This is a genomic window from Brevundimonas sp. 2YAF1 (genome assembly GCF_052114745.1).
In the GTDB taxonomy this organism is placed as follows: domain Bacteria; phylum Pseudomonadota; class Alphaproteobacteria; order Caulobacterales; family Caulobacteraceae; genus Brevundimonas.
On sequence record NZ_JBFRFI010000002.1, the window covers coordinates 1 to 221,228 of the forward strand.

217 protein-coding genes, 1 pseudogene and 1 riboswitch (1 of these 219 running past the window's edge) are annotated in these 221,228 nt (G+C 68.7%); of the genes and pseudogenes, 93 read left to right on the forward strand and 125 right to left on the reverse strand.

Features of this window, described 5'->3' with window-relative positions:
• From AB4Y68_RS02615 to AB4Y68_RS02630, 4 genes and pseudogenes are all read left to right on the forward strand, one after another.
• Positions 1 to 140: pseudogene (locus AB4Y68_RS02615) on the forward strand (IS30 family transposase); the annotation flags it as partial.
• Between the two features lie 729 nt (positions 141 to 869).
• Positions 870 to 1,862 (forward strand): ABC transporter substrate-binding protein, encoded by a 993-nt coding sequence (locus tag AB4Y68_RS02620; RefSeq protein ID WP_441453823.1) that lies wholly within the window; start codon positions 870 to 872, stop codon positions 1,860 to 1,862.
• A gap of 82 nt (positions 1,863 to 1,944) precedes the next feature.
• Positions 1,945 to 2,883, forward strand: a complete 939-nt coding sequence (locus AB4Y68_RS02625) for a hypothetical protein (RefSeq protein WP_441453824.1) — start codon at positions 1,945 to 1,947, stop codon at positions 2,881 to 2,883.
• The gene (locus AB4Y68_RS02630; protein ID WP_441453826.1) at positions 2,880 to 4,010 is read left to right on the forward strand and encodes a DUF2336 domain-containing protein; all 1,131 of its coding nucleotides are present in this window, start codon (positions 2,880 to 2,882) and stop codon (positions 4,008 to 4,010) included. The genes AB4Y68_RS02625 and AB4Y68_RS02630 overlap by 4 nt, the downstream gene beginning before the upstream one ends.
• 425 nt (positions 4,011 to 4,435) lie before the next feature.
• Here AB4Y68_RS02630 and AB4Y68_RS02635 read toward each other — a convergent pair whose 3' ends face one another.
• The 3 genes from AB4Y68_RS02635 to cysK form a co-directional block, all read right to left on the reverse strand.
• Entirely contained in the window at positions 4,436 to 4,873 is a 438-nt protein-coding gene (locus AB4Y68_RS02635; protein ID WP_441453828.1) for a MucR family transcriptional regulator, read from the reverse strand.
• A gap of 165 nt (positions 4,874 to 5,038) precedes the next feature.
• A complete protein-coding gene (locus AB4Y68_RS02640) occupies positions 5,039 to 6,253 on the reverse strand; it encodes a DUF2336 domain-containing protein (RefSeq protein WP_441453829.1) in 1,215 nt (404 codons plus the stop codon).
• A gap of 186 nt (positions 6,254 to 6,439) precedes the next feature.
• Positions 6,440 to 7,420 (reverse strand): cysteine synthase A, encoded by a 981-nt coding sequence (gene cysK, locus AB4Y68_RS02645; RefSeq protein ID WP_441453831.1) that lies wholly within the window; start codon positions 7,418 to 7,420, stop codon positions 6,440 to 6,442.
• A 178-nt stretch (positions 7,421 to 7,598) separates the two neighbouring features.
• Between cysK and AB4Y68_RS02650 the strand changes: the two genes are divergently transcribed.
• The 4 genes from AB4Y68_RS02650 (at position 7,599) to AB4Y68_RS02665 (ending at position 11,824) form a co-directional block, all read left to right on the forward strand.
• Positions 7,599 to 8,510: an EamA family transporter gene (locus tag AB4Y68_RS02650; protein WP_441453833.1), complete on the forward strand. Its 912-nt coding sequence runs from the start codon at positions 7,599 to 7,601 to the stop codon at positions 8,508 to 8,510.
• Between the two features lie 303 nt (positions 8,511 to 8,813).
• Complete coding sequence (gene fliI / locus AB4Y68_RS02655) at positions 8,814 to 10,151, forward strand: flagellar protein export ATPase FliI (protein ID WP_441453835.1); 1,338 nt, start codon at positions 8,814 to 8,816, stop codon at positions 10,149 to 10,151.
• Positions 10,152 to 10,170: 19 nt separating this feature from the next.
• Positions 10,171 to 10,584, forward strand: coding sequence for a flagellar export protein FliJ (locus tag AB4Y68_RS02660; RefSeq protein ID WP_441453837.1), 414 nt, complete (start codon positions 10,171 to 10,173; stop codon positions 10,582 to 10,584).
• 172 nt (positions 10,585 to 10,756) lie between these two features.
• Complete coding sequence (locus AB4Y68_RS02665) at positions 10,757 to 11,824, forward strand: endo-1,4-beta-xylanase (protein ID WP_441453839.1); 1,068 nt, start codon at positions 10,757 to 10,759, stop codon at positions 11,822 to 11,824.
• A gap of 237 nt (positions 11,825 to 12,061) precedes the next feature.
• Here the strand turns inward: AB4Y68_RS02665 and ctrA are convergent, their stop codons facing one another.
• Positions 12,062 to 12,763 (reverse strand): response regulator transcription factor CtrA, encoded by a 702-nt coding sequence (gene ctrA / locus AB4Y68_RS02670; protein WP_422676790.1) that lies wholly within the window; start codon positions 12,761 to 12,763, stop codon positions 12,062 to 12,064.
• A gap of 372 nt (positions 12,764 to 13,135) precedes the next feature.
• On the opposite strand from ctrA, the gene AB4Y68_RS02675 reads away from it, so the two are divergent.
• From AB4Y68_RS02675 to AB4Y68_RS02685, 3 genes are all read left to right on the forward strand, one after another.
• Positions 13,136 to 13,537 (forward strand): chromosomal replication initiator DnaA, encoded by a 402-nt coding sequence (locus AB4Y68_RS02675; protein ID WP_441453841.1) that lies wholly within the window; start codon positions 13,136 to 13,138, stop codon positions 13,535 to 13,537.
• Positions 13,534 to 14,268, forward strand: coding sequence for a DUF6456 domain-containing protein (locus AB4Y68_RS02680; RefSeq protein ID WP_441453843.1), 735 nt, complete (start codon positions 13,534 to 13,536; stop codon positions 14,266 to 14,268). The genes AB4Y68_RS02675 and AB4Y68_RS02680 overlap by 4 nt, the downstream gene beginning before the upstream one ends.
• Before the next feature lie 105 nt (positions 14,269 to 14,373).
• Entirely contained in the window at positions 14,374 to 16,371 is a 1,998-nt protein-coding gene (locus AB4Y68_RS02685) for a serine hydrolase domain-containing protein (protein WP_441453845.1), read from the forward strand.
• Positions 16,372 to 16,381: 10 nt separating this feature from the next.
• Here the strand turns inward: AB4Y68_RS02685 and AB4Y68_RS02690 are convergent, their stop codons facing one another.
• On the reverse strand, positions 16,382 to 16,840 hold the full coding sequence (locus tag AB4Y68_RS02690) for a SufE family protein (protein WP_441453847.1): 459 nt from the start codon (positions 16,838 to 16,840) through the stop codon (positions 16,382 to 16,384).
• Between the two features lie 167 nt (positions 16,841 to 17,007).
• On the opposite strand from AB4Y68_RS02690, the gene AB4Y68_RS02695 reads away from it, so the two are divergent.
• Positions 17,008 to 18,720, forward strand: a complete 1,713-nt coding sequence (locus tag AB4Y68_RS02695) for a sensor histidine kinase (RefSeq protein WP_441453849.1) — start codon at positions 17,008 to 17,010, stop codon at positions 18,718 to 18,720.
• Between the two features lie 81 nt (positions 18,721 to 18,801).
• Here AB4Y68_RS02695 and AB4Y68_RS02700 read toward each other — a convergent pair whose 3' ends face one another.
• A complete protein-coding gene (locus AB4Y68_RS02700) occupies positions 18,802 to 19,125 on the reverse strand; it encodes a hypothetical protein (RefSeq protein WP_441453851.1) in 324 nt (107 codons plus the stop codon).
• A 543-nt stretch (positions 19,126 to 19,668) separates the two neighbouring features.
• On the opposite strand from AB4Y68_RS02700, the gene AB4Y68_RS02705 reads away from it, so the two are divergent.
• Positions 19,669 to 19,989, forward strand: a complete 321-nt coding sequence (locus tag AB4Y68_RS02705) for a hypothetical protein (RefSeq protein ID WP_441453853.1) — start codon at positions 19,669 to 19,671, stop codon at positions 19,987 to 19,989.
• Between the two features lie 61 nt (positions 19,990 to 20,050).
• On the opposite strand, the gene betT is transcribed toward AB4Y68_RS02705, so the two are convergent.
• Positions 20,051 to 22,282: a choline BCCT transporter BetT gene (gene betT, locus AB4Y68_RS02710; RefSeq protein WP_441453855.1), complete on the reverse strand. Its 2,232-nt coding sequence runs from the start codon at positions 22,280 to 22,282 to the stop codon at positions 20,051 to 20,053.
• Between the two features lie 465 nt (positions 22,283 to 22,747).
• A complete protein-coding gene (locus AB4Y68_RS02715) occupies positions 22,748 to 22,930 on the reverse strand; it encodes a DUF5808 domain-containing protein (protein WP_441453857.1) in 183 nt (60 codons plus the stop codon).
• Between the two features lie 199 nt (positions 22,931 to 23,129).
• Between AB4Y68_RS02715 and AB4Y68_RS02720 the strand changes: the two genes are divergently transcribed.
• Positions 23,130 to 23,714 (forward strand): methyltransferase domain-containing protein, encoded by a 585-nt coding sequence (locus AB4Y68_RS02720; protein ID WP_441453859.1) that lies wholly within the window; start codon positions 23,130 to 23,132, stop codon positions 23,712 to 23,714.
• A gap of 17 nt (positions 23,715 to 23,731) precedes the next feature.
• On the opposite strand, the gene AB4Y68_RS02725 is transcribed toward AB4Y68_RS02720, so the two are convergent.
• Both AB4Y68_RS02725 and AB4Y68_RS02730 read right to left on the reverse strand, forming a co-directional pair.
• Positions 23,732 to 23,983, reverse strand: a complete 252-nt coding sequence (locus tag AB4Y68_RS02725; protein WP_441453861.1) for a hypothetical protein — start codon at positions 23,981 to 23,983, stop codon at positions 23,732 to 23,734.
• A gap of 58 nt (positions 23,984 to 24,041) precedes the next feature.
• On the reverse strand, positions 24,042 to 24,881 hold the full coding sequence (locus AB4Y68_RS02730; RefSeq protein ID WP_441454429.1) for a hypothetical protein: 840 nt from the start codon (positions 24,879 to 24,881) through the stop codon (positions 24,042 to 24,044).
• Between the two features lie 92 nt (positions 24,882 to 24,973).
• On the opposite strand from AB4Y68_RS02730, the gene AB4Y68_RS02735 reads away from it, so the two are divergent.
• The 3 genes from AB4Y68_RS02735 to AB4Y68_RS02745 all read left to right on the forward strand — a co-directional run bounded on the left by AB4Y68_RS02735 (position 24,974) and on the right by AB4Y68_RS02745 (position 27,690).
• On the forward strand, positions 24,974 to 25,306 hold the full coding sequence (locus tag AB4Y68_RS02735) for a DUF1491 family protein (RefSeq protein ID WP_441453863.1): 333 nt from the start codon (positions 24,974 to 24,976) through the stop codon (positions 25,304 to 25,306).
• 371 nt (positions 25,307 to 25,677) lie between these two features.
• Entirely contained in the window at positions 25,678 to 26,058 is a 381-nt protein-coding gene (locus AB4Y68_RS02740; protein WP_441453865.1) for a hypothetical protein, read from the forward strand.
• Between the two features lie 69 nt (positions 26,059 to 26,127).
• Entirely contained in the window at positions 26,128 to 27,690 is a 1,563-nt protein-coding gene (locus tag AB4Y68_RS02745; RefSeq protein WP_441453867.1) for a tetratricopeptide repeat protein, read from the forward strand.
• Positions 27,691 to 27,772: 82 nt separating this feature from the next.
• On the opposite strand, the gene AB4Y68_RS02750 is transcribed toward AB4Y68_RS02745, so the two are convergent.
• Complete coding sequence (locus tag AB4Y68_RS02750) at positions 27,773 to 27,910, reverse strand: hypothetical protein (protein WP_441453869.1); 138 nt, start codon at positions 27,908 to 27,910, stop codon at positions 27,773 to 27,775.
• A gap of 145 nt (positions 27,911 to 28,055) precedes the next feature.
• Here AB4Y68_RS02750 and AB4Y68_RS02755 point away from each other — a divergent pair, with 145 nt between their 5' ends.
• A complete protein-coding gene (locus tag AB4Y68_RS02755) occupies positions 28,056 to 29,702 on the forward strand; it encodes a peptide chain release factor 3 (RefSeq protein WP_441453871.1) in 1,647 nt (548 codons plus the stop codon).
• Between the two features lie 125 nt (positions 29,703 to 29,827).
• Here AB4Y68_RS02755 and yczE read toward each other — a convergent pair whose 3' ends face one another.
• Complete coding sequence (yczE, locus tag AB4Y68_RS02760; protein ID WP_441453873.1) at positions 29,828 to 30,436, reverse strand: membrane protein YczE; 609 nt, start codon at positions 30,434 to 30,436, stop codon at positions 29,828 to 29,830.
• A gap of 88 nt (positions 30,437 to 30,524) precedes the next feature.
• Positions 30,525 to 31,676: an MFS transporter gene (locus tag AB4Y68_RS02765; RefSeq protein WP_441453875.1), complete on the reverse strand. Its 1,152-nt coding sequence runs from the start codon at positions 31,674 to 31,676 to the stop codon at positions 30,525 to 30,527.
• A 53-nt stretch (positions 31,677 to 31,729) separates the two neighbouring features.
• Between AB4Y68_RS02765 and AB4Y68_RS02770 the strand changes: the two genes are divergently transcribed.
• The 6 genes from AB4Y68_RS02770 to AB4Y68_RS02795 all read left to right on the forward strand — a co-directional run bounded on the left by AB4Y68_RS02770 (position 31,730) and on the right by AB4Y68_RS02795 (position 35,915).
• On the forward strand, positions 31,730 to 32,632 hold the full coding sequence (locus tag AB4Y68_RS02770; protein ID WP_441453877.1) for a LysR family transcriptional regulator: 903 nt from the start codon (positions 31,730 to 31,732) through the stop codon (positions 32,630 to 32,632).
• A 96-nt stretch (positions 32,633 to 32,728) separates the two neighbouring features.
• The gene (locus AB4Y68_RS02775; protein ID WP_441453879.1) at positions 32,729 to 33,070 is read left to right on the forward strand and encodes a hypothetical protein; all 342 of its coding nucleotides are present in this window, start codon (positions 32,729 to 32,731) and stop codon (positions 33,068 to 33,070) included.
• 282 nt (positions 33,071 to 33,352) lie between these two features.
• Positions 33,353 to 34,603 (forward strand): hypothetical protein, encoded by a 1,251-nt coding sequence (locus tag AB4Y68_RS02780; protein WP_441453881.1) that lies wholly within the window; start codon positions 33,353 to 33,355, stop codon positions 34,601 to 34,603.
• Positions 34,604 to 34,695: 92 nt separating this feature from the next.
• Positions 34,696 to 35,055 (forward strand): Grx4 family monothiol glutaredoxin, encoded by a 360-nt coding sequence (gene grxD, locus AB4Y68_RS02785; protein WP_441453882.1) that lies wholly within the window; start codon positions 34,696 to 34,698, stop codon positions 35,053 to 35,055.
• Between the two features lie 6 nt (positions 35,056 to 35,061).
• Positions 35,062 to 35,487, forward strand: a complete 426-nt coding sequence (locus AB4Y68_RS02790) for an acyl-CoA thioesterase (RefSeq protein WP_441453884.1) — start codon at positions 35,062 to 35,064, stop codon at positions 35,485 to 35,487.
• 71 nt (positions 35,488 to 35,558) lie between these two features.
• A complete protein-coding gene (locus AB4Y68_RS02795; RefSeq protein WP_441453886.1) occupies positions 35,559 to 35,915 on the forward strand; it encodes an endonuclease domain-containing protein in 357 nt (118 codons plus the stop codon).
• 68 nt (positions 35,916 to 35,983) lie between these two features.
• Here AB4Y68_RS02795 and AB4Y68_RS02800 read toward each other — a convergent pair whose 3' ends face one another.
• Both AB4Y68_RS02800 and AB4Y68_RS02805 read right to left on the reverse strand, forming a co-directional pair.
• The gene (locus AB4Y68_RS02800; RefSeq protein ID WP_441453888.1) at positions 35,984 to 36,370 is read right to left on the reverse strand and encodes a hypothetical protein; all 387 of its coding nucleotides are present in this window, start codon (positions 36,368 to 36,370) and stop codon (positions 35,984 to 35,986) included.
• Positions 36,370 to 36,501, reverse strand: a complete 132-nt coding sequence (locus tag AB4Y68_RS02805) for a hypothetical protein (RefSeq protein WP_441453890.1) — start codon at positions 36,499 to 36,501, stop codon at positions 36,370 to 36,372. The genes AB4Y68_RS02800 and AB4Y68_RS02805 overlap by 1 nt, the downstream gene beginning before the upstream one ends.
• A gap of 148 nt (positions 36,502 to 36,649) precedes the next feature.
• Here AB4Y68_RS02805 and AB4Y68_RS02810 point away from each other — a divergent pair, with 148 nt between their 5' ends.
• Positions 36,650 to 37,765, forward strand: a complete 1,116-nt coding sequence (locus AB4Y68_RS02810; protein WP_441453892.1) for an NADH:flavin oxidoreductase/NADH oxidase — start codon at positions 36,650 to 36,652, stop codon at positions 37,763 to 37,765.
• Here AB4Y68_RS02810 and AB4Y68_RS02815 read toward each other — a convergent pair.
• From AB4Y68_RS02815 to AB4Y68_RS02840, 6 genes are all read right to left on the reverse strand, one after another.
• On the reverse strand, positions 37,735 to 39,429 hold the full coding sequence (locus AB4Y68_RS02815) for a putative bifunctional diguanylate cyclase/phosphodiesterase (protein WP_441453893.1): 1,695 nt from the start codon (positions 39,427 to 39,429) through the stop codon (positions 37,735 to 37,737). The genes AB4Y68_RS02810 and AB4Y68_RS02815 overlap by 31 nt on opposite strands.
• A complete protein-coding gene (locus tag AB4Y68_RS02820; RefSeq protein WP_441453895.1) occupies positions 39,366 to 40,118 on the reverse strand; it encodes an MHYT domain-containing protein in 753 nt (250 codons plus the stop codon). The genes AB4Y68_RS02815 and AB4Y68_RS02820 overlap by 64 nt, the downstream gene beginning before the upstream one ends.
• Positions 40,119 to 40,228: 110 nt before the next feature.
• Complete coding sequence (locus AB4Y68_RS02825) at positions 40,229 to 40,624, reverse strand: hypothetical protein (RefSeq protein ID WP_441453896.1); 396 nt, start codon at positions 40,622 to 40,624, stop codon at positions 40,229 to 40,231.
• A gap of 139 nt (positions 40,625 to 40,763) precedes the next feature.
• The gene (rpsD, locus tag AB4Y68_RS02830; protein ID WP_441453897.1) at positions 40,764 to 41,381 is read right to left on the reverse strand and encodes a 30S ribosomal protein S4; all 618 of its coding nucleotides are present in this window, start codon (positions 41,379 to 41,381) and stop codon (positions 40,764 to 40,766) included.
• A 161-nt stretch (positions 41,382 to 41,542) separates the two neighbouring features.
• A complete protein-coding gene (locus AB4Y68_RS02835; protein WP_441453899.1) occupies positions 41,543 to 42,469 on the reverse strand; it encodes an MBL fold metallo-hydrolase in 927 nt (308 codons plus the stop codon).
• Positions 42,470 to 42,620: 151 nt separating this feature from the next.
• Positions 42,621 to 43,232: a superoxide dismutase gene (locus tag AB4Y68_RS02840; protein ID WP_441453901.1), complete on the reverse strand. Its 612-nt coding sequence runs from the start codon at positions 43,230 to 43,232 to the stop codon at positions 42,621 to 42,623.
• Between the two features lie 164 nt (positions 43,233 to 43,396).
• On the opposite strand from AB4Y68_RS02840, the gene AB4Y68_RS02845 reads away from it, so the two are divergent.
• Entirely contained in the window at positions 43,397 to 43,585 is a 189-nt protein-coding gene (locus tag AB4Y68_RS02845) for a hypothetical protein (RefSeq protein WP_441453903.1), read from the forward strand.
• Between the two features lie 138 nt (positions 43,586 to 43,723).
• Here the strand turns inward: AB4Y68_RS02845 and cckA are convergent, their stop codons facing one another.
• From cckA to fliQ, 4 genes are all read right to left on the reverse strand, one after another.
• Positions 43,724 to 45,817 carry a cell cycle histidine kinase CckA gene (gene cckA / locus AB4Y68_RS02850; protein WP_441453905.1) on the reverse strand — a complete coding sequence of 698 codons (2,094 nt, stop codon included), beginning with the start codon at positions 45,815 to 45,817 and terminating at the stop codon, positions 43,724 to 43,726.
• 199 nt (positions 45,818 to 46,016) lie between these two features.
• Positions 46,017 to 47,093, reverse strand: coding sequence for a flagellar biosynthesis protein FlhB (flhB, locus tag AB4Y68_RS02855; protein WP_441453907.1), 1,077 nt, complete (start codon positions 47,091 to 47,093; stop codon positions 46,017 to 46,019).
• Positions 47,086 to 47,856: a flagellar biosynthetic protein FliR gene (fliR, locus tag AB4Y68_RS02860; RefSeq protein ID WP_441453909.1), complete on the reverse strand. Its 771-nt coding sequence runs from the start codon at positions 47,854 to 47,856 to the stop codon at positions 47,086 to 47,088. Before fliR ends, flhB begins: the two co-directional genes overlap by 8 nt.
• Positions 47,857 to 47,878: 22 nt before the next feature.
• A complete protein-coding gene (gene fliQ / locus AB4Y68_RS02865) occupies positions 47,879 to 48,145 on the reverse strand; it encodes a flagellar biosynthesis protein FliQ (protein ID WP_441453911.1) in 267 nt (88 codons plus the stop codon).
• Positions 48,146 to 48,414: 269 nt separating this feature from the next.
• Between fliQ and folE the strand changes: the two genes are divergently transcribed.
• Entirely contained in the window at positions 48,415 to 49,002 is a 588-nt protein-coding gene (folE, locus tag AB4Y68_RS02870; RefSeq protein ID WP_441453912.1) for a GTP cyclohydrolase I FolE, read from the forward strand.
• A 303-nt stretch (positions 49,003 to 49,305) separates the two neighbouring features.
• Entirely contained in the window at positions 49,306 to 50,409 is a 1,104-nt protein-coding gene (locus tag AB4Y68_RS02875; protein ID WP_441453914.1) for an acyltransferase family protein, read from the forward strand.
• A 63-nt stretch (positions 50,410 to 50,472) separates the two neighbouring features.
• Here the strand turns inward: AB4Y68_RS02875 and AB4Y68_RS02880 are convergent, their stop codons facing one another.
• The 4 genes from AB4Y68_RS02880 to flgB all read right to left on the reverse strand — a co-directional run bounded on the left by AB4Y68_RS02880 (position 50,473) and on the right by flgB (position 52,243).
• The gene (locus tag AB4Y68_RS02880) at positions 50,473 to 50,850 is read right to left on the reverse strand and encodes a VOC family protein (RefSeq protein ID WP_441453916.1); all 378 of its coding nucleotides are present in this window, start codon (positions 50,848 to 50,850) and stop codon (positions 50,473 to 50,475) included.
• A 218-nt stretch (positions 50,851 to 51,068) separates the two neighbouring features.
• Complete coding sequence (gene fliE / locus AB4Y68_RS02885) at positions 51,069 to 51,374, reverse strand: flagellar hook-basal body complex protein FliE (RefSeq protein ID WP_441453918.1); 306 nt, start codon at positions 51,372 to 51,374, stop codon at positions 51,069 to 51,071.
• 13 nt (positions 51,375 to 51,387) lie between these two features.
• Entirely contained in the window at positions 51,388 to 51,822 is a 435-nt protein-coding gene (gene flgC, locus AB4Y68_RS02890) for a flagellar basal body rod protein FlgC (RefSeq protein WP_441453920.1), read from the reverse strand.
• 16 nt (positions 51,823 to 51,838) lie between these two features.
• Positions 51,839 to 52,243 carry a flagellar basal body rod protein FlgB gene (gene flgB, locus AB4Y68_RS02895; protein WP_441453922.1) on the reverse strand — a complete coding sequence of 135 codons (405 nt, stop codon included), beginning with the start codon at positions 52,241 to 52,243 and terminating at the stop codon, positions 51,839 to 51,841.
• 153 nt (positions 52,244 to 52,396) lie between these two features.
• Between flgB and AB4Y68_RS02900 the strand changes: the two genes are divergently transcribed.
• The 3 genes from AB4Y68_RS02900 to AB4Y68_RS02910 all read left to right on the forward strand — a co-directional run bounded on the left by AB4Y68_RS02900 (position 52,397) and on the right by AB4Y68_RS02910 (position 54,041).
• Positions 52,397 to 52,684: a FliO/MopB family protein gene (locus AB4Y68_RS02900; protein WP_441453924.1), complete on the forward strand. Its 288-nt coding sequence runs from the start codon at positions 52,397 to 52,399 to the stop codon at positions 52,682 to 52,684.
• 164 nt (positions 52,685 to 52,848) lie between these two features.
• On the forward strand, positions 52,849 to 53,649 hold the full coding sequence (gene fliP / locus AB4Y68_RS02905) for a flagellar type III secretion system pore protein FliP (protein ID WP_441453926.1): 801 nt from the start codon (positions 52,849 to 52,851) through the stop codon (positions 53,647 to 53,649).
• Between the two features lie 113 nt (positions 53,650 to 53,762).
• Entirely contained in the window at positions 53,763 to 54,041 is a 279-nt protein-coding gene (locus AB4Y68_RS02910) for an HU family DNA-binding protein (protein ID WP_441453928.1), read from the forward strand.
• Between the two features lie 133 nt (positions 54,042 to 54,174).
• Here the strand turns inward: AB4Y68_RS02910 and AB4Y68_RS02915 are convergent, their stop codons facing one another.
• Positions 54,175 to 57,072 carry a hypothetical protein gene (locus AB4Y68_RS02915; RefSeq protein ID WP_441453929.1) on the reverse strand — a complete coding sequence of 966 codons (2,898 nt, stop codon included), beginning with the start codon at positions 57,070 to 57,072 and terminating at the stop codon, positions 54,175 to 54,177.
• A 171-nt stretch (positions 57,073 to 57,243) separates the two neighbouring features.
• Between AB4Y68_RS02915 and AB4Y68_RS02920 the strand changes: the two genes are divergently transcribed.
• Positions 57,244 to 57,696 (forward strand): DUF983 domain-containing protein, encoded by a 453-nt coding sequence (locus AB4Y68_RS02920; RefSeq protein ID WP_441453931.1) that lies wholly within the window; start codon positions 57,244 to 57,246, stop codon positions 57,694 to 57,696.
• A gap of 166 nt (positions 57,697 to 57,862) precedes the next feature.
• On the opposite strand, the gene AB4Y68_RS02925 is transcribed toward AB4Y68_RS02920, so the two are convergent.
• The 17 genes from AB4Y68_RS02925 to AB4Y68_RS03005 all read right to left on the reverse strand — a co-directional run bounded on the left by AB4Y68_RS02925 (position 57,863) and on the right by AB4Y68_RS03005 (position 76,682).
• On the reverse strand, positions 57,863 to 60,205 hold the full coding sequence (locus AB4Y68_RS02925) for a TonB-dependent receptor (RefSeq protein WP_441454430.1): 2,343 nt from the start codon (positions 60,203 to 60,205) through the stop codon (positions 57,863 to 57,865).
• 165 nt (positions 60,206 to 60,370) lie between these two features.
• On the reverse strand, positions 60,371 to 60,697 hold the full coding sequence (locus tag AB4Y68_RS02930) for a hypothetical protein (protein ID WP_441453933.1): 327 nt from the start codon (positions 60,695 to 60,697) through the stop codon (positions 60,371 to 60,373).
• Positions 60,642 to 61,118 (reverse strand): hypothetical protein, encoded by a 477-nt coding sequence (locus tag AB4Y68_RS02935; protein WP_441453935.1) that lies wholly within the window; start codon positions 61,116 to 61,118, stop codon positions 60,642 to 60,644. The genes AB4Y68_RS02930 and AB4Y68_RS02935 overlap by 56 nt, the downstream gene beginning before the upstream one ends.
• 113 nt (positions 61,119 to 61,231) lie before the next feature.
• Entirely contained in the window at positions 61,232 to 61,675 is a 444-nt protein-coding gene (locus tag AB4Y68_RS02940; RefSeq protein ID WP_441453937.1) for a response regulator transcription factor, read from the reverse strand.
• Between the two features lie 108 nt (positions 61,676 to 61,783).
• Entirely contained in the window at positions 61,784 to 62,260 is a 477-nt protein-coding gene (gene gspM / locus AB4Y68_RS02945; RefSeq protein WP_441453939.1) for a type II secretion system protein GspM, read from the reverse strand.
• Positions 62,260 to 63,360, reverse strand: coding sequence for a type II secretion system protein GspL (gene gspL / locus AB4Y68_RS02950; protein ID WP_441453941.1), 1,101 nt, complete (start codon positions 63,358 to 63,360; stop codon positions 62,260 to 62,262). Before gspL ends, gspM begins: the two co-directional genes overlap by 1 nt.
• Positions 63,357 to 64,337, reverse strand: a complete 981-nt coding sequence (gene gspK / locus AB4Y68_RS02955; protein ID WP_441453943.1) for a type II secretion system minor pseudopilin GspK — start codon at positions 64,335 to 64,337, stop codon at positions 63,357 to 63,359. Before gspK ends, gspL begins: the two co-directional genes overlap by 4 nt.
• Positions 64,334 to 64,924, reverse strand: a complete 591-nt coding sequence (gene gspJ / locus AB4Y68_RS02960) for a type II secretion system minor pseudopilin GspJ (protein WP_441453945.1) — start codon at positions 64,922 to 64,924, stop codon at positions 64,334 to 64,336. The genes gspK and gspJ overlap by 4 nt, the downstream gene beginning before the upstream one ends.
• Positions 64,921 to 65,280, reverse strand: a complete 360-nt coding sequence (gene gspI, locus AB4Y68_RS02965; protein WP_441453947.1) for a type II secretion system minor pseudopilin GspI — start codon at positions 65,278 to 65,280, stop codon at positions 64,921 to 64,923. The genes gspJ and gspI overlap by 4 nt, the downstream gene beginning before the upstream one ends.
• Entirely contained in the window at positions 65,273 to 65,731 is a 459-nt protein-coding gene (locus AB4Y68_RS02970; RefSeq protein ID WP_441453949.1) for a GspH/FimT family pseudopilin, read from the reverse strand. The genes gspI and AB4Y68_RS02970 overlap by 8 nt, the downstream gene beginning before the upstream one ends.
• A gap of 160 nt (positions 65,732 to 65,891) precedes the next feature.
• Positions 65,892 to 66,548, reverse strand: coding sequence for a type II secretion system major pseudopilin GspG (gspG, locus tag AB4Y68_RS02975; RefSeq protein WP_441453951.1), 657 nt, complete (start codon positions 66,546 to 66,548; stop codon positions 65,892 to 65,894).
• 11 nt (positions 66,549 to 66,559) lie between these two features.
• A complete protein-coding gene (gene gspF / locus AB4Y68_RS02980; RefSeq protein WP_441453953.1) occupies positions 66,560 to 67,786 on the reverse strand; it encodes a type II secretion system inner membrane protein GspF in 1,227 nt (408 codons plus the stop codon).
• Positions 67,786 to 69,300, reverse strand: a complete 1,515-nt coding sequence (gspE, locus tag AB4Y68_RS02985) for a type II secretion system ATPase GspE (protein WP_441453955.1) — start codon at positions 69,298 to 69,300, stop codon at positions 67,786 to 67,788. The genes gspF and gspE overlap by 1 nt, the downstream gene beginning before the upstream one ends.
• A 5-nt stretch (positions 69,301 to 69,305) precedes the next feature.
• The gene (gene gspD / locus AB4Y68_RS02990; RefSeq protein WP_441453957.1) at positions 69,306 to 71,420 is read right to left on the reverse strand and encodes a type II secretion system secretin GspD; all 2,115 of its coding nucleotides are present in this window, start codon (positions 71,418 to 71,420) and stop codon (positions 69,306 to 69,308) included.
• The gene (locus AB4Y68_RS02995) at positions 71,420 to 72,289 is read right to left on the reverse strand and encodes a type II secretion system protein N (RefSeq protein ID WP_441453959.1); all 870 of its coding nucleotides are present in this window, start codon (positions 72,287 to 72,289) and stop codon (positions 71,420 to 71,422) included. The genes gspD and AB4Y68_RS02995 overlap by 1 nt, the downstream gene beginning before the upstream one ends.
• Positions 72,290 to 72,413: 124 nt before the next feature.
• Positions 72,414 to 75,092 carry a TonB-dependent receptor domain-containing protein gene (locus AB4Y68_RS03000; RefSeq protein ID WP_441453961.1) on the reverse strand — a complete coding sequence of 893 codons (2,679 nt, stop codon included), beginning with the start codon at positions 75,090 to 75,092 and terminating at the stop codon, positions 72,414 to 72,416.
• Positions 75,093 to 75,191: 99 nt separating this feature from the next.
• On the reverse strand, positions 75,192 to 76,682 hold the full coding sequence (locus AB4Y68_RS03005; RefSeq protein WP_441453963.1) for a hypothetical protein: 1,491 nt from the start codon (positions 76,680 to 76,682) through the stop codon (positions 75,192 to 75,194).
• A gap of 301 nt (positions 76,683 to 76,983) precedes the next feature.
• Here AB4Y68_RS03005 and AB4Y68_RS03010 point away from each other — a divergent pair, with 301 nt between their 5' ends.
• Positions 76,984 to 77,757, forward strand: a complete 774-nt coding sequence (locus AB4Y68_RS03010) for a prepilin peptidase (RefSeq protein ID WP_441453965.1) — start codon at positions 76,984 to 76,986, stop codon at positions 77,755 to 77,757.
• A gap of 13 nt (positions 77,758 to 77,770) precedes the next feature.
• On the opposite strand, the gene AB4Y68_RS03015 is transcribed toward AB4Y68_RS03010, so the two are convergent.
• Positions 77,771 to 78,640, reverse strand: a complete 870-nt coding sequence (locus AB4Y68_RS03015; protein ID WP_441453967.1) for a hypothetical protein — start codon at positions 78,638 to 78,640, stop codon at positions 77,771 to 77,773.
• Between the two features lie 299 nt (positions 78,641 to 78,939).
• Between AB4Y68_RS03015 and AB4Y68_RS03020 the strand changes: the two genes are divergently transcribed.
• The gene (locus AB4Y68_RS03020; RefSeq protein ID WP_441453969.1) at positions 78,940 to 79,512 is read left to right on the forward strand and encodes an OmpA family protein; all 573 of its coding nucleotides are present in this window, start codon (positions 78,940 to 78,942) and stop codon (positions 79,510 to 79,512) included.
• Positions 79,513 to 79,554: 42 nt separating this feature from the next.
• Here the strand turns inward: AB4Y68_RS03020 and AB4Y68_RS03025 are convergent, their stop codons facing one another.
• Both AB4Y68_RS03025 and trhO read right to left on the reverse strand, forming a co-directional pair.
• Positions 79,555 to 81,174, reverse strand: a complete 1,620-nt coding sequence (locus AB4Y68_RS03025) for an acyl-CoA dehydrogenase family protein (protein WP_441453970.1) — start codon at positions 81,172 to 81,174, stop codon at positions 79,555 to 79,557.
• A 103-nt stretch (positions 81,175 to 81,277) separates the two neighbouring features.
• On the reverse strand, positions 81,278 to 82,231 hold the full coding sequence (trhO, locus tag AB4Y68_RS03030; protein WP_441453972.1) for an oxygen-dependent tRNA uridine(34) hydroxylase TrhO: 954 nt from the start codon (positions 82,229 to 82,231) through the stop codon (positions 81,278 to 81,280).
• A 219-nt stretch (positions 82,232 to 82,450) separates the two neighbouring features.
• Between trhO and AB4Y68_RS03035 the strand changes: the two genes are divergently transcribed.
• From AB4Y68_RS03035 to AB4Y68_RS03045, 3 genes are all read left to right on the forward strand, one after another.
• Positions 82,451 to 84,118 (forward strand): MFS transporter, encoded by a 1,668-nt coding sequence (locus AB4Y68_RS03035; protein ID WP_441453974.1) that lies wholly within the window; start codon positions 82,451 to 82,453, stop codon positions 84,116 to 84,118.
• 2 nt (positions 84,119 to 84,120) lie between these two features.
• Positions 84,121 to 85,743, forward strand: coding sequence for an alpha-amylase family glycosyl hydrolase (locus AB4Y68_RS03040; protein ID WP_441453976.1), 1,623 nt, complete (start codon positions 84,121 to 84,123; stop codon positions 85,741 to 85,743).
• A 226-nt stretch (positions 85,744 to 85,969) separates the two neighbouring features.
• Entirely contained in the window at positions 85,970 to 87,223 is a 1,254-nt protein-coding gene (locus tag AB4Y68_RS03045) for a D-amino acid dehydrogenase (RefSeq protein WP_441453978.1), read from the forward strand.
• Positions 87,224 to 87,369: 146 nt separating this feature from the next.
• Here AB4Y68_RS03045 and AB4Y68_RS03050 read toward each other — a convergent pair whose 3' ends face one another.
• Genes AB4Y68_RS03050 through AB4Y68_RS03110 form a run of 13 tightly spaced genes read right to left on the reverse strand, consistent with a single transcriptional unit; the run spans position 87,370 to position 97,708 of the window.
• Positions 87,370 to 87,828: a chemotaxis protein CheE gene (locus tag AB4Y68_RS03050; RefSeq protein ID WP_441453979.1), complete on the reverse strand. Its 459-nt coding sequence runs from the start codon at positions 87,826 to 87,828 to the stop codon at positions 87,370 to 87,372.
• Positions 87,825 to 88,415, reverse strand: coding sequence for a response regulator (locus tag AB4Y68_RS03055; RefSeq protein ID WP_441453980.1), 591 nt, complete (start codon positions 88,413 to 88,415; stop codon positions 87,825 to 87,827). Before AB4Y68_RS03055 ends, AB4Y68_RS03050 begins: the two co-directional genes overlap by 4 nt.
• Before the next feature lies 1 nt (position 88,416).
• Positions 88,417 to 88,794: a hypothetical protein gene (locus AB4Y68_RS03060; RefSeq protein ID WP_441453982.1), complete on the reverse strand. Its 378-nt coding sequence runs from the start codon at positions 88,792 to 88,794 to the stop codon at positions 88,417 to 88,419.
• Positions 88,794 to 89,336: a chemotaxis protein CheD gene (locus AB4Y68_RS03065; protein ID WP_441453984.1), complete on the reverse strand. Its 543-nt coding sequence runs from the start codon at positions 89,334 to 89,336 to the stop codon at positions 88,794 to 88,796. The genes AB4Y68_RS03060 and AB4Y68_RS03065 overlap by 1 nt, the downstream gene beginning before the upstream one ends.
• Positions 89,333 to 89,722 (reverse strand): response regulator, encoded by a 390-nt coding sequence (locus AB4Y68_RS03070; RefSeq protein ID WP_441453986.1) that lies wholly within the window; start codon positions 89,720 to 89,722, stop codon positions 89,333 to 89,335. The genes AB4Y68_RS03065 and AB4Y68_RS03070 overlap by 4 nt, the downstream gene beginning before the upstream one ends.
• 9 nt (positions 89,723 to 89,731) lie before the next feature.
• The gene (locus AB4Y68_RS03075; protein WP_441453988.1) at positions 89,732 to 90,772 is read right to left on the reverse strand and encodes a protein-glutamate methylesterase/protein-glutamine glutaminase; all 1,041 of its coding nucleotides are present in this window, start codon (positions 90,770 to 90,772) and stop codon (positions 89,732 to 89,734) included.
• Complete coding sequence (locus tag AB4Y68_RS03080) at positions 90,769 to 91,650, reverse strand: CheR family methyltransferase (protein WP_441453990.1); 882 nt, start codon at positions 91,648 to 91,650, stop codon at positions 90,769 to 90,771. Before AB4Y68_RS03080 ends, AB4Y68_RS03075 begins: the two co-directional genes overlap by 4 nt.
• Positions 91,647 to 92,120 (reverse strand): chemotaxis protein CheW, encoded by a 474-nt coding sequence (locus AB4Y68_RS03085; RefSeq protein ID WP_441453992.1) that lies wholly within the window; start codon positions 92,118 to 92,120, stop codon positions 91,647 to 91,649. The genes AB4Y68_RS03080 and AB4Y68_RS03085 overlap by 4 nt, the downstream gene beginning before the upstream one ends.
• Positions 92,121 to 92,122: 2 nt before the next feature.
• Entirely contained in the window at positions 92,123 to 94,357 is a 2,235-nt protein-coding gene (locus tag AB4Y68_RS03090) for a chemotaxis protein CheA (RefSeq protein WP_441453994.1), read from the reverse strand.
• Positions 94,358 to 94,368: 11 nt separating this feature from the next.
• Entirely contained in the window at positions 94,369 to 94,734 is a 366-nt protein-coding gene (locus tag AB4Y68_RS03095; RefSeq protein WP_441453996.1) for a response regulator, read from the reverse strand.
• Positions 94,731 to 95,012: an STAS domain-containing protein gene (locus tag AB4Y68_RS03100; RefSeq protein WP_441453998.1), complete on the reverse strand. Its 282-nt coding sequence runs from the start codon at positions 95,010 to 95,012 to the stop codon at positions 94,731 to 94,733. Before AB4Y68_RS03100 ends, AB4Y68_RS03095 begins: the two co-directional genes overlap by 4 nt.
• Complete coding sequence (locus tag AB4Y68_RS03105; RefSeq protein WP_441454000.1) at positions 95,012 to 96,961, reverse strand: methyl-accepting chemotaxis protein; 1,950 nt, start codon at positions 96,959 to 96,961, stop codon at positions 95,012 to 95,014. The genes AB4Y68_RS03100 and AB4Y68_RS03105 overlap by 1 nt, the downstream gene beginning before the upstream one ends.
• A 36-nt stretch (positions 96,962 to 96,997) precedes the next feature.
• On the reverse strand, positions 96,998 to 97,708 hold the full coding sequence (locus AB4Y68_RS03110; RefSeq protein ID WP_441454002.1) for a TorF family putative porin: 711 nt from the start codon (positions 97,706 to 97,708) through the stop codon (positions 96,998 to 97,000).
• A 374-nt stretch (positions 97,709 to 98,082) separates the two neighbouring features.
• Between AB4Y68_RS03110 and AB4Y68_RS03115 the strand changes: the two genes are divergently transcribed.
• The 3 genes from AB4Y68_RS03115 to AB4Y68_RS03125 all read left to right on the forward strand — a co-directional run bounded on the left by AB4Y68_RS03115 (position 98,083) and on the right by AB4Y68_RS03125 (position 101,684).
• Complete coding sequence (locus tag AB4Y68_RS03115; RefSeq protein WP_441454004.1) at positions 98,083 to 99,537, forward strand: two-component system sensor histidine kinase NtrB; 1,455 nt, start codon at positions 98,083 to 98,085, stop codon at positions 99,535 to 99,537.
• Positions 99,534 to 100,139, forward strand: a complete 606-nt coding sequence (locus AB4Y68_RS03120) for a response regulator transcription factor (protein WP_441454006.1) — start codon at positions 99,534 to 99,536, stop codon at positions 100,137 to 100,139. The genes AB4Y68_RS03115 and AB4Y68_RS03120 overlap by 4 nt, the downstream gene beginning before the upstream one ends.
• Positions 100,140 to 100,232: 93 nt before the next feature.
• Complete coding sequence (locus tag AB4Y68_RS03125) at positions 100,233 to 101,684, forward strand: NAD-dependent succinate-semialdehyde dehydrogenase (protein WP_441454008.1); 1,452 nt, start codon at positions 100,233 to 100,235, stop codon at positions 101,682 to 101,684.
• Between the two features lie 23 nt (positions 101,685 to 101,707).
• Here AB4Y68_RS03125 and AB4Y68_RS03130 read toward each other — a convergent pair whose 3' ends face one another.
• Positions 101,708 to 101,869 (reverse strand): hypothetical protein, encoded by a 162-nt coding sequence (locus AB4Y68_RS03130; RefSeq protein WP_441454010.1) that lies wholly within the window; start codon positions 101,867 to 101,869, stop codon positions 101,708 to 101,710.
• Positions 101,870 to 102,042: 173 nt separating this feature from the next.
• Between AB4Y68_RS03130 and AB4Y68_RS03135 the strand changes: the two genes are divergently transcribed.
• The 4 genes from AB4Y68_RS03135 (at position 102,043) to AB4Y68_RS03150 (ending at position 110,347) form a co-directional block, all read left to right on the forward strand.
• Positions 102,043 to 104,526, forward strand: a complete 2,484-nt coding sequence (locus AB4Y68_RS03135) for a heavy metal translocating P-type ATPase (protein ID WP_441454011.1) — start codon at positions 102,043 to 102,045, stop codon at positions 104,524 to 104,526.
• The gene (gene cueR, locus AB4Y68_RS03140) at positions 104,523 to 104,915 is read left to right on the forward strand and encodes a Cu(I)-responsive transcriptional regulator (RefSeq protein WP_441454013.1); all 393 of its coding nucleotides are present in this window, start codon (positions 104,523 to 104,525) and stop codon (positions 104,913 to 104,915) included. The genes AB4Y68_RS03135 and cueR overlap by 4 nt, the downstream gene beginning before the upstream one ends.
• 128 nt (positions 104,916 to 105,043) lie before the next feature.
• Positions 105,044 to 106,717, forward strand: coding sequence for an MFS transporter (locus AB4Y68_RS03145; RefSeq protein WP_441454015.1), 1,674 nt, complete (start codon positions 105,044 to 105,046; stop codon positions 106,715 to 106,717).
• A 255-nt stretch (positions 106,718 to 106,972) separates the two neighbouring features.
• The gene (locus AB4Y68_RS03150) at positions 106,973 to 110,347 is read left to right on the forward strand and encodes a hybrid sensor histidine kinase/response regulator (RefSeq protein WP_441454017.1); all 3,375 of its coding nucleotides are present in this window, start codon (positions 106,973 to 106,975) and stop codon (positions 110,345 to 110,347) included.
• 179 nt (positions 110,348 to 110,526) lie between these two features.
• On the opposite strand, the gene AB4Y68_RS03155 is transcribed toward AB4Y68_RS03150, so the two are convergent.
• Positions 110,527 to 111,141, reverse strand: a complete 615-nt coding sequence (locus AB4Y68_RS03155; RefSeq protein ID WP_441454019.1) for a response regulator — start codon at positions 111,139 to 111,141, stop codon at positions 110,527 to 110,529.
• 178 nt (positions 111,142 to 111,319) lie between these two features.
• On the opposite strand from AB4Y68_RS03155, the gene AB4Y68_RS03160 reads away from it, so the two are divergent.
• The 3 genes from AB4Y68_RS03160 to AB4Y68_RS03170 all read left to right on the forward strand — a co-directional run bounded on the left by AB4Y68_RS03160 (position 111,320) and on the right by AB4Y68_RS03170 (position 114,703).
• Complete coding sequence (locus AB4Y68_RS03160) at positions 111,320 to 111,478, forward strand: hypothetical protein (protein ID WP_441454021.1); 159 nt, start codon at positions 111,320 to 111,322, stop codon at positions 111,476 to 111,478.
• 27 nt (positions 111,479 to 111,505) lie between these two features.
• Positions 111,506 to 113,443, forward strand: a complete 1,938-nt coding sequence (gene acs / locus AB4Y68_RS03165; protein WP_441454023.1) for an acetate--CoA ligase — start codon at positions 111,506 to 111,508, stop codon at positions 113,441 to 113,443.
• A gap of 201 nt (positions 113,444 to 113,644) precedes the next feature.
• Positions 113,645 to 114,703, forward strand: a complete 1,059-nt coding sequence (locus AB4Y68_RS03170) for a CaiB/BaiF CoA transferase family protein (RefSeq protein WP_441454025.1) — start codon at positions 113,645 to 113,647, stop codon at positions 114,701 to 114,703.
• A gap of 121 nt (positions 114,704 to 114,824) precedes the next feature.
• Here AB4Y68_RS03170 and AB4Y68_RS03175 read toward each other — a convergent pair whose 3' ends face one another.
• Positions 114,825 to 116,381 carry a GNAT family N-acetyltransferase gene (locus AB4Y68_RS03175; RefSeq protein ID WP_441454027.1) on the reverse strand — a complete coding sequence of 519 codons (1,557 nt, stop codon included), beginning with the start codon at positions 116,379 to 116,381 and terminating at the stop codon, positions 114,825 to 114,827.
• A gap of 134 nt (positions 116,382 to 116,515) precedes the next feature.
• Between AB4Y68_RS03175 and AB4Y68_RS03180 the strand changes: the two genes are divergently transcribed.
• The 4 genes from AB4Y68_RS03180 to alaS all read left to right on the forward strand — a co-directional run bounded on the left by AB4Y68_RS03180 (position 116,516) and on the right by alaS (position 123,131).
• Positions 116,516 to 118,027 carry a CYTH and CHAD domain-containing protein gene (locus tag AB4Y68_RS03180; RefSeq protein WP_441454029.1) on the forward strand — a complete coding sequence of 504 codons (1,512 nt, stop codon included), beginning with the start codon at positions 116,516 to 116,518 and terminating at the stop codon, positions 118,025 to 118,027.
• Positions 118,028 to 118,172: 145 nt separating this feature from the next.
• Entirely contained in the window at positions 118,173 to 119,252 is a 1,080-nt protein-coding gene (gene recA, locus AB4Y68_RS03185; RefSeq protein WP_441454031.1) for a recombinase RecA, read from the forward strand.
• 477 nt (positions 119,253 to 119,729) lie between these two features.
• Complete coding sequence (gene rraA / locus AB4Y68_RS03190; protein WP_441454033.1) at positions 119,730 to 120,212, forward strand: ribonuclease E activity regulator RraA; 483 nt, start codon at positions 119,730 to 119,732, stop codon at positions 120,210 to 120,212.
• 261 nt (positions 120,213 to 120,473) lie between these two features.
• Positions 120,474 to 123,131, forward strand: a complete 2,658-nt coding sequence (alaS, locus tag AB4Y68_RS03195) for an alanine--tRNA ligase (RefSeq protein WP_441454034.1) — start codon at positions 120,474 to 120,476, stop codon at positions 123,129 to 123,131.
• Between the two features lie 186 nt (positions 123,132 to 123,317).
• Here alaS and AB4Y68_RS03200 read toward each other — a convergent pair whose 3' ends face one another.
• Positions 123,318 to 123,863: a DUF2939 domain-containing protein gene (locus AB4Y68_RS03200; protein ID WP_441454036.1), complete on the reverse strand. Its 546-nt coding sequence runs from the start codon at positions 123,861 to 123,863 to the stop codon at positions 123,318 to 123,320.
• Between the two features lie 477 nt (positions 123,864 to 124,340).
• Positions 124,341 to 125,561, reverse strand: coding sequence for an NADP-dependent isocitrate dehydrogenase (locus AB4Y68_RS03205; RefSeq protein WP_441454037.1), 1,221 nt, complete (start codon positions 125,559 to 125,561; stop codon positions 124,341 to 124,343).
• A gap of 185 nt (positions 125,562 to 125,746) precedes the next feature.
• Here AB4Y68_RS03205 and AB4Y68_RS03210 point away from each other — a divergent pair, with 185 nt between their 5' ends.
• On the forward strand, positions 125,747 to 126,847 hold the full coding sequence (locus AB4Y68_RS03210) for a DUF1176 domain-containing protein (protein ID WP_441454039.1): 1,101 nt from the start codon (positions 125,747 to 125,749) through the stop codon (positions 126,845 to 126,847).
• Positions 126,848 to 126,904: 57 nt separating this feature from the next.
• Here AB4Y68_RS03210 and AB4Y68_RS03215 read toward each other — a convergent pair whose 3' ends face one another.
• The 7 genes from AB4Y68_RS03215 to AB4Y68_RS03245 all read right to left on the reverse strand — a co-directional run bounded on the left by AB4Y68_RS03215 (position 126,905) and on the right by AB4Y68_RS03245 (position 133,959).
• On the reverse strand, positions 126,905 to 128,695 hold the full coding sequence (locus tag AB4Y68_RS03215; RefSeq protein ID WP_441454041.1) for a DUF885 domain-containing protein: 1,791 nt from the start codon (positions 128,693 to 128,695) through the stop codon (positions 126,905 to 126,907).
• 91 nt (positions 128,696 to 128,786) lie between these two features.
• Positions 128,787 to 130,625: a DUF885 domain-containing protein gene (locus tag AB4Y68_RS03220; protein ID WP_441454042.1), complete on the reverse strand. Its 1,839-nt coding sequence runs from the start codon at positions 130,623 to 130,625 to the stop codon at positions 128,787 to 128,789.
• Between the two features lie 111 nt (positions 130,626 to 130,736).
• Positions 130,737 to 130,982 (reverse strand): hypothetical protein, encoded by a 246-nt coding sequence (locus AB4Y68_RS03225; protein WP_441454043.1) that lies wholly within the window; start codon positions 130,980 to 130,982, stop codon positions 130,737 to 130,739.
• A gap of 6 nt (positions 130,983 to 130,988) precedes the next feature.
• Positions 130,989 to 131,822 (reverse strand): S-formylglutathione hydrolase, encoded by an 834-nt coding sequence (fghA, locus tag AB4Y68_RS03230; protein WP_441454431.1) that lies wholly within the window; start codon positions 131,820 to 131,822, stop codon positions 130,989 to 130,991.
• Positions 131,822 to 132,373 (reverse strand): hypothetical protein, encoded by a 552-nt coding sequence (locus AB4Y68_RS03235; protein WP_441454045.1) that lies wholly within the window; start codon positions 132,371 to 132,373, stop codon positions 131,822 to 131,824. Before AB4Y68_RS03235 ends, fghA begins: the two co-directional genes overlap by 1 nt.
• Before the next feature lie 11 nt (positions 132,374 to 132,384).
• Positions 132,385 to 132,771, reverse strand: a complete 387-nt coding sequence (locus tag AB4Y68_RS03240) for a VOC family protein (RefSeq protein ID WP_441454047.1) — start codon at positions 132,769 to 132,771, stop codon at positions 132,385 to 132,387.
• 81 nt (positions 132,772 to 132,852) lie between these two features.
• Positions 132,853 to 133,959: an S-(hydroxymethyl)glutathione dehydrogenase/class III alcohol dehydrogenase gene (locus tag AB4Y68_RS03245; RefSeq protein ID WP_441454048.1), complete on the reverse strand. Its 1,107-nt coding sequence runs from the start codon at positions 133,957 to 133,959 to the stop codon at positions 132,853 to 132,855.
• A 256-nt stretch (positions 133,960 to 134,215) separates the two neighbouring features.
• On the opposite strand from AB4Y68_RS03245, the gene AB4Y68_RS03250 reads away from it, so the two are divergent.
• Positions 134,216 to 134,926: an NAD-dependent deacylase gene (locus tag AB4Y68_RS03250; protein WP_441454050.1), complete on the forward strand. Its 711-nt coding sequence runs from the start codon at positions 134,216 to 134,218 to the stop codon at positions 134,924 to 134,926.
• 150 nt (positions 134,927 to 135,076) lie between these two features.
• Here the strand turns inward: AB4Y68_RS03250 and AB4Y68_RS03255 are convergent, their stop codons facing one another.
• From AB4Y68_RS03255 to AB4Y68_RS03270, 4 genes are all read right to left on the reverse strand, one after another.
• Positions 135,077 to 135,400, reverse strand: a complete 324-nt coding sequence (locus tag AB4Y68_RS03255; RefSeq protein ID WP_441454052.1) for a YnfA family protein — start codon at positions 135,398 to 135,400, stop codon at positions 135,077 to 135,079.
• 166 nt (positions 135,401 to 135,566) lie between these two features.
• Positions 135,567 to 135,872 carry a GIY-YIG nuclease family protein gene (locus AB4Y68_RS03260; RefSeq protein ID WP_441454053.1) on the reverse strand — a complete coding sequence of 102 codons (306 nt, stop codon included), beginning with the start codon at positions 135,870 to 135,872 and terminating at the stop codon, positions 135,567 to 135,569.
• A 157-nt stretch (positions 135,873 to 136,029) separates the two neighbouring features.
• Positions 136,030 to 136,815, reverse strand: a complete 786-nt coding sequence (locus tag AB4Y68_RS03265; protein ID WP_441454055.1) for an RNA methyltransferase — start codon at positions 136,813 to 136,815, stop codon at positions 136,030 to 136,032.
• Positions 136,816 to 137,100: 285 nt separating this feature from the next.
• Positions 137,101 to 138,108 carry a S1/P1 Nuclease gene (locus AB4Y68_RS03270; RefSeq protein WP_441454057.1) on the reverse strand — a complete coding sequence of 336 codons (1,008 nt, stop codon included), beginning with the start codon at positions 138,106 to 138,108 and terminating at the stop codon, positions 137,101 to 137,103.
• 408 nt (positions 138,109 to 138,516) lie between these two features.
• Here AB4Y68_RS03270 and AB4Y68_RS03275 point away from each other — a divergent pair, with 408 nt between their 5' ends.
• A complete protein-coding gene (locus AB4Y68_RS03275) occupies positions 138,517 to 139,071 on the forward strand; it encodes a 3D domain-containing protein (protein WP_441454059.1) in 555 nt (184 codons plus the stop codon).
• 194 nt (positions 139,072 to 139,265) lie between these two features.
• Here the strand turns inward: AB4Y68_RS03275 and AB4Y68_RS03280 are convergent, their stop codons facing one another.
• Positions 139,266 to 139,604: an Mpo1-like protein gene (locus tag AB4Y68_RS03280; RefSeq protein ID WP_441454061.1), complete on the reverse strand. Its 339-nt coding sequence runs from the start codon at positions 139,602 to 139,604 to the stop codon at positions 139,266 to 139,268.
• Between the two features lie 50 nt (positions 139,605 to 139,654).
• Positions 139,655 to 141,610, reverse strand: coding sequence for a DEAD/DEAH box helicase (locus AB4Y68_RS03285; RefSeq protein WP_441454063.1), 1,956 nt, complete (start codon positions 141,608 to 141,610; stop codon positions 139,655 to 139,657).
• Positions 141,611 to 141,843: 233 nt separating this feature from the next.
• Here AB4Y68_RS03285 and AB4Y68_RS03290 point away from each other — a divergent pair, with 233 nt between their 5' ends.
• The 5 genes from AB4Y68_RS03290 to AB4Y68_RS03310 all read left to right on the forward strand — a co-directional run bounded on the left by AB4Y68_RS03290 (position 141,844) and on the right by AB4Y68_RS03310 (position 144,419).
• Entirely contained in the window at positions 141,844 to 142,059 is a 216-nt protein-coding gene (locus AB4Y68_RS03290; protein WP_441454065.1) for a flagellar hook protein FlgE, read from the forward strand.
• 80 nt (positions 142,060 to 142,139) lie between these two features.
• Positions 142,140 to 142,889 carry a YbhB/YbcL family Raf kinase inhibitor-like protein gene (locus tag AB4Y68_RS03295; RefSeq protein ID WP_441454067.1) on the forward strand — a complete coding sequence of 250 codons (750 nt, stop codon included), beginning with the start codon at positions 142,140 to 142,142 and terminating at the stop codon, positions 142,887 to 142,889.
• Positions 142,890 to 142,994: 105 nt separating this feature from the next.
• On the forward strand, positions 142,995 to 143,435 hold the full coding sequence (locus tag AB4Y68_RS03300) for a VOC family protein (protein ID WP_441454069.1): 441 nt from the start codon (positions 142,995 to 142,997) through the stop codon (positions 143,433 to 143,435).
• 3 nt (positions 143,436 to 143,438) lie between these two features.
• The gene (locus AB4Y68_RS03305) at positions 143,439 to 143,930 is read left to right on the forward strand and encodes a VOC family protein (protein ID WP_441454070.1); all 492 of its coding nucleotides are present in this window, start codon (positions 143,439 to 143,441) and stop codon (positions 143,928 to 143,930) included.
• Positions 143,931 to 144,071: 141 nt separating this feature from the next.
• Positions 144,072 to 144,419, forward strand: a complete 348-nt coding sequence (locus tag AB4Y68_RS03310; RefSeq protein ID WP_441454072.1) for a DUF1428 domain-containing protein — start codon at positions 144,072 to 144,074, stop codon at positions 144,417 to 144,419.
• Between the two features lie 269 nt (positions 144,420 to 144,688).
• Here the strand turns inward: AB4Y68_RS03310 and rpoD are convergent, their stop codons facing one another.
• Together rpoD and dnaG are read right to left on the reverse strand one after the other, a co-directional pair.
• Positions 144,689 to 146,623, reverse strand: a complete 1,935-nt coding sequence (gene rpoD / locus AB4Y68_RS03315) for an RNA polymerase sigma factor RpoD (RefSeq protein WP_441454073.1) — start codon at positions 146,621 to 146,623, stop codon at positions 144,689 to 144,691.
• A 71-nt stretch (positions 146,624 to 146,694) separates the two neighbouring features.
• Positions 146,695 to 148,575: a DNA primase gene (dnaG, locus tag AB4Y68_RS03320; protein WP_441454074.1), complete on the reverse strand. Its 1,881-nt coding sequence runs from the start codon at positions 148,573 to 148,575 to the stop codon at positions 146,695 to 146,697.
• A 105-nt stretch (positions 148,576 to 148,680) separates the two neighbouring features.
• Here dnaG and AB4Y68_RS03325 point away from each other — a divergent pair, with 105 nt between their 5' ends.
• The 3 genes from AB4Y68_RS03325 to AB4Y68_RS03335 all read left to right on the forward strand — a co-directional run bounded on the left by AB4Y68_RS03325 (position 148,681) and on the right by AB4Y68_RS03335 (position 150,034).
• Entirely contained in the window at positions 148,681 to 149,322 is a 642-nt protein-coding gene (locus AB4Y68_RS03325; protein WP_441454076.1) for a hypothetical protein, read from the forward strand.
• Between the two features lie 59 nt (positions 149,323 to 149,381).
• Positions 149,382 to 149,615: a transcriptional regulator gene (locus AB4Y68_RS03330; RefSeq protein ID WP_441454078.1), complete on the forward strand. Its 234-nt coding sequence runs from the start codon at positions 149,382 to 149,384 to the stop codon at positions 149,613 to 149,615.
• Between the two features lie 152 nt (positions 149,616 to 149,767).
• Positions 149,768 to 150,034: a hypothetical protein gene (locus AB4Y68_RS03335; RefSeq protein WP_441454079.1), complete on the forward strand. Its 267-nt coding sequence runs from the start codon at positions 149,768 to 149,770 to the stop codon at positions 150,032 to 150,034.
• 13 nt (positions 150,035 to 150,047) lie between these two features.
• Here AB4Y68_RS03335 and AB4Y68_RS03340 read toward each other — a convergent pair whose 3' ends face one another.
• From AB4Y68_RS03340 to AB4Y68_RS03350, 3 genes are read right to left on the reverse strand one after another with little or no spacing between them, the layout of a single operon-like run.
• Positions 150,048 to 151,007: a hypothetical protein gene (locus AB4Y68_RS03340; RefSeq protein ID WP_441454081.1), complete on the reverse strand. Its 960-nt coding sequence runs from the start codon at positions 151,005 to 151,007 to the stop codon at positions 150,048 to 150,050.
• Positions 151,007 to 152,167 (reverse strand): glutamine-hydrolyzing carbamoyl-phosphate synthase small subunit, encoded by a 1,161-nt coding sequence (carA, locus tag AB4Y68_RS03345; protein ID WP_441454083.1) that lies wholly within the window; start codon positions 152,165 to 152,167, stop codon positions 151,007 to 151,009. The genes AB4Y68_RS03340 and carA overlap by 1 nt, the downstream gene beginning before the upstream one ends.
• A gap of 47 nt (positions 152,168 to 152,214) precedes the next feature.
• Positions 152,215 to 153,537: an amino acid permease gene (locus AB4Y68_RS03350; protein WP_441454085.1), complete on the reverse strand. Its 1,323-nt coding sequence runs from the start codon at positions 153,535 to 153,537 to the stop codon at positions 152,215 to 152,217.
• A gap of 234 nt (positions 153,538 to 153,771) precedes the next feature.
• On the opposite strand from AB4Y68_RS03350, the gene AB4Y68_RS03355 reads away from it, so the two are divergent.
• The 12 genes from AB4Y68_RS03355 to trxB all read left to right on the forward strand — a co-directional run bounded on the left by AB4Y68_RS03355 (position 153,772) and on the right by trxB (position 164,989).
• The gene (locus tag AB4Y68_RS03355) at positions 153,772 to 154,476 is read left to right on the forward strand and encodes an HAD family hydrolase (protein ID WP_441454087.1); all 705 of its coding nucleotides are present in this window, start codon (positions 153,772 to 153,774) and stop codon (positions 154,474 to 154,476) included.
• 146 nt (positions 154,477 to 154,622) lie between these two features.
• The gene (locus AB4Y68_RS03360) at positions 154,623 to 154,898 is read left to right on the forward strand and encodes a hypothetical protein (protein WP_292034250.1); all 276 of its coding nucleotides are present in this window, start codon (positions 154,623 to 154,625) and stop codon (positions 154,896 to 154,898) included.
• Between the two features lie 10 nt (positions 154,899 to 154,908).
• On the forward strand, positions 154,909 to 158,208 hold the full coding sequence (carB, locus tag AB4Y68_RS03365; RefSeq protein ID WP_441454089.1) for a carbamoyl-phosphate synthase large subunit: 3,300 nt from the start codon (positions 154,909 to 154,911) through the stop codon (positions 158,206 to 158,208).
• 240 nt (positions 158,209 to 158,448) lie between these two features.
• The gene (locus AB4Y68_RS03370; RefSeq protein ID WP_441454091.1) at positions 158,449 to 158,748 is read left to right on the forward strand and encodes a DUF1294 domain-containing protein; all 300 of its coding nucleotides are present in this window, start codon (positions 158,449 to 158,451) and stop codon (positions 158,746 to 158,748) included.
• 70 nt (positions 158,749 to 158,818) lie between these two features.
• Entirely contained in the window at positions 158,819 to 160,135 is a 1,317-nt protein-coding gene (locus AB4Y68_RS03375; protein ID WP_441454093.1) for an amidohydrolase, read from the forward strand.
• Positions 160,136 to 160,157: 22 nt separating this feature from the next.
• The gene (locus tag AB4Y68_RS03380; RefSeq protein WP_441454095.1) at positions 160,158 to 160,826 is read left to right on the forward strand and encodes a glutathione S-transferase; all 669 of its coding nucleotides are present in this window, start codon (positions 160,158 to 160,160) and stop codon (positions 160,824 to 160,826) included.
• A 68-nt stretch (positions 160,827 to 160,894) separates the two neighbouring features.
• A complete protein-coding gene (locus AB4Y68_RS03385; RefSeq protein ID WP_441454097.1) occupies positions 160,895 to 161,107 on the forward strand; it encodes a hypothetical protein in 213 nt (70 codons plus the stop codon).
• 162 nt (positions 161,108 to 161,269) lie between these two features.
• Positions 161,270 to 161,743, forward strand: coding sequence for a transcription elongation factor GreA (gene greA / locus AB4Y68_RS03390; protein ID WP_441454099.1), 474 nt, complete (start codon positions 161,270 to 161,272; stop codon positions 161,741 to 161,743).
• A gap of 4 nt (positions 161,744 to 161,747) precedes the next feature.
• On the forward strand, positions 161,748 to 162,167 hold the full coding sequence (locus tag AB4Y68_RS03395; RefSeq protein WP_441454101.1) for a VOC family protein: 420 nt from the start codon (positions 161,748 to 161,750) through the stop codon (positions 162,165 to 162,167).
• A complete protein-coding gene (locus AB4Y68_RS03400) occupies positions 162,164 to 163,153 on the forward strand; it encodes a mitochondrial fission ELM1 family protein (protein WP_441454103.1) in 990 nt (329 codons plus the stop codon). Before AB4Y68_RS03395 ends, AB4Y68_RS03400 begins: the two co-directional genes overlap by 4 nt.
• Positions 163,154 to 163,370: 217 nt before the next feature.
• A complete protein-coding gene (locus tag AB4Y68_RS03405; RefSeq protein WP_441454104.1) occupies positions 163,371 to 163,715 on the forward strand; it encodes a hypothetical protein in 345 nt (114 codons plus the stop codon).
• 266 nt (positions 163,716 to 163,981) lie between these two features.
• Positions 163,982 to 164,989, forward strand: coding sequence for a thioredoxin-disulfide reductase (gene trxB, locus AB4Y68_RS03410; RefSeq protein WP_441454105.1), 1,008 nt, complete (start codon positions 163,982 to 163,984; stop codon positions 164,987 to 164,989).
• A 102-nt stretch (positions 164,990 to 165,091) separates the two neighbouring features.
• Here trxB and AB4Y68_RS03415 read toward each other — a convergent pair whose 3' ends face one another.
• Positions 165,092 to 165,781: a hypothetical protein gene (locus AB4Y68_RS03415; RefSeq protein ID WP_441454106.1), complete on the reverse strand. Its 690-nt coding sequence runs from the start codon at positions 165,779 to 165,781 to the stop codon at positions 165,092 to 165,094.
• A 246-nt stretch (positions 165,782 to 166,027) separates the two neighbouring features.
• Here AB4Y68_RS03415 and AB4Y68_RS03420 point away from each other — a divergent pair, with 246 nt between their 5' ends.
• Positions 166,028 to 167,071, forward strand: a complete 1,044-nt coding sequence (locus AB4Y68_RS03420; RefSeq protein WP_441454107.1) for an AraC family transcriptional regulator — start codon at positions 166,028 to 166,030, stop codon at positions 167,069 to 167,071.
• A gap of 54 nt (positions 167,072 to 167,125) precedes the next feature.
• Here AB4Y68_RS03420 and AB4Y68_RS03425 read toward each other — a convergent pair whose 3' ends face one another.
• The 4 genes from AB4Y68_RS03425 to AB4Y68_RS03440 form a co-directional block, all read right to left on the reverse strand.
• On the reverse strand, positions 167,126 to 168,256 hold the full coding sequence (locus AB4Y68_RS03425; protein WP_441454108.1) for a cell wall hydrolase: 1,131 nt from the start codon (positions 168,254 to 168,256) through the stop codon (positions 167,126 to 167,128).
• Between the two features lie 148 nt (positions 168,257 to 168,404).
• Positions 168,405 to 168,884 (reverse strand): Dps family protein, encoded by a 480-nt coding sequence (locus AB4Y68_RS03430; RefSeq protein ID WP_441454109.1) that lies wholly within the window; start codon positions 168,882 to 168,884, stop codon positions 168,405 to 168,407.
• Positions 168,885 to 169,172: 288 nt separating this feature from the next.
• The gene (locus tag AB4Y68_RS03435; protein WP_441454110.1) at positions 169,173 to 169,535 is read right to left on the reverse strand and encodes a DUF6481 family protein; all 363 of its coding nucleotides are present in this window, start codon (positions 169,533 to 169,535) and stop codon (positions 169,173 to 169,175) included.
• 235 nt (positions 169,536 to 169,770) lie between these two features.
• Entirely contained in the window at positions 169,771 to 169,968 is a 198-nt protein-coding gene (locus AB4Y68_RS03440) for a hypothetical protein (RefSeq protein ID WP_441454111.1), read from the reverse strand.
• 428 nt (positions 169,969 to 170,396) lie between these two features.
• Between AB4Y68_RS03440 and AB4Y68_RS03445 the strand changes: the two genes are divergently transcribed.
• A complete protein-coding gene (locus AB4Y68_RS03445) occupies positions 170,397 to 171,410 on the forward strand; it encodes a cell wall hydrolase (RefSeq protein WP_441454112.1) in 1,014 nt (337 codons plus the stop codon).
• A gap of 16 nt (positions 171,411 to 171,426) precedes the next feature.
• On the opposite strand, the gene AB4Y68_RS03450 is transcribed toward AB4Y68_RS03445, so the two are convergent.
• Positions 171,427 to 171,636 carry a hypothetical protein gene (locus AB4Y68_RS03450; RefSeq protein ID WP_441454113.1) on the reverse strand — a complete coding sequence of 70 codons (210 nt, stop codon included), beginning with the start codon at positions 171,634 to 171,636 and terminating at the stop codon, positions 171,427 to 171,429.
• A 110-nt stretch (positions 171,637 to 171,746) separates the two neighbouring features.
• Here AB4Y68_RS03450 and AB4Y68_RS03455 point away from each other — a divergent pair, with 110 nt between their 5' ends.
• Positions 171,747 to 172,928, forward strand: coding sequence for an acyltransferase family protein (locus tag AB4Y68_RS03455; protein ID WP_441454114.1), 1,182 nt, complete (start codon positions 171,747 to 171,749; stop codon positions 172,926 to 172,928).
• Here the strand turns inward: AB4Y68_RS03455 and nadC are convergent.
• From nadC to AB4Y68_RS03480, 5 genes are all read right to left on the reverse strand, one after another.
• A complete protein-coding gene (gene nadC, locus AB4Y68_RS03460; protein WP_441454115.1) occupies positions 172,882 to 173,739 on the reverse strand; it encodes a carboxylating nicotinate-nucleotide diphosphorylase in 858 nt (285 codons plus the stop codon). The two genes, AB4Y68_RS03455 and nadC, sit on opposite strands and share 47 nt — an antisense overlap.
• Positions 173,740 to 173,804: 65 nt before the next feature.
• Entirely contained in the window at positions 173,805 to 175,352 is a 1,548-nt protein-coding gene (locus AB4Y68_RS03465) for an L-aspartate oxidase (RefSeq protein WP_441454116.1), read from the reverse strand.
• The gene (locus AB4Y68_RS03470; protein WP_441454117.1) at positions 175,349 to 176,194 is read right to left on the reverse strand and encodes a metalloprotease; all 846 of its coding nucleotides are present in this window, start codon (positions 176,192 to 176,194) and stop codon (positions 175,349 to 175,351) included. Before AB4Y68_RS03470 ends, AB4Y68_RS03465 begins: the two co-directional genes overlap by 4 nt.
• Before the next feature lie 57 nt (positions 176,195 to 176,251).
• Positions 176,252 to 177,331: a quinolinate synthase NadA gene (nadA, locus tag AB4Y68_RS03475; RefSeq protein WP_441454118.1), complete on the reverse strand. Its 1,080-nt coding sequence runs from the start codon at positions 177,329 to 177,331 to the stop codon at positions 176,252 to 176,254.
• A gap of 118 nt (positions 177,332 to 177,449) precedes the next feature.
• Complete coding sequence (locus tag AB4Y68_RS03480; protein ID WP_441454119.1) at positions 177,450 to 177,785, reverse strand: GIY-YIG nuclease family protein; 336 nt, start codon at positions 177,783 to 177,785, stop codon at positions 177,450 to 177,452.
• Positions 177,786 to 177,958: 173 nt separating this feature from the next.
• Here AB4Y68_RS03480 and ilvA point away from each other — a divergent pair, with 173 nt between their 5' ends.
• Positions 177,959 to 179,476: a threonine ammonia-lyase, biosynthetic gene (gene ilvA / locus AB4Y68_RS03485; protein WP_441454120.1), complete on the forward strand. Its 1,518-nt coding sequence runs from the start codon at positions 177,959 to 177,961 to the stop codon at positions 179,474 to 179,476.
• Here the strand turns inward: ilvA and AB4Y68_RS03490 are convergent, their stop codons facing one another.
• From AB4Y68_RS03490 to AB4Y68_RS03535, 10 genes are all read right to left on the reverse strand, one after another.
• Positions 179,477 to 180,007 (reverse strand): methylated-DNA--[protein]-cysteine S-methyltransferase, encoded by a 531-nt coding sequence (locus tag AB4Y68_RS03490; protein ID WP_441454121.1) that lies wholly within the window; start codon positions 180,005 to 180,007, stop codon positions 179,477 to 179,479.
• Complete coding sequence (locus tag AB4Y68_RS03495) at positions 179,988 to 181,106, reverse strand: bifunctional transcriptional activator/DNA repair enzyme AdaA (protein ID WP_441454122.1); 1,119 nt, start codon at positions 181,104 to 181,106, stop codon at positions 179,988 to 179,990. Before AB4Y68_RS03495 ends, AB4Y68_RS03490 begins: the two co-directional genes overlap by 20 nt.
• Positions 181,107 to 181,173: 67 nt before the next feature.
• Positions 181,174 to 182,325 (reverse strand): hypothetical protein, encoded by a 1,152-nt coding sequence (locus AB4Y68_RS03500; protein ID WP_441454123.1) that lies wholly within the window; start codon positions 182,323 to 182,325, stop codon positions 181,174 to 181,176.
• A gap of 23 nt (positions 182,326 to 182,348) precedes the next feature.
• Positions 182,349 to 182,648, reverse strand: a complete 300-nt coding sequence (locus AB4Y68_RS03505) for a PadR family transcriptional regulator (protein WP_441454432.1) — start codon at positions 182,646 to 182,648, stop codon at positions 182,349 to 182,351.
• 340 nt (positions 182,649 to 182,988) lie between these two features.
• Entirely contained in the window at positions 182,989 to 185,643 is a 2,655-nt protein-coding gene (locus AB4Y68_RS03510) for an ABC transporter permease (RefSeq protein ID WP_441454124.1), read from the reverse strand.
• Positions 185,640 to 186,293: an ABC transporter ATP-binding protein gene (locus AB4Y68_RS03515; protein ID WP_441454125.1), complete on the reverse strand. Its 654-nt coding sequence runs from the start codon at positions 186,291 to 186,293 to the stop codon at positions 185,640 to 185,642. The genes AB4Y68_RS03510 and AB4Y68_RS03515 overlap by 4 nt, the downstream gene beginning before the upstream one ends.
• Positions 186,286 to 186,960 (reverse strand): ABC transporter ATP-binding protein, encoded by a 675-nt coding sequence (locus AB4Y68_RS03520; RefSeq protein WP_441454126.1) that lies wholly within the window; start codon positions 186,958 to 186,960, stop codon positions 186,286 to 186,288. The genes AB4Y68_RS03515 and AB4Y68_RS03520 overlap by 8 nt, the downstream gene beginning before the upstream one ends.
• The gene (locus tag AB4Y68_RS03525) at positions 186,951 to 187,571 is read right to left on the reverse strand and encodes a hypothetical protein (RefSeq protein ID WP_441454127.1); all 621 of its coding nucleotides are present in this window, start codon (positions 187,569 to 187,571) and stop codon (positions 186,951 to 186,953) included. Before AB4Y68_RS03525 ends, AB4Y68_RS03520 begins: the two co-directional genes overlap by 10 nt.
• 430 nt (positions 187,572 to 188,001) lie before the next feature.
• Complete coding sequence (locus AB4Y68_RS03530) at positions 188,002 to 189,039, reverse strand: M23 family metallopeptidase (protein ID WP_441454128.1); 1,038 nt, start codon at positions 189,037 to 189,039, stop codon at positions 188,002 to 188,004.
• A 197-nt stretch (positions 189,040 to 189,236) separates the two neighbouring features.
• A complete protein-coding gene (locus AB4Y68_RS03535; RefSeq protein WP_441454129.1) occupies positions 189,237 to 190,187 on the reverse strand; it encodes a GlxA family transcriptional regulator in 951 nt (316 codons plus the stop codon).
• 369 nt (positions 190,188 to 190,556) lie between these two features.
• Here AB4Y68_RS03535 and AB4Y68_RS03540 point away from each other — a divergent pair, with 369 nt between their 5' ends.
• Together AB4Y68_RS03540 and AB4Y68_RS03545 are read left to right on the forward strand one after the other, a co-directional pair.
• Positions 190,557 to 190,973 (forward strand): hypothetical protein, encoded by a 417-nt coding sequence (locus AB4Y68_RS03540; RefSeq protein WP_441454130.1) that lies wholly within the window; start codon positions 190,557 to 190,559, stop codon positions 190,971 to 190,973.
• 242 nt (positions 190,974 to 191,215) lie between these two features.
• Positions 191,216 to 193,870 (forward strand): M14 family zinc carboxypeptidase, encoded by a 2,655-nt coding sequence (locus AB4Y68_RS03545; protein WP_441454131.1) that lies wholly within the window; start codon positions 191,216 to 191,218, stop codon positions 193,868 to 193,870.
• 213 nt (positions 193,871 to 194,083) lie between these two features.
• Here the strand turns inward: AB4Y68_RS03545 and ybgC are convergent, their stop codons facing one another.
• From ybgC to AB4Y68_RS03580, 7 genes are all read right to left on the reverse strand, one after another.
• On the reverse strand, positions 194,084 to 194,536 hold the full coding sequence (gene ybgC / locus AB4Y68_RS03550) for a tol-pal system-associated acyl-CoA thioesterase (RefSeq protein WP_441454132.1): 453 nt from the start codon (positions 194,534 to 194,536) through the stop codon (positions 194,084 to 194,086).
• Between the two features lie 3 nt (positions 194,537 to 194,539).
• On the reverse strand, positions 194,540 to 194,941 hold the full coding sequence (locus tag AB4Y68_RS03555) for a hypothetical protein (RefSeq protein ID WP_441454133.1): 402 nt from the start codon (positions 194,939 to 194,941) through the stop codon (positions 194,540 to 194,542).
• A gap of 243 nt (positions 194,942 to 195,184) precedes the next feature.
• Positions 195,185 to 196,219 carry a Holliday junction branch migration DNA helicase RuvB gene (gene ruvB / locus AB4Y68_RS03560; protein ID WP_441454134.1) on the reverse strand — a complete coding sequence of 345 codons (1,035 nt, stop codon included), beginning with the start codon at positions 196,217 to 196,219 and terminating at the stop codon, positions 195,185 to 195,187.
• 184 nt (positions 196,220 to 196,403) lie between these two features.
• A complete protein-coding gene (gene ruvA / locus AB4Y68_RS03565) occupies positions 196,404 to 197,021 on the reverse strand; it encodes a Holliday junction branch migration protein RuvA (RefSeq protein WP_441454135.1) in 618 nt (205 codons plus the stop codon).
• Entirely contained in the window at positions 197,018 to 197,536 is a 519-nt protein-coding gene (gene ruvC / locus AB4Y68_RS03570) for a crossover junction endodeoxyribonuclease RuvC (RefSeq protein ID WP_441454136.1), read from the reverse strand. Before ruvC ends, ruvA begins: the two co-directional genes overlap by 4 nt.
• 88 nt (positions 197,537 to 197,624) lie before the next feature.
• Positions 197,625 to 198,311: an MgtC/SapB family protein gene (locus AB4Y68_RS03575; protein WP_441454137.1), complete on the reverse strand. Its 687-nt coding sequence runs from the start codon at positions 198,309 to 198,311 to the stop codon at positions 197,625 to 197,627.
• A gap of 82 nt (positions 198,312 to 198,393) precedes the next feature.
• Positions 198,394 to 198,957, reverse strand: coding sequence for an energy transducer TonB (locus AB4Y68_RS03580; RefSeq protein WP_441454138.1), 564 nt, complete (start codon positions 198,955 to 198,957; stop codon positions 198,394 to 198,396).
• A gap of 140 nt (positions 198,958 to 199,097) precedes the next feature.
• On the opposite strand from AB4Y68_RS03580, the gene AB4Y68_RS03585 reads away from it, so the two are divergent.
• On the forward strand, positions 199,098 to 199,778 hold the full coding sequence (locus AB4Y68_RS03585; protein WP_441454139.1) for a hypothetical protein: 681 nt from the start codon (positions 199,098 to 199,100) through the stop codon (positions 199,776 to 199,778).
• 3 nt (positions 199,779 to 199,781) lie between these two features.
• On the opposite strand, the gene AB4Y68_RS03590 is transcribed toward AB4Y68_RS03585, so the two are convergent.
• Positions 199,782 to 200,555, reverse strand: a complete 774-nt coding sequence (locus tag AB4Y68_RS03590) for a YebC/PmpR family DNA-binding transcriptional regulator (RefSeq protein WP_441454140.1) — start codon at positions 200,553 to 200,555, stop codon at positions 199,782 to 199,784.
• Between the two features lie 126 nt (positions 200,556 to 200,681).
• Between AB4Y68_RS03590 and AB4Y68_RS03595 the strand changes: the two genes are divergently transcribed.
• Positions 200,682 to 200,888, forward strand: coding sequence for a hypothetical protein (locus tag AB4Y68_RS03595; protein ID WP_441454141.1), 207 nt, complete (start codon positions 200,682 to 200,684; stop codon positions 200,886 to 200,888).
• Between the two features lie 132 nt (positions 200,889 to 201,020).
• Here the strand turns inward: AB4Y68_RS03595 and AB4Y68_RS03600 are convergent, their stop codons facing one another.
• From AB4Y68_RS03600 to AB4Y68_RS03615, 4 genes are all read right to left on the reverse strand, one after another.
• A complete protein-coding gene (locus tag AB4Y68_RS03600; protein ID WP_441454142.1) occupies positions 201,021 to 201,428 on the reverse strand; it encodes a DUF805 domain-containing protein in 408 nt (135 codons plus the stop codon).
• A complete protein-coding gene (locus AB4Y68_RS03605) occupies positions 201,421 to 202,266 on the reverse strand; it encodes a ribokinase (RefSeq protein WP_441454143.1) in 846 nt (281 codons plus the stop codon). The genes AB4Y68_RS03600 and AB4Y68_RS03605 overlap by 8 nt, the downstream gene beginning before the upstream one ends.
• A complete protein-coding gene (locus tag AB4Y68_RS03610; RefSeq protein ID WP_441454144.1) occupies positions 202,263 to 203,198 on the reverse strand; it encodes a nucleoside hydrolase in 936 nt (311 codons plus the stop codon). The genes AB4Y68_RS03605 and AB4Y68_RS03610 overlap by 4 nt, the downstream gene beginning before the upstream one ends.
• A 196-nt stretch (positions 203,199 to 203,394) precedes the next feature.
• Positions 203,395 to 204,072, reverse strand: a complete 678-nt coding sequence (locus AB4Y68_RS03615; RefSeq protein WP_441454145.1) for an aspartate/glutamate racemase family protein — start codon at positions 204,070 to 204,072, stop codon at positions 203,395 to 203,397.
• Positions 204,073 to 204,260: 188 nt separating this feature from the next.
• Between AB4Y68_RS03615 and AB4Y68_RS03620 the strand changes: the two genes are divergently transcribed.
• Positions 204,261 to 204,827 carry a DUF11 domain-containing protein gene (locus AB4Y68_RS03620; protein WP_441454146.1) on the forward strand — a complete coding sequence of 189 codons (567 nt, stop codon included), beginning with the start codon at positions 204,261 to 204,263 and terminating at the stop codon, positions 204,825 to 204,827.
• Positions 204,828 to 204,887: 60 nt separating this feature from the next.
• On the opposite strand, the gene AB4Y68_RS03625 is transcribed toward AB4Y68_RS03620, so the two are convergent.
• Complete coding sequence (locus AB4Y68_RS03625; RefSeq protein WP_441454147.1) at positions 204,888 to 205,889, reverse strand: D-cysteine desulfhydrase; 1,002 nt, start codon at positions 205,887 to 205,889, stop codon at positions 204,888 to 204,890.
• Between the two features lie 219 nt (positions 205,890 to 206,108).
• A riboswitch (TPP riboswitch) is annotated at positions 206,109 to 206,218 on the forward strand.
• A gap of 68 nt (positions 206,219 to 206,286) precedes the next feature.
• On the opposite strand from AB4Y68_RS03625, the gene thiC reads away from it, so the two are divergent.
• From thiC to AB4Y68_RS03645, 4 genes are all read left to right on the forward strand, one after another.
• Positions 206,287 to 208,206 (forward strand): phosphomethylpyrimidine synthase ThiC, encoded by a 1,920-nt coding sequence (gene thiC / locus AB4Y68_RS03630; protein ID WP_441454148.1) that lies wholly within the window; start codon positions 206,287 to 206,289, stop codon positions 208,204 to 208,206.
• A 155-nt stretch (positions 208,207 to 208,361) separates the two neighbouring features.
• Positions 208,362 to 209,717 (forward strand): KAP family P-loop NTPase fold protein, encoded by a 1,356-nt coding sequence (locus tag AB4Y68_RS03635; RefSeq protein ID WP_441454149.1) that lies wholly within the window; start codon positions 208,362 to 208,364, stop codon positions 209,715 to 209,717.
• Between the two features lies 1 nt (position 209,718).
• Positions 209,719 to 210,057 (forward strand): hypothetical protein, encoded by a 339-nt coding sequence (locus tag AB4Y68_RS03640; RefSeq protein ID WP_441454150.1) that lies wholly within the window; start codon positions 209,719 to 209,721, stop codon positions 210,055 to 210,057.
• A 71-nt stretch (positions 210,058 to 210,128) separates the two neighbouring features.
• The gene (locus AB4Y68_RS03645; RefSeq protein WP_441454151.1) at positions 210,129 to 211,007 is read left to right on the forward strand and encodes a hypothetical protein; all 879 of its coding nucleotides are present in this window, start codon (positions 210,129 to 210,131) and stop codon (positions 211,005 to 211,007) included.
• A 155-nt stretch (positions 211,008 to 211,162) separates the two neighbouring features.
• On the opposite strand, the gene AB4Y68_RS03650 is transcribed toward AB4Y68_RS03645, so the two are convergent.
• Together AB4Y68_RS03650 and AB4Y68_RS03655 are read right to left on the reverse strand one after the other, a co-directional pair.
• On the reverse strand, positions 211,163 to 211,837 hold the full coding sequence (locus AB4Y68_RS03650; RefSeq protein WP_441454152.1) for a DsbA family oxidoreductase: 675 nt from the start codon (positions 211,835 to 211,837) through the stop codon (positions 211,163 to 211,165).
• A gap of 74 nt (positions 211,838 to 211,911) precedes the next feature.
• Positions 211,912 to 212,199, reverse strand: coding sequence for a hypothetical protein (locus AB4Y68_RS03655; protein ID WP_441454153.1), 288 nt, complete (start codon positions 212,197 to 212,199; stop codon positions 211,912 to 211,914).
• A 122-nt stretch (positions 212,200 to 212,321) separates the two neighbouring features.
• Here AB4Y68_RS03655 and AB4Y68_RS03660 point away from each other — a divergent pair, with 122 nt between their 5' ends.
• From AB4Y68_RS03660 to AB4Y68_RS03670, 3 genes are read left to right on the forward strand one after another with little or no spacing between them, the layout of a single operon-like run.
• Entirely contained in the window at positions 212,322 to 213,101 is a 780-nt protein-coding gene (locus tag AB4Y68_RS03660) for a ribonuclease T2 family protein (RefSeq protein WP_441454154.1), read from the forward strand.
• Positions 213,102 to 213,148: 47 nt separating this feature from the next.
• A complete protein-coding gene (locus AB4Y68_RS03665) occupies positions 213,149 to 213,526 on the forward strand; it encodes a hypothetical protein (RefSeq protein ID WP_441454155.1) in 378 nt (125 codons plus the stop codon).
• A 27-nt stretch (positions 213,527 to 213,553) separates the two neighbouring features.
• Positions 213,554 to 214,033 carry a hypothetical protein gene (locus AB4Y68_RS03670; RefSeq protein WP_441454156.1) on the forward strand — a complete coding sequence of 160 codons (480 nt, stop codon included), beginning with the start codon at positions 213,554 to 213,556 and terminating at the stop codon, positions 214,031 to 214,033.
• Here the strand turns inward: AB4Y68_RS03670 and AB4Y68_RS03675 are convergent.
• The 3 genes from AB4Y68_RS03675 to AB4Y68_RS03685 all read right to left on the reverse strand — a co-directional run bounded on the left by AB4Y68_RS03675 (position 214,030) and on the right by AB4Y68_RS03685 (position 216,799).
• A complete protein-coding gene (locus tag AB4Y68_RS03675) occupies positions 214,030 to 214,983 on the reverse strand; it encodes a hypothetical protein (protein WP_441454157.1) in 954 nt (317 codons plus the stop codon). The two genes, AB4Y68_RS03670 and AB4Y68_RS03675, sit on opposite strands and share 4 nt — an antisense overlap.
• A 98-nt stretch (positions 214,984 to 215,081) precedes the next feature.
• Entirely contained in the window at positions 215,082 to 215,864 is a 783-nt protein-coding gene (locus tag AB4Y68_RS03680; RefSeq protein ID WP_441454158.1) for an ABC transporter permease, read from the reverse strand.
• Entirely contained in the window at positions 215,864 to 216,799 is a 936-nt protein-coding gene (locus tag AB4Y68_RS03685; protein WP_441454159.1) for an ABC transporter ATP-binding protein, read from the reverse strand. Before AB4Y68_RS03685 ends, AB4Y68_RS03680 begins: the two co-directional genes overlap by 1 nt.
• Before the next feature lie 161 nt (positions 216,800 to 216,960).
• On the opposite strand from AB4Y68_RS03685, the gene AB4Y68_RS03690 reads away from it, so the two are divergent.
• The 3 genes from AB4Y68_RS03690 to motA form a co-directional block, all read left to right on the forward strand.
• Positions 216,961 to 218,292: a PQQ-dependent sugar dehydrogenase gene (locus tag AB4Y68_RS03690; RefSeq protein WP_441454160.1), complete on the forward strand. Its 1,332-nt coding sequence runs from the start codon at positions 216,961 to 216,963 to the stop codon at positions 218,290 to 218,292.
• A gap of 251 nt (positions 218,293 to 218,543) precedes the next feature.
• Positions 218,544 to 220,343: a long-chain-acyl-CoA synthetase gene (locus tag AB4Y68_RS03695; protein ID WP_441454161.1), complete on the forward strand. Its 1,800-nt coding sequence runs from the start codon at positions 218,544 to 218,546 to the stop codon at positions 220,341 to 220,343.
• Between the two features lie 97 nt (positions 220,344 to 220,440).
• A protein-coding gene (gene motA, locus AB4Y68_RS03700; protein ID WP_441454162.1) for a flagellar motor stator protein MotA crosses the window boundary here: on the forward strand, positions 220,441 to 221,228 show its 5' portion. It continues 82 nt past the right edge of the window; 788 of the gene's 870 nt are visible here — the first part of the coding sequence; the start codon lies at positions 220,441 to 220,443; the stop codon falls past the right edge of the window.

Consider the following 221,228-nt stretch of genomic DNA (forward strand, 5'->3'; position numbering starts at 1 on the left):
CCCACGGAACCGACCTGTCCCTCCACAGCCAGGCCCAGCTCAGCGCCATCGCACGCCAGCTCAACGAACGGCCAAGAAAGACCTTGCTCTATCGGACGCCAGCGGAGACCTTCGCTGCGTGTGTTGCAGCGATCAGTTGAGCCCACCGTCGAAAGCCGACATCCCCCCACAGTGATCCCTGTCGCGCCTTTATGGCGCAACGCCACGCCCCCTCACGCTTTCCTGTGGACGTCTCACCCCGCTGATCGGCCTCCACGAATTCCGGCCGTCCACAGCTATCCACAGGCTTGCCCACACCTGATCCACGGGTTGCCCACAGCCCTCTGGAATCGCCGGCTTGCCAGAAATCTCCGTTCGTCGGAACCTCATCAGGCCGAGGGACACGGCGGCGCGGAAAACCCCAAACCAGCAATGGCGACGGGGGTTTCAAGCGGGTCGGTCCGGCTCTCTGACCCAGGGTTCCAGGCCTTTTCGAAGGACCCGGAAACACCGACGCAGGGTCCAGGCTCCCGATCCTTAAGCGCCTCGGCGCGGGGGTTGTGGAGAACCGGGCCGGGATCGAAGACGACGCGTCCCGACGACGCGCCCGATGCGACCAGGAGCCGCCAGGAGACCAGCCGACCGCCGCCGGGTTCGCCCGAGGCGTGACGCAAGGCCCTGACCCAGCCGGCCAGGTCCAACCCGGACTTGGCGAGGGGACGCGATCAAGGGTTCGCCCATTCGGGTGCGCCAGGGGTCACGTCCCCTCGCTCAATTCCAGCGGACGTCATGACGCCGCCCGACCTTCCCAAGTCCGCCGCCGCCCCCTACACCAAGGCGTGATGACACGTGTCCATCCTTCCCGTAGCGGGCCTTCCCGCCGCAGCCTGATGCTGGGGGCCGCCGGCCTATCGGTGCTCGGCCTGTCGGCCTGCGGCCGCACCGAGGCGCCGGTCGATGAATCCGGCCGGGTGCGCCTGCGTCTGGCCGCCGGGGGACCGGTCACCGCCGCCCACGGCGGCTTCTATCAGGCCATCGCTGTCGGGGCCTATGAGCGGCGCGGCCTCAACGTCGAGATCCTGACCGGCCCGGCCGGGGCCGACGTCCCCGCCCTGCTGGCCGCCAGCGCGGTCGAACTGGCCTTCGGCGTCGACAGCTTCGCGCCGATGCGGCTGGTCGCCGACCGCGCCCCGGTCAAGGCCGTCGCCGCCTTCCTGCAAAAGGACCCCGTGGTCCTGATGGCTCGCCCGGATCAGTCGCTGGAGGCCCTGTCGGCCCTGCGCGAGCGGCCCATCCTGATGTCCCCGGCCGACCACGCGGGATTCTGGAACTGGCTGCGCACCCGCTTCGACCTGACCGCCGATCAGGCGCGGCCGGGAACGCCGGAGGACAATCTCAAGGCCTTCCTGGCCGATCCGAAAGCAGTCCTGATCGGACGGCTGACGGCGGGCGATCCGACGCTGATCGCGCGTCAGGCCGGGTTCGAGCCGCGCGTGCTGATCCCCGCCGACGACGGCTACCCCTCCTATTCCGGTCTGGTCCTGGCCCCCAACGCCTTCGCCCGCGACAACGCCCGGGCCCTGCGCGACTTCATCGCCGCCTCGGTCGAGGGCTGGCGCGACTATGTCCACGGCGACGGGACCAAGGGCGACGCCCTGATCCGCCGCGCCAATCCCGCCCTGAATCAGCGCCTGCTGGACGCCGTCCGCGCCAGCCTGCGCACCGAGGCCGTGGTCGACGGCGGCGACGCGGCCCTCTACGGCCTGGGGGCCATGACGGCCGAGCGCTGGCAGGCCTTCGCCGACCAGACCGAGGCCGCCTATCCCTCGCCGCCCGACTGGCGCGAGGCCTTCACCGCCCAATACCTGCCCGGCCGGGGCTGACGCCCCCCCCGCGTTAGCAGCGGATTAAGCCGTCCCGGCCTAGCTTGCGCGTTCATCCCCGTCCGCCAAGCAGGAGCCGTCCGTGCGACGCCCGCCGATCACCGCCGCCATTCTGACCGCCGGGGCCTGCGCCCTCGGCCTCGGCGCGCCCGCGGCGGCTCAGACCAGTCCCGCGCCGTCCAGCGCGAACGCGGCGGGCCTGCGTTACCTGACCTGGCCGGGTCGCTCCTACAGCCCGGTCGCCGTCGCCGAAGCCGCGCGCGCCGTCGAGGCCGCGCCGACCGCCGCCGTGCGCCGACCGCCGATCATCCCCCACGGCGGCCAACCCGCCCCCGAGGCCGCGCTCGCCCCCGCGCCCTCGCGTGAGGCGCGTCAGGGCCTGACGCCCGCCAGCGCCTGGATCGGCTCGCAGACGCCCGCCTATCAACCGCAGCCCGCCGCCCCGGTCGAGGCCGCCGCGCCCTGGAGTCCTGCACGCGCCGTCGCATCGTCGTCGGCGGCTCCGGCTCCGACCGCCTATTTCGCCGCAACCGCCGAGGCTGCGCCGCCGCCCATGCCCGTCGCGCCGCCCGTCGCCGCCCCCGCGCCGCACCCTGTCCGCGCGCCGGTTTCGACGCCGGCGCCCGAAGCCGCCGCCCTCGCCTCGCCCGCGTCCGACCCGATGGCCCCGCGCCGCGACGCGCCGATCTTCCGCCTTCAGCGCCCGGCGCCCGCGCCTGACGCCGCACCTCAGGCCGCGCCTCAGGTCCAGGCGCAGATCCAGCCCGCCTCGGCCGCGGACGCCCGCGCGCCTGCCGCCCAGGGCGGCGCCCGCTACTATTCGGTGCATCGCCAGAACGGCCGCCAACCCGACGCCACGCCCCTGCCCGCGCCGATCTATCTGGACGCCCTGCCGGTGGATCTGGCCAGCATGCCCGCATCGAGCGACCTGGCCGCCCCGCCCTCCGCCCCCAATCTGATCCGCAACGCGAACGGCCGCCTCCAGGCCCTGCCCGCCAACGAAGACCCGACCCTGCCATGAGCGACGGCGCCGCCCCTCCCCCGGTCCCCCTCTCGGAGTCTGACGCCGCCTCGCGCCTGCCCGACCTGATCGCCCTGGCGCAGGAGCCGTCCAGCGAGAAGCGCCGCGCCCTGCTGCGCGAACTGACCGACCACTTCTTCGGCGCCGCCGAACGCAGCGAGGCCGAGGCCGCTCTCTACGGCGCCGTGCTCAGCGACCTGACCGACGCCATGGAGCTGGCCGTCCGCGCCGAACTGGCCCAACGCTTCGCCGCCGTGCCCGACGCCCCGCATCAGTTGATCCGCCGTCTCGCCAACGACGAGGCCGAGGACGTCGCCCATCCCGTGCTGCGCGCCTCGCCGGTGCTGACCGAGGCCGATCTGATCCACGTCATCCGCTCGCGCGGCCAGGGCCATATGCGCGCCGTCAGCCAGCGCGCCGAAGTGTCCGAGGCCGTGTCCGACGCCATCATCGAGCGCGGCGACGACGAGACCCTGGGCGTGCTGCTAGGCAACGAGGGGGCCTGTCTGTCGCGCGCCGCCTCCGAGGCCGCCGTCGAGCGCGCCCGCGTCAATCCGGCCCTGCACGCCGCCACGGTCGAGCGCGCCAGCCTGCCGCCGGACCTGCTGAACGAGATGTATTTCGCCGTCGAGGCCCGCCTGCGCCAGCGCATCCTGGAACAGAACGCGCGTCTGGACCCCGCCCTGCTGGAAAGCGCCCTGGCCGCCGGCCGCGCCCGCGTCGCCACCGACGACGGCGCCCTGCCGCCCGACTACGCCGAGAGCCTGGCCTATGTCGAAGAACTGCGCATCGCCGGTCAGCTGACGCCCCCCGTGCTGGCCCGCTTCCTGCGCTCGGGCAGCCGGACGTCCTTTCTGATCGCCCTGTCGCAGCTGGCCGACATCGACTTCCACACCGCCCGCCAGATCATCGAGCGGCGCGAGCTGGACGCCCTGGCCGTGGTCTGCAAGGCCGCCGACCTGGATCGCGCCCTGTTCCTAACCTACGCCGTGGTGGTGCTGAACACCGACGGCGACGCCATGGGCAAGGCCCGCGCCTACGCCGGCATGTACAACGACCTGACCAACGAAGCCGCCCAGCGCACCCTGCGCTTCTGGCGCATGCGCAAGGCCATGCACGCGGCTTAGAGCCCCGTCTTTTCCTCCCCACTTTGTGGGGAGGGGGACCGCGAAGCGGTGGAGGGGGCGACACCGCCGTCAGCCGTTCGAGCCGCCCCCTCCGTCACGTCCGCTTCGCGTCCGCGCCACCTCCCCATCGCTACGCGACAGGGAGGAAAGCCAGAACGCCCGCGCTTTCCTCCCCATTTCATGGGGAGGGGGACCGCGTAGCGGTGGAGGGGCCGACGCCGCCGTCGGCCACGCAGAGCCAGGCATCGCCTCGCCGCCCCCACCCGGCCTCGCCCTGCGGGCTCAGCCACCCTCCCCATGAAGGGGAGGGAGAAGTCGCGCCAAACGCGCTCAAGCAGCCCGAGGGCGGTAGCGCCCCAAGAATGCAAAAACGCCCGCCTTCCTTGCGGAAGACGGGCGCTGCGTCCGACCTGGAAAGGCCGGTCTTACTTCTTGGCGCGGGCGGCGGGCGCGGCGCGGGCGGGTTTGCGGCCGCCCTGGCCCAGGCCCATCTGCTTGGCCAGGTCCGAGCGGGCCTTGGCGTAGTTCGGCGCGACCATGGGATAGTCCTTGGCCAGGCCCCACTTCGCCCGGTATTCCTCGGGGCTCATATTGTATTTGGTGCGCAGGTGGCGCTTCAGCGACTTGAACTTGCGGCCGTCTTCCAGGCAGATCAGGAAGTCAGGCGTAATCGACTTGCGCACCGGAACCGCCGGTTCCTTGGGCTCGGGCTCGACTTCCACCGGGCCCGAAGACACGCCGGACAGCGCCGCGTGAATCTGGGCGATCAGGCTGGGCACGGCGTCGGCCGAGACGGTGTTGTTGCTGACGTAAGCCGACACGATGTCCGCCGTCATTTCGAGCAGCTCGGGTTTTTCTTCCATGGGGGGATAGCCTGTTTCAGGAGCCAAACATGTTCGACTGATCTAACCCGACCCGTCGGTGGTTGGTTTCATACGGATGTTTGATGATGAAAGCAATGCAAGCATAGAACATCGCCTGTCAGGCGAACTGTTCTACTTATCTGAGCTGAATTCAGTCGCCCGCTTTCACCGACCAAAGTTCTCCGCCAGCGCCAGCATGGCCGCCCGCTCCGGCGCGGAGTATTCGTCGACCAGATCTTCCTCGCCTTCGCGGATGGCGCGAAGCAGCGCCGGCGTCAGCGCCGAGGACAGCGACCAGTTCCAGTAACGCAGCACGGTCTGAGCCCGGTCGACGGCCAGCATTTCATAGGTGATCTGCACCCGTTCCCAGTCGGGATGGACCTCGCCGTCGACCGTCAGCTCGGGCCGTCGCATAGCCCGCCATAGGGCCAGCAGATCCCGCCGCGACAGGCCTGTCGCCTTGCACAGGATGGCCAGGGCCTCGCCGCCCGCGTCGCCCATGATCTTGGCGGCGGTCAGCGGCTTGATCCCCGACAGATAACCGATCTCGCCGACCAGTTCGCGGCTCATCCCCTCGGCGGCGGCGGCGACCGCGGCCTCCAGTCCGCTGTAGGGGCTCTTGTCGATGGCCGCGCGGTTGCGCTGGCGGCGCTCGATGAACTGCAGCGCCTTGCGCGCCACCGGGTCGGCCCAGCCCTCGGCGGCGGCCATGGCGAAGACGTCCTCGACGCTTTCCTGCAGCACCTCGCGCGACACGGCGAAGCGCTGCAGCACGGTGCGGCGCTCCTCGGCCTCGCACCACCAGAACATGACATAGGCCCCGGACGGCCGCAGTTCGGGGCGGCGCAGCAGGGGCGCGCACAGACCCTTGCTCTGGCGGCTCAGCGCCACCACGCCCTCGACGGCCGCCTGGGACAGGCGCGCCGAAGTGTTTTTCAGCACCGCGTCGATGACGGCGTCCTCGCCGAAACTCAGCAGGGTCTCGGTCACGACTTCCGACAGGCCGCGACGGACGGCGATCAGCAGGCGGTGCTCGATGTCGGCGTCGCGGGCGCAGCCGATCAGGTCGACGTCCGACAGCGAGGCGCATTGTTCGATCAGGGGCGCCGCCACCGACGGCTCGTCGCGCAGCAGCAGCCGCGCCACGCTGTTGGGCAGTTCCGCCAGCGGGGCCAGCCTCAGCGCCACCCGCCGCCGCTCCTCGATCGGCGCCAGCCGCAGCATCTCGACCAGCAGGTCGCCCGTCACCGCCCGCTCGAAGGCGTTGATCCGGCTGGCGGGCAGGCAGACGACGTCAGCCAGCCGCCGCAACAGGGTCTGGCGGGCTTTCGACGGCCCGATCTGGGCGTCGTCGGCGGGAATGGCGGCCGGGTGAGACATGGCCGCACGACCCTAGCGCGAGGCGGTTAACCGCGGGTGAGGGGCGCCCACGCCTTTCCTCCCCATGCAATGGGGAGGGGGACCGCATAGCGGTGGAGGGGCTTGCGCCTGACGAAACGGCCCCTCCGTCTCGTCGGCTTCGCCGCCGATCCACCTCCCCACGAAGTGGGAAGAGAAGCCGGAAGCCTACAGCCCCTCGAACAGGGCCGTGGACAGGTAGCGTTCGGCGAAGCTGGGGATGATGACGACGATGGTCTTGCCCGCGTTCTCGTCCAGCGCCGCCTGGCGGAAACCGGCGACCAGGGCGGCGCCCGAGCTGATGCCGACGGGGATGCCCTCGGCGCGGGCGACGTGGCGGGCCATATCGAAGGCGTCCTCGTTCGAGACCTGTTCGACGCCGTCGATCACGGCGCGGTCGACGATGCTCGGGATGAAGCCCGCGCCGATGCCCTGAATCTTGTGCGGACCGGGCTGACCGCCGGACAGCACGGCCGAAGCCGTCGGTTCCACCGCGATCATCTGCACCGACGGCTTCTTCGCCTTCAGCGCATGGCCGACGCCGGTGATGGTGCCGCCGGTGCCGACGCCGGAAATGACCATGTCCACGGCGCCCGCCGTGTCGTTCCAGATCTCCTCGGCGGTGGAAACCTCATGGATGGCCGGGTTGGCGGGGTTCTCGAACTGCGAGGGGCTGACCGCGCCGGGCGTGCGGTCCAGCAGGTCCTGGGCCATGGCGATGGCGCCCTTCATGCCCTTTTCCGCTGGCGTCAGCACCAGTTCGGCGCCCATCAGGGCCAGCATCTTGCGGCGCTCGATCGACATGCTTTCGGGCATGACCAGGATCAGCTTGTAGCCCTTGGAGGCGGCCACGAAGGCCAGGGCGATGCCGGTGTTGCCGGATGTCGGCTCGATCAGGACGGCGCCCGGCTTGATCGTGCCCGCCTGCTCCAGCGCCTCGACCATGGCCACGCCGATGCGATCCTTGACCGAGCCGATGGGGTTGAAGAACTCCAGCTTGGCCAGCACCGTGGCCTTCGGCTGGTACTCCGCCGTCAGGTTAGGCAACCGCACCAGGGGCGTGTCGCCGATGGTGTCGATGATGCTGTCATAGACCCGGCCGCGCCCGGCTTTCTTGTGGCGACTGGCGTCGTAGGGGGCGTCGGACATGAGGCGGTCTCCGTTGGCGATGGCGTCCTAACAGATAAGCTTGACGACGTCCTCGCAAGAGGCGCCGGGCGATCAATTCTAAACGCCGGGCCGGGAAGTCTGATCCGCGCCGACGGATTTCCGCGTCGAGCCGAGGAAACGCCGTGAATCGCGACGCCGCTCGGGATAGACAGCCCCCATGCCCTCCCCGCCGCCCGCCCTGCCCGCCAGCCGCCTGACGGCCGCCCTGCCCTATCTCGCCCTGCTGGGCGGCATGGTGTCGCTGGCGGTCGGCACCTCCTTCGCCAAGGGGCTGTTTCCCATCGTCGGCGCCGAGGGGACCTCGACCCTGCGCGTCGGCCTGTCGGCCCTGGTGCTGTTGGCGCTCTGGCGGCCGTGGCGGTTTCGCCTGAGCCGCGCCGACGCCGGGCGGGTGCTGCTGTACGGCCTGGTGCTGGGGTTGATGAACCTCAGTTTCTACATGGCCTTGCGGACCATCCCGCTTGGCCTGGCCATCGCCATCGAGTTCGCCGGGCCGCTGACCCTGGCGCTGATCCATTCGCGGCGACCGGTGCATTTCCTCCTGGTGGGCCTGGCCGTCGGCGGCCTGGCCATGCTGCTGCCGATCTGGAGCGGGGTCGAGGGATTGGACCCGGTCGGGGTCGGTTTCGCCGCCGCCGCCGGCCTGTGCTGGGCCCTCTATATCGTCTTCGGCAAACGCCTGTCGCACATGCACGCGGGCCAGTCGGTGGCCCTGGGCATGAGCACGGCCGCCCTGGTCATCATCCCCTTCGGCGTGACGACCGCGGGGGTCGCGCTGCTCGCGCCCTCCGTCCTGCTGCTGGGCCTCGGCGTCGCCCTGGTGTCCAGCGCCCTGCCCTATTCGCTGGAGATGATCGCCCTGCGCCACATCCCCAAGCGCACCTTCGGCGTCCTGCTCAGCGGCGAACCGGCGGTGGGCGCCCTGGCCGGCCTGGTGCTGCTGCACGAACAGCTCAGCTCCCTGCAATGGCTGGCCATCGCCGCCATCATCGCCGCCTCGATCGGCGCCGTCCTGACCGCGCCCCGGGGCCAGGCCCAGCCCCTGGGCGAACCCGGCGCCCCGGCCTGAATCCTGGCGAGAGGGCGCGCTTTTCCTCCCCATTCCATGGGGAGGTGGCGCGGACGCGCAGCGTCCGTGACGGAGGGGCCTCTTCAAGGCAGAGCGCTGCCCCAGCCCCTCCACCGCAAAGCCTGTCCTTGGGCTTGCCGGAGGCAAGACCCGAGGGCGGTCCCCCTCCCCATTTCATGGGGAGGAAAGACGCCGATCCCGCGCCCCAGCTTCACCGCTCGTTAACCACGATGGCCCATGCGTTAACGGGTAGATTCTAGCGGCTGCGGTCAGGCCCCCGACCCAGCCCGAGGGGCCCTTTCTTTGCGTAATCTCGTCGCCGCCGTCGAAGCGATCGACCCGCTGGTCGTCACCGGCAAGGTGGCGGGCGTCAGCGGTCTGCTGATCGAATCGCGCGGCGGCCTGTCGCGTCTGGCCGTCGGCGCCCGGGCCGAGATTCAGCGGCGCGGCCAGCCCCCCCTGCCGGCCGAGGTCGTCGGCTTCCGCGACGCCAAGGCCCTGCTGATGCCCTTCGGCCCGGTCGAGGGCGTGGCCCCCGGGGCCGACATCAAGATCATCGACCAGGCCGCCAGCGTCCGCCCGACCACGGCCTGGCTGGGCCGCGTCATCGACGCCTTCGGCCAGCCCATCGACGGGCTGGGCCCCCTACCGCAGGGGCCGGTGCCCTACCCCTTGCGCGCCGCGCCGCCCCCGGCCCATTCGCGGGGACGGGTGGGCGAGCGGCTGGATCTGGGCGTGCGCTCGATGGACGTCTTCACCACCACCTGCCGGGGGCAGCGCCTCGGCATCTTCGCCGGCTCGGGCGTCGGCAAGTCGGTGCTGCTGTCCATGCTGGCCAAGCAGGCCACCTGCGACGTGGTCGTGGTCGGGCTGATCGGCGAGCGGGGCCGCGAGGTCCGCGAGTTCATCGAGGAGACCCTGGGCGAAGAAGGCCTGAAGCGCGCCATCGTCGTCGTCGCCACCTCGGACGAACCGGCGCTGAAACGGCGCCAGTCGGCCTATATGACCCTGGCCATCTCGGAATACCTGCGCGACCAGGGACTGGAAGTCCTGTGCCTGATGGACTCGGTCACCCGCTTCGCCATGGCCCAGCGCGAGATCGGTCTGGCGGCGGGTGAGCCGCCGACGACCAAGGGCTATACCCCGACTGTCTTCACCGAACTGCCCAAGCTGCTGGAGCGCGCCGGACCCGGCCCGATCCGCGCCGACGGCACCACGGCGGGACCGATCACCGCCCTATTCACCGTCCTGGTGGACGGCGGCGACCATGACGAGCCCATCGCCGACGCCGTGCGCGGCATCCTCGACGGCCACATCGTCATGGACCGCAAGATCGCCGAGCGCGGCCGCTTCCCCGCCATCGACGTGCTCAAGTCAGTCAGCCGCACCCTGCCCGGCTGTCAGACCCCGCCCGAGCGCGAACTGAACCGCCGCGCCCGTCAGTGCCTGTCGGCCTATGCCAACATGGAAGAGCTGATCAAGATCGGCGCCTATCGCACCGGGGCCGACCCCATCGTCGACCGCGCCATCGCCCTGAACCCCGCGCTCGAGGACTTCCTCGGCCAGGACAAGGACGACCACACCTCGTTGAGCGAAAGCTTTGACCGTCTGGAAACCATTCTGAACCAAGGAATGGTCTGACCGTGATCTGGAACACCTTATGACCGCCTGGGCTCAATCCTTGATCCGCATCTCCAACTACGAAGTCGAGACGCGGCAGAAGCGTCTGGCCGAGGTCGCCGCCCGCAAGGCCGAGGCCGAAATGCGCGTCGCCGTCCTCGACGCCGAGGTCGAGATCGAGCGCCAGAACGCCCGCCTGGACCCGACCTCCAGCCTGATGCTGCAGGCCTATCTCAACGGCTGGAAGCTGAAACGCGCCGACGCCGAGGGCGTGGTCGCCGCCGTCGCCGCCGAAGAGGAAGGCGCCCGCGACGCCCTGACCAGCGCCTTCGAGGAACTGAAGAAGTTCGAGCACGTGGCCGAGACCACCCGCCTGAACAAGCTGATCGCCGCCGCCAAGCGCGAAACCGCCGCCTTCGACGAAATGGGCCTGCGCCGACGTGCGGAGGGGTAGGCCCCGCACCTCTGCCTCCCCCTTCCCCCTCGAGGGGGGAAGGGTCGGGGATGGGGGTGGAGCCGCCGACGCTTCCGGGTTGAACGCGGGTGACGTCGCCCTAGCCCCACTCGGCCGACCGACTACCTTCACCCCCTCCCAACCCTCCCCCCTCGAGGGGAAGGGCTTTAACGTGTCGCGCCGCGCCTTCCTCGCCACCCCCATCGCCCTGGCCGCCTGCGGTCCTCCCGGCCAAGCGGCGCCGCCGGTCGCCGACGGCCCCGTCCCCGCGCTGAAATCCCTCGCCCCCTTCCCGGTCGGCGCGGCCTGCATGACCGGCCATCTGTCGGACCCGGTCTGGGTGCGGCTGGTCTCCGAGCACTTCTCCCAGCTCACGCCCGAGTGGGAGATGAAGATGGAGTCCATCCTCCAGTCCGACGGATCGCTGCGCTTCAACGCGCCGGACCGCATCGCCGCCTTCGCCCGCGACCGGGATCTGCGCCTCTTCGGCCACGCCCTGATCTGGTATGCGCAGGACCATGCCTGGTTCAGGGCCCTGACCGGCGACCGCGCCCGTTTCGCCGCCGAATACGACCGCTATATCGCCGCCGTCGCCGGGCGCTGGCGCAGCCAGGTGGTCGGCTGGGACGTGGTCAACGAGCCGGTGACCCATGACGGCGAGACGCTCCGCGACTGCGTCTGGAGCCAGGGTCTGGGCGGAACCGACGCCTACATCCTCCGCGCCTTCGAACAGGCGAAGCTGGCCGCGCCCGACGCCGTCCTCTTCCTCAACGACTACGACCTCGAGAACAATCCGGTGAAGGGCGCCACCTATTTGCGTCTAGTCGAGCGGCTGCTGAAGGCCGGCGCCCCGGTCACCGGCCTGGGCACGCAGAGCCACCTCGACATCGACATTCCCGCAGGGCAAGCCGCCGCCTTCATCCGCGAACTGGCCGGGTTCGGCCTGCCGATCCACGTCGCGGAACTGGACGCCTCGCTGCGCACCGGCAACCGCCTGTTCGACCTGAAGCCGCGTCGCGACAGGATCAGGCAACAGACCGCCCGCGTCGCCGAACTGGCCGAGGCCTTCATGGCCCTGCCCCGCGCCCAGCAGTTCGCCTTCACCGTCTGGGGCGTGCGCGACAGCGACAGCTGGCTGCGGCGGGGATCCGAAGACGACGGCAGGGACAGCCCGCTGCTGTTCGACGCGGCGGGCCGGGCCAATCCGATGTTCCACGCAGTGGCAGGGGCGTTCTCCTGATCCTTCTCCCTTGCGGGAGAAGGTGGCAGCCCTCGGACTTGATCCGGGGGCTGACGGATGAGGGGTCGCGCGACGCCTGCCGACGCCCCCTTCATCCAGCCGCCAGAAACCCCTCATCCGAGCGCCTCCGGCGCCCACCTTCTCCCTCAAGGGGAGAAGGACACACAGCAAAACGCCCGCCGGTTTCCCGGCGGGCGCTTCAAGCTCTAATCCTGAGTGGAGGCCCCAGGTCGTAAATCAGGCGGCGACGCTGACGGCGCCTTCCGACGGGTCGCGCAGGACATAGCCCCGGCCCCAGACGGTTTCGATGTAGTGTTTGCCGTTCGCCGCCGTCGCCAGCTTCTTGCGCAGCTTGCAGATGAAGACGTCGATGATCTTCAGCTCGGGCTCGTCCATGCCGCCATAGAGGTGGTTCAGGAACATTTCCTTGGTCAGGGTCGTGCCCTTGCGGAGCGAAAGCAGCTCCAGCATCTGATATTCCTTGCCGGTCAGGTGCACGCGGTGACCGTCGACCTCGACCGTCTTGGCGTCCAAGTTCACGGCGATCTCGCCGGTGTGGATGATGGCCTGGGCGTGACCCTTGGAACGACGGACCACGGCGTGGGTGCGCGCGATCAGCTCGTCCTTGTGGAAGGGCTTGGTCAGATAGTCGTCGGCGCCGCCGCCGAAGGTCTTGACCTTGGTCTCGATCTCATGCGTGCCCGACAGGATCATGACCGGCGTATTGATCTTGCCGACGCGCAGCTGACGCAGAACCTCGAGGCCGCTCATGTCGGGCAGGTTCAGGTCCAGCAGAATGAGATCGTAGTCATAGATCTTGCCCAGATCGATGCCTTCTTCACCCAGGTCGGTCGTATAGACGTTAAAGCCTTCCGACTTGAGCATCAGTTCGATGCTCTGGGCCGTGGCGTGATCGTCTTCAATCAGCAGGACGCGCATTCATGCCCCTCCAGGCAAAGCTTTGGCTCGGCCGCCAAGGGAGCGACAGCCGGGTAACCTTGTTCCAACGTTAACGGGTCAAAACCTTAAGAAGGGTTAACGGGTCCCGATATGAAACGCTTAGGCTGATTTGCGAATCGCCGTCGAGAGTCCCGAGTCAAGGATTCGTTAATTTATTAACCATGCGGCGCGACATGCCCCCTTGACGCGCGAGCCATCCCCTGCCGCGCATCCAATGCTCCACAGCCGATCCCGCGCCCGACAAGGCGAGACGACCGCTTCTGACGTTCGTTAGGACAACATTCCTAACTCACCCCTCGGCCCAGGGCACGATGGGGAAAGACAAACGAGCGTTCGGGAGCCACTGATGACATGATTCCTTTTCCAGCGGAGCCTTATCGAGCCGAGCCCTACCGCGTGCCGGTGACCGAGGGCGACCGCATCCGCGCCGACGCGGCCCTGCATCTGTCGGCCCTGGCCTTCGGCGTGCCGGTGGCCGAGATGCTGCGGCGCGAGCGGGTGCGCCCGCGCGCCTGCCGCACCCGCTGGTCGGCCATGTATCTGGCCCATGTCTCGTTCGGCTGGCCGCTGGAGCGAGTGGCCCACGCCTTCGGCCTGAACCGGGCCACCGCCTCGACCGCCTGCCGCTGGGCCGAGGACGAGCGCGACCGCGGCGACTACGACCGACTGATGGACGGGCTGGAGTCCTGTCTGCGCGCGGTGATGGAGTTGCCCGCCGTCGATCTGGCGCCGGCTTCGGGAGCCGTCCGATGAGCCGGGCCCCAGAACGTGTTGTGCAACGGGCCCGGTCGCTGCTCGACCGGCCCGGCGCCTGGCTGGACCAGTCGGGCGCCGCCTATCCCCTGCGGCTCGGCGGCGACCGGCGCGGCCGGGTGGTGCTGACCCTGGACGAGACGGCGTTCCGCGCCCTGGTCGAGCGGCCGGGCCTGCGTCAGCGCGACGGGGGCGGCTGGCTGCCCCGCCCCCGGCCCGCGACCAACACTTCGCTGTCGCCATCGCCGTCGCCGGGCCGGCCCGGCGTGATCGAGGGCGAGCGCGCCGTCATGGAGCCTGACGGCCGCGTTACGACCCGACGCGCCAATCTGGGCGAAAGCCCCGTCGCCTGGCTGGCCCGGCGCAAGGACGCCTCCGGCCGCCCCTGGCTGACCCCTGCCGAGGTCGCAGCCGGCGAACGGCTGCGCGCCGAGGCCGAAATCGCCCTCAGCGGCCCGTCCCTGACCATGCGCTGGGACTCCCTGCCCCGAACCGGCGGCGGCAGTTCAGCCCGCGGCGAGCCCACCGACCGCGCCCTGTCCGCCGCCGCCCGGGTTGAGGCGGCCCTGACCGCCTGCGGCCCGCGCCTGCGCGCCATGGTCGAGCGCGTCTGCATCCACGGCGCCTCGCTGCAACTGGCTGAGGAATCGCTGTTCTTGCGCCGCCGTCAGGGCAAGACGGCCCTGAAACAGGGACTGCAAGCTTTGGCGGAGCACTATGGAATCGGGTGAGCCGGACGCGCCCGCAACAAAAACGTGCGTTCGGAAAACTTGGTTATCAAAAGGTAAAGAACCCTGTTACCGCTAAGGTCACATTATCGCCTGGAGGGGTTTGACATGCGTGGATTGGTTCTGGCGCTGATGCTCGGCGTCTGCGTTCCTGCCTTGGCCATGGCGCAGACGCCGGCGGCCCCGACGCCGGCAGCTCTGATCGCCGACACGCCCCAGAAAACCAGTTCCGGCGCCGGCTTCACCGCCCCGCAGGCCTGGAGCGTGACGAGCGCGCCGGGCCAGATCATCCTCACCCCGCCCGAAGTGGATGGTCGCCTGGCCATCATCGACATTCCCCAGGCCTCTGACGCCGCCGACGCCGTCGCCAAGGCCTGGCAGGCCCTGCAACCCGGCTTCAACCGGCCGGTGCGCCTGACGACCCCGCGCCCGGCGCGTAACGGCTGGGATGAGCGGTCGCTGGTCGACTACGAAACCTCGCCGAACGAGCGCCTGGCGATCCAGGCGCTGGCCCTGCGCGCCGGTTCGGCCTGGACGGTCATGCTCATGGAGCTCAGCGAGGCCACCGCCGAGAAACGTGGCGCCGCCGCCAACCTCGCCATCCAGAGCCTTCGCCCCGCCGGCTATTCCCGCGAAACCTTCGCCGGTCGCCAGGCCCATCCGCTGGATGCGGCGCGGATCGAGCAGATGCGGGCCTTCGTCGAGACCTCGATGGCCGAACTCGGCATCCCCGGCGCCGCCTTCGCCCTCTATGACCAGGGCAAGATCGTCTATGAGGGCGGCGTCGGCGTCCGTGAGGTCGGCAAGCCAGAGCCGGTCGACGCCCACACCCTGTTCATGGTCGCCTCCAATACCAAGAGCATGGTCACCCTGCTGCTGGCGCAACTGGTCGACGAGGGCAAACTGCGCTGGGATCAGCCGGTCACCGAGATCTATCCGGCCTTCAAACTGGGCAGCGAAGCGACGACGCGCAGCGTTCTGGTCCGGCATCTGGTCTGCGCCTGCACCGGCCTGCCCCGCAAGGATATGGAATGGCTGTTCAACACGCCGCCCGGCACGTCGGCCTCCACCACCTTCACGCAACTGGCCGCCACCGAGCCGACCAGCGGCTTTGGCGAAGTGTTCCAGTACAACAACCTGATGGCCTCGGCCGCCGGCTATATCGGCGGCCATCTGGTCCACCCCGACCTCGAACTGGGCGCGGCCTTCGACGCGGCCATGCAGGACAAGATCTTCAATCCGCTGGGCATGAAGGACACGACCTTCGACAGCGCCCGCGCCGAGCGCACGAACCACGCCCGCCCCCACGGCGACGGCCTGTCAGACAAACCCCAGATCGCGACGATGGACCTCAACTACGCCGCCTGGTCCGATCGCCCGGCGGGCGGCGCCTGGTCGTCGGCCCACGACATGATCCTCTATGTCGAGAACGAACTGCGGCAGGGTGCCCTGGCCAATGGCGGGCGGATCGTCTCGGCCGAAAACCTGCTGGCGCGACGGGCGCCCAGCGTCCCGACCGGCGAGGACGCCTTCTACGGCATGGGGCTTCAGACCACCCAGACCTGGGGCGTGCCCGTCGTGCATCACGGCGGCAGCCTGGCCGGCTACAAGAGCGACATCATGCTGCTGCCCGAAGCGGGCGTCGGGGCGGTGATCCTGGCCAACGCCGACAACGGCCAGATGCTGCTGCGGCCCTTCATGCGCCGCCTGGTCGAGGTGCTGTACGACGGCAAGCCGGAAGCCGCCGCCGATGTCGCCGGGGCCGCCCTGCGCACCCGCACCGCCATGGCCGAGTTCCGCAGCCGACTGTCCACGCCGCCCGCCGCCGCCCCTACGGCGGCCTTGGCCGAGACCTACTTCAACCCCGATCTGGGCAGGCTGACGGTGCGTCGTGAAGGAGCGGACGTGATCTTCCAACTCGTCACCCTGAGCACCCGCGTGGCCAGCCGCGCCAACGACGACGGCACGGTCTCCTTCATCACCATCGACCCGACCAACGAAGGCCTGGAATTCGTGGTGGCCGACAAGGACGGCCAGCGCGCCCTCATCACGCGCGACAGCCAGCACGAATATGTCTTCAGCGAAACCGTCGGGGCGACGCAGTGACGGCCAGAACCTAGACCCCCGTTTGGGCCGCCGCCGCCTCGCGGATGCGGCCCACCATGCTGTTCAGGCCGTTGGCGCGCTGGCGGGTCAGGGCCGAAGGCAGGCCCAGGCGGTCTAGCGCGGCGCGGGCGTCGAAGGCGAGGATCTCGGCCGGAGTGCGGCCGGAATAGAGCTTCAGCAGCAGGGCGATATTGCCCTTGGACAGGGCGCTGTCGCTGTCGGCGTCGAAGAACAGCCGCCCGTCGGCGCGGCGCGTCGACAGCCAGACCTGGGCGGCGCAGCCCGGCACCTTGTTGGCCTCGACGCGCGCATGTTCTGGCAGGGGGGCCAGGCCCTTGCCCAGGTCGATGACGTATTCGATCCGCCCTTCCCAGTCGCCCAGCAGGTCGAATTCCTCGACCAGTTCGGCCAGGGTCTCGTCGATGGTTGGGGCGGGGCCCTGGGCGGAAAGGGCGTCGGTCGTGCTCATGAGGGGCGACATAGGCCCGACCGGCGTTAACGACAACCGCCGCCCTCATCCCCCGGCCTCGCCGCTGCGCCAGTTCGGGACAATCGCCCGCGAGGCGAGGGGCCTAGGGCGCGGCGCCGTCCGAGTCTAGACTGCCTCCCCCTGAATCAGTCGCGCAAAGCCCCGGATTGACGCCACCCGCCGCCCCGTCCCGCCCGACCGCCCCCCTCGCCGACGACGCGCAGGGCGGACCGGCGCTGGCCGCCTGGCACGCCGGCTGGGCCACGGCGGTCGGCCTAACCGCGTTGGGGGCCGCCTGGCTGGGCGCGGACGTCCCCGTTCAGGGCCTGGACGCCCCCGCCGCCCTGACCATGGCCACGCCCGGCCTTCTGGGACTGGTGCTGCTGGGCCGCGACGGGCAAGCGGTGCGCGCGGCCCTGCTGGCGGCCTGGTCGCTGGCGGCGATCGCGGCGGCGGGCCTCTCGGGCGGACTGACCGGATCGCTAGGCGGCTTCGTCTTCATGCCCCTGGCCGCCGCCATCGCCCTCGGACCGTCGCGACTGGCCCCGTTCGGCGCCCTGGCGACAGGGCTGGCGGTCCTGTCGGGCCTGACAGCGGCCGCAGTGACCGGCCCGCGCGAGGCCGCGCCCGTCATGGCCGCCGTCTCGGCCCTGCTGACGACCGCCGCCGCCGCCCTGGCCTTCCGCCTCAGCGCGGCCCGCCAGACCCGTCGCCTGGCCGCGTCGGTCGCCGCCGTGGCCCAGGTCGAGACGGTGCTGGCCGGCCAGCCGGGACTGACGCTGGTGCTGGACGCCGCTGGCGGGGCGCTGGCCGCCTATGGCGCGGCCCCGGCCGCCCTGCCGGTCGATCCCCTGTTCGATGACGGGCTGGTCGCCGCCGTCCATGCACCCGACCGCCCCGCCGTTCTGGCCGCCCTGGCCAAGGCCCGCGCGGGCGGCGAGGCGCAGGTGCGCTTCGCTCCGCGACTGGCGCTGGACCGCCGCATCCTGATGGTGCTGCGTCGGCTCGGCCCCGCGACAGGCGGCGATGAACCGCCGCGCCTGATCGCCCTGGCGCTGGACGCCACGTTGGCGCACGCTCGCGAAGCCGGGTTGGACGCCGCCCGCGCCGAGGCCGAGGCCCAGAACGCCGGCAAGTCCCGCTTCCTGGCCAATATGAGCCACGAACTGCGCACGCCGCTGAACGCCGTGCTCGGCTTCTCCGACATCATGCGCCAGCGCCTGTTCGGCCCCATCCCCGACCGCTACGCCGACTACGCCCAGTCGATCCACGAAGCGGGCGGCCACCTGCTGGACCTGATCAACGACGTGCTCGACGTCAGCCGCATCGAGGCGGCGCGGTACGAGCTGAGCATCGAACGGTTCGACGTGCGCGAGGTGGTCTCCGCCGCCGTCGCCCTGGTGCGGGTGCAGGCCGACGACAAGGGCGTCGATCTGGCCGCCGTCCTGCCGCCAGAGGCCCTGACCGTCGCCGCCGACCGCCGCGCCCTGAAGCAGATCACGCTGAACCTGCTGTCCAACGCCGTGAAATTCACCCCCGCCGGCGGGTCAGTGACCGTCAGCGCCGAGGCGCTTGGGACGCATCCGGGCGCCGACCTGGAGCTGACCGTGGCCGACACCGGCGTCGGCGTCGCGCCCGAGGACCTGGCCCGCCTGGGCCGCCCCTTCGAGCAGGCCGGCGGCGCCGAGCAGAGGGCGCAGGGCACCGGCCTCGGCCTGTCGCTGGTCCGGTCCCTGGCCGAGTTGCACCACGGCGCCATGAGCATCGACAGCACCCTGGGCGAAGGCGCCGCCGTCACCGTCCGCCTGCCCATTGTCGTCGCCGCCCGCGAGCCCGTCGAGGGCGAGGCCCAAGTCATCCCCCTGAACCGCAGCGCCTAAGCGGGGCGGCCGCCAGCGTGGCCCGGACCAGGCGCCGGACTCGGCGGACATCCGCTACGGGTGGTTAGCGGACCATGGAGCCTAGACAGGCTTTGGTCCCTGTCTCAACCAGCGCCTAGCTACCCTTGCGCCAGCACCGACGATTAGCGACACCACACCTACGGGGACCCATATCGCCATGAGCATGAGAGCAACCACAATGCTCTCCCCAAAAGCCGCTGCGCCCCCATCCACCGACAGGAACGCGAGTGCGACCCCCAGCGCCGCAATGATCAGTGCAGGAATGGCTGTGATTGCGGCATAGGTGAAGATGGCTGCTTTACCTCCCAGAACGAAGGCTACCGTCATCTCTATGCTGCCAAGGAAACAGAACCCAATCAGTAGCCAGAAATCTACATCGTTCATGAATTGCTGCCTTCCATGACGCTGGTTTATGACTGAATAGCGGATGCTTAGAGTGTCGCCTATGGGTCGTGAGCGGTCCTCGGCTTCGACGCTGAGAGCGGACATCGGCTTAGCGCCAGCAAGCGGACGCTTGGTCTTAGGAATTCGAGCGCCCTGTTTTTGTCTTAGCCGTGGGTTAGAGGGGATGGGTAGAAACGGGGGCATTATGAACTGGCTGAAGATCGCTCTTTTTATTTTTTGGATCTTTTGGCTGGTTACCGCAGCGTACCTGATGCCAACCCAATCCCTTTTAGGCACGATCCGTATTGTTGTAAGCTCTGCACTTATCATGGTGCTTGCGTACTGGTTTTACAGTCACGCATTTAACCTCTTTGCTAAGCTTTGGTATAAGTTGAAGTCTTCGGGGGCGGATGACTGCTAGGGGTCGAATTCGCTCCTGGGCTTCGGCGCCGAAGGCGGACATTCGGGTCCCGGCCTAAAAGCGGACGCCGCATTCGTCAGCTAAGGGTGGCAAGCGGACATCCTGGTGTGCATTCTGCTGATATGAGCAAACCGCTTCGCATCATGCACCGCGACAGTTCTGGCGAGATCAATCTCCCCGACCATGACGCCGGAGATGATCTAGACGGTGTCGAGAGGGCGTTGCTGGAGTTTGGAGCGGAGAAACTCCAAACTGTAGGAAATCCGCTAGAGGAAATGAGACTATATCGACTTGGGCCGATTGATATTGCGCTGACTTGGGACGGCTTCACGGCCGACTTGCAGGTCGTTGGTGAAGGTGACCTGCAAGCCCTTTTCGCCGCAATGTCCGCATCCCACCTTTTTGAGGTCTATCAAACTGCGGGGCAGCCCAAAGTCCGTTGAGGGTCGAAAGCGGTCCTTGCCCCTGAGCTCGAATACGGCCCCTCGACGCCCAGACCCCGTCCTATCCAGCGGGCGGCATAGGCGGCGTGAGCACAGAGGCGGTGTCGGTTTCCGCCGACAGGGTGAGGAAGGCCAGGTGGGCCTCGTATCGCTCCAGCACGTCGTCAATCACTTGCTGCCGGGTGAGCCCCATGAGGTCATAGCCGCCCGACCCCGTTTGGGTGAACACTTCGAGGCGGTAATAAACGTCGGTCTCTCGGGTCATCCGGCCGCCGAACATCGGGACTGGGGCTTCAACGACGGCGACCTGATACTGGAAGGCGCGGAACTGATCCAACGACACCCGCAGCACGGGTTCCTCGACGCCGCTGGCGCCCGCCAGGGAGGCCAGCTCGACTTCATAGCCCTGGTTGCGGAACTCCGCCGCGACATCGTCCAGGGCCGGTCGCACCGTGCGATCCAGGAATTGAGCAACCTGGCGCAGCGACGGGAAGGCGCGCATCCGCTCGAGCCGTTGCTTCCATGAGCGCTCGGGCAGGTGGCCGCCCGAGGGGGCGATGGTCCGTCGCCGCAGCACCTGCCCCTCCCGATCGGCGCGCTCCATCTGCAACACCTTGTAGAAGGAGGCCATCACCAGATAGGCGATGATCGTCACCGGCAGGGCGAAGATGAGCGTTGCATACTCCATCGTCGTCACGCCGCCCGCCAGCAGCATCGCCACGGCGAGCAGGGCGGTGAGTAGGGCCCAGAAGATGCGCAGCCATTTCGGCCCGTCGTGCGACGGATCAGGGATAGAGGCGGAAAAATTCGACGACACCATGGCGCCGGAGTTCGCGCTGGTCAGATAGAACAGCAGCCCCGAGAGGGTCGCCAGGCCAATCAGGAACATCGGCCAAGGGAACATGGCCAGGAGAGCATACCAGCCTTCCTCAGGGCTTTCGGCCGCCAGTCTGGCGAACGCCGCATTGCCGTGCAGCACCTCGTAGAGGGCCGAATTGCCGAACAGGGAGACGATGAAGAAGTCGCACAGCACGGGCGCCGTGATCGCTGCGATCACGAACTCGCGCAGCGTCCGCCCACGAGAAATCCGGGCGAGGAAGACCCCGACGAAGGGCCCCCACGCCAGCCAGAAAGCCCAGAAGAACAAGGTCCATCGGCCCATCCATTCGGCCCCGTCCGGCTCATAGGCCAAGGTCTGTAGCGTGCGCTCGGGAAGGGTGAAGAAGAACCGGCCGATATTCTCGACGAGGGCGTTCAGCAGGAAGGCCGTCTGTCCGGTGAAGAGGATGTAGAGCATCATCGCTGCGGCGCTCCACAGGTTCAGCTCGGAGATCCAGCGGATGCCTCGATCCACGCCTGACGTCGTAGCCGCGATGGTCAGGGCCACCGCGACCGCGACCAGGGCGATCTGCAGGGCCAGCCCGTGCTGCAGGCCGAAGATCAGCGAGAAGCCGACGCTCAGCAGGACCACGCCGATGCCCATGGAGGTGGCCACCCCGAACACGGTGCCGACCAGGGCGATGATGCTGACGCCGTCGCCCAGCGGGCCGCGCACCCGCTTGCCGAACAGCGGATAGAGGGCGGCGCGGATCGACAGCGGCATCCCCCACCGATAGGCGAAATACCCCATCGCCATGCCGAGCAGCGCATACATGGACCAGCCGGCGATGCCGTAGTGGAACATCGTCCAGATGACCGCGTCCTGCCTTGCAAAGGCGGTCCCGCCCTCGCCGGAAGGCGGGTGCAAATACTGCACCACCGGGCCGGTGACCGAATAGAACAGCATGTCAATGCCGACGCCGGCGGCGAACAGCATCGCCACCCAGGTCACGAGTTTGTATTGCGGCCGCGAATGGTCCGGACCCAGCCGCACCCCGCCCTCTTTGGAAAAGGCGACCCAGAGAACGAAGCCGATCACGATGGTGGTCGTCAGCACATAGTACCAGCCCAGGTTCGTGGCGATCCAATCCACGACCGTCTTCATCGTCAGGCGCGCGTGATCGGGCATGATGATCGCCCAGATCGAAAAGACGAGGATCACCAAGGAGGAGATCGTCACGACGCGCCAGTTCACATGGGCCTGGCGGTCCTCGACCAACTCGGCCGGCCCCTTGCTGAGATCGCTGCGCGAGACCGGCGCGTCGTCGTCGATGTGGGCCTCATGGCGCCGTCCTGTGCCGCCGAACCGACTGCGCTCCAGCGGCGGAGGCGGCTTCGCCGCCGTCGCGCCCGGCGCCTGATCGCTTGGTCCAGGCGCCGAGCCGGGATCATCGTCGGCTGCATCGTCTGACACGACTGGTCCCTCCTGCCTCGCGACGCGTCAGTCCGTCCGATCCGCAACGGGCCGGCGGATCAGACGGCAAGCCTTTTCCAATCGCAAGGTACTCCTTGCGGCCCGGGCGCTCGAAAGCCGGGCCAGGGCCGGCAGGTCAGAGAATACGCCCGACCCGTCGAAACCAGCGCAACGCTCGATGGTTCCGGCCGGCCAGCAGAGCTTCTAGAACGTCGCCCGCCGATCCGACCGACCATTTCGTCCAAATGCCTGCTTGGTGATGGGCCCGTGAGCAGACTCCGCCTAGCCGCCCTACTGCAGACATTGGGCTGGACGCCTGGAGCCGCGGGCGTCGGAAACGTCAGTTGGGGGGTGGATAGCGGGCCCATGGTTCTTGTCCGGCGGAAACGGCGTGCTAGGCGAAGCGGCGGCCAGGCCGCAAAGCGGACGTTGGCCCCTGCCCGCCGAAACCGGACCTGACGAAAGTCAGCCGAGAAGGATTGACCCTGCCATGCCGGCCGCGAGGACGACGGCCATCAGGACCAGTGCAAGTCGTGCTGATGGATGGGCGATATTAACGGTCCACCCCAGGGCGGGATTCATCTTCGGAACAACAAGGCGTGGATCATTGGGGTCGTTATAAAGTCCCCAATTATACTTATCTTGCATGGCATCAGGTTCCTTGATGACAGGAACCCTAACGCCGTTTTTCAACTTGGAAAAGAGCCGCAAATGCGGCTCGGTTGCCGATCTGAATGTCCGCAACGGGCTCGAAAGCGGACATTGCTGCGTCATCTTGAGTTAGCCGCCCGACGTCTCCGTCGATGACAGGACGACATCGTCTCTGCCGGGGAGAGCCGTTTTGGTCGTGGGTAGCTTTTTCACCAGACTGATCTTCGGCGAGGCGGGCCTGCGTCGGCGGCGTTCGCCGCGCGCCGCGCGCATCCGCGCCCTGCCGGACCGGCGCCTGATGGCCGAGGCCTATGTGCCGGCGCTGGCGGTCGAGGGCGGGCGCATCCTGTGGGTAGGCTGTCGCGAATACACCCTGGACGACTATCCCGCGCTGGAGGCGGGCGGCGGCGAGGTCTGGACCAGCGACATCGACCCGACGGTCGAACGCTGGGGGCGGACGGGCCGGCACCGCACCGGCGACGTCTGCGAGGCCGACCGCCTGTTCGCCGACCTGAGCTTCGACGCCGTCGTCTGCAACGGGGTCTTGGGCTACGGCGTCGACAGTCCCGAACAGCAGCAACGCGCCCTGGCCGCCCTGGCGGCGGTCCTGAAACCCGGCGGCCGGCTGCTTCTGGGCTGGAACACGGACAAGATCGACGACCCCGTGGCCGCCGGGCTGACCGCGTCAGACTTTGCGGCCTCGCCCCTGGGCGGCCAGCCGACGCGCGTGCGGTTCGACGCCGTGACCCATGTCTATGACAGTCTGAAGCGGGCGGCCTGATCCCCGGCCAGTCGGCCTCAGCCCTCGTCGCTGAACGGCGGCGGCAGACGCCCGGCCTTGAAGAGGATGGTCGGATGCTCGTCGTAGTCGCCCATCTCGGTGTCGGCCGAGACGGCGAAGGCGACGACGCCGAGACGCAGGGGCGCCAGGCGCTCGGCCTTGCGGCGCGCCTCTTCGGCGTCCTTGCATCCGACCTGCGGCTCGGCGCGAAGGCCGGAGCCCTTGCCCTGAACATAGGCCTGGATGATGTAGACGGTTTCGCTTGCCATCCGTCCCCAAGGGGCCTGTTCGCCGCCGGGGTCAACCGCCTTTGATCGGGGCGCGATCCTAGATGGCGCCCATCGCCAGGAAGGCGCGGCCGGCGGCGAAGTCGCCCGCCTCGAAACGGGCCTCGGCCACGCTGTCGTCGCGGAACAGGAACTCGATGACGAAGCTCTCGCGCGGGTCCAGCTGGGCGATGGCGTCGGCGGCCTCGGCCGAGAAGGTCCAGGTCTCGCCCTGACGCACGCCCTCGCCCAGCAGGGTCGGTTCGGCGGCCTGGGCGGCGGCGGCGAAGAAGACGCTACGCACCGATTCAGGCGGCAGACCGCCGCCGGTCAGCCAGACGCGCGGCGCCTGTTCGCGGTCGCGCATGACCAGCCGCGCGGCATAGGGCCGGGGGCGCCCGAGGAAGGAGACCACCGCGATCGGCGTCGTCGCCGTCGGCCCCGTTCCCGCCAGACCGAAGCGCACGGGCGAGCCGCCCGTCGCGCTGTCCTGCACCAGGCGCCAGCCGACCCCCTGGCTTTCATAGCGGTCGCCGCGCCAGGCGGATCGGTCGCCGGGAAAGCTCATCCGGGCCGCGCGCGACCAGCCGGCGAAGCCCGCCTGCACCCGCGCCCGCACCCTGTTCAGATCATGGTCGTCGCACCGGGTTCGCGCCGCCTTGGACTGGGCCCGGCCCGCCGCCGCCGTCAGATCCGCCGCCTGGGTTCCCGCCCGCAGAGCCGCGCCGCGCGCCTGCAGCGCCGCCGCGTCCAGGGCCGCGATCAGCTGCGGCTCGAACAGGTCGCATTTCTGATGCGCCGCAAGCATGAAGACGCGGTCGTAAAAGGCGTCGGTTACGGCCGCGCGCGCCGCGCCGACCGGCATGGCCAGCGTCGCCAGCAGGGCCGTCACGCCCAGCATTCTGCTGGCGGATCGGGGGGAAAAGCCTATCCTCATGCGCTCGACCTTAGGGCCGCAAGGTTCCGGTCCCGTGTCCAATCAGGGTTAGCGATTTGCTTCTTTCCACCGATGTCTGGGCCGGCGCCCTGATCCGCCGCGCCGAACTGGAAGGCGCCTACGCCACCGTGGTCAAGAAGGGCGACGCGCGCGGCGGGGCCGTGATCGTCAAGGCCTACAACACCGCTGACCGCACGGCGCGGCTCTATACCGAGGCCGTCGGCCAGGACGGCGAACCCCTGTGGATCCAGCCCGTCGTCAGCGACAGCGAAAGCGAGCTGGACGCCTTCATCGAGCGCCAGCGCCGCTACGACCCCGACCTGTGGGTGGTCGAGATCGAGGACCGCCAGGGGAGACACTTCCTGACGGAGAAGGTGCAGGAGGGGTAGCGAACGCACGTCTTCCCCCCCATTCCATGGGGAGGTGACGCGGCGCTGAAGGCGCCGTGACGGAGGGGGCGGCGGCGCCCTGCCCGAGTTCGCGCTTCAGACGGCCGCCGTCGCGTCGCCCCCTCCACCACTTGGGGCCCCCTCCCCACAAGTGGGGAGGAACAGAGAGGCGTCCCTCCATATCTAACGGGCCTCAAGTAGCGCGAAGCGCGGTAGGCTCAAAAGGAATGCCCTCAAGCAGCGCGAAGCGCGGTAGGCCCCGGAATAATGCCTAACCGCGCGTTCACCGCGTTCGTGAACGGGACCGCAAGCGAGACGGTCGTAAACCGGCTTCATCGGGCCAGAACGGCCTGCGAAGTGGTGGACGGCCCATGCTGTTTCTCTTGAACGACGTCGTGTTCGACCTGGACGAGTCCTGCCCGGCTCCGAGCCATGACGTGCGGCGCTTCGAGAAGCTGGACTTCGACTATGTGCTGGAAATGGGCTGCGACCTGTTCGCCGAGGACCCGATGCTGCACCGGAACGATCCGGCCCGCGCCCGGCGTCTGGCCTGGCTGATCGCGCACAAGACCGAAGGGGTGAACGCCGCCCTGTTCGCCGCCCCCGACGCGGGATGCGCCCCCGAACTGGTCGAGCCGCGCTTCTGCGCCCTGCCCGAGATGATCATGCGCCAGCTCCAGGCCCGCGCCGCCCACGGCCGTCTGAGCCCCGTCGCCGCCGACAAGGCCGTCTGGGGACGCATGGCGGCCTGACGCCGCCCCCCTTCCCTGACACAACATCGTTCGCTATCCCTGGGAGACTTCGCCACAGGGACCGTCGACGTGAACCGTTTCAATCACTTACTGCAAAGCTTGCGCCGAGGCGCGGCCGTCGCGGCCCTGTCCGCCCTGACCGCGACCGCGGCGGGGATCGCCCCGGCCCACGCTGGCTGGCTCAAGGCGGAAAGCGAACGGTTCATCGTCTATAGCGACGGCGGCGAGGCCAAGCTGCGCGCCTTCGTCCAGGAGCTGGAATCCTACGACCGCTTCATGCGCTCGCGCATGGGGCTCCAGGTCGATGAGGCCCCGCCGCGCAAACTGCCCATCTATCTGGTCGGCTCGCGAACCGGCCTGACCAAGGTCCGGCCCGACCTGCCCGAGAGCGTCGCCGGCTTCTACATGGCCACGGACGAGGACATCTTCGGCATCGCCATCCGGGACCAGGACGTGGACACGCTGAAGCACGAATATGCGCACCATTTCATGATGCAGAACTTCTCCTATCCCTATCCGGGATGGTTCGTGGAGGGGTTCGCCGAATACTACGCCACGGTCGAGGTCGAAAAATCCCGCATCCTGGTCGGCAAATACAATGAGAACCGCGTCTACTGGCTGCAGGCGGCGTCGTGGATGCCGATGTCGGAACTGCTGTCCAAGCGGCCGCTGCAGTCCAGCCGCAACCGCGAGACCTATTATCCGCTGGCCTGGCTGCTGACCCACTGGTTCCTGGGCAACGCCGACCGGCAGAAGACGCTGGACGTCTATCTGCGCGACGTGGGCGCGGGCGGCGATCCGGTCGAGGCGATGGAGCGGGCGACCGGGCTGCCCCCCCTCGAACTGCGCCGCACCCTGCGTCGCTACATGAGCGGGCGAATTCCCTATCAGGGCATGACCGTGACCTATCCGCCCGCGCCGATCACGGTGACGGCGCTGCCCCGCTCGGCCGACGACCTGCTGCTGCTCAACCAGCGGCTCAAGATCGGCGTGGCCGACGACAAGCGGGCCGCCACCGCCGAGGAGGTGCGCCGCGCCGCCGCCCGCTATCCGGACGATCCCCTGGCCCTGCTGGCCCTCGGCCACGCCGAGCTGCATTTCGGCGACCCCGCCGCCGCCGAGGCTCCGCTGCAACGCCTGCTGGGGCTGGAGCCGAACAACATCGAGGCGTTGCAATACCTGGCCCGCGCCCGATTGAAGGCCGCAGACGACGCCGACAGCCCGGAAGACGCCGACCGCCTGCACGCCGAAGCGCGCGGCTTCCTCGCCCGCGCCTATCGCGCCGACGACGCCGACTACGTCACCCTGCTTCTGATCGCCGAGAACCGGAACGGCGGCGAGGGCTATCCCAACGACAATGACGTGGCGGTGCTGGAACAGGCCTTCGCCCTCGCCCCGCAACTGGCCGAGGCGCGCTTCAACCTGGCCCAGGTGCTGATGATCAAGGACCGCAACGCCGAGGCCGCCACCCTGCTTGAGCCTCTGGTCAACGATCCGCACGATCGGTCCCCCGCCGCCCGCGCCCTGCTGTTGCGCGCCAGAGGAGTCAGCGAGGCCGAGGCCGAGGCCGAGGAGGCCGCGACCCTGAAGAAGGGCGAGGCGGAGGGCGAGGACCAGCCGACCGGAAACTGACCCCGACGGTTTTTCTTCCCGTCCACGCGACCGCGAGGACGCGGTCGGACGACCCGCACGGCCACCTGATCGAACGGTGAGGCTAGAAGAGACCGAACAGGAGGTGGACCGCCGTGGCCGCCAGAACGATGACGCCGAAACCCGCCGCCAGGCAGAGGGCCGGGTGAATGTCCCGCTCCATGCGGACGGGCGGGACCTTGGCCGGATGAACCGGAGCCATGTCGTTTCCTTTCCCTTGCGGCGACGGACTCATGGCCCGGCGTCTCGCGGAAACGAGGATGCCCCTAAAAGCCCCGCTTCGCGAAGGGTCTTTCACGGCATCGTGACAATCGACTTTCGGCGCGCCTCGCGCTAGTTGCGCGACCATGTCGAAACTCACGCTCGCCGAAGAGGCCGGTCGCCGCCGGACCTTCGCCATCATCGCTCACCCGGATGCGGGCAAGACGACGCTGACGGAACACATTCTGCTGGCTGGCGGGGCCATTCGCGCGGCGGGCGCCGTGCGGGCGCGCGGCGAGAACCGGCGCACCCAGTCCGACTGGATGAAGATCGAGAAGGAACGGGGCATTTCTGTCTCGGCCTCGGTCATGACGTTCGAGCACACCACGTCCGACGGCGTGGCCAAGATGTTCAACCTGCTGGACACGCCAGGCCACGAAGACTTCTCGGAAGACACTTATCGCACCCTGACCGCCGCCGACTGCGCCATCATGGTGCTGGACGCCGCCAAGGGCATCGAGCCGCAGACGCTGAAGCTGTTCGAGGTCTGCCGCCTGCGCGACATTCCGATCATCACCTTCATCAACAAGCTGGACCGCGAGGCTCAGGACCCGATGGCCCTGCTGGACGAAATCGCCAGCCGCCTGCAACTGGACCCCGCCCCGATCTGGTGGCCGGCCGAGAGCGGCAACCGCCTGCGCGGCATGGTCGAGGTCGCGACCGGCAAGTTCCAGCCCTACACCAAGAAGCCCGCCGGCGCCGCCGAGGACCCCGGCCACCCCGAAGCCCTGCCCCTGGCCGACGCGGCGCAATACTTCGAGCCCGGCGAACACGAGGCCCTGATGGAGGCCCAGGAACTGGTCGAGGCGGGCTATCCGACCTTCAACCGCCAGTCCTTCCTGGAAGGCCATATGACGCCCGTGCTGTGGGGCTCGGCCCTGCGCCACTTCGGCATCGACGAACTGCTGGCCGCCATCGGCGAATGGGCGCCCCCGCCCAAGGTCATGCCCGCCCGCAAGGAAGCCCCGCCCGAGACCCGCAACGCCCCCGCGCCCGTCGAGATCGCGGTCGAGCCGGGCGGCGCCGAAGTCACCGGCTTCGTCTTCAAGGTCCAGGCCAACATGGACCCCAACCACCGCGACCGTATCGCCATGTTCCGCATGGCCTCGGGCAGCTTCAAGCGCGGCATGAAGCTGAAGGTGCAGAACACCGGCAAGCAGTTGTCGGTGAACGCCCCTATCATGTTCTTCGCCAGCGACCGTGAACTGGCCGAGGACGCCTATGCCGGCGACGTCATCGGCATCCCCAACCATGGCGTCCTTCGTGTGGGGGACAGCCTGTCGGAAAGCGGCATGATCCGCTTCGCCGGCCTGCCCAACTTCGCCCCGGAAATCCTGCAGCGCGTCCGCGTCAAGGACCCGCTGAAGGCCAAGCACCTGAAGAAGGCGCTGGAAGGTCTGGCCGAGGAGGGCGTGACCCAGCTGTTCCGCCCCGAACTCGGCTCGGACTTCATCGTCGGCGCCGTCGGTCAGCTGCAGTTCGAAGTCATGGCCGACCGTCTGGGCGAGGAATACAACCTCGACGTCATCTTCGAACCCTCGCCCTACGCCGAGGCCCGCTGGATCGCCGGCGCCACGGCCGACCTCGACGACTTCGCCGGCAAGTACCGCCCGCAGATGGCCGTCGACATCGACCAGGCCCCGGTCTTCCTGGCCAAGTCCAGCTGGGAAACCGGCTATGTCGCCGAACGCTTCCCGAAGATCGCCTTCACCAAGACCAAGGAACGGGGCTAAAGCCCCGTCATCCCGAAAGCGGCGCAGCCGCTATCCGGGACCGCCGGAAACGCCGTCGCCCGCCCCTATTGCCGTCATCCTCGGGCTTGACCCGAGGATGACCGCGGTGGCAGGAGCCGAGCCCCTCAGACCGACCTCGCCGGGCTGACCTCTCGCTCCGGGGCGATCTCGAACCAGCGCATGAAGAACTGCATCAGCGGCCCGTTGGCCAGGGCGTAGAGCAGCGTGCCGACGCCGGCCACGCCGCCCAGCAACCAGCCGCCGCCCAGAACCGCGACCTCGATCGCCGTCCGCGCCCAGCCGACCTTCCAGCCCGTGATCCGCACCAGACCGGTGGTCAGGCCGTCGCGCGGACCGGGGCCTAGCCCCGCGCCAATATAGGCCGCCGTCGCCGCGCCGTTCAGCACGATCGCCGCCGCCAGGAAGGCGATCCTCAGCGCCAGCCCTTCGATGGGCGGCAGGGCCCACAGGGCGACGTCCGCCGCCGTGCCGATGACCAGCACGTTGCAGATCGTCCCGACGCCCGGCTTCTGGCGCAGCGGGATCCAGACCAGCAGCACCAGCAACCCGACCAGATTGACGACCAGCCCCAGGCTCAGCCCGGTCAGTTCCGACAGGCCCTGGTGCAGCACGCTCCACGGATTCAGGCCCAGATCGGCGCGGACCATCAAGCTCAGAGACGCACCGTAAAGCAGCAGGCCGATTTGCAGTTGGGTGAAGCGGCGTATGAACATGACGCCATACACGCCATATCGCCCTGGTTTCACAGGCCGTTTTAACGACGACGGGCGGATGTGGCCGCCCGCCCACATGCCGCCTTTTCTAATCCGCGCGCCTTTCCAGCCCGAAGGTCATGGCGAACATCAGGACGCAGACCGCGCTGGAGGCCGCCAACGCCAGCCCCGCCGAGTGGTCCAGCACGACGCCGTAGCTGAGGGGCGCCGCCGCCTGAAGAAAGCGCGCCGGGGTCAGGATCAGGGCCTGACGGGTGGCGTAGTTCTCCTTGCCGAACAGGTGCAGCGGCAGGACGCCCGAGGCCACGGACAGCAGGCCGTTGCCCGCCCCCTGTCCCAGGGCCACCGCCCCGGCCAGACCCTTGCCGCCGAACCAGGCGACCGCCGCGCCCAGCGGATGCAGCAGGGTGGCCAGCCGCAGGACGGAGACCGGCGAGCCCTTGCCCGGCGCAAGAAAGGACAGCAGCCGCACCACGACGGCCGAACCCGCCATCAGGCTGGCCGCCAGCGCCGCCTCGGCCGGGTCCAGCCCCAGCCGTCCCAGCAGGCGCGGCAGGTGGGCGCTCAGGGCGGTGGCGATCCACCAGGCCCCGGCGAACAGGACCGCCAGCCGGATCATCCGTCCGTCCCAACGCACGCCCCCCGCCTCGGCCGAGGGTCGCGGCCCGGCCCGCCCGTCCGGCAGCAGGGTCAGATACAGCGGCAGGCAGACCAGCAGATGCAGGGCCGCCCAGCCGAAACAGGCCCCGCGCCAGCCCACCGCCTCGATCATCGCCAGGGTCAGGGGCCAGCCCAGAGCCCCGCCGAAGGCCCCGATCAGGGACACCGCCGTGATCGGCTTCTTGGCGTCCTCGCCGTGAATGGCGACCAGGACGGCGAAGGCCGGCCCGTAGAAACCGACGCCCATGCCGACCCCCAGCATCAGGATCGACGCGACCATGCTGACCGGCCCCTGGGCCAGGCCCAGTCCGCCGAGGGCCAGGGCGAAGACGACCGAAGAGACAGCCAGCACCTCGCGGCCGCCGCGCCGGTCGACCCAGCGCCCGCCGAAGGGACTGAGCCCCGCCGAAATCAGAAAAGCCCCCGACAGGCCGGCGAACACCAGGGACGGCGCCGTCCCGGTCCCCGCCGCCAGCGGCTCGGCCAGCACGCCCAGAAGGTAATAGCTGGAGGCGAAGGCGACGATCAGGCCGAAGCCGAGGACGGGAACGAACAGGCGGTGAGCGGAGGACGACGACATGGCTGGGTGTCGCCGCATTGCCGCCGCGACGAAAGCGACCTATCGGGAGGGGCATGTTCGAAAACCTCACAGCTTCCGGCGCGGCGCCCTCGCTGAATGCGCTCCGCGCCTTCGAGGCCATGGCGCGGACCGGCAGCGCCACCCAGGCGGGGGCCGAGCTGAACGTGACCCACAGCGCCGTCAGCCGTCAGGTCAAGGCGCTGGAGGCGCAGCTGGCGGTGCGGTTGTTCGAGGGGCCGCGCCACGACCTGAGCCTGACCCCGGCCGGCCGCGACCTGCTGCCCGGCCTGACCGCCGCCTTCGACGGCGTCGCCGCCGCCGTGGCCCAGGCGCGGGGCGAGGGCCAGGACCTGCATGTCGCCGTCAACGCCAGCCTGGCGGTCAAATGGCTGATCCCGCGTCTGGCCGATTTCGCACGGCTCCATCCCGAGGTGCGGGTGCATCTGGTCGAACTGGCGCCCCACGCGATCAGCCGCCGGGGCGCCGACCTGGTGGTGCGCCTGCTGGACGCCGGTCGGATCGAAGCCCTGGGCGGCGAGAGAATCATTGCCAACGCCATCGGACCGGTCATCGCCCCCTCGCTGGCGGGCGAGGATGCGCGGGCAGCGGCCCTGAACGCCCCTCGGCTGGAAGCCCGCACCCATATGACCGGCTGGAAGGACTGGTCGGCGCTGGGCGGCCGGCGTTCGACGGCCGCGGCCGACCGACCCGTCGCCCACCTGCATTTCGCCCTGGACGCGGCCCTTTCGGGATGGGGCGCCGCCGTCCTGCCCTGGGCCCTGGCGGCTGAGGCGGTTCAGGACGGAAGGCTGCTGGCGCCCTTTGGCTTTGCGCCCGAGGGCGGCGCCGTCGCGGCCATCCCCGGCGCGGGCGAGGCGTCGCGCGCCCAACGGGCTTTCGTCCGCTGGCTGGTCGATCAGGGGCGCGCCATGCCGCCCGCCCCAGCGCCGAGTTGACTGCAACCTGAAGTTTTCCTGAACACGTCTTTCATCAGACACAAGGCCGTGGTTCTCTAGGGATCTTGCGGCGCTCGGGGCGCCGTGGAGTCCTTGATGCTCATCGCCGTCGTCACAACCGCGCTCGCGGTTCTGGGCCCGACCCAGACGACCCGGCTCGTCTCCTATGACGAGGCGGTGCGGTGCGCCGGGCTGGCCCAGGCGGCGTCGGAGTTGGAGGGCGGCGAGAGCCGTTACGGCCGCACCCTCTATGACGCGGCCCTCTACTGGTCCCTGGCGGCCATGCAGGCGGCGACCGCCGCCGGACGCGACCCGGTGGCGGCCGAAAACGACCAGACCCGCGCCCGACTCGATTCGGTGAAGCGACTGTCGGGGGGCGAGGCCGAGGCCCGCGCCGTTCTGCAACGCTGTCGCCAGATGACCCCGCGACTGGGTTAAGAGCGCCGTCTTTCCTCCCCATTCCATGGGGAGGTGGCGCGGCGCCGAAGGCGACGTGACGGAGGGGGCGGCGCTACGTTTTCAGGACAGGCGCTAATCACATAGCGTCGCGACGCCCCCTCCACCGCTCCGCGGTCCCCCTCCCCATGGAATGGGGAGGAAAGGTCAGCCCCGATTTTTTCACAATTACGCTCAAGTCGAACCCATCTGGCGGCGCTGCGTTTGCTTGTGCGTCTGCAGGATCGCCCTCGCGATCCCGAAGCGGGACGACGAAGGTCAGCGATGTTCGAATTCGGCAGGGATCTGCGACGGCTGTTCGAGAAGGCGCGCGACAGCGACGATCTCGGCTGGCTGGAGCTGATCGGGGTCGGTCTGGTCGAGGTCGAGGCGCGTCAGCAGACGGTCGACGCCGGCCGCGTCTCCTGCCCCCGCCCCTTCGACGCCGCTCTGCGCGCCTCGGCCCTGTGGCGCGAACACGCCCGCCGCTGCGGCGCCGCCCTGAGCCTGGACAAGGCCGAGGCCGCCGCCCGTGACGCGGCCCGCCACGCCCAGAACGACGATCAGGCCATCCGCGCCGCCCTGGAGCTGGTCCAGACCACCATGCTGGCCTTCGACCTGTGCGGCGGCCCGGACAGGATCGAGACGGCGCTGGCGCTGCTCAAGGCCCTGCCGGCGGCGCGACGCGGCGACACGGCCGGCGCGGTCGCGGCCCTGGAGGCCCGGCTGCACGCGCGGCGGGCGCTGATCGCGGGCGAGACCGCCGCCTTGCTGGACGCCTGCGCCCGGCTGGACGCCGCCCTGCACGGGCTGAGGGGGTCGCACCGCACGCTGGAAGACGATCTGCGGCTGGACCGCGCCGCCCTGTCACTGGAGGCCGGTCTGGCGGCGCGCGACCCGCGCCGGCTGGATCAGGCGGGCCGCGACCTGCGCGATCTGGTCGAGGGTGCCACGCCCGAACAGCGCCCTCTGAGCCGCGCCCGCGCCCTGGCCCTGTGCGCGGCGGGCATGGCCGCCCTGGCCGCCGTCGCCGACGATGCGACCGCCCGCGATCAGGCCCACGCCCTGTTCGACGCCGCCGCCGACCAGTTCACCCCCGACCACAGCCCGCTGGACTGGGCCGCCATCCAGGTGATGCGCGCCGAGCGCGAGACCCTGCCCCTGCTGGTGCTGGTCCAGGCCGAGGCCCTGACCGAGGGCGGCGGCCTGATCCTGGGCGCCCAGGCCCATGAGCGGCGCGTGGCGCAGGAGACGGAGCGGGCCGAGTCGATCGGCGACCTGTCGGCCCTGCTGGAGATCGAGTCCGGCCTGCGTCGCCGTCTGGGTCGCCCGTCCGTGGCCGCTACGCCGCTGGACTGGGCCGCCGACCAGATAGGCATGGCCGGCGTCGCCCTGGCCCGCGCCCGCTGGACCGGCCAGACGCCGCAGGGTCTGGGCCTGATGCTGACCGAGGCCGCCGAGACCGCCCACGAGCAGGGCGCGCCGGTCCTGGCCCAGCGCGCGCGGCGGCTGATCCCCCGCCCCCAGGCCGCCTGAGCCGACTTGCCGCAGCCGCTTGGCGCAAGGCCCGGCCTTGACCCAGCCCCATTGGGCGCCTAGCTGACGGACTTCTCTGAAAGGCCCTTATCGTGACCGATCAATCGACCGTCCAAGCTGCTGACCCCGTCCACGCCTTCATCGCCGCCACCGTGGCCGAGCATGACGTGGTGCTGTTCATGAAGGGCACGCCGGACTCCCCGCGCTGCGGCTTCTCCTCGCTGGCGGTGCAGATTCTCGACCACGTGGGCGCGGCCTTCGTCGGCGTCGACGTGCTGCAAGACGAAACCCTGCGCGACGGCATCAAGAACTTCACCGACTGGCCGACCATCCCCCAGCTCTATGTGAAGGGCGAGTTCGTCGGCGGTTCGGACATCGTGCGCGAGATGTTCCAGGCGGGCGAGCTTCAGGCCCTGATGGTCGAAAAGGGCGTCGCCCTCGGCGAAGCCTAAGCCCCGATGGCTCGGCCGCAGTTGATCCCGCGCGAGGACCGCGAGGTCTTCGTCGTCCCCCTGGACGTGCGGCCCGAGCACATCGACGAGAACAACCACGTCAACAACGTCGTCTATGTCGGCTGGCTGCAGGACGTCGGCACGGCCCACTGGAACGCGCGCTTCGACGAGGAAACGCGGGCCAAATGGTCCTGGATCGCCCTGCGGCACGAGATCGACTATCTGCGCGCCATTGTGCCCGGCGCGACCGGCGTCGTCGCCCGCACCTGGGTAGGCGATCCGCAGGGGCCGCGCTTCAACCGCTATGTCCGCATCGAGGACGGCGAAGGCCGCCTGTGCGCCCAAGGCGTATCGGAGTGGTGCTTGGTCGAAGCCAAGTCGCTGCGCCCCGCCCGCATCCCCGCGGAGATGCTGGGGCCGTTTTCGGCGTAACGGCTTGCTCTTTCCTCCCTGTTGCGCAGCAATGGGGAGGGGGACCACGAAGTGGTGGAGGGGGCGGCGCTATGGCTGACAGCATGAGTCACGAACGCGCGCGCAACATGCGACGCGCCCTCACGCCGCCGGAAGCGCAACTCTGGGCGCAGTTGAAGGGGCGCAAGCTGGAAGGGCTGAAGTTCCGTCGACAGCACCCTATCGGCCCCTACATCCTCGACTTCTATTGCGCCGAGCGAGAGCTAGCCGTCGAAGTCGACGGCATGATCCACGACGATGCCGATCAGGTCCGCCATGACGAACGGCGCACGGCTTGGCTCGCGGCACAGGGTGTGTCGATGCTGCGCGTCGCCTCATGCGACGTGCGCAACGATGTCGAGGGCGTCTTGAACGCGATCAGGAACGTGGCGCTCAAACGGAAAGCGTAGCGCCGCCCCCTCCACCGCTACGCGGTCCCCCTCCCCATTGCTGCGCAACAGGGAGGAAAGAGCAAGGCCTACAAACTGATCGGGTTCATCACGCGGACGGCGTCGCCCGACTGAAGACCCAGTTCGGCGTAGGTCCAGCTGACGACGACGCCTTCGCGCACCAGGGCGCGGCACAGGTCGGGCGCGCGGCGGATCAGGGTCAGTTCGGCCGGGTCGCCGTCCTTGATCTTGACCTCGAAGCTGGCGGCCTCGGTGCAACCGTTCGAGCCGACCACGACGTTCAGGTGCTGACCGTCGAAGTCGACCTTGCGGACGGCCTCAAGCGGTTCGGCCGGGGCGGCGACCACCTGATCGCTGACGCGAACCGTGACCTTTTCCCCGCCCTCGTTCGAATAGATGACGCAGCCGCCCAGCAGCGGCAGCAGGGCGACCGCGGCCGCGACGGCGCGCCGCATCAGCGACCGCTCTCGGCGGGGGCCGAGTGGATGACGCGGGTGGTCGGCTTTTCGCTGGCGATGATGATGCAGCCCGACAGCATGGGCGCGGCGACGGCGGCGACGGCGAGAGCGATGATAAGACGGCGCATGGATGTAATCCCCTTGTTTGCTGAGCCCAAACTGCCAGCGTCGCCGTTCGGGATCACGTGAATAATCGGAAAGGCGGGGTTGAACGAAATCGCCACAGTCATAGCTACTGTGACCGTCGCCTCCCCTGACCTTTACGAGACCTCCGCCATGAGCCTGTTGTTCGCCCCCCGCGCCGTCGGGCCGCTGATGCTGAAGAACCGCATCGTCGTCGCCCCCATGTGCCAGTATTCGGCCGTGGACGGCGTGCCCCAGCCCTGGCACGCCCAGCACATAGGCCGGATGGCCCTGTCGGGCGCCGGACTGGTGGTGATCGAGGCCACGGGGGTCGAGGCGGCGGGCCGCATCTCCTGGGCCGACACCGGCCTCTATACCGACGAACAGGAAGCCGCCTTCGCCAAGATCATCCGCGACCTCCGCACCTATTCGGACACGCCGATCGGCATCCAGTTGGCCCACGCGGGGCGCAAGGCTTCGACCAATCCGCCGTGGATCGAGCGCGGCGGCCCGGCCCCGGCCGACAAGGCGTGGGAGACGTTTTCCGCCTCGGCCCAGGCCTTCAAGCCCGACTGGCGCACGCCGACCGCGCTGGATCAGGCGGGCATGGACCGGGTGGTGGACGCCTTCGTGGACTCGGCGAAACGGGCGGATCGGGCCGGGTTCGATCTGGTCGAATTGCACGCCGCCCACGGCTATCTGCTGACCCAGTTCCTGTCGCCGCTGTCGAACGAACGGACCGACGACTACGGCGGGTCGCTGGAGAACCGGATGCGCTTCCCGTTGCGGGTGGCCCAGGCCCTGCGCGACGCCTGGCCCCGGACCAAGGCGCTAGGCGCGCGCTACAACGGCTCGGACTGGACCGAGGGCGGCATTACCGTCGAAGAGGCGCAGGTCTTCGGCCGGGCTTTGCACGCCATGGGCTACGACTATCTGCACCTGTCCAGCGGCGGCAACATCGCCACGGCGCGTATTCCCGGCGACCAGCTGAACTATCAGGTCGCCTTCGCCGAGGCGGTCAAGGCGGCGGCGCCCGAGGCCAATGTCATGGCCGTCGGCATGATCGTCACGGCGCAGCAGGCGGAGACCCTGCTGGCCGAGGGCAAGGCCGACCTGATCGCCCTGGCCCGCGCGGTGCTGGACGACCCCAATTGGGGCCACCATGCCGCCACAGCCCTGGGCGAGGCGGAGGGCCTGCCCGTCCAGTACGAACGGGCCGACGCCGCCCACTGGCCCGGCTATGCGACGGCGCGCGCCGCCTCGACCTGAGTCTCTTCTCGCGGCGTCGCCGGGACCACGGCGGCGCCGTTCGACAGGGCGTCGGCTTCCGGCTGGGGCCGCCCCAGCAGATAGCCCTGCACCTCGTTGCAGCCCTGGGCGCGCAGGAAGGCCAGTTGTTCGGGCGTCTCCACGCCCTCGGCCAGGACCGGGATCGACAGGCTTTCGCCGATGGTCAGGACGGCGCGGATGATGGCCCGCGACTGCGGCGCGGCGCCGTCCAGTTCGGTCATGAAGGAGCGGTCCAGCTTGATCTTGTCGAAGGGGAAGGCGCGCAGGGTCGACAGCGAGGAATAGCCGGTGCCGAAGTCGTCCATAGCGATGGTGACGCCCAGAGCCTTCAGCTGGCGCAGCACATGGGTGGTGCGCTCCATGTCGCTGATCATGGCCGTCTCGGTGATCTCCAGCTCCAGGCGCGAGGCGGCCAGCCCCGTCTCCAGCAGGACCTGATGCACCAGGCGCGGCAGGTCGACGTGACCCAGTTGCACCGGCGACAGGTTGACGGCGATGCGGTGCGGCTCGGCCCAGGCGGCGGCCTGTTTGCAGGCCTGACGCAGGACCCATTCGCCGATGGGCAGGATCAGGCCGGTCTCCTCGGCCACGGGGATGAAATCGGACGGCGGGATGTTGCGTCCCTCCTCGTCCTTCCAGCGCAGCAGGACTTCATAGCCCGTCGCCTTGCCGGTCTTGACCGAGGCCTGGACCTGATAGTGAAGCTCGAACTGTTCGTTATCCAGGGCCTCGCGCAGGGCCTGGGTGACGCGGCGACGCGCCCGCACGGCCTGATCCATGTCCGCCTCGTAGAAGCAGATGTCGACCGTCAGCGACCCCTTGGCGCGATACATGGCCAGGTCGGCGTTGTTGATCAGGGTCGACAGGTCGTCGGCGTCCTCAGGCCACAGGGAGATGCCGATGCTGGCCCCGCACGACAGGTCGGCGTGCTCGATGGTCACCGGCTGGATGATGGCGGCGCTGAGACGCTCGGCCACGGCCAGGGCTTCGGCGCGCGAGGCGACGGACGCCATGGCCACGAACTCGTCGCCGCCTTGTCGGGCCACGAACTCCCCGGCCTTCAGCGCCTCGCGCAGGTGGTCCGAGATACGGCACAGCAGTTGGTCGCCGACGGCGTGGCCGTAGAGGTCGTTGACCTCCTTGAAGCGGTTCAGGTCCAGGGCGAACAGGGCCAGAGTCTCGCCCGGTTTGATCGTGGCGGTCTGGCGGTTCAGCCGTTCCAGGAAGGAAGCGCGGTTGGGCAGGCCCGTCAGGCTGTCGTTGCGCGCCAGATGGGCGATGCGGCGCTCCTGGGCCAGACGGGCGCGCAGGTCGCGCACGGCGTAGATCATGACCGCGCCCTCGCTGGCGGGGTCGCGCTTGGCCGACAGTTCGACCGGCAGGATCTCGCCCGAGGCGGTCTTCAGCGACGACTGCACCATGTCGCCGTCGGCCAGGCGTCCCACGTCCTCGGCCCAGCGCGCCAGGCTCTGGCCGATCAGCGCCTCGCGCTCCACGCCCACCAGCGTCAGCAGGGCCGTGTTCGCGCCGATGATGACGCCGTCGCGCTCGACCGCCATGCCGTCCACGCCGCCTTCGATCAGATGCTGCAGACGGGCCTCGGCCTGATGGCGAGACTGGCTGTCCAGGGCATAGCTGGCCACCCCGGCGCCGAGGACCAGAGGCCGACCCCCGCCACGCTGATGGCGATGATGTGTCGGGCTTCATTGCCGGTCGGGGCGCCCTCTATCGGCGCGAAGGGGGTGATCGTCAGGGCCGCCATGGCCGTGAAATGCAGGACGACGATGCCGAGAACCATGCAGGCGATGGCCTGCCAGCGCTCCCACGTATCGGTCGCCCGCACGGCCAGATGGAAGGACAGCGCCCCGAACAGCAGAGACCCCGCCACGGCGGCGACCACATAGGCCCACGACCATTCGATCGCCGCGTCGACGGCGAAGGCGGCCATGCCGATGAAATGCATGCCCGCGACGGTCAGGCCGAACAGCAGGCCGCCCAGAACTGCGGCGGCGCGCGGGCGTTGCGCCACCGTCACCAGGGCCGCGCCGCATCCGACGATGGCCACCAGCAGCGACAGGCCGGTCAGGTCCGGCTCATAGGCGACCTGCACGCCGGGCTCATAGGCGAGCATGCTGACGAAATGGGTGCACCAGACGGTCGCCCCGCCCGCCAGGGCGCCCAGGAAGACCCAGGCGGCACGCGTTCCAGACTGCGTATGGCGGACCCGCTTCAGCAGGCTGACGGTGATCCAGCTGCCCAGAATGCAAATCAGGGCGGCCAGGGCGACCAGCGCCGGATTATGGGCGGAGGTCAGGCAATCTACGATACGCATGGAAACCGGCAGGGGGACGCTACAAAGGGGAGGACCGCCTCTCTACCGGCTTAACTATTAATCCGCAGTCGCCCGGAATGGCTAACGAAGCCTTGCCCCGAGAACGCCGGTCAGGAGGCCCCGCTCGGCTTGCCGTCCTGGCGCATCATATAGGGATTGTTGACCGAGACCTCGGCGCCCGGCGGCAGGCCCAGTTCCTCGAACGTCCACTGCAACTGCACCCCCTCGGCCTTGGGGTCGGTGCAGCGGTCCTCATCGACCCGACGCAGGGTGATGACCGCCGAGTCGCGCAGGCGGGTGATGAAGGGTTTGACGTCGGCCTTGCTGGTGCAGCCGTTCGAACTGACCCAGAAGACCGCCAGATCGCGCGTGAAGGCGGCCGCGTGGATCGGCTCCAACTGGCCGGGCATGCCGGCGGTGCGCACGACCGGTTCGCCGCTTGTGGCGCAGCCTGACGCCAGGACGGCGAGGGCGGCGACGGCGCAGAGGGCGATGGTTCGTCTCATGTCGGCCTTCCGGGGCGGATCGTATCCACCCGGTCAGAATGCCCCGCTTCCTCCCCCAAGGGAACAGGCGATCCTGAATAAGAAAGAAGCCCCGGCTCGCGCCGGGGCTTCCATCAACTCTATCGTCGAACGCCTGAAATCAGGACGAGTAGTATTCGACGACCAGGTTCGGTTCCATCTTGACCGGGTACGGCACGTCGGACAGTTCCGGCACGCGGACGTAACGGACCGAGAAGCCGCGATCGCCCAGTTCCAGGTAATCGGGGATGTCGCGTTCCGACGACTGCTGGGCTTCAAGCACCAGAGCCATGCTGCGCGACTTTTCCTTGATCTCGACGACTTGGCCCGGCTTGACGCGGTACGAACCGATGTCGACCTTCTTGCCGTCGACGGTCACGTGGCCGTGGCTGACGAACTGGCGAGCGGCCCAGACGGTCGGGACGAATTTGGCGCGGTAGACGATGGCGTCCAGACGCGATTCCAGCAGACCGATCAGGTTTTCCGAGGTGTTGCCCTTGCGGCGGCCGGCTTCATCATAGATGGCCGAGAATTGCTTCTCGGTGATGTTGCCGTAGTAGCCCTTGAGCTTCTGCTTGGCCTTCAGCTGCAGGCCGAAGTCCGAGACTTTCGACTTGCGGCGCTGGCCGTGCTGGCCGGGGCCATACGAACGTTTGTTGACCGGCGACTTGGCGCGGCCCCACAGGTTTTCACCCATGACCCGATCGAGTTTGTACTTGGCGCTATGGCGCTTGGACATAAGTCACTCTTCATGCTGATGCGGCCCGGCCCCTCCCCGATTGGAGCGGCGATCTCAACGGCGGTCCACGCATCGTCCGTAGTCAGTTCGCACCTCGGGCCGAGACCCGATGCGAGAAAGGCGGGCTTATGGAGCCACGCCCCCCTTTCGTCAAGGCCGGCTCAGGACTCCGGCGTCCAGACCAGGGCCTCGCCCTGCTTCGTCACATGTCCTACACCCGGCCAGGGGAAGTGGACGGCGTAAATCCGCGTCTTCTGTTCCGCAGCGCGTTCCAACAAGGCCCTGCGGCTGTTCTGGGCCGTCGGGGCGTCGCCGTCATAGGCGATGGTCCAGTCGGGCTGCTGGACCGAGATCACCGAATGGTGGGCCGTATCGCCGATATAGAGCAGGCGCTGATCGCCGGACGCGACCTCATAGGCGGTGTGGCCCGGGGTGTGGCCGTCGACCGGCACGGCCCTGATGTTGGGCGTCACCTGCGCCCCGGGCTGGAAGGGCTGAACCTGGGGCGCGATCGTCGCAATCAGACCGTCCTTGTCGGTCTTCGCCTTCAGCGCCTGCCACTCCGCCGCCGTCATGCGGACGACGGCGTTGGGAAAGGCCAGGGCGCCCGAAGTCGTCACCAGCCCGCCGATATGGTCGCGGTGCCCGTGCGAGATCAGGATATCGGTGATCTGCGCCGGCGCGACGCCCGCCGCGCGCAGCGAGGCGATCAGCTTGTTCTCGGTGCCCAGTTGACCGCCAGCCCCCGCGTCGAGCAGGACCACGCGGTCGCCGACGCGCAGCAACAGGGGCTGGAGCGACAGGTCAATCGTCTCCGTCGACAGGCCAGCGTTGGTCAGAACGGCCGCGACCTCGGCCTTGGTGCGGCCGACGCCGAAGACCGTATTGTCGTTCGGCGCCCTGAGCACGCCGTCGCGCAGGGCGTAGGCCTGAAGCGCGCCGATGGTGAAGGGATGCACGTCGGCGCTGGCCGCGACGGCCGGGGCCGCCAGCGCGCCCCTGTCCGCCTGCTTTTCTCCCGCATGCGAGCAGGCGGCGATAAGAACCGCTACGGCGGCGACGGCGGTCAGGGAGGCGGGACGGGTCATGGCAGGTTTCCGGGGAAGCTTGGCTTTATGGGGATGCTAGGACGCCGAGCGCGAGACGCAAGCACGGACCGAAAACGAAACGGCCGCCGCCCCTTTCGGAGCGGCGGCCGTTGAATCACGCGTCAGCCCTTGGCGGCGTTCGCGCCGAGCCTCAGCCCTTGGCGGCGGCGAACAGGTCGTTGACCTTGTTCCAGTTCACGATGGACCAGAAGGCGGCCAGGAACTCGGCGCGGCGGTTCTGGTACTTCAGATAGTAGGCGTGCTCCCAGACGTCGGCGACCAGCAGGGGCGCGCCCTTTTCCTCGGCGAAGTCCATCAGGGAGTTGTCCTGGTTCGGCGTCGAGATGATCTTCAGCTTGCCGTTCTGCACGATCAGCCAGGCCCAGCCCGAACCGAAGCGGCCGAGGCCGGCCGCGTTGAAGGCCTCCTTGAAGGCGTCCATGCCGCCCAGGTCGGCGTCGATGGCGGCGGCCAGCTCAGCCGAGGGCGCGCCGCCCTGACCGACCGGAGCCAGGCCGTCCCAGAAGAAGGTGTGGTTCCACACGCCGCCGGCGTTGTTGCGCACGGCGACCGGCAGGGTCGACATCTTGGCGAACAGCTCGTCGAACGACTGGCCCTCGACGCCCGCGGCCGCGACGGCCTTGTTCAGGTTGTCGACATAGGTCTGATGGTGCTTGTCGTAGTGGAAGCCCATCGTCTCCTTGTCGATGGCGGGCTCCAGCGCGTCGTGGGCGTAGGGCAGCGGGGGCAGGGTGAAGGCCATGGGGAGCGTCCTCTTCGGGGTTTCGAATCGTCTGGCCCCTATCTAGGGCCGCGCACGAAAGACCCAAGCCCTTACGGCGGCGTTTGTTCAGTTTTTCAGGTCGGAACCCCCGCGAGGAATGGGCGTTTTTCAAAAAGCGCCCCCTCGTGGTGAAGGAGGATGCCGTGCCCGTCCGTTCATCCCGCCGCCTGACGCTCCTCTCGGACGCCGAAGCCGAGACCCTGCGTCTGCACCTGCTCGAGATCGTTCCCCGGCTGGAACGCCGCCACCTGCTGGATCTCGCCGACACCCTGCACGACGCCGCCCGCGAGCGGCGGGACGATGAACTGCGCCGCTTCGACACGAGGGTTTGAGACCCGCTTTCCTCCCCATTCCATGGGGAGGTGGATCGGCGGCGACAGCCGACGAGACGGAGGGGCGCGGCGCCGCGTGGCCCTCCACCGCTTCGCGGTCCCCCTCCCCACAAAGTGGGGAGGAAAGCAGAGCGTCGATCAGCCCGCGTGCAGTTCCTGCTTCACCCGTTCGGCCAGGGTCTTGATGTCCAGCGGCTTGGGCAGGAAGGAGACGCCCGTCTCGTCCTGCAACAGGTCCGAGAAGTCGCTCTCGGCATAGCCCGAGATGAACATGACCGGGGCGTCGCCCAGGAAGGGCCGCGCCTTGCGCAACAGGGACGGACCGTCCAGCCCCGGCATGATGACGTCAGAGATCATCATGTCGATCTGACCCGCCCATTCCTCGGCCAGGATCAAGGCTTCCTCGCCGTCGGCGGCCTCGATCACCTCATAGCCGCGCTGGCGCAGCAGGCGGGCGGCGATGCCGCGCACGGCGGCCTCGTCCTCGACGAACAGGATGCGGCCGGCGCCCGACAGGTCGCGCGGCGCGGCCTTGACCACCTTCTCGACCACCGGCGCGGCGACCAGTTCCTCGGCCGAGGCGGCGGGCAGGAAGATGCGGAAGGCGGCGCCGGCGCCGTCGAGGTTGGTCACGCAGATATGGCCGCCCGCCTGCTGGACGATGCCATAGACGGTGGCCAGCCCCATGCCGGTGCCTTCGTTGACCGCCTTGGTGGTGAAGAAGGGCTCGAAGATCTTGTCGACCAGATCGGCGGGCACGCCCGGCCCGGTGTCGGACACCTCGATCAGGGCGATCTCGCCGGACGCCTCGCGCCAGCCCATGTCGCGGGCCTGGGCTTCGGTCAGACGGCGGGTCTTGATCGTCACCACCCCCGCGCCCGGCTCGACCACGCCGCGCATGGCGTCGCGGGCGTTGACCGCCAGGTTCATGACGGCGGTTTCCAGCTGGCTCTTGTCGGCCAGCACCAGCGGCATGTCGCGGCCGTAGTCGGTCTCCAGCCGCACGTCCTCGCGCAGCAGGCGGCGCAGCAGGACGGCGAATTCGCCGACCAGTTCGCCCAGATCCAGCCGCTCGCGCCGCACCGTCGACTTGCGCGAGAAGGCCAGCAGCTTGCGCACCAGATCGGCGGCGCGGATGGCCGTCTGGCGGATCTCGTTCAGCCCTTCGTAGGAGGGATCGCCGACCGGGTGCCGTTCCAGCAGGCCGGACAGTTGCAGCTGGATGGCCGTCAGCAGGTTGTTGAAATCGTGCGCCACGCCGCCGGCCAGTTGGCCCACGGCCTGCATCTTCTGGGCCTGCGACAGCTGCAGCTCCATCGACTTCTGCGTCGTCACGTCGAACAGCCAGACGCGGCGGCGATCGCCCTCGGGCGCGACATAGAGGTGCAGGCTGCGGTCGGGATAGGCGCGCGCGACCAGTTCGATCGGACCGGAAGACCCGGCGGCCAGCTTGGTCTTGGCCTCGATCACGCCGGCCGGATCGAACAGGTGGCCGAAGGCGGCGTCGCCCGAGGCGGCGGGGCCGGTCAGCAGAGCCAGGGCCGCGTTGGAATCCTCGGCCTTGCCCGCGAACAGGTCGTCGCCCGCGATCACCGTCGAACCGAAAGGCGCGCCGGCGGCCATGGTCCGGGCCTCGCCGCTGACCTTGGCGGGCGCGGCAGGGGCGGCGTGGTGCGGCACCGGCAGGACGGCGTCGGGCGCGGCGCGGACCAGGAAACGCCCCTGCCCCGCCTGACCGATCAGGACCTCGATCTCGCGGGCGCCGATCTGGACGATGGCGCGGCCCTGATGACCTTCGCGAGCCTGGGCGAAGGCCATGTAGAGGGCTTGCGCCGACTTGCCGCGCGGCAGCGCCGTGACGGCGCCGTTCTCTTCGGCCCAGGCGCCGTTGTAGGCCAGCACCTGACCGGACGGCCACACCAGGGCGGCGGGCTCGGCCATGGCGTCCAGCATCTCGACCGCCGTGTCGCCGCTGGCGCGGCGCACTTCGGCGCGACCGAAGGCGAACAGCCAGATCAGGGCCGTGGCCCCCGCCGCGAAGATCAGGATCAGGCCGGGCGCCGTCAGGGCGTTGGTGCGAAACGCCGGATAGACCATGGCCGCGACCGCCAGGGCGAAGCCCAGCGCCATCAGCACCAGCAGCGGATCAAAGGTCGGACGGCGCGTCGCCGCCGCTTTCGGCCGGGAAATCGTCATGGCGTCCTGCCCGCGCGAATCAGTGGTCGTCAGCATATCGAAGCTCGGTCGTCCGCCCTAACGGGGGCGTTCATCATCCCGACCCGCAGATGGCAGGGAGCAAAGATCGTCATCCCGGCCCGAGCGTCGCGCAGCGATGCGGAGAACCGGGACCGCCCAAGACGCGACATCGGCGGCAGCGTTTCTTGCGGTCCCGGACAGCGGCTGCGCCGCTTCCGGGATGACGAGGAGCCGATCACCGCCGTTTCCGCTCCTGCATGACGAAGCCGATCACCCGCGCCGCCGCCTCGAAATGTTCGCGCGGAATGGTGTCGTCCACCTCGACCGCCGCATAGAGGGCGCGGGCCAGGGGCACGTTCTCGATGATCGGCACGTCGTGTTCTTTGGCCACTTCCCGGATGCGCAGGGCCAGGGCGTCGACGCCCTTGGCGACGCAGATCGGCGCGGCGTCGCCCTGATCCGGCTCATAGCGCAGGGCCACGGAATAGTGGGTCGGGTTGGTGACGATGACGGTGGCGTTCGGCACGGCCTGCATCATGCGCTGGCGGCTGCGCTGCATGCGGATCTGGCGCAGCTTGGCCTTGACGTGCGGGTCGCCTTCGGACTGCTTGTAGTCTTCCTTGGTCTCTTCCTTGGTCATCCGCATCCGCTTGGCGAAGCGGAACTTCTGCCAGATAAAGTCGGCGCCGGCGGTGAAGGCCAGGAAGATCAGGGCCGAGATCATCAGCGCCCCCGCCAGATCGCGCGCGAAGGGCAGGATCATCGCCGGGCTCATGGCGGCCAGGTTTTCCAGCTCGCGGGCGTGCGGCTTCAGCACCCACCAACAGACGGCGCCGATGGAGACCAGCTTGAGGAAGGTCTTGATGAACTGGACGATCCCGTCCGGGCCATAGATGCGCTTGAACCCCTGCATCGGGCTGAGCGCCGACCACTTGGGCTTGATCTTCTCGGCGGTGAACAGAAAACCCGACTGGGCCAGGTTGCCGCCCACCCCGCCGATGACGACCGCCAGCATCAGCGCCGCCAAAAACGGCGCGACGGCCCAGAGAGCGCGGACGCCGATCTCGATCCCCGCCCCGGCCTCCAGGCCGCCGATCATGGCGTGAGGCGACGCCAGAAAGGGCAGCAGGTCTTCCGCCATCTGCTGCGAGAAATAGCCGCCGCCGATCAGCAGCACCGCCACCGCCCCGGCCAGGGACATGGCCGCCGCCACGTCCGGCGACTTGGCGACGTCGCCCTTCTTTCGGGCCTCCTCAAGCTTTCGCGGGGAGGCCTCTTCGGTTTTGGACTCGGGGTCGGCGCCTTCAGCCAAGGCTGCCTCCCGTGAACACCCTCGCCATCGCCTGATAGCGGTCGATGAAGATGGTCCCCATCACCCCCAGGCTGAGGGCGAAGACCGACAGGCCCAGCAGCACGCTGAGCGGCGCGGCGGCGAAATAGACCTGGAAACTGGGCATGACCCGCGCCACCAGTCCCGAGGCCAGGTTGAAGATCAGGGCGAAAACCAGCACCGGCGCCGCCAACTGCACCCCCAGCATGAAGCTCTGGCCCAGGGTCTTGACCGCCAGGGCGGCGAAGTCGGCGGCGATCAGCGGCTTGGCCGGGGCGATGGCCTCATACGACCCCAGGATGCCGGCGATGAACAGGTGATGGGTGTTGGTGGCGAAGATCAGCGTCACGCCCAGCAACATCAGAAAGGCCGACAGGGTCGAACCGGGCTGGGCCTGCAGCGGGTTGGCGGTCTGGGAAAACCCCAGCGTCGTCTGCATCGAGACGATCTCGCCCGCCGTCGTCAGCGCCGTCATGAAGCTGCGCAGGATCATGCCGATGGCCAGGCCCGTCACCACTTCGCGGATGATCCAGCCCGCCATGCCGCCCAGGGTCGCGGGCAGGCCCGGCAGCGTCCCCGCCACCAGCGGCCACAGCACCAGCGACAGCAGCAGCGCCAGCGACAGGCGCACGCGCGGCGGCACATAGTTTTCGCCGATGCCAGGAATGGTCATCAGGATCGCGCCGACCCGCGCGAAGATCAGCCCGCCGGCCCAGACCTGATCGGCGGTGGCCCAACCTTCCATCTATGTGGGCTCCACGTCGGACCTACATCCCGGCGATGCGGGCGGCGATCTGGCGCATGAAGGCTCCCAGCAGCGCCCCCATCAGCGGCAGGAACAGCAGCAGGCTGACGAAGATGGCGATGATCTTGGGCGCATAGACCAGGGTCTGCTCCTGGATCTGCGTCAGGGCCTGAAACAGGCCGATGCTCACGCCGACCACCAGACCGACCACGAGCACGGGCGCGCACAGCTGAATCGTCAGCCAGATGGCGTCACGGCCCACATCCAGAACTTCCGCGCCGTTCATCAACCACTCCCGGGAACTCGGCAGAAAATGCCGACAGGATGGTTAACAGGCCGTTTAGGAAAGCCTCGCGTGACAAATCCTTCTCCCCTTGGAGAAGGTCGCGGGCGAAGCCCGACGGATGAGGGGTGGCGACGCCCCCAACCGTCATCGCAGTGATCCGCTGTTGCGAGACCCCTCATCCGGCCCTGGCGGGCCACCTTCTCCCTCAAGGGGAGAAGGAAGCACTCGGTAACGGCTGGATTGATCGCCCGGTCGGGCTATATGGACACGCCATGACCGACCACGCGCACAAACCCTCCGTCTCGCAGGCCGAAGCCGAAGCCGCCGTCCGCACCCTGATTCAGTGGGCGGGCGACAACCCCGACCGCGAGGGCCTGCTGGAAACGCCCAAGCGGGTGGCCAAGTCCTATCGCGAGCTGTTCCAGGGCTATGAGGTCGAGCCGCGCGAGTATCTGGAGAAGACTTTCGAGGAGGTCGGCGGTTACGACGAACTGGTCGTGCTGAAGAACATCCGCTTCGTCAGCTTCTGCGAACATCACATGCTGCCGGTCGTCGGCGTGGCCCACGTCGGCTATCTGCCGACCGACCGGGTCGTCGGCATCTCCAAGCTGGCCCGCGTGGTGCGCGGCTTCGCGCGGCGCCTGCAGATCCAGGAGAAGATGACCTCCGAGATCGCCACCTCGATCCAGGAAGTCCTGCGTCCCCACGGCGTCGGCGTGGTCATCGAGGCCGAGCACAGCTGCATGACCATGCGCGGCGTCGACGTCCCCGGCGCCAGCCTGACCACCAGTTGCCTGCTGGGCTCGGTCCGCGAAGACCCCCGCACGCGGGAAGAGTTCCTGCGGCTGGTGCGGGGCTAGGCCTCCACGCAAACTCAGCGTCTCCTCCCCACGCGTGGGGAGGGGGACCGCGAAGCGGTGGAGGGGGTGACTCGACGCCTGACACTCAGGCGCTGGACCGGATGACGCAGCGCCGCCCCCTCCGTCTCGTCCGCTACGCGCCCGAGCCACCTCCCCATCGCTGCGCGACAGGGAGGAAAGAAGCCCGCCAGTCTCTCCCCTGCCCCGAGCGACGGCGGCCCCGCCCTTGCATCGCGCTCCCCCGAAGGAGCCTTCGTCATGGGCTGGAGCGCGTTTTCGTCTCGGAATGAGCCACCGCCGATCATGCGCGGCGGGTGGCTGGACGCCCTGCGCTTCATCGTGGCGTCGCTGATCATCCTGCATCATTTCCAGGCGTCGGCGCCCATTCCCCTGGCTGAGAGCGTCCACCCGGTGTTCGAGCGGGGCGGCTTCCTGCTGACCAACTTCTTCCTGATCGACAGCGGCTATGTGCTGATGCGGGTTTACGGCGCGGCGGTCGGCGGCGGCCGGATGTCCAAGACGGACTTCTTCCTCAAGCGGTCGCTGCGGGTGTTTCCAGCCCACCTGATCATGGGCGGTCTGCTGGTCGCCATGGTGCTGCTGGCCACGGCCGTCGGTCTGCCGCCCAGCCATCCCGAGTGGTTCGCCTGGGATCAACTGCCGGCGCAGCTGACGCTGCTGCAGTCGTTCGGCGTGCCCGGCGGTCTAGGCTGGAACGCGCCCAGCTGGTCGATCTCAGCCCTGCTGGGCTGCTACCTCGCCTTCCCCTGGGTGCTGCGCGGCCTGACGCGGGTCGGGCCGTGGCTGGCGCTGGGGCTGGTCGTGGTCGGCTATCTGGCCGCCAACGAACTGAGCTGGGCCATCCTGAACTACCCCGTCTATCAGATGCCGCTGGGCCTCGGCATCTGGCGCGCCCTGCCCCTGTTCGTCCTGGGCATGGGTCTGGCCTGGTTCGCGCAAGGCGTCTGGATCAACCCGCGTCTGGCCGGCTGGGCCCTGCTGCTGGCGGCGGTCGCCCTGCCGGTGGTGCAGTATTTCGACAAGAACGCCCTGATCTCGCTGGCCTTCATCTCCATCATCATCCTGGCGGCGGGCGCCGTGCCGGTGACCAGGCCGTCGAAACTGATCGAGCAGGCGGCGATGGTCTCCTTCGCCATGTTCATCTCCAACGAAGTGGTGCGCATCGGCTGGTTCGGTCTGGCCGAGGCGATGGCCAACAAGCTGAGCCTGGGCGAGGCCTGGCGCTGGGGCCTGTGGGCCATGGGCGTCGGCGCGGCCTTCGTCTTCGCCTTCCTGTTCCACTACGCCGTCGACAACCCGATCCAGAAACGCATCCGCGCCGGGCTGAAACGGCGCGGCCAGGTCCAGGCGACGGTCAGCGAGCCGGTGATCTCGCTGGAGGGGTAGGCGACGGCCTGGGTCCCGGGTTCCGCTACGCGGCCCGGGGATGACGGCATGGAGAGAGTGACCTCACCCCGCCGAACCGATCAGATGCAGCACATTGCCGTCGGGGTCCTTGAACCAGGCCAGACGCATCGTCCCGCAAATGTGGATGTCGCCCTCGTGCGGCAGGGCGTCATACTGTTCGAAGACGATGCCCTTGCCCTTCAGCCAGCCGACGATGTCGTCCAGCTCGACGCCGACGTACCAGCTGACGGCGTTGGCCTGATTGGTGCCGGCGAAGTCGGATTTATAGACCGTCAGCCAGGTGTTGCCGGTGCGGTAGCCCAGCATCCCTTCCATCGAGGTGTCGGCCAGGTTCAGCTCCAGCACGTCGGAATAGAAGGCTTTGGCGCGATCCAGATCCTTGACCGCCACGATGGCCGAGGAGTTCTTGTTCTTGAGCATGACGTCTCTCCGTGATCAGGAGAGAACCGTCGAGGCGGGGGTTCGATCCATTCGAGGCCGCCCGCCTTTCCTCCCTGTCGCGAAGCGATGGGGAGGTGGCGCGGCGCCGTAGGCGACGTGGCGGAGGGGGCGACTCCACGTCAGCCGTTTGCGCCCTCCCTCCACCACTTCGTGGTCCCCCTCCCCATTTCATGGGGAGGAAAGAGGAGGCGTCGCCGTCAGATCGGCATCCGCAGGATTTCCTGATAGGCCGAGATGACCTGGTCGCGGACCGCCATGACGGTTTCCAGCGAAGCCTCGGCGGAGGAGACGGCGGTGACGACGTCGATCAGGTTGCCCTGGCCCTGGACCATCTGGCTCATCTGGGTTTCGGCGCCGCGCGTCTGCTGCGTCGCCTGATTCATGACGCCTTGCAGCAGTTCGGAGAAGCCGGGGCCTTGCGTCGCCGCGGCCGCGCTCGGGGCGGCAGGCATGGCCCCGCCCTGAACCGCTGCATAGGCCTTGGCCGCCATCATGGGATTCATGGCCTAGGCTCTCTTATTTCTTGATGATGTCGAGGGTGCGGGCTTCCATGTTCCGCGCCGTCTCGATGACGTTGAGGTTGGCTTCGTAGGCGCGCTGCGCCTCGCGCATGTCCATGGCCTCGATCAGGGTGTCGACGTTGGGGCGCTGGACATAGCCCTCGGCGTTGGCCGCCGGGTGGGTGGGGTCGTATTCCAGACGAAAGTCGCTCTGATCCGGGCGGACCTCGGCCAGGACCACGCCGGTCGCGCCGTCGACCTTGCGGGCCTGGAACACCGGGGTCTGGCGGCGATAGGGCTGACCGCCGGCGACATTGGCGGTGGATTCCGCGTTGGCGATGTTCTCGGCGATGATGCGCATGCGCGACTGCTGCGCCTTCAGCGCGCCGGAGGCGACAGCCATGGCGGTGTTGCGCGGCGTGACGGGACGGCCGTTGACGGGATCGGGCATGGCTCAGTCTCCTCGTTCAGGCGCCGGGCTTCTTGGCGGCCATGCGGATCATCTGCATGGACTTCTGGTAGAAGCCGATGGCGGCGTCATAGGCCATGCGGCTCTCGGCCATCTTCAGCATCTGCTCCTCGACCACGACCGAATTGCCGTCCAGCGTGGTCTCGGAGTCCGGCGTGCTGACGGACTCGAAGCGCGCGGCGTGGCCCGGGGGGGCGATGTGGCGGGCGTTGGTGGCGACCATCTTCAGCCCCCCGCCCGTGCGCAGGGCCTCGGCGAAGTCGGTCGGCGTCTTCAGATCGCGGGCGACAAAACCCGGCGTGTCGGAGTTGGCGACGTTCTGGGCGATCACGCGCTGACGATCGTCGAGCCATCCGAGACGGCCCTTGATCTGGTTCAGCAGCGGAATGTCAGTGACGGACACGAAAGGCCCTCGAACGGTTGATCGGCAGAAAATGCCGCCCTCATGGTTAATATTCAGTATCCCTAAACGCGCCGTTAACCACGAGGCGCGAAACGTGCGGGCGAAGGGGCGCACCTGTAGGCGCCGGCTTCCCTTCGTCTGGGGCCCTCTCGCATGAATTTTCTCGACCTGTTCCGGGCGGTGTTCGGCCTGGCCATCACCCTGGGCCTGATCGGCCTGGCCGCCTGGGCGACGCGCCGCTATGCGCCCAAGGTTCTGGCGAAGTTCCAGGCCGAGCGCGGCGCGCGGCGGCTGCAGGTGATCGAGACCCTGGTGCTGGACCCCGCGCGGCGTCTGGTCCTGGTGCGGGTGGACGCCGAGGAGCGACTGATCCTGCTGGGCGAGGGCCGCGAACTGATCGAGCCGCGCGGCCCTGCGATCCCCTCGGGAGAGGTGAAATGAGCCGGTCCAACGCCTCTCAGCAAGATGAAGCCCTCCCCCTCGAGGGGGGAGGGTTGGGTGGTACGCCGGAGACGCCAACGGTCACGCCTCATGCGCGCCGCCTTCAAGCGCGGCGTACACACCCCCATCCCCGCCCCTTCCCCCCTCGAGGGGGAAGGGAGAAGGTGTTCGGCCTGCCGACCCGCGCCGAGCTGAAACGCGCGGCCCTGCTGTCGCTGATCACCACCCTGCTCTGCCTGGCCTGGCCGCTCGGCGCCCTGGCTCAGGAGGTCGCCCGCTCCGGTTCGGCCATCAACATCGACCTGGGGACCGGCGCCGGCCTGACCCAGAGGGTGGTGCAGTTGGTCGGGCTGATGACCGTGCTGTCGCTGGCGCCGTCCATCGTCATCATGACCACCAGCTTCGTGCGCATCATCGTGGTGCTGAGCTTGCTGCGGACCGCCCTGGGCATGCAGCAGTCGCCGCCGAACGCCGTCCTGGTGTCCCTGGCCCTGTTCCTGAGCGCCATCGTCATGGCCCCGACCTGGCAGGACGCCTATGATTCGGGGGTCCGCCCCCTGCTGGATCAGCAGATGGAACTGCCTCAGGCCTTCGATGCGGCCTCCGAACCGGTGAAGACTTTCATGCTGGCCCAGGTCGACCGCAACGACCTCGCCCTGTTCACCCGACTGTCGAAAATCGAGCCCCCCAAGGAGCTGCAGGAACTGCCCCTGCGGGTGGTCACGCCGGCCTTCATGATCAGTGAATTGAAGAAGGCCTTCACGATCGGATTTCTTCTTTTCGTTCCGTTCCTTGTGATCGATCTGGTGGTGGCCAGCGTGCTGATGTCCATGGGCATGATGATGCTGCCGCCGGTGGTGGTCAGCCTGCCGTTCAAGCTGATCTTCTTCGTGCTGGTGGATGGCTGGCGGCTGGTCGCCGGAAGCCTGGTCGAGAGCTTCCAGAGAGCGTCCGGCGGGGGATAAATCCCCAGCCTCAGGGGCTTTCAAGCTCAGCCGGGCTTGCCAAGCTGCAGCAAACGCGTGTTGATCCTCCAGTCTTCGTCCGGGAATCGGGCGACCACCTTTGGGAAACCCTCATGACCACTCAAGCCGAACTGATCGCCGCCGTCGCCAAAGACGCAGGCGTTTCGCAGGCCGACGCCAGCCGCGTCCTCGACGCGATCGTCAAGAACATCCACAAGAGCCTGGTTTCGGGTTCGGACGTCCGCATCTCGAACCTGGGCGTGTTCGACACCGCCGAGCGCGCCGAGCGTGAAGGCCGCAACCCCGCCACGGGCGCGACCATCAAGATCGCCGCTTCCAAGGCTGTGCGCTTCCGCGTGTCCAAGCCCCTGAAGGACGCCGTCAACGGCTAAGCCTTCGGACCCGTCTGGGTCCATGGCGCTCTGCCCTACTCGCGCACCGCGTGACGAACGTCAGAGCGCCGGCCCCTCAAGCAGCCGAGCACCGCGTGCGAGGCGTTAGGGGCCCCTCTTAAAAAGAGAAATGTCAGGCGGCTCCGGCCGCCTGGGGACGGGCGGGGGTCGCAGCGCGATCTCCGCCCGTTTTCTGCCCGCCTGTCTTTTCACGGAACTCGGCCTTCGTGGCCGCGATCCAGCCGGCGTAGGTGTCGGCCCCAGCGCTGAGCGCCGCGAAGTCCTGCGGCCGGCCCGAACCGTCGGCCCCGTCCAGCCCGGCCAGGGCGATGCGGATCGCCCCCGCCGAACGCGCCTTGTCGGCGAAGCCCGAATAGTTGCGCGACAGCCGGTTCACCCCGCCCGCGTCGCGCGCCAGCGAATAGCCGACGCCGGCGCGGATCAGCCGGTTCTCCTCGTCCGCCGTCAGCGGGATGACCCCGTCCTTGAACCGGTCGCCCAGACGCTGCTCGTAGAGGGCGGCGGCCGCGCCCCACTGCTGCTGCTTCCACAGGATCTCGGCGCGCACGTCGCGACCGGCGGGCGAGGCGTCCTTGCCCAGAATCTCCAGCGCGTGGTCGTAGCGGCCCAGTTCCATCAGCGCCCGCGCCTCCAGCGCACGGCGCTCGATATTCATGGCCGTGGGCAGAAGCGTGGTGCGCGAGCTCCACAGGGCCTGCAGCGCCTGTTCCGGCTGGCGGTTCATCAGATAGACCGCGGCCAGATTGGTCGCGACCTGGGCCTTGGCTACCCCGTCCAGACGGTTGTCGGCCTGGTATTTCAGCAGCTCGGCGGCCTGATCCAGCAGGTCGACGTCGATCAGACGCCGGGCCAGACGCCGCACCATCTCGTCGCCGTCGGCGCCGACCGGGGTCAGTTCGCGGAAGTCGAAGAACAGGGCCAAGGCTTGAACCGGCTGCAGGCCGTCGGCGGCGCCGTCGAGGAACAGGGCGCGGAAGGCGTTGTCGAGATCGGCCTGAAGCTGGCTGCCGCCGGGCAGAACCACGATCTTGCGGCCCGCCGCCTTCAGGGTGGTCAGGGCCTCGCGGTAGCGCCCCTGCGACAGGTAGAGCCCGCCCAGGCTGCGGATCACGGCCAGTTCGGTCGCGTCGCCGCGCCAGCGCCACTTCAACGCCTCCAGCTGGCCCGCCGCCGCATCGGGCTTCAACGCCCCCTTGGCCATCTCCAGCCGGATGACGCCCAGGCGGGCGGGGGTGGCGATCCCATCCAGCGGGGCGCGGGCCACGGCCTTGTAGAGGGCCAGGGCGCGCTCGGGCGTCTGGTCCAGTTCGAACAGCTTGGCCTGGACCAGACGGGCGGCCAGTTGATCCGGGGCGGAGATGCCGGGCTGGCTGAAGACATAGGCCAGCAGCTCGCGCGCGGCGTCCAGATCGCCGGTCTCGACCGCAGCCAGGGCGTGGGCCGTGCCGAAACGGGCGCGCCATTCAGGGGCGAAGCCGTCGACCACCCCGGCCCCGGCGGCGAAGCCCTGACGCGCGGTGGTCCAGTCGCCCCGCTGGGCGGCGATATAGCCCTGCCAGACCCGCGTGGACGGATCGCCCGCCAGAGCGCCGGACGAAAAGTCGGCCTCGGCCTCGGCCAGACGACCGATGGAGGCCCGGGCCGCGCCGCGCAGACCGCGCACCTCGGCCACGCCCTGCATGGCCGGGGTCTGCTTGACCAGGGCGTTCAGCACGCCGATCGCCTCATAGCCCAGCCCCGATCCGACCAGGAAGCGGGCCAGGGCCATGCGCGCCTCGATCGGGGCGCGCGGATCGCTGGCGGCGCGGCCGCTTTCCAGTTCGGCGGCTTCCTGAAGGGCGCGATGGCGGGCGCTGAAGCCGTCGGCGCCCGTTTCGGACCAGCCCGCAAGGATAAGCGCCGGGCGCGCGGCGGCGCGCGGCGCATGGGTCTCGCGGGCGGCGGCTTCCAGCCCCACCGTGGGCGGCGACAGGCTGAGGCCGCGCGGGCGCGACAGGGTGACGAGGTCGCCCTCGGCCTTGACCATCAGGTCGTCGGCCGGCGCCTCGACCGCCAAGCCATGAGCGGTGGGCAGCAGATTCAGTTCGACGGTGCGGCGACCGGTCCTCAGCCCCTTGCCGGGGGCCAGGGCCGTGACGGCGGCGAAACGGTCGCCGACCAGGGGATCGGTCAGCCAGACGGTCTTGGTGGCCCCGGCCATGCGCGCGGTCAGGGCGGTCTGGGCGCTGTCGTCGCGGTCGATCTCGACCCCGGTCACGGTCGGGGCGACGCCGCCCAGGGTGACGATCCAGGCGGCGCCGTCGGCGCGAGCCGAAACCGTCTGCCCTTCGCCTGCGGGAATGCGGATGGCGGTGAAATCAGGCCCGGCGGCCCAGCGCGCCTTGGCCGCGCCGCCGGCCTTGGCCGCAGCCGGCATGTTCATGCGGGCGGCGGCGTCGAACACCACCCAGACCGCGTCGCCGCGGCGGAAGACGGCGGCTCCGACCGGCGCGGCCCAGGCGAAGGTCAGGCGGGTCGTCTCGTCCTTGACCTCAGCGGTCACAGGCACGGCGCCGCCGGCAGGCACGACGGGGCGCTTGCCGCCGTCGGGGCCGGCGCCCGGCGCATAGAGGTTCAGCCAGACCGAGCCGTCGGCCGAGCCGGAGCGGGCGGCGGCCCCCTCAGCCAGGGTCAGGACCAGTTCGGTGCCGCCCGAGGCGGCGCGGGTCTCGACCTTCTCGACACCCTTGGGCGGATCGACTTTCAGGCGGCTGACGTCCGGCGCGGCGGTCGTGCCGATGCGGACGATGACGGCGCGACCGTCCTGACGCACCCGGGCGCGCGAACCGACGGCCCCGGCGAATTCGATCTTGGTGAAGCCAGTGTTGGCGCCGACGCGGATCTCGACCGGGCCGCTGCTGACGTTGGAGCCCTCGGCGTGCGGGGCCAGGGGCGCGAACACGACGACGCCCGCCGCGGCGGCCGCCACGGTCGTCTTCAGAACGCGCTTGCTGGCGGTTGCCCCGGACATACGCGCGCACCCTCGCGTGAAGGGCTTTAATCGCGGTTAACGCCGATTAAACGGCGCCGCTTGCACAACCTCCCCACGCAGGTAGGACAAAACACCCGCTTGCGGCGCGCGCGCGAAAGGCCGACATCGGCGGTATCGACGTCATGTCACGCCGTTTCCCAGGTGCTTTCCGTGTCCGACCCCGCCTATCCGCCCATCAGCCCGCTGAAGACCGGCCTCCGCTGCCGCTGCCCGCGCTGCGGCGTGGGCCCGCTGTTCCAAGGTTATCTGACCATCCGCAAGGAATGTTCGAACTGCGGTCTGGACTACGGTTTCGCCGACCCGGCGGACGGCCCGGCCTTTTTCGTCATGTCGGCGGTCGGCATCGTCGGCATGATCGCCTTCATGATCTTCGAGTTCAACGTCCACCCCCCGGTCTGGGTGCATTTCGTCGTCACCCTGCCGGTCCTGGCGCTGATGTGCCTGGGCGTGCTGCGGCCGTTCAAGGGCTGGATGGTGGCCGAACAGTATTTCCACAAGGCCGAGGAAGCCACCTTCGTCAGCGTCGGCAAGCATGGCGAGGGCTACGGCTGGCGCGGCCAGGCCGAGCGCGCCGCCCGCAAAAAGGCGCACGACGAAGGGTGAGCCGCCCTGCCCTTCTCCCCTTGCGGGAGAAGGTGGACGGCGGAGCCGGACGGATGAGGGGTTGCAGGACCGCGGGTCTTGCAGCCCTTTTTTCTGGCGTCGAGAGACCCCTCATCCGGCCCTGACGGGCCACCTTCTCCCGCAAGGGGAGAAGGGGCGACGTCGATTAGCGCACCACCCTCAGCGTCACGCCCACGGTGCGCGGCGCGCCGAGGAAGGCGCCCAGCGTGCCCGACTGGAAGGGCGCGCCGAAGGCCACCTGGCGATAGTCCTGATCGAACAGGTTCTTGCCCCACAACTCGACGCTCCAAGCCTCGTCCTTGGCCAGGGCCACGCGGCCGTCCACCAGCCAGAAGCCCGGCTGGCTCTTGGCGGGATCAAGGTCCGAGCCGGTGTTGTATTCCGACGAATACTTGGCCGCGAGCGTGACGCGGCCGGTCAGCCCAGCCACCACCGGACGCTCATAGGTTCCGGCCAGGGATCCGCTCCACAGGGGAGCGAAGTTCAGACGGCGACCGGCCAGCAGCGGCAGACCGGCGATGGGGTCATGGCCGTATTCCGTCTGGGCATAGGTGACCCCGCCCTGCAGCGACAGGCCTTCGACGGGCAGGAACATGAAGTCCGCCTCGACGCCCTTGGCCCGGACCTGCGGGATCGAGCGCACTAGGAAGGTGGTGCCGAGGAAGGTGTTGAGCTGGAAGTCGTCATAGGTCTGGCGGAAGGCGGCGGCGCCGACCAGCAGGCGATGGTCCAGCAGCACGCTCTTGACCCCCGCCTCATAGGCCTCGACGCTTTCGGCCGGGAAGGCGCGCGAGGCGTCGGGAACGAGGTTGGTCTGGCCCCGGTCCAGGTTGAAGCCGCCGTTCTTGCGACCGCGCGACCACGAGGCGTAGAGGCGCGTCGCCTCGGTCGCCCTGAACTCGGCGCGGGCCAGGCCGGTCCAGGCCTGGTCCTTGACCGTCTCCGACGACGTCAGGCCGTTGAAGGCCGGGTTGGACCAGGGCAGGCACAGGGTGGCGTTGGTCACGCCCTTGGCCAGGGCGGCGGCGCAGGCACGGCCGCCGTCGGTGTTGGTGTAGGCCGCGCTCATGTCCTTGGTCTCATGCGTGCGGCGCAGGCCCCCGGTCAGGGTCAGGCGGTCGGTGACGGCGTAGGAGGCCTGACCGAACAGGGCGGCGCTCTGCGTCGTCTGCCAGTAGCGGTCCCGCTGGCCCTCGCCCTCGACGAAACTCTGGCCGACGGCCAGGCCGGTCAGGGTCGAGACATAGGTCGGATCGCCCAGCGGATTGGCGCCCGAGCGCGACAGCAGACGGCTGACATAGGCTTCGTAGTCGGCGCCGTAGAACAGGCTGTCGCGACGGGTCAGCTTCTCGTCGGCCAGGAACAGACCCGCCGACCAGTCCAGACGCCCGCGTTGGCCCGACAGGCGGACCTCCTGCGTCAGGGTGCGGAAGCGGTTGGACCAGCTGCCGTCGTCGGGACGATAGGCCAGGTCGGCCGAGGTGAAGTCCCAGTCCTGGCTGATGACGCCGCGCCAGTCGCGCACCGCCGTCGTCGAATCCAGCTGCGCCCAGCCCAGGTCGGCGGTCAGGTGCAGGGCCAGCCCCCGGTCGCGGATACGGGTGTTGGTGTCGCGGTTCGACCAGGCCGTGCGCGCCCACGGATTCGGCGTCGCCGCCACCCCGCCGTCGGGCGCGAAGGTCGCCAGCAAGGGCGCCGTGCCGCCGGTCACCAACTGGACGCCGACGCAGCAGCGCTCGTCCCGCTCGGTCCAGTCGGCGGTCAGGCGGGCGCTCAGGTCGGGCGTGGCCCGCCACAGCAGTTGGCCGCGCACGGTGTCGTAATGCTCGGTCTGATCGTCGGTCGCGGTGCGCGGGCCGTCGCCCGTTTTCACGTCCGACAGGCCGTCGCGACGACGCGCGGCCACATAGAGCCGCCCGGCCAGAACCTCGTCCACGATCGGGCCGGTCAACGACACCGAGCCGCCCTGGGTCCCGTAATCCCCGAAGGTCGCCTCGCCCGCCAGACGCGGGGTGAAGGACGGCGCGGCGGTGACGACGTTGATGACGCCCGCCGAGGTGTTCTTGCCGAACAGGGTGGCCTGCGGGCCTTTCAGCACCTCGATGCGCTCGACCTCGCCGAGGTCGCCCAGGGCCACGCCGTTGCGCGGGCGATAGACGCCGTCGATCATGACCCCGACCGAGCTTTCCAGCCCCGGATTGTCGCCCACCGTGCCGACGCCGCGGATGCGGGCGGTGGTGAAGGTCTGGTTCGAGGTCGAGGCCACGATCAGGCCCGGCGTCAGGATCTGCAGGTCCTTGATGTCGCGCACGCCGACGTCGTTCAGCAGCGGCGGGCTGGCGACCGTCAGCGACAGGGGCGTCGCCGCCAGAGGGGCCTCGCGCCGCTGGGCCGTCACCACGATCTCGGACACCTGAACCGGCCCCTCGGTCGCCCGATCCTCGACAAAGCCCCCTTCGGCGAAGACGGGCATGGCGAAAGCGAGCACGGGCAAGGCGGCGGACGCGAGACACGCGGCGCGGACAGTGGACAACATGGAAGGAAAAACCGCTTGGCGGAGCGACGGCGCAAGGCCTTGTCGCGGACAGGATCGCGCTCTAGCAGTCCGGCTACGCCGTTAAAAGCCTTACCTAACGTCAACCTTCGTTGACTTTCAGGCCCGGCCCGCCATAGGGCCGGACGCGCAGGGCGCGAAACTGAGCTCAACCCGGCTGCGGTGGCGGTCGATGTCGTTGCGGACCGCGCCGCCGACCTTGCACAAGACGCCGAGGTCGCCGGCGGCGCCCATTTCATGCGCCGCGATCAGCTCCAGCAGCCGCTCCGCCTCAGCCAGCGAGGCCGGCTTCTGATCCAGCAGCCAGGCTTCCAGCACGTCCAGATCCGCCGCCAGCGCGCCGACGCAGACCGCAGCGTCGACCGTGCGCCTATTCCATTGATGCAGCAGCGCGCGCGCCGCCCCGATGGTCCATTGTTGCGCCATCACGCCCCTCCCGGGCGAAGCGTCGGGCGGCCGAGGCTTCCCAGATCCCGACGAAGGCCGTCAGGCTGACGAAAGACCAGGCGCCCCATTGCAAAGTGACCGCCGCCCACCCCAACCGCTCGTGAGCGAAAAAGGGCGCCAGATGGCTGAAAACGATAATCAGCTGAAATCCGGCACAGGCGACCAGCCACCAGCGACGACCGTGTTCCGCCAGCGCCCAAAGCGAGCCGAACAGGGCCACATCCACCAGCATCACACCGATCCGGAAGCCGTGGATGTCCCACGGCAACACCATCACCGACAAAACCTGGGCCGCCGTGAGGGCGGCCACGGCCAGCCGTTCGACCGTCTCGCCCCGCCATAGCAGCAGGGTGAAGGCGATCAGATTGGCAAGGATGAGGATGATCTGAACGGGATGCATGATTCGAAATCAGCCCGCGCGCCGACCGCTCCCGCCCAAGGCGGATCGGGCGGCCCGATCCGGGCGTCCTCTCATTGATCTGTCATCATCGACCACCCCTGCGGATTCGAAACTCACCGCAGGCGTTCGATCAGTTCGAGGACGGGATTGACGAGGGTGGCGCCGACCGCAGCGATGATCAGCCAGGCCAGAGACCAGCCGAGGATCAGCCACAGCAGGGAGCCCCCCAGCTTCCTGGGTCGGCGCCAGCCGCCCAACGCGACGTATCGATCATAGAGCGAACGCCGCATCCCGCCCCCAACCGACGTCAAAGGCGCCGCGGAGACAGCCGCAGTTGGCTCAACCGCAGCCGTGTCGGATAGGGTGAGCGTTTCCCCTGAGTAGTTTTCACTCAGGCGGCGCGCGGCGCGCAGGCGATCGGACACGCCCAGTTTTTCATAGGCGCGGTGCAGGTGGTTCTGGACGGTGCGCGGCGACAGGCCAAGCCTCTGCGCGATCTCCTTGTCGCCCAGGCGCAGCCCCGCCAACTGGACGACTTCCAGTTCACGCTGCGTCAACTTTGGGATAGGATATTCCTTTGCCACGCCATAGCGTTAGCGAGTTCCGGGTCCTCGCGTCCAGATGGTAAGAACGCGAACACGCACGCGTGAGGTCCGCTGCGGGACTTAACCGGCCAGGCTTCCCGTCACATCCAGCGTCGCATCGGCGTTCTCGACCACCGTGACGGCGCGCGTTTCAACGCCGTACTCGGACTTCAGCGCCGCCAGCCAACCGAACAGCGCCGCCGAGGTCGCGCCGGGCGCGTCGAAGGCCAGGCCCCCCTCGCCGTCGACCGACAGGGTCACGGCCAGCCCCCCCGCCTCGGCCGCGGTTCGGGCCGCCTGTTCAACGTCAGCCAGGGCCATCGCCGCCTTGGCCTCCACCGGCGCCCGACCGGCGAGGCCGGTCTCGATCCGGGCCAGCGCCGCCGTCGCCTCGACCCGACGTTCGGCCGCCGCCTCGCGCCAGGCACAGGCGGGGCGCAGCACCAGCAGCCAGACCAGGACGGCGGCGACCAGCAGCCCCATGGCCGCCAGCATCCGCTGCTCGCGCACCGAGCGTCCGTCCCACCACAGGCCCATCGAGGGGATCATCCGGTTCATCAGGCGCCTCCCACGCGGACTTCCGAGACGACCTTGCCCTGGTCGTCGACGGTGCTTTCGTCGGTCAGGGACATGCCCTTGGCCGCCATGGCCCGCTGCAGGGCGTCGAGGTCCTGATAGGCGGCGTAGGTGACGGTGGCCCGCACCCCGCCCTCGTCGGCGGTCAGACTGTCCAGTTCCGCGCCCTCGACGCTTTCGACGGCGGCGAACAGGGCGGCGGCGGCGGCGGTCGGTCCGCCCGGCGGCGGGGCGGCGGTCAGGCGACGCGTCGCCTCGGCCACGGCGTCGGCATTGGGCGCCACGTCGGGGAAGGCGCGGCGTGCGGCGGCTTCCGCCCGTCTTTCGGCATCGCGAGCGCCCCATTCGTCGTGACCGGCGGCGGCCAGGGTCAGGAGCAGCGGCGAAACGACCAGGGCCGCCGCCAGCGCCGCCGCCCGTTTCCAGCCGCGCCGGTCGGCCTCGATGCGCCGTCCGGCCCCGGCCAGCAGGTTGATCGGCGGGTTGAGGGCGGCGCCGGCCAGCAGGCGTTCGATCTCCTCGGCCCGGTCGATGCGCGCCACCGCCCGGCCGGCGGCGACAGCCTCGGCCAGGTCGGGCTGAAGGCTGAGCGCCAATTCGCGCCCGCGCAGGGCCAGGTCGGCGCCGAAGACGGCGGCGGTCAGCCTCCCCTCCTCCGCCGGTTCCGGCAGGATCAGACTGTCGGGGATCATGACGTCGGCGCGCAGGCCGAGGCTGGCCAGATAGTCGCCCCAGGTCTGCAGCAGCGGCCGCCCTGCCACGGCGACCAGCCGCCGCCCGCCCGGCGCGGCGACCGGCCCCAGGGCGGCGGTCAGCCGGTCGGCGGGCGCGGCCAGATCGTCGCGCAGCAGATGCAGCGCCGTCGTCGCCACCTGGGCGGGACTGCCCGAGGGCAACTCCAGCCAGCGGATCAGAACGTCGGCGCCGGGGACCACAGCGACGGTGCGCATCGGCTCAGGCGCAAAGCCGGAGCCCAGCTCCAGCACGCCGCGCGTCAGGACGGCGCCGTGCGCGTCCAGCGTCAGGCAGGTCGCCGGCAGGGCCGCCGAGGGCGGGATCAGGATCAGTCGGATGCGGCTCATTCGTCCAGGGTCCAGCGTTGGATGACGGTGCGCGCGGGACCGGCCTGAGGCAGTTCGATCAGGGCGGTGCGGACGGCGCGGCTGCCGCCGAACTCCACGTCCACGCGCAGGTTGAAGAAGCGGGTCAGGACCGTCAGCTGGTCCTGCACCGGGATCGGCAGTTCTACGCCCCTCATGGCCCCCTGCATCAGGAAGGCGTTGGCGTTGCTCCAGCCGCTCGCCGGCCGCGCGGCGATCGCGGCCCTGGCCGAGGCCAGGCTCAGCTTGCCGTCCGCCAGCATGACCAGAAGCGGCGCCTGCTCCGGCGTCAGGGTGTTGGGGTTGATCGGCGACAGGTCCGTGGTCGGCAGGGCGCAGAGGTAGGGCCGCAGCCGTGCATAGATTTCGGCGTCGACGCCTCGCACGGCGCGCAGCTCGCTGACCTCGGCCAGCAGGGTCCCGGCGGTGCGATAGGCTTGGCCGGCGTAGGCGGCGTCCTCGCCGCCTTGCGCGCGCGGCGTCGTGTCGGTGTCGATCCAGTCGGTCAGGGCGTCGGCGACGGCCCGCATCCGCCCCTCGGGCAGATTCAGCGCGCGGCCCAGGGCGACGAACTGCTGGATGCCCAGCGGCCGGGCGACATAGACCTCCAGTTGGCCCTCGACCACGCTGTTCAGGTTGAAGCAGGCCTGACCGTCGCTCAGGCGGGCGGTGATGCTGCCGTCCTCGACCGGGAAGCTGAGCACGCGGCCGTTCCAGTCGGGCTGGATCGGCGTCTTGACGGGATCAAGGTCGCGCAGGCGGTTGATCTGGCGCCGCGCCAGGGATTCAGCCCCCGCCGCATACCACTGGGCCTGGCTCTGCGTTTCCGCATTCATGGTGCGGCGAACCGAGAAGCGGATGTCGTCCAGCACCAGCACCGCCACCGCCGCCATCACCGCCACCAGCAGCAGGACGGTCAGCAGGGCCATGCCTTCGCGGTTTCGCAGACGCGCCTTCATCGCCCGCCCCCGACGACGAACAACTGGCGCACCGGGCCATAGCCTTCCAGCGTCAGGTCCAGACGCACGGCGTCCGGCAGAGGCCGATCCGGCGACGGGATGAAGCGCGGCGCCTCGGCGCCCTCGCTGATGAAGGCCAGGGTCGGGGCGCTGACGCCTTGATACAGGATCTGCGGCGGGCCGGGCCGGGCGCCGTCCAGATAGGGGTAGACCCTGCGTTCCAGCCGGTCCTCAACCAGCCGGTATTCGACCCTTTGCAGCGCCGCGCGCGAGCGGCCGTCGGGGTTGCTCCACCCCGCACGAACCAGCACCAGCAGCGGATCCCCCGGTGCCTCGGCCGCCAGGATGGGCGAGGTCGCGGGCTGGCCGTTGGCGGCGCGGACCCGGCGCGGCGCGGCCTGGCCCAGGTCGGCGCGCAGGGTCGCGCGCAGGCGCTGCAGTGCGGCGGTGCGGTCGGTCGAGGCCTTGACCGCGAAGCGGTTGTCGATGCTCTGGCTCAGCACCAGCACCCCCGCCGCCGCCAGCAGGGCGAAGATCAGCAGGGCGATCATCACCTCGATCAGGGTGAAACCAGCGCGGGATTTCATGACCCGACCGCCCGGAACAGGACGCGCTCGGCGGCCTGACCCTCGTCGTCGGAGACGCGGATGTCGATGCGCAGAATGTCGGGGTCGTCGGTGGCGGTGACCGCGCGGGTCCAGCGCCAGTCGCGGCCGGCCAGAGGCTGGCTTCCGTCGCTGTCGCCGGGCGCCGGGGCGGGCCGCGCCGTCATCGCCTCGACCGCCAGGTTCTCGGCCACGATCCCGGCCAGCGTCCGCGTCTCGGCGCGCGCGGCCGAGCGGGTGTTCTCGCCGCCGAGGTTCAGCAGGGCCAGCGCGGCCAGACTGAACACCGCCAGCGCCACCAGCAGCTCGATCAGGGTGAAGCCGGGCCGGTCAGCCATCGACCCGCACCTCGCCCGCCGCATCGACGGCGACGGTCACAGCGCGCGGGCCGCGCGACAGGGTCAGGGAGGCGGCGTCGGCCACGCCGGTCGGGTCGAAGACGACGCGCAAGGGCGCATCCGCAGGCTGACCCTCAGGCCGGGCGATGGTGTCCTCGGCCCAGGATTCGTCGCCGAAGGGGCCGTCTGCCAGGGGCGACCACTGGACGCCGTCGAAGCGGGAGAAGGCGTAGCCCTCGGCCGTGGCCTCGACCGCCACGGCGCGGTTGGTCAGCAGAGCCTCTTCGCGCGCGCGGACCAGCCGCGCGGCGAAACGCTCGGCCTCGTCGCCCACGGGCGGGCGCGGATCGGGCACGGCCAGCACCACGGCCCCGGCGGCGAGGCCGATGATGGCGACAACCATCAGCAACTCGACCAGGGTGAAGCCGGAACGCCGCCCGCGGCGCCCCATGATCCCGCTCATTCCGGCGGACGCCGGGATCCAGTGCTTTGGCTCCATAGCAATTCGACCCACTGGAAAGCCGCCAGTTGGCGCTCTCACTGGATCCCGGCGTCCGCCGGGATGAGCGGATGGTGAAATCAACCGCCGACACCCACCGCGAACACGCCCTTTAGCTCTGCCAGTTGCCGATGTCGGCGTCATTGCCCTCGCCCCCTTCCTTGCCGTCGGCGCCGAAGGAGAAGACGTCGAACTGACCGCCGTGGGCGGACGGGCGGCGGTACTGATAGGGGGCGCCCCACGGGTCTTGCGGCAGACGGCGGATATAGCCGCCCTCGCGGTAGCGTTCCGGCCGCGCCAGACCGGCGGGCGGCGCAATCAGGGCCTGCAGGCCGCTCTGCGCATCCGGGAAGACGAGATTGTCGAGGCGATAGGTCTCGATCGCCTGCTCCAGCGTCGAGATGTCGGCCCGCGCCTTGCCGATCATGGCCTTGTCCTGGGTTGGCAGGACGTTGATCGCCACCACCGTCGCCAGCAGGCCGATGATGACGATGACGACCATTAACTCGACCAGCGTAAAGCCCTGCCGGGCTTTACGCTGGAGGGCGCTATCGCAAGCGACGCGGTCGCTCGCTGCTTGAGCGCGAAGACGCGCGACCGTCGCAACCCTATCATCGTCATCCTCGGCCTTGTGCCGAGGATCCAGAAACGCGCTGGCCCCCGCATCGCGCGTCGCATTTTCGCCAGCCGACGTCGAGCGTCTGGATCCTCGGCACGAGGCCGAGGATGACGGGAAGGGAGAGCCAGGGTTCAGGTTCGGAAGGATCATCACGGCCTCTTTCACCCCATCGCCAGGGTGTTGATCTGAAGGATGGGCAGAAGGATCGACAGGACGATCAGGGCGACCACGCCGCCCATGACGACGATGATCGCGGGCTCTAAGAAGCTGAGCATGACGGCGGTGAAGGCGCTGAACTCGCGCTCCAGATAGTCGGCGGCGCGTTCAATCATCGGCTCCAGCCGGCCGCTGGCCTCGCCGGACGCGGTCATGTGCACCAGGATGGGCGGGAAGACGTCGGCGCGGCGCATGGCGGCGGACAGGCCTCCGCCCTCGCGCACGGCGTCGGCCATCATCTCGGTCGCGACGCGCAGCGCCCGGTTGGACACGGTGCGGGCGGTGATGGTCAGCCCCTCAAGCACCGGCAGGCCCGCCGCGATCATGGTCGACAGGGTGCGCGCCATGCGCGCCCCGTGCAGGTCGCGCGTCAGCCGCCCGACGACGGGCAGGCGCAGCACCCGTCGGTCCACCGCCAGCCGGAAGCCGGGATTCCTCAAGCCCGCGACGAAGCCGCCGATCCCGCCCGCCAGCAGCAGCAGGATCAGCCAGCCCCAATGGCGCATCAGATCGGACACCCCGATCACCGCCCGCGTCAGCAGGGGCAGGGTCTGGTTCATGCTGTCGAACTGGTCGACCACCTTGGGCACGACGAAGACCATCAGGGCCGTCACCACCCCCAGCGCCACCAGGGCCAGGACGGCGGGATAGACCAGGGCGGTGATCACCTTGCCGCGCACCATCTGGTCGCGCTCCAGACCATCGGCCAGACGCTCCAGAATGGGGCCGAGCGCGCCCGAGGCCTCGCCCGCCGCGACCGTGGCGCGGTAGAGCGGCGGGAAGGCCGCGCCCTGACGGGCCATGGCTTCCGACAGGCGCTGGCCCTCGACCACGCCCGCATGGACGCCCGACAGGATGCGGCGCACGTCGGGTCGCTCGGCCTGCAGCATCAGGGTGCGCAGGGCCTCGTCGACTGGCGCGACCGTGATCAGGGTGGCCAGCTGACGCGTGGTCAGAGCCAGGGTCCGCGCCGACAGTTTCTGGCGCAGGCGGGGGGCCTTGTCGCCCTCGCCCTTGGTCGGGGTCGAAACGCCCGAGGCGCGGCTGAGCGACAGGGTCATCAGGCGGCGGCGATCCAACGTCTTGCGCGCCGCAGCCTCGTCCGGCGCGGTCAGCACGCCCGCGACGGTTCGGCCCGAGACGTCCACGGCGCTGTAGTCGAAGGCGGGCATCAGGCGGCGCTTCCCAATGCTGGCTCAGGCAAGGGATGCGCCTCGGGCGTTTCCTGGCGGGTGACGCGCACCGCCTCCTCGACCGAGGTCACGCCCGCCAGCACCAGGGCGCGCGCGCGGTCCGTCAGGGTCCCGCCCTTGGGGAAGGCGGCGGCGATCAGGGCTTCCTCGTCCGCCTCGGCGGCGATCAGGCGCCGCACCTTGTCGTCGATCTTCAGCGTCTCATAGACGCCGACGCGGCCGACATAGCCGGTGTGGTTGCACGCGCCGCAGCCCTGCGCCCGCCAGACGGTTGCGCCCTCGGCCACGCCGGACAGGCGGGCCGTGGCGGCGTCGGCGGGTTCGGCCCGACGACATTCGCCGCACAGCCGCCGCACCAGCCGCTGGGCTACGATCAGCCGCAGGGTCGAGGCCAGCAGGAAGGGCTCCACCCCCATGTCGCGCAGACGCGTCACGGCCCCGGCCGCGTCGTTGGTGTGGACCGTGGACAGGACCAGATGCCCGGTCAGCGAGGCCTGAACCGCGACGCTCGCTGTCTCCACGTCGCGGATTTCGCCGACCATGACCACGTCCGGGTCCTGACGCAGAATGGCGCGCAGGCCCGCCGCGAAGGTCATGCCGACCTTGGGATTGACCTGGGTCTGGCCGACGCCGTCGATGGCGTATTCGACCGGGTCCTCGACCGTCAGGATGTTGCGCGTGGCGTCGTTCAGCAGCGACAGGCCGGCATAGAGGCTGGTCGTCTTGCCCGAGCCGGTCGGCCCGGTGACGAGGATGATGCCGTTGGGCTCGCGCAGGGCGTTGCGGAACGCCTCCAGCGCGACCGGGTCCATGCCGAGGTCTTCCAGCCGCAGATCGGCCTGATCCTTGTCGAGAATGCGCAGCACCACCCGTTCGCCGGCCCGCGACGGCAGGGTCGAAACGCGCACGTCCAGCGTCTTACCGCCCAGCGCCAAGGGGATGCGGCCGTCCTGCGGCACGCGCTTCTCGGCGATGTCGAGCCGGGCCATGACCTTGATGCGCGACACCAGCAGGGGCGTGATGCGCGGGTTCAGGCTGAGGCTTTCGCGCAGCACGCCGTCGACGCGCATCCGCACGACCAGGGCGCTTTCATAGGGCTCCAGGTGGATGTCCGAGGCGCCGGCGCGCACGGCCTCGGCGATGATGCCGTTGATCATGCGGATGACCGGCGCGTCGTCGGCCGAGTCCAGCAGGTCGGCGGCGGCGGGCAGGTCCTCGATCAGACCGTCGAGGCCCGACGGCATCTCCATCTGCTCGTCGCCCGCGGCGTTCAGGTCGCCGGCATAGACGTCGGACAGACGGCGGTCGAACTCGGCCTGATCCATGGCCTGAACCTGCAAGGGCCGCCCCAGCGCCCGGCGCGTCTCAACCAGGGCCAGCGGATCCGCGCCTTCGCGCAGACCGACCACGGCGATGTCGCCCGCGTCCAGCAGGATGACGCCGTTCCGCTTGGCGAACCCATACGGCAATGTCGGATTGACCAGGGTGATCATGGCGCTCAGCCCTGCGGGGAGGTCGGGGTCGCGGTCTGGGCGGGGGCCAGCGGCGAGATCGTCACCTCGCCTGTCGGCGCCGCCACGCCCGGCCGGGGGTTGTCCAGCGCCGAGGGCGCGACCGGCGGCTGGGCGCGCATGTAGTCGCGCAGCATCTCGTCCAGGCTGGGCTCGACGCCCGGCTGGGCGCGCATCTGCTCGCCGCGCATATAGCCCCAGCGGTCGGCGCTCAGTTGCTGGGCGTCGGCCGGGGTGCGGATGATGGTCGGGCGGATGAAGACCATCAGATTGGTCCGCCCGCGCTGACGGCTGGTCGACTTGAACAGGTTGCCGAGCACGGGGATGTCGCCCAGGCCCGGCACCTTGTCGACCGACAGGCGGTCGTTCTGATCCAGCAGGCCGCCGGCCACGGCGATCTCGCCGTCGTCGACCACGAGCGTCGTCTCCAACTCGCGCTTGTTCAGCACCAGATCGGACGCGCCCTTGGTCAGGACGCCGTTGATGCTGGACACCTCCTGGCGCAAGAACAGGGTGATGGAGCCGCCCGCGTTGATCTGGGGCTTGACGATCAGCTTGACGCCGATGTCCTGACGCTGGGTCGTGCGGAAGGGGTTGGAGTTGCCGTCGAGCAGGGTCTCGCCGGTGGTGATCGGCACCTCCTGCCCGACCAGGATGGTGGCCTCCTCGTTGTCCAGCGTCATCAGCGACGGGGTCTGCAGCAGGTTGGAGCCTTCGTCCGACTTGGCCGCATTGATGATGAAGCCGAACAGGCCGTCCGAGCCGATCCGGCCGCCGCCGCCACCGATGAAGCCGTTGGCGCCGACCAGGCTGTTGAGGGCCAGGTTCTGAAGTTGCTCGCGCAAGGGGTTGTCCTTGTCCAGCTGGCCCGCCGCCGCCCCGCCCGCGATGGGAACCAGAGGCGCGGCGCGGTCGGAGTAGTTGGTCAGACCGACGGGGTTGCCGTCCGATCCGGCCAGCAGCCACTGGACGCCCAGTTCGCGCACGGCGGTGTCGCCCAGTTCGACGACGATGGCCTCGATCAGCACCTGCTGGCGCCGGCTGTCGAGCTGGCGGATGACCTCGGCCAGCATCCGCTGCGTCTCCGACGAGGCCGAGATGACCAGGGCGTTGGCGCCGGGGAAGCGGGCGATGCTGGCCTTCTGGCCCGCGACCGGCGCGGCCGGAGCGGAGACAGCCTGGGGCGGCGCGGCTTCGCCGGCTCCGCGCGCGGCAGGGGCGGCGGTCGCGCTGGCCGCCGTCACCGGCTGGCCGACGATCTGTTGCAGCACGGGCAGAAGCTGCTCGGCGTTGGCGTGCTGCAGGAAGACGACCTTGACGTCGTCGGCCGAGCGGGCGCGGCGGTCCAGGTCTTCGATCAGGGGCCGCACGCGGGCCACGGCGGCGGGGTCGCCGCGCAGGATGACGGAGTTGGAGCTGGCCACCGGCGTCACCGACACCATGCCCTGCCCCGGCTGGCCGCCGGGCGGGGCCAGAACCTGGGCCAAGACGCCCGCGATCTCGGCGGCGGAAGAGTTCTCCAGCGTCACCACGTCGAACGAGGCGCGGTCCACGTCGATGCGCTGAATCAGGCTGCGGATGCGGCTCAGGTTGTCGGCGAAGTCGGCGACCACGACGCTGTTGCCGCTGGGGTTGGCCAGCACCTGACCTTGTGCGCCGACCAGCGGCCGGATGGTCTCGGCGGCCGAGGCGGCGTCGATGTGGCGCAGCTGGAAGACCTGGGTCGAGAAGCGCTCAGACCCCACCGTGGACGGTCCCTGCGCCGCGCCCTGGGCCGGGCTGATCCGATAGGCGCCAGAGGACGTCGGCGTCACCACCAGACCATTGGCGCGCAGGGTGGAGAGGAAGACCTCGAACAGCTCAGTCTTGGTCAAGGCGCGCTGGCTGGTGACGGTGACGTTTCCGGTCACGGCGGGGTCGACGATGAAGGTGCGGCCCGTGGTCCGGGCCACGTCCTGAATGAAGGCGCGGATGTCGGCGCCCTGGACGTTCAGGGTCTGGCGCGCGCCCTCTTGAGCCATGACCGGCGAGGCCGACAAGGGCCCCTGCGCGGCGATCAGGGCCGACAGGGCGACGGCGGCGAAAGAGCGGTGAAGGCGCATCACGGGCCGGTCCTTATGGTGGTGGTCTGCACGCGGCCGTTCCGCTCGAAGCGGATTTCGGCGGCGCTGCTGCCGGAAAGCTCGCCGCCCAGGTCGGACAGGCGTTCCAGGCTGTTCAGTTCGGCCCCGTTGACGGCCAGGATGACGTCGCCGGATTGAAGCCCCGCCGCCCTCAGCGCCGCCCCGTCGCCGCGCGCGGCCAGGGTGAAGCCTTTGATGCGCAAGCCCTCCATGCGCGGACGCAGGGACGCCTGAGCCATCAGCCTTTGCGGATCGACGACCGGCCCGGTCGGCGCGGCGGCAGGGGCCGCAGCCGATACCGGGGCTGGCGCGCCGGTCGGCGTCATGACCTGGGCGGTCGTGGGCGGCGGAGGCGGGGTCGCCGCGCCCGCGGGCGTCTCGGTGAAGACCAGTCGGCTGACCGATCCCCCGCGCGACACGGTGACGAAATCCTCACCGACCGAGGCCAGGGTCAGGCCTTCGGAAATGGTCTCGCCCACGCCGACCGAGACCTGACGACCGTCGGGCAGGCCGATGATGGCCGAGCCGCCGTCGGGCCCGCCCGCGCGCACCCCGAACAGGCGCAGGGCGTCGCTGTCGGCGCCCGCCGCCTCGGCCAGGCTGCTCTTGTCGCCGGTGCGGAAGAAGGCGTCGAAACGCTGGAAGATGGAGGCGTCCACGGGCGCCGCCTCGGCGCGGGCGGCGACCGCCGGTTCAGCCTCAGGCGCAACGAAAATCCACGCCACACGCCCCGCCTGCACCGCCAGCAGAGCGACCAGGGCGATCTCGGCGCCGGCGCGGATCCGCCCCGGTCGCGCGGCCATGGCCGCCTGCGCCTGACGCCCCCATTCCCCAACCCGTGCGATCACGCCCGATGCTCCGAACACCCCCGAAAACGGGAACCCCGGCTGCTTAGCGCAGCAGCCGGGGTCAGAGCCTCACGCCGCGATGACGGCGGCGAGACGTTGTTGTGACAACGTCGCCGTATGCGGATCAGAAGGTCGTCGACAGGCTGAGCGAGATGGTCCGGCCCAGCTTGTAGCCCTCGACCACGCCCTTGCCGCCGTTGGCGAACGACTGGCTGCGCTCGTATTCCTCACCCAGGATGTTCTCGATCTTGGCGCCCACGTCATAGTCGCGGCCGCCGACCGTAAAGGTCTGGCTGGCGACCAGATCCAACATGATCGGCGGGGTCTCGACCACGTCCGGCAGACGGGTCGAGCCGGTGATGATGCCGGCGTCCGAAATCCGCTCGCCCTGATAGTTGACCAGCAGGGTGGCGCGGCGGCGGGCGGTCGTGTTCTCGAAGCCGATCTGCAGGTTGCCCAGCCATTCCGACTGGCCCTGCAGGGCGCGGGTGTAGGAAGCGTCGGTCACTTCCGAATCCGACCAGGTGACGTTGGCGACGACGAAGACTTCGTTGTCGTGGAACCAGCTCAGGTTCGGGGCCCAGACGTCCATCGGCAGGGTGTAGTCAACCTCAGCCTCGACGCCCTTCAGCGTCGCTTCCTGCGCGTTCTGGAACGAACGGCCAAAGCCTTCGCCGATCGGCTGATAGGTCCGCTCGATCGGGTTGTCGAAGGCCTTGTAGAACAGGCCGATGGTGGCCGACTGGCGCTGGCCGAAATACCATTCCCAGCGCAGGTCGTAGTTCTGGATCTCGGCGATCTTCAGGTTCGGGTTGCCGCGTTCCAGGGTGTTGGAGTCGTCGTCCAGGAACAGGGCGTTCGACAGTTCGCGCAGGTCGGGACGGTTGATCGTCTTCGAATAGCCGAAGCGCAACTGCATGTTGTCGGCGAACTCCCAGGTCGCCGCCGCCGTCGGCAGCCAGAAGTCCTGGGCCAGATTGGCGGCGATGGGATCCCCCGCGCCGGTCTCGCCCAGCGGGATGAAGCTGTTCACCCGCTGCTCGGAATCTTCGTAACGAACGCCGGCCGTGACGCGCAGGTCCGGGATCAGCTCGACCTCGGCCGAGGCGTAGGCCGCGTTGATCTCCATCGTCGCGTCAAAGAAGTCCGACGGATCGGTGATGTCGCGCAGGGTGTAGCCCGCGTTGCCGCCGATGTTGTCGGGGCTGAAGATGATTTCCGGCACATAGCTGCGCAGCTCGGGCGTGATGATCACCCCCGCCGCCGGCTGGAACGAATAGCGGCGGCTGGCGAAGTCACGCTCGCGCTCCTGATGCAGGCCGCCGGCCTTCAGGACGATCTCGCGGTCGGCGATCGTGCCGTTCAGGGTGAAGTCGAGGCCGAACTCGATGTTCTGGTCTTCCAGGGCGCTGAAGAAGGTGCGGTTGGAATCCGACCCCGGCGTCATGCGGAAGACGTTGTCCGGCTCCAGACGATAGGAATACTCGCGGCGATAGGGCGTGTCGCGCGAGGCGGTCGAATAGGCCGCGCGCCAGTCGATCTGCAACCGGTCCAGCGCCATCGGCAGGTCGAAGACGTGACGACCCGACACCTGGTTCGAGTTCATCTGCTGCTCGATCCAGTTGAGCCGCTGGAAACTGCGGATCAGGCCGGGGTCGGCCGAGAACAGGCCGCGTTCGATCAGGGCCTGCTGGCGCGTCTTGCGCAGCAGCAGGGTGGTCAGCTTCAGCTCATGGTTCTCATTGAACTCGATGCCGAAGGCGCCCAGGGCGTTCAGGGCGTATTCCTGTTCCGTGCGCTGGAAGCCGCAGCCGGTCGCGTTCGACAGGCCGCCGGCGCCGGCGCAGGCCTCGGGGCTGATCTGATCGTTGACGCCGCCGTTGACCTCGAACGAGTTGCGCACGCCCTCGCGGTTGCGGACCTGATAGCCGTAGTCGAGGGCGACGAAGCCGCCCAGGCGCACGCCGTTCGACAGGTCGACGATTTCGGCGCCCGACAGGTTGAAGCCGAAGTCCGGCAGGTTCTTGTCGCCGTCGATCGACCAGATGTTGCGCAGCGACCGACCCGCCGCCTGCAGCATGGCCGGGTTGTTGGCGAAGGACTTCAGCGAGGGGTCGATCTTGATGAAGCCGGGCAGGTTCAGGCTGTTGTCGGCGATGCCGATGTTCGACAGCTTGCCGCCCGCATCCCAGTAGAGGCCTTCCTTGCCGGTCGTTTCCGTCTCGGCGGCGATCGAGGCGCCGAAGGACAGGAAGCGTTCGTTGGGGATGGCGCGCGTCGACAGGGCGATCAGACCACCGCCGAACTCGCCCGGATACTGGGCCGAATAGGTCTTCTGGATCTGGGCGCTGGACACCAGAGAGGTCGGAAACAGGTCCAGCGGCACCACCCGCTTCAGCGGCTCGGGGCTGGGCAGGGTCGAGCCGTCCAGGATGATGCTGGAGTAGCGGTCGCCGAGACCGCGCACATAGACATAGCCGTCGCCGACGATGGACAGGCCGGTGACGCGGGCCAGGGCTTCGCCGATTTCCGAGTCGCCCGAGCGCTTGATGTCTTCCTCGGTCAGGATGTTGGCGACCGCCGAGGTCTCGCGCTTCACGTCCGGCACGAAGCGGCCGCGCACGACGATGTCCGCGACCGCCGAGACGGCGTCGGGATCAGCCGCCGGCTCCGAGAGCGAGGGCTCAGGCGCTGTCTCCGGTGCCGTCGAAGCGACGCCGTCATGGGCCCAGGCCAGGGCGGGCGCGGTCAGAATGGTGCTGGCGAGCAGGCCGGCGAGGCCGAACGTGCGGGTGGGCGTCATCTCAAGAAGGTCCTTCGGTGCGAGCGCCGGAAAGAAGGAGGAAAGGCGAGACGGCGGACGGCTGGTCAGCCGTCCGCCGTTTCAGGATCGAACCGACCCTTAGTCGTTCAGCCAGCGGGTCCAGTTCAGCGTCCAGTTGGACGCGGAGTCGCGGACGGCGCCGACGTAGGGGGCCGCATCGAAGAAGCCGTCGATCGTGCGCGGATCGACCGCGACCACGCCGTTCTCGTTGACGCCGTTGATGTAGGCGCGGCCGCCCGAGGTGTAGGACGACAGGGTCGAGGTTCCCGTGCGGCTGTTGGCGTCCTTGGCGAAGACGGCCTGGGCCGTGGCGCTGTGGAACGGCGTGGCCGTCGAGATGTAGAAGGAGCGCAGCGACAGGGCGCCGGCGTCCGCCTGGGCGTAGGTCGGGGCGTCGTCGATGCGCAGACCGTGGACGAAGCGGTTGGCCACGACGTGGTTGTACAGCTTGCCCGCGGTGCCGCGACGCAGGCGCAGACCGGCGCCCACGGTGGTGTTGCCGACCAGGGTCGCGTTGGCGATGGTCGGGGCCGAGCGCGGCAGGATGTCGAAGGCCAGCTCGTTGTTGTCGGCCTCATAGCCCGCGTCGCCAGCCGGCTGCAGCGGGTTCTGGGCGATGACGATATGCTGGGCCTTGCCGTTCCAGCCGAAGGTCCAGTCGAAGCTGTCGTCGTCGGCGCCCGTCAGCACCAGGTGCTTGACGTTGACCGAACCGCCGAAGAACTCGACCGTGTCGTCGCCGCCGTTGTGAGCCTGGATATAGTCGACGGTCGTGCCCGAGCCGACGCCCCAGAAGGCGATGGCGTTCAGTTCGTTGGTCTCGGTGAAGCGCACGCCGGCATACTCGACGCGGACGTACTTCAGCGTGCCCGAGGTGTCGTTCGGCACGTTGCCGCCGTACAGGCCCGAGCCGCCTTCGGCTTCGGCTTCACACACGGCCGGGGCGGCCGGGCAGTTGTTGATCACGCCGCGGCCCAGCAGCGACAGGCCGCCCCACTCGCCCGAATAGGGGTCGTCGCGGACGCCGGCGCCGAGCGGCGAACGGGCGTTGGCCAGACCCAGGGTGGTGGCGTAGCCCAGGGCGTCGGCGCTGGTCAGGACGATCGGCTGGGCCGCGGTGCCCTGGGCGTTGATGCGCGAGCCGCGCTGGATGGCCAGCTGCGAGGTGCGGGTGCCGGCGTAGATCTTGACGCCCGGATCGATCGACAGGACGGCGGTGACGCCGCCGGCCTTCTGGCCGTCGAAGCCGACGTCCTTGCCGACCTTGACCGTGCCGTTCAGCTGATAGGCCGGGCCGGCCGTCAGGGTCAGGTTGGTGGTGATCTCGCCCGAGATGCGGCAGTGCTCCTCGGTTCCGACGGTGACCTTGGTCACGTTCGGGTGGGTCGGGCAGGCGCCGGTCGAGCCGCTTCCGCCGCCGCCGTTGCCGCCGCCGCCGCCGCCCGTTCCCGGGTTGCCGCCGGTGTTGCCGGGGTTCTGAAGTTCAGAGGTGCCGTCGCCGCCGCAGGCGGCGAGGGCCAGGGCGCTGGCGGCGACCGCGAGCAGGGTTTTCGTCTTGAGAGCGGTCATCGTTCTCCACCGTGTCTGAGCAAATGAGACATGCAGGAGGACGTCCGGACGGATTGTCCGAGACTGGATGATCGGCGCCCGCCTGCCCGGTCCCTTCCCTAGAAGCTGGATGTGACAGGGCCGCCGCCGAACCGCGACGGTTCAGACGCCGTTCCGTGAAGCTGTAGCGGCGCTTGCGTGAAAAACCGTCCCGACACGGTCGGGAATTCATGCCTCGTCGATACGCAGCGCCGATTCCGCCTCCCCCAAACCGCCCGCGCCCGCTAGTGCAGAGAGCGGCCATGGATCGGGGAGGCGCCAGATGATGATATTCGCAGCCTTCCTGGGCGGCGTCGGCCTGATCGTCGGCAGCTTCCTGGGTCTGCTCAGCCTGCGCCTGCCACGCGGCGAGGACGTGGTGTTCGACCGCTCGCGCTGCGGCGGCTGCGGCCGGACGCTGAAGCCGTGGCGGATGATCCCGGTGCTCAGCTGGGCCCTGTCGCGCGGGCGGTGCGCCGATTGCGGCTCGACCATCCCTCTACGCTATCCGCTGATCGAGCTGGGCGCGGGCCTGATCGGGGTCTGGGCCGGGCTGCACTCCGCCGACTTCGCCACCGCCCTGATGACCGGGGTGCTGGGATGGAACCTGCTGATCCTGGCCCTGGTCGACGCCGAGCATTTCTGGCTGCCCGACCAGCTGACCCTGCCGCTGTTCGTCAGCGGCCTGGTGGCGGCAGTGCTGCTGCATCCGGCGGGTCTGCCCGACGCCCTGCCCCCAGCCCTGATCCCGCCGCTGATCGGCGCGGCGGTCGGCTTCGGCGCGCTGTGGCTGCTGGCCTGGTTCTATCGCCGGGTGCGCGGGCGCGAGGGCCTGGGCGGCGGCGATCCCTTCCTGATGGGCGCGGGCGGCGCCTGGGTCGGCTGGACGGGCCTGCCCAGCGTGCTGCTGTGGGCCTCCGCTGCCGGCCTCAGCGTGGTGCTGGCCATGCTGATCGTGCGGCGTCAGGTGTCGGCGACCGACCGCCTGCCGTTCGGGGTGTTTCTGGCGATCGGCATCTGGCTGACCTGGCTCTACGGCCCGCTGGGCCTCAGCTGATCCTCAATCGAGCCTAGTTCAGCGACAGCAGGTCGGCCCAGCGCCACTGACCGGTCCCCAGGGCCAGACGCGCTGCGCCGGGGCCGTCACCGAGCGTCAGCACGACATAGCCGTGCACCGTCTCGGTCTTGCAGGCGCGCGGCGAAAAGCCGACCGTGACGGCCACGGCCTGACGCACACCCGCCAGCCCCTTGCCCTCCTGGCCCGGGCTCAGCACCCAGTCGCCGTTCCAGATCAGAATGGCCCGCCCGTTGGCGCCCGAGGTGCGATAGGCCTCGGTCAGGGCGGCGCTGACGCCCGGCGCGTTGCGCAAGGCGTCCTGCAGACGCCGGACCATGTCGCAGGATCCGCCGGAGCCCGAGCCTGAACCCGAACCGCTGCCCGATCCGCTGCCGGCGCCGGTCCCGCTGCCCGTTCCCGAACCCGCGCCGGCCCCCGCCCCGCCGCCCGCCGTCAGGGCGCCGGCCAGGGCGGCGTCGCCCATGAAGACGTAGGAGACGCTGGGCGCGGGCGCGGTGATCGGCACGGGCGCGACCTTGGGCGACGGGGGCGCCGGGCGGCTGGGCCGGGGCGAAGGCCGCGTCGGCGCGGCGCGTTCGGCCTTGGCGGGCGTCTTGGCCGGAGACGGGGTCGGCGCTGGGGCAGGCGTCGGCGCCGGGGCCGGCGAACCGCCGCCCCCTTCATCGGGCGCGGGCGTCGGCGACGGCGGCGGCGGCTCGACCAGGGTCACCTCGATCGGTTCGGCCTCGGGCGCATAGACCGGGGTCCTGGTCGGCGCCAGCAGGATGGCGGCCAGCACCAGCAGATGCGCGGCGACGCTGGCGATCGCGGTCAGCGCCCGCCGCCGCGTCTTTCGCCCCTCCTTAGGCCCCTGGCCGCTCAAGCAGCCGGCTCCATCGGGAGCGCCCCATTCAAGATCTGGTCAAGGAACATGAATATCCCAACGCGTCGACCTCAGGATAGAGAGGCGGATCGTTCGAAATCATCGCCCCGCGTCAGCATCATGGCGCCGCGCCTTGAATACGCCAAACTGATTAAAACCAGTGATTTCTCATATTTTTCTATGGTTAAGCTGAAACCTTGTCGGTTGTGGCGCGTCTTTGCAGCGCCGTTCCCTGCATCCCTGCGGGCGCTGCATCGCGCAATCCCCGGAGTAGCGCCCCGGCACGAAGGAGACTCAACTTGATCAAACTTACATCTAAAGCGGTCGCGGCCAGTGCAGTGGTGGTGCTGGCAGGCTTGGCCGCAAGCGGGTGTGCGAGCCATCGTTTCGTGCGCGACAACGTTGCCGTGGTGGACGAGCGCGTCACCCAGGTCGACGCGCACCTGACGCAGGTCGAAGGAACCGCCGGTGAAGCCTTGGCGCGGGCCAACGCCGCGCACAAGCTGGCCGAAGGCAAGTTCCTCTATGAGGTGGTGCTGTCGGACGACTCGGTGAAATTCCCGGTCAACCGCGACGCCCTCTCGCCGGAAGCCGAACAGCGCCTGTCCGAACTGGTGCAGCGTCTCAAGAGCGAGAACCGCAACGTCTATCTGGAAATCCAGGGCCACACCGACTCGGCTGGCAGCGAAATGCACAACCAGCAACTGGGTCAGGCCCGCGCGGAAGCCGTCCGTCGCTATCTGAGCAGCCAGGGCATCGCCCTGAACCGCATGGCGACCATCTCCTATGGCGAGACCAAGCCGGTCGCGCCGAACGACACCCGCGAAGGCCGGGCGCAGAATCGCCGCGTGGCGATCATCGTCCTGAGCTAAGCAACGGCGGCGGCTCGCCTCCACGAGCCGCCGCCTGATGTTTCAGGCGGGCGAAGCCCGCTTGAGGATTCCCGGCGCGTCGATCACGGCGTCGAAGGCGCCGTAGGCCGCGCCGCGCGGCGCCAGCCGCAGACGGCAGAAGGCGTCGGCGACGGGACTCTCATTCGACAACAGCACCGCCGCCTGCGCGGCGAGCGCCAGCCGCTCGATCGACAGGCGAGCCGCCGCCTCGAACGACGGGGCGAAGTCCAGCGCGTCCAGCCAGCGGTCATAGACGCCGTCCCGCCCCCGCGCCGCCCCCAGAAAGCCGCGCAGGGCCTCGACCGCTTCCGGCTCGCGTCCGAAGGCCCGCAGGACGTCCAGAGCGATGACGTTGCCCGACCCTTCCCAGATGGCGTTCAACGGCGACTGACGGAACAGGCGCGGCATCGGCCCGGTCTCGACGTAGCCGGCCCCGCCCAGGCTCTCCATCGCTTCGTAAATCATGCCCGGCGCGCGCTTGCAGACCCAGTATTTGGCGATGGGCGTCAGCAGCCGCCCGACCGGGTCGTCCCGGTCAAAGACCCCGGCCAGATGCATCGACAGCGCCGTCGCCGCCTCGCTCTCGACCGCCAGATCGGCCAGGACCGCCGCCATCATCGGCTGGTCGATCAGCCGCTTCTGGAAGGCGGTGCGGTGCTGCGCGTGCCAGATGGCCTGGGCCAGCGCCCCGCGCATCTGCTGGGCCGAGCCGACGACGCAGTCCAGCCGCGTATGCTGCACCATGCGGATGATGGTGGCTGTGCCCCGCCCTTCCTCGCCCAGCCGCTGGGCCAGGGCGCCGTGATACTCGACCTCGGACGAAGCGTTGGAACGGTCGCCCAGCTTGTCCTTCAGCCGCATGACGCGGAAGCCTGCGTTGCGCTCGCCGTCGGGCGTCCAGCGCGGCAGCAGGAAGCAGGTCAGGCCGCCCGGCGCATAGGCCAGGGTCAGGAAGGCGTCCGACATGGGCGCCGAGCAGAACCACTTGTGGCCCGTCAGGCGATACCAGCCGTCCTCGCCGACCGCCTCGGCGCGGGTGGTGTTGGCGCGCACGTCCGAGCCGCCCTGCTTCTCGGTCATGGCCATGCCGACGGTCACGCCCGCCTTGTCGGGCGCGGGACGGACGGCGGGATCGTAGCGACCGCCTCTGATCTTCTCGATCCACGGCGTGCCGACCGCCGGATCGACCGCCAGGGCCGGGACCGAGGCATAGGTCATGGTCATGGGACAGCTGGTCCCGGAATCCGCCTGCCCCGTCAGGAACAGGATGGCCGCGTGCAGGACCTGGCCGTTGGCCGTCCCGTCCCAGGCGGCGGAGGCCAGACCCGCCTCCATCCCCAGCGTCATCAGTTGATGGTAGGACGGATGGAAGGTGACCTCGTCGATGCGGCGGCCATAGCGGTCGTGGGTGTCCAGCACCGGCGGCACGCGGTTGGCCTGAACGCCCCAGTCGATGACCTCGGCCGAGCCGCAGCGGGCGCCAAGCGCCGTCAGCCGCGCCTCATGCCCTCCCCCGCCTGCCCGGCGCACGGCGTCCGCCAGCGCTCGGTCGCCCGTGAACAGGTTGACGTCCTCCAGCGGCGGCGGCTGGTTCGTCACCTCGTGGGTGTCGAGGCGGGCGACGGGACGGAAGGACGACATCGGCGGGCTCCGGTCTCAGAGAACCGACACCTAAACACAGTCCGTCAGACAACGCCTCATCAGGCCCTTCCCCCTCGAGAGGGAAGGAGACGCAGCGACGAGATCAGGACTCCGCCCGCTTCGGCCCCGCCCCGACGTGTTCGATGCCCAGCCGGGCGGCGATCTCCATCTGCTTCTGGCGCTCGGCGTAGCCCTCGCGCTGTTCGTCGGTGCGCTCATCATGGCACCGCTCGCAGCAGACGCCCTCGACATAGAGGGGCGACAGGCGCGCCTCGGGACTGACCGGCATGCGACAGCCGCGGCACAGGCTGTGGTCGCCTTCCTTCAGGCCATGGCCGACCGCGACCCGCTCGTCGAAGACGAAGCAGTCGCCGCGCCACAGGCTCTCGGCCTCGGGGATGGTCTCGAGGTATTTCAGGATGCCGCCTTCCAGATGGAAGACCTGCTCGACGCCCTCGGCCTTGAGGAAGGCGGTGGCCTTTTCGCAGCGGATGCCGCCGGTGCAGTACATGGCGATCTTGGGCGGATTGGGCCGGTCCAGCAGGGCGCGGCCCTCGCTGCGGAACCAATCGGGAAACTCGCGAAACGTCCGGGTGTTGGGCTGGATGGCGCCCGCGAAGGTGCCGACCTCTACCTCGTAGTCGTTGCGGGTGTCGATCACGATGGTGTCCGGATCGGCGATCAGGGCGTTCCAGTCCTGCGGCGAGACATAGGCGCCGACGCCCTCGACCGGATCGATGCCGGTCACGCCCATGGTGACGATCTCGGCCTTGAGCCGCACCTTCATGCGGTGAAACGGCATGACCTCGGCGGTCGAGTATTTCAGCTCCAGCCGGTCGAAACCAGGCATGGCCCGCACGCCGTCCACCACGCGCGCAACCGCCGCGTCCGGTCCGGCGATGGTGCCGTTCAGCCCCTCATGCGCCACCAGCAGGGTGCCCCTCACTTCGTCCCCGCACAGATCCAGCAGCCGCGCCTGCACCGCCTCGCGATCGGCAATCGGCGCAAAGCGATAGAGGGCGGCGACGCAGACGGGCGAGGCGGTTTCAGACGTCAAGGAAGGGATTCCGGCGAAGGCGACGAAGGGGTAGCGGCCTCTATAGGGGCTGCGGTCGGGCGCGTCATCGTCGGCCTTTTCGGCAAAGTCATGATGAACCGACCGAAAGTCGGGGCGTTGGCTTGCCAAGCCGGCGGCAAAGGGGTGCAGTAGCGCTTCGTTCCGCAGTCACCGTTCGGGCGCCGCCATCTTCATGTTCAGCCTCAGCCGGTCCGCGTCATGACCAGCCCAGACATCTCCCCGCGCCTCCGCGCCGGAGCCCTGGCCCCGCTGAACCATCCGGTCTTCCGCGCCGTCTGGGTCACCAGCCTGGTGACCAATTTCGGCGGCCTGATCCAGTCGGTCGGCGCCGCCTGGATGATGTCCTCCATCGCCTCGGCCCAGATGGTGGCCCTGGTCCAGGCCTCGGTGACCCTGCCTATCATGCTGCTGTCGCTGGCGGCGGGGGCCCTGGCCGACACGGTGGACCGTCGCCGCATCATGCTGGCGGCCCAGACCTTCATGCTGCTGGTCTCGACGGGCCTGTCGATCATGACCTGGATGGGGCTGATCACGCCCTGGGTGCTGCTGACCTTCACCTTCCTGATCGGCTGCGGCGTCGCCTTCAACGGCCCGGCCTGGCAGGCGTCGGTCGGCGACATGGTCCCGCGCCAGGATCTGGCCGGGGCCGTGACCCTGAACTCCATGGGCTTCAACATGGCCCGCAGCGTCGGCCCGGCCATCGGCGGCCTGATCGTGGCGGCAGCCGGCGCGGCGGCGGCCTTCGCGGTCAACGCCTGCAGCTATGTCGGCCTGCTGATCGTCCTGTTCCGGTGGAAGCCCGACCGGCCGAAACAGACCCTGCCGCGCGAAGGCCTGCTGGCGGCCATGGGCGGCGGAGTTCGCTACGCCTTCCTGTCGCCGCACGTGACGGCGGTCCTGCTGCGCGCCGTGGTGTTCGGCGTCGGCGCCAGCGCGGTTCAGGCCCTGATGCCGCTGGTGGCGCGCGAGGGCGGCGGCGGGCCTCTGGCCTTCGGCCTGCTGCTGGGCGCCTTCGGCGTCGGCGCGGTGGGCGGCGCTCTGTTCATCGGCAAGCTGAGGGCCAGCTACGAGAGCGAAACCGTGGTCCGCGTCGCCACCCTGGCCTTCGCCGCCGCCGCCGCCGTCGTCGGTTTCAGCCCCTGGCTGGCCCTGACCCTGCCGGCCCTGATGATCGCGGGCGCAGGCTGGGTGCTGGTGCTGTCGACCTTCAACGTCACGGTGCAGATGTCGGTGCCGCGCTGGGTCGTGGCGCGGGCGCTGGCGCTGTATCAGATGGCGGCCTTCGGCGGCATGGCGGGCGGCAGCTGGCTGTGGGGGGCGCTGGCCCAGACGCAGGGTCTGGACATGGCCCTGAGCCTGTCCGCCGGGGTGCTGCTGCTGTGCGTCCTGATCGGCCTGCGGGTGCCCCTGCCCTCGACCGCCAATCTGAACATGGACCTGCTGCGGCGCTGGACCGAGCCGGCGACCGAACTGCCCATCGAACCGCGCAGCGGCCCGGTCGTGGTCACCATCGCCTATCGCATCCGCGAGGAGGACATCGACGCCTTCCTGGCCGTGATGGACGAACGCCGCCGCATCCGCCGCCGCGACGGGGCGCGCCAGTGGCGGCTGATGCGCGACCTGGCCGAACCCGAGGTCTGGGTCGAGAAATACCAGACCCCGACCTGGCTGGACTATGTGCGCCACAACCTGCGCATCACCCAGGCCGACGCCGGCATCTCCGAGCGTCTCGGCGCGCTGCATCAGGGCGCGGACAAGCCGCTCGTCCACCGCATGATCGAGCGGACCACGGCGCCGCTGGCGGCCAATCTGCACGGCGACCGCGACTACGGCGAGCCGCTAACCGACCCGACGCGCTCGTCCTGACGATGATCATGAGCCCCGCCCCTTCGTCCGGTTCTGAGCCGCATCGGGAATGGTGGCGCGGGGCGGTGATCTATCAGATCTATCCGCGCAGCTTCGCCGACACGACCGGCGACGGGATCGGCGACCTCAACGGGATCATCGCCCATCTGAACCACGTCGCCTCGCTGGGCGTGGACGCGGTGTGGATCTCGCCCTTCTACCCCTCGCCGATGAAGGACTTCGGCTATGACGTGGCCGACTACTGCGGCGTCGATCCGGCGTTCGGGACCTTGGCCGACTTCGACCGCCTGGTGGAAAAGGCCCACGGCCTGGGGTTGAAGATCATCGTCGATCAGGTCTGGTCGCACACCTCGGACCAGCACGCCTGGTTCAAGGCTAGCCGACAGGACCGGACCAACCCCTACGCCGACTGGTACGTCTGGGCCGACGCCAAGGCCGACGGTTCGCCGCCGAACAACTGGCAGTCGGTCTTCGGCGGGCCGGGCTGGACCTGGGACGCGCGACGCGGCCAGTATTACCAGCACAACTTCCTGCCCGAGCAGCCGCAGATGAACGGCCGCCATCCGGCGGTGCAGGAGGCGTTGCTGGCCGTCGGTCGGTTCTGGCTGGATCGCGGGGTCGACGGCTTCCGCCTCGACGCCGTCAACTTCATGATCAACGACCCGTCGCTGCGGGACAATCCGCCCCTGCCGCCCGGCGGCAAGCGCACCCGGCCCTTCGACTTTCAGGACAAGCTCTACAACCAGTCGCACCCCGACATCCTCGCCTTCCTGACGCGGGTGCGGGCGCTGACGGACGCCTACCCCGGCGACCGCTTCACCGTGGCCGAGGTCGGCGGCGACCACGCGGCGCGCGAAATGAAGGCCTACACCGCCGGCGACCGCCATCTGAACAGCGCCTACGGCTTCCTCTACCTCTACGCCGACAAGCTGACGGCCGACCGGGTGAAGACGGGCGCCGCCATGTGGCCGGGTGCGCCCGGAGAGGGCTGGCCGTCGTGGACCTTCTCCAACCACGACGCGCCGCGCGCCGTCTCACGCTGGGCCGAGGGCCGCGACGAGCGGGCGCTGGCGGAGATGCTGATGCTGCTGCTGGTGTCCTTGCGCGGCAATGTCTTCGTCTATTACGGCGAGGAGTTGGGCTTGCCGCAAGGCCAGGTGCCGTTCGAGCGGCTGGTCGACCCCGAGGCCATCGCCAACTGGCCCCGGACCCTGGGCCGCGACGGCGCCCGCACGCCGATGCCGTGGAAGGCGGATGCGCCCTTCGCCGGCTTCTCGACCGTCGAGCCCTGGTTGCCGATCGACGCCCGCCACCCAGCCTTGGCGGTGGAGACGCAGGAGGCCAACGCGAAATCCATGCTGCACGCCACACGCCGCCTCCTGGCCCTGCGCCGCGCCCATCCGGCGCTCAGGCTGGGCGACATGACCATGCAGGCGACCGAACCCCTGCTGGTCTTCAGCCGCGACGGCGGCGACGAACGACTGCTGGCGGTGTTCAACCTGGGTCATGAAGCGCACGCGTGGGCGGCGCCCGAGGGCTACGCCGTGATCGACGCGGTGAATATGGGCAAGGCCGGAAACCTGCCCCCGCTGGGCGGCGTGCTGCTGCGCCGGGCGACCACCTGAATCACCCTGGTTTCCCCTTCACCGCTCATCCCGGCGAGATGAGCGGGAGTAGGAATGGGGCTGCGCGCGGTGGGCTGATGAGAGAATTTCCGCTCAGCCTCATCCAAGTCCAGGCCGAACTGTTTCAAGCTTGCGCCATGTTGCAGCGCACACACCCCGCAACCGCTCGACAAACGCAAAAACTGGTCTAGGGAACGGGCGCGGGGAATTCGTAAGGTCGAGACCAATGAAGATCGCAGTCCTGGGCGCCGGCGTCATCGGGGTGACAACGGCTCACTATCTGGCCAAGGCGGGCCACGAGGTCACGGTGATCGACCGCCAGAGCGGCCCGGCGCTGGAGACCAGCTTCGCCAACGCCGGCGAGATCTCGCCCGGCTATTCCTCGCCCTGGGCCGCGCCCGGCATCCCGGCCAAGGCGGTCAAGTGGCTGTTCATGCGCCACGCCCCGCTGATCCTGCAGCCCCATATGAACGTCGCCACCGTGCGCTGGCTGCTGGCTTTGCTGAGGAACTGCACCTCGGCCCGCTATGCGCTGAACAAGGCGCGGATGGTGCGTCTGGCCGACTACAGCCAGGAGGTTCAGACCGCCCTGAACGTCGAGCTGGGTCTGGACTACGATCACCGCACCCAAGGCACGCTGCAACTGTTCCGCACCCAGAAGCAGCTGGACGGCATCTACAAGGACACCGAGGTCCTGCGCGAGGGCGGGGTGCCGTTCGAGGTGCTGGATCAGGACGGCTGCATCGCCGCCGAGCCGGGGCTGAAGGCCACGCGCGACCTGTTCGTCGGCGGCCTGCGCCTGCCCAAGGACGAGACCGGCGACTGCTTCAAATTCACCAATGCGCTGGGGGATGTGGCCGCCGCTGAGGGCGTGACCTTCCTCTACGACACCGCGATCAAGACCCTGACGACCGACAAGGGCCGCATCTCGGGCGTCGAGACCAGCCGGGGGCGGATCACCGCCGACGCCTATGTCCTGGCGCTGGGCTCCTATTCGCCGCAGATGCTCAAGCCGCTGGGCATGACCCTGCCGGTCTATCCGGTGAAGGGCTATTCGATCACCGCCCCCATCGTGAACGAGCCCGCCGCCCCCGTCTCGACCATCATGGACGAGAGCTACAAGGTGGCCATCACCCGCCTGGGCGACCGCATCCGCGTCGGCGGCATGGCCGAGATCTCGGGCTATAACAACGTCCTGCCCGCGCAGCGCCGCAATACGCTGGAGCATTCGGTGGGGTCGCTCTTCCCCGGCGCGGGCGACCTGAAGGCGGCGAGCTACTGGTCCGGCCTGCGCCCCATGACGCCGGACGGCACGCCGGTCATCGGCAAGACCAAGTTCGACAACCTGTTCCTGAACACCGGCCACGGCACCCTGGGCTGGACCATGGCCTGCGGCTCGGCCCAGGTCATCGCCGACATCGTCAGCGGCAAGACCCCGGACATCGAGACCGCGGACCTGGGCATCGCGAGATACGGCTGACCCTTCTCCCCTTGTGGGAGAAGGTGGCCCGTCAGGGCCGGATGAGGGGTCGCTCGACATAGGATGAAGGCTGCGACGTCTAACGTCGCGCAACCCCTCATCCGTCCGGCTTCGCCGTCCACCTTCTCCCGCAAGGGGAGAAGGATTTAGGTCTCCTGCCGCGTCTTGGCGGCGACCGAGCGCAGCCCGATCAGCAGGGCGTCGCTGGTGGCGTCGGCCTGGCAGCCACTCGTCAGGATCAGCCGCAAGGCCTGCACGTGGACCTGTACCGACGGCCAGCTCCAGGCGTCGTTCGTCTGCATCCGGTCGGCCACGTCGCACAGGCTGTAGCCCGCGTCATACAGCGGCCCGGTGTCGAAGAAGCCCGCCGTATCGAGCAGCGACGACGCCAGCTTGTAAACCTGCGGCTCCGTTCCCGAGGCGGCGACGGCGACGATCAGTTCCAGTTCGGTGATGGTTCCGGCGATGGTCGTCATCACGTCCTCGCGGTGACGCTCCAGCCGTTCGTTGGCGCGGCGCTCGACATCGGCGATGGTGCGGCCGCCCGGCTGTGCCATCTGACGCGCCAGCGTGGTCTTGACCTTCAGGGTGCGGGCTTCGGTCATAGGGCAACCCTTTGCGGCTTCATCAGCATGTCGATGTCGGATTGATCCATATTGGCCTCGACCGCGGCGCCGACGTGGGTCGACAGGTCGCCGCGGCGCCGTCCCGGCATGCCCAGCGGCGGGCCGAAATTGCGCACGCGACGATCAGGTCCGACGTAGGTCGCGCTCTCGACGAACTCGCGCTCGTCGCCCGCCAGCCACAGCAGGCGCTTGAGCAGCACCGCCGGGGTCAGAGGCTTGGCGATCACGAAGCTGACGCCGCAGTCGCGGCCCTCGCGCACCTTGGACTGGGAGGCGTGGCCGGTCAGCAGGATCACCGGGATGAAGCGTAAGGGAGCTGGCGTCTCGCGCCGCAGCCAGCGGATGAAGGCGTAGCTGTCCATCGCCGGATCGGCGCAGTCGATGACGATCAGGTCGACGGGACGCTGCTGGATTAGGTCCACGGCTTTGATGGCCGAGGCGCACTTGATCTGCTCCCGCACGCCGAAGCCGTGGAACACAGAGCTGATCATGCCCAGCGCCTGCGGATTATCGTCAATCAGCAGGACCGTCGATTGTTCCAGATTGACCCGGTCGTTCGCGCTCATGTCAGTCGAACAGCAGCAGGTCGCCGCCTGCCCCGGTCTTGACGTCCTGACCCTTGGCGGGTTCGGCGGCGCGCATCGGTTTGCCCCGCAGCGAGGTTTCGCGCAGGCGATCCGCCATCTCGGCCAACGGCAGGGCGGCCAGGGCCGTATCCATCGGCTGGTCCGCGGCCAGGGCGGCCGCCAGACCAGACAGGGCGTCGACCCTCTGGCTCAGCACGTCGAAGGCCTGCATGCGCGTCAGATAGGCCAGACGCCGCTCGGGCGGCGCATCCATCAGCAGCTCGGACACCAGGTCGCCGGCCTCGTCGATGCCGGCGCGGATGTCGGCCAGTTCGGCAGAGACCGCCGTCAGCAGGCCTCGGGTATCGTAATCGCTCATCAGAAAAGCTCCAGCGAACCGGCGTCGACGGGCGGCGACGGCGGCGACGGACGCGGGGCGACCGCATCCGTGACCGCGCGTTGCAGCGCCCGACCGCTGACCGGCCAGTAATGCAGTCGACGCCCCCCGGCGCCCCTGAGGCTGGAGCCGACGACGGGAATCCCCTCGTCGGCCAGAAAACGCTCGGCGAAATCGGCGTTGGAGGCGCCCACGTCCTTGAGCGCGTCGAACATGCGGCCGCCGCCGAACAGCTTGGCCTCCAGACGGTCGCGACGACCGCCGGCCTTGAGCACGTCGTTGATCAGCAGCTCCATCGCATAGGCGCCGTAGCGGCGCCCCGCGTCGGTCCCCGCCCCCGCCCCTTCGGGCAGCAGGAAGTGGTTCATGCCGCCGACCCCGGCGAACGGATCGCGCAGGCACATGGCGACGCAGCTGCCGAGCACGGTCGAGAGCACGACAGAGGCATCGGACGTCACATGGTGATCGCCCTGCCCGACATGCACGCGCCGCTCGACCGGCTGCTGGTCGCCCGCGCCGATCACGTCAGCGGGCCGAAGACCGCTTCCAGCTTCTCTTTCAGCTGGGCGGTGGTGAAGGGCTTCACCACATAGTTGTTCACGCCGAACTGGACCGCGCGCTGCACCAGTTCGCGGTCGGCGCGGCCAGTCAGCATGATGAAGGCGGTCTTGGATGTCGGCGGGTGAGCGCGGATGGCGCGCAGCAGGCCCAGGCCGTCCAGGTTGGGCATGTTGAAGTCGGAGATGATCAGGTGGACCGGCTTGGTGATGGCGGCGCGCAGGCCAAGCTCGCCATCGGCGGCTTCGCTGATCTCGCGGACGCCGATCTGCTGCAGGCTGTTGCGGATCAGGGACCGCATGGTCAGCTGATCGTCGACGACCAGAACATTGAGGGCGGAAGCGGCGGGCATAGGCAGTCCTTACGCAACAGGCTTTGAGGCGGGCGCAGCGGCGGCGCACAGGTCAAGAATGGCGGGGGCGAGACGGGGCAGAGACAGCTGGCGCTCGACGGCGCCCAGTTCGAAGGCGGCGCGCGGCATGCCGTAGACGACGCAGGAGGACTCGTCCTGACCCAGGGTGCGGGCGCCGGCCTGACGCATGGTCAGCAGGCCCTTGGCCCCGTCCTTGCCCATGCCGGTCAGGATGACGCCGGTCATGGGACGACCCTGGCGAGCGACCGAGTCGAACAGGACGTCCACCGAGGGGCGGTGGCCGTTGACCGGATCGGAGGCGACCAGGCGACAGCGGCCGCCCGACACCTCCAGATGGGTCTCGCCGCCAGGGGCGATATAGACCTGGCCCGGGATCAGCGGCGCGCCGTCCACGGCTTGAGTGACGGTCGCGCCGGACGCATTGTCCAGACGGGCGGCGAAGCTCTTGGTGAAGGTGGCGGGCATGTGCTGGGTCACCACCGTCGCCGGGCAGTTGGCCGGGAAGGCCGACAGGATGTTCAGCAGGGCCTCGACCCCGCCGGTCGAAGCGCCGATGGCGAGAATATGGTTGGGATCGGCGCGATAGGTCCCGTCCGTCACGCGCGGCGCGCGCGCTTCCAGGGCGCGAACACGAGAACGGGCGGCGATCTTCACCTTCTCGGCCAGGTCGCCGAAGGCTTCCTGGGCCGAGACGCCGGGCGCGGGCTTGGCCACGGCGTCCACGGCGCCGATCTCCAGTGCGGCCAGGGTGACGTCGGTCCCCGCCTGGGTCAGGGTCGAGACCATGACCACGGGCATGGGCCGCAGCCGCATGATCTTCTCGAGGAATTCCAGCCCGTTCATATTGGGCATCTCGACGTCCAGGGTGATGACATCGGGGTTCAGCTCCTTGATCCTGGCCCGTGCTTCCAGCGGATCGGCCGCCGTGCCGACGACCGAGATCTCGGGGTCGCGGCGCAGGACGGCGCTGATCAGGCTGCGCATGGTGGCGCTGTCATCGACGATCAGAACTTTGACGAGCGCGCTCATGCCCGGCCTCCCGATTGGCCGGACTGGAGGCGGTAGGCCGTCAGGCCGCAGGTCTGCAGCTGGGCCGACGCCGGGCCGGTCACCCGCTCCGAGTGGCCGATGTAGAGGGTGGCGCCGGGCGCCATCAGCGGGGTGAAGCGGCTCCACACCCGTTCCTGGGTGGCGTCGTCGAAATAGATGACGACGTTGCGGCAGAAGATGACGTCGAAATTGCCCTTCATCGGCCAGGCGCCGATCAGGTTCAGCTCGCGGAAGGCGACCAGACGGCGCAGGGTCGCGTCGGCGCTGAACTGTCCGGGGCTGCCCGAAACCGGGGTGAAACGCTTGCGGCCCGAAGACGGAACCGGCGACAGCAGTTCGTCGGAATAGACGCCCGCCGCGCCCTCGGCGACCATGTTGGGGTCGATGTCGGTGGCCAGGATGCGCACGTCCAGATCAGCGGCTTCCGGCAGGACGTCCAGCACGGTTAGGGCCATGGAATAGGGCTCCTGTCCGTTGGAACAGGCCGCCGACCACAGCCGCACCCGGCCGCCCGCGCGCGCGCGCGCCGCCAGTTCCGGCATGACCTGATCGCGCAGGTGATCGAAATGGTGCGGCTCGCGATAGAAGCGGGTGACGTTGGTGGTCAGGGCCGCGGTCATGGCCTGACGCTCGTCCACGCCTTCCACGCCCTCGATCAGGGCGCAGTAGTCGCGGAAGCTGCGCAGCCCCAGGACGCGCAGGCGCTTGGCCAGGCGCGAATAGACCAGGGCGGCCTTGCCCTCGCTCAGGGCGATGCCGGCGTGGGCGTGCAGGGTCTCGGCGATGTGGCGGAAATCCTCGGCGGTGAAGACGAACTCGCCTTCGACCAGGGATCCGCGCCCGGCGGCGGTCGTCATGCGGCTTCGGCTTCGCTTTCGGCCGGCAGGACGTGGTCGAGGTCGATCAGGCTGATCATGCGGCCGCCCTCGACGGCGAAGATGCCCTTCACGAAGGTCTTCACATGATCGCTGGCGACGTCGGGCGTCGGCTGGATGGTCGAGTCCGTCAGCTGCACGATGTCCGACACCGCATCGACCAGCAGGCCGACCATGCGCGAACCGATATGGGCCACCATGATGACGTGGCGCGCGGTCGGCTCGGCGGTCTTCAGGCCGAAGCGATCGCCCAGGTCGATGATCGGCAGGACGATGCCGCGCAGGTTGATGACGCCCTTCATATAGGAAGGCGAGCGCGGCAGCGGCGTCGCCGGAGTCCAGCCGCGGATCTCGCGCACGCTCATGATGTCGACGCAGAACTCCTGCTCGCCGATGCGGAAGGCGATCAGTTCGCGGTCGGCGCCGGCGACGTTGGAAGTGACTTCGGTCATGCTCAGCTCGCCATCTTCAGTTCAGGACGATTGGGTTTGCGGCGCCCGGCGGTGACCAGGGCGTCGATATCGAGGATCAGGGCGACGCGGCCGTCGCCCAGAATGGTCGCGGCGGAGACGCCGTCGACGTGGCGGTAGTTGGTCTCCAGGCTCTTGATCACCACCTGGCGCTGGCCGTTGATGCCGTCGACCAGCAGGGCGGCGCGCTGGCCGCTCTCGGTCTCCACGATCATGACCACCCCGCCCATCAGGGCCGTGGCCTCGTCGCGGAAGCCCATGACGCGGGCCACGTCCACCAGGGGCACGAATTCCTCGCGGAACTGGATCACCGCGTCATGGCCGCCGACGTGGTGAATGTCCTCGACGCGCGGGGTCAGGCTTTCGACGATGGCCGACAGGGGGGCGACCAGGGTCTGTTCGGCGGCGCTGACCACCATCCCGTCCAGCACCGCCAGGGTCAGCGGCAGGCTGAGGGTGAAGGTCGAGCCCTTGCCCGGAACCGAGCTGATCGAGATCCGACCGCCCAGCGCCTGGATGGAGCGACGCACCACGTCCATGCCCACGCCCCGGCCCGAGACGTCGGTGACGGTCTCAGCCGTCGAGAAGCCCGGCAAGAAGATCAGATTGTCGACCTCGTCGTCGGTCAGGACCGCGTCCTCGGCGATCAGGCCGCGATCAACGGCGATGCCGCGCACGCGGGGGCGGTTGATGCCCTTGCCGTCGTCGGCGATCTCGATGACGATCCGGCCCGAGCGGTGCAGGGCGGCCAGACGGACGGTCCCCTCGGCGGGCTTGCCCGCCGCCTCGCGCTCCTCCGGGCTTTCCAGGCCGTGGTCGATGGCGTTGCGCAGCATGTGAGTGATGGGCTCGGCCAGGCGTTCGACCACGGTCTTGTCGACCTCGGTGTCCTCGCCAGCCGTGACCAGGCGGACGCGCTTGCCGGTCATTTCGGCGACTTCACGCACCAGACGCGGCATCCGCTGGAACACCGACTTCACCGGCTGGGCGCGGATGGCCATGACGCTGTCCTGAATCTCGCGCGTCAGCAGCTCCAGGTCTTCCAGGCCCAGGGCAATGTCGGACGAGCGGGCCAGGCCGCTCTCTATCACCCGCTGGGCCAGCATGGCCTGCTGGATGACCAGTTCGCCGACGACGTTAATCAGGCGGTCCACCCGGTCGAGATCGACGCGGATGGTCACGGGCGCAGCGGCGGCAGGCGCGGTCGGGGCGGCGGCGGGCGCGACCGGCTTGGGCGCGGCGGCGACCGGAGCGGGGGCCGGGACGGGCGCGGCCTCGACCACCGGGGCGGTCGCCTGGGCCAGAAGAGCGGCGAAGTCGAACTCGGGTTCGGCGGGCGCGAGGTCCAGAACGGGCAACTCCGGCAGCGAGGCGAGCGGCGCAGCCTCGTCCGCCAGAGCGGTGATGCTCAGGTCGCAGTCCATCTCGACGAAGTCGAAAACGTCGCGCACGTCGGCCTCGGCCACGTCGCCCGTCAGGTCGATGGTCCAGATCAGATGGGCGTCCTCGGCGTCCAGCGCGTCGAGCGACGGCAGGCCGCTGTCGTCCAGCTGCACCGAGGTCGAGCCCAGCCGCGCCAGCTCGCGCAGCAGCAGACTGACGTCGTTGGCGCTGGCGTAGAGGCGCGGATGCGGGCGGAAGACGATGCGCCAACCCGCCGACGCCGTCGGGAGCGGCGCCAGGGGCGGAAGATCGAGCGGGGGCAGGTCCAGCGACGGCAACTCGGCCGGCGCGCCGAAATCGGCCAGATCGAGGGTCAGGGGCGTGAAGCCGAAATCGTCTTCGTCGGCGGCGGCCGCGACCGGCGCGGCGGCCGAGACAGCGGAGCCGTGGGTCAGGACCTCCAGTTCGGCCACCAGACCGGCCGAGCGCGCGGCGTCCACCGGCGCAGCCGTGCCTTGCGCCGCCCCGATGTGGTCGGCCAAGACGTCGGAGGCGCGCAGCAGGGTCTTCACCGTGACGTCGTCGCAGGCCTTACGGCCCGAGCGCAGCTCGTCCATCAGGGTCTCGAAGACATGGGCGAAACGCACCAGATCGTCGAGGCCGAAGGCCCCCGCCCCGCCCTTGACCGAGTGGACGGCGCGGAAGACGGCGTTGATCGTCTCCCCGTCCGCCTCGCCGGTTTCGAGCGCCAGCAGATTGGCTTCCAGATCGCCCAGCAGTTCGCTGCACTCCTGGAAGAAGGTGACCTTGATGGCCTCGAACGGATCGTCGCTCATGGCTGCCGTCCTCAGGCCGCGACGCGACGGACGGCGTCGACCAGCTTGATCGGATCGAAGGGTTTGACGATCCAACCGGTGGCCCCGGCCTCGCGGGCGCGCTGCTTCTTGGCGGCGTCGCTCTCGGTGGTCAGGACCAGAACCGGGGTGGCCTTGTGATCGGGGTTCGCGCGCATGCCCTCGATGAAGCCGAAGCCGTCCATGCGGGGCATGTTGATGTCGGTGATGACGATGTCGGGGCGTTCGGCCTGCAGCACCTCCAGACCGTGGACGCCGTCCTCGGCCTGCACCACGCGGTAGCCGGCGTCCTTCAACGCCAGCATCAGCATGTCGCGCATGGTGCGCGAATCGTCGACGGTCAGAACGGTCTTGGTCATGCGGGTTCGCCTTGCGTAGCGAGAGCGGAGGCGGAGGCGCCGAAGGCGCTCCATTGCGAGGCGAAGGCCTCGGAAACATTGATGAAGGTCAAAGCCTGGCCGTCGGCGCGCCAGGTCTGGATCGCCGACAGCAGAACCTGAAGACACAGGCCGCCCAGACGCTCGACCGCCGAGCCGTCGAGGACGACCTCCTGGCCGCGCGCGGCCAGGAGTTGCGCCTTCAGGGGCTCGGCGGCGCGCAGGTCAAGCACGGTCGAAAGGGCGATGGCGACCGACATCAGAACTCTTCCCAGCCGTCTTCGACGGCGACAGGCGCAGGCTTGAGGGCCGCGCCGCCATAACCGACGGTCTTCAGCGCGGCGACGGTCTGGGCCACCGGCTGGGCCGTGCGGACCGGGGCGGGCGCCGCCGCCGGCGCGGGCCTGCGGACGACGGGTGCGGCGGCCTGAGTGGTGCGGAACTGGGCGACCGAGGCGGCCAGGGAATCGGCCTCCTGGGCCAGCGAGTGGCTGGCGGCGGTCGATTGCTCGACCATCGCCGCATTTTGCTGAGTGACCTGATCCATCTGGTTCACGGCGGTGTTGACCTGTTGCAGGCCGGTGGCCTGTTCCTGGGCCGAGGCGGAGATTTCCGACACCAGGCCGTCGATCTCGGCCACGCGGCTGACGATGCGCTGCAGCGCCTCGCCCGTCTGGCCGACCAGGGCGACGCCCGCGCCAACTTGCCGGCCCGAGGCCGAGATCAGGGTCTTGATCTCCTTGGCGGCTTCGGCCGAGCGCTGGGCCAGGGCCCGGACTTCCGAGGCCACCACGGCGAAGCCGCGACCGGCGTCGCCCGCGCGCGCCGCCTCGACCCCGGCGTTCAGGGCCAGCAAGTTGGTCTGGAAGGCGATCTCGTCGATCACGCCGATGATGTCGCCGATCTGGGTCGAGGACTGCTCGATGGCGTTCATGGCGGCGACGGCGTCACGGACGACCACGCCGCTCTTCTCAGCGTCGCCACGGGCGGACTGCACCACGCTAGATGCCTGACGGGCGCCGTCAGCGGTGCGGTTCACCGTGGCGGTGATCTCGTCCAGGGCGGCGGCGGTTTCCTCCAGCGAGGCGGCCTGTTGCTCGGTGCGGCGCGACAGGTCGTCCGAGGCCTGCGAAATCTCGCCGGCGCCCGAACGGATGGCGGCGACGTTGGACACGACCACGGCCACAGCCTGTTCCAGTTGGGCGATGGCGGTGTTGAAGTCGGCTTTCAGCTGTTCGGCCTTGGGCGCGACCTCGACCGTCATCCGGTGCGTCAAGTCGCCGTTGGCCATGGCGGTCAAGCCCTGGCCCAGGGCGGTGATGGCGACGCGGTCTTCCTCGGCCGACCTGGCCTTCTCGGCCTCGACGCGGGCGCGCTCTTCCTCGGCCGCCTGACGCTGGGCGGCGGCCTCGGCTTCCAGACGCGCGTTGGCGATGGCGGCGTCCTTGAAGGCCGTCACGGCGGCGGCCATCGCCCCGACTTCATCCTTGCGTCCCATGGCGGGCACGATGATCGTCGTGTCGCCGCCAGCCAGGCGGCGCATGGCCGAGGTCATGGCCAGGAGCGGCTTGCCCAGCAGGTTCGTCAGGAGGACGGCCATGGCGATGGCGATGGCCAAGGCGAGAACGAGCCCCCCGATCAACACGCTCCGGGCCGATGTGGCGAGCGAGTCCTGAGCAGCGCCGAAGACCCGGCTCTGCTGCGCCTTCTCGTCAATGTAGCCGCCCAGGGCGTCCTCGGCGGCGCTGATATATTTGTCGGCCACGCCCTGACGGCCGACCATGGCCACAGCCTGAGCGTGACCGGCGGGTTCGGCGGCCAGGCCGCGGCCGACTTCGACGACGTTCTTGACCCAGTCGTCGGCGGCGACGCGCACGGTGCGCACCTCGTCCGCGCTGGTCCGGTCCAGCTGGCTCATCCGGTCCAGACTCTTGTTGAAATTCTCGCGGTGCGAGGCCAGGCGCTCCAGGTAGTAGGCGTCATTCGACAGCAGGAAGCCGCGATAGCTGCTTTCCTGACGCGCCAAATAGTATTGCGCCGTCTCGGCCTCGCGCTGCACCGCCGAGGCTCGCGCTCGGTCCATGCGCGCGCTCTCCATCGCGTTGATCTGCATGAAGACCGTCACGCCCATGGCGATGATCGCCAGGACGACGACGGCGAAGGCCGCCATCAGCTTTTTCTCGATCTTCAGATCGCTCAGCATGCTCATTATCTTCTTGCCCCCAATATCTTCTGTTCAGTCTGCTCAGAGCGCGAACGTCAGCGCGCCCACCAGGCGGCCGTCGTAGTTTTCGCCCAGAGCGTGGCTGTCGGTGTCGTACCAGCGCACATCCAGCACCAGCTTGTCGGTCAGCCTGTGCTTCAGGCCGAGGTTCCAGGCGGCGTATTCGGCGCCGCCGTCGGCCGTGCGGTCGGCGATGGCGGCCGAGGCCCTGGTCTTCGGCCCGACCGAAACCGTGCCCTGCAGCTCGACCCACCAGGCTTCGCGCGTCGCGGCGAAACCATCGGGGGTGTAGTTGACGCGCAGGCGGGTGCTGACCGGGCCCAGCTTGCGCGAGGCGTCGGCCTGATATTCCCAGTAGTTGGCGTCGACGCCGGCGCGCGTGCCCGGCAGGTCGCGGTTCATGACCGAGAAATCGAACTTGTAGCCGGCCGCCTCGGGGCGCCAGCCGACAGCGCTGATGATCTCGGCGTCCGAGCCTTGCGACAGCTTGGCGGTGGAGGCGAAGACGTTGGCGTAGAAACCGCCGCCCGACACTTCGACCGTGCCGTTGACGCTCGGATCGCCGGCGCTCTTGCCCAGACCCTTGCCCATATATTCGCTGGCGACGCCGACCTGGGCGTCAAAGGTCTGCGCCTGTGCGGTTCCAGCCGTCATGACGCCGGCGAATGCCGCCAGGACGAAAATGATGCCGACGCCGTTCTGGCGTCCCACGCTACTCTGGTCGACGAGCATATCTACCTCAGTGATCCTGAGGCTTTCCTGCCTAAACAAACGTAGATTTTTGTGAATCCGCCTCTACGTAAAAACCCGCACCCGGAGATCTGCTCCCGAGGCCGCCCCGACATACCGTCGTCATGCGAGCAACCGCCGAGCCCGCTCACAAAACGTCGGTATTCGATATGTTAACGTGCAGTAACCGACATTTTTCTGACTTTATTCACGCAATCCGGGTAGTAACGACGCCCTCACAACATCAAGTTCAGCGGCAAATTGCATTAACGGTCGCTCCAGTATAGAAGGCCGCGCGCGGCCCATGACTGTAGAAGCGCCGCCTAATTCTCGCTGCCCCCCTCACAGCGTCAGGAATCACCCGTATTCACCCGGTCGTGAAATACATTCGGCGTCTCGCCCATGCGATTTCGCGTCGCGGACTTGGAGGACTGGCGCTGGCCGTGGCGGCGGTCGGGGGATCGCTCGCGTTACGTGTCCTGCTCGATGGTCTCGGCAGCTTCTATTACTTGCCGATGTTGCCGGCGGTCATCGTTACGGCCCTGCTGACGCGGCGGCCTGCTGTCGCCCTGGCGATCGCCCTGTCCATCGCCCTCAGTATCGTACTCAAGCCGCGCGACGGCCTCGCCGACACGATCAGCAACGCCGTGTTGTTTGCTGCGGTCGCCTGGACGGTAGCAGAAATCTGCTGGGGACTAAGGGCGCTGCGGCGGCGCGCTAGGCATCTGTCTCACAAATTGGCCGCCCAGGACGCCCTTCTGAATACGGTGCTGGCCACCGTGCCGGTCATGACGCTGGAGACTGACGGCCAGGTGTGCTGGCTCAATCCCGCCGCCGCACGCCTGTTCGGCGTGACCGAGCCGGCGATGATGGGACGGCCCGTCACGGACCTGGTGCCGACGTTCGACGTGACCGCCCTGTCGCGCCCCGAGCGCGCCGATGCGGCCCCGGGGTCCATGGAGGACCACTGGCAGGGGGTTCGCGCCGACGGCTCCGCCTTTCCCCTGAGCATCCAGTACGGCTGGATTCCCGGCGTGGCGGGACCGGAGCATATCGCCCTGTGCCTGACCGATCTCAGTCGCTGGCACGCCGCCGACGCCCAGGCGCGCGAACTGCATACGCAACTCAACAAGGTCTGGCGCCTCAACTCGCTCGGCGAGATGGCGGCGACCCTGGCGCACGAACTGAACCAGCCGCTGAGCGCCGCCGCCACCTATCTGCACGCCAGCCAGATCGACATGGAGCGGGCCGGCCCCCTGGGCGACAGCGCGGGCCGGACGGTGGAACTGGCCAAGGGACAGTTGCTGCGCGCCGGCAAGATTATCCGCCGGATGCGCGAACTGCTGTCGCTCGAGGCCCGCAGCCTGGGCCAGGAGCGCGCCTCCTCCATGGTCGAAGACCTGGGTCCCATCCTCGCCATGATCGGCGCCAGCGAGGGCGTGACCATCCGCATGGACCTGCAGGCCGACGACGACCTCGTCCGCGCCGAACGCATCCAGTTCCAGCAGGCCATGGTCAATCTGGTCCGCAACGCGGTCGAGGCGGTGAACGCCTGCAAAGACCCCACGGTCGTCATCGTCGGTCGTAAACTGTCCGAGACCCAGTATGCGATCAGCGTCGAGGACAACGGCCCCGGCATCGACGCCGATCAGGTGGATCGCATCTTCCAGCCGATGACCACCACCAAGACGGGCGGCATGGGCCTGGGCCTGTGCGTGACCCGCACCATCGTCGAAAGCCACGGGGGGCGTCTGTCCGTCGCCCGAAGCCCGATGGGAGGCGCCGCCTTCTCCTTCAACCTGCTCCGCGAAGCGGCGAGCGACCCCCTATGATCCAGCACTCCGTATTCATCATCGACGACGACGCGGCCGTCCGAGACTCCCTGCTGGTCCTGTTGCGCAGCGAGAACATCCGTGCGCGCGGCTTCGCCAGCGGCGCCGACTTCTTCGCCGCCTTGCCCGACGACGCCACCGCCTGCGTCATCACCGACATGCGCATGCCCGACATGGACGGCGTCGAAGTGGTGCGACGCATCACCCGGGAGCGCGGAACAGCCTGGCCGGTCATCGTCATCACCGGCCACGCCGACGTGCCCATGGTGGTGCAGATGATGAAGGCGGGCATCGTCGACTTCATCGAAAAGCCGTTCGACCCGCAGCGACTGATCGAGACCGTGCGCGGCTGCCTGGCCCGGCTTTCGGATCTCCGCCAGAGCCACGACGCCAGAGCCGCGACCCTGGTCCGCCTGGCGCGACTGACCCCGCGCGAGCGTCAGGTGTTCGACGCCCTGATCCAGGGAGCCTCCAACAAGGAGATCGCCCTGGCGCTGGACATCAGTCCGCGCACCGTCGAGGTCTTCCGCGCCAAGGTCATGACCAAGATGGAGGCCGACAGTCTGTCCGCCCTGGTCCGCATGGGACTGATGCTGGCCTGATCCCGAGGCCGATCCCGTGCCCTGAGCAAGGGGCTTGCAGCCGCGCGGGTTCGGGGACGTTATGAAGGCTCGATCCGCCTGGAGCCTCGCCCGATGACCGTTTCCGCCGACGACCGCCTGATCCGCAGCTTGGCCTATGTGGACGGGGCCTGGGTCGGGGCGGACGACGGGGCGACCTTCGCGGTGACGGGCCCGGCGACCGGCGAGACCCTGGGCGTCGTGCCGCGCATGGGCGCCGCCGAGACCCGCCGCGCCATCGCCGCCGCCGAAACCGCCAGAAAACCCTGGGCTGCGAAGACCGCGGGCGAGCGCGCCCGAATCCTGCGCCGCTGGTTCGATCTGATGATGCAGGAGCAGGAGGGGCTGGGCCGTCTGCTGACCCGCGAACAGGGCAAGAGCCTGACCGAGGCCAGGGGCGAGATCGCCTACGCCGCCAGCTTCATCGAGTGGTTCGCCGAGGAGGGAAAGCGCACCTATGGCGAGGTCATCCCGACCCATGACGCGGGCAAGCGGCTGATCGCCATCCGCCAGCCGGTTGGGGTGGTCGGGGCCATCACGCCGTGGAACTTCCCCGCCGCCATGATCACCCGCAAGGTCGGCCCGGCCTTGGCCGCTGGCTGCGCCGTGGTGCTGAAACCGGCCAGCCAGACGCCGCTGTCGGCGCTGGCGCTCGCGGTCCTGGCCGAGGAGGCGGGCCTGCCCAAGGGGCTGTTCAACGTCCTGACCGGCTCGGCCTCGGAGATCGGCGGCGAACTGACCTCCAATCCGACGGTGCGCAAGATCAGCTTCACGGGGTCGACGGAAATCGGCCGCACCCTGATGCGGCAGTCGGCCGATACCATCAAGAAACTGAGCCTGGAGCTGGGCGGCAACGCCCCCTTCCTGGTCTTCGACGACGCCGACATCGACGCGGCGGTGGCCGGCGCCGTGGCGTCCAAGTTCAGGAACAGCGGCCAGACCTGCGTCTGCACCAACCGCTTCTATGTCCAGTCGTCGGTCCACGACGAATTCGTCGCCAAGCTGGCCCAGGCGACCGAGGCGCTAAAGGTCGGAAACGGGCTGGAGGACGGCGTCCAGATCGGCCCGCTGATCGACGCCAAGGCGGTGAAGAAGGTCGAGGAGCATATGGCCGACGCCACAGCCAAGGGCGCGACGGTCGTGACCGGCGGGAAACGCCACGCCCTGGGCGGGACCTTCTTCCAGCCGACCGTGCTGTCAGGCGTCACGTCCGACATGCTGATCTGCCAGGAGGAGACCTTCGGCCCGGTCGCGCCCGTCGTCCGCTTCGAGACGGAAGACGAGGCGCTGAAACTGGCCAACGCCACCGAGTTCGGGCTGGCCGGCTATTTCTACGCGCGCGACATGGGCCGGGTCTGGCGCGTGGCCGAGGCGATGGAGACCGGCATGATCGGCGTCAACACCGGCCTGATCTCCACCGAGGTCGCGCCCTTCGGCGGGATCAAGCAATCCGGCCTGGGTCGCGAAGGCTCAAGCCACGGCATCGAGGACTACCTCGAGCTGAAATATATCTGCATGGGCCTGTAGAGCCCGCAGTCACGACAGAGCCGTCAGTCCTCGAACTGGTCCCCCGAGGCGCCGGTCTCGCCAGCCTTGGCCGCTGCGGCCTCGGCGCGCTTGGCGGCCTTCGCGGCCGCCTTGGCCTCGGCCTTCTTGGCGTCGGCGCGCTCGCGCTCTTGCCGTTCGAAACTGTAGTTGGGCTTACGGGCCATTGATGTCCTCTCGCGCCAGGCCGCCGGATGGCGACGTCAGACCTCCATTTGATCCCTGTCGCCCGCTGCGACAACACTGAAACGGCGCGCGGCCCCGAATTCAACGCCTTGACCTTCCCATCATAGGAACCTTCATAAGGGACAGGATCTTGGTGAGTTGAGGAGTTTCGGCCATGACCGCCCCGTCCGACCGTATCGTTGAAATCCCTGTCCGCGGCATGAGCTGCGCCAGCTGCGTCGGCCGCGTCGAGCGCGCCCTGAAGGCGGCGCCGGGGGTCAGCGACGCCTCGGTCAACCTGGCCTCGGGCCGCGCCCGGGTGACGCTGACGGGCGACGGCGCGGCGACCGCGGCGGCCGAGGCCATCCGCGCCTCGGGCTATGAGCCCGCCCAACACAGCGTCGAATTGAAGATCGCCGGCATGACCTGCGCCAGCTGCGTCGGTCGGGTCGAACGCGCGCTAAAGGCCGCGCCCGGCGTGCTGGACGCGACCGTCAACCTGGCGACGGAGCGGGCCGCGATCCGCATGATCGACGGCGCGACCGATCAGGCCGGCCTCATCGCCGCCGTCAAGGCCGCCGGCTACGCCGCCGAGCCGGTCGGCGCGCCCGACGCCGACGCCCAGGACCGCGAACAGGCCGCCCGCGCCGCTGAACTGCGCGGCCTGGGCCGGGCTGTCGCCGTCGCCGCCGTCGCCACCCTTCCGCTGTTTGTCATCGAGATGGGGTCGCATGTCGTCCCCGGCATGCACCACTGGCTGAACAGCGCCATCGGCCAGACGCCGTGGCGCATCCTCAGCTTCGTCCTGGCCAGCCTCGTCCTGTTCGGGCCGGGCCTGCGCTTCTTCCGCAGCGGCGTGCCCAATCTGATCCGGCTGACGCCGGAGATGAACGCCCTGGTGGTGCTGGGCGCCACGGCGGCCTGGGCCTTCTCGACCGTGGCGACCTTCGCGCCGCAGGTCCTGCCCGCCGGGACGGCCAACGTCTATTTCGAGGCGGCGGCGGTGATCGTCACCCTGATCCTGATCGGCCGCTGGTTCGAGGCCAGGGCCAAGGGCCGCACCAGCCAGGCCATCCGCCACCTGATGGCCCTGCAGGCCAAGACCGCCCGCGTCGAACGCGACGGCGTGGAAGTCGAACTGCCCATCGCCGAGGTCCGCCCCGGCGATGTCGTCTCCGTGCGTCCCGGCGAGCGCGTGCCGGTCGACGGCGTGGTCGTGGACGGCGCCTCCTTCATCGACGAATCCCTGCTGACGGGCGAGCCGATCCCGGTGGAAAAGACCATCGGGGCAGATGTGGTCGGCGGCTCGATCAACACCACCGGCGCCTTTCGCTTCCGCGCTGAGAAGGTCGGGGCCGACACGGTGCTGGCCCAGATCGTGCGCATGGTCGAGGCGGCGCAGGGCGCCAAGCTGCCGATCCAGGCGCGGGTCGATCAGATCACCGGCTGGTTCGTCCCCGCCGTGATCGCCGCCGCCGTCCTGACCTTCGTCGTCTGGCTGGTCTTCGGGCCGCAGCCGGCGCTGGGCATGGCCCTGGTCAATGCGGTGGCCGTGCTGATCATCGCCTGCCCCTGCGCCATGGGCCTGGCCACGCCGACCTCGATCATGGTCGGCACCGGCCGCGCCGCCGAACTGGGCGTCCTGTTCCGCAAGGGCGAGGCGCTGCAGGCCCTGAAGGGGGTCCAAGTGATCGCCTTCGACAAGACCGGCACCCTGACCCTGGGCCGTCCCGAACTGACCGATTTGGAGACCGCCGAGGGCTTCGACGAGGCCGAGGTCCTGGCCCTGGTCGCCGCCGTCGAGACCCGGTCGGAGCACCCCATCGCCCAGGCCCTGATCAAGGCGGCCGAGGCGCGCGGCCTGGCCGTCATCGCGCCCGACCGCTTCGGCTCGGCCCCCGGCATGGGCGCGGAAGGCGTCGTCGGCGGCCGCACGGTTCAGGTCGGCGCCGACCGCTACATGCGCGATCTGGGCCTTGATCCCGCGCTGTTCGCCGAAACCGCCGCGCGGCTGGGCGACGAGGGCAAGACGCCGCTCTACGCCGCCGTCGACGGGCGGCTGGCAGCCATCATCGCCGTGGCCGACCCGATCAAGCCGACCAGCGCCGCCGCCATCCAGGCCCTGCACGCCCTGGGCCTGAAGACGGCGATGATCAGCGGCGACAACCGCCGCACCGCCGAGGCCGTCGCCCGCCGCCTGGGCATCGACGAGGTGCGCGCCGAGGTCCTGCCCGACGGCAAGGTGGCGGTGATCGAGGGGCTGCGTCAGGGCGGCCGCCGCGTCGCCTTCGTCGGCGACGGGGTCAACGACGCCCCGGCCCTGGCGGCGGCGGACGTGGGCCTGGCCGTCGGCCACGGCGCCGACGTGGCCATCGAGAGCGCCGACGTGGTGCTGACCGGCGGCGACCTGCGCGGCGTGGTCAACGCGGTGGGCCTGTCGCGCGCGACCATGCGCAACATCACCGAGAACCTGATCTGGGCCTTCGGCTACAACGTCGTGCTGATCCCGGTGGCGGCGGGGGTGCTGTATCCGGCCTTCGGTCTGCTGCTGTCGCCCATGCTGGCGGCGGGGGCCATGGCCCTGTCCAGCGTCAGCGTCCTGACCAACGCCCTGCGCCTGCGCGGCTTCAAATCCCTGATCGCCGGAGCCCATTCATGAACATCGGTCAGGCCTCCGGCGCCACCGGCGTCTCGGCCAAGATGATCCGCTATTACGAGTCCGTCGGCCTGATCCGGCCGGCGGCGCGGACCGACAGCAATTATCGCGACTTCTCGGAGCGCGACGTCAACGACCTGCGCTTCATCCGCCGCGCCCGGGGGCTGGGTTTCTCGGTCGAGGAGATCACCCGGCTGCTGTCGCTGTGGCGCGACGGCCAGCGGCCCAGCCGCGAGGTCAAGGCGCTGGCCGACCAGCATGTCGCGGCGCTGGACGCGCGCATCGCTGAAATGCAGGCCATGGCCGACGCCTTGCGCGATCTGGCCCGCGCCTGCGCCGGCGACGAACGCCCGGACTGCCCCATTCTGACGGACCTCGCCGCCGGCCGTTAAGCGTTGCGGCGTTCGACCAAAGTCGCCTCTTCAAATCCTTCGCCCGGCTGTCACTCTCCCTTCCGACGATCCGGCACAGGATCGCGGGGAACGGTCGCGAAACGCGGCCATACAGGAAGGGACTGCCCATGACCGACCGCACCATGGATGCGGCGGAGGGCGTGGAACACACCGTCGATCGCAATGATCGACTCGTGATTCTGGCGTCGTCCGTCGGCACCGTCATCGAATGGTACGACTTCTATCTCTACGGCTCGCTGGCCGCGATCATCACCACCCAGTTCTTCTCGGGCGTGAACGAGACCACCGGCTACATCTTCGCCCTGATGGCCTTTGCCGCCGGTTTTGCGGTCCGGCCGTTCGGGGCCATCGTCTTCGGGCGGCTGGGCGACCTGTGGGGACGCAAGAACACCTTCCTCGTCACCATGCTGCTGATGGGCCTGTCGACCTTCGTGGTCGGCCTCTTGCCGCCCTATGCGGCCATCGGCATCGCCGCGCCGATCATACTGGTGCTGATGCGCCTGATCCAGGGCCTGGCCCTGGGCGGTGAATATGGCGGCGCCGCCACCTACGTCGCCGAGCACGCCCCCAAGGGCAAGCGCGGCTTCTACACCTCCTTCATCCAGATCACGGCGACGGCGGGCCTGGTGCTCAGCCTGGCCGTCATTCTGGGCGTGCGTTACGCGGTCGGCGAGGAAGCCTTCCTCGACTGGGGCTGGCGCATTCCCTTCCTGGTCTCGATCCTGCTGCTGGGCGTCTCGCTGTGGATTCGCCTGAAGCTGGCCGAGAGCCCCTCGTTCAAGAAGATGAAGGCCGAAGGCAAGGGCTCGACCACGCCCCTGAAGGACAGCTTCGCCAAGTGGCCGAACCTGAAGCTGGTGCTGATCGCGTTGGTCGGTCTGACCGCCGGTCAGGCGGTCATCTGGTACACGGGCCAGTTCTACGCCCTCTTCTTCCTCGAGCGCGTGCTGCGGGTCGACGCCTCGCTGGTCTATGTCATGCTGGCCGTCGCCCTGCTGCTGGCCTCGCCCTTCTTCATCTTCTGGGGCTGGCTGTCGGACAAGGTGGGCCGCAAGCCGATCATCCTGGCCGGCTGCCTGCTCGCGGCGATCACCTATTTCCCGCTGTTCAACGCCCTGACAGAAGCGGCCAACCCGCGTCTGGCGGCGGCGGCGGCTTCGGCCCCGGTCACGGTCTATGCCGATCCGGCCGACTGCCACCTGCAGTTCGACCCCGTGGGCAAGACGGTGTTCAACCACTCCTGCGACGTGGCCAAGTCCTATCTGGCCAAGGCCGGCGTGACCTATACCAATGTCGCCGCGCCCGCCGGCACGGTGGCCGAGGTCCGCATCGGCGATCAGGCGGTGATCCCCAGCTTCCGCGGCGACGCCCTGACCACCGCTGACTTCGCGGCCCAGAAGAAGATCTGGGACACGGGTCTGGGCGAGGCCCTGTCGATCGCCGGCTATCCCGCCAAGGCCGACAGCGCCCTGGTCAACAAGCCGCTGGTGGTGCTGATCCTCTTCATCCTCGGCTTCTACGTGACCATGGTCTACGGGCCGATCGCGGCGGCCCTGGTCGAGATGTTTCCGACCAATATCCGCTACACCTCGATGTCCCTGCCCTATCATATCGGCAACGGCTGGTTCGGCGGCTTCCTGCCGACCACCGCCTTCGCCATGGTCGCGGCCACGGGCAATATCTACTACGGCCTCTGGTATCCGATCGTGGTGGCGCTCGCGACGGTCGTGCTGGGCTTCCTGCTGGTCAAGGAAGGCAAGGACGTCGATCTGAACGCGTAAGCCGCAACCTTCGCCAAGCTGCGGGGGCGGTCCGGTTCACCGGGCCGCCCTTTGTCTTTTCCCTCAAGAGCTACTCCCAACCGCTCATCCCGGCGGACGCCGGGATCCAGTGCTTTGGCTGCATAGAGCGCCATTTCCCCCGTGGCGACTACGGCTCTTACTGGATCCCGGCGTCCGCCGGGATGAGCGGGAATACTGGTGTCAGTCCCCATTTCATCCTTGTCCCAAGGCCCCGCTCCGTCCCAGATGCCGGTCATGTTCAGCCTCGCGACCCTGGCCCTGGTGGCCGCCTATATGGCGACCCTGTTCGCGGTCGCCTGGTGGTACGAGCGCCCGTCGATCAAGACGCGCGGCGGGGCGCTGGGGCCGTCGCTCTATGCCCTGTCGCTGGCCATCTACTGCACCTCCTGGACCTATTACGGGGCGGTGGGGACGGCGGCGCGGTCGGCCTGGGAATACCTGCCCATCTATGTGGGCCCGGCGCTGGGCGTGACGGTGCTGTTCCCGCTGTGGAAGCGGATCGCGGCGGCGGCCCGGCGCGAGAACGTCGGCTCGATGGCCGACTTCATCTCATCGCGCTACGGCAAGAGCCCGGCCCTGGGCGCGGCGGTGGCCGTCGTCGCCATCCTGGGCTCCCTGCCCTACATCGCGCTACAGCTGAAATCCCTGTCGATGGCGGGCGAGATGATCACCGCCGGGACGCCCGTCGCAGGCTCCGAGAGCCTGACGGTTCTGGTGATGGCCGGGGTTCTGGCCGGGTTCGCCATCCTGTTCGGGGCGCGTCGTCCCGACCTGACCGAGCACAACCGCGGCCTGATCCAGGCCATCGGCATCGAGTCCATCGTCAAGCTGGCGGCCCTGCTGGCCGTCGCCGTCTTCGCCCTGATGCTGCTGCGCCACGCCCCGGCCTCGGCCGCCGTGACCGCCAGCCTCGGCGATCTGGCGCGCGGACCCGATCTGGACAGCCGGTTCTGGGCCATCGTCCTGGTGGCGACCCTGGCCATCTTCTGCCTGCCGCGTCAGTTCCACGTCGCCTTTGTCGAGGGCGGCGACCCGGCCCAGGTGCGGCGCGCGCGCTGGATCTTTCCCCTCTATCTGCTGCTGACCAGTCTGGCGGTCCTGCCTCTGGTGGCGGCGGGTGGCCTGTTCGCGCCCCACGTCAATCCCGACCTGCTGGTGCTGGCCCTGCCGCTGAACGCCGGCCAGCCAGCCCTGACGGCGATCGTCTTCGTCGGCGGGTTTTCGGCGGCGACCGCCATGGTCATCGTCGAGGCCGTGGCCCTGTCGGCCATGGTATCCAACAACCTGATCCTGCCGCTGCTGGCCGCCGAACGCCGCAAACGCGGCGAGCGCTCGGGAGACATGGCGCGCACCATCCTCAACATCCGCCGCGTGGCCATCGTGGCCCTGCTGCTGATGGCCTGGGTCTATTATCAGGCGATGGACCAGTCCAGTGGCCTGGCGGCCATGGGTCTGGTGTCCTTCGCCGCCCTGGCCCAGCTGGCCCCCGCCCTGTTCGGCGCGGTGCTGTGGCGCGGCGGGCGGGCGCGGGGGGCGCTGGCGGGCTTAAGCGTCGGCATGGCGGTCTGGCTGGTCATGCTGGCGGCGCCGCAGCTGGCGCCCGGCTTCGGCCTGAACGTCCCGGCCATGATCGGGTTGAGCGATCCGTTCGCCGCGGGGGTCTTCCTCAGTCTGGCGTTGAACCTCGGCGTCTTTGTTCTGGTGTCGAAGCTGGGCACGCCGCGCCTGATCGACCGGGTTCAGGCCCGCGCCTTCGTCGACCGTCTGGGGCCGGACTGGATGGAGGGACGCGGCGGCTTGGCGGGGGCCTCGGTCGGCGACCTGAAGGCCCTGGTCGCCCGCTTCATCGGCGACGAACGGGCCGAGCGCGCCTTCGCCGCCTGGGCGCGCGAGACCGAGATCAAGCTGCGTGACGCCGACCCCGCCGACGCCGGCCTGGCCCGCGCCGCCGAACGCATGCTGGCGGGGGCGGTCGGCGCCGCCTCAGCCCGGCGCGTCATCGCCGCCGCCCTGGCCGCCGGGGGCCGCGCGCCCGAGGACGTGGTGCGGATGCTCGACGAGGCCTCGCAGGCGGTCCAGTTCAACCGCGACCTGCTGCAGACCACGCTGGACAACATCGATCAGGGCGTCAGCGTCGTGGACGAGGACCTGCGCCTGACCGCCTGGAACCGGCGCTATGTCGAGATGTTCGGCCTGCCCGCGGGCTTCGTCCACGTCGGCCTGCCCATCGCCGCCGTCTATCGCCTGAACGCCGAGCGCGGCGAGACCGACCCCGGCGACATCGAGGCCTGGATCGAGCGGCGGCTGGAGGCCCTGGCCCGCCGCATCCCGCACGACCACGAGCGCGAACAGCCCGACGGCCGGATTCTGCGGTCCTCTGGCGCCCCCATCCCCGGCGGCGGCTACGCCACCAGCTATACCGACATCACCGCCCTGCGCCGCGCCGCCCGCGATCTGGAGGAGGCCAACGAGCGGCTGGAGGCCCGCGTCGCCGACCGCACCGAGCGGCTCGAAGAAGCCCTTCGTCTGGCCGAGGACGCCACCGCCTCCAAGACCCGCTTCCTCGCCGCCGCCAGCCACGACCTGTTGCAGCCGCTGCACGCCGCGCGCCTGTTCATCGCCGCGCTGAAGGAGGAGCCGGCCCTGGCGCCCGGGTCCGCCGCGCGCGGGCTGGCCACCAACGCCGACCGCTCCATCGACAGCGCCCACCGCCTGCTGACGGCGCTGCTCAACCTGTCCAAGCTGGAGGCGGGCGGGGTTCAGCCCGCCGTGGCCCCCCTGTCGCTGGACGCCCTGTTCGCCGAACTGACCCGCGAGTTCGCGCCCATGGCCCGGGCCAAGGGGCTGCGGCTGACGGTGGCGCCATCGGGTCTGTGGGTTTCGTCAGACCACGACCTGCTGCGCTCCATGCTTCAGAACCTGGTCGGCAACGCCATCCGCTACACCGACCGGGGCCGGGTTCTGGTCGGCGCGCGGCGCGACGGCGAGACGGTGCAGATGCTGGTCTGCGACACCGGACGCGGCATCCCCGATGCCGACCGCGAAAGCGTTTTCGGCGAGTTCGTGCGTCTGCCCGGTGCCCCGGTGGACGAACCCGGCGCGGGTCTGGGTCTGGCCATCGTGCAGAAGCTGTCGGACCTGCTGCGCCATCCGCTGTCGATGGCCTCGCGGGTCGGACGCGGCACGACCTTCCGCGTCAGCGCCCCGCGCGCCGCCGCGCGGGTCGTGGTCGCCGCACCAGCCGAGAGCGACGTCCGCCTGCCGCTGGCGGGCCTGCGGGTGCTGTGCGTGGACAACGAGCCCGCCATCCTCGACGCCCTGACGGCGCTGCTGACCCGCTGGGGCGCGCAGACGACGACGGCGCTGACGGCGGCGGAGGGCGTGGCGGCCAAGGGGCCGTTCGACGCGGCCCTGATCGACCTGCATCTGGGCGACGGGGCGGACGGGCTTACGGTCGTGGACGCCTTGCAAGCGCGCGGGTTGCGCCGCATCGCCCTCGTCACCGCCGACACCCGCGAGGGTCTGAAGGAAACGGCCGCGGCGGCCGGCGCGACCCTGCTGCCCAAACCGGTCAAGCCGGCGGCGCTGAAGGCCTTCCTGTCGAGTTAGCTCATATCCTTCTCCCCTTGCGGGAGAAGGTGGGCGCCGGAGGCGCTCGGATGAGGGGTGCCGGCGCGACGTCAGACAGCGTGACAGGCGGGCGGCGATCACCTCCAGATGAGGCGCTGACACCCCTCATCCGTCAGGCTTCGCCTGCCACCTTCTCCCACAAGGGGAGAAGGAAGATTTTACAGGTCGATCGACTGTGCCAGGATCACGGCCTGGGTCCGGTTATGCACCCCCAGCTTGCGGAAGACGCTGGTCAGGTGGGCCTTGATGGTGGCCTCGGTGACGCCGAGGTCGAAGGCGATCTGCTTGTTCAGCCGCCCGGCCTTCAGGCCTTCGAGGATGCGCAGTTGCGACGGGGTCAGGCTGGCGATGCGGGCTTCCAGATCGCCTTCCTCGGGTCCGGCTTCGCCCACGTCGGGGGCCCAGTGGTCGCCGGACAGGATGGCGGCGATGGCCTCGACCATGACCGGCAGGGCGGCGGATTTCGGAATGAAGCCGGCGGCGCCGAGCGTCAGGGCGCGGCGCACGGTCGGCGGCTGCTCGCTGGCCGAGACCACGGCGACGGGCACGGCGGGATGATCCGTACGGATGCGGGTCAGGCCCGCCATACCCTCGCTGTCCGACAGTTTCAGGTCCAGCAGCAGCAGGTCGACGGGATCGCCCGCCAGCGCCGTCTGAACCTCGGCCAGACTGGCGCATTCTGCGATCACGGCGCCGGGCGCGGCCTTTTCGACAGCCGATCTCAACGCCGCCCGAAACAGAGGGTGGTCGTCGGCGACGACGATGCGATCCATGAAGGTCCTTCCCGCGCGCGGTTCTCTAATTCGGGTCGAGGCCGCGCTGTGACAGCACTACCATGCCGCGCCCCGACTTTGGTCGAAACTAGACCAATGGCTAATGGCCGCAAACCGCCCTCGCGCGGAATGCTGCGCTTTCGAGGTTCGCGTTAGACGGACCCGGGAGGATGACGACATGAGAAAATTCCGTACCCGGCGGCGCGGCTGCGCTCCTGTTCGCGCCCTATCGGCGTTTGATGTCGGGGCCGAACTGATGTTCGCTGACCGCAAGCTGGAATCGGGACTGGACGGCGACATGTCCCCTCTGATCCTGTTCGCCGAATACGGCTTCTGAAAAACAAGAAACTGGAGGAATGCGCGCGTGTCTGATCCGGAACTCTATCCCGTCCCCGCCGACCTGGCCGCCCGCGCCCACATGGACCGCGACGCCTATGAGGCGGCCCGGATCGCGGCGCGCGAAACCCCCGACGCCTATTGGGGCGAACAGGCCAGGCGCCTCGACTGGATGACCTTCCCGACCAAGATCAAGGACGTCAGCTTCGACAAGGAAGACTTCCGCATCCGCTGGTTCGAAGACGGGGTGCTGAACGTCTCGGCCGAGTGCATCGACCGCCACCTGCCCCATCGCGCGAACGATGTCGCCATCATCTGGGAAGGCGACGAGCCGAGCGACAGCGAGCGCGTCACCTACGGCCAACTGCACGAACGCGTCTGCCGCATGGCCAATGTGCTCAAGGCCAACGGCGTCCAGAAGGGCGACCGCGTCACCATCTATCTGCCGATGATCCCCGAGGCGGCCTACGCCATGCTGGCCTGCGCCCGCATCGGCGCGGTCCATTCGGTCGTCTTCGGCGGCTTCTCGCCCGACAGCATCGCCGGCCGCATCGAGGACTGCGGCTCCACCTTCGTCATCACCGCCGACGAGGGCTGCCGCGGCGGCAAGAAGGTGCCGCTCAAGGCCCATGTCGACACGGCGCTGGAAAAGGTGTCGGGCGTCGACGGCGTCCTGCTGATCCGCCACACCGGCGCGGACGTGGGCTTCGTCGCGGGCCGCGATCTGGATTACGAGACCGAAACGAGGGCGGTCACGGCCCACTGCCACCCCGAGCCGATGCACGCCGAGGACCCGCTGTTCATCCTCTACACCTCGGGCTCGACCGGAAAGCCCAAGGGCGTGCTGCACACCACGGGCGGCTATCTGTTCTGGGCCAGCTACACCCACGAACTGGTCTTTGATTATCGGCCCGGAGAGGTCTTCTGGTGCACCGCCGACGTGGGCTGGGTGACGGGTCACTCCTATGGAGTCTATGGCCCGCTGGCCAACGGCGCCACGACCCTGCTGTTCGAGGGCGTGCCCAACTATCCGACCGTCAGCCGTTTCTGGGAGGTCATCGACAAGCATCAGGTCGAGATCTTATACACCGCCCCCACCGCCCTGCGCTCGCTGATGCGCGAGGGCGACGCCCCGGTGAAAGCCACCAGCCGCAAGTCGCTTCGCCTGCTGGGTTCGGTCGGCGAGCCGATCAATCCCGAGGCCTGGCGCTGGTATCATGAGGTCGTCGGCGAGGGCCGCCTGCCCATCGTCGACACCTGGTGGCAGACGGAGACCGGCGGCGTCCTGATCTCGCCCCTGCCGGGCGCGACGGACCTGAAGCCCGGCTCGGCCACCAAGCCCCTGCCCGGCGTCGAGCTGCAGATCGTCGATGCCGACGGCGAGGTGCTGGAGGGCGCGACCGAGGGCAACCTCGTCATCACCGACAGCTGGCCGGGCCAGATGCGCAGCGTCTATGGCGACCACCAGCGTTTCTTCGAGACCTATTTCTCGACCTATCCGGGCAAGTATTTCACCGGCGACGGCTGCCGCCGCGACGCCGACGGCTACTACTGGATCACCGGCCGGGTCGATGACGTGATCAACGTCTCGGGCCACCGCATGGGCACCGCCGAGGTCGAGAGCGCCCTGGTCCTGCACGAAGCGGTGGCCGAGGCCGCCGTGGTCGGCTTCCCCCACGACATCAAGGGGCAGGGCATCTACGCCTATGTCACCCTGAACAAGGGGGTCGAGCCGACCGAGGCGCTGCGCAAGGAACTGATCGCCCAGGTGCGCGAGGAGATCAGCCCCATCGCCGCCCCCGACGTCATCCAGTGGGCGCCGGGCCTGCCCAAGACCCGCTCGGGCAAGATCATGCGGCGCATCCTGCGCAAGATCGCCGAGAACGAACTGGGCGCCCTGGGCGACACCTCGACCCTGGCCGACCCTTCGGTCGTCGACGACCTGGTGAAGAACCGGGCGGCGTAGAGCGCGCAGTTCTCCGCTCATCCCGGCGGACGCCGGGACCCAGTGAGAGCCGCGCACACCGCCCAACTGGCCCATGCGCGCGCGCCTTGGCCAAAGGACTGGATCCCGTCGTCCGTCGGGATAAGCGGTTTCTGGCGTTCTCCCCGAAAGGCGGTCCCGGCTGGTCTGGACGGGGCCGCCCGCCTCGGCTTGAGTGGGGGCATGAGCAGAACCCTCGACGGCCTGACCATCATCGAACTGGCGGGCGTCGGCCCGGCTCCCTTCGGCGGCATGATGCTGGCCGACCACGGGGCGGAGGTGATCCTGGTGCACCGCCCCGGCGCCGCGCCCGATCCGCGCGCCCCATTGAACCGCAACCGCGCCCGTCTGGTCGAGGCGGACCTGAAGACGCCCCAGGGCGCCGCCCGCGTCCGCGATCTGGCGCGCACCGCCGACGGCCTGATCGAGGGCTTCCGTCCCGGCGTCATGGAGCGGCTGGGTCTCGGGCCAGACGTCCTGCTGGGCGACAATCCGCGCCTCGTCTATGGCCGCATGACCGGCTGGGGCCAGGACGGGCCGCTGGCCCCAGCGCCCGGCCACGACATCGACTACATCGCCCTGTCGGGCGCGCTGCACGCCTTCGGTCGGGCGGGCGAGAAGCCGACCCCGCCGATCAACATGGTCGGGGACTTCGGCGGCGGGGGGATGCTGCTGGCCTTCGGCATGGTCGCGGGCCTGCTCAAGGCCCAGCGCAGCGGGCGCGGCGACGTCATCGACTGCGCCATGAGCGAGGGTTCGGCCCTGCTGATGAGCATGATCTGGGGCTTCCGCCAGACCCTGCCCGCCCCGCTGCCCAGTTCCCTGACCTGGCGCGACGAACGCGGGGTCAACCTGCTCGACACCGGGGCCCATTTCTACGAGACCTATGAGACCGCCGACGGCAAGCATCTGGCGGTCGGGGCCATCGAGCCGCCCTTCTACGCCGCCCTCCTTCGCCTGACGGGGCTGACCGGCGACCCCGCCTTCGCCGCCCCCTTCGACCCCGCCGCCTGGCCCGCGCTGAAGGAGCGACTGGCCGACGTCTTCCGCACCCGCACGCGCGACGATTGGTGCGCTGATCCCGAGGCGCTGCAGGCCTGCGTCGCCCCCGTCCTGTCGATGGCCGAGGCGCCGGCGCATCCGCACAATCGGGCTCGAGGCGCCTTCGTCACCGCCCAGGGCGTCGTTCAGCCCGCCCCTGCCCCGCGCTTCCGCGACAGTCCGGCGCGGAAGCCAGAGTAGCGGCCCCACTAACCTCCGCTCCCCCCGGCGGACGCCGGGGCCCAGTCCTTTGGCTACTGAATTGGCTGCGTTTCAAACGTCCCGCCCTTGGCCAAAGGGCTGGATCCCGGCGCGGCGCGCCTCACCCCCCGTCGGCCCACACCGTCTTGTAGAGGTCGAAGCGACGGTCGCGCAGGTTGCGCACCGTCCCCTGCGCCTTGGCCCAGGCCAGGTCCGACAGGTCCAGGTCCGCGACCGTCACGGACTCGACGTTCTCCGAGGCCTCGGCCGCCACCCCGTCGCGCGCGAAGGGGAAGTCGCACGGCGTCAGGATGCAGGACTGGGCGTACTGGATGTCCATGTTCTCGACATTGGGCAGGTTGCCGACATTGCCCGACAGGACGACGTAGCACTGGTTCTCGACCGCCCGCGCTTGCGAGCAGTAGCGCACCCGCAGATAGCCCTGGCGATTGTCGGTGCAGAAGGGCACGAATAGGATGCGCGCGCCCTCGTCGGCCAGGCGCCGCGCCAATTCCGGGAACTCGGAATCATAGCAGATCATCACTCCGATCGGGCCGCAGTCGGTGGGGATGGCGTGGACGCGGTCGCCGCCCTTGATGTTCCACCAGTGACGCTCGTTCGGGGTCGGGTGCAGCTTCTCCTGCTCGTGCACCGAGCCGTCGCGCAGGAAGACATAGGCGACGTTGTGGATGTCGCCGTCCTCGGCCCGCGTCGGGTGCGAGCCGCCGATGATGTTGACGTTGTAGCCGACCGCCAGCTTGCGCATCTCCTCGACGAAGCGGGGCGTGTACCGCGTCAGGGCCTCGATGGACTCCGCCGGGGTCAGCTTCTTCTGCGCCAGCGACAGAAGCTGCAGGGTGAACAGCTCGGGAAACACCACGAAGTCGGCGCGATAGTCCGACACCACGTCGACGAAATATTCGACGTTGTCGATGAACTCCTCGAAGCTGGCGACCTTGCGCATCTGCAGCTGGACGGTGGCCACCCGCACCGTCTCCTTGACGGCGAAGGCCGCCCCCTTGCCGGTCGCCGGCAGATAATAGGGGTTGCGCCAGATCATGTGGGCGGCGTGGCCCATCGAGGCCGTGTCGGAGGTCAGATAGTTCTTCAGCACCCCGATCGGCTCGAATCCCGAGCGCAGGTGAAATCCGATCACCGGGTCGTTCAGCTTGCGCGCCGCCACCGCGTCCAGATAGTCGCGCGGATCGGGATAGGCGGTCTTGCGCCGCGACAGGCCCGGCATCCGCCCGCCAAAGACGATCCCCTTCAGGTTCTGCGCCTCGCACAGGTCGCGCCGCGCGTCGTAGAGGCGCTGGCCGATGCGCAGGCGCCGCCGGGCGGGGTCGACGCAGACCTCCATCCCGTAGAGCCATTCGCCCTGCGGATCATGCCGCGCGCCATAGCCGCCGCCGGTAATCTCGACCCAGGTGTGCGGCCCCATCGCCGTCTTCTCGTCGATGCGGAAGCTGGCGGCGTAGCCGACGATCTCGCCCTCGAACTCGACCACGAACTGGCCGTCGGGATAGGTGGCGATCTGTCCCCGCAGCATGCCGGGCGTATAGGGCGGCATGTCCTTGTAGACGCGCGCCACTAGGGCGTTGATGGCGGTGACGTCGGCCATGCGCGCATTGCGGATGATCAGGACGGCGGGTTTGGCGGGCGGCGTGATCTCGGTCATCCCGACCTAACGCGCCACCTTGGCCGTGGATCACCGGACGGGCGAATTCCGTTGCAACCCCGCCCCGGGGCCTGGGATTAGGCTAGAGACCGCCGCCGCTTCATAATGGAGCTTCGGACAGGACAGGGCGGCGCATGACGGCTCCCGCGATCGAAACCGAACTGAAGTTCCGGCTCGGCCCCGGCGCGGTGGTGCGCCTGTCGGGCCATCCGGCGCTGCAGGGCGAGCAGCGGACGGACCACCTGCGCTCGGTCTATTTCGACACCCCCGACGGCCTGCTGCGCGCCGCTGGCTTCGGCCTGCGGGTGCGCGCGACCGGCGACGGCTTCGTCCAGACGCTGAAGCGCCAGACCGCCCCCGGCCAGACCGCGCGCGACGAGTGGGAGGCCCCCGTCGCCTCCGAAGCCCTGGACCTCGCCGCGCTCAAGGCCACGCCCGCGCACAGACTGCTGAAGGGCCGCCGGCGCGACCTGTCGCCCCGCTTCGCCACGACCGTCGTGCGCCGGGTGCACATGGTCCGCCTGGACGGCGCCCTGATCGAGGTCGCCTTCGACGCGGGCGACCTGTCGGTAGGCGAGCGGCGCGAGCCGATCTACGAGCTGGAGCTGGAGCTGAAGGCGGGCGAGCCCTCCGCCCTGTTCGCCCTGGCCCGGCGGCTGGCGCGCGACCTGGCCATCGTCCCGGTGTTCGAAAGCAAGGCCGAGCGCGGCTGGCGGCTGGCCGACGGCGCGAGCCGGAAGCCGCGTCTGCCCTCGCCCGCGCCCCTGACGCCCGAGATGACCGCAGCGCCGGCCTTTCGCCTCCTGGCCATGGCCTGTCTGGCCCAGGTTTCCGCCAACGCCGAACTGCTGCGCGTCGTGCGCCGTCCCGAGGCGGTGCATCAGTTGCGCGTCGGCCTGCGCCGACTGCGCGCCGTCGTCGCCGTCTTCCAGCCCCTGCTGGCCGAGGCGGACCGCGAGCGGATCGAGACCGAGCTGAAATGGCTCGCGCGCGAGACCGACGCCGCGCGCGATCTGGACGTCTTCATCCGCGACGTCTTCCACCCGACCGTTCTGGACGCGCCCTCGCCGGACCTCGTCCCGCTCGGCCGCCGCCTGCTGGCCGCCCGGGGCCAGGCCTACGACCGCGCCCTCGCGGCCATAGGGTCGTCGCGCTACGGCCTGCTGATGCTGGAGACGACCGCCTGGATCGAGACGGCCGCCCTGCCCGACGAGCCTGTCGAGCGGTTCGCCCGGACGGCCCTGGACCGGCTGCACCGTCAGGTCGAGCGCCGCGGCCGGGACCTGGCCGGGCAGGACGCCGACAGCCGCCATCACCTGCGCATCCGGGCCAAACGTCTGCGCTACGCCGCCGAATTCTTCTCCGACCTCTTCCCCGCCCGGCGCCGCCGCGCCGGCTATCTGAAGGCGCTGGAACGGATGCAGGACACGCTCGGTGCCCTCAACGATCTGGCCGTGGCGCGCGACCGAATCCCCGGCGAGGCCCATCTGGACGACCCCGCCGTCGCCTTCGCCGCCGGGCGCGTCGTCGGCCGTCGCGAGCGCGCCGAAGCCGCCCTGCTGGCCGACGCCGTCAAGGCCACCCGGCGTTTCCACGACGCCGCGCCCTTCTGGAACCGACACAGGAAACGTCAGAAACGGTCGTAGGCCACAACCGTTCTCACCGCTGTAAATGAGAACATCTTGTGAACCAGAACAAACCATGCACATAGTCCGTCTCACAGAGGGAGCGGGTCCTTGGCGGGTCTCTCCCAAAGCCCAGAATGGAATCATGGCAAGGGAGAGAAAACCAATGGCACAGGCGGCATTGAAGCTCGTGGGTAAAGAAGACGGCGAAAAGCAACGCGCTCTGGAGGCGGCGATCGCGCAGATCGATCGCGCCTTCGGCAAGGGCTCGGTGATGAAACTGGGCAAGGGCGGCGTGGCGGTGGAAATCGCCAGCGTCTCGACCGGCTCGCTCGGCCTCGACATGGCGCTCGGCATCGGCGGTCTGCCGCGCGGACGCGTCATCGAGGTGTTCGGCCCTGAATCCTCGGGCAAGACCACCCTGGCCCTGCACACCGTGGCCGAAATCCAGAAGGCCGGCGGCACCGCCGCCTTCGTCGACGCCGAACACGCGCTGGATCCCGGCTACGCCCAGAAGCTGGGCGTCAATCTGGACGACCTGCTGGTGTCGCAGCCCGACACGGGCGAGCAGGCGCTGGAAATCGTCGACACCCTGGTGCGCTCGGGCGCCGTGGACATTGTCGTGGTCGACTCGGTCGCCGCCCTGACGCCGCGCGCCGAAATCGAAGGCGAGATGGGCGACAGCCTGCCCGGCCTGCAGGCCCGCCTGATGAGCCAGGCGCTGCGCAAGCTGACCGCCTCGATCTCCAAGTCGAACTGCATCGTCCTGTTCATCAACCAGATCCGCCACAAGATCGGGGTCATGTACGGTTCGCCGGAAACGACGACCGGCGGCAATGCGCTGAAATTCTACGCCTCGGTTCGCCTCGACATCCGCCGCACCGGCGCGATCAAGAACCGCGACGAGGTCGTCGGCAACACCACCCGCGTCAAGGTGGTCAAGAACAAGGTCGCCCCGCCGTTCCGCGAGGTCATCTTCGACATCATGTACGGCGAAGGCATCTCCAAACTGGGCGAGATCATCGACCTGGGGGTCAAGGCCGGGGTCATCGACAAGGCCGGCTCCTGGTTCAGCTATGACTCGATCCGCATCGGCCAGGGCCGCGAGAACGTGCGCGAGTTCCTGAAACAGAACCCCGACATGGCCGCCTCCATCGAGGCGGCGGTGCGCGCCTCGACCAACAAGATCGCCGACGAGCTTCTGGGCACGCCCGAGCCCGATGAAGGCCAAGATCTGGAAGGGTGAATCCGGAGGGGCTGATCCAGCCCTCCGCCAGCTTCTCCGTCCGCCGTCCCCCGCGACCCGCCGAACGACCCCGCGGGGCTCGGGCCGGACGGAGCCGGCCCGCCCGATCCGCATCGGGCGGGCCTCTTTTTTTGTTGAGGCAATGCCCGCCCGATCCGCATCGGGCGGGCCTCTTTTTTGTTGGGACAATGGCCGCCCGATCCGCATCGGGCGGGCCTTGCGCCCCTGTTCGAGCCGTCCCTCCGCCGTCACCCCGGACGGCCCGAAGGGGCGATCCGGGGCCCAGGCCCCGCCCCCAATGGCATGGACGGAGAAATGTCAGACGCCTGGGTTCCGGGTTCGCTTCGCGCCCCGGAATGACGGTCAAGAAAGACGGAACCCTCTCCGATCCGCCTCCGACCGGCTTTTTTGTCGCCCGCCGACTGGTCGAAGCTGGCCCATGTGGGCAAGCTGCGCCGTGAAGAACCGGAGCCTCCCATGACCCTCGCCACCGCCGACCTGTGCGACGCCCACCCCGACAGGGTGAAGGTCTGCCAGACCCCGTTCCGAAGCTTCGGCAAGGTCGCGGCCTTCAACGGACCGATCCGCACCCTCAGCGTGCTCGACGACAACGCCCTCGTCCGTCAGGCGCTGGAGCGCCCCGGTCAGGGCGCGGTTCTGGTGGTCAATGGGGGCGGGTCGCTGAAGCGCGCCCTGGTCGGCGACAACCTGGCTGGGCTGGCCATCGACAACGGCTGGGCCGGGATCATCGTCCACGGCGCCGTCCGCGACACCGGCGTGCTGAACACCATGGAGGTGGGCGTCAAGGCCCTGGGCACAGTCCCCCTGCGCGCCGACCGCGACGGCATCGGCGAAATCGACATCGCCATCAGCTTTGGCGGGGTCATCTTCACCCCCGGCGACTGGCTCTATGCCGATGGCGACGGGGTCATTGTTTCGGCCGAACGGCTGCACGACTGACAACAGCTTTCCTCCCTGTCGCGGAGCGATGGGGAGGTGGATCGGCGGCGAAGCCGGCGAGACGGAGGGGGCGTCTCAACGGGCTGACCTCTGCGCCGCCCCCTCCACCGCTACGCGGTCCCCCTCCCCATGGAATGGGGAGGAAAAAGCCCAGCGCCCCCGCGCGATCACGCGCGAGTGATGCGTTCGGCGCAAAATCCCTATATGACGCCCGTTCCGACATTCTCCCCGCGCGTCCGAATTCCTTAGAGCGATACGCCCATGACCAGCCTGAAACAGATCCGCTCCACCTTCCTCGACTACTTCGCGGCCGACGGCCACGAGAAGGTGCAGTCGGCTCCGCTGGTGCCGCAGAACGACCCGACCCTGCTGTTCGTCAACGCGGGCATGGTGCCGTTCAAGGACTACTTCACCGGCGCTTCGACCCCGCCCTACAAGCGCGCGACCAGCTCGCAGAAGTGCGTCCGCGCCGGCGGCAAGCACAACGACCTGGACAACGTCGGCTACACCGCGCGCCACCACACCTTCTTCGAGATGCTGGGCAACTTCTCGTTCGGCGACTACTTCAAGGACCACGCCATCGAGAGCGCGTGGGGGCTGCTGACCAAGGAATTCGGCCTCGACGCCAACCGCCTGCTGGTCACCGTCTATCACACCGACGACGAAGCCTTCGACATCTGGAAGAAGATCACCGGCTTCTCGGACGACAAGATCATCCGCATCCCGACCGCCGACAACTTCTGGGCCATGGGCGACAGCGGCCCCTGCGGCCCCTGCACCGAGATCTTCTACGACCACGGCGACCACATCGCCGGCGGCCCTCCTGGGAGCCCCGACGAGGACGGCGACCGCTTCGTGGAGATCTGGAACAACGTCTTCATGCAGTACGAGAAGGAGAACGATAAGATCGTTCGCGACCTTCCCAAGCCCAGCGTCGACACCGGCATGGGCCTGGAGCGCATCGCCGCCGTGCTGCAGGGCGTCCACTCCAACTACGACGTCGACCTGTTCCGCAGCCTGATCGGCGCCTCGGAAGAACTGACCTCGACCAAGGCCGAGGGTGAGCGCGCCCCCAGCCACCGCGTCATCGCCGACCACCTGCGCTCGTCCTCCTTCCTGATCGCCGACGGCGTCACCCCCTCGAACGAGGGTCGCGGCTATGTCCTGCGCCGCATCATGCGCCGCGCCATGCGTCATGCTCACCTGCTGGGGTCGTCGGACCCGCTGATGCACCGTCTGGTGCCGACCCTGGTCGAGGAGATGGGCGAGGCCTATCCCGAACTGCGCCGCGCCCAGGCCTTCATCGAGGACACGCTGAAACAGGAAGAAATCCGTTTCCGCACCACGCTGGGTCGCGGCATGAACCTGTTCGATCAGGCCACGACCGGCTTCAAATCCGGCGACATGCTGGACGGCCAGACGGCGTTCGCCCTCTATGACACCTACGGCTTCCCGCTGGACCTGACGCAGGACGAGGCCCGCCGTCGCGGCTTCTCGGTCAACGTCGCCGGGTTCGAATCCGCCATGGAAGAACAGCGCGCCCGTTCGCGCGAGCACTGGACCGGCTCGGGCCAGACGGCCTCGGCCGGCGCCTGGCTGAGCTTGCGCGACCAGCACGGCGTGAGCCAGTTCACCGGCTATGAGTCGGAAACCGGCGAGGGCCAGGTCGTCGCCATCCTGAAGGACGGCGTCGCCGTCGACGCCGCCGAGGCCGGCGAGGTGGTCGAGGTCGTGCTGAACCAGACCCCCTTCTACGCCGAAGGCGGCGGTCAGGCCGGCGACAAGGGCGTCTTCGTCTGGACCAACGGCGAAGGCCGCGTGCTGGACACCAAGAAGCACGCCGACCTGTTCGTCCACGCGGTGCAGGTGGCCCAGGGCGCGGCCCTGACGGTCGGCGCCACGGTGACGGCTACGGTCGAGCCGGGCTCGCGCCCGACGACCCGCGCCAACCACTCGGCGGCCCACCTGCTGCATGCGGCGCTGAAGAACGTGCTCGGCCCACACGTCGCCCAGAAGGGCCAGATGGTCGACGCCGAGCGCATGCGCTTCGACTTCAGCCACAACGCCCCGGTGACAGAGGACGAACTGGCCCGGATCGAGGACGAGGTGAACGCGGTCATCCGCCAGAACCTGCCGACCACGACCCAGCTGATGCACCCCGAAGCCGCCATCGAGGCCGGCGCCGTCGCCCTGTTCGGCGAGAAGTACGGCGACGAGGTCCGCGTCCTGACCCTGGGCCACGCCCTGTCGGGAGACGGCGCCTATTCGGTTGAACTGTGCGGCGGCACCCACGTCGCCCGCACCGGCGACATCGCCCTGTTCAAGATCGTGTCGGAAGGCGGCGTCGCCGCCGGCGTCCGCCGCATCGAGGCCCTGACCGGCGAGGCCGCGCGTCAGTTCCTGCTGGCCCAGGCCAATGTCGCCCGTTCGCTGGCCCAGGGCTTCAAGATCCAGACCGCCGACGTTCCGGCCCGGGTCGAGGCCCTGAGCGCTGAACGCAAGGCGCTGGAGAAGCAGGTCGCCGACCTGAAGAAGCAACTGGCCCTCGGCGGCGGCGCGGGCGCCAATGCGGCCCCGGAAACCATCAACGGCGTCACCCTGATCGCCCGCGTCCTGGACGGCGTGGACGGCAAGGGCCTGCGCGGCGTGGCCGAGGACTTCAAGAAGCAGATCGGCTCCGGCGTCGTCGCCCTGGTCGGCGTCACCGACGGCAAGGCGGCCATCACGGTGGCCGTGACCCCTGACATGGCGGGCCCAGAATCAGGGAAGGTCAACGCGGCTGATCTGGCCCGCGACGCCGTCATCGCCATGGGCGGCAAGGGCGCGGGCGGCAAGCCCGACTTCGCCCAGGGCGGCGCCCCGGACGGCGCCAAGGCCGAAGCCGGTCTGGACGCCATCCGGGCTGCTCTGAAGGGCTAAGCCGCCTCACAGCTGAAACAGGAAAGGGCGGCGCATCGGATGCGCCGCCCTTTTTCTTGGCTGATCACCAATCATCCGCTCATCCCCGCGGAGGCGGGGACCCAGTAAGAGCCTCACGCGACATCGTTGGCTGTTTGCGCTCGCAGCCAAAGGTCTGGGTCCCCGCCTCCGCGGGGATGAGCGGAATTAAGTGGGCTCGCTCAGATCAATCCCCGCCAGCTTCCAGCCGAACAGGTTGCGGCGCTTCATCAGCAGGGAGACCTGCTCGTCCGGCTGGTCGTCGCGGGTCAGGGTGACGGCGAAGGTGTCGAGGTCGCGGTACCCCCAGGACTGGCGCACCCGGGTCTTGGCGGCCTTGGGTTCGGTCGGCGCCGACTTCACGAGGTCAGGCTTGGGCGCCTCGCCCTCGCGCACCATTATGGAAATGGCCTGGGGCGTGACCAAGGCGTCGACCGCCCCGCCGACCAGGGTCGGGGCCAACAGCATGCCCAGACCCGACAGGCCGCCCAGGCGGCCGTCCTTGCGCATCTCGCTCACCATGCGGGCGCTCAGTTCGTCCTTCAGGCTGGCGCGGAAGGCGGGAAAATCGACCTGGCGTTCCAGCGCCTTCTCGTCGCCGGTCTTGGCGGCCTGCACCAGCGACCGCGCCGCCAGCAGCGGCGATGCGGCGTAGGCCAGGACGAACACCGCCACGGCGGCGCCCCCCAGTCGAAGGATCAGTTTCTGGTTCATCGGCCCTCCCCTGCCTTACGAACGCGACGGGTAAGCGACATGTGACGACACGACCTCGAAAACCCCCAAGGACATTAAGGGCATGGTTCGTGGAGGGGCTCAAGCTCAGCGTTTCACTCCGCCGTCATTCCGCGGCGCGAAGCGAACCCGGACCCCAGGCGTCTGGCCTGCCGCGCCCCTGCCCAGTCCAGCGCCTGGGCCCCGGATCGCCCCTGCGGGTCGTCCGGGGTGACGGAAGAGAAAGATCGACACACACCTCTGCCGTCATCCTCGGGCTGGACCCGAGGATCGGGTCGTCCGCCTGCGCGACGTCAGCGCGCCCCTGCGCTGGATCCTCGGATCAAGTCCGAGGATGACGGCGGTTGGGAGAGACGCGGCGAGTGGAAGAGCGGACAACAAAAAGGCCCGCCGGATTTCTCCAGCGGGCCTCGATGATCACGCCGACGCGCTCAAGCAGCGCGAAGCGCGGTAGCGCCCTTAGCCGATGTGCGGCAGGGCGGCGCGCAGGTTGTCGGAGACCTTGTCGAGGAAGCCCTCGGTGGTCAGCCACGACTGTTGGTCGCCGACCAGCAGGGCCAAGTCCTTGGTCATGAAGCCCGACTCGACGGTCTCGACCACGACACGTTCCAGGGTGGCGGCGAACTGGGCCAGCTCGGCGTTGTCGTCCAGCTTGGCGCGGTGCGAGAAGCCGCGCGTCCAGGCGTAGATCGAGGCGATCGAGTTGGTCGAGGTGGCCTCGCCCTTCTGATGCTGGCGGTAGTGACGGGTCACGGTGCCGTGGGCGGCTTCCGATTCCAGCACCTTGCCGTCCGGCGTCATCAGCACCGAGGTCATCAGGCCCAGCGAGCCGAAGCCCTGCGCCACGATGTCCGACTGAACGTCGCCGTCGTAGTTCTTGCACGCCCAGACGAAGCCGCCCGACCACTTGATGGCCGCGGCCACCATGTCGTCGATCAGGCGGTGCTCATAGGTCAGGCCCTTGGCCTTGAACTCGGCGGCGAATTCTTCGTCGAACACCTTCTGGAAGATGTCCTTGAAGCGGCCGTCGTAGGCTTTCAGGATGGTGTTCTTGGTCGACAGATAGACCGGATAGTTGCGCTGCAGGCCGAACGAGAAGCTGGCGCGAGCGAACTCGGTGATCGAGTCGTCCAGGTTGTACATGCCCATGGCCACGCCGGCCGAGGGGAAGTCGAAGACTTCGTAGTTCTGCTCTTCGCCGTTGGCGCCGACCCACTTCATGGTCAGCTTGCCCGGGCCGGGGACCAGGAAGTCCGTGGCCTTGTACTGGTCGCCGAAGGCGTGACGGCCGACGACGATGGGCTGGGTCCAACCGGGGACCAGACGCGGCACGTTCGAGCAGATGATCGGCTCGCGGAAGACGACGCCGCCCAGGATGTTGCGGATGGTGCCGTTCGGCGACTTCCACATCTTCTTCAGGCCGAATTCCTTCACCCGGGCTTCGTCCGGGGTGATGGTGGCGCACTTGACGCCGACGCCGTGCTTCTGGATGGCGTGGGCCGCGTCGATCGTCACCTGGTCGTCGGTGGCGTCGCGGTTTTCCATGCCGAGGTCGTAGTAGTCGAGGTCCAGGTCCAGATAGGGGAAGACCAGCTTGTCCTTGATCATCTGCCAGATGATCCGGGTCATTTCGTCGCCGTCGATGTCCACGATGGGGTTGGCGACCTTGATCTTGGCCATGCTCTGCCTCTGTCTCTCAATCTGGGTAAGGAATACGTGCGGGCGGTATAGCGAGGCGCGCGCGCGGGCGCAAAGGTTGAGCGGCTGGAACCCCCTGCCCCGTCCGAAAACTGCCCCCGGGGCCTGAACCGGCGGCGGGCCCGACCGTTCATGGCGGACCCGCTCCGTTTCGCGAGACGCGATCCATGTCGTCCCTCCAGCCTCCGCTCGTCGCCGCCCTCGCCTTGACGGCCGTCGCGCTGGCCGCCTGTCAGGAAGGCGAAAAGGACGGCGCGCCGCCCGTGACGGCGGCGACCCCGGCCCAGACGGCGAGGTCCCACACCGAAACCCGCAAATTCCGCGACTGGCTGGCGGTCTGTGACAACGGCAACGCCTGCTTCGCCTTGGGATCCGCGCCGGAAGGACAGAGCGGCTGGGTTCGGGTCAGCCTGGCCCCCGGTCCCGGCGCCCGACCCGAGATCGCCGCCGGTTTCCCCGGCGACGGCGCAGCGCCCGGCGCGCTGGCGCTGGAGGTCGACGGTCGGCGCTTCGCCACCGACACGGCCTCGGCGCCGACCGACGCGAAGGGTTCCTTCGGCGTGATCCGTCGACAGCCCCTGCCCGCCGTGAAGGCCCTGACCTCGGGGCGCCGCCTGACCCTGACCGACGGCGGGGAGCGCGTGCCGGTCTCCCTGTCCGGCGCCGCCGCGGCCCTGTCGTGGATCGATGACCGCCAGGGCCGGTTGGGCACGACCGCCGCCCTGGTCCGGCGCGGCCGCAGGCCCGCCGCAGCCGCAGCCGCAGCCGCCGCCCCGGCCTTGCCGAGCGTCACGCCCGCCCCCGCCATCGCCCAGACCGGCCTGCCCCGGCCGGTCCTGCCCGCCGCCTTCGAGGCCCGCGCCGACGTCAAACAGTGCCGATCCGACACCGCGTTCAGCGCCGCCTTCCAGAGCGGCGTCACCATCGACCGCCTGTCGGAGGACCGCGAGTTGTGGGGCCTGCCCTGTTTCGCGGGGTCCTATAATTTCAGCTTCCGCTATTTCATCACCGGCCGGGGCGGCGTCGATCCCGCCCCCGTGATCTTCCCCACCTCGCGCAAACCGACCGCCGAGGTCGTCAACAGCCGCTACGATCCGGCCAGCCGCACCCTGACCGCCTTCGACAAGGGGCGCGGCGTCGGCGACTGCGGCGTGGCCTCGACCTGGGTCTGGGCCGGCCGCGCCTTCGTGCTGAAGGCCGAGCGCGAGATGCGCGAATGCTGGGGCGTGCCCGCCGACCTGTGGCCGACCACCTGGCGCAGCCGCTGACATGAAAACGGCCCGGGCGCGCGAACGCCCGGGCCGTTCTTCAGTCGATGGCGGCCGTCAGGCGCGCATCTGGGCTTCCAGCACCGCCAGCGGCAGGGAGCCGTTCATCAGCACCTTGTCGTGGAAGGCGCGCAGGTCGAAGCCGGGCTTGGCCTCGGCATCCTTCCTCAGACGGGCGATGACCGTGTGGCCGACCTTGTAGGAACAGGCCTGGCCCGGCCAGACGGTGTAGCGGTTGATCTCGCTGTTCGAGGCGTCCAGCGGCTTGGCGCCCGAGGCCGCCATGTATTCGACCGCCTGTTCGCGGCTCCAGCGTTCGGAGTGCAGACCGGTGTCGACCACCAGACGCACCGCCCGGAACAGGTAGGACATCAGGAAGCCGACGCGGCCCAGCGGATTGTCGGCGTAGGCGTTCAGGTCGTTGGCGGCGACCGCCTCCGTATACAGGGCCCAGCCCTCGTTATAGGCCGAGAAGCCGCCCGCCCGGCGCCACTGCGGCAGTTCGCCAGACTCGCGCTGCAGGGCGACCTGCAGGTGGTGGCCCGGCGAGGCCTCGTGATAGGTCAGGGTCGGCAGGGCGAAGCGCGGCCAGTTCCCGCTGTCGCGCAGGTTGATGTAGTAGGCGCCCGGACGCGAGCCATCCAGCGGCGGCCCCTGATAATAGCCGCCCGGCGCGCCCGACTGGATCGAGGGCGGCACGCGACGGATCTCGACGTGGGATTTCGGCAGACGGCCGAAGACGGTCGGCAGCTTGGGCTCCAGATCGGCGACCAGTTGGTTCAGCCAGACCAGCAGTTCCTCCTTGCCCGCGTCGGTGTTGGGGAAGAGCTGCGCCGGGTCCTTGTTCAGGGCCTGAATCCGCTCGCCGACCGTGCCCTGGGTATAGCCCTGCGCCTTCAGGATGACGTCGATCTCGGCGCTGATCTCGGCCACCTGCGCCTTGCCCATCCTGTGGATTTCGGCGGCGCTCAGGGTGGTGGTCGTGTTCGACTTCAGGCCGTTGGCGTAGAAGGCCTCGCCGTCGGGCAGGCGCCAGACCCCGGCGTCGTGGGTCGCCTGCGGGCGGATCGCCTCCAACGCTGCGACCTGACGGGCCAGGGCCGGCTTGACCTGCTGGTCGACGATGGCGGCGGCGCGCGCGTCATAGCCGGACAGGTTCAGGGCGGCGGTCTTCCGGGCCAGCGACTTGATCATGGCCATGTCGGCGGCGGACGTATCGCGCAGGGTGCGGATCTGCGGCAGGGCGCGGTCCAGGATGAAGTCCGGCGGAATGACGCCCAGGCCGGCGTCCTCGCGGATCTTGGCCGTCTCGCCGTCCAGCACCCCGGCGAAGGCCGACAGGCGCGACAGGAAGGCGTCGGCGCCGGCGGCGTCCTCGACCCGGTGCTGGTTGTCCATGAAGTCCGGCGTCTCGAAATAGCCGCCCGACAGCTGGGTCACGACATAGGGCGACGGACGGCCCGGCCCGGCGCCATAGGCGAAGCGCGAGGTCTCGGCCGAGGTCTCGCGCCCGAAGGCGGAGATGGCGTAGTTCAGGGCGCCCGCCTCTGAGAGACCCGTCTGATCGAAGGCGCGCAAGCTGGCCCAGCGGCTGATCGCCTTGTCGCGGTCCTTGCGAATGGCGTCCGGACCGGCCTCGCTCAGCCTGGACGACAGACCGGCGCGGGCGCCGCGGTCGAGGCCCAGGTTGGTGGCGCGCTCGGGCGCCTCGTCGATGTCGGCCTCGAACCAGCCGTCCAGCAGGGCGTTTAGCCGCCCGTCCGCGTCCTTGGCGGCCGCATGGGCGAGAGAGGGCGCGACCGCGGCCGTGGCGGCGGCGGTCAGCAGAAGGCGGCGGCGGTCGATCATGGTCTTTACTCCCCGACGAGGACGGCGCGACGCCGCGCGCCCCCTCACACTCAGACAAATTGTCGGGCCGGCGCGCCCGTGGTTCAAAAGCCTAGACGGGCGTCCAGGCGGTCATGGTCCGCTCCAGCACCGTCAGCGGCACGCCGCCCAGATTCAGGCCGGTGTCATGGAAGCCCTTGATGTCGAAGCGGCTTCCCAGACGCGCCTTGGCGTCTTCACGCAGCTTGACCCAGGTGGTGTGGCCGACCTTGTAGCTAGCGGCCTGACCCGGCCAGACACAATAACGTTCGACCTCGGTGGCGATGCTGGTTTCCTGATCGCCCAGAGTGTCGACCATGTAGCGGATGCCTTGCTCCCGGCTCCAGCGCTTGTGGTGCAGACCGGAGTCGACCACCAGACGCGCGGCGCGGAACATCAGCGACTGCAGATAGCCGATCTTGCCGAAGGGGTCGTTTTCATAGACCCCCATCTCGTCGGCCAACTGTTCGGAATACAGGCCCCAACCCTCGGAATAGGCCGAGAAGCCCATGACCTTCATCAGCAGCGGGGTGTCCGGCTTCTCCTGCTGCAGAGCGATCTGATGGTGATGGCCCGGAACCGCCTCGTGATAGGTCAGGGTCGGCAGGGTCCACTTGGGCCATTCCGCCGTGTCGCGCAGGTTGATGTAGTAGGCGCCCGGACGCGAGCCGTCCAAGGCGGGCGACTGGTAATAGCCGCCCGGCGCTCCAGCCTCGATGGCGACCGGCACGCGGCGGATCTCGACCGGCGATTTCGGCAGGCGGCCGAAGTAGTCCGGCAGGCGCGCCTGCATGTCCGCCATCTGGGCGTTCAGCGCCTTCAGCAGTTCCGCCTTGGCGTCGTCCGTGTTCGGATAGACGAAGCGCGGCTCCTTGCCCAAGGCGGCGATACGGGCGCCGACCGGCCCCTGCGTCATGCCTTGCGCCTTCAGCAGGGCGTCGGCGCGGGCCGAAATCTCGGCCACCTGCTCCAGCCCCATCTGATGCACCTCGTCCGGCGTCAACGAGGAGGTGGTGTAGAACTTCAGGCCGAAGCGGTAGTAGGCCTCGCCGTCGGGCAGACGCCAGGCGCCGCCGTCATGGGTCGCGCCGGGCCGCACCGCCTTGAAGGCGTCGGCCTGACGCTGAACCGCCGGATAGACTTCCGCCGTCAGGATGGCCTGGGCCCGCGCGGCCCAGTCGCCGGGGATGTTCTTCTCGGCCGTGCGGCGGGCCAGCGACTGGCTCATGACCGAATCCGCCACGGCGGTTCCGGTCAGCGACGCCATCTGGGCCAGGGTGCGGTCGATGACGAAGTCCGGCGGCACGGCCCCGGCGGCGAAGTCGGCCTGCATCCGCGCCCGCTCGGCGTCCAGCCCCCTGGCGAAGTCCGACAGGCGCGACAGATAGGCCTCGGCGTCGTCGGCGGTCTCGATCCGGTGCTGACTGTCCATGAAGTCCGGCACGCCCTGATAGGCGCCGCCCAGTTGGCTGACCGTATAGGGCGAGGGGAACAGGCCGCCGCCATAGGGGAAGCGGTCCCCCTCGAGCGTGGTGTCGCCAAAGAACTCCAGCGAGTCGTAATAGGTCTGCTCGTCGGCGGTCAGTTGCGACCGGTCGACGGCCTTCATCGCCTTCATGCCGTCGAAGAACCTGGCCTTGTCGGCGTCGATCTTGGCCTGGGACCGGTCGCTCAGCTTGAAGCGGGCGGCCGCCATCGGCCCCCGGTCCATGCCCAGCATGGTCAGGGTCTCGGGGTCGGACAGGATCATCTCCTGCGCGATCTTGTCCAGCAGGGCCAGGAACTGGGCCGAGGCGAGGCCAGCCGCCTCGGCGGCGGGCGCGGCGGTCTGCGCCAGGGCGCGGGCGGCGCCCGAGGCGGCGAAGGCGCCCCCCATGGCGGCGGTCATCAACAGGCGGCGGCGATCCAGCATCGGGCTTCCTCCCAAAAGCGATGGGAGGGACACTATCGAAGCGACGCCGCCCCGCAAGGCGTCACCTTTCCGCTACGGATGAAGTTCCGGCCGTCCGCCGCCCTGATGGGGTCAGCCGGGCTGGACGTGGGCCTTAAGACAGTCGCGCACGGCCTTCTTCAGGTCGCCCGGCGCATTGGGTTCGTCCACGCCGTCGGCGGCCAGCACCGCCTTGACCGCCGCGTCCAGACCCTTGGGCAGGGCCTCGATCACCTTCTTCTGACCCTTTTCATGCAGGCAGAAGCCGACCTCGCTGCACAGGGCGGCGAACAGGGCGTCGAAGTCCACGTGGTCGAAATTGGGGGCGGCGTCGGTCATGAAGTCTCAGGCTTTCAGGCGGGAGGCATGGAAGGCCACGTGGTCGTCCACGAAGCTGGCCATGAAGAAGTATGAGTGATCATAGCCCGGCTGCATCCGCAGGGTAAGCGCCTGTCCCGCCGCCTTGGCCGCCGCGACCAGAAGTTCGGGCTTCAACTGGTCGGTCAGGAAGGGATCGGCGTCGCCCTGATCGACCAGGATGTCGTCGAACACGCCTGCCGCCGCGCCGCTCTCGATCAGCTTGGCCGCATCGTGACGATCCCACTGGCCGCGATCTTCGCCCAGGTAGGCGCTGAACGCCTTCTCGCCCCAGGCGCAGCGCGTCGGCGACGCAATCGGCGCGAAGGCCGAAACCGACTTGAACAGGTCGGGGTGGCGCAGGGCCAGGGTCAGCGCCCCGTGCCCGCCCATGGAGTGACCAAAGATCGAACGCGTCCTGGTCGTCGGGAACGCGGCGTCGATCAGGGCGATCAGTTCGCCGGTGACGTAGCTTTCCATGCGGAAATGCGGCGCCCAGGGCGCCTGCGTCGCGTCGACGTAGAAGCCCGCGCCCTGGCCCAGATCATAGGCCGGATCGTCGGCCACGCCTTCGCCGCGCGGCGAAGTGTCCGGCGCCACGATGATGACGCCGTGCGCGGCGGCGGCCTTGTAGGCCCCGGCCTTGGTGGTGAAATTGTCCTCGGTGCAGGTCAGGCCGGACAGCCAGATCAGGACGGGAAACGGCCCCTCGCCCGCCGGAACGAAGACCGACAGGGTCATGGGCGTGCCGGTGGTCGCGCTGTCGTGCTTCAGATAGCGCAGCGTGCCGCCGTGGACGACGTGGGTCTTGGTGGTTTCCATCATTCGGGCCAGACTTTCGCGAGCAGGGCGTCGTCCAGAGCGCCCCCGTCCTTAGGGAAGTGCGCATACCAATCGCGCGGGATCGGCGGCCACCCGCTGGCCGGCGCCGCGCCGCCGCCCCAGGCGTCGAATTCCAGCCCGATCAGGATCGGCCCCTCGCGCACGGTCGGCGCCGGGACCGCCTCAACCCGGCGGATGGCGGCGTCGGCCACCTCGGGCTTCAGGGCAGGTTCGCCAGTGACAATCCAAGCTTTCGACCGGCCGCCCGGCTTGACCATCAGCAGCAACATGCCCGAGGCGCCGGGCTGCATCGGTTGGGTCTTAGCGGCGGCCGCAGCTGCGGCCCCCGCCCCGCGCAAATAGGGCGCAAGATCGGAAACCTCGGTCCGCTGCTTCAGTATCCGGTCAGGGAGGTAGAGCACCACCTCCTTCTGGACCCAGGGCTCTGCCGGGACCTCGACCCGAGCAGGCGCAGGCTCGCCCCGGTTGCAGGCGGCGAGCGCCATGACGGCCAGAACGGCCATGATCGACGCGGTCGCCGCCTTCTTCATCGTTTCAGTCCTCAGCCCGGCCGGTGAACGGCGCAGATCTTGTTGCCCGACGGATCGCGCAGATAGGCCAGGTGCATCTTGCCGAAGGGGGTGTCGCGCGGACCCGCCGGGTCCTCGATGGCCGTGCCGCCGGCCTCGACGCCGGCCTGGGCGAAGGCGACGACCGCCTCGGGGCTGGCCGCCGCGAAACCGATGGTGCCGCCGTTGGCGTGACAGGCGGCTTCACCATTGCGCGGCGTCACCACGCCCAGCATGCCCCGCGGCGTCATGTACCAGACGCCGGGCCGGGGCTGATCGCTGAACGTGCCCGGCTGGTGGCCCAGGGCGCCGAGCACCGCGTCATAGAATTTGTGCGACGCCTCGACGTCGTTGGCGCCCAGCGTGACGTGGGTGAACATGGTCTTCCTCCCAATGATGCGCCCGGCCGGTTCGCCGGGCGCCGCAACCTATGCCGACTAAGTTTCTTTTGGCAACGCTGTTTAGAAGACGATGACCGAACGGATGCTCTCGCCCGCGTGCATCAGGTCGAAGGCCTCGTTGATGCGTTCCAGCGGCAGGGTGTGGGTGATCATCGGGTCGATCTCGATCTTGCCGTCCATGTACCAGTCGACGATCTTGGGCGTGTCGGTGCGGCCGCGCGCGCCGCCGAAGGCCGAGCCCTTCCAGACGCGGCCGGTGACCAGCTGGAACGGACGGGTCGAGATCTCCTTGCCCGCCTCGGCCACGCCGATGACGATGCTCTCGCCCCAGCCGCGGTGGCAGGCTTCCAGCGCCTGACGCATGACCACGGTGTTGCCGGTGCAGTCAAAGGTGTAGTCGGCGCCGCCGTCGGTCAGCTCGACCAGACGCGCCACCACATCGGGCGTGTCCTTCGGGTTGACGAAGTGGGTCATGCCGAAGCGACGGCCCCATTCTTCCTTGTCGCCGTTGATGTCGACGCCGACGATCATGTCGGCCCCGACCAGCTTCAGGCCCTGGATGACGTTCAGGCCGATGCCGCCCAGGCCGAAGACCACGGCGTTGGCGCCCGGCTCGACCTTGGCCGTGTTGACCACGGCGCCCACGCCCGTCGTCACGCCGCAGCCGATGTAGCAGGCCTTGTCGAAGGGAGCGTCCTTGCGGATCTTGGCCACCGCGATCTCGGGCAGCACCGTGTAGTTCGAGAAGGTCGAGCAGCCCATGTAGTGGGCGATGGCCTGGCCCTTGTAGCTGAAGCGGCTGGTGCCGTCGGGCATCAGGCCCTTGCCCTGGGTGGCGCGGATCGAGGTGCAGAGGTTGGTCTTGCGGCTCAGGCACGACTTACACTGGCGGCATTCCGGCGTGTACAGCGGGATGACGTGGTCGCCGACGGCCAAGCTGGTCACGCCCGGCCCGACCTCGACCACCACGCCCGCGCCCTCGTGGCCCAGGATCGAGGGGAAGATGCCCTCCGAGTCCAGGCCGTCCAGCGTATAGGCGTCGGTGTGGCAGACCCCCGTCGCCTTGATCTCGATCAGCACCTCACCGGCGCGCGGGCCTTCCAGATCGACCTCGACGATCTCGAGCGGACGTTTGGCTTCGAACGCGACGGCGGCGCGGGTTTTCATGGGAGCAGTCCTTGGTCTCTTCAGTCTCTTCCCTTCTCCCCTTGCGGGCGAAGGTGGCGGCCGCAGGCCGACGGATGAGGGGTCGCACCGGCGGCGACCAGTTTCAACCCCGCAAACGGCCACGGCCCGCAAGACCCCTCATCCGACCCGCTGCGCGGGCCACCTTCTCCCGCAAGGGAAGAAGGATTTAGCGCGCTAACGCCTTCGGCTGCTTGAGCGCCTTCTCCCGCAGGGGGAGAAGGGCTTAACTGCGGCCATGACCCACAAGAACCTTGTCATCCTGACCGGCGCCGGCGTTTCGGCCGAGAGCGGCGTGCCGACCTTCCGCGCCTCCGACGGCCTGTGGTGCGGCCATCGCATCGAGGCGGTGGCGACGCCCGAGGGGTTCGCGGCCAACCCGGCCCAGGTGCAGGACTTCTACAACCAGCGCCGCCGTCAGTTGGCCGAGGTCCGGCCCAACGCCGCGCACCGGGCCCTGGCCGATCTGGCGGCGCGCTGGGACGGCGACCTGCTGCTGGTGACGCAGAACGTCGACGATCTGCACGACCGGGCGCACGCCAAGACGCCGCCCGCCTCCGGGTTCGAGCTGATCCATATGCACGGCGAACTGCTCAAGGCGCGCTGCACCGCGTCGGGCGCCGTGTGCGACTGGACGGGTGATCTGGAGGCGGAGCACGTCTCGCCGCATCACCCGCAGGGGGTCTTGCGGCCGCACATCGTCTGGTTCGGAGAGATCCCGCTTCAGATGGAGCGGATCGAGGCGGCGCTATCCGATTGCGACCTGTTCGTCTCCATCGGCACCTCGGGCGCGGTCTATCCGGCGGCGGGCTTCGTGCAGTCGGCGCGGATGGCCGGGGCGCGGACGGTCGAGATCAATCTGGAGCCGACGCAAGGCGCCCGCCTGTTCGACGAGGGCCTCTATGGCCCCGCCACCGAGGCCGTGCCCGCCTTCTTCGACGCGCTTTAGCTTCTCACCTCCTTCAAGTCGTCACCCTCGGGCCTGTCCCGAGGGTCCAGAGACTCCAGGCCCATCATTCGGACACCAGCGCTTCAATCGTCTGTCGCAGCGTTTCTGGATCCTCGGCACGAGGCCGAGGATGACGAAAAGGGGACGGCGCTAACCGCGCGGCCCGAACAGGATGACCCCCGCCCCGATCAGGCAGACCGCCCCCCCGATCAGGTCCCAGCGGTCGGGCGTCGTCTTCTCGACCAACGCCATCCACGCCAGCGAGGCGCAGATATAGACCCCGCCATAGGCCGCGAACGCCCGCCCCGCCGTCTCGGCCGAAACCAGGGTCAGCAGCCAGGCGAAGACGATCAGGCTGACCACGCCCGGGACCAGCCACCACGGCGACCGATCCAGCTTCAGCCAGGCCCAGAAGGCGAAGCACCCGCCGATCTCGGCCAGCGCGGCCAGGGGGTAGACCAGAACCGTCTTCATACATTCACTCCGTCATTCCGGGGCGGCGCAGCCGAACCCGGAACCCAGGCTGTTCAACACGCGGGGCGGCGACAGGACAAGGCGGTGATGCTTCCAGCGCCTGGATCCCGGGTTCGCTGCGCGCCCCGGGATGACGGCAATGGAGCCGGAGTGACGGCATGAAAGCTCAGCCATACCAATCCGCCGCCAGGTCCTCCCAGGCCGGATTGGCGCCCTCGATCAGCGCCAGCTTCCATTCCCGCCGCCATTTCTTGATCTGTTTCTCGCGGGCGATGGTTTCGGTCATGCCGAGGTGCGGCTCGAACCAGACCAACCCCTTGCAGCCGTGGTCGTCGGTGAAGCCCTTGAACGTCCCCAGCTTGTGCTTCCACACCCGGGCGTGAAGGTCGCTGGTGACGCCCGTATAGATCGTCCCGTTGCGGCGGCTGGCCATGATGTAGACGGCGATGATCGCGTCCGGATTTCGCACCATGCCCACCCCGTGCCGTCGTTCCGGGGCGTGAAGCGAACGCGGAACCCAGGCCATTCAGCACGCGCGGTGACGACAGGACAAGGCGGTGACGCATCCAGCGTCTGGGTCCCTGGGTTCGGCTGCGCCGCCCCGAGGATGACGGCAGAGGAGGAGCGCTCTACTCGTCCTTCTTCGCTTCCGCCGCGCGCTTTTCCGCCAGCTTGGCCAGCACCCGACCCCGGCCCTTGGCCAGGGCGTGGATGGCGCCGCGCATGGTGGCGACTTCCTGCTCGGTGAAGGCGGCGCGGCCCAGCATGACGCGCAGGTTCTGGCTCATCGACGGCTTCTTCTCGGGCGGATGGAAGAAGCCGCCAGCGTCCAGTTCCGCCTCGAAATGCTCGTACATGCCGACCAGCAGTTCGTTCGACGCGGGCGGCTCGCCCTCGCGGAAGCGCGGCGGCGGGGCGTCGAGGATCAGGGTGCGCCACTCATAGGCGTTGATGGCCACGGCCTGGGCCAGGTTCAGCGAATGGTGCCGGGGGTCAATGGGGATGGTGGTGATCCCGGCGCACAGGGCGATGTCGGTGGTCTCCAGCCCGGCGCGCTCGCCGCCGAACAGCAGGCCGGTCTTCAACCCCGAGGCCGTGTCGTCATAGAGGATGCGGGCGCTCTCGCGCGGGGTGCGCACCGACTGGCGCGTCTCACGCGGGCGGGCGGTGGTGGCGAAGACGGTGTTCAGGTCGTGCACCGCCTCGGCCACGCTGTCGAAGACCTTCACGCCCTCCAGCACCCAGTCGGCGCCCGAGGCCGTGGCCCAGGCGCGTTCCTGGGGCCAGCCGTCGCGCGGCGTGACCAGCCGCAGTTCCGACAGGCCGAAATTGGCCATGACGCGGGCGACCGCGCCGATGTTCTCGGCCATCTGGGACTTGTCGAGGATGACGACGGGGGGCGTGAGTTCAGTCATGGGGCGCTGCATAGTCCTTCTCCTCTTGCGGGAGAAGGCGCTCAAGCAGCCGCAGGCGTTAGCGCTCCAAGAATCCTTCTCCCCTTGCGGGAGAAGGCGCTCAAGCAGCCCGAAGGGCGTTAGCGCCCTACGAATCCTTCTCCCCCTGCGGGAGAAGGTGGCTGGCGAAGCCAGACGGATGAGGGGTCGCGCCGCCGCAGACCGCCTCATCCGTTTTGAGCGTTGAGAAACCCCTAATCCGAGCCCTTCGGGCCCACCTTCTCCCGCAAGGGGAGAAGGAAAGATTTAGTCCTCGCCGATCATCGAGATCCACGGGTCGGCCGTGCCGGCCTCGACCTCCGCCACCTTGACGGCGGGCCAGCCGACGGAAGCCGAGCCGCTTTCGCGCCAGCACAGGATGATCAGGTCGCGCAGTTCCGAGGCGCCCGCCGCCAGACGCTCGGTCACGAAGGCCGCGCCGCGCGGATCGGCGCCGTTGAACCCGCCCGCCTTCTCCAGACGATAGAAGGGAATGACCGTGCCCAGCGTCGTCTTCAGATAGCCGGTCGTGCGGGCGCGCAGGTCGAGGCCGGCGAGCTGCGGCTGGGTCATCGCCGCCTCGATCATGTCCAGACGCGCGACGCGCGAGGCGAACTCGCCCTCGAACAGGCCGTGGGTGCGACGCGAATTGGTGAAGCCTTCCGGGTTCGGATAATCGCCCCAGCCGTTGAAGTGGATCGACAGGTGGTGCGGCTGCGAGCCGTCGCCGACGTAGTGGGCCAGAACGCCGATGTCGCGCAGGATCAGGGCTTCGCGGCGTTCGCGGTCGGCGCGGTACCAGGCCTTCTTGCCGGGATCCGTCTCGCGCGCCTCGGCCGCGTTCAGCACGCGCCAGTAGGCGAAGTCGCGGCCCAGGTTCTGGTAGGCGTCCATCATGGCGTAGGGCAGGTAGCCGGCGTCGTTGACGCTGAGGCCCGCCGTCGTCAGCGCGGCGTCGAATTCGGACTTGAGACGCGGCAGGGTGTCGATGGACGGCCCCTTGGCGTTCATGGTGAAGCCGTTGTCGTCCAGATCGATGAAGTGGGCGGTGTCGCGCTCGCGGTCGTGCGGCTGGCCGGCGCCCTTCCAGCGATCAGGCTCGCGCGCCAGTTCGCCGACGTCGGCGATCGAGGCGGGGGTCTTGAGGAAGGCAGGCAGGTCGTCGCTCAAGGCCCGCATGGCGGCGACGCCGATCAGACGGTGGCCGGTGTTGCCCCAGGCGCCGACGTTCATGGCGGGGGCCGAAACCAGCAACAGGGCGGCGGCGGCGATCATCAGGCGCTTCATGGGACACCGGCGAAAAAGGAAAGGGAAACGACGCCTTAGCCCATCTGCGCCGCCGCCTCCAGTCAAGGCGAACTTCGTCTCTTGCGTCGTCGCTAAGCTGGTTTCTCCGGACCCGAGCGAGCATTTCTTGGAAATAAAGTGTTACGCGAGCCGATTAAGGTGTTAACCGAACAGATCATCCCAACAGTATAGAAGTCATATCGCCTGAATATTGATTTCGTTGCTGCCACATATGCTGTGACATTTGCACGATATGCTCATCAACATGGGGGATAATCGAACGATGATCGTGACGTGGGGTCGCACCTGATCTCATTTGCCACGTTTTTGCCACAATTTACGGCCAAAAACCCCGCGCCGGATCGTGTCGGGACCGGTGCTTCCTGAGTTTGTTCGATGCTGAACACAGCCGCCGCGCTTGCCATGTTCTGGGCTATGGCCTTCTCCGGTTCCGGAGAGCCTGCGTCCTATGAAGCCGTCGTCGCTGTCGACACGGCTGCAATGGAAACCGCCACGACGGCTGAAAGTTCCATCGATGCGACCGCCCTCTCCGCCGAACAGGCCGAGCTGATGGCGGGCGATCCCGACTGGCGCGCCTCGGCCCGCCTCTATCACGCCGGCGGCGGCGGCGCCTCGGGCAACGACTCGCTCGGCTGCCGTCCAGTGCCGATGCGCACCGTCGCCGTCGACCCCCGCGTCATTCCTCGTCGCACCAAGCTGTTCATCCGCGAAACGGTCGGCATGCGCCTGGCCAACGGCGAAGTCCACGACGGCTACTGGTACGCCTCGGACACCGGCGGCGCGATCAAGGGCTCCAAGATCGACCTCTTCACCGGCAACGGAAAAGGCTCGATGCAGCAGGCCCAGCGCCTGAACATGAAGACCCTGACCATCGCCGACGCCGGCGACTTCGACGGCTGCCCCCCGGCCTGGGAAACGGCCTCGAACTAAGGGCCCCTCGCCCCACCGACAAAAAAGGCGACCGGAGCGATCCGGTCGCCTTTTTGTTTTCTCCCCCCCCATTCCATGGGGAGGTGGATCGGAGGCGCAGCCGTCGAGACGGAGGGGCTTCCGGCGCATGGCGCGACCGAGCCCCTCCACCGCTACGCGGTCCCCCTCCCCACTCCGTGGGGAGGAAAAAGGATTCAGAACCGCCGTTTGCCGCTGACCGTCTCGAAGAACAGACGGAAGTCGCCCATCAGGCTCCACAGCGGATATCTGAAGGTCGCCGGCCGGTTCTTCTCGAAGAAGAAATGCCCCACCCAGGCGAAGCCGTAGCCGACCAGCGGCATGGCCAGCAGCCACCAGGCGTTGCGCGTGACGCAGAAGGCCAGGAAGGCGGTGATCACCAGCCCGGTCCCGACCACATGGATGCGGCGGCAGGTCCGGTTCGAATGTTCGTGGATGTAGTAAGGGTAAAACGCGGAAAAGGAGGCGTATCGCCCCCTGGTGTCGCGTCCAGCCTGGGGTTCGCGTGCGGTCATTGCCGCAGCCTGCCCCCGGACGGCGCCGGGGGCAAGTCAGCGATCAGCGATCAGTCGAAGCGCTTGCCGGGCTTGCCGGCCTTGTGGAACGGCTTGGCGCCGGCCGGCTTGCCAGCAGGCTTGAAGCCCGGCTTCGAAGCGAAGGGCTTCTTGGCATAGGGCTTGTCGCCGTCAGCGCGCGGGGCGCTGCGCTCAGCGTCGGTGCGCGGGGCGTAGGGCTTCTTCTTGAAGTCCGGGCGCGGGCCGTCGCCGGTGCGCTCGTCGCGGTTGAAGGGCTTCTTGGCGAAGGGCGGACGGGCCGGGCGATCGCCGCCCCGCTCGTCATCGCGCTTCTTGAAGGGCTTCTTGAAGCCGCCGCCGCCGCCCGGCGTCGGGGCTTCCGACGGGGTGATGGTGACGTCGTCGCGCGGGCTGTTCTTCAGGGCGTCGCGGAACAGGCCTTCGTGGGTCTTGGCGATCTCGAAGCGGGTCTCGTCCGGGAAGGTCCGGATGGCGCCGATTTCCTTCTTGGTGATGTGACCGACGCGGCAGATCAGCGGGATCAGCCATTTCGGGTCGGCGTTCTTGTTGCGGCCCACATCCATGCGGAACCAGACGACTTCGTCGGCCTGCAGGCGGTCGCCCGGCCACGGCGTCGCGGCGAAGTCCTCGCCGCCGCCGGCCGCGCCGCGCTCGCGGGCGCGCGGCTGATGGATCGCGCCCGGATCGAGCAGTTCTTCCGGCGCCGGCAGGTCCTTCTTGATCACGCGGATCAGGGCGGCGGCGATTTCGTCGGCGGTGCGCTCGCTCATCAGGCGGCGCGCCAGGACCATGTCCTCTTCGCTCACGTCCTGTTCGAAGATGTCGCCGCCCAGCAGGCGGGTCTCATCCTTGGCCAGGATCTCGTCGGCGGTCGGAGCGCCGGCCCAGGTCGCGTCGACCCCGGCCGAGTTCAGCAGCATTTCAGCCTTGCGGCGGCGCGTGTGCGGCACCAGCAGGATCGAGACGCCCTTCTTGCCCGCGCGGCCGGTACGGCCCGAGCGGTGCAGCATGGTCGCCTTGTTGATCGGCAGTTCGGCGTGGATCACCAGACCCAGGTCGGGCAGGTCCAGACCGCGCGCGGCCACGTCGGTGGCGACGCAGACGCGGGCGCGGCCGTCACGCAGGGCCTGCAGGGCGTCGGTGCGCTCGCGCTGGCCCATTTCGCCGGACAGGGACACGGTCGAGAAGCCGCGCTCCAGCAGCGACGACTGCAGGTGACGCACGCTGTCGCGGGTCGAGCAGAAGACCAGGGCGCCGGGCGCCTCGTAGAAGCGCAGCACGTTGACGACGGCGTGCTCGATCTCGTTCGGGGCGATGCGCAGGGCGCGGTATTCGATGTCGCTGTGCGGGGCGCTGCGGTCGACGGTGTCGATGCGCACGGCGTCGCGCTGATAACGCTTGGCCAGCATGGCGATGTCGCGGGCGATGGTGGCCGAAAACAGCAGGGTGCGGCGCTCGGGCGGCGACTGCTCCAGGATGTATTCCAGGTCCTCGCGGAAGCCCATGTCGAGCATCTCGTCGGCCTCGTCGAGCACCAGCACCTTCAGCGCCGACAGGTCGAGGTTGCCGCGATCGATGTGGTCCTTCAGGCGGCCGGGCGTGCCGACCACGATGTGGATGCCGAAGTTCAGCGCGCGAGCTTCCTTGCGGGCGTCCATGCCGCCGACGCAGGTGGTGATCTTGGCGCCCGACTGGCCGTACAGCCATTCCAGCTCGGCCGAGACCTGCAGCGCCAGTTCGCGCGTCGGCGCGATGGCCAGCATCAGCGGCGCGTCAGCGGGACCGAAGCTTTCGTTTTCGCCCAGCAGGGTCGTGGCCGCGGCCAGACCAAAGGCCACCGTCTTGCCTGATCCGGTCTGGGCCGAGACCAGCATGTCGGCCTCGCCGTGCCCATCCAGAACCGCCGCCTGGACCGGCGTGGGCTCAGCGTAGCCCTTGTTGACGAGAGCGCGGTCTAGCGCGGGGTGGATCGCGGGAAAGGGCATATACGACCTGAAAAAGAGCAAGGCGGCCGCAAAACGACCGCGCCCGGCCAAGGCAAACAGCCGGCCGGGCGATGAGGAGGCCCGACTTATACACCAATATTGGCCCCGATGGGGCGTGTTTCCGGAAAAAGACCGCCGTTCACCACGCTTGTTCAGGCGCCGTTGACCTCAAAGCCACGATCCTGACCGTCGCCAAGGCCCCATTCGCGCCCGGAGGCCGCCCGGAGACTCTCATGACGATCCCGCCCCTGAGCATCGCCGCCGCCGGAATGCAGAACGCCGCCGCTCGCTTCGAGGCCAGCGCCCGCCGCACGGCCTCGGGCTCGCTGGACAATCTGGCGGTCGAAGCCGTCGAACAGATCCGCGCCAAGCACGACTTCTCGGCCAACGCCTCCGTCGCCCGCACGGCGGACGACATGACGGGAACCCTGCTGGACGTGCTGGTCTGACCGAGCCGGCCTGAACGGCGGCGGAGAACAATCGCCGCCCGGGCGCGTTTCCTCCATGCCGCCTCGCATGGAGATCGCACATGGCCCAGTCGCATCCCGGCCCTTCGGGTCACTCGATCACCTTCATGAAGGTCCAGCCCTATCAGGGCGGCGCCTTGGTGCTGACCTCGGACGCCGTCGACATCGACGGCTGGCTCAGCGCTGAATACAGCGCGGCGGGCGACGCGACCTCGCCGCCCCTGGCCTGGAGCGGAATGCTGGAGGCCGAGACCTACGCCCTGATCGTCGAGGACCCCGACGCCCCGCGCGAAGACCCGGCGGTGCACTGGATGGTGTGGAACATCCCCGGCGAGCTCAACGCCCTGCCCGCCCATGTCGAGCCCGGGCCGCATCCGTCGTCCGTGCCGGGCGCCGTCCAGGGCCGCAACCTGCGGGGCGAGCACGATTGGCTGGGCATGGCCCCGCCGCCGGGACACGGACCGCACCACTATCATTTCCAGCTGTTCGCCCTGGACCGCCGCCTCGACCTGCCGCCCGAGACGCCGCTTTCCACGCTGGTCAACGTGCTGAAGGGCTGCGCCATCGCCAAGGGCGAACTGGTGGGCCGCTACCAGGCCAGCGGCGGCGTCGGCGACGCCCCCTCGCCCGCCCGCACCGGCTCCTACGGCGTCGATCCGGCCACGGACCACGCCTCGCGGGCTGAGATCGCGGCGGGACGCGGCCCTTTGGACTCCGGCGACATCGACCGCCACGCCCCGCACGACGCCGAGGGCGTGACGCGCCCGCGCGGCGGCGAACCGCCCGATCCCAAACGCCCGTTCCGGCTCTAGCTCCCGGCGTCAGCCCTGTGTGCGGTCGCCCTAGGAGGCTTGCCTTGGCCGGCGGCCCGCCACACAACGACAGGACCGCGTTACGCCAATCCCGGGAGGACCGCCATGAAGATGATTTTCATCAACCTGCCCGTCGCCGACCTGCCCCGCTCCGTCGCCTTCTATGAAGCCGTGGGCGCGACGAAAAACCCCCTGTTCTCGGACGAGACCGCCGCCTGCCTGGTGTTCTCGGACACCATCCACGCCATGCTGCTGACCCACGAGAAGTTCTCCAGCTTCACCGACCGCGCCATTCCCGACGCGCACAAGACCGCCCAGGTGCTGATCTGCGTGTCCGAGGACAGCCGCGAGGCGGTGGACGCCGTGGTCGAACGCGCCGCCAAAGCGGGCGGTCAGGCCGATCCCAACGCCACTCAGGACTACGGCTTCATGTACGGCCGCAGCTACGCCGACCCGGACGGCCACATCTGGGAAGTCATGTGGATGGACCCGGAGGCCGCGGCCCAGGGCCCCGAGGCCTTTAGCGCCCAGATGGGAGGCGGTTGAGCCATGGCCGACAAGATCATTCCCTGCATCTGGTACGACCTGGGCCAGGCGAAGAAGGCGGCCGAATTCTACGTCTCGCTGGGCCTGCCCGACAGCCGTATCGACCGCGTCGTCGCCAGCCCCTCGGACAACCCCTCATCCCCTGCGGGGGCCGAACTGGTGGTCGACTTCACCTTGGCGGGAAGGCGCTATGTGGGCCTGAACGGCGGGCCGATCTTCCCGCAGACCGAAGCCGTCTCCTTCATGATCATGACCGATGATCAGGCCGAGACCGACCGCCTGTGGGACGCCATCGTCGGCAATGGCGGTCAGGAAAGCCAGTGTGGCTGGTGCAAGGATCGCTGGGGCGTCAACTGGCAGATCACCCCGCGCCGCCTGATGGCCTTCTACGACGACCCCAACCCCGCCCGCGCCAAGGCCGCCTTCGAGGCCATGATGACGATGAAGAAGATCAATATCGCGGCCCTGGAAGCCGCTGCTGACAAGATTGCGTAGCCGACGAAGCTAAGCCGCCTGACCTGTCGCTTTCGACCAAGACACGTTCCGCCGCCCATCCCGACTATCCACCCCCGCCCCTCAAGCAGCGAGCCGCCGCGCGGCGAGCGATAGGGGCCAACCTCCGAAGGAGAAACCAAGATGAGCTATGTCACTGGCTTCCTGACCCCGGTGAAGACCGAAAACAAGGAGCGCTATATCGAGTCCGCCCGTAAGGCCTGGCCGCTGTTCAAGGGCTACGGCGCCCTGTCCCATGTCGAAAACTGGGGCGTCGACGTGCCGGAGGGCAAGGTCACCAGCTTCCCCATGGCGGTGAAGCGCGAGGACGGCGAGGTCGTGGTCTTCTCCTGGCTGACCTGGCCGGACAAGAAGACCGCCGACGACGCCTGGGCCAAGATGGAGAAGGACCCCGCCTTCGCCGACATGGACATGCCCTTCGACGGCAAGCGCATGATGTGGGGCGGCTTCGAGACGGTGTTCCAGAACTGAGCCCCCTCAATCCTCCCCTGCGAAGCGGGGGAGGAGGCCTCTTGTTTCCGTCATCCTCCGGCGAGCGTAGCGAGACCGGGGGACCCAGCGGCGCCGAAGGCGATCTTCACCCCAGGCGTCGCGCGTGGAGTTTTCGCCCTCGCGGGCGCCGCTGGGTTCCCCGGTCGGCGCCGCTGCGCGGCTTGCCGGAGAATGACGAAAGAAAAACCTGCGGATCACCAAAACGAAAAAAGGGCGGCTCTTGCGAGCCGCCCTTTGTTGTTCGTGGATCAGCTGTCCAGGAAGGACCGCAGTTTCCGCGACCGCGACGGATGCTTCAGCTTGCGCAGGGCCTTGGCCTCGATCTGACGGATGCGTTCGCGGGTCACGCTGAACTGCTGGCCGACTTCTTCCAGGGTGTGGTCGGTGTTCATGCCGATGCCGAAACGCATCCGCAGGACCCGCTCCTCACGCGGGGTCAGCGAGGCCAGCACGCGGGTCGTGGTTTCGCGCAGGTTCGACTGGATCGCGGCGTCGATCGGCAGGATGGCGTTCTTGTCCTCGATGAAGTCGCCCAGGTGCGAGTCTTCCTCGTCGCCGATGGGGGTTTCCAGCGAGATCGGCTCCTTGGCGATCTTCAGGACCTTGCGCACCTTCTCCAGCGGCATGGCCAGCTTTTCGGCCAGCTCTTCCGGGGTCGGCTCGCGGCCGATCTCGTGCAGCATCTGGCGGCTGGTGCGGACGATCTTGTTGATCGTCTCGATCATGTGCACCGGGATGCGGATGGTCCGCGCCTGGTCCGCGATCGAGCGGGTGATGGCCTGACGGATCCACCAGGTGGCGTAGGTCGAGAACTTGTAGCCGCGGCGGTACTCGAACTTGTCGACCGCCTTCATCAGACCGATGTTGCCCTCCTGGATCAGGTCCAGGAACTGCAGGCCGCGGTTGGTGTATTTCTTGGCGATGGAGATGACGAGGCGCAGGTTGGCCTCGACCATTTCCTTCTTGGCCTGACGGGCTTCGCGCTCGCCCTTCTGGACCGTCTGGACGATGCGGCGATAGTCGTCGATCGGCAGGCCGGCCTCGGTCGCCACGGCAGCGACGTCGCCGCGGATCTGGGCGATCTGGGCCGCTTCATTGTCGCTGAACTTGGTCCAGCGCACGCCCATTTCCTTGACGCGTTCCGACCAGTTCGGGTCCAACTCCGAGCCGAAGTAGGCCTTGAGGAATTCGGGACGCGAAATGCCGTAGCTGTCGGCCAGGCGCAGCAGACGGCCTTCCAGGCCGATCAGGCGCTTGTTGATCGCGTAAAGCTGCTCGACCAGGGCCTCGATGCGGTTGTTGTTCAGCTTCATCGTCTTCAGACGATCCGAGATCGTCCGCGTCAGGGTCTCATAGGACTTGTGGTCCTTGGCGCTGAGCACCTCGCCCTTCAGACGGGCCTCGACCAGCTTGTCCTGCAGCTTGCGGAAGCCGCCGAAGTCGGCCGCGATCGCGTCCAGCACTTCCATGACGCCGTCGCGCAGCTCGGCTTCCAGCGCCGAGATCGACATGCCGCCGCCGTCGTCGAAGTCATCCTCGTCGTCATCCTCGCCTTCGCCCTCGGGCTTCTCGGCGCCGGGCGCGGGGGCCTCGCCGGCCGGGGGCTGGTTGTGCGGCAGGGACGAGGGATTGAGGATGCCGTAGGTGGCGTCCAGGTCGATCACTTCGCGCAGCAGGATGCGGTTGTTGGCCAGTTCCTCGCGCCAGACCATGATGGCCTCGAAGGTCAGGGCGCTTTCGCACAGACCCGAGATCATGGCGTCGCGGCCGGCTTCGATCCGCTTGGCGATGGCGATTTCGCCCTCGCGGCTCAGCAGTTCGACCGAACCCATTTCGCGCAGATACATGCGCACGGGGTCGTCGGTGCGGTCATAGGCGGCCTTGGCCGGGGCCTCGGCGACCGAGGTCTCGGCGGCGGCGGCCACTTCGGTGCCCTGCGCGTCGGCGGCGTCTTCCTCGGCCTCGACGACGTTGACGCCCATCTCCGACAGCATGGCCAGGGTGTCTTCGATGGCGTCCGGCGTCACTTCTTCGCTGGGGAGGACCTTGTTCAGCTCCTCCATCGTGACATAGCCGCGCGCCTTGGCCTGCTTGATGAATTTCTTGACGCCGGCGTCCGTCAGATCGAGCAGGGGCCCGTCGGAATTGGCTTCGGTATCCTGCGTCTCGGTCTGCGCGCTCATTCAGTCTGTCTCCGGCCAGCAGGGGTGATCAGGCCCCCTGGCAAAAATACAACGCCCGACAAGTTCGTTGGTTACGAACCTTCGGCGTCTTCCCAAATCGTTCCGGTCTTGATGGCCCGTCGCAAAGCATCGCGCTCGGCTTTCACCAGGGTGAAGGCCGAGTTGTCGAACGCCTTGTGGGCCTCCGACTTTGCTGACGCCAGCGCCTGCTCCAACGCCGCTACGCGGGTCAGAGCGTCGAACGCCTGCGACCACCGGGCCCTCGCCTCGCCGAGGGGCTTGTCTGCAGCCAGGAATGGCGCGCCGGACTTTGCCGCCGCCTTCTCGACCTCGTGCATCAAGGCATCATGACCCGAGTGGGCCAGATGGCGTCGGATCGCGGCAGAGTCAAGGCTCTGGCCCGAAAACCGCAACCGAACCAGTTCCTGCGCCAGTCCGTCCAGCGCCGGATCGCCGAATCCGTGCCGGGCGAGGGCCTCCAGATGATCGTCCATCCGCTCGGGATCCTCGACCGCGCCGTGGGCCAGGGCGGCCGCCACCGGCTCGATGGAGCGGAACAGAGCCTGCATGGCCTGAGCGCCCTCGCTCGTCTGGCCCAGCTTGGGCGGCGGACCCCGCCAGCGCCCGCCGGGACCGCCCTGCTGCGACCTCTGCTGCTGTTGCTGTGGCTGCTGCCGCGGGAACAGGGCGTCGAAGCGGTCGAACAGATCGCGGCGGTATTGTTCGGCCAGGTCCTTGTCCTGAATGGCGCCGGCCGCCTGACGCAGCCGCCCCTTCAGCCCCGCCTTGCGTTCGGGCGTGTCCAGCGGCTCGGCCTCGGCCTCGCGGCGGAACAGAACCTCGACGAAGGGCCGGGTGTCGCTCAGCGCGTGGCGCAGCGCCGGCGCCCCCTTGTCGCGCAGGATGTCGTCCGGGTCCTGGCCCGCGTCCAGCAGGGCGAAGCGGAAGGACCGCCCCGACTTCAGCAAGGGCAGCGACCGCTCGATCGAGCGGTAGGCCGCCCGCAGCCCCGCCGCGTCCCCGTCAAAGCACAGCACCGGCTCGGCCGAGACCCGCCACAGCCGCTCCATCTGTTCCTCGGTCAGGGCCGTGCCCATGGGCGCCACGGCCGGCAGGCCCGCGCGCTGGCAGGCGATGACGTCCATATAGCCTTCGACGACGATGATCCCCTGCTCGCCGCGGCTCTCGGCCCCCAGTATCCGCCGCGCCTCGGGCAGGCCGTAGAGGGTGGCGCCCTTGTGAAACAGCGGGCTTTCCGGCCCGTTCAGATACTTGGCCCGGTCGTCGGGGTTCATGGCCCGGCCGCCGAAGCTGACGATCCGCCCGCGCGCGTCCAGGATGGGGAACATCAGCCGGTCGCGGAACCGGTCATAGGGCTGGCCGCCGCTTTCCGGCGAGATCAGCATCCCGGCCTCGACCAGATCGCCCGGCCGCGCGCCGCGCTGGACCAGAGCCGCCTTCAGCCCCTCGCGGTCGTTGGGGGCATAGCCCAGGCCGAAGCGCTCCCACTGATCCTCGGGCAGGCCGCGCTTTTCCAGATATTCGCGCGCCGCCTTGCCGACCGAGCGGCGCAGATTGGCGGCGAACCATTTCTGGGCCAGGTCCATCCAGTCGGTCAGGCCCTGCTTCTTCGCCTCGCGCTCGGCCGCCTGCGGGTCCTCGGCGGGCAGTTGCATCCCCGCCTCGCCCGCCAGCCGCTGCACCGCCTCGACGAAGCTGAGCCGCTCGGTCTCCTGCAGGAAGCTGATGATGTCGCCGTGCTTGCCAGATGAGAAGTCGTGGAAGAAGCCCTTGTCGTCGTTGACGAAAAACGACGGCGACCGCTCCTTCGAGAAGGGGCTGAGGCCCACATACTCGCGTCCCTGGCGCTTGAGCTTCACCGTCCGCCCGATCACGTCGGACGGCCGAAGGCGCGCCTTCAGTTCTTCAAGGAAACGGTCATCGAAACGCACGCCCCATCCTTAGCCTCCGCCGAGGCGTGACGCGAGGGGGCTTGACTCGACTACTTTATAATTAAAAGTAGTCATACACCTATTTGGCAACCGAGAGACCTGCTCATGTCCGATACGCCGCCCGCCAGCGCCGCCGCAGACCTGGCCTATCTGAAACGCCTCGCCGTCGCCGGTCGCGGCGAGCCGGCGCCCTTCCTGCTGTTGATGGCCGTGTTCGGCGGGGCCTATGGCTTCGGACTTCTTGCAGTCCTCCTCGCCTTCCTGATCGAAGGCGCGCCGCAACCCGGAAAGACTTTGGGTCCCATTTCCGATTTCCTCGGCTCATGGGTTTTCATCGCGGCCCACCTCGCCTTTCTGACCGCTCTGGTCTGGACGGCCTGGCGGATGATCGGCCCGAACCGCGCGCGCCTCAACCGCGCTGCTTCGGCGACGTGGTCGGCCAGCTTCATCGCTCTGGTCGCGATCATCGCAGCCTTGAGATTGTTTACCCGCGGCGAACCCTCCACCGACGCGGTGCACACCGCGCAATTTATCGGCCCGATCCTTCTCGTGCTGTGGGGCAGCGCCTGGTGGGTCACGGCGATAACCAGTGACAGACGCTGGCTGCTGCTGATCGCGGTCGGCAGTTTCAGCGCAGCCGTCGCCCTGGCCGGGGTCGGCCAGTCTATCCTCGCCCTGCCGATCATGTGCGCCTGCCTGATCGGCCTGGCCTTCGTTCCCGCCGTTCTGCTGATCCGCAAGCGATGACGACAATGGGAAGTCCCCACGTCGATCCTCTACTGGCGCATCGGACAAGGGCGGGCGTCATGGCCTATCTGTCCGCCGATGGAGACGGCGACTTCACCGAACTGGCCCAGGCGCTCGACATTCCGAACAACGCCCTGTCCTCCCAGCTGTATCGACTGGAGGCCGCCGACTATGTGCGGCTGGAGAAGGGTTTTCTCGGTCGTCGCCCCCGGACCCGCGTCCGCCTGACCGCAACCGGACGAGCGGCCTGGGCTTCGCACCTGGAGCAACTCGAAGCAGGCTTTCCGCGCTGACCTACTTCCACGCCGGGCAGCTCTTCCGCGTTAGGTTTTGGTTAACCAAAAAGGCCGGTTCGGGCGCGCGCTCGACTGAATGCGGACGAATTCACGCGCGACACCATGATTATCCACAGCCTGTGGGTTGATTCGCTTCAAGGAAGCTCTTGATGTTCATCGCCATCGCCCGTCCGGCGGTGGAGCCCCAAGACCCCGACGCCGTCGCCGTCCCCGGCTCCCCCGCCATTCCGTTCCTGACGCCCCGCGCCCTGCACGCGCGCCTGCTCGACAACGCCGCCGCGCGTCGTCGTCGCGGGCTGGAGCGCAAGCTGGCCCGTCGATCCGAGGACGCCGCCTACTGGATCTCCGCCGCGCCGATGGCGGTCAGGAAGGCGGCGGACCTGCGCCACGAGGCCGCCCTGGCCGTCCTGCCCTGACGAGGTCGGGGACCTAGCGCAGTTCCGGCAGACGCCGCATCAGCGAATCGCGCAGCTTGCGCCGACGCTCGGCCGAGGATTTCGGGCGGCGGCGCTCGCGATGCTCCATCCCGCCGCCCCAGCGGTCATGCATGGCCGCCGCCAGGATAGGATGCCGGTCGTGCTGATGGACGACGGGGCTGACGCTGCCGTCGGGGTTGACGATTTGGCCGTCCGTCACGCGCAGATTCTCGCTCGGCGTCAGACCCAACGTCGCCACGCGACCGTAGTTGGACGCGATCTCGCCCTCGATCAGGCCCAGATGCACGGCGATGTTGCAGGCGGCCTGATCGGCCCCGAACGCGCCGCCGATCTCCGAGCGCGGCACGGCGGCCAGCATCAGCAGGGTCCGGCAGAAGCGCATCATGGCCTCGCGCGGCCCCATCACCGTGCCGACGCAGACGCAGGGCTTGTCGGCCAGGGCGCGGGCGACAGCCTCGCCGCCGACCCCGCGCAGATATTTCATGTTGAAGGCGTGGTCGGCCAGGACGCCGTCGGCGTACTCGTTGAAGAACTCCAGCCCCTGGGGCTGCGGCTCGAACGGCGCGGCCTGGAACACCACGTCGCGCACGTCGGTCAACAGGACGTTGCGCGCCTCGGGCCGCTCGCTCATCAGCCGGTCAAAGGCGGCGAAGCGCGCCACCACCGGGTGCGGCGACCAGGTCTCGACCGTCGACGGGGCCACGGCCTCGATGCGGTTCTCGGCCAGGAAGGCCAGCAGCGGCGGGTCCTGATCCACGACCAGAACCACCGGCCCATGGAACACCGCGCGCAGCGACCGCACGAACGGCGCCACGTCGGCGGCGTCATAGCCGGTGGCGTAGCCCAGGATCAGGTCGTCCGTCGCCGCCGCAGGCGCAGATTTCCCTCGCCCGTCCAGCATCGCCGCGGCGAGCCAGCCCAGATACGCCGACTTCGCCGCAGGTGCCGACATTACGACCTCATGAAGTCCGCGAAGCGGTTGAACAGATACAGGCTGTCCGTCGGCCCGGGAGAAGCTTCAGGATGGTGCTGGACACTGAAGACCGGCTTGCCCTTCAGCGCAATGCCGCAGTTGGTGCCGTCGAACAGGGAGACGTGGGTTTCCTCCACGGCGTCCGGCAGGCTGTCCCGGTCCACCGAGAACTCGTGGTTCATCGACACGATCTCGACCTTGCCCGTGGTCAGGTCCTTGACCGGGTGGTTGGCGCCGTGGTGGCCCTGATCCATCTTCAGGGTCTTGGCGCCCAGGGCGATGGCCAGCATCTGGTGGCCCAGGCAGATGCCCATCAGGGGCTTGCCGCTGGCGACCAGCTTCTTGATTTCCGGCACGGCATAGACGCCGGTCGCGGCCGGATCGCCCGGACCGTTCGACAGGACCACGCCGTCGGGATTGCGGGCCAGGATGGCCTCGGCCGAGGTCGTCGCCGGCACCACAGTGATCTTGACGCCGGTCGAGGCCAGGGCGCGCAGGATGTTGCGCTTCACGCCGAAGTCCATGACCACCACCGACTTGTCGGTCGCGTCCACCTTGGGATAGCCCGCGGGCCATTCCCAGACGCCCTCGTTCCAGTCGAAGGCCTGCGTCGTCGAGGCTTCTTTCGCCAGGTCCAGACCGACCAGGCCGGTCCAGGCCTTGGCCTGAGCCACCAGGGCGTCGAGGTCGAACTGGCCGTCCGGGTGGTGGGCGATGACCGCGTGGGGCGCGCCCTTGTCGCGGATCAGCTTGGTCAGGGCGCGGGTGTCGACGCCCGACAGGCCGACCACGCCGCGGCGCTTCATCCAGCTGTCGAGGTCGCCTCCCGAGCGCCAGTTGGCCGGATCAGTCGGGGCGTCGCGGAAGATCGCGCCGCGCGCCGAGGTCCCCGCGCCGTCGCCGATCTGCTCCACGTCCTCGACGTTCACGCCGACGTTGCCGACGTGGGGGAAGGTGAAGGCCAGGATCTGGCTCATGTAGGAGGGGTCGGTCAGGATTTCCTGATAGCCCGTCATGGCGGTGTTGAAGACCACCTCGCCGAGCGCCGTGCCGACGGCGCCGACGCCGATCCCCTGCAGGATGGTGCCGTCAGCGAGCGCGAGGACGCCAGTGGCGCCGGACAGAATCTGGGTCGTCATGGCGCAGGCTCCTAACAGTGAATACGGGCGGGCAAACGGCGGCGTGACTAAAGAGATGCAGGGGCCGGGTCAACACGTCCCCCGCGCCCTTTTCGCACCCAGAGCCACGCCAGGCTGGTCAGGGCGAAGAATCCGACGCTGGGCAGGATGTAGCCGCCCGCCGCCGCCGCGACCGCAAAGACCGAGAAGACTACGCCGATCACGGCCATGGCGCGCCAGCCGGGCGCCCTGGTCAGCTTCCACAGCGTGATCGAGCACAGGGCGTAGAGGCAGAGCGTCAGCACCGAGGTGGCGCCGATCAGGACGCCGAACTGCTGGCCCAGCGTCGGCTGGGTGCTGGCGATGACCATGACGCTCATGATGACGCAGTTCAGGATCGGATTGCTGAGGGGCGTCTTGCCCTTCTGCGCGCCGCCGAACCAGCGCGGCATCCAGCCGGCCTCGGCCGCGCCGCGCGAGGTCTCGCCCGCCAGCATGGTCCAGCCGGCGATGGTGCCCAGCACCTTGATGACGGCGCAGGCCGCGACCAGTCCCGCCACGGACGAGCCCATCACCCGCGCCACCAGATCGGCGTAGGGGCTGGTCGAATGGACTAGGACGTCGGCGGGAATGACGCCGAAGACAGCGATGCTGGCGGCGACATAGACGATGAAGGCGAGGGCGACGCCGCCCAGCGAGGCGCGACCCACGTCGACGGCCGGGTTCTTGACCAGGCTGGACAGGGCGGCGGCGCTTTCGACGCCCAGGAAGGCCCAGAAGATGATGGCCAGCGAGGCCGGGACCGTCTTCAGCAGCGGCTGGTCGCCCGGGCTCCACGAGGCCGCGAAGGTATCGCCGCTGAAGGCCATGGCCCCGGCGATGATGGCCAGGATGATGGGGATCAGGCCCAGGCCGAGCGTGATCGCGCCGAACCGCGCGGCGGTCTTGGCCCCCGAGGCATAGGCCGCCGTCGTCAGCCAGATCAGCGCCAGATTGCTGACCGCCGCCCACAGCGGCTCCTTCAGCGCGGGAATGAAGAAGGCCAGATAGCCGGTCCCCGCCACCGCCAGCGCCACGTTCCCGGCCAGGCAGGCGGCCCAGTAGGCCACGCCCGTCTGGTAGCCGATGAACCGGCCCATGCCGCGCCGGGTGAAGTCCGACAGGCCGTCGGCGTCCGGCTGCATCCGGCCCAGACCGCCGAACACCAGCGCCAGGGTCACCGCCCCCACGCCGCAGATCAGCCAACCGATGATGCTCGAACTGCCCGTCGGCGCCAGGGTCGCCGGCAACAGATAGACCCCCGACCCGATCATGTTCCCGGCCACCACCAGGGCGGCGAGCGCCCATCCGATGCGGTGCGGCGGGTCGGGCAGGATTTCCGTCTGGGTCATGTTCGCCGCATAGACTGAAATGTCGCACCCGTCGCCCTCAAGATTCCAAACCCTCTCCCGCTCATCCCGGCGGACGCCGGGATCCAGTCCTTTGGCTGCACGCACGGCGAGCGGCCTTCACGGCGCTCTATTCCGCCGTCGAGGACGAGGCTCTCACTGGGTCCCGGCGTCCGCCGGGATGAGCGGATTTTGAGGAGCCGTGCTAAAGGCCCCGCCGAAGATTCTGGAGCCCCCATGACCATCACCACGGTCGGCCTCGATGCCGACGACACCCTCTGGCACAACGAGACCATCTTCCGCCTCAGCCAGAAGCGGTTCGTGGACCTGCTGGCCGATCACGCCGACGAGCCGGTGATGATGGGGCGTCTGGCCGAGGTCGAGCGCCGCAACCTGCGTCTCTATGGCTACGGCGTGAAGGGCTTCACCCTGTCGATGCTGGAGACGGCGATGGAGCTGTGCGACGGCGCCGCCCCGCCCCACGTCATCCGCGAGATTCTGGCCGCCGGCCGCGAGATGCTGTCCCATCCGGTCGAGACCCTGCCCGGCGTCGACGAGGTCCTGGCCGAACTGTCCGAGACCTACCGCCTGGTGCTGATCACCAAGGGCGACCTGATGGATCAGGAGCGCAAGCTGGCCGCCTCGGGCCTGGGCGACCTGTTCGCCGCCGTCGAGATCGTCTCGGAAAAGGACCGCTCGACCTATGAGCGCGTCTTCGCGCGCCATGGCACCGGCGCCGCCGAGGCCGTCATGGCCGGCAACTCGATGAAGTCCGACGTCCTGCCCGCGCTGGAGGCCGGGGCCTTCGCCTGCCACATCCCCTACGAGATCACCTGGGCCCACGAACTGGCCGACGCGCCGGAAAATCACCCCCGCTACGTCTCGCTCAGCCGCATCGGCGAACTGCCAGACTGGATCGCCGCGATCGACCGCGCGGACTGAATCTAGGCCTTGCCCCCCCGCCCCCGCATCTCTAAACGGGCCGCTTAACCGACAACCAGAACGGATCGGTCGCGGGCCTCGCCCTGCGTCCGGTTTCTTCGCGCGCGTGGAGCCCGCCGCTGACCAGTCATGAGGAAAAGGATGCTATGGTGCGCGCTGCTCTGGCCGAGCAGGGCGACAGCGGGATCACCCCGCGCCATACGCTGTTCTACTTCTATGGCGAAGGCGACCACGGCGACCTCAACGAGGTGGCCCGCCGCGCCGGGTTTCTGACACGGGGCCAGGACGACATGACCGTCCTGGAGACGACCATAGCGGTCGACGAGGCGTCGTTTTCGCCGGTGTCGGCCATGATGCAATCCTGGGCCGCGGCCTTCCAGCTCGACTACGACGGCTGGGAGTGTGCGGTCGTGACGAACTGAGTAGCAGCCGATGCCCAAGCGCACAGACATCCAGTCCATCCTGATCATCGGCGCCGGCCCGATCGTCATCGGCCAGGCGTGTGAGTTCGACTATTCCGGCGTTCAGGCCTGCAAGGCGCTGAAGGCCGAGGGCTACCGGGTCATCCTGGTCAACTCGAACCCCGCCACCATCATGACCGATCCTGAGGTGGCCGACGCCACCTACATCGAGCCGATCACGCCCGAGATCGTCGAGAAGATCATCGCCAAGGAGCGGCCCGACGCCCTGCTGCCCACCATGGGCGGCCAGACCGCGCTGAACACGGCCCTGGCCCTGAACGCCTCGGGCGCGCTGGCGAAATACGGCGTCGAGATGATCGGCGCCAAGGCCGAGGTCATCGACAAGGCCGAGGACCGTCAGAAGTTCCGCGACGCCATGGACAAGCTGGGTCTGGAAAGCCCCCGCTCGCGCGCCGTCCACCACATTGAAGAAGCCGACGACGCCCTGGCCTTCGTCGGCCTGCCGGCCATCATCCGCCCGTCCTTCACCCTGGCCGGCACCGGCGGCGGCATCGCCTACAACATCGAGGAGTTCCACGAGATCGTGGAGCGCGGCCTCGACCTGTCGCCGACCACCGAGGTCCTGATCGAAGAGTCGGTCCTGGGCTGGAAGGAATACGAGATGGAGGTCGTCCGCGACACGGCGGACAACTGCATCATCATCTGCTCGATCGAGAACATCGACCCGATGGGCGTCCACACGGGCGACTCGATCACCGTGGCCCCGGCCCTGACGCTGACCGACAAAGAATACCAGCTGATGCGGACGGGTTCGATCAACGTCCTGCGCGAGATCGGCGTCGAGACCGGCGGCTCCAACGTCCAGTGGGCGATCAACCCGGCCGACGGCCGCATGGTCGTCATCGAGATGAACCCGCGCGTGTCGCGCTCCTCGGCCCTGGCCTCCAAGGCCACCGGCTTCCCCATCGCCAAGATCGCCGCCAAACTGGCCGTCGGCTATACGCTGGACGAACTGACCAACGACATCACCATGGTGACGCCGGCCAGCTTCGAGCCGTCGATCGACTATGTGGTCACCAAGATCCCGCGCTTCGCCTTCGAGAAGTATCCGGGCTCGGAGCCGCACCTGACCACGGCCATGAAGTCGGTCGGCGAGGTCATGGCCATCGGCCGCACCTTCCAGGAATCCATGCAGAAGGCTCTGCGCGGTCTGGAAACCGGCCTGAACGGCTTTGACGACATCGAGATCAAGGGCGTCGCCGACGCCGACGACGATGCCGGCGCCCGCGCCGCCGTCATCCGCGCCCTGGGCAAGCCGACCCCCGACCGCATCCGCGTCATCGCCCAGGCCTTCCGCCACGGCCTGACGGTGGAAGAGGTCAACGCGGCCTGTTCCTACGAACCCTGGTTCCTGCGCCAGATCGCCGATCTGATCCGCACCGAGGGCCATGTCCGCGTCCAGGGCCTGCCCACGACCGAGATCGACTTCCGCAAGCTCAAGGCCAAGGGCTTCTCCGACGCCCGTCTGGCGGACCTGACCGGCACGACTGAAGTCGCCGTGCGCGCCGCCCGTCGCGGCCTGAAGGTCCGCCCCGTGTTCAAGCGTATCGACACCTGCGCCGCCGAGTTCGCCTCGGCCACCGCCTATATGTATTCGACCTATGAGACCGGCGCCCTGGGCCAGGTCCCCGAGTGCGAAGCCGATCCGTCGGACAAGAAGAAGGCCATCATCCTCGGCGGCGGTCCCAACCGGATCGGTCAGGGCATCGAGTTCGACTACTGCTGCTGCCACGCGGCCTTCGCCTTCGCCGACATCGGCGTCGAGTCGATCATGGTCAACTGCAACCCCGAGACCGTCTCGACCGACTACGACACCTCGGACCGCCTCTATTTCGAGCCTCTGACCGAAGAGGACGTGCTGGAGCTGATCGACGTCGAACGCTCCAAGGGCGACCTGATCGGCGTGGTCGTGCAGTTCGGCGGCCAGACCCCGCTGAAGCTGGCCCACGCCCTGCAGGAAGACGGCGTGCCGATCCTGGGCACATCCGTCGACTCCATCGACCTGGCCGAGGACCGCGAACGCTTCCAGCAGATGCTGCAGGCCATCGGCCTGATGCAGCCGCCGAACGGCCTGGCCCGCTCGGCCGAGGAAGCCGCGCAGAAGGCCGAGGAAGTCGGCTATCCCGTCGTGCTCCGCCCCTCCTACGTCCTGGGCGGCCGCGGCATGATGATCGTCCACGACCGTGAACAGCTGGACCGTTACGTCCATGAGGCCATGCGCGTCTCGGGCAGCGACCCCGTCCTGATCGACCACTACCTGAACCGCGCCACCGAGGTGGACGTCGACGCCCTGTGCGACGACGAGACCGTCTTCGTCGCCGGCGTGCTGGAACACATCGAGGAAGCCGGCGTCCACTCGGGCGACAGCGCCTGCTCCATGCCGCCCTTCTCGCTGCGTCCCGAGATCGTGGCCGAGCTGAAGCGCCAGACCACCGCCATGGCCAAGGCCCTGAAGGTGCGCGGCCTGATGAACGTGCAGTTCGCCATCGAGGAACCGCACAGCGCCGAACCGCGCATCTTCGTCCTGGAAGTGAACCCGCGCGCCAGCCGCACGGCGCCCTTCGTGGCCAAGACCATCGGCCAGCCCATCGCCGCCATCGCCGCCAAGGTCATGGCCGGCGAGAAGCTGGCCTCCTTTGGCCTGGTGGATCGCGAACTGCAGCATATCGCGGTCAAGGAAGCCGTCTTCCCCTTCGCCCGCTTTGCTGGCGTCGACACCATCCTGGGCCCGGAAATGCGCTCGACCGGCGAGGTCATGGGCCTGGACTGGAAGCGTGAAGGCGAGGCCGATCTGGCCCCCGCCTTCGCCCGCGCCTTCGCCAAGTCGCAGATCGGCGGCGGCACCGTCCTGCCGACCGAAGGCTGCGCCTTCGTCTCGGTCAAGGACGCCGACAAGCCCTTCATTCTGGAAGCGGTGAAGTCGCTGCTGGCCCAGGGCTTCTCGGTCGTCGCCACCTCCGGCACCCACGACTATCTCAAGTCGGAAGGCGTCGAGGTCGGTCTGGTCAAGAAGGTGCTGGAAGGCCGTCCCAACATCGTCGACGCCATGAAGAACGGCGAGATCCAGCTGGTCTTCAACACCACCGACGGCAAGCAGGCCCTGGCCGACAGCTTCTCCATCCGCCGCACGGCCCTGATGATGAAGATCCCCTACTACACCACCGCCGCCGGCTCGCTGGCCGCCGCGCAAGGCATCGCCGCCATCCGCGCCGGCGAACTGGATGTCCGCCCGGTGCAGTCCTACAACTGAGCCCCGGCCCAGGTCTGACACAGCCCCCGGCGTTCCGACGCCGGGGGCTTTTTCGTGGGCCCCCTCTCCTCCCGCTCATCCCGGCGGACGCCGGGATCCAGTAAGAGCCCCGCTCACGGTCCCGTCCTCTGAGCCTCAAAGCCAAAGGACTGGATCCCGGCGTCCGCCGGGATGAGCGGGTGGAAACCCTTTTTCAGCGATCGCTGCGGCACTCTGCGTCATCAAAGCCTGAGCGACGCCATGCCCCTGTCGATGATCGACCTGACCCTGCTGCTTCTGCTGGCCGGAAACCTGATCGCCTTCCTGCTGTTCTGGCTCGACAAGACGGCGGCACAGAACGGCGACTGGCGCATCTCCGAGAGCGCGCTGCTGTTGGCGGTCCTCTACGGCGGCCTGGGGGCCTGGATGGGTCAACACATCCTGCGCCACAAGACCCGCAAGGAGCCGTTCCGCACCCAGTTGGGCCTCTTGCTCAGCCTCTATGTGCTGGCGCTTCTGACCGCCGCCGCCTTCGTCATTGTGCCCGCCCTCGCCGCCTAGAGAGCGCGATCACGACGCTTGCCGTCCCTCGTGAAAGGCATAAGCTCGCCCCAGGGATCAAGGGGATGACATGAAACGACTGACGATCACGGCTGCCTTGGCGGCGGTTCTGGCGGCGGGCGCCGCACCGGTGGCGGCGCAGGACGCCGGGCTGAAGGCGGCGGTCAAGGCGGACTACGACGCCAACCTCGCCGCCCTGTTCGACCATTTCCACCGCAACCCCGAACTGTCGGGCCTGGAGGTCCAGACCTCGGCCCGCATGGCGCAGGAGCTGCGCGCGCTGGGCTATGAGGTCACCACCGGCGTCGGCGGCACGGGCGTGGTCGCGGTGCTGAAGAACGGCGCTGGCCCCACGGTCATGATCCGCGCCGACATGGACGGCCTGCCTCTGGCCGAGAACTCCGGCCTCGCCAACGCCTCGACCGTGCGTCAGGTCGACTCGGACGGGGTCGAGAAGCCGGTCATGCACGCCTGCGGTCACGACGTGCACATCACCGCCCTGGTCGGCACCGCCCGCCAGCTGGCGGCGCGCAAGGCCAACTGGTCCGGCACCCTGGTCCTGATCGCCCAGCCGGCGGAGGAGCGCATCTTCGGCGCCCGGGCCATGGTCAGCGACGGCCTCTACACCCGCTTTCCCAAGCCGGACTACGCCCTGGCCTTCCACGTCTCGGCCGACACGCCGACCGGCAAGATCGAGGCGCCGCTGGGCATCTCTTCGTCCAGTTCGGACAGCGTGGACATCACCGTGCACGGCGTGGGAACCCACGGCGCCTCGCCGCATCTGGGCGTCGATCCGGTGCTGGTGGCCTCGCAGATCGTGGTGTCGCTGCAATCCCTGCGCAGCCGCGAGACCAGCCCCCTGGAAGGGGCTGTCGTCACCGTCGGCGCCATCCACGGCGGCATCAAGCACAACATCATCTCCGACCGGGTGGCCATGCAACTGACGGTGCGCGCCGACAGCCCCGAGGTCCGGGCGCAGCTGCTGGACGGCATCGACCGGATCACGAAGAACACGGCGCTTGCGCTCGGCGTGCCCGAGGACAAGCTGCCGACCGTGACCCGTTCGGCGCTGGAGAACACCCCGCCGACCGTCAACGACGCCGCCACCGCCACCCGCGTGCGGGCCGCCTTCGTCGCCGGTCTGGGCGAGGACATCCTGATCGACAAGCCTCGCACGAGCATGGGCGCCGAGGACTTCGCCTATTTCGTCACCCCCGACAGCGGGGTGAAGGGCGTCTATTTCCAGGTCGGCGGCACCCCCGCCGATCAGGTGGACAAGGCTCCCGGCCACCACTCGCCCCTGTTCCGCATCACGCCCGAACCGGCCGTCACCCTGGGGGTCGAGGGCTCGGTCCTGGCCGCCGAAGCCCTGATGCCGAAAACCTGAATCCAGGACCCGAGGGACCGCCATGATCGTCGTCCATCACCTGAACAACTCTCGCTCGCAGCGCGTCCTCTGGCTGCTGGAGGAGTTGGGCCTGCCCTATGAGATCAAACGCTATGAGCGAGACCCGGCCACCATGCTTGCCCCGCCCGAACTGAAGGCGGTTCATCCCCTGGGCAAGTCGCCGGTGCTGGACGACGGCGACATCCGCGTGGCCGAGACGGGGGCCATCGTCGAATACCTGCTGGACGCTCATGATCCCGAGGGGCGGCTGCGTCCGGCGCGCGGCACGGCGGACGGGCGGCGCTTCACCTACTGGCTGCATTACGCCGAGGGCTCGGCCATGCCGCCCTTGCTGCTGAAGCTGGTCTTCGCGCAACTGCCCAAGCGCGCGCCCGCCCTGGTCCGCCCCCTCGTCAACGGCATAGCGTCCAAGGCCCAGGCCGGCTTCATCGACCCTCAGCTCAAGGCCCATGCCGATTGGCAGGAGGCCGAACTGGCCGCCACCGGCTGGTTCGCCGGCCTGCATTTCAGCGCCGCCGACATCATAATGAGCTTCCCGCTGGAGGCCGCCGCCAGCCGGGCCATCGACCTGTCGGCCTATCCCAACATCGCCCTGTTCCTGAAGGCGATCCACGCCCGCCCGGCCTGGAAACGCGCGCTGGAGCGGGGCGGAGAGTATGCCTACGCCTGATCTCGGCGTTCCTCGATCACGGCTTCGCGAGCCCGCAACCCCGACCCGGCGACGGCGTTTAGCCCCCCATGCGCCTGTCCCTCATCCCCTTGGTCGCCGCCCTGGCCGCCGCCGTCTGTCTGGTCATCGCCTTCATGGCGGCGGGCCTGGACCTGCTCTCCGACCTGTTCATGCTGCTGGCCGTGGCCGCCCTGGTCTTCATCGCCTGGACGGCCCTGCGTCGAGCCCGCGATCGCAACATCGGACGCCGGCAAGCCGGCTCGATCCAGCCCGGTCCGTGAGGCCGATCCACAGGAGGCACGACCGTCGCTCCCGCACAGCTCTTGAGTTTAGCCCAAGGGCGCCCTAGTCTCTCGGCCCCGATCACGCGCGCCCCGTGATCGCGTCTGTGCCGATTAACGTCTCTCATTAGTCTCAGGGCGAAACAAGAAACTCACGACACAATGGAAAAAGTGCCGATGACGGCCGAGGGCTACCGTGTCCTCGACGAGCAGTTGAAGCAATTGAAGCAGGTCGAACGGCCGAGCGTGATTGCGGCCATCTCGGAGGCGCGCGAACACGGCGACCTGTCTGAAAACGCCGAGTATCACGCCGCCAAGGAACGCCAGGGCTGGATCGAAGGCTCGATCGCCGACATCGAGGACAAGCTGTCGCGCGCCCAGGTGATCGACGTGTCCAAGCTGTCGGGCAACCAGGTCAAGTTCGGCGCCACGGTCACCTTCGTGGACGAGGACACCGAGGAAGAAGGCGTCTATCAGATCGTCGGCGAACACGAAGCCGACGTGAAACTGGGCAAGATCTCCATCGCCTCGCCGATCGCCCGCGCCCTGATTTCGAAAGAGATCGGCGACGTGGTCGAGGTCAACACGCCCGGCGGCGTGAAGGCCTATGAGATCCTCAAGGTCGAGTGGAAATAAGCCGATGACCGATCCGACCGAGACGCGTTCGCCTTTGGTGTCGCACGTCTCGGTCGGCGTGTCGGACCTGAGCCGCGCCGCGCGCTTCTATGACGCGGTGATGCAGCCGCTGGGGGCGCGTCGGGTCATGGAACACAGGGCGGGCGTGGCCTGGGGCCGCGCCTTTCCTGAATTCTGGGCCACCCACCCGCACGACGGCCATGACGCCGTTAGCGGCAACGGCGTCCACATCTGCCTGAACGCCGACAGCCCCGAAGCGGTCGAACGCTTCCACGCCGCGGGCCTCGCCGTCGGCGGCTTCAACGACGGCGCGCCGGGCTTCCGCCCCGAATACGCCCCCGGCTATTACGCCGCCTTCCTGCGCGATCCGGACGGCAACAAGATCGAGGCCCTGTGCTGGGTCCGCCCGACCGAGACGCCTTGACCCCTCCCCCTTCTTCGCCGCTGGCCATCTGGGTCGTCTCCGACGGCCGCGCCGGGATCGAGAACCAGGCCCTGGGCTTGGCCGAGGCCGTCCGGCGGCTGACGCCCGCCGACATCGCCATCCAGCACGTCCGCTGGCGCCCCGCCTTCGACCGCTGGCCCTCCGGGCTGAAGAGCCCCGCCATGCTGGCGCCGGGGTCGTTCGATCCGCGCGCCGTGACCGACTGGCCCGACCTGTGGATCGCCGCCGGCCGCGCCACCCTGCCCCTGTCGGCCAAGGCCCGCGACTGGAGCGGCGGCAAGACCTTCGTGGTCCAGACCCAGGACCCGCGCTGGCGCAACAAGGCCTATGACCTGATCGTCGCCCCGGCCCATGACGGCCTGTCGGGCGACAATGTCTTCGAGATCGTCGGCAGTCCCCACCGCATCACCGCACAGACTCTGGCCGAGGCCGCGGCCGCCTTCGCCGCGCGCATCGACGCCCTGCCGCATCCGCGCGTCGCCGTCATGATCGGCGGCAAGTCCAAGGCCTTCGACCTGCCCGAAGCCCACGCCGCCGCACTGGCCGACCGCATCAGGGCCTCGGTTCAGGCGGCGGGCGGCTCCCTGCTGCTGACCTTCTCGCGCCGCACGCCCGAGGCGGCGAAAGCGGTCATGACGGAACGACTGTCGGCCCTGCCCGGCTGGATCTGGGACGGGACCGGCGCCAATCCCCTGTTCGCCATGCTGGACGCCGCCGACCACATCCTGGTCACCGAAGACAGCGCCAACATGGCCGCCGAGGCCGCCTCGACCGGCAAGCCGGTCCACGTCCTGCCCATGGTCGCGCTGAAGCCCCCCGGCAAGTTCGCCCGCCTGCACGCTGATCTGGAGGCCCACGGCGCGGCCCGCCCCTTCGACGGGACGCTGACGCCGTGGAGCTATGCCGCGTTGAATGAGACCGAACGGGCCGCGCGCGCCGTGCTGGAGGCCTTGGAGACGCGCTAGTCGTCGTCCCGCTGGCCGAAACACAGGACCATGTCGCGCTCGAATGGCCGACAGGCCCCGCCCCTCGGGCGACGAGGTGGCGCCAAGGCGTCGTCGTACCCATATGAAGGGCTAGAACACAGGATTTCAGCCCGAATGCCGTCGGCGGAGACGCCGGCTGATCGGCTGCGCCTTGATTCTCCCCCGGCTCGACCGCCGCCATTAGAGGACATCCGACTTGATCGAAGAAAACTTCATTCGTCTCTACGCGCATGACTTTAGCCAGATGGCTGGCCGAGCCGAGATGGGACTGGATGTGGATGAAGCGGTGGCGCGGCGCGTTCGCGACGCTGGCGCGCACGCTCAGGTGATGGACCAGCGCAAGGGCAAGGGACATCTGTCCGCCCTGGTTGCGCGTATTCGAGAGGAGGCCGCTCTGTTCAACGGCCGCGTGGTGCGCCAGGGCGCTGACCCCGCCGAGGCGGCGGAGCGTCGTCGATCCTTTCTAGCGAACGTCGCTGATACCCTGGAACGTCTGCGGTCGACGCGTTCGTCGGAGGCCGACAACAAGGCCCTTGCCTGATCGAGCCCTCCGCCTCCGCCAGCGTGGCTCCGCCCACGCCGGCGCGGCCGTCTAGACCGCAGCCATCCGCCCGCTGCGCGGTTCGTGCAGACCATCGGGCGGCTTCGCGGCGCTAGACGCCGTCGTCGCCGTCCGCCTCGGATGCGGGATTGCGCCGATGCCGATCGACATCAGGACCGCGCTGCTGTCCGTTATCGCCGTCAAATCCCTCGCCTGAAACAGCAAGCGAGCATCGCGCTCGAGGGAATCAGCCCTTAAATAGGGGCATGAGCACGCCCCGTACTGTCCGCCTCGCCGTCATCGGCTCCGGTCCCGCTGGTTGGACCGCCGCCATCTATGCCGCCCGCGCCTCGCTGAATCCGGTGGTCATCGCCGGTCTGCAGCCCGGCGGCCAGCTGACCATCACCACGGATGTCGAGAACTATCCCGGCTTCGCCGACGTCATCCAGGGTCCCTGGCTGATGGAGCAGATGCAGAAGCAGGCCGAGCACGTCGGCACGGAGGTCATCCACGACATCGTGGTCAAGGCCGACCTGTCCCAGCGCCCCTTCCGCCTGACGCTGGACTCGGGGACGGAACTTCTGGCCGAAACCGTCATCATCTCGACCGGCGCCCAGGCCAAGTGGCTGGGTCTGGAGTCTGAGGCCCAATACCAGGGCTTCGGCGTCTCGGCCTGCGCCACCTGCGACGGCTTCTTCTATCGCGGCAAGCAGGTCGTGGTCGTCGGCGGCGGCAACACCGCCGTCGAAGAGGCGCTGTTCCTGACCAATTTCGCGGAAAAGGTCACCGTGATCCACCGCAAGAACGAGTTCCGCGCCGAGAAGATCCTGCAGGACCGCCTGTTCGCCCATCCCAAGATCGACGTGGTCTGGGACGTGGCCGTCGATGAAATCCTGGGTGTCGTCGACGGCGTGGCCCGCAACGTCACCGGCGTCCGCCTGAAGAACGTCAAGACCGGCGACCTTTCGGAAATCCCCGCCGATGGCGTCTTCATCGCCATCGGCCACGCCCCCTCGTCCGAACTGTTCGCCGGCCAGCTGGAAATCAGCGCGGGCGGCTATCTGCGGGTCAAGCCGGGCACGGCCTCGACCCATATCGAAGGCGTCTACGCCGCCGGCGACGTCACCGACGACGTCTATCGCCAGGCCGTCACCGCCGCCGGCATGGGCTGCATGGCCGCGCTGGAAGCCGCCCGCTTCCTCGCCGAAGAAGACCACAAGGCCGCCCACCACCCCATCAGCCACGCCGAAGCCGAGAAGATCGGCGCCTGGTAGGCCTCTAGAACACTCCCTCCCCGCCAAGGGGAGGGAGATGATCCCCCTGCCCGGACGGAGGCCTGCCTGCGCCCGGTGCGGGCAGGGCTCAGGTTCCGCTGATCACCCTGCCCGGCGCCTATGGATGATCAGCGCGGTCCCGGCTGCGAGCATCACCCCCAACAGGAGCATCGTCGACTGGGACAAGGCGGGGACCGGGGCTGCGAACCGTCTTGTAACGCTGACATGATCGAAATTGGCCTGTGCGCCGGGCCCGCTCGTGGCGGCCAGTCGGACCCGCAGTTCTTGTCCGACGTCCCCCGGCAAGGCCGCATAGCTGACCGCGCCCCGGACCCAGCCGCCTTCTATCGTCGTGGGGGCGACAGAAGCCACCCTGGTCCCGCCCACGACATTGCCCCCGACGACCAGGCCGCCAATCCATAATTCCAGGACCACGGCGCTCTGCGGGCTGCCATTGCGCCTGCCGAACCAGGCGCTGGCGTCATAGGTCTCTCCGACCGCCACAGTCGCCACCCTCTGAACAAGGCCCTCAGTGGCGCCGGCGACCAGGTTGACGAAAGCGACATTGGCGCCGTCTTTCGCGGCGATATGCGCGGGGTTGTTGAAGGCGCCGTAATTGTTGCCGTCGGCGACGGCGCCCGTCCATGCAGGAATACTGTCCTGCTGTATCTGAGCCACCGACAGGACAGGACTCTCGAAGCTCGGGTTCGTTACAAGGTTTTGAGCCGCCGCCGGCAGCGCCAATCCCATGACAACGGCCCATCCCAGCGCCGAAATAAAGACGTTTCGCATTTGGCCTCACCCAGGCGGGACCTCCCGACAGGCCCCGCCTTCCGGTGCCAGCCTGCCGCTCGACACGGAACGCCCGGCCATCTCAATGTGTGAGATGCACAGGCTAACGCACAGACCTTGGCCGCGCCCTTGGTTGCACGGCGACTTCCCTCCGGACTGGCCCGCGCCTGACGGTTCACAAGCGACGATTTGACGGCCAATGAGGATATCGCCCGAACAAGGGGGCCGCCGCCTTCAGGAGTTCTGTTGACCCAATCCCGCACCATCGCCTGGGACGTTTCAACGTCGACACTGCCCGACGCCCTGGAGCGCTATCTGATCGGGATGGCCGACCTCTATGAGGTCTCGGGGATCAGCGCGCACGACCGCGCCCATTTCTTCAACCGCACCCGAACCACGCTGAGCGCCGTAGGCGGGATCGGCGAGGGACGCTCGGTGCGTCAGACCCTGAGCCGCAGCGGCGCCATGCTGAGGCGCTCAAATCTTGACGGCCTGAACCTGCTCCTCAACCGCTCGGCCACCGTCGGCGACTGTGACGGCCGCAGCGTCAGGGCCGAACCCGGCGCCTTGCAGTTTCGCGACATGGGTCGGGTCTCGTCCTCGCGGCTCGATTCAGTTGATGTGATTACCCTCATGATTCCGCGCAACCTGGCCCCGCCGCCGCTGCTGGCGCCGGACCTGCACGGCCTGGCCCTGCCGCCGAATTCGCCTGGGGTCCGGCTGGTAGGCCGCCACATGCGCGTCCTGGCCGACGAGGCCGAACACCTGCCGGACGCGGCGCTGGATACGGCCATCCAGGCCCTGCTCCTGATCGCGGGGCGGATCGCCGGCATTGAGACGCCCATCGGCGGGCCAGAGCTGGCGGCCTTGCAAGGCACAGTGCGCCGCGCCGCCGTCGACTATATTGAACTTCGCCTGACCACCCCGGAAATCGGCATCGACGTCGACGCTGTCGCCGCCGCGGCGGGCGTATCGCGAGCGACCCTCTACCGGTCGTTCGACGGCGCAGGCGGGGTGAAGCGCTATATCCAGGACCGGCGCCTGCATCATGCCAGAGCCGCGCTGCGACGCCGCCAGGGCCTGAAGCCGACGATCGCCGACATCGCCTGGACCTACGGCTTCATGTCACAGAGTCATTTCAACCGCCTGTTTCGCGAACGCTACGGGTATCCGCCCTCGGACGTCTGCGCCCCCGAGGTGGAGCGTGACATCGTGATGTCGGACGGCCCGATCCGGCACGATCTCCTCAGCGCCTGGCTGACCGAAATCGGGGACCGGCGCCCGATCTAGCGCGGTCCCCCGCGAGTTGTTCAGGGGTCAGGGCATCACGCTCCACCGCTCAGTTCACGCCCCTGGCTTGCCGACTTCCTCGACCGCCATGGCGGTGACGCCGGACGGCAGGGCGACTGGCGCGACGGGGCCGGTTTCATAGGCCTTCAGCCGTTCGTTGATGGCGGCGATCTCTTCGCGGCTGGCCTGGCGGCGGCCGCCCAGGCTGGCGACGCCGACGACGCGGGTGTGGCCGTCGATCTCGACCGTCTTCATCCCCGTCGCGCCGGTGGCCATGGCCGCCTCGACGCTGTCGACGGCGGCCAGCAGCACGCGCGGCTGGGCGAAGCGGGCCTCGTCGATGACCGGCTCGCGGCCCGAGGACCTGTCGGTGAAGGCGGCGCTTTCTCCCGGAGAGCCCTTCCAGCGATAGAAGATGTGCGCCCCGACCTGGGTGATCTTGGCCAGGGTCGGCGACCACCAGGGGTGGACGTAGTCGGCGTGATAGTGCGTCGCCGTGCCCACGCGCTTGGCCACCTGGCCGGACAGAGCCCGCTCGGCCACCCGCGCGGCGCGGTCCCAGGCCCAGCCGATCGGCGCGCGGCTCAGCGACCCGTCGCAGGTGAAGCTGAACTGGCAACCCGTAGTCCGCTCCGCACCCTGATAGACGACGCCGCAGACCGTGCGGGGATAGTTGGGATCGCGCACCCGGTTCAGCACCACCTGGGCCACGCCCTCCTGTCCGTCGGTCGGCTCCAGCGCGGCCTCGTAATAGACCGCCTGGGTCAGGCAGCGCAGGGCGCGCCGGCGGTCGGCCTCGGTGGCGGGACGCAGGTCGAAGGGGACGGCGGGCTGAAGCGCCCCGAAAGCGACGGGCGTGGCCGCGTTCAACTGCTGGGCGGCGATGCCCGACATCCCCTGATCCAGCGACGGCTTGCCGCCCAGGGTCAGGCTCTCCCACCCCGGCGTCAGATCATAAAGCTCGGGCAGGTTCAGCGCCGGATCATGGCGACGCGCCACGAACAACTGCGCGGCGTCCAGGCGCGCCAGGACGGCCTGCAGGCCGCGCGGGGTCAGATCGCCCCCGGTGGCGCGGGCCACGGCCTCGGCGGTGCGGTCGATGTCGGGCCGGGGACTGGAGCTGGCCGACATGGCCACGCCCATGACCGCCAGGGTCGCAGCCACAGCCATGGGCGCCGCGGCCATGGCCCGGCGTCCGGTCGCTTTGAGCTGTGGCAGTCGGCCTTTCAGCATCCAGTGTCCTTCAGCCGGCGCCGTCGAGCGCCGCACGGCGATCTGAGTGATCCACCAATCCGGCGCTTTTCAGGCCCGCAGATTACTGTTCCGTGAGGACCTAACGGTCGCCCAGGCTGGAGCGCAGCATCCAGGCGGCCTTTTCGTGGGCGGCCAGACGCTGGGTCATCAGGTCGACGCTCGCCTCGTCGCCGACTTCGTCGGCGGCGTCCAGCGCCGCGCGGGCCGTGGCGATCAGCACGCCGTGGTCCTTGATCAACTCCTTGAGCATCTCGCTGGCGTCCTTTTCAGGATCGCCGTCCTTGATCGAGGTCAGATTGGCGAAGGCCGAGGCGCTCTGCGGGGCCAGTTCGCCCAGGGCGCGGATACGCTCGGCGATGTCGTCCAGCGCGGCCCAGATTTCGTTGTACTGCATCTCCAGCAGCTTGTGCAGGCTGAAGAACTCCGGCCCGCGGACGTTCCAGTGATAGCCGTGCGTCTTTTGATAGACGGCGAAGCTGTCGGCCAGGACCTTGGACAGCTCGCGCGCGACGTCGTCGCGTGCCTTGGGCTTCAGGCCGGTGTCGATGGAAGCGGTCATGTCTGCTCCTGATGCGTTACGAACAAAGATCCAGCCTGGCAGTTAGGTCTTTTCGCGCGCCAGCCAAGGGCGGGCGACGACCCGTGCGCATGAATCTTCGCGACTGTAACGCTGGGCAGGGCGACCCGTTGCAATCCGCGTCCTTCTCCCCTTGCGGGAGAAGGTGGACGGCGAAGCCGGACGGATGAGGGGTTGCGCGACGCTAAACGCGCGGCCTTCATCCAAGGTGGAGAGACCCCTCATCCGGCCCTGGCAGGCCACCTTCCCCCGCAAGGGGAGAAGGGGTTTTTAGCGCTGACGCGCCTTGCGGGCGGCGTAGCGGGCGTCGCGCGCGGCCTTCTGCTCTTCCTTGGTCAGCTGCTTGCGCTCCTTGCGGGCGGCGCGCTTGGCGGCGTCGACTTCTTCCTGGGCTTCGTGTTCGGCGGCCAGACGCGCGGCTTCCTTGTCGGCCTTCTCGCGGCGCTGTTCGGCCTTCTCCAGCTCGAACTGCTGGCGCAGGGCTTCCTTCTCGGCGGCGCGCTTGGCGGCCAGCTTCTCGAACTCGGGATCCTGGACCGTCGGCTTGGGCTTGAACTTGGCCAGCAGGGCCTTCTTGGCGTCCTGCTGGGCGGAGATGCGGTCGTTGAAGCCGGTTTGTTTAAGGTCTCGCATGCGTAGAGGCGGTCTTCCTTCGAAATCTGATAAGGGGCGACGCCGATCAGTGGCGGCCCGGCGGGCGTGCGGATACGCGAACGGCCCGGCGCGCTGCCAAAGCGGAATCCAGCGCGGAAATCAAGCGTCGCCGCCGTTTCAGGCCCTCAAACTCGCATTTAGAGCCTGAATCGCGTCCAAAGAGGCACATGGGGGCCGACGCCGCCCCGAGCAAGCGGCGCCGTCGGCCGCCGCTTCAGTGCGGCTTGTCGATATGGCCGAGGGCGGCCCCGGCCGCGCCGCCGACCGCCGCGCCGACCGGCCCCGCCACCACGGCGCCGGCGATGGCGCCGGTCGCCGCCTTTTGCTCGACCGTATGTCCGCAGGCGGCGAGACCCAGGGCCGAGACCCCCAGGGCAAGGACGGCGGCGGCGCGGATCGGAAAACGGGTCATCGGGCGGAGAACTCCTTGAAATGGTTGAGCTTGCAACGCCGCCGCAGCCAAAGAGTTCCCTTCTCAGGCGAGCGTCCGTCGAGCAAGTAACGACTCCTCTCCGAATAGCGTTTACGACGCAAACGGCGCCGGTTCGAAATCATCAGCGCGTAACCGAATACAGATTCGATGAGATGTGCTCAAGCAATGACACAGCCTGCTCACAGATCGACAAAACGCCTACTGTAGAGGCGCGACGGATTGCTGCATCGCAGCGATAACTAGCGAATCAAACACATTGAGGTCATAAACGGATGGCTTAAGGCCCGTCTTCCGGAGGTCGGCCGCTTGTCGATCTCGGGTCCGGAGCCAGTTCGCGGCGCGTCACGTCGCCTGGGTTCGTTGAGTACTGGGGCGGCATCCTCGCCCTGCTGAACAGGACTACGCCTTTGAATTTCTCCTCGCAGACGCGTGCGCTGATGCACGCCGCCCGTTCCGTTCGCCTGCGCCCCAAGACGGCGGCCGCGGCGTTCGGGGGCGTCGTCAGCCTCGCTGTCGGCGGAGCCTATCTGGGCGGCGCGGCCGTCCAGGCTTCGACCGTGCGCGCCCAGGCGGAACGCCTGCAAGGCGCCGGCTCCGAGGGCTACACTCAGGAAGCCATGGCCGCTGCGGCCGGCGGCCTGGACGCCAGCGCCCTCGCCATCGCCAACCGCCACGACCCCTACACCGGCGCCGACTCGGCCCAGCGCGATCGTCAGGCGGAACTGCTGACCGCCCGACTGGAAGACTCCCAGAACGGCCTGCGTCGCGCCAGCCTGACCAGCCCCGCCGCCAAGCCCTTCCGTCTCGGCAGCGCCCTGGATCAGTCGCGCGATCTCGATTGTCTGACCAAGGCCGCCTATTACGAAGCGCGCGGCGAAGGGGCCGACGGCATGAAGGCCGTGGCCCAGGTGGTTCTGAACCGCGCCCGCCACCCCGCCTTCCCCAACACCGTCTGCGCCGTGGTCTTCCAGGGCTCGAACCGCAGCACCGGCTGCCAGTTCAGCTTCACCTGCAACGGCGCCATGCGCGGCGCGGTCAACCGCACCGCCTGGAACCGCGCCCGCGACGTGGCCTCCAAGGCCCTGTCGGGACAGGTCTACGCCGCCGTCGGCAACGCCACCCATTTCCACACCACTGGCGTCTCGCCCAGCTGGCGCAACAGCCTGGTGAAGGTGAACCAGGTCGGCAGCCACCTCTTCTACCGCTTCGGCGGTCGTTCGGGCTCCAGCGACTCGTTCCGCTCCACGCCGCGCCCCTCGACGGCTGCTGACGCGCCGCGCCTGATCCAGGCCAGCCTCAACCCCGCCGAAACCGTGCGCAACGCCGGCGGCGCCGTGGCCTACAACCTGGTCGTCGCGCGCGACAACCTGAGCCAGACCGACCGCGCGGCGACCGCCGAAAAGGCCGCCGCCGCCGAATAAGCGGGCCGGATCGCGTTCAGCGGTCCTGCGTCTTCCACTGCGGCGTCATATTCTGCTTCAGGTTGCCGTAGCGGCCCTGTTGATGCGTGTTGACGTCAGCGTCGCCGGGCTGGCTCGACTGGGCGCCCGCGGCCAGGTCGTGCCGATCCGCCATATCGCTGACCGGCTGCGCGCCGTGATCGGCGAAACTGCGTTGCTCCTTGGGGACGGAGGGGACCTTGCTCATGACACCGCCTTTCGTCCCACCTGAAACCGCCTTCGGCGCCTAAGGGTTCCCGGCCCGCTTCTTGCTTCACGGTCGGTGATGCGCCCTCCCCCGGCGCGGGAGCCGGCCCTTTGACGACCACGACGACCCCCACGCCCCAGCCTGCCGCCTTCGTGCGCGGCGGCGTTCTGGACGCCCTGCGCTTCCTCGCCTCCATGTTCGTGGTGCTGTTTCATTTCGGCGACGAGGCGCCCGTCCCCCTGGCCTCGCTGCACAGCGTCTGGGCGCGCGGCTATCTGGCCACCGACTTTTTCCTGGTGCTGTCCGGCTTCGTCCTGGCCCGGGCCTATGGCGCGGGCCAGGCCTCGGGACAGGTCTCGCCGCTGCGGTTCTGGCTCAAGCGCTTCGCCCGCAGCTACCCGACCCACCTCATCACCCTGGCCATTCTGGCCCTCCTGGTCCTCGCGGCGGCCCTGATCGGGAAAACGCCGGTTCACGCCGAGCGGTTCGACTGGTCGGGCATCCCGGCGCAGATCCTGCTGCTGCACGCCTTCGGCGTCGGCGGCGAGCAGTGGAACATCCCCGCCTGGACGCTGTCGGCCCTGCTGATCTGCTACGCCTTCTTCCCCTGGCTGTGGCGCGCCATGCGGCGGCTGCCCGGGCCGATGACCGCGCTGACGCTGGGACTGACCCTGCTGGTCGTGGGGCAGGCGCTCAGCCTCGCCCTGCTGAAGCATTCCCTGTTCGACCTGCCGTTCCAGTGGGCCATGCTCCGCGCCGCGCCGCTGTTTGTGGTCGGCCTGACCCTGGCCCGCGCGGTCGAGGCCGGTCGCGGGTCGCCGCGCGCGGCCCGCCTGATCGCTCTCGGCGGGGCTGCGGTCCTGCTGGCCAATGTCGCCGTGGCCGGACCGGACCTGATCAGCCTTCTGGCCATCTGCGTCCTGGTGCTGGGTTGCGGCGCCCTTCCCACAACCCTGCCGACCACCCGCCCCATCCCCGGCGCCGCCTGGGGCGCCCGCGTCAGCTTCTGCCTGTTCATGACCCACACCATCACCGGCGCGGTCTGGTTTGGCGGCCTCCAGCCCCTGATCGAGCGCTTCCACCCCGCCGCCGCGACGGTCGCCTGGCAGGCTTGGGGGCTATGGGTGCTGGCCTTGGTGGCCGCCCTGGTCGCCGCCGATCTCTACAACCGGCTGATCGACGCCCCGCTGCAACGGGCCATCCGACGCCGCTGGTTCAGCCCGCCCGCCGTCAGCGCCCCGACCCTCAGCGCGCGTCCAGCCCCACGTCCAACTGCGCAACAGAGTGCGTAAGCGCCCCGACCGAGATCACGTCCACCCCGGTCGCCGCGATCGCCGCCACGGTCGTCAGGTTGACCCCGCCCGAGGCCTCCAGCGTCACGGGACCGAAGGCGCTGGCCTTCACCCGGCGCACGGCCTCCTCCAGATCGGCCAGACTGAAATTGTCCAGCATGATGACGTCGGGCCGTTCGATCAGCACCTCGTCCAGTTGGTCCAGCCCGTCGACCTCGACCTCGACCTTCATCAGGTGCGGGGCGAAAGCTTTCGCGCGACGCACCGCCTCGCCCGCCCCGCCGCAGACGGCGACGTGGTTGTCCTTGATCAGGATGGCGTCATCCAGCCCGAAGCGGTGGTTCAGCCCGCCGCCGCAGGCCACGGCGTGCTTCTCCAGCGCGCGCAGGCCCGGCGTGGTCTTGCGGGTGTCGGCGATCCGCGCGCTCGTGCCCGCGACCGCCTGGACATAGGTCCGCGTCAGGGTGGCGATGCCGCACATCCGGCCCAGCAGGTTCAGCGCGGTCCGCTCGGCCGCCAGCAGGGCGCGCGCGTTGGCCTCGACCTCGACCAAGACGGTTCCCGCCTCGAAGGCCTGACCGTCGGCGACCTTGACCGTCACCGTCGCCTTGGGGTCCATGGCGTGGACCGCGATGCGCACCACCGCGCCGCCGGCCATCACCCCGGCCTGCCTTGCAGCGAAGACGGCGCTCATCCGCGCCTCCTCGGGGATGCAGGCCTGAGCCGTCACGTCGCCGGTGCGGCCCAGGTCCTCGGCCAGGGCCATCCGCACGACGGGCTCGATCAGCAGGTCCGGCAGGGTTCGGGTCATGATCTCAACGTCTCTCGTTAGGCGCCGTCATCCCGGGACGCGCAGCGGACCCGGGACCCAGGCGGTCAGACTATCTCAGCCGCCTGGCTTTCGGCGCGCGCCTGCGGCGCGTCCGGAATGACGGAAGGCAGGGACATGCGGGTATGCTCGGCCGTCGGCAGGCTGTCGGGATAGTCGGCGCGGTAATGCCCGCCCCGGCTCTCGCGGCGGTTCAGCGCCCCCTCGGCGATCAGCCGCGCAGCGGTCAGCACCACTGCCTCGGGATGGGCCGTCGCCAGCCGGTCGATCACGGCGAGCAGGGCCGTCAGCCCCGCCTCGTCGCGCACCACGCCCGCGAACCGGGTCATGGCGGCGCGCAGCTCGGCCATCGCTTCCGGCGGCAGGTCCTGCGAGGCGTGCACCGGCTTCAAGGCGGCCTTGGGCGGCTGCACCTCCTTGGCCGCCGCCCGCCCCGCGCGGCGCCCGAAGGCGCCCGCTTCCAGCAGGGAGTTGGAGGCCAGGCGGTTGGCGCCGTGCACCCCGGTCGCGGCGCACTCGCCGATGGCGTAAAGGCCGGCAACCGTGGTCCGTCCCTCGTCGTCGGCGACGATGCCGCCCATGTGGTAGTGCGCCGCCGCCGCCACCGGAATGGGGCTGATGCGCGGGTCCAGCCCGGCGCGCATACAGGCGGAAAACACCGCCGGAAACTCGTGCGGGAAGCCCTCGCCCACCGCCTTGGTCGCGTCCAGAAACGCGCCGCGTCCGTCGGCTCGTGCGGCGTGCACCACCCGCGCCACGATGTCCCGAGGGGCCAGATCGGCGTCGGCGTCCTCGCCCAGCAGGAAGGCGCCGGTCCCGTCGACCAGCCGCGCCCCCTCGCCGCGCAGAGCCTCGGTCGCCAGCGGCGCCGGGTCCAGCCCGACGTCGATGGCGGTGGGGTGGAACTGCACGAACTCGGGGTCGAGGATTTCAGCCCCCGCCAGATAGGCCAGCGCCAGCCCCTCGCCGCGCAGGGCCGAGGGGTTGGTCGTCACTTCATAGAGGCCGCCAACGCCGCCCGTGGCCAGCACCACGGCTGGCGCAAAGACCTCATCCACGCGCCCGCCGGCCCGCTCGATCAGGGCGCCGCGCACCCGGCCGTTCACGTCCTGGATCAGGCCGCGCAGCCGCCCGTCCTCCCATATTTCGATATGTTTGGAGGCCCTTGCTGCGGCCACCACCGCCGACAGGATGGCCCGCCCGGCGCCGTCGCCGCCGACCCGCGCCACGCGCGGCAGGCTGTGCGCCGCCTCAAGCGACACGGAGAAGCCGCCCGCCGCGTCCCGGTCGAAGGGCGCGCCCAGCGAGGCCAGCCATTCCACCGTCTCGCGTCCGCGCTCGGTCAGGGCTCGCGCCGCCTCGGGCTCGACCAGACCGGCGCCCGCGCCCTCGGTGTCTTTCGCATGCAGGGCGGCGCTGTCCCTGGGCGACAGGGCCGCCGCCATCCCCCCCTGCGCCCAGGCCGAGGAACAGGCGTTCAGCAAGGGCTCGGGCGTCACCACCAGGGTCTTCGCCGGGGCCGCCTCCAGCGCCGCCGCCAGTCCCGCCAGCCCGCCGCCGATGATCAGCGGCCCGTCATGCCGGATACGGCTCATCCCTTGAGCCCGAGATAGCTCATGCCGATACGCAGCGCCTCGACGCTGGACCCGTCCGCCAGCGGCAGCAGGGCGCCGAAGGCCGCCGCCGCGCAGGCCGCCGCCGTCAGCAGATAGAGGGCCAGGCTCTGGCCCGCCTCGGGCCAGCTCAGCCTGCCCCAATGCTCGCGCCAGACGCCGCGCTTCAGATGACTGAACACGGCGAAGCCGAGGAAGACCGCCAGGATGAACCGCCCCGTCGACAGCCCCCACCAGACCGCCAGACCGCCGACGGCCAGAAGCGCCACCTGCTCCAGCCGCGGATGCACCCGCGTCAGCACCGGTCCCAACGCCTTGGACCCGTCCAGCGGCGGCGCCGGTAGCAGGTTCACCAGATTGAGCATGGCGATAAAGAAGGCCCCGACCAGCCAGGCCTTGCCCCCCGTCGCCGCCCACAGCCCGACAAACGGCAGCATCGCCACCAGCCCGAAGGCCGGCCCCGCCAGCGACACCAGCACCCCGTGCCATTCGCTCTTGGGATTGCGTTGCCCCCTGGCCAGGCCGCCGAGGAAGGGAATGACATAGATGCGCGCCGGTCCCATGCCGACGCGGTTCATCGCCAGAACGTGTCCGTATTCATGCACGAACAGGCCGATCAGAATGGCCACGGCCACGACCCAGCTGCCCGTCACCCACCACAGGAAACCGCCCATCAGCAAAGTCGAGACGATGGCCCAGGCGGGATGCTGGCCCTTGTCCTCCAGCGGCGCGGCCTTGCGGGCGCGCACGAGTTCGGGCGCGGCCTGTTCAGGCGTGGTGTCCCAGGGACCGGGACGACGAATAGGGTTTTCAGCTTCGCTCATGGCGTCGAACTGGGCTTGCAACGACCGGCCCGCAACGGGCCGCATCGCCGCAGGACCTCAGATCAGCTCCACATCGACGTGATGACGGGCCTTGACCAGGTCGTAGCGCGCCGGAATCGCCGGCGGCGGCAGGTCGATCATCCGCTGCACCGCCAGACGCCCGCGCTCGCCCATTTCCGGCTCCACCGTCACCTCGAACTGCATGTATTTGAGGCAGTCGCGGATGTTTTCCAGCGTGATGCGCTTCATGTGCGGGCACAGGTTGCACGGGCCGATGAAGTCGACGCCGGGCACGTCGCCCTTGACGTTCGAGGCCATCGAGCACTCGGTGATCATCACCACCTGCCTGGGCTTGCGGTCGACCACATAGTCGATCATCGCCGCCGTCGAGCCGGCGAAGTCCGACGCCGCCAGAACCTCCTCCGGGCATTCCGGGTGGGCCAGGATTTCCGCGCCCGGATAGGCGGCGCGCATCTCGGCGATGTCGGCGGCGGTGAAGCGCTCATGCACCTCGCAGCGGCCCTTCCAGGCGATGATGCCGACATTCGTCTGCGCCGCGACGTTGCGCGCCAGATACTCGTCGGGGATCAGGATGACCTTGTCGACGCCCCACTCCTTGGCCGCCCACTCCACCACCTGAACGGCGTTGGCCGAGGTGCAGCAGATGTCGGTCTCGGCCTTCACGTCGGCGGTCGTGTTGACATAGGTGACCACCGGCAGACCGGGGTAGCGCTGCTTGATCAGCCGCACGTCCGCGCCCGTGATCGACGAGGCCAGCGAGCAGCCCGCGCGCAGGTCGGGGATCAGCACGGTCTTGTCAGGGCTCAGAATCTTCGACGTCTCGGCCATGAAGTGCACGCCCGCCTGGACGATGACCTTGGCCTTGGACTTGGCGGCCTCCTTGGCCAGCCCCAGGCTGTCGCCGACATAGTCGCCGACCCCGTGGAAAATCTCCGGCGTCATGTAGTTGTGAGCCAGAATGACGGCGTCGCGTTCTTTCTTCAGCGCGTTGATCTCGCTGATCAGCTTCGCCTGTTCCGGCCACTCCAGCGGCGTCACCAGACCCTTGACCTTCTCCCACACGGGAGCGGTCTCTTCCGCCAGTTCCTTCGACAGACCGAAAGCGCCGTCCGCCATTTTCGTCACTCCCTGGCCGCCACTGCGCGGCCCCGACTTATGCTCAAAGTTAGCATAAGCAGGCGCAATGTAGTCCACCCGGCGCACGGTGCAAGGGAAAAGGGCGAAACGCCCCTCTCTACAAGGTCTCGGCGCTCAGGCGCGCGATCCACAGGGCGGCGCGCTTCTTCAACTCGTCCTTGCGGGCCATATCCGACAGGTCGGGCGCCAGACGGTCGAGTTGCTCGAAGCGGAAGCTATCGGCGCCATGGGCGTTCCATTCGGCCTGAAGCGACCTGTAGGGGCTGCCGCCCATCTTCAGCGCGAACCACAGGCCGTTCTGCTGGGTGTCGATGTGGCGGCTCTGGCCCACCCAGGCCCGGCCGGTGGCGGAGCAGAGGACGGCGAAGACCCCGGAGACGGTTTCGCGGTCCTTGTAGTCGTTGATGAGCGCCTTGCGGTCTGCGGACGTCATGGACGCCTCCTTTTGTTTTACCCGGATTAAATAGCAGGAATTATTACCCGGGTAAATCCTACGCTGCATCACCCCCGCGCCGCTCAGCGACGCAAGGGCCTTCCCCTGACCGCCGCTTCTGCCCTAGACGAGAGGTCGATTGATCCCTTCTGTCGCGTCGCTCCGAGAATTTCGTGCAAGACACCGTCCGCCGCATCCTGACCGCCCGCGTCTATGACGTGGCCGAGGAAACCCCGCTTGATCCGCTGAAGCGTCTGTCGGCGCGGCTGGACCGCCCGGCCCTGCTCAAGCGCGAGGACCTGCAGCCGGTCTTCTCGTTCAAGATTCGCGGCGCCTACAACAAGATCGCCGCCCTGACCGAGGCCGAACTGGCGCGCGGGGTCATCTGCGCCTCGGCGGGCAATCACGCCCAGGGCGTGGCCCTGGCGGCGGCGAAACGCGGCGCGGCCTCGACCATCGTCATGCCCACCACCACGCCGGGCATCAAGGTCTCGGCGGTCAAGGCCCTGGGCGGTCAGGTCGTCCTGCACGGCGAGAGCTTCGACGACGCCTACGCCCACGCCCGCGTGCTGGAGGCCCAGACCGGCGCCACCTTCGTCCACCCCTTCGACGACCCCGACGTGATCGCCGGACAAGGCACCGTCGGGCTGGAAATCCTGCGCCAGCACCCGGACCCCATCGAGGCCGTCTTCGTGCCCATCGGCGGCGGCGGTCTGGCGGCGGGGGTCGCGGCCATCGTCCGCTTCCTGCGGCCCGAGACCAAGATCATCGGCGTCGAACCCGCCGACGCGCCGACGATGAAAAGCGCCATCGACGCCGGCCATGTCGTCACCCTGGATCAGGTCGGCCTGTTCGCCGACGGCGTGGCGGTGAAGCGCGCGGGCGACCACACCTTCCGCCTGTGCCGCGACCTGCTGGACGAGATCGTCCTGGTCGACACCGACGCCATCTGCGCGGCGATCAAGGACGTCTTCGACGACGTCCGCGCCGTGGCCGAACCGGCAGGCGCCGTCGCGCTCGCAGGCATGAAGGTCTGGGCGGCGCGCAACCCCGGCAGCGGCGCCCTGGTGGCGATCAACTCGGGCGCCAACGTCAATTTCGACCGCCTGCGCCACGTGGCCGAGCGGGCCGAGATCGGCGAGGGCGCCGAGGCGCTTCTGGCCGTGGCCATGCCCGACCGCCGCGACGACTATCACCGCTTCCTGCAAAGCCTCGACGGCCGCTCGGTCACCGAGTTCAACTACCGCTGGTCCGGCGACGGCCGGGCGCAGATCTTCGTCGGCGTCGGCCTGCGCGACGGCGCCGCCGAGCGCGAGACCCTGATCAACCGGCTCAAGTCCGACGGCTACGCGGTGGAGGACATGAGCGACAACGAGACGGCCAAGCTGCACGTCCGCTACATGGTCGGCGGCCGCACCATCGGCCTGCCGCACGAGCGCCTGCTGCGCTTCGAATTCCCCGAGCGGCCCGGCGCCTTCCTGCGCTTCCTCAACAGCCTGCAGCCCGCCTGGGCCCTGACCCTGTTCCACTATCGCAACCACGGCGACGACGTGGGCCGGGTGCTGGCGGGCGTCAGCGTCCCGCCGGATCAGGCGGAGGCCCTTAGCGAGGCCCTCGACACCCTCGGCTATCCCTATGTCGACGAGACCGACAATCCGGCCTGCCGCCTGTTCCTCGACGGCGCCGCCTGACTACAGCAGACCTATCGTCGCGCCCTCGTGCGCCAGCAGCCAGCGCTTGCGCTCCAGCCCGCCCGCATAGCCGGTCAGGGTGCCGTTGGCGCCGACGACCCGGTGGCAGGGCACGATGACGCCGACCGGGTTGGCCCCGTTGGCCAGGCCCACGGCGCGGACGGCGCTGGGCTTGCCGATGGCCGAGGCCAACTGGCCGTAGGACCAGGTCTCGCCCGCTGGAATGGTGCGCAGCGCCGCCCAGACCGCACGCTGGAAGTCGGTGCCGCCGGTCTTGACCGCGATCCTGTCCAGCGCCGCAGCCTCGCCGCCGAAATAGGCCGCGACCGCCGCCCGCACCGCCTCGGGCGCCCGGCCTTCGGTCAGCGTCACCTCGCCATAATGGCGCGCCAGCAGTTTCAGCATCCGCGCCTCATAGTCCACGAAGTCGAAGGCCCGCACGGCGCCCTCAGCGTCGGTGACCAGCAGGACCTCGCCCACCGGCGAGGCGATGCGGTCCAGCGTAAAGGCTTCAGGCTGCGTCTTTTTCATCGTCGCTCTCCATCACTTGCGCGCCGTCGATCCCCGCTTCCCGCAGGTGCAGTGCGCCATAGGCCCGCCAGGGCCGCCATGGCTCGGCTCGCGCTTCGAGCCGCTCGTCTTCAAGCCGGTCGCTGGCTATATCCGCCGCCTCATCGATCCAGTCGCCGGGCAGGCGCAGGCCGGGCCGCGCCCGCACCAGCGGCGCCAGAAGGGCATCCGCCGACAGGTCGTGCTGGATCGCCTCCGGGTCCGCCGACAGGTCGAACACCCGCCGCACCCGCGCCAGCACGCCCGGCAGAGCCTTCAGGTCCGAGGCCGCGACCGTGACCGCCAGCCGGTTATCGGGCTCGAACCGGGCCGAGACCTCGCCGGTCGCGCCGTCCGTCTCCGGCGTCAACTCGCGCCGCCAGACCCCGCCCGCGACCGTCTCGCCGCGCGCGGAAAGCGCCGCCAGCATCGCGTCATTTTCATAGGGTGGGCGATAGGGCAGGCTCAGCCGCACGCCTTCATTCGCCTTGGCGTCGCCAGGCTTCTCGGCCCGTCGCCGCAGCGCCGAGGGCGGCCGTCCATACAGGCCCTGAAACGTCTCGTTGAAGCGCCGCACGCTGCCGAACCCCGACGCCAGCGCCACCTCGGCCATCGCCAGATCGGTCTGGTGGATCAGGGCCTTGGCCAGCAGCACGCGGCGGGTCTGCGCCACGCTGACCGGGGCCGCGCCCAGATGCTGGCGGAACAGGCGGCGCAGGTGCCGCTCGCCCACCCCCAGCCGCGCGGCGAGCGCATCTACGTCGCCCTCATCCAGCGCCCCCGCTTCGATCAACCCCAGCGCCCGGCTGACGGTGTTAGAGGTGCCGCGCCAGGCCCCCATGTCGGGCGCCGTCTCGGGCCGGCAGCGCAGGCAGGCGCGAAAGCCCGCCTCCTCGGCCGCCGCCGCCGAAGCGACAAAGCTCATGTTCTCGCGCTTGGGGGTCCGCGCCGGACAGACCGGGCGGCAATAGATTCCCGTCGTCTTCACGCAGGTGAAGAACCGCCCGTCAAAGCGCGGGTCGCGCGTCAGGACGGCCCGATAGCAGGCCTCCTGATCCAGACTGTCGCGGGCGTTTTCCATGGCCGCAACATGATCCTTCGACGCCGTCCTGTCTCGCGGTTTTCGGACATGACGGCGCCGGGTCGGATCAGGTCTCGGCGGTCGCGATGCGCCGCATCTGCCGCAGGATGTCGAGCGCCAGGCCCAGCATCAGCGCCGCCAGGACCCAACTGAGCACCGTCGACAGGGTCATGGCGGTGTCGACCACCACGCCGCGCCCGGCCTCGTTGATGGCGCGCAGAGCCTCCATGCTGAGGTTGGTCGGGCCGCCTTCGATGCGCGTCGTCTGGGCGCCTTGCGTCAGGACGAACCAACCCTCCGCCTGGAACAGCCGCCAGCCCAGCCACAGCCCCGCCGCCGCCAGCGGAATCTTGAGGAAGGCCCGCAACCGCACCGCGTGCGGCCAGATCAGGCCGGTCGCGTCCACGGCGATCCCCGCCACGGCCCAGGCCAGGATCGGCGCGAACAGGGCGCTCCAGATCGGCGCTGCCGTCACCACCACGTCGCCGCCCCTCATGCCGAAATTGTTCAGGCCGGCGATATGCAGGGCGCCGATCCACCACAGGACGAAAATCCCGCCCCCGATCAGCGACCACAGCGCCTCGGCCGCCGGCCCGGTTTGGACCCGCAGCCCCCAGACGCGCGTCCCGTCGGAGGACGCCTTGGCCGCCGCCGCCTTCACCCCGGCCCTGGCCGTCCTGGCGCCCGAGCCCATCGCCGCGCCCCAGGCCGCAGGATCAGCCAGACCAAAGGCCGGCAGGTCGCTGACCCGCCACTTCGTCAGCCAGCCCGGCTTGATGCCGTAGTGTTCCATGACCGCCCCGGCCAGGGTCAGCGCCCCCAGCAGGGTCAGCCCGCCGGAAAAGAAGCCGTGGAAGGCCTGGGCGATCGCCTGCCCGAAGTCGACCGGGTCCGTCATGACCCGCAGCAGCAGGACCAGCGCCTGCAACCCGGCGATCACGATCAATCCCGCCTTGGCCCCGAACAGCCAGTAGGGGAACAACTCAGGTCCAATGAGACTGTCCGGCCCCTTGCGATAGCGGGCGGCGACAACCAGCGGGTGGCCGATCTCATGCAGGATCGCCTCCTTCTCGACATCGCTCAGGGCCCGGCCCAGTTCCTCTTCGCGCGCCTCGACCCGGCTCAGGATCAGGTCGCGCAGTTCGGCGACGATGTCCTCGCGGTCCTCGACCGACAACTGGGCCGCGACGGCCTCCAGATAGCGTTCGATCACGTCCATGTTCGTCTCCCTCCCCCGAGATTTCACAGCATTCGATCCAGCGAGGCGTTGATGCCGCGCCATTCCTCGGTCAGGGCGGCCAGCAGGGCCTCGCCCCCGGGCGACAGAACGTAGAAGCGCTTTTTCCGCTTCTCCTCCTCGCGCCATTCGCTGGTCAGCAGGCCCTGGCCTTCCAGCCGCCGCAACAGCGGGTAGAGGGTGGATTCCTCCATCTCCAGCCCGTCCGCCGCCAGCGCCTGACGCAGGGTGTAGCCGTAGCGTTCGGTCCGCAGGCAGGCGAGCACCGCCAACACCAGCGACCCGCGCCGCAACTCCAGCCGCATCGTCTCGAACAGCGCCTTGTCCACGTCGGCTCGCCTCACTCACCTGTCGTCACATAGTGTGCGACATACAGTGTATGCGACATACTGTACGAGACTGTCAACGACCGTCGGTATCGTTGTCAGGACCAGTTAGCGCCGGCTCAAAACCACTTAAGAACGGCGCAACACGAGAATCATTCTCAACGCACTACTAAGCGGTACTCACCGAAGGTCTGCGGTGCGCCAATTGCAGAAGTTGGATCACATCCAAGAATGCGACATTCACCAAGCCAAACGGACGACACCCCGGCAGGGCTACGGACAGACGTTCCATCGGCCCAGCCCATCGTCATATCGCTCCTCAAATCGTCCGCAACGCCTCAATCGTCCCCCGCCGGGTGATGTTGAGCGCCGCCAGCACCGCGATCACGGTGGATAGGCACCCCGCCGCCGCGAGAACGAGCAGGTAGGGCCATGAGATCGCCAGAGACTGAGGCGGCGGGTCGAAGACGCCGGTCAGCATGGTGACCAGCATCTGGGCGATGCCGAAGCCCGTGGCGGTCCCGAGGATCATGCCGACGACCAGAACGATAAGCCCCTCCGTCCACAGAAACGCGCCGAGTTGTTTGCCGCTGGCCCCCAGGGCCGCCAGCACTGCGAAGTCGCGCCGCCGCTCGATCAGGCCCAATCCCAGCACCAGCCCGTTGGCGCCGGCGATCAGCAGGATCGCGAACGACAGTTCGATCCAGGTCAGTCCATGCAGGTCCACGGCGGTGAGGCTCGAACTGATGGTGCGTTGCACCGAGCCAAGATCCGTGACCTGAGCCCCGGGGAGCGACACGACCGCCCGCCGCACCGCCGCCGCAAGCTCGGTCGGCGGCGTCCTGCCCCGGATGAGCACGACTTCCCGGGCGGCGTCTCCTGTCTGCTGGGCGACATAGTCAGCGTTGGCGACGACGAAGGAATCATGAGGCGCGGTGGGGAATTCGCGAACGACGCCGATGAAGCGGAACGGCACGGGATGGTATTGATGGTCCGTCGCGCTCTGCAGGCGAAGGTTGATGACGTCGCCGACATGGAGCTGAAAATCGTTGACCGTCTCCTGGGACAGCAAGGCGCCGTCCCGCTGCGACGCGAGTTTCGCCATCGTTGCGCGAGCGTCCTTGTTGCCGAAGAAGGCGTTGGAGAGATCCGTGGCGTCGCCGATGGTGCGCGGATCGATGCCGTAAATGTCCTGAAGATCGTTGCCGACATAGGTAAATCGATGCGTCATCGCCCGCGCGGCGCTGACGCCGGGAACCTTGGCGATGTCCGCCAGGAGCCGACCGGCGGGATAGGCGGTGGATCCGGTGACGGTGACGTCGGCGCCGTTGGTGAGTTCGGCGTCCACATTCGACTGCACATTGTAGGTGGTGTTGAAGACCGCAGTGGAAACGGCGAACGAGAAGGCCAGGGTCGTCAGCACGACGCCGCGGGTGATGAGCCGCGCTTGTCGCGACACCGAGGCGGCCACGACCGGCGACATCGAACCGTTGATCGGTCTGAAGAGCCTCGCCACGAGAGGGCGCCCCATGACGAGCCCGTGCCGAAACAGGCGCGTTGTCAGGAGGCCGACGCCGATCCACAGCGCGAGCGGCGCGACGAAGGCTTCATAGGAGACCGACGTCTGCGCGACGCCTTCAGGGGCCAGCACGATCTGATAGCCGGACGCCGTGGCGCGCCAGTAGACGACGCCCGCGAGCGTGAGCAGGATCACGTCGATCCAGGTCTGCTCCCAGAAGGGCGTTTCGGCGCGACCGACGCGCGTTCGGCCCGCCTGGGCCGGCGGTATCCTGGCCTCCCGCCAGGCGGGGATGGCCACGGAGACCAGCGCCGTCAGAACGCCGACCCCCAGGGCCGCCCCGGTGACAACCGCCTGTCGGGGGCCAAGCGGAAGATCGACCATCCATCGGCTCACCGCCCAGACCAAGCCGAGCGCGATGACCGCCGCCAGCGCTGAAACGACCAGGGCCTCCAGCGATTGGAGTCTGAGGATGCGCGCCGTCGACGCGCCCCGCACGCGCAGCAAGGCCTGCTCCCGACGACGCCGATCCCCGCCCACGGCGCTGACCGCAAAGGTCAGGATGACCGCCAGGATCGCGCCCGGGAGGCCGAGGAAGAGAAACAGGACACGGGCATAGAGGGCGTCCTCTCGCACCCCGTCGAGCCGGGCTGCGAGATTGTCGCCGACGACGGCGGCGCCCGCGGCGCGGACCTCGAAATTGCGCGCCAACTGCTGCACGTGCACAAAGGCCGCGCCTGGGTCCGGCGGCAGGGCGTGATCGAGCCTGACGTGGAACTGGATGCGCGCGGCGCTGGCGGGACTCGTCGATTGCGCCCCGAACCACTGACGCCACGTCGCCATCGGCACGACCATGACATTGTCAGGCGGAGCCTGAGGCGCGGCGGCGGCGACGACGCCGACCGCCTGGAACAGGGAATCGGCTTGCGGCAGATCGATCACGCCGTCGATCCGCGCTGTGACCGGTGCCAGCCCCGTTCGCATGATCGAAACCGTGTCGCCGACGCCGACGTGAAGATTCGCGGCCGTCTGTTGCCCGATCAGGACGCCGTCCAAGCGACCGAGCATGGGCCGCATCTCGCCCGGGAAATCGGCCCAATAGCTCGGCGTGACGCCAAGAACCTTGCCCTCGCCTGTCGTCTGCGTCGTGCTGCCGCCGCTGGCGGTGAATCCCGACACCGTCGCATAACCGACCGGCTCAATGGTCCGTGCTCGAACGTCATGACGTAACAGTTGCTCGACGGCGTCGGGGCTGGCGCCGTTCGCGACCTCGACCTGCCAGTCCACCGGCACGTCGCCCAGCGCGCGCCGGGTCATCGTCGCCGCGCTGGAATCGATGAATAGCCCCAGGATCGCGAGCAGCGCGACGGTCAGGCTGATGCCGAGCGTCGCCGGCAGCATCTGGCCCGCGCGACGCCGAACAAGCCCGAACAGCCAGATCAGGCTCGCGCTCATGCCAGCACCCCGTGATTCATCCGCCACTGCGTCGCCATATGGGCGGCGACAAACGGGTCATGGGTGGCGACGACCAGCGCCGCGCCGGCGCCGCGCAGATGCAGTTCCATCAGGTCGAGCAGATGCGCTGCGGTCGCGTGGTCGAGTTGGCCGGTCGGTTCGTCGGCGAGGATCAGGTCCGGCCTCGTGACAAGGCTGCGGGCCATCGCCACGCGCTGAGACTGTCCGCCGGAAATTTCCTCGGGAAGCTTGTCGGCGATCGCGGTCAGCCCCAGCGCTTCGAGCATGGCCGAGGCCTCTCGTCTCGCCTCGGCGGCGTCCGTCCCGGCGAGAAGCCTCGGGACCTCGATGTTCTCAAGCACCGTGAGCGGCGACATCAGACTTTCGGACTGAAAGACGAAGGCGACCTTCGAGGGTCTCAGCCCATGCCGGTCGCCCAGTGCGGGCCAGCGCACGACGCCGCTGGTGGGTTCGTCGAGGCCGGCGAAAAGATGAAGGAGCGTGGACTTGCCGCTGCCGGAGGGACCGAGCAGGGCGATGCGATCACCGCGCTCGATCCGACAGGTCGCATGCTCAAGCGCCGTCACGCTTCCGCCCGCGCCCTCGAAGACACGGCCCGCATCGACGGCCTCGGCCAGCACCTCAGCCACGTGCGACCTTTCCGTCTTCGAGCCGCACGATACGGTCCGCGCGGCCAGCTATGGCTTCGCTGTGGGTGACGATGAGCGAGGCCCCGCCGTCCGCGCGGTGACGGTCGAAGATTGCGAGGACGCCCTGTTCGGTCTCGCTGTCGACTTCGCCCGTCGGCTCGTCGGCGATGATGATGGGCGGCCGGGGGGCCAGCACCACGGCCAGCCCAGCGCGTGACGCCTCCCCGCCGGAAAGCTGCGAGGGATAGGCGTGGCGGCGCGCGCCAATGCCCACGAGTTCGAGCACTTCGTCGATCCTCGCCTCGTCGCTCTGACCGGCGAACCTCATCTTGAGCGCCACGTTCTGTCGCACCGTGAGGTGATCGAACAGATTGCCGCTTTGCAGGAGAAGGCCGATCAACCTTGAACGGATCAGCGTGCGCGCCGCTTCGTCGCGGCGGGTCAGGCGCTCGCCGTTCACATAGACAAAGCCGCCGTCAGGCTCGTCCAGGCCAGCGAGGCAGGCCATCAGGGTCGATTTTCCACTCCCCGAAGGACCGACCACGGCGACCATCTCGCCGGGGTTCACAATCAGGCTCACGCCCCGGAGCGCGAGCGTCTCTTCGTCTCCGATGTGGTAGAATCGGTAGAGCTCCCGCGCTTCGATCGCCGGAGGCGCTACCGCCATCGGAAGCTGCGCGACATGCGGGTCCACTGATCGACGTTGTCCGCGCCCTGCGGGGCCCACAGCGTCAGCGTCGCCATCCGACCATTGTTGAAAAGGAGGAAAGCCTCGTTCTCAAGGCGCACGCGATTGTTGGTCACGGCGTTCGGTTCCGAGTTCGACGTGTAGCGGATGACGACGGCCTTCCCGGCCGGCAAGGCCACGGCGGACACGTCGGTGATGGTTACGGCGCGACCGGAGGCGATGATGCGCGCCGCTTCGCCGGCGCGCGCGCTGGCGACGGTTGGCGCGGCCGCCGCCGGAGCAACGGCGACGCTGACGCCGTCGAACCTCTGCACGAAGGAGGCGTCCGAGCCATTCTCCGTGCGCGACCACCCTTCGGGGACGTCAAGCCAGTATCCGCCGGCGACCGACTGATAGCTTACGAAGACCTGCGAGTCGGGAATGTCGCCGGGCGGGTCGATCTCGGGCGCGACGGCGCTCTCGGCTGGAGCGATGGGAGTTTCAACCTGAACCGCCGCAGGGGCTGATTCAGTCTGTTTCGCCGGTTCAGGCTGCCGCGGCGTACAGGCCGCCAGCGAGGCGAGTAGGACGATGGAAATCAGCCCGCGCATTGGCGCCTCGTGATTGGTGATCCGGGGGCCGATCACCCAGCACCAGAACCGTGTGATTTACCGAAATCGGCGCGTCGCTCGTAACGTCCAACGATTTGGATAGTTGCTCTTCGATCACGACGCTCGGCGGGATGTTCCCCTGACGCCAGCAGTCCGGTGATGATGGCGCCGGCCTACTGCGGAACAGCATCCCCACCAGCATCCGCGCCGTGACGAAGACGACGGCCAGATCGCGTAAGGACTTCCGTGTTCGGCATAGAGGCCGCCGGCACGAAGAAATCGCCGAGAAGCGGACCTTCCGATCGACTGTGATGAGTCAGGTTCAGCCATTCGACAGTGTTGCTAAAGCGCCAGGAGCGGTCGTTGGGCCCGTGCCGGAAAGGCGACGTACCGAACGCTAGATGGAGCAGCTACTTGCGCACAGCGTTGGTCAGGCGAAATCTATCCTTGCTTGGCTCATTGGCATCTCGCCACGTCGCTGCTCTCTTCGATTGCCGACCACTTCGCTGTAGGCGTCGATGACGTAGGGAACCCCCTCTGATCCAAGCAGACTTGGACCATCGGTCACCTGGAAATGAAGATGCGGCCAGCGGCTGTCGCCGGAATTCCCGATCGCGCCCAACGCCTGGCCCCTGCTTACGCGCTCGCCCGCCCGGACCTTCACGCTTCCGGGTTGCAGGTGCGCATAGGAGGCGAACAGTCCGTCGCCCAGATCAAGGGTCACGACGTTCCCGCCCGCTGAATCCATGGTGATCTCCAGCGCAGGCTCGAAGCCTTCACGGGTTCGCGGCCTGTTGTCCGGAAAACCATCAGTCGCCACGACGACGGTCGCATCTGCCACGGCAAGAACCGTCTGGCCATAGGCATGGTAGGCGCGCACGTCCGCTTCATCGCCGTCGAACCATCCGCCGCGTCGCTGCCGTTTCCAGTCGATCGCATAGCGCCGCGCGATGCGGGCGGCCCCATCCACCGCCAGCAAGCCGACGCGGTGATGATCGTCCGCCCCGGCGTTATTGGTCGGGACCCAATCGCTTCCCTTCAGGGGCGGTCCCAGCCGCCTCAGCGTCTGGCTCGGAACGACGTCGATCACCGGACCGGTCGTCATTTCTCGGACCGAACGCATCCGATGCCGCAGCCTCGCTGGCGCCGCGCTGACGCTGACGAGCCGTAGAAAAACGACGCAGCTGCGACCGCTACCGAGCATCAACCCGTCGCTGACCATCAGAGCGCCGAAACCGATCGGGCTAATCAACGCCTCCAGGCTCGCCCCCTCGAAGCCCGCCACCGTTGTGTTGGCGTTCGCGTCATGAATCTCGAGCTCGCTGAGCGGCAGCGGTCTGTTCCCGAAGTTGCGTAGATGCAACTCGTAGATCAGATACTCGCGACCGGAACTGGGGACCGCTGTCGGCGGAAACGGCACGCGCATCTCCAACTGCACCGATGGAAAATCCGCGGCCGGCTCGCCCAAGGTCGCCCCTGCGGGGATGCGCTCCATTCCGCAGGCGGGGCAGATCCCTGGCGAGGAAAACAACCGCCCATCCAGGGCGCAACCGCATGGGGCGCAGACATAGCCTCCGGACGGCGTGTTCGCCTCGGACAAGGCTGTGGCGGGCGCGCCCAGGGCCAAGGCGGTTCCCATCAGGACTGATCGCCTAGTACCAGAAATCATGTTTCATCTTTCGTTTGGAACCGATCGCGATAGTCGCTTGGCCTTACGCCGAGCCGGCGAGAGAAAACGCGTGCGAAGGCATCGTCGCTGCCGAACCCGAGGTCCGCTGCAATGACGCCAATCGGCTCATGTCGTCGTTCCAGCCGCGCTCGCGATGCGTCCAGTCGCAGGTCCTCGGCGTAGCGGGCCGGCGAGCGGCCGACCTGTTCCTTGAACCTGCGCGAAAACGTCCGGACGCTCATTGAAACCTTGGCCGCCAGAACCTCGACGCACTGATCCGCCCCGGGATTGGCCGCCATCCAGGCGATCAGGTCGGAGAAGCGGTCACCGCTCCTCATCTGCATCGACAGGGGCTGGGAAAACTGCGCCTGACCACCCGGCCGCTTGAGAAAAACCACCATCTCGCGGGCCACCTCCAGCGCCGCGCTCGGCCCGAAATCCTCCTCAGCGAGCGCGAGCGCCAAATCGATCCCCGCGGTGATCCCCGCAGATGTGTAGATGGGCCCGTCCTTGATGAAGATGGCGTCCGGGTTGAGGTCTATCGAGGGATATCGCTGCGCCAGATCGGCGACGAAGCGCCAGTGCGTCGTCGCACGGCGACCATCCAGCAGACCGGCCGCCGCCAAGGCATAGGCCCCGGTACAAACCGAAACGATGCGCCGGGCGTTTGGGGCCTGAGCCAGCACCCATCTGCTTGCCGCGTTCAGGGTGTCCGGGCTCCGTAGTCCTGAGCCGCCGGGGACAATGATAGTGTCGGCGGTCCCACTTTCCGAAACATCGGAATCCGCTTCGAAGACGATCCCCGTCTCCGACGAGAAGCGCCGCCCCTGGAGCCCTACCAGGCGGACCTCATAGGCGGGTCGACCCGCTGCCTGTACGCTGGCGAGCGCTTCCAGGGGGCCGACGAGATCCAGCGCCTGCACCCCGTCGAACCCGAGGATCTGCACCGATAACTTTGGAGGGGCGGGCCAACTCATGCCGCAGAGCTAGCGCCGCCCCGGCCTGGCGCAAACCCCAATCTTCCGACCTTTTAGGCCATATCGCTCAGTGCGACCTTGCCTGTGTTGACGATCAGAATTTCAACGAAGGAGCCGAGGCCAACAGCGGACTCTTCCAATGTCTCAGACGAGTCAGATGCGGCGGTAGCCAACGGGTGTCGCAAATGCGCCAACAGCGGTCACCCGTACCATGCCGCAAACACGACATTCCGCGCGTGTGCCGAAGGTCCGCTTTCGGGCGCGGTGCCTTTTTCGCAAACCGACCCATTGCGGACATCCGATCTATGCCGCGCGACGTAGGTCTGTGAGAATGGGTTCATGAGCACCAGCGAGCGAGACGCCATCTGCAAAATGACGGGGCAAGCACTTCCATCCGTGAAGCACGGCTCCTTGCGTATATGGGGACAGTTTTTCGGTCGACCCTACGACAATGACCACAGAGTTGTTGGGTGTGATTCACTGCCCGATGGCGTCCGGTTCCGGTTTAACGAAGGGGAAACGCTCACCATCTGGCATCCTTCCAGATACAGCATCGACCACAATCGTTTTGAGATACTCGGCGCGTCTCGCGTTCGCTGGGAGTGGTTCTACTATGGGAGAGAGAAACTGCCTCAAAACCTTTTCTATATCGAGTATGTGGCCTCGGGCGATACCGCCGACATCCAGACCAATGTCGATTGGTTTCCTATTCCGACTGCGGTGCGCCGCGACGGGCCTGCAGCAGAGTTGCTCTGAACTTAGGACCGCTTCCCACCCATAGCTGACGTTTGCAGCGTCCGCTTTCTGGCGTGGAAGCCGATGTCCGCTTTCAGCGTCGAAGCCGAGGCCCGCACCCGACCCTCACGAGACGTTGGGCAGGCCCGCTTCGAGCAAGGTCGAACGGGTAAATTGCGCCGCTCCTAACTGGTCCTGACAGCCCCGCCTTCCCTTCCTGGCGAAACGGCGGTTAAGCTGCTCGTCACCAGGGGGAAGTTCTCATGTCACGTCGTCTCGCCGCGCGTCCTTTGCTCGCGCTCAGTCTTGTTCTGGCCGCCTCGGCCACGCCCGTTCTGGCGCGGCAGACGCCGCCGACGCAGGAGGCCGTGCTGGGTCATGCGCCGGGCGCGCGCATCACCCGCGCCGCCGAGGTGCGCCGCTATTTCGAGGCCCTGCGCGCCTCGGCGCCGGACCGCATGGTCATCGGCGACTACGCCACGACCTGGGAAGGCCGCCCCCTGTTCTGGGCCGCCGTCGGCTCGCCCGCCAACATCGCCCGGCTGGATGCGATCAAGGCCGCGACCCGGGCGCTCGGCGATCCGCGCCGCACCTCGCCGGACCAGGCCCGCGCCCTGATCGCCGACACCCCGGTCATCGTCTGGATGGCCTATTCGGTGCACGGCAACGAGATCAGTCCCGCCGACGCCGCCATGGCCGCCGCGCGCCGCCTGATGGACGCCTCCGACGCCGAGGCGCAGGGCTGGATGCAGAACGCCGTGGTCGTCTTCGTCCCGACCCAGAACCCCGACGGACGCGAGCGCTTCATCAACGGCTTCGAGGCGGGCCTCGGCCTTCAGCCCAACCCCGACCCCCTGTCGGCCGAACGCTCCGAGCCCTGGCCGTCGGGCCGCTATAACCACAACCTGTTCGACCTGAACCGCGACTGGTTCATCCAGTCCCAGCCGGAAACCCAGGGCCACGCCGCCCTGATCCGCGACTGGCGGCCCCAGGTGGTGGTCGATTCCCACGAGATGGGCACGGACTCGAGCTTCTTCTTCCCGCCCGAGGCCCAGCCGCTGAACCCCTGGATCTACCCCCCGATCCTCGACGCCCGCGAACGCTTCGGCCGCAACAACGGGGCGCGCTTCGACCAGGCCGGGCTGAACTATTTCACGCGCGAGACCTTCGACGCCTTCTACCCCGGCTACGGCGACGGCTGGCCGGCCTACTTCGGCGCCGTCTCCATGACCTATGAGCAGGGCTCCGCGCGCGGCCTGATGGCGCGCCGCCGCACGGGCGAGGTCATCACCTACGCCGACACGGTCAAGGGCCACCTGACCGCCACCCTGTCGACCATCGAGACCGCCGCCCGCGACCGCGAGCGGCTGCTGAGCGACTTCTACGCCTTCCACCGCGACGGGATCGCGGGCGGACGCGGCGCCTATGTCATTTCCCGCTCCGGCGCCGCCGACCCGGCCGCCGCCGACAAGCTGGCGGGGCTGCTGGTCCGCTCAGGGCTAGAAGTCGGTCGCGCGACGGCGTCCTTCTCCGCCTGCGGTCAGAATTATCGCGCCGGCGACTATGTGGTGAACCTGTCCCAGCCCCAGCGCCGCATGGCCGAGACCCTGCTGGCCAGGGACGTGCCGCTGGACCCGAAATTCCTGGCCGAACAGGAGGCCCGCCGCGCGCGCGGCCTGGGCGACGAGATCTACGATCTGACCGGCTGGTCCATGCCGCTGCTGTTCAACGTCCCGACCCAGAAGTGCGCCGGCGCGCCCTCGGTCCAGACCACGGCGGTCGGCCCCGAACTGATCCGCCCGGTCGCGGTGGCCGGGGCGGAGGCGACCTATGGCTATGCGATCAATCCGGGCACTGCGGGGATGCGCTTCCTGACCGCCGCCCTGAAAGAGAAGCTGCCGGTCCGCTCGATCGAGAAGCCCTTCACCCTGGACGGCAAACCCTATGCGGGCGGCGCCTTCATCGTGCCGCGCGCCGGCTCGCCCGCCGATCTGGACGAGCGCGTGCACCGCATCGCCGCCGCCAGCGGGGCCGAGGTCACAGCCCTGGCCACCTCCTGGGTTTCCAGCGGTCCCAACGTCGGCTCGGACGAGGCGACCCTCATCAAGGCCCCGCGCGTGGCCATGGCCTGGGACGACCCGACCGACGCCGAGTCCGCCGGGTCGATCCGGCATATTCTCGAGCGCGAATACGGCTGGCCGGTCACGGCGGTGCGCACCCGTCGCCTGTCGGGCGCCGACCTCAGCCGCTATCAAGTGCTGATCCTGCCCTCGGGCGGAAACTACGAGAAGATCCTGGGCGAGGACGGCGTCGCCAATCTGCGCGCCTGGGTCCGGAACGGCGGCGTCCTGATCGGCGTCGGCTCGGCCACCCGTCTGCTGACGGATCCCGACGCCAAGCTGTTGGACAGCCGCCGCGAGACGGCCGTCGACCCCGACGGCGACAAGAAGGCCGAGGGCTCCGGCGCCACCGTCGCCGGAACCGAAATCCCCTCGGACGCCGACTATCTGGATCGCACCGGCCACCACGGCGGCTCGCCCGATTCCGTGGCCGGGGTTCTGGCCCACGCCGTCGTGGATCAGGAGCACTGGCTGGGCGCCGGCGTCGCGCACGAGCTCAGCGTCATGGTGCGCGGCTCGGACATCTACACGCCCCTGACCCGCGACCAGGGCACCAACGTCGTGCGCCTGGCCGGGCCCGACAGCGTCCTCGCCTCGGGTCAGCTCTGGGCCGAGAACCGTCGCCAGCTGGCCTACAAGCCCGTCGCCATGGCCTCCGAACTCGGCCGCGGCCAGGTCGTCGCCTTCACCCAGGACGTCACCATGCGCGCCTTCCTCGAAGGCCTGAAGCCGCTCTTCCTCAACGCCGTCTTCCGCGGCCCCGCCCACGCCTCGGGCGGCAACGGCGAGGACCGGTGACACTCCGCTCCCCTGGCGGGAGCGCGCGCCCAAGCAACCGAAGGCGGCAGCGTGAAAGACCCTTCTCCCCTGGCGGGAGCGCGCGCTCAAGCAGCCGAAGGCGTTAGCGTGAGCGGAGCGAGGTCGGATGAGGGGTTGCACGACGCTCAACTGGCCGACGTCATCCGGCGTGGCCAAACCCCTCATCCGGCCCCTCAAGGGGAGAAGCGAAGTTTACGCCCCCTCCCCCGCCAACCACGGCGTCACCAGCTCGACCAACCGCTTCGTCGGCCGCCTCGGACGCCCGTCCAGATGGATGCAGACCGCCGTCACATCGGCCCGGCACAGCACCTCGCCGGCGCGCTCGACCGTCTGGCGGATCATCAGGCGCGGGCCCTTGATGGCCTCATAGCGGGTCCGCACCACCAGCGCGTCGTCGATCCGCGCCGGCTTGGCGTACTTGATGTTCATCTCGGCCACGACAAAGGCCAGCGGCTCGTCCTGCTCCAGCAGTTCGACGTGTCCGACGCCCGCCAGCCGCAGGAAATCCGACCGCCCGCGCTCGAAATAGCGGACATAGTTGGCGTGATAGACCAGACCGGTGAAGTCCGTGTCCTCGTAATAGACTCGCACCGGCAGCAGGTGATCCTGCCCGTCGAAGCGGCCGGCGGTGGGAAGGTCGGTCATCGGTCAGCCCTGAACGGAATTCGTCACCGAGGCCTTAGCCGTCGGTCGAGGCGGATTGAAGCCGGGACAGAACTGGGCCTTCATTTCCGCGAACTCGGCCCCCAGGGGATCGTCGCCCATCAGGATGCGATTGGGCCGCGAAACAAAGGCGACCGCCCGCCGCTCGCCTGCGAACCCGGCGTAACCGCAGACGGCGCGGCGCTTGCCGTTCTCCAGATACCGCACCTCGGCGCCCGGCCCCATCTGGGCCTTGACCTGCATCAGCGCCCGCTCGGCCGGCGTCGCCTGCTTCGGCCCGAACCGCGCGCCCTGGCTCAGGGCGAAGACGCTGATCCCGGCCAGCAGCAGCACCGCTGCGCCCAGCAGGATGATCGCCCGGTCCGTCCTGATCCCCTCTCGCGCCATCGCCGGTCTCCTCCACGCGCAGCATGGCCGGGTTTACCGAGCGGGTGAAGCCCTTTGGCGAGCCGCTTGCGCTTCCCTTCTCCCCTTGCGGGAGAAGGTGGCAGCCCTCGGGCTTGTCCCGGGGGATGACGGATGAGGGGTGCGAGGAGATTCCTACACCGCCTCACGTCTGAACGCCCCGCCGACACCCCTCATCCGGCCCTGACGGGCCACCTTCTCCCTCAAGGGGAGAAGGAAGAAGGCCTACTTCCCGAACAGATCCACCGGCGGCGCGACCGGCGTCCTCGGCGCCTCCAGCCCCAGATGCTCATAGGCGCGCGCACAGGCCATCCGCCCGCGCGGCGTGCGCTGGATGAAGCCCTGCTGCAGCAGATAGGGCTCGATCACGTCCTCGACCGCGTCGCGCGCCTCGGCGATGGCTGCCGCCAGCGTGTCCATGCCCACCGGCCCGCCGCCGTAGTTCTCGATCAGGGCCTTGAGGAAGCGCCGGTCCAGGCTGTCCAGCCCGGCCTCGTCGACCTCCAGACGGGCCAAGGCCCGCGCCGCCGCCAGACGGTCGATGGTCGCCGCCCCTTCCGCGTCGGCGAAGTCGCGCACCCGGCGCAGCAGGCGCCCGGCGATGCGCGGCGTGCCCCGCGCCCGGCGCGCGATCTCCATCGCTCCGTCGTCGCTGATGGCCACGCCCATCTTGCGCGCCGCGCCGCGGATCACCGCCGTCAGTTCCTCCGGCGAATAGAATTCCAGCCGCAGCGGAATGCCGAACCGGTCGCGCAGCGGCGTGGCCAGCAGCCCCGCCCGCGTTGTCGCCCCGACCAGGGTGAAGGGCGCCAGGTCGATGCGCACGCTGCGCGCCGACGGCCCCTCGCCGATGATCAGGTCCAGCACATGATCCTCCATCGCCGGATAGAGGATCTCCTCCACCAGCGGGGACATGCGGTGAATCTCGTCGATGAACAGGACGTCGCGCGGTTCCAGATTGGTCAGGATCGCCGCCAGATCGCCGGCCTTGGCCAGGATCGGGCCTGACGTGGCCCGAAAGCCCACGCCCAGCTCGCGCGCCACGATCTGCGCCAGCGTGGTCTTGCCCAGCCCGGGCGGCCCGAACAGCAGGACGTGGTCCAGCGCCTCCGACCGGCCGCGCGCCGCGTCGATAAAGACCTTCAGATTGCCCTTGGCCTGCTGCTGACCGACGAACTCGTTCAGCGTCTGCGGCCGCAGAGCGCGGTCATGCTGCTCGCCGGGCGCGGCGTCGCCGGAGATGATGCGGTCGTCGGTCATTTGGCCCTTCTCCCCTTGCGGGAGAAGGTGGCAGCCCTCGACTTGATCGAGGGCTGCCGGATGAGGGGTCGCGCCGGGGCCAACGACAGCCGGCTTTGATCAGAGGTCGCGAAACCCCTCATCCGACCTTGCTCCGCTCGGCCACCTTCTCCCGCAAGGGGAGAAGGATCAACGCTCGCCCCCCTCACCGCCCCAGCTCCTGCAGGCCCGCGCGGATCACCGCCGGCAGCTCCGCCTCGTCGCCCAGCCGGATCAGCGCCTGATCCACCGCCCGGCGCGCGTTGATCTCGGCGATGCCCAGCCCCAGCAGGGCGGCGACCGCCTCGCCCGTCACGCTCGGCGGCGGCGGGGCGGCGACGGCGTGGACGCCCGGCGCGTTCGGAGCGAAATGCCCGTCGCCCAGGGCCTTGCCCTTCAGTTCGGTGACGATACGCAGGGCCAGCTTCGGCCCCACGCCGTTGGCGCGGCCGACCGCCGCCTTGTCCTCGCGCGCCACGGCGCTGGCCAGTTCGCCCGGCGGCAGCACGTCCAGCACGCTCAGCGCCGCCTTCGGCCCCACGCCCTGAATGGCCAGCAGCACGGTGAAGGCCCGCCGCTCGTCGCGCGTCAGGAAGCCATAGAGACGCGGCCCCGCGTCCTCGCTCCACTGGCTATGGATATAGAGGGTCGTCTCGTCGCCCGGCGCCGGCAGACGCCCCAGCGTCCGCGCCCCGCAGACGGCGACATAGCCCACCCCGCCGCAGTCGATCAGGCATTCCGCCTCCCCGACCTCGGCCAGAACCCCGCGCAACCGCCCGATCATGCCGCGCCCCTCAAACTCGCATTCAGACTCAAGGACCGCCGATGGTGCGCATGGGTGATCGCCACCGCCAGCGCATCCGCCGCGTCGGCCTTCACCTCGCCCGCCGCGGGCAGCAGCCGCTTGATCATGAAGGCCACCTGGCTCTTGTCCGCCTGTCCGGCGCCGACCACGGCCTTCTTGACCAGGCTGGGGGCGTATTCCGCCACGCTCAGGCCCGCCCGCGCCGGGGCCAGCATGACCGCCGCCCGCGCATGACCCAGCTTCAGCGTCGAGGCCCCGTTCATATTGACGAAGACCTCCTCGATCGCCGCCTCGTCGCAGCTGTAGGCCGCGCAGATCTCGCCCACCTGCTCCAGCAGATGCAGCAGCCGCTCGGGGAAGGGCGCCTTCTCGGGCGGGGCCACCACCCCGTGCGCGATCCAGCGCAGGCGGCTGCCCTCGCTTTCGATCACGCCCCAGCCGGTGCGGCGCAAACCGGGGTCCAGCCCCAGGATTCGAGTCGATACGTTCGTCATTCGTTCTAGTCATGCCCCAAACGAGGTTGACGAACAATGACCGGCCTCGATCTTCGCCCTCTCCTCCCCACGCGTGGGGAGGAGAAACTCAATCGTCCCTGGGCATGACCGAGAACCCCGCCAGCCCGGTCTGCTGACCCAGCCGCGTCGACAGGCCAGCGACGTTCAGCGGCATCGGCCCGCGCGCCTTGATATGGTGTTCGTGGAACAGGCCGTCGTGGCTGACCACGTGGCCGATGCGCACGGCTCTCAGCCCGCTGTCGTCCAGCAAGGCGCGCAGGGTCGGCTCGCCCGGAACCGCCTCCCGCATCCAGCGCAGGGTCACGTCCATCACCCCGACGTGCGGCAGGCGGGCGTCGAGGAATCTCAGGATGGCCAGCACCAGCAGGGTCGCGCCCCCGGCGATCAGCCCCAGGTCCCACATGCCCACGCCGAACATCACCCCGACCGCCGAGGTGGTCCACAGCGACGCCGCCGTGGTCAGGCCGTGGACCGAAAAGCCTTCGCGGAAGATCACCCCGGCGCACAGGAAGCCGATGCCGGTCAGGATACCGTGCGCCATCCGCGTCGGGTCGATCACCAGCCTCTGATCCGGCAGGAGGGCGAAACCCCAGGACGACTGGTGCATGGCCGCCAGCATCAGCACGCACGAGGTCATGCAGACCAGGATATGAGTGCGGAACCCGGCCGGATGCCCGTGATAGGTCCGCTCGATCCCGATCAGACCGCCCGCCGTCATGGCCGCCGCCACCGGCGCGATCAGCCCCCAATCCATCACCATATCCGTCCCTCGAACTGCACAGGACCGGCCACCGTGAACCGCGCCGTCGCCCCCGGCAAGACCGCCGTTTTCGCGCTCAATCCAAATGATAGCGGGTGGTGAACTCGATCGCGCTCTGCCTCGGCGCCCCGTCGACGGTTCGAGGCCGAACCCGCGCCCGTTCCGCCGCCTTGACCGTCTCACGCCCGAAGCCGACGCCTCGAGGCCGCTCCTCCTTGACCTTGCAGTCGAAAACGGAGCCATCCTCGCCCGTCCGACACCGGACCCTGGTCACCCCTTCCATCTTGCCCAACAGCATCGCCATATTGGGGTAGACAGGCTGCGGCTGGATCTCCCATTCGGGATTGACGATCACCACGGGCCGATCTCCCGATCCCCCAGGCTTCGTCTCGCCCCTGACTTCGCCTTCTCCGTCCGACGGCGGCGCCTGACGCACCTGCAACAGACCCTCGGGCGTCGAGACCTCGGGCGCAGCGGGCGCCAGAACCTCCCACTCGACCTGCGCGCCCTCCAGCGCCCAAGCGACGCCCCAGGCCGCAGCCGCCATCACGACCACACATCCGATCCAAACCGCAGGCTCGACCCACCTCTGCCCTTGCGGGCCGCCCGCCATGTCCGGCTGGTCTTCTTCCGTTGTCATGCCGCCCCCTTTGAGGCGCGCAACCTAGCGCCGCGTCCGTCCCACACAAGCCGGCCCCTGCCGATGGTCCGGCTCCGCTTGCTGCTTCAAGCGTCGAGGCGCATCCTCCGCCGATCTGCGATACTCGAAAGGAAGCCGCCATGCGCGTCGCCCTCTTTGTCGCCTCCCTCGCCGGCCTGGGCCTTGGCCTCTCCGCCGCCGTGACGACGCCCGCCGCCGCCTTCCAGGAGGAGACGCGAGAGCAGTTCATGGAGCGCTGCAGCATGGCCCTGGCCGAAACCGTCGGCATGGAGAGCTATGCCGAGGGCGCCTGCGCCGAGAAATGGGCGACCGTCAATCGCGCCAATCCGATGGTCGACGCGATCCTGTCGGTCTTCGTCGCCGGAACCCCGTCCTCGCTCGACCCGGCCGACGTGCAGCGGCGGGCGTCGATCGTCCGCTGGACTTCGCCGTCAGAGGGTCAGTTGTCGGGCCTCGATGTCGAGGTCACGCGCACGCCGACGACGCGGATCATCTTCAACTGGTCGGCGACGGGGGAGCCCGGGCCCTATGATCCGGTCGAGGCGCTGCGGGTGCGCCGCGCCCGTGTCGATCCCATCGGCTGCTACGCGCCGGGCGACGGCGAATCGAACAGCGTCTGGCGCGTGGAAGCGCCCGGCCATGTCCCCTTCGCCCTCAGCGTCTATCGCCACGAGGCGCCCACGGCCTCGGCCATGTCCACCCTCGTCGTGAGCGCCGATGCCGAGCGCAACATCCCGACGCTCGGCGACCTCAGAGCCGCCGAGCCGGGTCAGGACTGGATGGAGACCTGCCCCGTCTAGGGATCAGCCCGCGTACTTGGCCGCGTCCTCGTCCGAGATGTCTTCGTTGGAATAGACCGACGACACGTCGTCCTCGGCGTCCAGGGCGTCCAGCAGCTTGAACAGGGTGCCGACGGCCTCGCCGGTGACCGGCACTTCCGACTGCGGCCTCCAGACGATGGCGGTCGACTTGGGGTCGCCCAGCACCTTGGACATGGCCTCGGCCACCTCGTTCAGGTCCTCGAAGGCGGTCCAGATGGTGTGGCCCGGCGCATCCTCATAGATGTCCGGCTTGACCAGGTCGCTCTCGACGTCCTGAGCGCCGGCCTCGATGGCGGCTTCCATGACCTCGTCTTCGCTGCCAGCCTCGGCCTTGTAGATGATCTGGCCGACCTTATCCCACATGAAGGCGACCGAGTTCATCTCGCTCAGCGCCCCGCCGTTCTTCTTGAACGCGGCGCCGATGTTGGAGGCCGCGCGGTTGCGGTTGTCGGTCAGGGCCTCGACGATGATGCCCACGCCGCCGGGGCCCCGGCCCTCGTAGCGGACCTCTTCCATCGTATCGACGTCGCCGCCGGCGGCCTTGTTGATGGCGCGCTGGATGACGTCCTTGGGCAGGCTTTCCGCCTTGGCGTTGTTGACCGCCAGACGCAGACGCGGGTTCAGCGCCACATCGGGCATCCCCGACTTGGCCGCCACGGTGATGTCGCGCGACAGCTTGGAGAACAGCTTTGAGCGCTGGGCGTCGGCGCGCCCCTTGCGGTGCATGATGTTCTTGAATTTCGAGTGGCCGGCCATGAATCTCGCTGCCCGATTTCTGAAACGTGAGGCGAGGCCTTTACTGGATGTGCGATCCTCTGTCACGACTGGGAACCGCCCGACTGCGCCGGGGATTTAGCGCAGGCCTGTAATTAGGAGACGCCGATGGCCGCCGACGACACCTATCTGGACGACGCCTATGACGAAGGCCTCGACCACGCCCATGCCGGCGAGATCGTGGAATGGTACGCCAAGCGCCCGGTCACCGTGTCCACCGCTGCCGCCACCGGCTCCCTCGTCGCCGCCTTCGCCCTGGGCGCCCTGACCGCCGTCGGAACCCTGCTCCTGCTGCGCCAGTACGACGAGCGCTGAACACGCCCCCTCTCCCTCCCCTTCATGGGGAGGGTGGTCGCGCAGCGACCGGGTGGGGAGGGCGAGGCGATACGGAGCGCGGCGGCTGATTGGTCTTCCGTCCCCTCAAACGGACGGACAGTGGGCGATGTTCTAGGCCCGCATATCCGCCAGGGATCGCCCTGGGCGAGCACCGAAGCGGTTTGCTTCTGCGTCGCCGGGCCAGATGCCGATCACCAACGCAACCGCGATCGACAGCAGCCCCAGGGCCATAGTCGACTGCGCCTCGGAAATCGGCAGAACGTCTCCCAGCAACCCGCGAGCGAACCCGACCCCGAACGGAATCAGCGCCCACCACGCCGTCCGTCCGAAGTCATGCAATCGCCGCCCGGCGACCAGCAGCCACAAGGGCAGCGTCACGAAGCCCGCATAAACTGAAAGCAGCGGCGCTGTTGCGACAAATAGGGCGACGATCCCCCCGATCAGCAGCCAGTAAAGACGCCGGTTCGTCCGTCCCTTGAAAACCTGAAGAACCCGATTTGGCCTAGCAACTTCAGTCATTGAGCAACCCCTCGACCTCATCGCGCGTCCCCAGCGACGGCTGCGCGCCCGGCCGCGTGGCGGCCAGCGCCCCCGCCGCACAGGCGAAGTGCAGCGCCGCATCCGGCGCCATCCCGTCCAGCAGCGCCACGACAATGGCGCCGACAAAGGCGTCGCCCGCCCCCGTCGCGTCAATGGCGTGCACGCGCGGCGGCACGGCCCAGGCCATCTCCACCCCGCGCTGATACATGGCGGCGCCGCGCGCCCCCTTGGTCACCACCACCCGACCGCCGCCCGCGTGCAGGGCGTCGCCGTAGAAGGCGGCCTCGGTCTCGTTGACCACGATCAGATCGGCCCGCCGCAGCAGGGCCTCCGACACCGGAGCGGCGGGCGCCAGGTTGACGCAGACGAAGTCCGTCGCCCGCCCCACCGCCGCCTCGACCGTCTCGATCGGCAGCTCCAGTTGGGCGATCAGCGGCGTCTCGATGCGCGCCGGCAGCTGTTCCGCCGTCACCGCATGATTGGCCCCGGCGGCGACCACGATCTGGTTCTCGCCCGAGGGATCGACTGCGATCAGGGCCACCCCCGTCGGCGCGTCCCTGTCCGTCTCGACGCCGGACAGATCGACGCCGTCGGCGCGCAGCAGGGCGGTGGCCGCCCCCGCCATCTCGTCCTCGCCCACGCGACCGATCAGTCTGACCTCGGCGCCCAACCGCCGCGCGGCCAGGGCCTGATTGGCGCCCTTGCCGCCCGGATGGCGGGCCAGGGTCGCCCCCGTCACCGTCTCGCCCGGCGCCGGCAGGCTGGGGGCCGAGGCGACGATGTCCAGATTGATCGACCCGACGACGGTGATCCTCATTGACCCGCTCCCAGTCTCTCGGTGATCAGGGCGAAGACCCCGTCCGCATCCGCCTTCGTCGCCCAGAAATGATGCGCAGCCGCCGCCTCGACGCGGAACTCCACCGCCGTATGCCCGCGCGTCAACTCGCTCTCCGTCTCCACCTCGATCCGGCAGGGCGCCAGCGCGAACAGCTCGGGCTTCAGCAGCCAGGCCACGGTGCAGGGGTCATGCAGCGGCCCCGCGTCCCAGCCGACGATCTCGCGCTCGGTCCGCTGCGAGAAGCGCAGCATCCCCGCCGCCGCCCGCGCCGAGGCCGTGTCCACCGCCTCAATGGCGGCGATCCGATCCTCGGTCGCCCGCACCTGATGCGTGACGTCCAGCCCCATGACGATCATCCGGCAGCCCGAGGCGAACACCTCCGCCGCCGCGTCCGGGTCGGCCCAGATGTTGAACTCGGCCGAGGCGGTGATGTTGCCGCCCTCTGACCGCGCCCCCCCCATCACCACCACCGGCCCCAGATGCGCCGCCAGCCTCGGCTCGGACCGCATCGCCAGCGCCAGATTGGTCATCGGCCCCATGACGGCCAGGGCCACGGACCCGGCGGGTCGTTCCATCACCAGCCGCACGATGGCCTCGGCGGACGTCCCCTCGCCTGCCGGCGCCTCCGGCTCGAACGGCGTCAGGTCGCCCAGCCCCTCGGCGCCATGGAACTCGCCCGCCCCCGCCGGCTCGCGCCGCAAAGGCCGCTCGGCCCCGACAAAGACCGGCGCCTCCTCGCGCCCGGCGATCTGGCGCAGGATGCGGGCGTTCCTCGCCGTCTTCTCGGCGCTGACATTGCCCCCGACCGTGGTCACGGCCAGCAAGTCGAACGCGGGAGAGGCGAAGGCGGTCAGCAACCCCGTGGCGTCGTCGACGCCGGGATCGCAATCAATGATGAGAGACTGTTTCACCCAGCCGGTGTGCCGCGTGACGGCGCGCGAGGCAACCGCCGCGCCCCTATCCTTCTCCCCTTGCGGGAGAAGGTGGCTGGCGAAGCCAGACGGATGAGGGGTCGCACCGCCCTCAACTTCACAGCCCGTCACCCGTCGCAAAACCCCTCATCCGGCCCTACCGGGCCACCTTCTCCCGCAAGGGGAGAAGGGCAAATTACAGACACGCCTCGACGCACACCCTCGCCAGCACCTCGGCCGAGTCCGTCAGCGGCACCGCCACATCCGTCGCATCCAGCAACAGCGGCACCTCGGTGCAGCCGCCGATGACGCCCTCGGCCCCCGCCGCGACCAGGGCCCCCGCCAGGTCGCGCATCGCCGCGCGCTGCTTCGGCCCGACGTCGCCGCCCTTGACCCCGAACACCACCGTCATGAAGCGGGCGCGGTCGGCCTCCGACAGCCGCACCATCTCGACGCCTTCGTTCGCCAGCGCCGTGGCGTAGAGCGCCTCGCCCCCCGGCGTCGCCAGCACCCCGATCCGCCGCGCGCCGCCGGCTTTCGCCGCCCCAACCTTCGCGGCCTTGGCCGTCTCAACCACCATGTCGATGAACGGCAGGCCCGCCGCCCGGATCGCCCCGGCATGGGCGTGGGCGGTATTGCACGGCATGGCCAGGACCTCGGCCCCCGCCGCCTTCAGCCGCACCGCCATCTCGCCCAGGATCCGCCCCGCCGCCTCGGGCTGGGTGTGCCGGTTCGGCACCTGCGGATTGATGTCGGCAATCACATGGATGTGGTCCTCATCCCCCCTGGCCGGGGTCAGGGCCTGCACCCGCGCCAGAAAGGCCACCGTCGCCGCCGGCCCCATGCCCCCCAGAACGCCCAGAATCTTGCTCATCTCAACCTTCAGCGCCGACCGACCGTAAGCGTGGATTCACTCCGGCTCTCGCCGCCTTCTTCGAGGCTTCCTCCGCTCACAGCCAGAGATTTTTTCAGCCCGGCTAGAGCCCGCCCCACGCCAAGCTTCACATTGACGCGCTTCGCCTTGCATGGGAGTCGTCGCCACATCCACGGGAGGGGCAGAAGATGAAGCGATATATCGGACTGGTGTGCGGAGCCTTGCTCTCGGCCGCGGCGACGACGGCGGCGGCGCAAAGCGCCGACCTGTCGATCACCAAGACCGACGGCCAGACGACGGCGACGGCGGGCACCAATGTCGCCTATACGATCACCGCCTCCAACGCGGGGCCGGACATGGCGGCGAGCGCCATGGTTACCGACATCCTTCCCGGCTGGCTGACGTTTGTTTCGCTGGCCGCACCTGGCGGATGGACCTGCACGACGCCCCCGGTCGGCGTGAGCGGGGCGGTCACTTGCTCGACGGCAGGGTTCGCGAGCGGCGCCTCGGCCACATTCTCGCTGACGACGCAGTTGTCCCCGGCAGCGGTCGGCGCTTTCTCGAACACGGCCACCATCACCTCTGCGACCGCTGACCCGACCCCTGGCAACAACAGCGCGGCGGACGTTGACACCGCGGTGGCCGCCCCGCCCGCCCCGGTGCCGACGCTTACGGAATGGGCGATGATCCTGTTCGGCCTCGTGCTGGCCGGCGGCGCGGCGCTCCATCTTCAGCGCCGACGCGCCGCCGCCTGATTGATCGAAGGGGCGGCGGTTCAGGGCTCGCTTGCGCGCCGTCCCGGTCCCGCCGCCTCGTTACCCGATCATCGGCTCCAGCTCGCCCTGATAGCCGAACAGCCCCTGCGCCCCGCCGGTGTGCAGGAAGACCACCGTCTCGTCCTTGAACCGCCTGGCCTTGGCCAGGGCGATCAGCCCCTTCATCGCCTTGCCGGTATAGACCGGGTCCAGCAGCAGGCCGTCGGTCCGCGCCGCCAGTTTCAGCGCTTCGATCACCGCCTGATCGATCAGGCCGTATCCGGCCCCGACATAGTCGCAGTCGGCGACCACCATCTCGTCCTTGACCCGGTCGGGATGGCCCAGCAGCGACGCCGTCTCCCGCGCCAGTTTCAGCACGTTGGCCTCCTGCTTGTCCTTGGGCGCCCGCACCCCGATGCCCAGCACCGGAATGTCCGCCCCCATGACCGCCAGACCGGCGACCAGGCCCGCGTGCGTCCCCGCGCTGCCGGTCGCGGTGACGATGCGGCTGACGGCCAGATCCAGTTCGTCGGCCTGGACCACGATCTCGCGGGCGCAGTCGACATAGCCCAGCGCTCCGACCGCGTTCGAGCCGCCGCCCGGAATGACATAGGGCTTGCCGCCCCGCGCCCGCACCGCTTCCGCCGTCTTCTCCAGTTCGGCCGCCATGTCGGCCCCGCCCGGCACGCGGCGGATCACTGCCCCGTACAGCCGGTCCAGCAGGACGTTGCCATTCTCGACATAGTCCGTCGCCGTCGAGCCGGTCCGCTCCTCCAGGATGATCTCGCACTTCAGCCCGTGCGCCGCCGCCGCCGCCGCCGTCTGGCGCACGTGGTTCGACTGCACCGCCCCTTGCGTCACCAGGGTGTCGGCGCCGACCTCAAGTGCGTCCCCCAGCAGGAACTCCAGCTTGCGGGTCTTGTTGCCGCCGCCGGCCAGGCCGGTGCAGTCGTCGCGCTTGATCCAGAGGTCGACGCCTAGCGCCTCCGACAGCCGCGGCGCGGGCTCCAGAGGGGTCGGCAGATGGGCCAGGCGGACGCGGGGAAAGCGGGCGAGATGCATGGTCGGGGGCTCCGGTTCAATAATCATGGCTAACACGCAAATTCTTGCGGAACCAAGTTTCAGGTCCGTGGTTATGTGATCGGACCCGTCGGACGCCCCCCAACCCCGACGACGTCTGTGGCGGCCCGGCCTTAACGCCCCCCCGACTGAGAAGCCGGGCCGCCCCCCTCCCCTCCTTGCGCCATCGGCTTGACCCCAACGCGGAACCGGCTAGGTTCGCCACGTTCTCCGGGGGGTCGCAATTGAGCGGCTGAGATTGAGGTTTTTCCTCTGACCCGTCGAACCTGATCCGGGTCATGCCGGCGAAGGGATGGGAAACGCTTTGGTCGCTGGCGGCTTTACGCCATGGGACCGCCTCGCCCGACGTCGGCGGACCTCTTGAAGCACAGAGGCCGCCATGAACATCGCCGTCACCCCGACTCCGACCACGCCCGCAGAACCCAATATCGAACTGCCCCTCGCCGAAGCCCGCAAGGCCGTCGAGGCCGAGACCGGCCGCATCCCCACCGGCCCGCGCGCCGGGGGCGTCAAGGTCTATGTGGCGGGCGAGCTCTACCCCGACATCCGCGTCCCCTTCCGCGAGGTCGCCGTCCACCCCAGCGCCAATGAGCCGCCGGTGACGATGTATGACTCGTCCGGCCCCTACACCGACCCCACCGCGACCATCGACATCAAGCGCGGCCTGCCCCGCGTCAAATCCAGCTGGCAGCTGGATCGCGGCGACATCGCCCCCGTGGCCAATCCGCGCGAGGTCAAACCCGAGGACAACGGCCACGCCTCGGGCAAGAACCTCGCCCCCCGCTTCGACACCTCGCACCACCACGTCTTCAAGGGCGTCGAGGGCCGCCCGGTGACGCAGTACGAGTACGCCCAGGCCGGCGTCATCACGCCCGAGATGGAATACGTCGCCATCCGCGAGAACCTGCGCCGCGAACAGAACGCCCCCTGCATCCGCGACGGCGAAGACTTCGGCGCCTCCATCCCCGACTTCGTCACCCCCGAGTTTGTGCGCCAAGAGATCGCCCGCGGCCGCGCCATCATCCCGCACAACATCAACCACCCCGAAGTCGAGCCGATGATCATCGGCCGCAACTTCCTGGTGAAGATCAACGCCAACATCGGCAACTCGGCCGTCCTCTCCAGCGTCGATGACGAGGTCGACAAGCTGGTCTGGGCCACCCGCTGGGGCGCCGACAACGTCATGGACCTGTCGACGGGCCGCAACATTCACAACATCCGCGACTGGATCATCCGCAACTCGTCGGTCCCCATCGGCACCGTGCCCATCTATCAGGCGCTGGAGAAGGTGAACGGCGTCGCCGAGGACCTGACCTGGGAGGTGTTCCGCGACACCCTGATCGAACAGGCGGAACAGGGTGTGGACTACTTCACCATCCACGCGGGCGTGCGCCTGCCCTTCGTGCCGATGACGGCCAAGCGCGTGACGGGCATCGTCTCGCGCGGCGGCTCCATCATGGCCAAGTGGTGCCTGGCCCACCACAAGGAGAGCTTCCTCTACGAGCACTTCGAGGACATCTGCGACATCATGCGGGCCTACGACGTCTCGTTCAGCCTCGGCGACGGCCTGCGCCCCGGCTCCATCGCCGACGCCAATGACGAGGCCCAGTTCGCGGAGCTGCGCACCCTCGGCGAACTGACCAAGATCGCCTGGGCCAAGGGCTGCCAGGTCATGATCGAAGGCCCCGGCCACGTGCCGATGCACAAGATCAAGGCCAACATGGATGAGCAGCTCAAGCACTGCCACGAGGCGCCCTTCTATACGCTTGGCCCGCTGACCACCGACATCGCCCCCGGCTACGACCACATCACATCGGCCATTGGCGCGGCCATGATCGGCTGGTTCGGCACGGCCATGCTCTGCTACGTCACGCCCAAGGAGCACCTGGGCCTGCCCGACCGTCAGGACGTCAAGGACGGCGTCATCACCTACAAGATCGCCGCCCACGCCGCCGACCTGGCCAAGGGCCACCCTGCCGCCCGGATGCACGACGACGCCCTGTCACGCGCCCGCTTCGAGTTCCGCTGGGAGGACCAGTTCAACCTCGGCCTCGACCCCGAAACCGCCCGCAAATACCACGACGCCACCCTGCCCAAGGAGGCGCACAAGACCGCCCACTTCTGCTCCATGTGCGGCCCCAAGTTCTGCAGCATGAAGATCAGCCAGGACATCCGCCGCGACGCCCTGGCCCAGAACGACGCGGGCGCCAGCCTCGCGGCCCAGGAAGCCGAAGCCGGCATGGCCGAAATGAGCGCGAAGTTCAGAGCGGGGGGCGGGGCGATTGAGGTGAAGGTCTAGCCGCCCCGCTCACCCTGGCCCATGCCGGGATCGGGACTTTGGACGCGAGGCGGCTTCGGTTAGCCTCGCGTCCGATCCTCTGTGCGGAGCGCGGTCAAGGAGCAACGTTCCGCGAATCGGCGCATCGTTTATTTCCCGCTCACAGTGAGAAATCGATGCGCCTTTTCCCGCCCCCTTTTGAAGTCACCCTTGACGAAGGTTTTTCTCCAGAGCGCGATCTTTTCGGCCGCGCCCCGATAGCCGAGGGCCTGACTCGCCTTGTGGGCAGTTTGGACCAGCCAATAGTGCTCGGCCTCGACGGTGACTGGGGTAGCGGGAAAACGACATTCCTTCGCTTTTGGACGGGTGAGCTTCGCAAAGCAGGTTTCCCCGTAGTTTTTTTCGACGCTTTTCAAAACGACTACGCAGAAGACGCGTTCATTGCGTTGGCCGGTGAGGTTTTCGCCCTACTCGAAGAAAACAAGAAAGATCATTCCAAGGTAGCTAAGAAGTTTGCGTCGAAAGCAGCCAGCGCGGGAAAAGTCCTACTCCGCAGCGGCCTTAAGATCGGCGTCAAAGCTGCCACAATGGGGGCCCTAAACGGCACCGACCTAGCAGATCTGGCCGACGCAGTATCTGATGGATCGGCGGAGGCCTTCGACGCCAACATCGGAGAAATGATTACCAAACAATCGGCTCATAGAAGTGCGATTGATGAGTTCAAGATTGCGCTCTCTGATCTTCCCTCCCTGCTCGCAAAACCGTCTGAAGGAGAGGGACAAAAGCCTCTAATTTTTATAATCGACGAACTTGATCGGTGTCGGCCAGCGTTCGCTCTAGCTCTCCTTGAACGCGTGAAGCACTTCTTCTCGGTCCCACATGTTCATTTCGTGCTTGGTATGAATTCCAACCAACTCGCGAATTCCGTCAAGGCCATATACGGCCCCGGAATAGACGCTCGTACGTACCTTCAAAAATTCATCCACCTCACTTGGACCCTTAGCCAAAGGGAGCGCTATGCGTCCGACCGGGCTCGCGGAAAGTATGTTCGTTACTTAAATCAAGCGATGGGGTTTCAGGGCAAGGATGCAGAGGTAGCCAAAGGGGCCCTTGCATTTGTCGGAGCCATTGCAGAGCACCGCAGCCTTTCGTTTAGAACGATCGAGCGGGTCATGGCCGTGATTGCATTGGCCGTTGTTACCACCCCTGAAAGCCAACTTCGCGTTTCGCCGCTGGTTGGCGGCCTGGCCCTGATGAAGGTTCTTGAGCCATCGCTATTTGTAAAAGCAAAAGAAGGTCGCCTTACATGGCACGAGGCGAGCGATTTCCTAATTTTGGACGAACTCCAGAAAGACACCGAACACAGCTGGGGATGGGCTAGCAGCTGGTGGCAATACGTAACCGATCCAGAATGCCCACCTGAACTAATAGAAGAAATGCGGCGCGGACTTTTTACATTCAACATTGGTGATAGACTCGATATTCTCACATACACGGCCGATGTAGTAATGGACAACGTGACGTTGCGATAACTTGGGTCTCGACATACCCACACTCGTCCTCCTCGCCGGGCCGAACGGCGCCGGCAAGACCACCTTCATCAACGGCTTCCTGCGGGAACGGGCCGAGGCGTTTCAGTTCGTCAATCCCGACGAGGTGGCGCAGCCCCTCTTTCGTCATCCTCCGGCAAGCCGCGCCTTCGCGGCGCAGACCGGGGGACCCAGCGGCGCGCGAGAGCGCGACCCTGTCGCGAACGCCAACGCGTCAAATACCCTGCCTGAACAGATCGCCTTCGGCGCCGCTGGGTCCCCCGATCTCCCCCCGCTTTCGCGGGGGTCGTCGGAGGATGACGGAAGAAGGGGGAACGGCTAGAGGGCGCCACCCCCGTCCGATCCTGACGCACCCGTCCTCCAACCTCCTTCCCGCAGGCAGGAGGAGGCGAGATGGACGACGCGCGGGAGGCATACTGGCACGAGGGCGAGCCCCGGATCATCGCCTCTGGGCGGTGGGAGCAGGATGAGCTCGGCGACGTCACCTACATCCCGGACCGTGTCCGGCCCTCGACCGCCCCCGACCCGAGGGCGCCCGCCGAGGCGGACGGGCCCCCTGTCGGCGGCGACGCCGGACCAGAGGCCCCCCATGGCGTCATGGGTGACGTCATGGGCGACCCCGCAGGCGACCCCACTGGCGACACTGGCTATCGCGTCCGCTCGGAGCGGACCTGGGCGGCGGCGCGGCGCGACTATCTGGCCGGAGACTCAGCCGAGGCCGTCTGCGCCCGCTATGACCTGAAGCTGGGAACCCTGCGGTCCCGCGCCGCGCGCGAGGGCTGGCGCCGCAGCGACATCGACGACGTCTGGCCCGATCCGCAGGACGAGGAAGCCCCCGCCGCCCCGCCAGACCTGGCCCAGATGGCGGCCCAGGCCCTGATGCGGCTGAACCGCGCCTTGCAGCGCGGCCGCGCCGTCGAGGCCGCCTCCTGGCTGCGCACCTGGCGCGCCCTGACCGACCCCGCCCTGCTGGCCGCCGTCACGCCGGAACCCGAACCCGATCCCGCCGCTGCGCTGGACGCCGACCTGAAAGCCGTCGCCGAGGTCGCCCGCGACGCCGCCCTCCTGTCCCCCGACGACCACGCCGGCCGCCGCGCCATCGAGGCCCGCATGACCGCCCTCAAGGCCCGCCTCGATCCCGAGGGGACGATTTCAGACGATTCAGACGAATTGGACTCTGTTTTTCTGGAAACGAATCCGCCGCCTCCCGTCCCTTCTCCCCTTGCGGGTGGAGGAAGCTCGCACCGCGAGCTGACGACGGGTGGCCCGTAAGGGCCGGATGAGGGGTCTCTCCGCCCTCAAAAACAGCAAAAGGCCGGACGAAGGCGCAACCCCTCATCCGACCTCGCTTCGCTCGCCCACCTTCTCCCGCAAGGGGAGAAGGAGTCTTAGTGCGCTAACGCCCTTCGGGCTGCTTGAGCGCGCCCTTAAACCTCCGCGGCGATCTTCCGCAGCGCCTCTTCAAAGGCCGCCGCCGGCTGGCCGCCGCTGATCAAATACTTGCCCTCGACCACCACGGCGGGGACCGAGGTGATGCCCCGCGCCCGCCACAGGTCCTCGGCGCCGCGCACCTCCTGGGCATAGCGGCCCGAGGCCAGCACCTCGGCCGCCTCGGCCCGGTCCAGCCCCGCCGCCTCGGCCGCCTGGGTCAGGACCCCGGCGTCGGTCAGGTTGCGGCCCTCGGTGAAGTGGGCGGCGAACAGGGCGCGCTTCAGCGCCGCCTGCTGGTCGGGCGCCGCCTCGCCCGCCCAGTGCAGCAGGCGGTGGGCGTCGAAGGTGTTCCAGATGCGGCTGTCGTCGCCCATCCGCATGTCAAAGCCAACCTCGGCGGCGCGCTCGCGGATCATGACGCGGTTGGCCGCCGACTGCTCGGGGGTGGAGCCGTATTTGCGGCCGATGTGCTCGACGATGTTCTCGCCCTCGGGCGCCATCTGCGGGTTCAGTTCGAACGGCTGGAATCTCACATCCGCTGTGACGCCCTCGTCCTTCAGCGTCTCCAGGGCCGTCGTCAGCCCGCCCAGCCCGACCACGCACCAGGGGCAGACCACGTCCGAGACGAAGTCGATCTTCAGGGTCTTCAGAACGGGGGCGGCGTCGGTCATGGGAGCGGTTCCTCGGGCAGGGTTATCCGCACCATATGGTGTTGCTGATCGCCGCCGCTACCCCTCCGGGCGCCCTAAGCCCCCTTCCGCCCCATCAGGGGCGACAGGGTCTGGTTGACCTCGTCCATGACCGAACCCTTGCCCGCCGCGACGCGGGCCTCCAGCTCGTCGGCGCGGGCCTGAAGGCGGCGGATCTCCTCGACGCGGGGATCGCTCTCCGGCACGGCGACCAGGGCCGCCCGGCGGGCCTCGATCTCGGCCAGCAGGGCGTCGAAGCGCATGTGATCCAGCCCCTCGCCCTGTTCGAACAGGGCGATCGCCTCTTCCAGGGCGGCCTCGAAGGCGTTGCGGTCGTCGGGCATGGGGGCTCCTCAACACTGACGCTTTGTGGAATGAGCGGAGCGGGCGCCGGGTTCCGTCTCGACCGTCGCCGACTTAACGGTTAGGCGTCGGAAACCGTCCTGTCCGACCCGGAGCCTGCGCCATGCGGCCGACCTTGCTGCCCTCGCCCGCCGTCTGGGGCGCCGTCCTGAGCGCCGCCGTGCTGCTGGCCGGCTGCGAGCCTCGCCTGTCGCCGCCCGTCCTGACGGCCTCGCCCGCGGTCGCGACCTGCGCCGTTCCCGCCGACCTGAGCCCCGCCCGCCCCTATACGCCCCCCGCGGACGAGGTCGCCGCCGACGTGCCGGTCGCCTTCAACATGCTGGCCGTCAGCTGGTCGCCCCAGGCCTGCCGCTCGGGCAAGGACTATCCCGACGAACGCCATCAGTGCGCCCAGAACCGCTTCGGCCTGACCCTGCACGGCCTGTGGCCCAACGGCGACGGCGACAAGCACCCGCGCTACTGCAAACCGGTTTCCGGCATACCGCTGGAAACCGTGCGCAAGACCTTCTGCATGACCCCGTCGCCCAGCCTTCAGCAGCACGAATGGGCCGCCCACGGCGCCTGCGGCTGGGACAGCCCCGAGGCCTATTTCGAACAGGCGGCGCGCATGTGGAACGGCCTGAACAAGCCGGACCTTGAGGCCATCCCCGAGGCCCGTCTGACCGCCGGCGCCATCCGCGACGCCTTCGTCGCCGCCAACCCGGGCCTGCCGCGCGACGGCGTCTTCATCGCCACGACCGACGGCTGGTTCCGCGAGGCGCGGCTCTGCTACTCCAAGACCTATCGCCCCATGGCCTGCCCGCGCGGCCAGGGCGCGCCCGATCACGAGCCGCTGAAACTCGCACCCACGGGCATCTCGGCGGCGGCGCAAACGACCCGTTAACCGAAGCGGCGCAGCCTCGGCTCCGCAGTCCTAGTGGAGCGCCGCCGATGTCGACCGTGCTGACCCAGAGCTACCGCCGCCCGCGCGACCATTTCGAGCCGCAGGATCTCGACCCGCAGGAGCAGCGCCGCCTGCGCGGCCTGCTGGAGCAGATCGACTACACCGCCTTCATCTCGAACCGCGAAGTCATCGGCCAGACCCTGTCGCGGGTCGATGTCGGCACGTTTCAGAAACTGGCTGTCCTGACCGCCAGCGCCCGCGCTCGCTGGGCCGCCGAGGCCCTGCGCCTGTTGGAATCCGGCTCCGCCGTCACCCCCGACCAGACCGCCCGCCTGACCGCCGCCCGCACCGCCTATGAGGAGTTGGCCGAGGTCTATGAGGCCCTGCGCCGCATGGTCGAACGCGGATACCTGACCTTGCGCTAAGCGCTGCCGTTCCCCTTATCCAGGAGCATGAAACTCGTAGCCACACTCCTGGCGACGGCGCTGCTTCTCGCCGCCTGCCGCCCTTCGGACCGTCCTGACCAGGCGCCCCCGCCCGTGGCCGACAATCGGGCGCTCGCCGCCCTGTTCAACGCCGACCAGGCGGCGCGCAAGGACGGCGTGATCGATCTGATGGAGGTCATGGCCGACGCCGCGCGTCTGGTCGAGGTCCGTGCGATGCTCAAGCGCGGCGAGGTCAGGTCCGGCGCGGACTACTTGCGGGCAGGCCTCATCTTCCAGCACAGCCTGGAGCCGGACGACTATCTGCTGGCCCATGCGCTGGCGACCGCCGCCCTGAGCCAGGGCGAGATCTACGGCACCCAGTTCGTCCAGATTGGGGACCAGCCCATCAGACAGAGCACCCTCGACCGCGACCTCCTCACGGACGCCGTTCGCCAGGCGACCGGCGTGCCGCCCTTGGCCGAGCAGACGCCGCCGCCCAAACCCTAGTCCAGCGGCTGAGGCTTGGTGACCACCGGGGCGTTGGGATCGGTCTGAGGCGGACGCGCAGCGGTGGGCGCCGGACCGGAGGGCTGAGCCGGTTCGGGCGCCGGGGCGACCAGCACGACAGGCGCAGACACGACAGGCGCTGGCGCAACGGACGCAAGGCCGGCCGGCGGCGTCGCGGCGGACGACGGGGCCGTGTTCGCGGCCAGGGTTTCCGGCGATGCGGCGGCAGCCCGGCGCGGCGTCCGGGCGGTCGAACGCGCGGCGGATGCGGGCGTCGGGGCCGTCGCCAGAGGCGCGGCGACAGGCGCGGCGACCAGGCCGGAAGCGGCCTGGACCGCCGGAGCGGCGGGGGTCTCGGCCTCCAGCCCGGGCGAGGCGATCGGGGCCGACGACGGCGCGGCGGGCGTCGGTTGGCTGTTCGAACGGGTGATCAGCCAGGTCGCTAGCGGAGCCCCGATCACCACCACGGCGGCGGCGGTGATGTAGAGGGGCGCGCGGCTGACAGCGCTGCGGGCGGGTCGTCGCGCCGCCAAGGGCGTTGCGAAACTGGACGGCTCGACCTTGGGCGCAGCCACAACGGGCGTCGGCGCGGCTTGAGGCGCGCGAGCGGCGGCCGGCGCAGCCGGAGCCTGAACCGGCGGCAAGGGCCGGGGTGCCGGGTCGGCGGGCGCAACCGGCGCGGATGCGGGCAGCGCCGCCGTCGGCAGCGGCGCCGTGATCAGGCTGGGCGCAGCGGCCGGTTGCGGTGCGCGGCGCGGCACCAGCGAACCGGCAAAGACCCCGCTCGAGGCCGGGCGCGGCGCAGCAGGACGAGGTGTCGGCGCCGCGGCCTGAGGCGGCAGGGCGCCCCCGCGCGGCAGCGGCCCGACGCGGAACACGGTCTGGGGCGGTCGGCCCCACTGAACGGGGCGGCGGGCGAAGGGAACGGGCTTGTCGTCGGCGTCGGACATTCGGGCTCCGGCGCCGGGCGGGGCGCATCACGAAAGGGTCGGCGGAGCCTCAACCTGCTGAGGGAGTTCGGCGGTTTCGTGACGCGCGGAATGCGGCCTCAGTTCTTCAGCCGGTACCCCGTCTTGAAAATCCAGCCCACCACCGCCAGGCACAGGAAGAAGAAGCCCAGCGTCGCGCTCAGACTGATCCCCACGCTGACGTCGCCGATGCCGTAGAAGGCCCAGCGGAAGCCCGAGATCAGATAGACCACCGGGTTGAACAAGGTCACCGTGCGCCAGCCGTCGGGCAGCATGTCGATCGAATAAAAGGCCCCGCCGAGGAAGGTCAGGGGCGTCACGATCAGCATGGGGATCATCTGCAGCTGTTCGAAATTCTGCGCCCAGACGCCGATGATGAAGCCGAACAGGCTGAAGGTGGTGGCGATCAGGATCAGGAAGGCCAGCATCCAGAAGGGATGCAGGATCTGCAACGGCACGAACAACGACGCCGTCGCCAGAATGATCAGCCCCAGCAGCGCCGACTTGGTCGCGGCCGCCCCGACATAGGCGATGACGATCTCGAGCGGGCTGACGGGCGCCGACAGGATCTCGTAGATAGTGCCGGTGAATTTGGGGAAATAGATGCCGAAACTGGCGTTGAAGATAGACTGGGTGAACAGGCTCAGCATGATCAGCCCCGGCACGATGAAGGCGCCGTAGGGCACGCCGCCGATCTCGGTCATGCGGCTGCCGATGGCCCCGCCGAAGACGACGAAATACAGGGCCGTGGTGATCACCGGAGTGACGATCGACTGCCACAGGGTGCGCAGCGCCCGCGCCATCTCGAAGCGATAGATGGCCCAGACGCCCCGTGGATTGGCGCCGTGTCCGTTGAACGTCATCACACATCCTCCCGATCGCGGTGGACCAGGCTGACGAAGATGTCTTCCAGCGAGCTCTGGCGGGTGTTCAAATCCTTGAAGGCGACGCCGAGCCCCTCCAGCTTGCGCAACAGGGTCGGCACGCCTGTGTCCTCGGCCTGGGCGTCAAAGGCGTATTCCAGTTCGCCGCCCTCGTTCCTCAGGCTCAGGTCCCATTCAGCCAGTTCCGGCGGGATCGCCGCCATCGGCGTCTGCAGATTCAGGGTTAGGGTCTTCTTGCCCAGCTTCGTCATCAGGACGGCCTTGTCCTCGACCAGGATCAGTTCGCCCTTCAGGATGACCCCCACCCGATCGGCCATCTCCTCGGCCTCCTCGATATAGTGGGTGGTCAGGATGATGGTGACGCCCCGATCACGCAGTTGACGCACCAGGGCCCACATGTCGCGGCGCAGTTCCACGTCCACGCCCGCCGTCGGTTCGTCCAGGAACAGGATATCAGGCTCGTGGCTCAGGGCCTTGGCGATCATGACCCGGCGCTTCATCCCGCCGGACAGGGTCATGATCTTGGCGTCCTTCTTGTCCCACAGGGACAGTTCACGCAGCACCCTTTCGATATGGGCCGGGTTCGACGCCTTGCCGAACAGGCCGCGACTGAAGGTGACGGTGGCCAGGACGGTCTCGAAGGCGTCGGTCGTCAGTTCCTGCGGCACCAGGCCGATGCGCGTGCGCGCGGCGCGGTAGTCCTTGAGGATGTCGAAGCCCTCGGCCGTCACCGTCCCGCTCGACGGCGTGACGATGCCGCAGACGATGGAGATCAGGGTGGTCTTGCCCGCCCCGTTCGGCCCCAGCAGGGCGAAGATCTCGCCCTTGCGGATATTCAGATCGACGTGCTTCAGCGCCTGAAGCCCGGACTTATAGGTCTTGGTCAGACCCTCGATGGCGATCACGGACGTCATGAGCCCTCCCGGCATAGGTTCGCAGATAGGCAGGCCGCAGGACGCGCTCAAGAGCGCCGTTCCGCAAGGCCGGATCATTTCGCGCGCCGCGCATCCGACGCGGGGCTATGATGTCGGGTCTCCGGGCCTTCCCGCCCGATCCGAACGCCGAGGGTCCGCCCATGCTTCGCCGCCGCCTCGCCCCGCCCCTCGCTTTGGCCCTCGCCCTGGCCGCCTGCGGCGCGGAAAAGGCCCTGCCCGTGAGCGCCGGTTTCGGCCCGAACCCGCAACTGCCGGCGGCGCATATCCAGACCATCCCCACGGTGAAGATCGCCCCCGCCGTCGGCTGGCCTCCCGGGCGGACGCCGGTCGCGGCCGCGGGCCTGCAGGTCAACGCCTTCGCCACGGGACTGCACCATCCGCGCTGGCTCTATGAACTGCCCAACGGCGACGTTCTGGTCGCCGAGACCAACGCCCCGGCCAAACCCGCCGAAAGCGGCGGCGGCGGCGTTCGCGGCTGGTTCGAGCGCGGCGTCATGGGCCAGGCGGGCGCGGGCGTGGCCAGCGCCGACCGCATCACCCTGCTGCGCGACGCCGACGGTGACGGCACAGCCGAAACCAGGACCGTCTTCCTGTTCGGCCTGACCTCGCCCTTCGGCATGGCCCTGATCGGCGATCGCCTCTATGTCGCCGACGCCGACGCCCTGGTCGCCGTCCCCTATCGCGCCGGCCAGACCCGGATCACCGCCGTCCCGGTCAAGGTCGCGGACCTGCCCGCCGGCCGCAATTACCACTGGACCAAGAGCCTGGTCGCCTCGGCCGACGGCTCGAAGCTCTATGTCGGGGTCGGCTCCAACTCCAACGTCGGAGAGAACGGGCTGGGCGAAGAGGTCGACCGCGCCGCCGTGCTGGAGATCGACCGCGCGACCGGCGCGCGGCGCGTCTTCGCCTCAGGTCTGCGCAATCCGGTCGGCATGGCCTGGAACCCCGAGGACGGACGGCTGTGGGTCGCGGTCAACGAACGCGACGCGCTCGGCGACGATCTGGTCCCCGACTACATGACCGCGATCACGCCGGGCGGCTTCTACGGCTGGCCATGGAGCTACTTCGGCCAGACGGTCGATCCCCGGGTCCACCCGCCCCGACCCGACATGACGGCCAAGGCCATCAAGCCCGACTACGCCCTGGGCGCGCACACCGCCTCGCTGGGGCTGACCTTCTATACGGGAACGCTGATGCCCCAGTGGCGCAACGGGGCGATCATCGGCCAGCACGGCTCGTGGAACCGCAACCCGCCATCCGGCTACAAGGTCATCTTCGTTCCCTTCCGCGGCGGCCGCCCGGCGGGTCCGCCGCAGGATGTCCTGACCGGCTTCCGCAACGACAAGGGCGAGGCCATGGGCCGTCCGGTCGGGGTTCTGGGCATCCGTTCCGGCGCGCTGCTGGTCGCGGACGACGTGGGCGACGCCGTCTGGCGCGTGACGCCAGCCCGCGCCACGCCGTCCGCCCCCTGATCCAAAGTCACGACGACGGAGGCCCAGGATCACGACGCTTCTTTCGCTTTTCAGCGATTGACGTCATCCGAAACCAACGCCGCCGACGACTGTAGACGGCACGTGGCGATATTGACCTTGGGTAACAGTCGGATGCGCGGATTTCGAGATATTCTCGGCCTGATGGCGCTTCACCACGGTCTTCCGGTTGACCCGTCGTCGCCGCCCGTCCATCACCATGGGACCACAGTTCATCGAGGGGCGGCGCAACCATGGGTCTGGCAGCGAACATCCGGCGCGATATCAAGTTCGCGAGCGGGCTGTACCGCCTCCTCAAGCGCATCAAGCCCATCACCCTCGATAGCGATGTCCTGCTCTGCGACGACATCGAGGAGGCGGTCGACAAATTCTCGGACCATGTGGCGGTCGAGGATGAAAACCGCCGCCTGACCTATCGCCAGCTGGACGCCCTGGCCAACCGCTACGCCCACTGGGCCAAGGCGCGGAACCTGAAACGGTCGGACGTCATCGCCCTGGTGATGCACAACCGCGTCGAATACCTGGCGGCCTGGATCGGCTTCTCCAAGGTCGGCGTGGCCACGGCCCTGATCAACACCAATCTGACCGGCGCGGCTTTGGCCCACTGCCTGTCCATCTCCAACGCCTTCAACGTCGTCACCGATCAGGAATCCTGGCGCGCGGTGGAAGAGGCCCGCCCCTTCATCGACCGCAGCCTGATGATCTGGGTCCACGGCCTGGCCGACGAGGACGAGACCAACAGCCGCCGCGATATCGACAATGCGGTGCGCAGCGCCTCCTCGGTGCGGCCCGACCGGGCCCTGCGCAAGGGGCTGACCAACCGCGACACGGCCCTGTTCATCTTCACCTCGGGCACCACGGGCCTGCCCAAGGCCGCGCGCATCCCCCATTCGCGGGCGCGGACCTATATGCGCGCCTTCGCCGGGGCCACCGCCTCGACGACCAAGGACGCGCTCTATAACTGCCTGCCGCTGTATCATTCGACCGGCGGTCTGGTCGGGGTCGGCTCGGTGCTGCTGAACGGGGGGCGGATGATCATCCGCCGCAAGTTCTCGGCGACCGGCTTCTGGCCCGACGTGAAGGCCTCGGGCGCCACCATGTTCGTCTATATCGGCGAGCTGTGCCGCTATTTGGTCAACTGCCCGCCGAACGAGGACGAGCGCGCCCACAAGCTGCGCCTGGCCTTCGGCAACGGCCTGCGCCCCGACGTCTGGCCCGCCTTCCAGCAGCGCTTCGGCATCAAGGACATCATGGAGTTCTACGGCTCCACCGAGGGCAACGTCTCCCTGTTCAACTTCGACGGCAAGGCGGGGGCCATAGGCCGCGTGCCCAGCTATCTGAAGTCGCAGATCAACATCCGCCTGGTCGCGCTCGACCCCGAGACGGGCGAGCCGCTGCGCCGTTCGGACGGCCTGTGCCAGCTGGTCTCGGTCGGCCAGACCGGCGAGGCCATCGGCCAGATCGCCTCGGACATCCGCCACGACTTCTCCGGCTACGCCGACAAGAAGGCCTCCGAGAAGAAGATCCTCACCGACGTCTTCAAGAAGGGCGACCGCTGGTTCCGCACCGGCGACCTGATGCGTCAGGACCGCGAGGGCTATTTCTACTTCATGGACCGCTTGGGGGACACCTATCGCTGGAAGGGTGAGAACGTCTCCACCGCCGAAGTCGAGCAGCGTCTGGCCGATGCGCCAGGCGTTCAGGAAGTCATCGCCTATGGCGTCTCCGTCCCCAGTCAGGACGGCAAGGCCGGCATGGCCGGCCTGGTGATGGAGGGCAAGTTCGACGCGGCCGCCTTCGCCGCCTACGCCGACGAGCAGCTGCCGCCCTACGCCCGCCCGGTCTTCCTGCGCCTGATGAAGTCGGCCGAGACCACCGGCACCTTCAAATACCGCAAGGTCGATCTGGTCGCCGACGGCTTCGATCTGGAGAAGGTCGACGGCCCCATCTATGTGCGCGGCGGCAAGGCCGGCTATCAGAAGCTGACGCCCAAGGCCTATGCGGCGATCATCGACGGAACGACCCGCCTCTGATTTCGCGTCCCGAACCGGGATCGGCGAAACCCGCCCTTAAGCATTAACGCCGATAACGTCGTCCTGACCCTTCTCCTGCAGGACGTCCGACCGTTTCATGTTCCAGATTATCGGCATTGTCCTGCTGTTCGGCATGGTGTTCGGCAGCTACATCCTGGGCGGCGGCAAGTTCGGCGTCATCATGCACGCCCTGCCGCATGAGTTCATGGCCATCGGCGGCGCGGGCGTGGCCGCCTTCCTGATCTCCAACAGCCTGCCGGTGATCAAGAAATCCCTTTCGGGCCTCGGCAAGACGTTCGCCGGACCGAAATGGAAGAAGCAGGATTACATTGACCTGCTCAGCCTGCTGTTCCAGCTGACCAAAACGATGAAGTCCAAGGGCGTCATCGCCCTGGAAAGCCACATCGAAAAGCCGGCCGAGAGCAGCATCTTCCAGAAATACCCCAAGGTGCTGAAGGACCATTTCGCCACCGACTTCATCTGCGACACCCTGCGGATGATGACCATGAACCTCGAGGATCCCCACCAGATCGAGGACGCCATGGAAAAACAGCTCGAGAAACATCACCACGAAGCCCTGGCCCCCGCCCACGCGCTTCAGACTCTGGCCGACGGCCTGCCCGCCCTGGGCATCGTCGCCGCCGTTCTGGGCATCGTGAAAACCATGGGCTCGATCACGGAGCCGCCGGAAGTCCTGGGCGGCATGATCGGCGGCGCCCTGGTCGGCACCTTCCTCGGCGTCTTCCTGGCCTATGGCCTGGTCGGCCCCTTCGCCGCCCGCCTGACCGCGATCATCGAAGAGGAAGGCGCCTACTACAAGATCATCCAGTCGGTGCTGGTCGCCCACCTGCACGGCAACGCCGCCCAGATCTCGGTCGAGATCGG

Coding starts and splice junctions, on each gene's coding strand:
- AB4Y68_RS02620 (WP_441453823.1), top strand. CDS start 870: ATGCTGGGGGCCGCCGGCCTATCGGTGCTCGGCCTGTCGGCCTGCGGC.
- AB4Y68_RS02630 (WP_441453826.1), top strand. CDS start 2,880: ATGAGCGACGGCGCCGCCCCTCCCCCGGTCCCCCTCTCGGAGTCTGAC.
- AB4Y68_RS02635 (WP_441453828.1), bottom strand. CDS start 4,873: ATGGAAGAAAAACCCGAGCTGCTCGAAATGACGGCGGACATCGTGTCG.
- AB4Y68_RS02640 (WP_441453829.1), bottom strand. CDS start 6,253: ATGTCTCACCCGGCCGCCATTCCCGCCGACGACGCCCAGATCGGGCCG.
- cysK (WP_441453831.1), bottom strand. CDS start 7,420: ATGTCCGACGCCCCCTACGACGCCAGTCGCCACAAGAAAGCCGGGCGC.
- AB4Y68_RS02650 (WP_441453833.1), top strand. CDS start 7,599: ATGCCCTCCCCGCCGCCCGCCCTGCCCGCCAGCCGCCTGACGGCCGCC.
- AB4Y68_RS02660 (WP_441453837.1), top strand. CDS start 10,171: ATGACCGCCTGGGCTCAATCCTTGATCCGCATCTCCAACTACGAAGTC.
- ctrA (WP_422676790.1), bottom strand. CDS start 12,763: ATGCGCGTCCTGCTGATTGAAGACGATCACGCCACGGCCCAGAGCATC.
- AB4Y68_RS02675 (WP_441453841.1), top strand. CDS start 13,136: ATGATTCCTTTTCCAGCGGAGCCTTATCGAGCCGAGCCCTACCGCGTG.
- AB4Y68_RS02680 (WP_441453843.1), top strand. CDS start 13,534: ATGAGCCGGGCCCCAGAACGTGTTGTGCAACGGGCCCGGTCGCTGCTC.
- AB4Y68_RS02685 (WP_441453845.1), top strand. CDS start 14,374: ATGCGTGGATTGGTTCTGGCGCTGATGCTCGGCGTCTGCGTTCCTGCC.
- AB4Y68_RS02690 (WP_441453847.1), bottom strand. CDS start 16,840: ATGAGCACGACCGACGCCCTTTCCGCCCAGGGCCCCGCCCCAACCATC.
- AB4Y68_RS02700 (WP_441453851.1), bottom strand. CDS start 19,125: ATGAACGATGTAGATTTCTGGCTACTGATTGGGTTCTGTTTCCTTGGC.
- AB4Y68_RS02705 (WP_441453853.1), top strand. CDS start 19,669: ATGAGCAAACCGCTTCGCATCATGCACCGCGACAGTTCTGGCGAGATC.
- AB4Y68_RS02715 (WP_441453857.1), bottom strand. CDS start 22,930: ATGCAAGATAAGTATAATTGGGGACTTTATAACGACCCCAATGATCCA.
- AB4Y68_RS02725 (WP_441453861.1), bottom strand. CDS start 23,983: ATGGCAAGCGAAACCGTCTACATCATCCAGGCCTATGTTCAGGGCAAG.
- AB4Y68_RS02730 (WP_441454429.1), bottom strand. CDS start 24,881: ATGCTGGGCGTGACGGCCCTGCTGGCGACGCTGGCCATGCCGGTCGGC.
- AB4Y68_RS02740 (WP_441453865.1), top strand. CDS start 25,678: ATGCTGTTTCTCTTGAACGACGTCGTGTTCGACCTGGACGAGTCCTGC.
- AB4Y68_RS02750 (WP_441453869.1), bottom strand. CDS start 27,910: ATGGCTCCGGTTCATCCGGCCAAGGTCCCGCCCGTCCGCATGGAGCGG.
- AB4Y68_RS02755 (WP_441453871.1), top strand. CDS start 28,056: ATGTCGAAACTCACGCTCGCCGAAGAGGCCGGTCGCCGCCGGACCTTC.
- yczE (WP_441453873.1), bottom strand. CDS start 30,436: ATGTTCATACGCCGCTTCACCCAACTGCAAATCGGCCTGCTGCTTTAC.
- AB4Y68_RS02765 (WP_441453875.1), bottom strand. CDS start 31,676: ATGTCGTCGTCCTCCGCTCACCGCCTGTTCGTTCCCGTCCTCGGCTTC.
- AB4Y68_RS02770 (WP_441453877.1), top strand. CDS start 31,730: ATGTTCGAAAACCTCACAGCTTCCGGCGCGGCGCCCTCGCTGAATGCG.
- AB4Y68_RS02775 (WP_441453879.1), top strand. CDS start 32,729: ATGCTCATCGCCGTCGTCACAACCGCGCTCGCGGTTCTGGGCCCGACC.
- AB4Y68_RS02780 (WP_441453881.1), top strand. CDS start 33,353: ATGTTCGAATTCGGCAGGGATCTGCGACGGCTGTTCGAGAAGGCGCGC.
- AB4Y68_RS02790 (WP_441453884.1), top strand. CDS start 35,062: ATGGCTCGGCCGCAGTTGATCCCGCGCGAGGACCGCGAGGTCTTCGTC.
- AB4Y68_RS02795 (WP_441453886.1), top strand. CDS start 35,559: ATGGCTGACAGCATGAGTCACGAACGCGCGCGCAACATGCGACGCGCC.
- AB4Y68_RS02800 (WP_441453888.1), bottom strand. CDS start 36,370: ATGCGGCGCGCCGTCGCGGCCGCGGTCGCCCTGCTGCCGCTGCTGGGC.
- AB4Y68_RS02805 (WP_441453890.1), bottom strand. CDS start 36,501: ATGCGCCGTCTTATCATCGCTCTCGCCGTCGCCGCCGTCGCCGCGCCC.
- AB4Y68_RS02810 (WP_441453892.1), top strand. CDS start 36,650: ATGAGCCTGTTGTTCGCCCCCCGCGCCGTCGGGCCGCTGATGCTGAAG.
- AB4Y68_RS02820 (WP_441453895.1), bottom strand. CDS start 40,118: ATGCGTATCGTAGATTGCCTGACCTCCGCCCATAATCCGGCGCTGGTC.
- AB4Y68_RS02825 (WP_441453896.1), bottom strand. CDS start 40,624: ATGAGACGAACCATCGCCCTCTGCGCCGTCGCCGCCCTCGCCGTCCTG.
- rpsD (WP_441453897.1), bottom strand. CDS start 41,381: ATGTCCAAGCGCCATAGCGCCAAGTACAAACTCGATCGGGTCATGGGT.
- AB4Y68_RS02835 (WP_441453899.1), bottom strand. CDS start 42,469: ATGACCCGTCCCGCCTCCCTGACCGCCGTCGCCGCCGTAGCGGTTCTT.
- AB4Y68_RS02840 (WP_441453901.1), bottom strand. CDS start 43,232: ATGGCCTTCACCCTGCCCCCGCTGCCCTACGCCCACGACGCGCTGGAG.
- cckA (WP_441453905.1), bottom strand. CDS start 45,817: ATGCTGACGACCACTGATTCGCGCGGGCAGGACGCCATGACGATTTCC.
- fliR (WP_441453909.1), bottom strand. CDS start 47,856: ATGGAAGGTTGGGCCACCGCCGATCAGGTCTGGGCCGGCGGGCTGATC.
- folE (WP_441453912.1), top strand. CDS start 48,415: ATGACCGACCACGCGCACAAACCCTCCGTCTCGCAGGCCGAAGCCGAA.
- AB4Y68_RS02875 (WP_441453914.1), top strand. CDS start 49,306: ATGCGCGGCGGGTGGCTGGACGCCCTGCGCTTCATCGTGGCGTCGCTG.
- AB4Y68_RS02880 (WP_441453916.1), bottom strand. CDS start 50,850: ATGCTCAAGAACAAGAACTCCTCGGCCATCGTGGCGGTCAAGGATCTG.
- fliE (WP_441453918.1), bottom strand. CDS start 51,374: ATGAATCCCATGATGGCGGCCAAGGCCTATGCAGCGGTTCAGGGCGGG.
- flgC (WP_441453920.1), bottom strand. CDS start 51,822: ATGCCCGATCCCGTCAACGGCCGTCCCGTCACGCCGCGCAACACCGCC.
- AB4Y68_RS02900 (WP_441453924.1), top strand. CDS start 52,397: ATGAATTTTCTCGACCTGTTCCGGGCGGTGTTCGGCCTGGCCATCACC.
- AB4Y68_RS02910 (WP_441453928.1), top strand. CDS start 53,763: ATGACCACTCAAGCCGAACTGATCGCCGCCGTCGCCAAAGACGCAGGC.
- AB4Y68_RS02915 (WP_441453929.1), bottom strand. CDS start 57,072: ATGTCCGGGGCAACCGCCAGCAAGCGCGTTCTGAAGACGACCGTGGCG.
- AB4Y68_RS02930 (WP_441453933.1), bottom strand. CDS start 60,697: ATGGCGCAACAATGGACCATCGGGGCGGCGCGCGCGCTGCTGCATCAA.
- AB4Y68_RS02935 (WP_441453935.1), bottom strand. CDS start 61,118: ATGCATCCCGTTCAGATCATCCTCATCCTTGCCAATCTGATCGCCTTC.
- gspM (WP_441453939.1), bottom strand. CDS start 62,260: ATGAACCGGATGATCCCCTCGATGGGCCTGTGGTGGGACGGACGCTCG.
- gspL (WP_441453941.1), bottom strand. CDS start 63,360: ATGAGCCGCATCCGACTGATCCTGATCCCGCCCTCGGCGGCCCTGCCG.
- gspK (WP_441453943.1), bottom strand. CDS start 64,337: ATGAAGGCGCGTCTGCGAAACCGCGAAGGCATGGCCCTGCTGACCGTC.
- gspJ (WP_441453945.1), bottom strand. CDS start 64,924: ATGAAATCCCGCGCTGGTTTCACCCTGATCGAGGTGATGATCGCCCTG.
- gspI (WP_441453947.1), bottom strand. CDS start 65,280: ATGGCTGACCGGCCCGGCTTCACCCTGATCGAGCTGCTGGTGGCGCTG.
- AB4Y68_RS02970 (WP_441453949.1), bottom strand. CDS start 65,731: ATGGGGCGCCGCGGGCGGCGTTCCGGCTTCACCCTGGTCGAGTTGCTG.
- gspG (WP_441453951.1), bottom strand. CDS start 66,548: ATGATCCTTCCGAACCTGAACCCTGGCTCTCCCTTCCCGTCATCCTCG.
- gspF (WP_441453953.1), bottom strand. CDS start 67,786: ATGCCCGCCTTCGACTACAGCGCCGTGGACGTCTCGGGCCGAACCGTC.
- gspE (WP_441453955.1), bottom strand. CDS start 69,300: ATGATCACCCTGGTCAATCCGACATTGCCGTATGGGTTCGCCAAGCGG.
- gspD (WP_441453957.1), bottom strand. CDS start 71,420: ATGCGCCTTCACCGCTCTTTCGCCGCCGTCGCCCTGTCGGCCCTGATC.
- AB4Y68_RS03000 (WP_441453961.1), bottom strand. CDS start 75,092: ATGACGCCCACCCGCACGTTCGGCCTCGCCGGCCTGCTCGCCAGCACC.
- AB4Y68_RS03005 (WP_441453963.1), bottom strand. CDS start 76,682: ATGACCGCTCTCAAGACGAAAACCCTGCTCGCGGTCGCCGCCAGCGCC.
- AB4Y68_RS03010 (WP_441453965.1), top strand. CDS start 76,984: ATGATGATATTCGCAGCCTTCCTGGGCGGCGTCGGCCTGATCGTCGGC.
- AB4Y68_RS03025 (WP_441453970.1), bottom strand. CDS start 81,174: ATGTCGTCCTTCCGTCCCGTCGCCCGCCTCGACACCCACGAGGTGACG.
- AB4Y68_RS03035 (WP_441453974.1), top strand. CDS start 82,451: ATGACCAGCCCAGACATCTCCCCGCGCCTCCGCGCCGGAGCCCTGGCC.
- AB4Y68_RS03040 (WP_441453976.1), top strand. CDS start 84,121: ATGATCATGAGCCCCGCCCCTTCGTCCGGTTCTGAGCCGCATCGGGAA.
- AB4Y68_RS03045 (WP_441453978.1), top strand. CDS start 85,970: ATGAAGATCGCAGTCCTGGGCGCCGGCGTCATCGGGGTGACAACGGCT.
- AB4Y68_RS03050 (WP_441453979.1), bottom strand. CDS start 87,828: ATGACCGAAGCCCGCACCCTGAAGGTCAAGACCACGCTGGCGCGTCAG.
- AB4Y68_RS03055 (WP_441453980.1), bottom strand. CDS start 88,415: ATGAGCGCGAACGACCGGGTCAATCTGGAACAATCGACGGTCCTGCTG.
- AB4Y68_RS03060 (WP_441453982.1), bottom strand. CDS start 88,794: ATGAGCGATTACGATACCCGAGGCCTGCTGACGGCGGTCTCTGCCGAA.
- AB4Y68_RS03070 (WP_441453986.1), bottom strand. CDS start 89,722: ATGCCCGCCGCTTCCGCCCTCAATGTTCTGGTCGTCGACGATCAGCTG.
- AB4Y68_RS03075 (WP_441453988.1), bottom strand. CDS start 90,772: ATGAGCGCGCTCGTCAAAGTTCTGATCGTCGATGACAGCGCCACCATG.
- AB4Y68_RS03080 (WP_441453990.1), bottom strand. CDS start 91,650: ATGACGACCGCCGCCGGGCGCGGATCCCTGGTCGAAGGCGAGTTCGTC.
- AB4Y68_RS03085 (WP_441453992.1), bottom strand. CDS start 92,120: ATGACCGAAGTCACTTCCAACGTCGCCGGCGCCGACCGCGAACTGATC.
- AB4Y68_RS03090 (WP_441453994.1), bottom strand. CDS start 94,357: ATGAGCGACGATCCGTTCGAGGCCATCAAGGTCACCTTCTTCCAGGAG.
- AB4Y68_RS03095 (WP_441453996.1), bottom strand. CDS start 94,734: ATGACCAAGACCGTTCTGACCGTCGACGATTCGCGCACCATGCGCGAC.
- AB4Y68_RS03100 (WP_441453998.1), bottom strand. CDS start 95,012: ATGTCGGTCGCCATCGCCCTTTCGACCGTGCTTGACCTGCGCGCCGCC.
- AB4Y68_RS03105 (WP_441454000.1), bottom strand. CDS start 96,961: ATGAGCATGCTGAGCGATCTGAAGATCGAGAAAAAGCTGATGGCGGCC.
- AB4Y68_RS03110 (WP_441454002.1), bottom strand. CDS start 97,708: ATGCTCGTCGACCAGAGTAGCGTGGGACGCCAGAACGGCGTCGGCATC.
- AB4Y68_RS03120 (WP_441454006.1), top strand. CDS start 99,534: ATGATCCAGCACTCCGTATTCATCATCGACGACGACGCGGCCGTCCGA.
- AB4Y68_RS03125 (WP_441454008.1), top strand. CDS start 100,233: ATGACCGTTTCCGCCGACGACCGCCTGATCCGCAGCTTGGCCTATGTG.
- AB4Y68_RS03130 (WP_441454010.1), bottom strand. CDS start 101,869: ATGGCCCGTAAGCCCAACTACAGTTTCGAACGGCAAGAGCGCGAGCGC.
- AB4Y68_RS03135 (WP_441454011.1), top strand. CDS start 102,043: ATGACCGCCCCGTCCGACCGTATCGTTGAAATCCCTGTCCGCGGCATG.
- cueR (WP_441454013.1), top strand. CDS start 104,523: ATGAACATCGGTCAGGCCTCCGGCGCCACCGGCGTCTCGGCCAAGATG.
- AB4Y68_RS03145 (WP_441454015.1), top strand. CDS start 105,044: ATGACCGACCGCACCATGGATGCGGCGGAGGGCGTGGAACACACCGTC.
- AB4Y68_RS03150 (WP_441454017.1), top strand. CDS start 106,973: ATGTTCAGCCTCGCGACCCTGGCCCTGGTGGCCGCCTATATGGCGACC.
- AB4Y68_RS03155 (WP_441454019.1), bottom strand. CDS start 111,141: ATGGATCGCATCGTCGTCGCCGACGACCACCCTCTGTTTCGGGCGGCG.
- AB4Y68_RS03160 (WP_441454021.1), top strand. CDS start 111,320: ATGAGAAAATTCCGTACCCGGCGGCGCGGCTGCGCTCCTGTTCGCGCC.
- AB4Y68_RS03170 (WP_441454025.1), top strand. CDS start 113,645: ATGAGCAGAACCCTCGACGGCCTGACCATCATCGAACTGGCGGGCGTC.
- AB4Y68_RS03175 (WP_441454027.1), bottom strand. CDS start 116,381: ATGACCGAGATCACGCCGCCCGCCAAACCCGCCGTCCTGATCATCCGC.
- AB4Y68_RS03180 (WP_441454029.1), top strand. CDS start 116,516: ATGACGGCTCCCGCGATCGAAACCGAACTGAAGTTCCGGCTCGGCCCC.
- recA (WP_441454031.1), top strand. CDS start 118,173: ATGGCACAGGCGGCATTGAAGCTCGTGGGTAAAGAAGACGGCGAAAAG.
- rraA (WP_441454033.1), top strand. CDS start 119,730: ATGACCCTCGCCACCGCCGACCTGTGCGACGCCCACCCCGACAGGGTG.
- alaS (WP_441454034.1), top strand. CDS start 120,474: ATGACCAGCCTGAAACAGATCCGCTCCACCTTCCTCGACTACTTCGCG.
- AB4Y68_RS03200 (WP_441454036.1), bottom strand. CDS start 123,863: ATGAACCAGAAACTGATCCTTCGACTGGGGGGCGCCGCCGTGGCGGTG.
- AB4Y68_RS03205 (WP_441454037.1), bottom strand. CDS start 125,561: ATGGCCAAGATCAAGGTCGCCAACCCCATCGTGGACATCGACGGCGAC.
- AB4Y68_RS03210 (WP_441454039.1), top strand. CDS start 125,747: ATGTCGTCCCTCCAGCCTCCGCTCGTCGCCGCCCTCGCCTTGACGGCC.
- AB4Y68_RS03215 (WP_441454041.1), bottom strand. CDS start 128,695: ATGATCGACCGCCGCCGCCTTCTGCTGACCGCCGCCGCCACGGCCGCG.
- AB4Y68_RS03220 (WP_441454042.1), bottom strand. CDS start 130,625: ATGCTGGATCGCCGCCGCCTGTTGATGACCGCCGCCATGGGGGGCGCC.
- AB4Y68_RS03225 (WP_441454043.1), bottom strand. CDS start 130,982: ATGACCGACGCCGCCCCCAATTTCGACCACGTGGACTTCGACGCCCTG.
- fghA (WP_441454431.1), bottom strand. CDS start 131,822: ATGGAAACCACCAAGACCCACGTCGTCCACGGCGGCACGCTGCGCTAT.
- AB4Y68_RS03235 (WP_441454045.1), bottom strand. CDS start 132,373: ATGAAGAAGGCGGCGACCGCGTCGATCATGGCCGTTCTGGCCGTCATG.
- AB4Y68_RS03240 (WP_441454047.1), bottom strand. CDS start 132,771: ATGTTCACCCACGTCACGCTGGGCGCCAACGACGTCGAGGCGTCGCAC.
- AB4Y68_RS03245 (WP_441454048.1), bottom strand. CDS start 133,959: ATGAAAACCCGCGCCGCCGTCGCGTTCGAAGCCAAACGTCCGCTCGAG.
- AB4Y68_RS03250 (WP_441454050.1), top strand. CDS start 134,216: ATGACCCACAAGAACCTTGTCATCCTGACCGGCGCCGGCGTTTCGGCC.
- AB4Y68_RS03255 (WP_441454052.1), bottom strand. CDS start 135,400: ATGAAGACGGTTCTGGTCTACCCCCTGGCCGCGCTGGCCGAGATCGGC.
- AB4Y68_RS03260 (WP_441454053.1), bottom strand. CDS start 135,872: ATGGTGCGAAATCCGGACGCGATCATCGCCGTCTACATCATGGCCAGC.
- AB4Y68_RS03265 (WP_441454055.1), bottom strand. CDS start 136,815: ATGACTGAACTCACGCCCCCCGTCGTCATCCTCGACAAGTCCCAGATG.
- AB4Y68_RS03270 (WP_441454057.1), bottom strand. CDS start 138,108: ATGATCGCCGCCGCCGCCCTGTTGCTGGTTTCGGCCCCCGCCATGAAC.
- AB4Y68_RS03275 (WP_441454059.1), top strand. CDS start 138,517: ATGCTGAACACAGCCGCCGCGCTTGCCATGTTCTGGGCTATGGCCTTC.
- AB4Y68_RS03280 (WP_441454061.1), bottom strand. CDS start 139,604: ATGACCGCACGCGAACCCCAGGCTGGACGCGACACCAGGGGGCGATAC.
- AB4Y68_RS03285 (WP_441454063.1), bottom strand. CDS start 141,610: ATGCCCTTTCCCGCGATCCACCCCGCGCTAGACCGCGCTCTCGTCAAC.
- AB4Y68_RS03290 (WP_441454065.1), top strand. CDS start 141,844: ATGACGATCCCGCCCCTGAGCATCGCCGCCGCCGGAATGCAGAACGCC.
- AB4Y68_RS03295 (WP_441454067.1), top strand. CDS start 142,140: ATGGCCCAGTCGCATCCCGGCCCTTCGGGTCACTCGATCACCTTCATG.
- AB4Y68_RS03300 (WP_441454069.1), top strand. CDS start 142,995: ATGAAGATGATTTTCATCAACCTGCCCGTCGCCGACCTGCCCCGCTCC.
- AB4Y68_RS03305 (WP_441454070.1), top strand. CDS start 143,439: ATGGCCGACAAGATCATTCCCTGCATCTGGTACGACCTGGGCCAGGCG.
- AB4Y68_RS03310 (WP_441454072.1), top strand. CDS start 144,072: ATGAGCTATGTCACTGGCTTCCTGACCCCGGTGAAGACCGAAAACAAG.
- rpoD (WP_441454073.1), bottom strand. CDS start 146,623: ATGAGCGCGCAGACCGAGACGCAGGATACCGAAGCCAATTCCGACGGG.
- AB4Y68_RS03325 (WP_441454076.1), top strand. CDS start 148,681: ATGTCCGATACGCCGCCCGCCAGCGCCGCCGCAGACCTGGCCTATCTG.
- AB4Y68_RS03330 (WP_441454078.1), top strand. CDS start 149,382: ATGGCCTATCTGTCCGCCGATGGAGACGGCGACTTCACCGAACTGGCC.
- AB4Y68_RS03335 (WP_441454079.1), top strand. CDS start 149,768: ATGTTCATCGCCATCGCCCGTCCGGCGGTGGAGCCCCAAGACCCCGAC.
- AB4Y68_RS03340 (WP_441454081.1), bottom strand. CDS start 151,007: ATGTCGGCACCTGCGGCGAAGTCGGCGTATCTGGGCTGGCTCGCCGCG.
- carA (WP_441454083.1), bottom strand. CDS start 152,167: ATGACGACCCAGATTCTGTCCGGCGCCACTGGCGTCCTCGCGCTCGCT.
- AB4Y68_RS03350 (WP_441454085.1), bottom strand. CDS start 153,537: ATGACCCAGACGGAAATCCTGCCCGACCCGCCGCACCGCATCGGATGG.
- AB4Y68_RS03355 (WP_441454087.1), top strand. CDS start 153,772: ATGACCATCACCACGGTCGGCCTCGATGCCGACGACACCCTCTGGCAC.
- AB4Y68_RS03360 (WP_292034250.1), top strand. CDS start 154,623: ATGGTGCGCGCTGCTCTGGCCGAGCAGGGCGACAGCGGGATCACCCCG.
- carB (WP_441454089.1), top strand. CDS start 154,909: ATGCCCAAGCGCACAGACATCCAGTCCATCCTGATCATCGGCGCCGGC.
- AB4Y68_RS03370 (WP_441454091.1), top strand. CDS start 158,449: ATGCCCCTGTCGATGATCGACCTGACCCTGCTGCTTCTGCTGGCCGGA.
- AB4Y68_RS03375 (WP_441454093.1), top strand. CDS start 158,819: ATGAAACGACTGACGATCACGGCTGCCTTGGCGGCGGTTCTGGCGGCG.
- AB4Y68_RS03380 (WP_441454095.1), top strand. CDS start 160,158: ATGATCGTCGTCCATCACCTGAACAACTCTCGCTCGCAGCGCGTCCTC.
- AB4Y68_RS03385 (WP_441454097.1), top strand. CDS start 160,895: ATGCGCCTGTCCCTCATCCCCTTGGTCGCCGCCCTGGCCGCCGCCGTC.
- greA (WP_441454099.1), top strand. CDS start 161,270: ATGGAAAAAGTGCCGATGACGGCCGAGGGCTACCGTGTCCTCGACGAG.
- AB4Y68_RS03395 (WP_441454101.1), top strand. CDS start 161,748: ATGACCGATCCGACCGAGACGCGTTCGCCTTTGGTGTCGCACGTCTCG.
- trxB (WP_441454105.1), top strand. CDS start 163,982: ATGAGCACGCCCCGTACTGTCCGCCTCGCCGTCATCGGCTCCGGTCCC.
- AB4Y68_RS03415 (WP_441454106.1), bottom strand. CDS start 165,781: ATGCGAAACGTCTTTATTTCGGCGCTGGGATGGGCCGTTGTCATGGGA.
- AB4Y68_RS03425 (WP_441454108.1), bottom strand. CDS start 168,256: ATGGCCGCGGCGCCCATGGCTGTGGCTGCGACCCTGGCGGTCATGGGC.
- AB4Y68_RS03430 (WP_441454109.1), bottom strand. CDS start 168,884: ATGACCGCTTCCATCGACACCGGCCTGAAGCCCAAGGCACGCGACGAC.
- AB4Y68_RS03435 (WP_441454110.1), bottom strand. CDS start 169,535: ATGCGAGACCTTAAACAAACCGGCTTCAACGACCGCATCTCCGCCCAG.
- AB4Y68_RS03440 (WP_441454111.1), bottom strand. CDS start 169,968: ATGACCCGTTTTCCGATCCGCGCCGCCGCCGTCCTTGCCCTGGGGGTC.
- AB4Y68_RS03450 (WP_441454113.1), bottom strand. CDS start 171,636: ATGAGCAAGGTCCCCTCCGTCCCCAAGGAGCAACGCAGTTTCGCCGAT.
- nadC (WP_441454115.1), bottom strand. CDS start 173,739: ATGACCCGAACCCTGCCGGACCTGCTGATCGAGCCCGTCGTGCGGATG.
- AB4Y68_RS03465 (WP_441454116.1), bottom strand. CDS start 175,352: ATGAGCCGTATCCGGCATGACGGGCCGCTGATCATCGGCGGCGGGCTG.
- AB4Y68_RS03470 (WP_441454117.1), bottom strand. CDS start 176,194: ATGAGCGAAGCTGAAAACCCTATTCGTCGTCCCGGTCCCTGGGACACC.
- nadA (WP_441454118.1), bottom strand. CDS start 177,331: ATGGCGGACGGCGCTTTCGGTCTGTCGAAGGAACTGGCGGAAGAGACC.
- AB4Y68_RS03480 (WP_441454119.1), bottom strand. CDS start 177,785: ATGACGTCCGCAGACCGCAAGGCGCTCATCAACGACTACAAGGACCGC.
- AB4Y68_RS03490 (WP_441454121.1), bottom strand. CDS start 180,007: ATGAAAAAGACGCAGCCTGAAGCCTTTACGCTGGACCGCATCGCCTCG.
- AB4Y68_RS03495 (WP_441454122.1), bottom strand. CDS start 181,106: ATGGAAAACGCCCGCGACAGTCTGGATCAGGAGGCCTGCTATCGGGCC.
- AB4Y68_RS03500 (WP_441454123.1), bottom strand. CDS start 182,325: ATGGACGTGATCGAACGCTATCTGGAGGCCGTCGCGGCCCAGTTGTCG.
- AB4Y68_RS03505 (WP_441454432.1), bottom strand. CDS start 182,648: ATGCGGCTGGAGTTGCGGCGCGGGTCGCTGGTGTTGGCGGTGCTCGCC.
- AB4Y68_RS03510 (WP_441454124.1), bottom strand. CDS start 185,643: ATGAGCGCGAGCCTGATCTGGCTGTTCGGGCTTGTTCGGCGTCGCGCG.
- AB4Y68_RS03520 (WP_441454126.1), bottom strand. CDS start 186,960: ATGGCGGTAGCGCCTCCGGCGATCGAAGCGCGGGAGCTCTACCGATTC.
- AB4Y68_RS03525 (WP_441454127.1), bottom strand. CDS start 187,571: ATGCGCGGGCTGATTTCCATCGTCCTACTCGCCTCGCTGGCGGCCTGT.
- AB4Y68_RS03540 (WP_441454130.1), top strand. CDS start 190,557: ATGAGCACCAGCGAGCGAGACGCCATCTGCAAAATGACGGGGCAAGCA.
- AB4Y68_RS03545 (WP_441454131.1), top strand. CDS start 191,216: ATGTCACGTCGTCTCGCCGCGCGTCCTTTGCTCGCGCTCAGTCTTGTT.
- ybgC (WP_441454132.1), bottom strand. CDS start 194,536: ATGACCGACCTTCCCACCGCCGGCCGCTTCGACGGGCAGGATCACCTG.
- AB4Y68_RS03555 (WP_441454133.1), bottom strand. CDS start 194,941: ATGGCGCGAGAGGGGATCAGGACGGACCGGGCGATCATCCTGCTGGGC.
- ruvB (WP_441454134.1), bottom strand. CDS start 196,219: ATGACCGACGACCGCATCATCTCCGGCGACGCCGCGCCCGGCGAGCAG.
- ruvA (WP_441454135.1), bottom strand. CDS start 197,021: ATGATCGGGCGGTTGCGCGGGGTTCTGGCCGAGGTCGGGGAGGCGGAA.
- ruvC (WP_441454136.1), bottom strand. CDS start 197,536: ATGACGAACGTATCGACTCGAATCCTGGGGCTGGACCCCGGTTTGCGC.
- AB4Y68_RS03575 (WP_441454137.1), bottom strand. CDS start 198,311: ATGGATTGGGGGCTGATCGCGCCGGTGGCGGCGGCCATGACGGCGGGC.
- AB4Y68_RS03580 (WP_441454138.1), bottom strand. CDS start 198,957: ATGACAACGGAAGAAGACCAGCCGGACATGGCGGGCGGCCCGCAAGGG.
- AB4Y68_RS03585 (WP_441454139.1), top strand. CDS start 199,098: ATGCGCGTCGCCCTCTTTGTCGCCTCCCTCGCCGGCCTGGGCCTTGGC.
- AB4Y68_RS03590 (WP_441454140.1), bottom strand. CDS start 200,555: ATGGCCGGCCACTCGAAATTCAAGAACATCATGCACCGCAAGGGGCGC.
- AB4Y68_RS03595 (WP_441454141.1), top strand. CDS start 200,682: ATGGCCGCCGACGACACCTATCTGGACGACGCCTATGACGAAGGCCTC.
- AB4Y68_RS03600 (WP_441454142.1), bottom strand. CDS start 201,428: ATGACTGAAGTTGCTAGGCCAAATCGGGTTCTTCAGGTTTTCAAGGGA.
- AB4Y68_RS03605 (WP_441454143.1), bottom strand. CDS start 202,266: ATGAGGATCACCGTCGTCGGGTCGATCAATCTGGACATCGTCGCCTCG.
- AB4Y68_RS03615 (WP_441454145.1), bottom strand. CDS start 204,072: ATGAGCAAGATTCTGGGCGTTCTGGGGGGCATGGGGCCGGCGGCGACG.
- AB4Y68_RS03620 (WP_441454146.1), top strand. CDS start 204,261: ATGAAGCGATATATCGGACTGGTGTGCGGAGCCTTGCTCTCGGCCGCG.
- AB4Y68_RS03625 (WP_441454147.1), bottom strand. CDS start 205,889: ATGCATCTCGCCCGCTTTCCCCGCGTCCGCCTGGCCCATCTGCCGACC.
- thiC (WP_441454148.1), top strand. CDS start 206,287: ATGAACATCGCCGTCACCCCGACTCCGACCACGCCCGCAGAACCCAAT.
- AB4Y68_RS03635 (WP_441454149.1), top strand. CDS start 208,362: ATGCGCCTTTTCCCGCCCCCTTTTGAAGTCACCCTTGACGAAGGTTTT.
- AB4Y68_RS03645 (WP_441454151.1), top strand. CDS start 210,129: ATGGACGACGCGCGGGAGGCATACTGGCACGAGGGCGAGCCCCGGATC.
- AB4Y68_RS03650 (WP_441454152.1), bottom strand. CDS start 211,837: ATGACCGACGCCGCCCCCGTTCTGAAGACCCTGAAGATCGACTTCGTC.
- AB4Y68_RS03655 (WP_441454153.1), bottom strand. CDS start 212,199: ATGCCCGACGACCGCAACGCCTTCGAGGCCGCCCTGGAAGAGGCGATC.
- AB4Y68_RS03660 (WP_441454154.1), top strand. CDS start 212,322: ATGCGGCCGACCTTGCTGCCCTCGCCCGCCGTCTGGGGCGCCGTCCTG.
- AB4Y68_RS03665 (WP_441454155.1), top strand. CDS start 213,149: ATGTCGACCGTGCTGACCCAGAGCTACCGCCGCCCGCGCGACCATTTC.
- AB4Y68_RS03670 (WP_441454156.1), top strand. CDS start 213,554: ATGAAACTCGTAGCCACACTCCTGGCGACGGCGCTGCTTCTCGCCGCC.
- AB4Y68_RS03675 (WP_441454157.1), bottom strand. CDS start 214,983: ATGTCCGACGCCGACGACAAGCCCGTTCCCTTCGCCCGCCGCCCCGTT.
- AB4Y68_RS03680 (WP_441454158.1), bottom strand. CDS start 215,864: ATGACGTTCAACGGACACGGCGCCAATCCACGGGGCGTCTGGGCCATC.
- AB4Y68_RS03685 (WP_441454159.1), bottom strand. CDS start 216,799: ATGACGTCCGTGATCGCCATCGAGGGTCTGACCAAGACCTATAAGTCC.
- AB4Y68_RS03690 (WP_441454160.1), top strand. CDS start 216,961: ATGCTTCGCCGCCGCCTCGCCCCGCCCCTCGCTTTGGCCCTCGCCCTG.
- AB4Y68_RS03695 (WP_441454161.1), top strand. CDS start 218,544: ATGGGTCTGGCAGCGAACATCCGGCGCGATATCAAGTTCGCGAGCGGG.